Genomic DNA, 230686 nt, shown 5'->3' on the forward strand with positions numbered 1-230686 from the left:
ATCAAGTCAAATGGACCGCAACACCGGTTGATCTGATCTTCGGCTCCAACTCCGAGTTGCGAGCAGTGGCGGAAGTCTATGCCGCGGACGATGGCAAGGAAAAGTTCGCACAGGACTTTGCCAATGCCTGGGCCAAAGTGATGGACTTGGATCGTTTCGACAAACGCTGATTTAAGCTCGCTAGGCCCCCAATCTGACCGTAAAAAAGTCAAGTTGGGGGCCTGCTAAACTTAAAGGACTGGAATATGAATTACAGCAGACATATGCTATCGAGGATAGTTGAATGACGCCTTGGGGTCGATTGGACACAGTGACGAACGGCCGCTTTCAGGTATCGGAATTCAATGACAGCTTTCCGGCGATGAATCTGAAGAGCAGACAGTCGCCGAGCGACCCTTTTCCGCCGATCACCTCTGTCAATCGAATATGTCTGTAGCACTTCAATTAGCTGCCATTCCGCTTGCTTTGAAAAACTTGAGAGTCAAGGGCTCACTGAACGCTTATCAGTCCTATAGCCGGTTATTAAATAAGAGACCGTGCATCTCAGTCTGCCGCCTCTCTTAGCATCGCAGCTAAGCGTTGCACACCCGGCCCGGCAAAGTCTGAGCGAGTTACAATCAGATACAGAAGGATTTCTCGAACCGAGCCTTCTTGTAATGGCAAGGGCTTGAGTAATCCTGCCGCTAACTCCTTGCGAATATGGGTTTCCGGTAACCAAGCAAAACCATAACGGTTTGACACTGCCTCAATCGACGTAGCGATTTGGCTGACCGTCCAACGCTGATCAACTTCAACCGTCACCGCCCGTTGATCGCGCTTGCTGCCGGAATCGCGCACCACGATATGCCGGAAATTCCGCAGATCGCGATAAGTCAAGGCATGCGATTGCTGGTGTAAGGGATGATCAACATGGGCCACGGCTAATAACCTGACCTGTGTCAGCACATCACCCAGAAAGCCCGGCGGTACCTGCGGCGAAATCGCCAAATCAACCTGTCCGCTCAACAGCGCATCAGCGGTACCGCCCAACACCGATTCGATCAGTTCGACGCGTGTACCGGGACTTTCCAGACCAAACCGATCCAGACAAGCCAACAACTTAGCCGATGGAAACAGGATTTCAACGGCGAGAGTGATGGTGGCTTCCCAACCAGCGGACAGCTTATGCGCCGCTTGCTCCAGTTCATTGGCTTCGTTCACCAACGCCAATGCGCGCCGATAAAGCATCTGTCCGGTTGGCGTCAGCATGGATTTTCGCCCATGAATCTCAAAGGCTTTGACGTTCAGCAGGGTTTCAATTTTTTGCACGGCGTAAGTGACCGCAGACTGGCTTTTATTGAGTTTTTCAGCCGCCCGAGCGTAACCGCCCGCATCGACCACTTCGATCAGGGCGCGCCATTGTTCCAGCGTAATGTATGGACTCACGGAAACCTATCGAATAAATGAATCATTATTAGCCAATAATTATACTTTTTTATCGATCAATTAACGATTTAAATAACACCATCGTTACCAATCGAGGAAAAATGCCATGACCACCTTACTTCAAATCCAATCCAGCTTATTTTCAGCAGACGGACAATCTAGCCAACTGACCAATGAATTTGTCTCCGCTTGGCAGCGTAATCAGCCGGCTAGCCAAATCAAAGTACGCGATCTGGCCTTATCGCCCTTGCCGCATATCAACGCGGAACAGGTCACCGCTTTTTTCACGCCATCCGAAAGTCGAACGGCGGCGCAGCAAAAATTGGTCGATCTAACGGATGATTTGATCAATGAACTAAAACACTCAGACATCATCGTCATCGGTATGCCCATGTATAACTTCGGCATTCCATCGACGCTTAAAGCTTACTTTGATCACATTGCCCGTGCCGGCGTAACGTTTCGTTATACGGAAAATGGCCCAGTAGGCTTATTGACCGGCAAAAAGGCCTATATCTTTGCAACGCGTGGCGGCCAGTACGCTGGAACGGCACTGGATACGCAAACCACGTATGTTCGGGATTTCCTCGGTTTTCTGGGTATTACTGATGTTGAATTCATTTACGCCGAGGGCATGAACATGGGTACCGATATCAAAGAAAAAGCCTTGGCAGAAGTCAAAAGGAAGTTGGATGCGTTGGCCGCGTGAAAGCCAATAAACGTCATCTTGAGTACATTTCGACCAACCGATTTTTTCCATAACCGCAGGAGATTGACCATGAAACCTAACGTCTTGTTGCCATTAGCCGCTTTATTTTCCACCACCGTATTAGCGGCGCCGGAAACCTATGTAATTGATGGTGCACACACATTGCCGCGATTTTCCTACAGCCATTTTGGCTATTCCACCCAGCTTAGCCGCTTCGATAAAACGACCGGAAAAATCGTGTTGGATCGTCAGGCCAAAACTGGATCGGTAGACGTAACCGTCGATACCACGTCGGTCAATACCGGCTCTGACTTGTTCAATGCGCACATTCAAGGTGCCGATTTATTGGATACCGCCCACTATCCGACTATGACCTTTCAGTCCAGCACGCTGAAATTCGACGGCGACAATCTGGTTGGCGCGGAAGGCACGCTGACCCTGAAAGGCATCAGCAAACCGGTCACGTTGACGGTAACCTCATTTCAGTGCATGCCGCATCCGATGCTGAAAAAGGACGCCTGCGGCGCGAATGCCACCACAATTATCAAACGCACCGATTTCAATATGGGCAAATATGCCCCAAATGTTGGTGATCAGGTGACTGTGACCATTCCGGTCGAAGCCGTCAAAGAATAAGTCGCTGCGCACATTGGTGCAGATAGATTCGTTGCAACAATAAACCCGGGCAAATGGCTTTTGCTGTCGCCCTGAAAAGATAAGGAGTCCACATGAAAACTCGCTCCCTTCAACAAATCATTCCCTCGATCGCCACCTCAGACGGGGGTGGCGTCAAATTGCGTCGTAGCGTGGGACAAAACCAAAGCTTGCGCGTCGATCCTTTTCTGATGCTCGATGAGTTTTCGTCTGACAACGCCGACGACTATATCGCCGGATTCCCTAGCCATCCGCATCGGGGATTTGAAACAGTGACCTATATGCTGGATGGTCACATGCTGCATGAAGACCATTTGGGTAATCAAGGCGATTTGAAAAGCGGCGGCGCACAGTGGATGACGGCAGGACGCGGGATTATTCACTCGGAAATGCCACAGCAGGAAAGTGGACGCATGCGCGGCTTCCAGCTTTGGCTCAACTTACTGGCCAATGAAAAAATGAAACCTGCACGCTATCAGGATATTCAGCCCGATGAAATTCCGTCTATGGCTCTGCCGAACGGCGGCGAAATCAAAGTAATCGCGGGTTCTGCCGAAATCAACGGTAACACGATTTATGGTCCGATCCAGGGTCTGAATACCCAGCCGTTGTTTCTGGATGTCAGGCTGCCTGCGCATAGCCATTTTTCCCAACCCATTGCCGAGGCTCATAGCGCTTTTGTTTATCCCTACGAAGGCAAGATTGAAATCGGTGCAGTCGATCAGCTTCGCAAGCTGGAATCGCACATGGCTGGCGTGCTATCCAATGGCGAGCGAATCGAAATTCGCAACACTGATCAGCCCGTAGCCTTTTTGCTACTGGCAGGCCGACCATTGCGGGAACCCATCGTGCAATATGGGCCGTTTGTGATGAATACCCGAGAAGAAATCGATCAAGCGTTGAGCGACTATCGCAATGGGCAACTGGTATGAGCAACGCTTCAAATCTAAGCCCTGTCTTGTTCATTCCTCATGGTGGAGGCCCTTTGCCGCTGTTGGCTGATCTTGGGCATCGGCAATTGATCGATTTTATACAAACTCTTTCAAGCAGAATACCCACACCGGAGGCTATTTGTGTCATCAGCGCGCATTGGGAAGCATCGGTCGCAACCATTACGAGTGGCGCATCACCGTCCTTGATCTACGACTATTACGACTTCCCTGATAAGGCTTATGCCATAGAGTATCCAGTGCAGGGCTCACCAGGGCTGGCTCAAAAGCTGTTTGCTGCCTTGCAGCAAAATAACATCCCCGCACGACTGGACGAGCAGCGAGGCTTTGATCATGGCTTATTTGTGCCGTTAAAAATAATGTATCCAGATGCCGAGATTCCCTGTGTTCAATTATCCCTGTTGAGCAGTCTCGATCCTGCCGCTCACATTGATATAGGCAAAGCGCTACGGCGATTACGCAGAGAGAATGTCTTATTCTTCGGCTCAGGGTTTTCCTTTCACAATATGCGAGCCTTCTTTACCGGCAATCAAGGCTTGAATAAGCAGAATGTGGCCTTTGAAACATGGTTGGTTGACACCTGCACCAACCAAACCTTCTCATTCGATGAGCGGACTTCACGATTGATCACCTGGGAGCAAGCACCGTTCGCGCGTTACTGTCATCCCCGGGAAGAACATCTGCTGCCGCTATTGGTTTGTGCGGGTCTTTCCGATGACGCTGCGGAATTGGTGTTCGATGGCGAGGTATTGGGTAAAAAAACGTGCGGTTTTATCTGGCATTAGTTCTGAAAGGTTCGGCATGATCAAGAGATGAATTTGCGTTTATGAACAATTACGTTAAGTCTGCTCTCTACCCTTAATCTGCCATTCAAAAGCTTGGTTTTTCAGAGGCTTGAATGTCGCAAAGTGGCCGGCTCGGGCCGATGAGGACTCAAAGTTCCCTTCCACAAAGCTGACATTCATTGAGGTTAGGGAATGAAAATTTCGCTGACATCGTCAACGGCCGGTTGTGGCCGGCTCCTGCCTATCATTGGCACCTCGATATGATGTGGTTTGAATCACTTAAACAAACTGGGTTGCTCGGTAGTATTAACGGACATTAGTAAAGATTTAAAAATTTTAATCGCTTCTTTTAAAGAAGCCTCAGCAGCTACTGAATCACCGTTCTTAATTTGACGACGCGCATTTTTAAGTGCGTTGGCACCGCGTTCTTTTTTTGCTTCAACCGAACACCTTCCCAAGATGTCGCTGGCAGAGCTCCGCGTGGCATCAATATAATTTTGTGCCTCATCCAACTTATTCTCAGTCACTGCTTTCAATGCCGCTTCAAGGTTAACAATGGCATCATTAGTCGCTTCCGTCGTCAACGCAATTTGAGTTTCTGTAACCGCTGCAACAGGGTTCGCAGCACCAAAAAACAGCATTAAAAAACCGACAAGCAAGTATTTTTTTAATCTAATGTTCATGTTCTTACCTTTTTCTGTGTTGTTGTTTTCATACTTAGAAATAACGAGCATAAAGTCAAGCATAAGGAGCCGGTCTTGCAGGGCAATCATGCTTAAATGTTGGTTGAAAAGGATATCTCAGCTGGTGTAAGGGGTTATATTTTTTACCCATCAAAGATGAATTCACCAAGCGTATCCATTTTCCATTATTTTGCTGCCGTTACAGATCCTCGAATTGATCTCCAGAAAAAACATCGACTTCATAGACAGGCGAACTTAGCCAAAACATGATAAAAACGGCACATCAAGGGGTTCTGCGCCCAAACTGTCAATGTGAGAAGACGACTGCACGACTTTAGATACCTTTAATAATATGGGCCGATTGGCTAGAAATATTTTACAGGGATAGATTGGGATGGTGGCGTTTTGGCCGGTTTTGCTCGCAGCAAAAGTCGCCGCCCCTTTTCTAACCATTCGATAGGAGTTTCACTCCGTCTGGTCGCAGCTCTCCATTGGGTGAAACATGTCTATATAAAGTTTGCCTGGCAATACCCAATTCTTTACAAGGATTCCCGATCACTGTCTCTGGCTGCCCCATAGCCGCCATGGCCAACCGCAGTTTGGCGGCTGTCATTTTAAAGGGTCGCCCTCCCTTTCTACCGCGCGCACGAGCCGAAGCCAATCCGGCTACGGTTCGCTCTGAGATGAGCTCCCGTTCAAATTCGGAAAGTGCTGCAAAAATTCCGAAGACTAATTTCCCAGTCGCGGTCGTGGTATCAATGGCGGCGCCCTGCCCCGTTAAAACTTTAAGGCCGACGCCTCGGCCTGTTAGATTGTGAGCGGTATTAGGGATAAGGTAAATATTAAAGTCCCGTTTATAATAACTGGATTCTGCACAAATGGAGTTATCTCTTATGAAGCCATCCACCTTGGCGCGCAATGGTATTTCAACGAAGATGGTGAATTTGATTGGGCGTCTGATTGATTTGACGGCATGGCCAGAGCGGCGGCGCGCCATGGGTGATGTAACGATTACGTTGCTCGATAGCAAGCCCCGTGTGGCGGAGGATGTGTTCGGTTGGAATCGAAAAGCCGTTGAATTGGGCATGCATGAATGTCAAACAGGCACCGCCTGCATCAATGACCTCAGCGCCCGAGGTAAACCAAGAACCGAAGACAAGCAGCCTAAACTGTTGGTTGAAATACAAGCCATCATGGAGCCTCATAGTGAATCCGAATCGAGCTTGCGCACCACCTTGCTGTACACCAACATGACAGCCAAGACGGTGCGCGAGGCGCTCGTGCAAAAGGGCTGGTCTGAAGCAGACTTGCCCAGCGTACGCACCCTCTCAAATCTCTTGAATCGCCAGGATTACCGATTACGTACAGTGGCTAAGTCCAATGTCCAAAAAAAACGGACGAAACCGATGCCATCTTTGAAAACGTCAGAGGCGTGAACGCACTGGCCGATGCGGATGAGCACACCTTGAGAATCAGTATAGACACCAAGGCGACGGTTCATGTAGGTGAGTTCTCCCGAGGGGGCGTTCTCGTGGAATCGAGGCGGTCAAGGCCTTGGACCATAATAAGCTGAATCTGCGTTCATACAAGACTGGGTTGAATGATAATGAAACCCAGCTAGAAGCCATTGAATTTCCTTTGCGACTACCTCTTGTAGAAAAAATTTATTGACAAAATATACGACCGGTCGTATATTTTGTACCCACTATGAACAGCAAACTATCCAAACGCACAAAATTACTAGACCAAGGAGTTTGTCTGCTGATGAACCAGGGCTATCATGCAACCGGTATTAATGAAATTGTAAATGCCGTACAGGTACCCAAGGGTTCATTTTATAGCTACTTTGGTAGCAAGGAAGAGTTTGCTGCTGAAAGCATCAACCACTATATAGAACCCTTTATACAGCTATTAACGAGGCACCTACAAAACTCACAAGTTGACCCGCTCTCTGCTTTAAAAAATTACTATGCGGAGCTTATTGTTGCAGTGGAAAAAAATGGATACAAATGCGGATGTTTATTGGGTAACCTGATGGGTGAAATTGGCGATACCAGTGAACTGTGCAATCAGGCGCTAAAATCTGCTGTTGAGCGCTACAAAGTGTTGCAATACAAGGCGTTACTGCAAGCACAAAAGGAAGGCACGGTACGTAATGATAGGAGCGCCGAAATCATGGCTAACTTATTGATAAATAACTGGCAAGGGGCGTTGTTACGAATGAAAATCGAACAGTCCGTGCAACCTTTACAAGAGTTTTACGATACGTTATTGAATGATTATTTTGTTGTCTAGTCGATTTTAGATTAGGAACAAGGCAAGTCGACACAACCGCCGGTTGTCGGGGTCTTTTTTTTGCCCAACAACAAGACGACCGGTCAACTATTAACCATGGGAATTTGATATGAGCGAAGAAAAAACCTTAATGGATTTTGTTAAACAAGCAAAATCACAAATACACGAAATAGAGGTATTAAATGTTAAACCGCTATTGGATGAAGGCTATCAGGTACTGGATGTACGAGAACCTGCCGAATTTATGTTGGGTACTATTGAGGGCGCACTAAATATTCCGCGTGGAATACTGGAAGCGGCGGCCGACCGTCAATATGCGGGTCGGCGTGAAGAATTGATGGATCGCGATAAAAAATGGCTACTTCTTTGTGCCAGTTCGGGGCGTTCTGCCATGGCGGCGGCTGTGATGCAACAAATGGGCTTTAAAAATATCAGGAATATTAATGGCGGCATTACAGCCTGGAAAGCGGCTGAATTAGCCGTGAAAATTCCACCACAAACTTAAGCATTAAGCATTAAGCATTAAGCATTTAAAAAAGACTGTTTAACCAACAAACTTTCAAACGATATGACCATGGGCCTATATCGTTTTTTTTAACAACCAACTAAAGACGACTGGTCGTATAACAGCATAGGAGACCATATGCCTAAATATATTATTGAACGAGAAATCCCTAATGCAGGCCAATTAAGCGCGGATCAGTTGCAACAAATTTCACAAAAGTCCTGCTGCATTCTGAACGACATGGGGCCGCAAATTCAGTGGGTGGAGAGTTATGTGACGGACGACAAAATCTATTGCATTTATATCGCCCCCGATAAACAAAGCATTAAAACGCATGCGGAACGCGGTGAGTTTCCGGCCAATTCGATTGCCGAAGTAAAAACCGTAATTAATCCAACAACAGCTGAAAAAAGCAGAGGTTAAGCACCATGAAAATACAATGGGATAAACAAACATGTACGCACTCCGGCAACTGTGTCAAATCACTGCCCGAGGTATTTAAAGTGGTAGACGGACAATTTGTGATCGAACCAGACAATGCGACTGACGCTGAAATCGTCAAGGTAGTCAATCAATGCCCTTCCGGGGCGCTCAAACGCGTCGACTGACTAAAAAACGGGTCTTCTTGTCCACTACGCTAGATATTCATTATCGATGCGCCTGACAAGTTGACCCTTCAATGAATAATCAATTGAAGGAGTCATTATGACTAGCTCGACAAAACGCATTATCGTGGTTGGCGGTGGGATTGGCGGCACGATGACCGCCAATAATTTAGTCGCTAAATTCTATCCGGAAATTCTAAAAGGTGAAATTGAGATCATGATGCTCTCAAATTCCCCTAACCATATTTACAAGCCGGCCAATATGTATGTGGCTTTCAATGCTTTTCATCCGCATGAACTGGTGCGTAAACAACGTTCGTTATTACGCCCGGAAATTATTTTTCATGTCGATGGCGTTGAAAGTTTCGAATTTGAGCAAAATCGCGTCCTTTGCCAAAGCGGCAAGCGTTACGATTATGAGTATCTGGTGATTTCCACCGGCTGCATTCCAGCTCCGGAACGCATTGAAGGCCTAAAAGAGGCAGGCGATCATTTTTATCAAACTAAAGCGGCCCAACAACTCGCGCATAAATTACGCACCATCGAAGAGGGTCGTATTTTTATCACGGTCAATTTCCCCAAGACCCCTAATGTGCCTCATCAATGCGGCATTGCCCCTATCGAAACCACGTTAATGCTTGATGAATATTTGCGTAAACGCGGCGTACGGGACCGGGTAGAGATTATTTACAGCTATCCAACCGTCTCTCAATTATTGCGTAATTGTTTATTTTTACAAAAACCCACCTGCGATGTATTGCCTACCATTTTCGATAGTAAAAATATTAAATATCAACGCGGCTTTACGTTAGATAAGGTTGATCCCGAAGCAAAAATTGCTTATTCGGAAGAAGGCAAATCTCAAGAATTCGATATTTTAATGGCTACGCCGCCTATTCGTGCGGTAGATGCCGTCATTAATTCGGGCAAGTCGCAAGCACAAAATAATGAAGGCTGGTTACCGACCGACTTTGAAACCTTGAAAATGTATGGTACCGATAATGTCTATGTGATGGGCGATACTGTCGATTTGCCGGTTAGTAAAGCCGGTGGCACTTGTCATAACCAGTCACCTGTCGTGGTGGAAAATATCGCTTCGGAAATTCGTCGCGGTTACACCTCTGCTATTTATGACGGCAAAGTACAGGCCATCGCTCAAATGGGATTGGAAGCCGGCATGCCGCTGTGGTACGACTATAAACATGATGTACAGGTCGCCCCACCTACCAAGCTCGGGGGCTTAATGCGTAAAACGTTTAATCGCGGCATTTATTGGGCTGTTGCGCGTGGAATAGTTTGATTACAGAGGAATTAATTATGTCTGAAGAAATGCAGTTAAATACAAATGTAGAAAAACTTATGTCGGCTACGGTTCTTAATGACCCGGCAACCATCGATGGCATTAAGAATCTAATCGATAAAGCCACCCCTTTAGTACAAGCCGGACGCTTCAATAACATCATCGATTTATTGTCGATCATATCTGACAATATCGAATTTCTTGATGAAGCAGCACTGGAAAAAACCACTAAAGTAGGTGAAGAAATTTTAGCCTTGGGTTGGACAGCCGGTAATGCCGTGCGTATGGCAAACGCGCAAACCGAAGCATTAGAAAAGCCACCCGGTTTGTTTCAATTAATCAGCTCGCTAAACGATCCGGATGTTCGTCGTTCATTACATTTTTTTATCGGCACCATGCGTATTATTGGTCGGCAGATGAAAAATGATTAATCAGTCTATTTTAGGCGGCTTGCTTACTTAAATAGGCGACAACTATTATCAAAGTTATGCAGACTAAATTTCCCCTCGCACTCCACGCTGTTGGGTAGATATTTAGCCCGTTAATAATAAATTATTAACTCAACATTCACTCTATTTTAAAAATATTATGAAAATAACTCACACGTTAAAAAAACCGCTTACTGCTTTAATTCTATTGTTTCCATTGCTGGCACAAGCTGAAATTTTAGCGTTAGTTAATTATCAAAGTAAACCCGATCAAACGCTAAAGCGGGAAGGGTTGGCGATTATTGATCTTGATTTCAACTCTGAGAACTTTGGAAAAATTGTAACGGATATTCCATTACCCACAGATTTAGTGGTACATCATGTTTTTTATAACAAAGATGTAACTAAGGCCTATGTCGCGTCCTTAGGCAGTAACCCCTTGCAAGTGATAGATATGACAAAACAACCTTATGAGCTTAAGAGCATTTCTGTTCCTGAGTGTCAGGTAGCGGAAGACTTGGTCTTTTCAGGCGATAAAAAAAGATGGTATGTCACCTGTATGGGTTCTAGCAATGTCATTATGGGTGACGCACAAACAGATAAACAGATTAAAGTCATTGCTGCAGCCAAAACAGCGACAAGCAAAAAATTTATTAGTCATCCGCACGGTATTGGCATAAACGATGAAATTAATCGAATTGTAATTGCTAACACGGTGCACCCGACTGATTTCAGCGATGCAGATGAAACAGTAACAATCATTAAAGCCCGTAGTGGTGAAATACTCTCTACACATAAAATGTCGGAAAAAGCATCCCCTTCAGGTTCAGCCCCTGTTGAGGCGGTATTTTTACCTAAATCAAATCCAATACGGCTTTATATCAATACCATGTTTGGCAATACCCTGTGGACGGGCGTTTGGAATAGCATGAGTCAAAACTTTAGTTTTTCACAAGTTTTTGATTTTAACCCTTTAAAACAAGGCGTTCCTTTAGAAATTTACTTTAATCATAAACTTGACAAAATGTATATTACTACCGCAAGCCCAGGTTATTTAAATATTTTCGACATTAAAAATCCAGCTAAACCGGTACTTGAAAAATCGATTGCAACTGCGGAGGGCTCGCATCATGTTGTCTTTTCTCCTGATGAACGATATGCCTTTGTACAAAATAACCTTTTAAATTTACCTAATATGAGTGATGGTTCTATTACAGTAATAGATTTGCAAAAATCGACTGTGAAAATGACGATTGATACTTTTAAAAATCAAGGCCTAAATCCAAACAGTATTGTCATGATGCCGAAATGGTATCATGACAACGCCCACTAGAAATGGTCGAAAAAGTCAAGTGATGCGACCAACTTGATTCATGGTTTTACAAAACTGCAAGTAAGTATCCCCCGGGCAAAGTCGGGGGGGATATTTAATTATTGGTTAAGTTAGCAGTGCACAAATGCCGCATTGCCAAGCGAGCATCGGCATATTCTTTTCGCCACAACTTCGCAGGCTAATTGTTAAAAGCCAACCTGGATATTCACTCCATTCAGGAGTTTTTGGGTCATAGCGATTTGAAAACCAAGCTGATCTATATTCATCCTGTACCCAGTAGGACGATCAAAGAAGCTAAACGCCCGTTAGATTTTTAAGACAAACAAAATCGCTGGCGGAAATGAGCTAATTTTCTGTCATTGGTCAATCGGCGCCAACACCTCTGGGGCATAAAAGACGGCCGCCTTTTTTACTCGCAGGGCACAAGTAAGATTTCACGCTCCATGCGCAACCGTTCATTTTCTTTTCTTAGTCTCAACAGCTCATCTTGATTGACCAAATTTAACCCGGCTTTCTTTGATGACGGATCATCTTTCACCATTGGCCGTTCTGCTTTCACCCATCGCCTCATTGCTCTTAATGAAACGCCCAAATGATCAGCAACTTCCTGCTGTGTATAACCATTTTCGATGACTAATCGAGCCGCATCTTGCTTAAATTCCAAACTGAATTTAAGCCGTTTTGACTTGATTTTGTTACTCATATTCACCTCTACTGACAGTATAAATTCTGCCTTTAGAAGTGTCAGATTTATTAAACCATTTCAAATCCTTACGATCGGCCTTATAAAGCCAGTGAATCTTTAGAGCCTTTTGTTTATTAGCACCTATTGCTAGAGTGGAACCCCGTGCTCAACAACTTATTTCTCGACTTCCAGGACTTGCCAACCACCACCTAAAGCCTTGTAAACCGCAGTTAGCGCGGTGGCTGTGGCTGTCTCGCTTTGAGCCAACTGACTTTGATCCTGCAGCACGCGGGATTCGCTATCCAGCACGCTGAGAAAATCCTCTATACCTTCCCGGTAACGCAGTTGCGCCAGTTCGCGGGCTTTTTCGCTGGCTTTAGCCGCATTGGCCAACAAGGCGCGCCGGTTGCGTTCCTGATTGTAAGTAACTAGGGCGTTCTCGGTTTCTTCCAGCGCATTCAGCACGGTCTGTTCATAGTTGGCCAGGCTGGATTCGGCGCGGGCATCGGCGGCCTTGATGCGCGCGTAAACCCGGCCCAGATCGAAAGCTGCCCAACTGATTTTCGGGCCCACCGAATAGGATTCCGCACCGGGGGCGACCATTGCGGACATGGAACTGGCTTCCAGTGAAATACTGCCGACGAAGGTTACGCGTGGAAATAAATCGGCAGTAGCGACGCCGATGCGTGCGGTAGCCGCCGCCAGGTTGCTCTCAGCGATACGGATGTCGGGGCGGCGTTTCAACAACTGTTCCGGGTTGCCAATCTGCAGCGTATCGGGCGCTCTGGGTAACGGCTGAGGCTGTGTCAAGTTGTCCGTCAATGCCGCCGGTAATTGGCCGGTAAGTACGCTAAGCCGGTGCACGGCGCGCATGATATCGCTTTTTATACTGGGAATAAATGCGCGAGTGGTTTCCAGTTGTGCCAAGGCTCTGGCGGTATCCAGTTCAGTGCCACGGCCGTTTTCAACTTTAACTTGTGTCAGTTCCAGTGTTTGTGATTGGTTGTCGGCATTCTGCTGAGCGACCGCCAACTGATTTTGCAAACCGCGCAGCTCGAAATAATTCAAGGCCACCTCGGCAATCAGGCTGACGCAAACATCGCGCAGGCTGGCATCCATAGCCTCGACTTCGTCATTACTGGCTTCGACATTGCGGCGTACCCGTCCGAAAAAGTCTATTTCCCATGCTGCATCGAAGCCGGTGTTGTACAGCTTGAGTTCGCGCGGCACGAAATTACGATTGTTCATTGAGCCGGTACTGCGTTTTTGTTCGTTATAGTTGGCATGCGAGGTAACTGTCGGAAGCAAATTCAAGCCTGTTTCCAGATATAGGGCGCGGGCCTCGGCCAGATTGGCCCTTGCGGCTTTTAACTCGAAATTATGCTGTAAGGTTTTATCGACTAGTGCTATTAGTTGCGCATCGTTGAACGACTTCCACCAGCTAATTTCCACCGCTTGGTCGGAAAACACCGCTGGGGGCGCATTGGCAAAGCTGGCCGGTAGTTCCTGGTATGGCGTTTGGTAATCCGGGCCCACGGCGCAGGCGCTCAACAAAGCGCTAGACAGTATTATTAGGCTGAAGCGTGCCAGACTCTGGAGGGGGCCATCAGCATTGAGCCGAAAGCGGTTTTTGCATGTATTCAGTTTCATAAAGGCAAATCCGAGGAAGGTTGATCGGACGATGAAGCGCTGGGTCGTTTGCGGCTGTTAAGGCGTTGAGCCAAAGTTTGTATCGCCACATAAAACACCGGCGTCAATAACAGGCCAAATACTGTCACGCCTATCATGCCGCTGAATACTGCGGTGCCGAGTACTTGGCGGGATTCGGCACCGGCCCCTTGGGCGATCACCAAGGGAAATACCCCCATGATGAAAGCAAAAGAGGTCATCAGAATCGGCCGCAAGCGGATGCGGGATGCTTCCACGGCGGCTTCAAAGGGGCTGATACCGGTTTCCTGGCGGCGCTTGGCGAACTCGACGATCAGAATGGCGTTTTTGCTGGCCAAACCCACCAGGACGATGAATCCGACCTGCGTGAAGATATTGTTGTCCATCCCCGCCAGCCAGATGCCGGTCATCGACGACAAAATACACATCGGCACGATCAAAATGACCGCAAACGGCAATGACCAACTTTCGTATTGGGCGGCCAGGGCTAGAAATACGAAAATCACGCTTAACGGAAATACCAGCATCGCTACGTTGCCGGCCAGCACCTGCTGCAAGCTGAGCTCCGTCCATTCGAAAGAAAAACCGGGCGGTAACTCAGCGTCCAACAGCTTGCTCATGACGCCGATGGCTTGGCCGGAACTGACACCGGGCAGGGTCCCGCCGTTAATTTCCGCCGCCGGATACATGTTGTAACGAGTAATTTTATCCGGTCCGGTTATTTCGTCGATTTTGGCGATAGCGCCCAGTGGTACCATGCCGCCTTGCCTGTTCTTGGTCTTCAGTTCGGTAATATCGGCCGGTTTCATGCGAAATTCAGCATCGGCCTGTGCCACCACCTGGTAAGTACGGCCGAAGGCATTCAGGTCGTTAACATACAAAGAGCCCAAATAAATCTGCAAGGTGTCGAATACATCCTGCAGCGGGATGTCCATGGCTTTGGCACGGGTACGGTCGATATCGACAAACAGTTGCGGCACGCTGGCCCGGAAGGTGGTAAATAAACCGACCAGACCCGGTTGTTGGTTGCCGGCGGCTATCATCTCGCCCGCTACTCGTTGCAGTTCTTCAGTGCCGGCGTTACCTCTATCCTGAATTTGCAATTTGAAACCGCCGACCGAGCTCATGCCGCGAATAGGCGGCGGTGCGAAAACCGCGATCCGGGCATCTTCGATCGACGTCAGGCGTTGGTTAAGTTGCTTGATGACCGCGTCGGCATGTAATTCGGGATGGCCGGCCCGGTGGTCGAAGCTATCCAGGCGCGCGAACATGGTGGCGACATTGGACTGGTTGGCGCCCGTCAGTACCGACCAGCCGGCATAGGCGACAACATTTGCTACCCCATCGGTACCTTTTATAATGCGGGTGGCTTGCTGTACTACCTGTTGAGCGCGCGACAACGAGGCGGCATCCGGCAGTTGCGCATACAGAATCAAGTAGCCTTGATCCTGCTGCGGAATGAAGCCTGTGGGTACTTTTTCAAAGGCCAGCAGATTCAGGCCGTTCAGGCCGGCATACAAGACCAGTACGACTGTTGTCATGCGAATCAAACGGCCGACCAAGCGGCCATAACCTGCACTGAACCAGCTGAAAAAGCGGTTGAAACGCATGAAAAACCAGCCGAACAGCCAATCGAACAGCCGGGTAACAGCATCCTTGTCATGATGGGCTCTATCCAGCATCAAAGCACACAAGGCCGGGCTCAGGGTTAATGAGTTGAACGTCGAAATCACCGTCGAAACTGCGATGGTCAGCGCAAATTGCTTGTAAAACGCGCCGGACACGCCGGTAATAAAGGCGGTCGGCACGAATACCGCGACCAGCACCAGCGAGGTTGCAATGATGGGGCCCACCACCTCGCTCATGGCCTTTCGGGTAGCTTCGCGGGCGTTCATGCCTTCGGCGATATGCCGCTCGACGTTTTCCACCACCACGATGGCGTCGTCGACCACGATACCGATGGCCAATACCAAGCCGAACAGCGACAGGGTGTTTAAGGATAGTCCCAGCGCCGACATCACCGCAAAGGTGCCGATTAACGACACCGGTACCGCTAGTAACGGAATCAGCGTGGCACGCCAGTTTTGTAAAAAAATGATCACCACGATCACCACCAGCAAAATGGCTTCGAACAGGGTTGTGGTCACCGCATCAATGGACTGCCGCACAAACACCACGGTGTCGTAGATCAATTTATACTCAAGGCCTTCCGGAAAACGGGTTTTCAGCTTGTCCATCGCCTCGAGTACGGCTGTTTTGGTATCCAGCGCATTGGAGCCGGGCAACTGGAATATCGCCAAGCCGACCGCTTGGTCCCCATTTAGATATAGCCCTGAGTTGTAATCCTTGGCGCCCAGTTCGATACGCGCCACATCTTTCAACTGGGTAATTTGACCGTCCGGACCTTGCTTGATAACGATGTCGCCGAATTGTTCCGGTTCCTGCAATCGACCCAATGTGCTGACCGTATATTGGAATTCGGCGTTCTCCGGCGAAGGTTGCTGACCGACCACCCCGGCCGCCACTTGCACATTTTGCTCCCGAATCGAGCTCACCACTTCGCTGGCGGTCAGCTCGCGGGCGGCGATTTTTTCCGGGTTTAACCAAATGCGCATGCTGTAGTCGCGGGCACCGAACACCAGGATTTCACCGACGCCGGGCAGGCGGGCCAGGGTGTCCTTGATTTGCAGCAAGGCATAGTTGCTGAGATAAATACTATCGTAGCGTTTGTCCGGCGAGATCAGGCCAACGACCAGGCTCAGGTCCGGGCTACGTTTCTTCACGCTGATACCCTGGCGGCTTACTTCTTCGGGCAGCTTCGGTTCGGCCAACGCCACCCGATTTTGCACCAATACCTGGGCTTTATCCAGATTGGTGCCGGGTTTAAAGGTTATGGTCAGCGACATAGTGCCGCTGTTGGTGGATTGCGAGGACATGTACAGCATGTCTTCGACGCCGTTGACTTCCTGTTCGATTGGTGTGGCCACCGTTTCCGCCACGACCTTGGCATTAGCGCCCGGATAGCTGGCCGTCACCAGTACGGTCGGCGGAGCGATTTCCGGATATTGGGCAATCGGTAATCCGATCAAGGCCAAGCCACCGACCAATAATATGACGATGGACAACACCGACGCGAAGATCGGCCGGTCGATGAAAAAATGCGTGAATTTATCCATGGCTTATTGCGCTCCTTGTCCTTGCGCATCGGCAAGTGAAATGCGTTCGGGAGTCACCGTGATGCCCGGTTTCAGCTTTAGCACACCTTCGATGACCACCCAGTCGTCCGGTTGCAGGCCTTCACGGATCACGCGTAGCGAGCCGATGAGAACCCCCGGCGTCACCTGGCGGTACACAACCTGGTTATCTTGATTCACTACCCAAACAAAGCGATTGGCCTGGTCGGTGCCAATGGCCCGATCCGGCAGCAGGGTGGCTAAATAAGGGGCGCTGCCCTGTACCCGCATGCGGGCGAAAAAGCCTGGGCTCAACAATTCGTCGGGATTGGCGAAAACGCCGCGCAGGCTGATAGTACCGGTCGCGGCATCTTCGCTCGGCGCTTGGTAGTCCAGCTGGCCCTGGTGCAGAAAGTCGGTTTCGTCCGCAATTGCCAGTTGCACCGGCGTGCCTTTCAAATCGGTGGAACCGTTTTTCAGCTGTTGATTTTGCCGGCGGTATTTCAATACCGATTGTTCGTCGGCATCCACATACACATACACGGGATCGGTGGAGACTATGGCTGTCAACGGCGTGGAGTCTGCGCCGGCATTGATCAGATTGCCGACGGTAATCATTTCGCGGCCGATACGTCCGCTGATCGGCGCCCTGATTTCGGTATAGTCCAGATTCAGTTTCGCTGTATACACATTGGCTTCCGCCGACTTAACGGTAGCGGCAGCTTCCTGCAAACCCTTGTTTCGACCGTCGTATTCTTCAGTAGAGATGGCTTTGGCGCGCAGCAGGTTTTCGGCGCGCAGTAGATCGTTCTTGGCCAATTCTTGTTTAGTTTTGGCGCGTTCCAACTCGGCTTGGGCATAGTTGAGTTGGGCTTTAAACGGTTTGGGATCGATCAGAAACAACAAATCGCCTTTATTAACTTTCGAGCCGGCGACGAAGTTGATTTTTTCCAGATAACCGCCGACGCGAGCGCGAATATTCACCGCATTTATCGCCTCGATCCGACCGGTATATTCGTCCCATTCCGTGGTTTGTCGATACAAGGGTTGGGCGATTTTTACTTGAGGTGGCGGAGCCGAGGCCGATTCCGAAGACGAGCCGCATCCCGCTAATGCTGTAGCCATTGCCAGCGCAATCGTCGCATGGCGCAAATCCGGCCAGAATGCTGGTTTTGCGAAATTCGGCCGGTATCCATATTGCTTGCGTGCAGGCGGAACCAAGTGCGGTAAGCGGGTATTTTCGTCCATAGTCGAGGCCTCAAAAAACACAAAATATAAAACGGTAATATCAATTACCGTTTAGTCTAGGGTATCATTTCGTATCGAGTCAATTTATTTTTGCGTGATAGATCATGATCAAATGCGGGCGGCCCTGTAAGGGCGAAGAACTGTTAAGCCGGGATAGAGTCCTTGATTCGGCTTTGCAGTTATTTCTCGAACACGGTTACGGTAATCTGAGCATGGAAACCATAGCCCGCGATGCGCATGTGTCGCTACGGACTATTTATCGACATTTTGATGGTAAGGCAGGTCTGTTCGGTGCCTTGATCAGGCGCTGTACTGACCAGTTTATCGGCAGTCTGTCGGAAGACTGTTCGATGGAAGAGGCCTTGATTGCTTTTGGCCGGCAGTTTTTATTTCGCATTACCCGGCCGAATGTTTTGAGAATACGGGCAATATTGATTGGGGAATCGCAACAATTCCCGGATTTGGCAACTCAGTTTTATGAGCAGGGTCCCAGTCGAACCCTTGAACAGCTCACCGAGTTTTTTGCTCGCCACCAGCAGGCGGGACGAATTCGTAATATCGAGCCCGACTTTCTGGCCGACCAATTTATCAGCGTGTTACGCGGCGAACGTTTGCAAAGATTGCAGTTAGGCCTGGAAGCGCCGCCGGAAGAGAGTGACATCGAGGTTTGGGTTGCCAAAACCACCAGCTTGTTTTTAGAGGGCTGTTTAGCTCGATAAACTTGCGTAACCAAGTTATCGATAGCATACGCATTACCTGAAAGTGAAAAATGAACGTCCGGCCATTCTGGGTGCTATCACTAGAATTCATCAGCGTGTTCCTCAACGCCATCGCCTCGGGCAATCATTATCGCTTGATGTAAGCGCACTAAATCGGCTTCCAGTTTTGAAACTTCCTCCGGGGAATAATCATTGAATAGTTGATTGATATGGCTTAAATGCTCTGGGAATGTTTGTTCGTATACAGCCCGTCCCGCTTCGGTTAAACGTACGATTTGGCTACGACCGTCTTTTTTCGAGGCCAACCTTTCTACTAGCCCTTTGTCTTCCAGACGGCTGACAACACCGGTTAGCGTGCCTTTGGTGATCAAAGTCTCCTCGCCAAGCTTCTTGGATTGCATGCCGTTACTATTGCCCAAAGTGATGATCACATCGTATTGCGGTAAAGTTAAATCAAGCGCATGAACATGTCGGGCGGCATAAGATAAAAACGCTTGGTGTGTGCGGAGTAACTCGCGCAATACCGTTGGAAATGTTAAGACAGAGGTCATGATTCAAGAATAATTGTTCTAATTAGAACGTGATAATAACTGTAAGCCACTTTACTCTCAAGAAAAACTTGGCGAATTCGTAGCATAAGTGCATACCCTGTTTAGCGAGATGGGATGCAACCTAACTCATGAGGTCAGCGGCAGGCAGCTATAGTTAGTAAAGCCCGACCACATCACCCGCCTGATGATTTTTACAGACCGCCTTAACTTTGGCACACCAGCCCGCTATTCCGTCAACTAGCTTTTCACTGCCGTCACCATGCGCAGCAATGATCGCCTTACGTAACCGTAGCAGCGTCGATTCAAGCGTCGCAATGTCTGCTAGGGAATATTCCTTAAATAGTTGGTTAACATAGTCCAGATGCTCGGGTACGGCTTGTTCAAATAAGGTTTGTCCCGCCGTCGTTAGGCGGACAATCTGACTGCGGCCATCGGTTTTCGAGGCAATCCGTTGTACTAGGCCTTTATGCTCCATGCGGTTGATAATGCCGGTCAAGGTACCTTTAGTGATTAAGGTTTTCTCGCCCAGTCTCTTGAAAGTCATGCCGAACGCATGGCCCAAGGTCAAAATAATATCTAATTGGGGCAGCGTCAGCTCTAAGGTGTGCGCATGAATGGCCGCATAATTTAAAAAAGCCTGATGCGTACGCACTAACTCGTTGATAAAGAGTGGAAATTCCATTGTAGGTGACATAGCATTCAAACTCATTTGGTTCTAATGAGAACTAAATATAGGCCTAATCAAACCTAGTCTCAAGCTTTTTACTTCAATTTGCCGGTATTCATCTAAAACCCTTCCGCTCGACCCTCTAAACAGTGTCTGACCGCCCTTATTAAGGTGATTTTCTGGTTTTTCGGCAAGTGTGACCGCCGCAATGAAGCCAATAGCACGCGGTCTACGACGCGTCAAACCAGTGAAGATAGATGTCTATATAGAATAAGCAATTGATAAATGAAAAATTTATTTTATTAAAGCAGATAACGGAACTCGATAAAAAAACAGGTCTAACAATTATTTGTTCTAATTAGTACAAAAAATCGTACTAATTAGAACTAACGGTGTTAAGATACAACCCTACTTAGCGAGTCACTTGACTCATTCGTTAGATTGAACTCTTTTATTTACCACTTGTGAGGCTTACCCCATGAACATATTCAAAAAAATTCTACTTTCTTCTGTTATGACTGTCTCTATGGCGGCCATCTCATCAGTTGCTTCTGCGGTAGAGAACCCTTCCTATGAAGACGTTAAAGCGGCCATCGAAAATACCCAGTCTAAAGTTGATGAAAGCATTGCCGCGTTGAACAATGGCGCCGACAATGAAGTAGTTATAGAAATGATCACCGATGCCCGTCAATTGCAAAAAGATATTGCCAATAATGTGCTTGACCTGAAACGCAACCAAGCCAGCAATGTGTTGAAAAAAGCGCGTACAGCCCTCAAAAGTAACGAACTGGAAGTCGCTAAAGAATCGTTAACTGATGCGGCAAACCGCTATAAAGAAATCCAAAATCTTTATGCAGCGAATCACTAAGCGCTAAAGGTAGTCACGCCTTCGGGCTGATCACTTTAAGTAATACCTGAATCCGTGATTCCACATATTGCCTGACATTTTATCCTGCCGCCTATTCCAAAATTCGCTGTGTTTAAAAGTGGCATCCCGGCAATCGAAAAGTTTTACACCTTCATACGTGAGGGTGTAAATAAACGGTTATTTTCAATCCCGCGAGGTGGTTGATGCGGATGGTAAAACCGTTGCGCATGAATGGCGGTTTTATCTTTGTGGGTTTAATGCTGATTCGGCGACGATTTTATGCCATGACAAAACCACTGAGCAGGTGCCTATCGATGCCGACAACCGCATTTTGATTGATGGTCAATGGTTTTCTTCGCTTCATTGGGATCATTGATGGGGTCTGCCGCTGCACTGGATGTTTGCATTTCAAAAGCGTGAAAAGCATTAGTTTATTTGGATGTTGGGGCATTTTTCGCTATTCGCGAAAAACCGGACGCCCTTCGAGGCTCGCTATTCGCTCGGTCGTACCGACTGGCGGCTATTGCCGCCACCCTCAGGCCGCCTTGCCGCGCTCAATAAGGGGTCGCCTTTTGCTACGCGTCAGGCATGACACCCCTTAGCCACTGGGGCTTATCCCTTAATAGGAGGACCGTTAGGATTCCAGACAGCCAGTGCAGCCGACTCCTAAAAATGACACCCGCTATAGTGGTCGTCTTTCTGGGGTATACCTATACGGTACGCAGCCATTGAGACAACTTTCGCGTATCAATAGGGTGCAATTTTAATTTTTGAGGCATGCCGACATTAATGTCTAGATCTTAATGAGACAAAAAGGGCACATTTTACAGTTGCAATTAAAGTGAGCCCACGAAAATGAAATGCGAGCCTTTACCTATAAATGCAAGCTCAATTGCAGATAATCGGGGTTTGAGGCGCAGTGGAACGAAAAACCGAGTTAGCGTCCATCCTAATGCGCTACATGATTGAATGATCTGCCCTTGCATCACTCAAAGCATTCGTGAGTGCCGGAATCGCTGGCTTTATTTTACTTATATCTACCCTGTTTCTGATCTCACTTATACACTTCTCGGCGATTGCCGATCTTCAGTACTAAGACGCACAACACGCCGTCCTGAATTTCACAAATTAATCGATAGTCGCCCACTCGATAACGCCACAAACCGCCAAGTGGACCTGATAAAGCCTTGCCTGTATTGCGTGGATTGTCGGTAGCAGCCAAACGCTCCCTCAAAAATTTCGTGATACGCCTCGCTTCGACCTTATCGAGCTTTGCTAGTTGCTGATTCGCCGTCTCTGTCAGTTCAATCCGCCAAGCCAAGCGCGTTCTCCACTTCATCCAATGAATAAACGCGTTCTTCACCTTTGCGAACCCGTTCTAACACATCGGTGGCCAAGTAATAATCTTCCATATCATCCAGTCCTTTCTCGATGATCTCTCGTAAATAAAATGCCTTGGTACGACCGGTTTGGCCTGCCAGATAATCAAGCCGTTTTTCAATTTCCGCAGAAAGTCTTATTGAGGTGGCCATGTATAGTCCCCTTTACGTCAAATATTGAATACATGTGATCAATGTATCACAAATTGCTTTTACCTGGAACAAAGAATAAAAAGCCGACAACCCGCTAAAACTAGCCAATTTACATTGGCCTTTATATTTTTGGCTGTGTACTTTACACTAGGCCAATTAAAGTATACCCAACTTGGCCTTAAATCCGCTTACTTTGGCCGCTAACTCGGTTATTAGTTCCACTACACCTTAAACCCCTTTACCGGGAGCGATGTCACTCTTACCAAAGCGTTTGAACAGCACTTCGGCGATACGGCGGTCAGTATTCTGGATCCCACTTTCCGGTTCAACAACAAGATCGGTGCGGAGGCTTCTCGGTTTGTCATGCAAAATCCGACGCAAATTGCCAAACAGATTCAAAGCCAGTCGGTCATTGCAGGCGCTGCAGTCTCGTTAATCAAGACCAATCAGGTTCAGGTGGGATTGGAGCCGCCTTATCGGCAATCAACGCGAAAGCAACAGCCGAAAAGCAGGCCAGTGTATTGATTTTAGCCTGGTTCAACTTCAAGAAACCGGAGCTGAGAAGCCTGAAGCAACAGTTCCCTCATCTGAAACTGCAGTTTATGACGGTACACGGCTCGAAGGGCAAGGAAGCCGATTATGTGGTCGTGTTAGGCTTGGAAAAAGGCAAGCACGGCTTACCGTCGGAGAAAGCGACGCATCCGTTATTGGAATTGCTCTTGCCGAAAGCGGAAGAATTCGCTCACGCCGAGGAACGCCGTTTGTTCTATGTGGCGCTGACTCGCGCGAGACATCATGTGTATTTGATAAGCGATGCCGATAAGGCTTCTGATTTTGCCCGCGAGTTGGTTGATCAGGGCTACGAGATTAACGTTGACGAATTTACCGGAGAGGGTTTTCAGGACAAGATTGCCGACATTCTGTGCAGTGAATGCGAAACCGGTTATATGGTGGCCAGGGACAGCAAACACGGCAGCTTTTTTGGATGCAGCCAGTATCCACTGTGCACGCATACCGAAACAGCCTGCCAATGGTGCGGCAGCGGCATGCGTGAAAAAGGCCGGTACCGGGTTTGCGAAAACAAACGCTGCGATTATGTCGAACCGGTTTGCCCGGCATGTGGCGGAAAATGAGCATCAGAAAAGGACCCTATGGCGAGTTCTGGGGGTGTTCACATTCCCGGAAAGATGCCGATTTTTCTTGTAAGCACACCGAGCAGTTTATCGATCTGAAAACCGCTAAACATATCCAATAGAAGATACAGGGTGTATTTTCAGTTTTTTTACTACACTCATCAGCATTGCTAACCAGAGGATATTAAGGAACTACCAGGATGACAGACGTCAGTAAACTTTCCACCACCCAATTAGCCAAACAACGCGGTATTACCCCCACCGAATTATTCGCCCAATTAAATACACAGGGTTTGCTCAAAAAAGAAAACGATCAATGGATGTTAACCGATACAGGTCTCAGCTTAGGCGGCGTGTATTTAACCGGGAAACACGGCAAATATGCAGCCTGGCCAAGCGATGTCGATTTCAATTTCGGTCAAACGGCGGGTAGCTCCTCTCCAAAAGCTGAAGCATCGACTCAAAAGTTCATTACCGCAACGGCTATTGGCAAACACTTCGAGTTATCGCCCAATAAAATGAATTACATCCTGTCGGAACTGGGCTGGATCAAGAAAGGCCTGAAAGGCTGGCTGATAACCGACCAGGGCTTACAGCTTGGCGCCCAGCAGGGTGAAGATGTAAGGTCCGGAATTCCTTATGTCCGTTGGCCTGAAAAGATACTGAATGTGAAAGCGTTAAACCTAAAAAGAGCAGTTAAAACTTGCTAAACTATCTCAAGTAATTGATATCAATTGAGAATGAGGCGCTTATGCAAGAGATCATGACTCACCCATTGGGTGATGGCCAATCAAAAGCATTGATACCCTTAGCTGAACCCGTAACGGTCGACACATTTGGCGGGCGGATTCATGTCGAATGGAATCCGCAAGCGGCCGTAACGCCGTTGGGGCAGTTGCCGTTTTTTATCGACTACCTGCACGTCAGTGGCTTGTTTGACGAGTGGGTGTCGAACTGTCCGTTGCACTGGACGAGTCCGAATGCCCCGACTAAAACCGATGTTTTAGGTACGGTGCTCTTGTCGGTACTGTCGGGCCATCAGCGCTATGCCCACATCAACGCCTTACGCGGCGACGGCGTCAATCCCGGTTTATTGGGCATGAGCAAAGTGGTCAGCGAAGACTCGGTGCGGCGCAGCTTCAGCAAAGCGCCGGAAGAGGAAGTCATTCCTTGGTTACAAGGAAGCCTTCAGCGAGTCTATACGCCGGTGTTGAGTGAGCCTTGGATTCTGGATGCGGATGCCACGGTGAAGACCATTTACGGCCAGCAGGAAGGCGCGGAAGTCGGTTACAACCCGCATAAACCGGGACGCCCATCGCATACCTACCACACGTATATGATCGCCAACCTGCGCTTGATTCTGGATGTGGAAGTCCGGAGCGGCAAACAAGTCGCGTCCAAGCACAGTGCCCCCGGGTTATGGGCATTACTGGAACGCCTGCCGCGTGAACACTGGCCGGCATTGATCCGAGGCGACCGCGACTGGGGCACCGAAGCCAATATGCGTGAAGCAGAACAGAGAGGCGTACCGTATTTGTTCAAACTGCGCCTGACTAAAGGTACGCGGACCCTCGTCGACCGGCTCATGCGCGGCTACGACTGGATAGATGCAGGCCAAGGTTGGCAAGGGGCCGAATCGACCTTGCGTCTAAGTGGCTGGAGCCGGAACCGGCGCGCCATCGTCTTACGTCGGCGGATCAAAAAAGACGTGGCGGTGGTGAGCCGACCGCAAGACGGCCCCGAACAACTCAGCTTTGCCGAGTTGAGCGATCAGGTGGATGTCTACGAATACAGTGTGTTGATCACGTCACTGGCTCACGAAATCCTCAGCATCGCCCAGCTGTACCGAGATCGCGCCGATGCCGAGAACAACTTCGACGAATTGAAAAATCACTGGGGCTGGGGTGGCTTTACCACCCAAGACTTGAAGCGTTGCCGCACGATGGCCAGAATCACCGCACTGATTTATAACTGGTGGAGCTTGTTCGTTCGATTGGCCAACCCGGATCAACATACCGAGGCGATCACCAGTCGCCCGTTGATGCTGTATGCGATCGGCAAACAGACGCGTCATGCCGGTCAAAACCGCTTGACCATCAGCAGCACGCACGCCGAAGCTGAAAAAGTAGAACAACACTATCGCAGGATTGCCGCGTTCTTCAGAGAGCTTCGGTCAACTGCGGAGCAGTTGACCGCGATCCAGCGCTGGTACCGAATCTTGAGTTTAGCGCTGGTTAAGTACCTCAAGGGGCGTCAATTGCAGCCGCCGGAATGCCTGCCAGCACCTGCTTAGTGGATTCAACCGCTCTTTTTAGGTTAAAAGACAGCATCGACAACATGAAAGGCGTCGACAAGCCCAAAACCGAAAGCGACAAAATGGACAGCTTCCGGCATAAATTTGAAGCGACGCACCGGGCGACAGATGGCCACTTTGTCCGGTCAAAAGCGGAAATGCTGATCGACAACTGGCTGTACATGGCCGAAATCGTCCACGCCTATGAGCGAAAATTGCCTATTGAAGAGGAAATGTACTGCGATTTCTATATTCCCACCGGCAAAGTCTACATCGAGTTTTGGGGCTACGATAACGATTCTAAATACCTGGCGCGTAAAGAGGAAAAGCAGGCCATTTACAAGAAGTATAACTTCAACCTGATCGAGTTGACTGATGATGAAGTGCTTAACCTGGACGATATTCTGCCGAGGTTATTGTTGAAGTTTGGGGTGCAGGCTTATTGAGGTGCACGATGCGAAGGCCGAAGACTTGAGCGATTACCTGAGCCTGACCTCGATCCGGGGCGAGGTGATGGTACAGTTTTGGTTGAGGCCTGGGATGCGACGGTGAAGTTCAGCTTTTCCGGAGGGGCGGGGAAGGTGCCAACTCCAGTGGTGTTGGAGGGGATGTTTTGAAGGCAAGTTAAAGTTAATTGTATCAAGCGAAATTTGGAGAATTTCTTTAACAAACTTTGTTTGTATTTTGACACAGGTTAACTACATTAAGTATGGCTGTGATTGTTTCTTAATCACTAATTACCAATAAAAAAGTCATTAAAATATGAAAAAGATATTAAGAGTTGTAATTGGCTTATTCACAATGATTATTTATTTGAATAGTCCTAATGTGACCGCTAAGCAGAATGAAGATACTTCAATCATAGATTTACTCATAGCGGAACAAGAAAAGCAAGACGAAGGTAGTGAGTACAAAGATGTCCGCGAGGTAGTCAACGGGGATCTGAACAATGATGGTATCCAAGATACGGTTGTTCTTTACTCCATTGACGGTGGCGGCGGTGGCAATATGAGCGAACAATATTTGGCGGTATTTCTACGTTTAAAAGATGCTCTTAAACCAATAGCAAATATTATGGTTGGTAACACCAGCGGGTTATATCGTATAGCTAATTCAATCACTTTAACGGGTACTTCTATTGAGATTGAAACAAGCGAGTATGTGCAGGATGATGCTAGATGCTGTCCGAGTAAAAAGGGTAAAACTTTTTATGTGCTTGCTGATGGCAAGCTGAAAGAAAGCAGCTTTTCTGATAATTCACAGCCTAACATCTCCTCAGAAATTGAGCTTAGCTCTTTATTTAAAAGTATGGAAAATGGTTGTGAATTTAACGATGATATAAAAAACTTATTTTCTGGGCTTTATAACCAAAAGATTACCTTGAATGATTCATTGAAGAATGCAGTTAGTAACGTTGAATCTAAAAAATTATTGACATCAGCCGATAGTGGTGAAAACTACCTTTACAAATTAAAAACTAAGGCAAAATATTATGGTTTACCACTATCTTCTATTGAACACTCTGTTGGATTTGAGAATGGAATCTATAGCTGGTCTTTGATTATTGATATGCCAAAAGATAAAGTCACTAGTCAATTAAAATTAAATAAAGTCAATTTTAATAAAGTCTATAATGAAATGGATGACTCCATGATCGGAGTGATTATAGAATCAGTAGATAGCAATAAAACTAAATTGTTGTGTGATATATCTAATTAGATAGCTATTTAAGTGTGCCGGTAGGACTTGTGATCCTTTCGTCACTTCTCATGTGCAAATTGGATGTTGAAGGAGAACTTTGTAAATTTGTTTGAGATTAATAAAATGGGGAAAAGAGGATAACATTTTCGTGAAATAACATTTTTATCATAAACCTGCCAAAAAAATTCGGTTGCCCAAATATCTTTGAACCCGACAGTGATTTTATCAGGTCTTATTCAAGTAAATGTTGTTCCTTTTATCCATGTTATTTTAATTTGATAAATCACAATTTAATGAAGTTGTACCTTTATCTATTTTGTTTAATATAACTCCAAAATAATTACCCATTCCATTTTCTTCGCCATAGTAATATTCGATATTTGACACTGGCATATCATAATATACAGCGTCCATATTAACAAAAGCACTTTTATATTGTCGAGAATCATCATTTTTGCTATTTTCAATAATATCTATATTTATGAACGCTTGCCCAAATGAATTATCTACCACTATTTTTTATTGCCAATCCTTTTAAAAATAAACAGAATTCTTCTGTGATATTACATCCATCACGTATGTCATTTAGTAATTTATGTATTTCTACAAAATTAACTTTTTTATCGCTAACCACAGGAGATGGATAATTTTTTTCAGGTTCAATTAATTTTTTTGTTCTATCATAGCCTCGTGCAAAAATGGATATTCTGTACCTTCGTATACCCACTTTATTGGTAATTCTCCTGAATATTTATATTGCTCAACTATAAATTCACCTAGAGCCCTACTGTTTGGCCTATCGACTGGATGATAAGTTTTTGAATTATTTGCAACATTTATAAAGCTACATTCACTAAAACCTATTAAACTATATAGCATAGATTCATCCTTGTTTTTAATATCCATCATTTTTACTTTAATTAATTTACCATAAAGAACAACAATTTGAATAGAAGGCTCAAGTATTCTGCTAATTTTTTCTTCTTTGATATAACCTAAACATTTTTTATTATCGTATTCAATACTTCCTACTGAATATATACTAATATCATTAATTAAATCTGATATAATCTTTTGACGAGATTCTCTTTTAGAGCAAGAATTTATATATGGAAATAAATTGCTATTAACATCATATAGTTTATTCTTTAATGAATCATAACCACCAAATTTCTCTGCAAACTTATCTGCAGGATCACAGTATTTTGCCATTTGTTTTTTAGATTCATTATATGAATAATCAACTACATCACCAGCAATTTTACATAAACTGTCTTGCTCCCATTCTTTTGAAGAAAAAGATGTGTTACGGAAAACTAAAATTTCACCATTATAGTTTTTAACTTTGCAATTAACTGAAGCTTCAACTAATGACATTTCACTTTTTAATAAACTATTTAGTGCAGATATATAATCTTTATCATATATGAATATTGAAAAAATTAATAAAAAAACAATTAATAGCTTTAAATAAGCATATAATTCATATTTGGTTAAAATAGTCACTTTTTACCTTTTTTACCTTACAATAAATAACGATATTTTTAACAAGCCATTAATATCTAGCACACCTGACTCTATCGGCTTTATCATATACCTTATCAATTTGCATTATTTTAATGTTATCTGGCAATTTACCATTAGCAATATTGAATATAAATGCTTTTAAGTTGTTGCAAACACGTCCACCTAAAAAATTTGACGTTAAAATAGTCGCATAATCTAAAGGATAATTAGAAATTGGTTGTGGATCTATTTTTTCGCTTGGGTTAAGAACAGCATCATTATCACCTTCCCATGCACGTTCAGCTAATACTTTATTTGATATAATCAATATTATAAATATTATTTTTATATAAAAAAATGTATTTTTCATTAAATTATTTACCGTGTATATTTATCTGAGGATAGGGCGTTTATTTACTTTATATCGTATAAAATATATGAGTTACTACTTTCACAAAACGTTTTACAAACTCGTCAACGAGTGTCACTAAGTCAAATTTCAGTATCACGCGACCTCACACCTCTTAACCTAGAAAAATACAAAGGATCTTAATAAAAATTTGTCTTTCTTTAAGATCGGAGTGTTTTTCATTAACTTAAATATAGTAGACTTCTACTTTTTATCGTTTTGAATCTCGTAAAACCCGCAAATTGTCCGCTTCCGCTCCCTAATTGCTCCGGCTTTCCACAGTCTTCGTTCTGGAGATAGCCATTCCTGGCTACACGGCGCTGGCATTCATGCCTGCGCCGCCCCAAGTCTTGTCGCTCTCTCGGAGGATCATCAATCCCAAAGGTTGCTATCCTTGCGCGTCCTGCAATCCCGGCTCCGGGCCTTCCTGCCCTCGCCGGCGGCGACCTTTTTACCGGTAATTCCCCGCTTTCCGGAACCTGGTAGATTGAGCCTCAGCCACGCTGGAAAACTCGATAATGTTCTTAGGCTTTATCGCGTCATAGCTCGGACAATCTGACGGCAAATGGTAAACTCTGCTGTTCCTGTTTCCCCGAATCTTGCCGGTAGACGCTCCCGCTTTTTTCACTAGAGATGCCGGGTGACTCGTCGGGATCTTGCTGACAATTCCATCGGCGGTGTTCTTGTGGTTTAACGTCCATCTTCGTTCGCCGGTCACGAACGGATTGCTATGCCCCATTCGGGAAGCAATGCGTTTATCTCGCTCCCGCTCCCAATCGCTGATCGGAAATCGTTTGTCCCAAGCCATCAATAACTGTTGCTGCTGCCGGGATAACCTCATGTCGTAGCGGTCGTGCATGTAGAAATAGATACGCGCGATTTGGCCTTTGACTTCATCGCGTGGCTCTGCCACACGACCCTTGAAATCGACTTTGAAATCGCAAGCGCCGTGTCGCTTTGGTGTTGCCGGCAGTACACCGAATCGGAAGTTCGCGCTGTCGGCGTTGACTTCCCCGACCGAGGGCGTCAGGTTGTGTAAATCGGCCTCCATCGCGTTGAAGACTAGGTCGGTTTTATTGCAGTTCGGCCTGCCGCCTTTTTGCCAACATTGCCGGGCTCGACCGATATTGCTGGCAGGAACGACGTGCTCCCATTCTGTCCGGGTCGCCCTGCTGACCTGGGACCGGGTTTTGTAACCACAAGACTTGAGATCAACACGGCCGCCCGATTGGCCAGCCCATTGCCAGTTACAACCGCAATAGAACGTTCCTGCTTGGGTTTGGTCGTAGTAGACGAACTGCCGGGCTTCAATCTTGGCTTGCTCGAAAGTTTGAGGTGCTGCGAAAACCTGGAGAGCGGCAAAGAAAAGTAGTAGGCCGATCGACCTGGCTGCATTGCTCAATGTGTTTACCTTTGGTTCGAAAAAAAAGGGACATCTTACAGAACAATAAGGGGTTCTGAGTCCAAACCCTCGGAATTTTCGGCGGCTTGGGCTTACACCCCCGATCAGGCGTTTAACATCACGCCGAAAGATTCCCTAATCACTACTGGACAACGATTATGCGAGAAAATACTCAGTCAAATGACTTTTCGCTGGGAGGCTGTAGACAAAGTCACCGTGCGTCCAATCGACTTTGATGAGATTTTAGCCGGTATAAAAATTGACTAACCAATTGATTTAAAATGATTTAAAAAATTACGAGGGTTTGTGCTTAGAACCCCTACTCTTAAAATACATGGCCGTTGACGACCCCTATGTATAGTTGTGATCTATATTGCGCTCTCGGAATGTGCTACCTGTATTGGTGGTAGCGCCCTATACATATTTCAGGGCCTGAATGAACTGCATCAGTGCGGTGTATGAGGTATATTTTTGCATCGGACCATTGAAATATTGGCACTTCCTTTCTTTTCATCGTCAAATTGGTCTCGATGGATTAAAGTGTTGAATTTATTGCTTCAGAACACCGGCGAAACTATGTCGAGCTATTTGGCTTCCAAATTTTCAGTAGACCAATGAAATAGAGCCTCGCAGTCTGTAACCATTGGTTCACTATACATATTTAGGTTCTATACATAGGGGTCGTAAGGGGCAGATCGGCCATTCGGCATAGTGTCAATTCTTAAAACCCGTGAAACTTTAAAGCCTTTTGTTGATTAGCGCCCAGCGTATGCCGGACCTTACATCTCGAAGATGCACTTCAGCACTTCGCGGTCCGAAGGTAAGCGGTTCATGATGGCCAATAAGTTATTAGCCCGACTGGGCTAATATACTGCTTTTCCTGATTATTAGACATTTGCAGGTATTTCTTTCAAATTTTCAATTAGCCAACTGCAGCCTAAAGCTACTACAGATATAACTAATACACGACCAACACCTGCACAATATGTACTAAATAGAACCATCTGTGATTCAGGTGGTTCAGTTGTAGCGGCTTTTCGTAAGTAAATTTCGGCGATTAAGCAGGCTAAGACAACCAAAATGTATATAACTGCGATAACACACGTTACGTAACGAGCAAACTCATTGGATTGAGAAAGTACAGTAAGTAATGTGTGTTCTTTGTAGATAGCGTTAACAAACAAAAGCGTTTGTAAAACGTAAAACGCCACAATAGCATTACCAACCTTAAAGTATTCCATCGCTAAATCTTTAGCCGTATTCATAGAAATAAATTCTCCTGGCCCAGGAGCCAATTGCGTTGCTCTGTAGCCCTTGACTTACTTAGCCTATAGCGCGCCCTAAAAATCGTTTACCCCAAATTGTAACGGAAGAATGCGGGGTTAAGAGGTACGATCAGGGTTTTTTTCGGATTTTCACCCCAAGATTGACAGGCTGTTCAATGGGGGTTATGTTATAATTAACCTATTGATAATTATGCTAATTATAGGTATTTTATGACTCAGATAGCGGCCGCATTATTTGATTGGGATGCCGTCGAAGCACGTTCGGATCTGGCGCGTTTTTTTCTGGTTCGTGACCATCTGCCCGACCGTGATTTGATCGCTGCTTTGGAGGCGAAACGGGGCCTAGGGCGTGATGACTATCCGGTCATTCCTATGTGGAATGCGATAGTCGCGGGTGTGGTTTTTCAACATGAATCGATTGAATTGTTGCAGCGAGAACTGTCCCGTAATCCGGCCTTGTTACAGGCGTGTGGTTTTAATGGTTTACCTCTACAAAAAAAGCCGGTGGCGCAACTGGTGAAGAATCAGCTCACCGGGCGGATGGAGGTGGTTTGGCCTCAACCCGAAGTCCCCCATTATGCGGTACCCAATAGCTGGAATTTCTCGCGCTTTCTCAGCAATCTCATTGCTGTCGAAACGGAACAAGGACTGGTTAGCCGAATGTTAATCGATTTGCGTGAACAGTTAATGGCGGTATTGCCTGATTTTGGTCAACACCTGGGCTACGATGGCAAAGCCATTGATAGCCACAGCACCGGACACGTCAATAGCAAAAGTGGACACTGTTCAGACCCTGATGCCGATTGGGGGCATCACGAAACAGTCGGCGTGAATGCCAAAACCGGCACGCCCTGGAAGAAAGTAAAAAACTGGTTTGGCTATGGTCTGCACCTGATTGCCGACACCCACTACGAAATTCCGGTGGGATTTCACCTGACGCCTGCGTCTCATTCTGAGCAGGTCGAACTGCGGGCTATGCTTGATGAGTTGTTCGAGCAAACGCCCGAACTGGCCGAGCGCTGCGCGGATTTTAGTGCGGATCGGGGCCTGGATTGCGCCGAAACCAAGGCTAAGCTATGGGATGAGCATCACATCCGTCCACTGATCGACACTCGCGAATTGTGGCGATCAGAAAAACAGGAACCCCATTATGAGCCTGGTCAACCGATTACGCGTCCTCTCTACCCTGATCGGGCTGACACGATTGTGTATACCGAGAAAGGAACGGTTCATTGTGTTTGCTTAGTCACCGGTACCCAACGCGATTTAGCCTTTCAAGGTTTCGAAGCCGATCGGGATACCCTGAAATATCGCTGCCCTGCGGCAGCTTATGGCCTGGACTGCCAAGGTAAAGCCCAATGCCACGCCGCCGGGCAAGTGAATCCGGGCGACTATGGGCGCATTGTCCGCATCGACATCACGGAGCAAAATCGTCGTATCTTCGTCCCGACGCCTCATGGCAGTCCCTCTTGGCAACGAGGGTATGCTCGCCGCAGCGCCTTGGAACGGATCAACAACCGGATCGACAATAACTTCTGTTTTGAACAGCACTTTATCCGGGGTCAAGCCAAAATGAAAACCCGGATGGGACTGGCACTGGCGGTTATGATGGCTATGGCGCTAGGCCATGTGAAAGCAGGGCGCATTGAGCAAATGCGCTCACTGGTTCAGCCGATTCCGATTCGAAATACGGGTTAAAATTTGACTGAGGCGATTTCCAACAACCGCCGATAATATCGGCAAGCAGGCGTATTGCCTAAAAATAGGCTCTTATGGTTTTTTCGATATCTAGCACTGAAAATCGTCGAAAGCGGCGTGAGTGAGTCGTCCAAAAATTTATTTTGAGGCGAAATATCCGCTCCTTTTTCGCCAGTGGATCTGGAAAGCGTTACAGCGCAAATGGCTCCCAGAGACCAAAGTTGTAATCAACCTTGTAATTGTGATTCAATATTTTGAATATAGCGTTCCATTTTATGGTTTTCGATATTGGATGGTATTAAATCGAGTTGTTGTTTCAAGTTTCCCTTTATTGTCTCCAAAAACTCTTGCCACAAACTGACATCATCAAAAAGAGTTCCGTTAGAATCGAAAAACCGTAGCGAGCCAACATGGCTATAACCCATTGGAACGCGCGTTGGTATCCTGGTGACAATATCGCTATTGTTTACAATCCTGAAAAATATCTGCTTAAGTTCCGCGTTAAAAACTCTGGCAAATTCACGATCACCAACTCGCGGCTGGCCAAAGGTGTAAATACCTCTGACTGGTTTATCTAATTCTAATGAAAAACGCGCAGCAGCCAACGTAGCAAGGGCACCACCTAGACTATGCCCAGAAATCCAAAGTGGTTGGGCATTATTTTGAACATCTGCAATGACTTGCAATATATCGTCCCATACAAGACAAAGTGCGCGTAAAAAGCCGCTATGAACCTTTCCGGTACCTGCGCGAACTGAAGCTAAGAGCAAGTCGGAATTTAGCATCCAATCTTGAATATTTGTTGTACCGCGAAAAGATAAAACTATAGCTGTATCATTATAAGCAATGAACGCTTGTGTATCTCGCCTCTCAATGAATGTTGTGCTAAAGCCATGTTGCTTTAATTTGTCTTCAATGGTTTTTTCCGATTCATAAGCCAAGTTAGAACAAAAGGCTAAAGCATGCGCATTGTTCAAGGAAAACTGAGTACTTCTAGGATCAAATGAAATTGACATAACTACCCCTCTCTTAAGAGTTGCTAAGACTAACTTTCATGCTTAAGTGGATCCCATTGTCCAGACAAAGATAACTCCATAAAAAAGGGATCTTAATTCAATTTACGCCAAACATGTGATAGTCAAACTGACACTGCCTCGGTTATTTCCATATAAGCTCCAGACATCATTGGGGAAACAATACAAATAACCTGGCTTGGTGACTGTAAATGGCTCATTTTGATCTTGGTATTTTGTTAAATCTAAATGTTGATGTTTTACCGGGCTACCGTCATTTTTAACGACTTCTTTTGAATCAACACCGTTGTCATTCGCAATTGCACCCACCATCGCAAACCAGTTAATGGACTCTACCCTTTTCGTGCCCCAAATATCCATAAGTTCGTTTCTGGTTAATTTCTCAGCAAGTGATTCAAATTTACCTAAAAAAGTACCTATGCCACGAAAAACATCACCTACCGTGAATTTATCATCCTCAGTACCCATCCAGCTACAACTGTCATTTGCATCCAACCATTCACCTTGCGCAGAAAAAATAAACTTTTGATCTTTCTGTAAATACAGCCCTGTATAATTCCAATGTTTACTGGCAAATATTTCGACAGTAATTGCTTCGCCTTCTTTAAGCATTTTAGTTTGCCAATAAGGTGAATATGCAATGGGTGAGGCGGCCTGGCGTGATAGCGCACTACTATGGAATAAATTTTCATTGTCTGTCACCATCGCCGGTATATTTCTAGGCCTGGATCTCAACTTGGAAAACATGCCTTTATAGGAATTATGTAACACCCCTAAAGAATTCTCTTTTATTGTGTCTTTAATGCCCTCACGAAATTTAAGCCCGGTAACTCGCTCGCATTCTTCTATCATCCAGAGTAACGCACCATTTGCAAGTGAACACTCTGAATAGCCACCACCGACATCCGAATGCACCCCCGGAAACCAACACTCCAAAATATTGGGGTGGTTTTTAACATTTGACCACCGCGTCACACTGAAACTAGAACGCTTTTCATCAATAGCCATCGCATGACGAGCAAATTTGACATGATTGCCCAGCGCAGTATCGTGAAACCGCCACTTATCTTCATCATCAAAAAAATTAAATACTTCAAGATCATCTGGCACCCCTAATGAACCTACCGTATCCCACACACCGATAAAATGGATAGGGGTGGATCGGTTCTCCGTTACATCGTTTTGATGAAAGAAAGACCAGTCATAATCGGCCCAATCTATTAGCCTTACCCTTTCACTGCGGTAGCCTTGATAGTAAGCCCTATGAACGCGCTCCCATGCCTCACTATCAGATAAATTACGCAAATTTAGCAAACCTCTGCCAACAAAGGCCCCCAAACTGCGGGCTGTAAATGCGCCGCGGCTAAAGCCAAAAAGGTAAATTTCATCACCTTCCTCATAGTTTTTGCCTAACCAATGATAGGCATTGCATATATGCCGACTAATGCCAGCACCGACTGCTCCACCGGTTATAACGTTGATTGATCCACCTTCACCGCCAACGCCTGGATGGTAGTATTTCAATTGTTTACTGTCATTTTCAAAATCATTATCGGCAATGGCATTGAAGATTTTAAATACATTGGTTGGAGATGGCATGCCGTTATCTTCCTGATCTGGATTATTCCAAGTACCATCACAACAGACTACTAAACGCTTCATAAACACCCCTTATTCTTATTATTTGTTATAAGACGTTCTGAATTAATTTTACCCCAAACGGGGTCATGTGGAAGAGCCCTCAAAAATGTTCGTTCTATGCTATGTTGTTGTTTAAAATGTCTATAAGCACTGTGCGTACTGAAATTAGATGAAAATGCCGGATATGTACAAGAAAATCCGATTATCAAATCAAAAAACTACAAATAGGCTTAACCATTCGACTTTAGACATATATTTGTTTTTGAAAAAACAAAAGTATATTTTTCATATCAAAAAAATAATATTTGTACCAACTCCCTTGTCATCATATTTGCTATTTACTTTACCTAACGTAGAGATATTACTATCAAATAGGTGATCACGATGCGCGTAACCAGTAAAGGCCAAGTAACCATCCCCCAGAATGTCAGGGAAAGCATGGGCATCCTACCCGCTGAAACCGATATCGAGTTCCTTCAAGATGAAAACGGACGTTGGTATATCAACAAAGCAAAAACCTCTACAAAGAAAATCAGCCGGTTCCGGACCGCTCATAGTGCGGGCAAGCTGACCATGAGCACCGATGAGATCATGGTCTTAACGCGTCGCGGATCATGGCCGTCTCCTGATCGACAACTGCATCGTCACCGACCTGACCGACCCTGAAAGCGCTTGGTTTGAATGGAGCGCTTCGACCCTGGAACGGCTGGACCAGAACAATACGATGGTCATCAACCCGATTATCTATGCCGAGTGTTCGGTGGGCTTTGAGCGCATTGAAGAAGTGGAAGCCTTATTCGTATCGCTGGGCTTTGCCATGAATCGATTCCGAAAGAAGCCCTGTTCCTGTTCGGGAAAGCCTTTTTGCAATACAAGAGACGCAAGGGCGAGAAAGGCAACGTGCTTCCGGATTTTTTTCGGCGCTCGTGCCGCGGAGTCCGGCTAACCCTTGGTTTCTCGTGACAAGGGGCGATTCAGCAGCTATTTCCCCAGCGTTGAACTGATCTTCCCCGAATCGACTAACGGACTGAATTGACGTGAATATCAAGGAAGCCGAGTTATTGTTTCAGGCGGATGTTTTAGAAACGCCCGTCATCCAAAAACACGCTTCTGGAGATGGCTGGACCGTTACGCTGTCAGGAAAGCATAAGCTGAACTCGATGCTGGAAACCGCGCACGGCCAGGTGCGAGTATTCAAGCGCCTGGACGCGACCTTGGGGATGTTGTTTGAGGTGGGGTTTGGTGAGATAACGATTGTTCGATAACTAAAACAACCATAACTTCATGCCTGGTCGGCTTCGGCCCGTAAATCATTTATCGCATTCTGCAGCCAGCGATTCGGAACGATCCAGTTCTTATAATCTTGCCGCCATCTGCCGTAATAACGTTAAGCAATAGCCTTCACTATGGCATTCACTTCCGGATTGTAAGCTATGACTTTGACCGCCAAATCACCAAACGGTAGCGTTTTGAGGGATACCCACATGCTGTCAAACGGCTTTGAATGTGGCAACCGGACAAATCAAGGCACAGACCACGGCGACAAAAACGCGCGAGGACTTTCAAGGCTTTATGGATCTGGTCATGGCGGACGTGCCCGAAGACAAAGAAGTGCATGTCATACTGGACAATTATTGCACGCATAAGAAAAACGACGCGTGGTTAGAAAAATATCAGGATCGGGTGAAGTTTCAATTTACGCCGACTTCAGCCAGTTGGTTAAATCAGATTGAAATAGGATTTGGAATTTTATCCCGCAAAACACTCAAAGGAGCCTGTTTTAAAAGTGCTGAGGAGCTAAAGAGTGCGATTTATGCCTTTATCGTAAGGCATAATCAGAAGGCTCAACCTTTTAGATGGCACCAGAGAATTACAGAGTAGTCAGATAAAAAATACAATAGCTAATTTACGCAATTAAACACTAGAATGATTGCCTGGGAATGCTGACTTTATTCTTTAGTAGGTTCATAAAATGTGATTAACGTCAAAGAAATAACACATTCACCAATTACACTTAACGCTGTAGATATAGTTTTCTATATTGTTGGTTAAATTAGGGGGTTGAATGACGAGTGAAGTGAAAAGTGATAATAACACGGAAAAAGACTCTGGCATTTTATGGAGAGAAATAATTTTTTTAGGGTTTATAATTTATATCACTTACCCTTACTGGGCGAAAAGCGTTCCGGATATGGAAGTACCTCAAGAATTAAATAACCTTATTAATTTAGAATGTGAAAGAGATCAAGTAGCTATTTCCTGTGTAATGACGAATAAAAGGGACTACGGGGTAATACAAACCGGTGCTTTTTCATCATTATATTACGATAAAGATGGGGTAAGGTTAGGTGCAAATAATTTTCCTAGCCAAAATATTCTCCCTGGCGAATCTATTAAAGATAATTTAATTGTCTATTCAGATTTAAGCGACATTGAGAAAATAAAAATTGGTTATAGATAATAGTTGCCTAAAGGGCCTCTGTGGAAGAACCCCCAAAAGTCTACGTTCTGAGCTAATCCCCATTGACATTTTCAAAAGGCTACTACATTGGCTGTTGGGACTACTTCTTATTCGTGCGTTCAATTTGTAGAATAGCGTCAAGCAATGCTAATGAATTGCCTGCATCGGATGCGTAGACTGTGCGCGTCCTTGGGTCATAAGACACCATGACGAACGGGTCTGAGGTGCGCTCCGTATTCCGGGGCGCTTGACGCCTGGAACGGTAGGCTCTGCATACCTCCCTCTTTTCGGCAAGCTGCTGATTTATTTTCTTCCAGTCAAAGTAAAGCGGACCCCATTGTCCAGACAAGTTATTACTGAGTTTAAGATAGATCCCTGTTCCAACTCTAGCTGAATGGCGCTGTCCGATTGCGACTTGAAGGGCGAATACCCGATGGTTAAAACCGCCCTGCTCGACTGGCATCGATGCAGAATTGCTTGCGGAATGTTTGGAGCGGCTGAAAGAATCCTCGACAAACCGGAGTTTAACCTCTAACCATCAGTGCCTGGCAGGGTTATTGAGAATACCTAAAGCTATTTAAACCACCATCAAATGTAACTTCCGTTATTGGTTCTAATATAGCCATAATTTTCTTATAGTTAACATAGCTCATAAGACCAAATTTCGAAACAAGTTCTCCTTTATCGTTCTTTTCTAAAATCTCCCATCTTTCTTCTGTCATTTTACCGCCACCACTTTTATCACAATAATACAAAACATAATACATATTATTATCTGAATCTTTAATATAACCAACTGATGAAATCCAATATTTAAAGGTGCCATTCTCATCATATTCAATATCATTTGATTGATATTTTAATGATCCCAATTCAGGGAAAACAAGCGTCTGCTTTACGCATTCAAACCATGGAAGATGATATCCTGGTTCTGGATCATCAATACAGTCATATTCAAGAATGGCTGTAACCTTATTATCTTTATCTTTATCTTTATATTCTGTTTTTTTTTCAATTGCATAAGCATTAAATGAAAGAAAAAAACAAAATATTATTACTATATTTTTCATATATTATTAATTACCCTAAATTTTTATTAAAATTAGTTTTATTTAGATCAATAAAACTTTAAAACACCCTATCTAAATCAATAAAAGGTAATATAAAAATAGCTAAAAACTATAGGATTACAATGTACTTCCCTGTAATGAATAAATCAGCCCTCCTACCGCAACTTCCTCTTAACCTCAGCCAAATCCAGTTTCCTCTGCAGCGCCTGTTCGAACGTCTCCCCTGGCTTGGCATCCTTGGCCACCGAATTACCGGTCAAACGCGCAACCACTGCTGCCTTCGTCTCCCCAGGCCTCGCCTCGCGTTCGATATCCGCGTCGGTCAATTGCTGCCTTAGCTTCGGCTGATCCTTGAAATCAAACTGAAATTGAGTGATTGTACGTCCGGATTAACGCTGGCCATATTTAACCCAAAGGTTTGAATGTTCGTTAATCTCGGCCACTCCCCGACCGAACTCCAATGAACTAACAATTCATATAGGGTGCTAATCAACAAAAGGCTCTAAAGTTTCATAGAAATTTGCTGAAAACCTTATCCAACAAGACTTTCAGCTTGTTTTCAACTTTTCAAAAATAGCCCGTTCTGACGGTGTAATTTTTTGGAGATTTAAACTGGCTGACTTTTTCGTACCAAAAATAAAGAATTCATCAAATATAGACCGACTTAGAGATTCATAGAGTAATGAAAACTCAGGCTATATGCCAAATGGTTTCATTCGTTTGTCCACGTGCCCCACATTAGCGGTCGCTTATAAATCCTATGAAACTTTAGAGCCTTTTGTTGATTAGCACCCTATAATCCAACCCAACCAAGCCAAGAGCTATCCGAAAGTCAAATTCCAACCTCTTTTAGCAAATAGCCTTTCTTTGAATCGCTTCATACACTAGAGGATTGCCTATTGCGGTTGTCCATGATTTCCATCAGATCATAGGTTTTGCCGCTATCTCAAAGCCTAGTCAACAACTGGTTCTGGTCTTTGTTCAGCCAGTTGCATAGCAGTAATGACGCCATTTGAATCTGGGTCAAGTCCCGGGAGGCCGGTTCGAATTAAGCCCTCCATGCAGCAACAGCATCGAGCGCTTCTGCTGCTACCCAGTCTGCATAATTGGCGCAAAACAGCGAGTAGCTGTGAAAGTCGTCGGTATTGGCAAAAAATGCGCAAAAAAAAATCGAAAGGGGCCGAAAAACCGCGTCTTTCACCTCGATGCAAAACAAATCACTGCTATATGATTAATCTTGTGTTTTAGTGAAAAAAACAGGAGATCATTTGTGGGTGCCTTTGTATATGAAAAACAGCTTAAACGCCACACGCTAAGAGAGCTGATTCCCGTCGAATCGTATGACGATGAATCAAATTTGTTCACAATGGCCGACGGTTACATCGGCTTTGGTTTCGTGGCGAAACCCATTCCAGGATCTGATGAGTCAACCACTCAGCGATTAAACGTACTGTTTTCGTTTGACTACCCGAAAGAAAGCTTTATTCAAGTCATGCTTCTGGGATCTCAAGACATAAGACCCACGCTAGACAAGATCAAAGCCATGCGAACGATTAAGGATGAGGCGTTGAAAGAGTCGATGAACAATCGACTGAAAATGCTAGAGTCAGGCTCTAGACAAGCGCTTAGCCTTCATGCGCCATCTTTAGTGCGCGAATACAAGGTGATTTTCACGATCAAAATTCCGCTTGAAAAAAAGAATCACCTCCCGACTCAGCATGAGATTGCATCCGCTCGTGATTTGAGATTGTCCTTCGAACAAACACTGAAATCGGCAGGCTTTGTGCCTAACACTATCGACGCCGAGCTTTATCTCCGTCTGATGGGTCAACTATTGCACTGGGGTCATGAAGCTAACTGGAGAAACCCTGCGCCATATTACGATCAAACGTCGCCGGTCAACGAACAGTTAAGCGAATACGATGACATGATGCAAACGGATTCCAATGGAATTTGGTTGGGCGATAAACGATTGAGAATTTTGTCGCCTGGCCGACTTCCGGGACAAATGAGCTTGCAAAACATGCGGCGAATGATTGGTGATCCTTTAACAGGGAATCGTGGCATTCACGGCAATTTTTTCATCAATCTAAATATTTTCATCCCGGATAACGCAGCAGAAAAAGCAACAGCCGATAAGGAGCGCAATGCCGTCAACTACCAGGCTTTCGGACCGATGCTGAAATTCAATCCCAAGTTAATTTTCAAGAAAGAAAGCTCAGACTTGCTGTTCAACTCGATCAATGATGGCGATCGAATAGTAAAAGTTAATCTCTGTGTAGGGCTTTTTACGGATTCTTTGGCAAATAGCGAAACGCGTCTCACTGAAGCTCAAACGTATTTCAGCGAAATCGGCTGGGGAATGAAAGAAGATAAGTTCATCACGCTACCCATGCTGGTCAACTCGATGCCGTTTTGCGCTGATTTAAAAGCCGTGCAATTTCTCCAGCGTTATAAGCGATGCGGGTCAAAGCATGCAGTTGAATTTTTGCCCATCATCTCCGATTGGAGCGGAACCGGAACGCCTCAGTTAACGTTCATTTCAAGAGGCGGACAGGTCATGAATATGGATCTTTTTGATTCGAATACAAATTACAACACCTGCGTCGTTGCCGCTTCCGGTTCCGGAAAATCCTTTTTAACTAACGACATCATTACGTCCTATATCAGCTCGGGGGCTAAGTGCTGGGTAATCGATATTGGTCGATCCTATGAAAAGCTGACCGGGGCTATCGGTGGCGATTTTGTTGAATTCGGTGAGGACAGCGAAATCTGTTTGAACCCGTTTCAAATTATCAAAAATTATAACGAAGAGGCCGACATGCTGGTTGGCATTATCGTATCCATGGCCGCCATGGAAGACAAGTTGTCGGACTTGCAGATTGCACGACTTCGGACAATTCTCAAAGAATTATGGGATGAGCATGAAGGCAGCATGACCGTGGATCTAGTTGCCGACCTGCTGTTGCAAGATGACGACCGGCGGGTTGTTGACATGGGGCATCAATTATTTGCCTTCACCACCTCTGGCGAATACGGCCGATTTTTCAACGGTGACAACAACGTCAATTTCGATAACACCCTGACTTGTCTCGAGTTGGAGGAACTGAAAGGTAGAAGCCACTTGCAACAAGTAGTCTTATTGATCCTGATTTATCAGATTCAGCAAGCCATGTATCTTGGAAATCGTGATCAACGAAAAATCCTAATCATTGACGAGGCATGGGATCTCCTCGCCAAAGGCAACATAGCGAAATTTATCGAAACAGGTTATCGCCGTTTTCGGAAGTACAACGGTGCCGCTATCACTATTACCCAGTCTTTGAATGATTTGTACAACTCGCCGTCAGGTGTCGCGATCGCGGAAAACTCAGCCAACCTTTATCTGTTATTCCAAAAACCTGAAACCATTGAGTCGATCAAACGGCAAAACCGGTTGATGATCGGTGAAGGTGGTTACACGTTCCTAAAATCGGTGCATACAGTCACTGGGCAATATTCAGAAATTTTTTTCGTTACCAGTTATGGGGTCGGTATCGGACGACTCATTGTGGATAAATACACCAAGCTTTTGTACTCAACTCATCCTGATGATATCAAGAAAATCACAGAAAGAACAAGCCGTGGCATGACGACGGCGGAGGCGATCGAAGATATTTTAACGTCGGAAGGAAACTAAATCAGTAGTTCATTTCAAAGCAAAGAGGACACATTATGGCCGAAAACACCCAAACTCCACCCAAAAGAGAATCATCTTTTCAATATAGAAGGCAATTCATTGAAAACTGTCGAAACAGCAAAATCATTGAAAAAGCGACTTTTACCGATGCCGTCATGCGGGTTTACCGGCTTAGATTTCGTGAAATTTCCCGGTCGGCCTATCTGACGCGGTTCTACTGCAGCATTGGTAGAGGCCAAAGTTTTGATGTTGAGCAAAAAGTGACGAGGGAAATGATTGCCATCATCAATGGTGTGAAGGAGAACATCGATAAAAAAATCGTTGTGGCTGATCAGATTATCAACAATAGCAGTATCAGGATCGGACAAGCACAGTACGAGTCAGTCAATGTCACGATCATTGACCCGATTGCAATGTTATTTTTAAACGCGCTCAACTCAGCTCGCGATCTAGAAGAAAAGCTGAGAGTGTTGTGGCTGGCTTGCAAGTTAACCGATATTGAAAAACGTCAAGCACTGACGGAAATCGAAAAAGAATTTAACGATGCGCATCAGCGCTGCCAGGCATTGATGATCGGCGTCAGAAACCGTTTTAACGAACAAAGACGCGCACGTGAAGAGGAAGCCAGAACAGCTGGTGGTCAAGATCAACATTTCGAGGAATTGGCTGTTTCCGAAACCGAAATTATCAGTGCGGTTGAGCAAGATGAGTCGAGTAATCGCGAAGACGCCCAAAAAAAATCAAGCAAAAAAATTTCTGTTGAAGCACAGGCAGAAATTAACGCTGAAATCGAATCAGAAAGCGCGTGAGAGTTCGATTGCTGACTTTATTTATGGCCGTCTCATTGGGCGGTCATAGTTCTATTTCCATCGGGAACGAGCGTGATGGAGGCGGTTTTTTCGGTGTGTCGGATGGACGAGGACAATTATCGGTTCTGCACAATGACTCACCCTTCTATGAAGACAAAGAAAGAGGTTGGTTTTGGTATGAAGAACCGCCTACAGAGGCTATTCCTGAACCCGAACCGATAGCGCCTTCTAAGCAATCCGTTCCAGAGAAAAAGGAAGAACCGACTTTAGCAAAGCCGGATGGGCCAAAACCCTTGTCTGCTGAATGGTTCCGAAAAAACATGGAAACGTATAGAGACAAGGCAATCGACAACCCTACACAACAAAATGTATCAACGTACATGTACCTGCAACGGGTAATGCTCGACAAGGCAGAAAAGTTTTCAGAAGTTTCGCAAAGAGTTGTGATGGCTGATGCGCTGTTGGATGAAAACTCCAGAAGACCCATTGCTACCTTTGGTGCATTTGCCAAAGATGAAATGTCGACCAGGGGAACGGAAAAAGCTGCAAAAAAACTCGCTGAAACCGCGGGGCTTTGGTTTTTCTATGACAGCACATGCGATTTCTGCGTTAAACAGGCCGGTGTATTGAAAGGCTTGATCAATGCCTACGGATTTAAGGTGCTGGCCATTGGTCGTGATGGCTTGCCGCTAACCGGTGGAAGCTTTCCGGATTTCACGATGGACCGTGGTCAAGCGAAAAAACTGGGTGTTGAAACGACCCCATCACTATTTTTAGTTAAACCGGGCGAGAACGGCGGTGCCATTCAGCTTGGACAGGGATTGTTGGCAGGCGATGAAATCATCAAGCGTTCGATTGCGCTGGCACACCAGAATGGCTGGCTAAATAACCAAGAATATGAGGAAACGCGCAAGGTCAAACCTATTCAGGTTGAAACCAAGACGATCCAGAACATCGATGAAGACATCATGAATAACCCCAATGATCTGGTGAAAACCCTACGAGATAACTTAAAAAAACAGCTGTGAGAAGTAATCCTAATGTCGAAACCCGATAAAAAATATGATGAACTTGAACAATATGACGTTAATTCAATTTTGGCCGATCACGTATTGAGCGATCTTCTGAAGGAACGACGGTCAGAACGCCGTTGGCGATGGATCAAAAGACTCGCTTTTTCAGGAATGGGTGTCGGTCTTTTTGCGGTTTATTTGGCTTTTTATGCCAGCAGCCTTGGCTACAAACTAATGCCAAATGCAGAGATTGTAGCGATCGTGAATGTGTCTGGCTCAATCGGCGCAGGTCAGTTGGCATCAGCGGAAGAGTTGGTGCCGGTTTTGGAAAAGGTCTTTCACTCTCCCAAAGTCAAAGCAGTTGCTTTGAATATCGACAGTCCTGGCGGACAACCTTTCGAGTCTGAGCGTATTGCCGAAACACTAGATCGCTTAAAAGTGGAAACAGGGAAAATCGTATATGCCTTCATAGGCAATACGGGTGCCTCCGCGGCGTATATGCTGGCATTGCATGCCGATCGAATCATTGCCGGACGATATAGCATGGTAGGCTCCATTGGCGCCATCATAGCAGGATGGGATTTTCACAAACTAGCCGAAAAATGGGACATCAATCAACGCATTTATGCTTCAGGTGTCCATAAAAACATGCTGAATCCTTTTGCTGCCATGTCGAAAGAATCAGAAGAGAAAGCGCAGCAAATGGTCGATCAAATGGCGGTGGTATTTTCCAAGGAATTTCAAGAAAAACGCAAAGGAAAGATCAGGGAAGGGTTTAACTACACAACTGGAGAAATTTGGGGAGGTGAACAAGCATTGGAAATTGGGTTGATAGATGAAATAGGCACCATCGAATCTGTCGTCAATCGAGAATGGCACCTGCCAACCCACGATTTTGGGCCTACAAATAAATCAAAAGGATTTTTTCCTCAATTCAGTGCGCAGATCATGAAAACAGTTTTGTCTTGGGCAAACTAAAAGACGCTGAAAAAACGGCTTCTTTCGATAAAGTAGATGCGGGTAATTTAGGGCATAGTTACCTCAAGACAATACCTAAAGAAGAATCGATTTTATACAAAACATTGCCTGGACTTAATCTGATGAACAAGTGCTGCCTGATTTTTCTTGTACTTTTACCCCCATTGATTGCAACACCGGCACAGGCAGGCCTGAATGAAGAGCTGAGTGGCATGTTTAACGACATGATCAACGTGACACCGGGAGGTTCTTATGAAACTCAGCGCCGCGGTGTCATAACTGGCGGCAATATCTCAATGAGAAATAAAGTTGTGCATCCCAATTTGATTTCATTTGTCCCACCCAATTTTAAAGGTGGCTGCAACGGGATCGACATGTTCGGCGGATCTTTTTCGTATATCAATAGTGAACAGCTCACTCAGCTGATGCGAAGCATCGCTCAGGCTGCAATTGGATATGCATTTCAATTAGCTATTGAAGGGATGTGCCCGACTTGCGCACAAATCATTTCTAAACTTCAAAAAGATATAGCGCAAATAAACGCACTCATGCGAAATTCGTGTGAGGCTGGTAAGTGGATTACAAGCACTATGGCCGGATCTACCGGGTTACAGGCCTGGCACGACGAGAGGATGAAAAAAGCGTCTTCTATAAACACAGAGCATGGTTATCTCTCTGACTTTTTTGATTCACAGGAAAACCAAACAGAATCACCTGCAAAAACAGTCATCGTGCAAGGAAGTACGGATGAAATTACAGGTAACGTTGTCTATGAGGCATTAGAAACAGCAAACGCTATCAGTTGGTTTGATAATGGTGACACCCAATTGAAGATGGTTTTAATGAGCTTAACAGGAACGTTGATCATTGATAAAAATGCAGATGGCTCTGATATCAAATACGATTTTAGACCTCCTTTGATTAAGGTAAGAGATTTTATAGAGGGTGGAAGCGTTGAAATCTATAAATGTGAATCAGCAGAATGTTTATTACCGGATGGCGATAATTCACAAACAATAACATTCGATGGAATGAGGACGAAAGTTAGAAAAATGTTATGGGGCAACGGAACTTGTGCCGCTTGTAGTGGCGGAATTGTAAGGAAACTAGCCAATCGAAGCGGTGGCGCTGAATTTAGTAATGAAGAAAAGCAGTTTATTCAAGCAACTTCGCCTGGAATCTATGGGTTATTGAGAAAACTTGCTCCAGAAATACAGGCTGCAGCTCTTGTTGCAGAACGCATGGTAGACATTGAAAGCACAGAGCTGACCAATAGAATAGTTGATGAAATGTTCGATGTCGTAAGAAACGCTGTCGCAGCAACGGGTCGACCAATGGATTCATCCATGCTAACTGTTATGCGAGATACTAGATTGCAATTCAATGAAGAGCGCCGGGTTTCTGGTGAAACGATACAAGGTGTAGATTCACTTATTAATCTGCAACAAAATATTGTTAATTCAATGAGAACTCCTAATCACAATAAAAGGTATTAAAAGATGGCTTACGAGATCTTGAGTATCGGTGATGGAGAATTACTGTATAGCGCGTTTCAAGGTGCGGCGATGGTATTCAATAACGATAGCATCGGCAAATTAATGAGCACAGGATTTACGTTAGGTATTTTAATTATTTCATTTAAGTACATAACAGATCAGCAGTTTCCTCTAAGACATGCATTAGTAGGGCTTATTGTTTATTCAACAATGTTTATACCGAAAGATACTGTTTTGATCGAGGATGTTTATACGGGCGAAGTAAGAACAGTAGCAAATGTTCCATTAGGCTTGGCGGCGCCAATGTCTATTGTATCAACCATGGGGGTAAGGATGACCGATATGTTTGAAACAGCTTTTTCGACACCAAACGAAGCGAGTTTAATTGCTCACGGTTATCTTAATTCTCTTGAAACGCTTCTAAAGCTCAGACGAATATCAATAGGGACAGCTGGATCAAGCTCATTAATGGTGGGTGATCTTGGTAAATCTATCAATGGATACATAGAAAATTGTGTCATGTTTGATTTGGACCTTCCCGATGGCGATCATGAAGTAACGAGAGAAACACTGGAAAAATCAACTGATTTATGGGAGGCAATGAAAACAACCTTTATCAATATTGATGTCATGTTAACACTGCCTAATGCATCTGCAGCTGAGCAAAAAAATTGCAAAGATGCCTATGAAGCAATAAGCAAATATTTAAGCAACGATACCTTTTTTGACGCCCTTGATAGACATGTTGCGAGCGTATTGGGGATAACAAACCCAGATATAAAAGCAGTGGATAGGATAGAAGTTGCGTCCAGTGCCCTTGGCAATGTTTTAAACGATTCCCAAATATTCATGAGAAATGCACTGATGGCTTCTTATCTGAGAGAAGGCGAAAAAGCATTTATTGATAGACAAGGGACACTAAATCTTCAAGTTCAATGGGCTGGAGAACAGAACAAATTTAATGAAATAGCAAAACCTTTGATGGCATTCGTTGAAATGTTTTCGGTTGCGATTTCACCAATAGTCGCATTTCTGTCAACGATAGGTCCTATGGGTATGACGATGATAGCGCGATACATACAGATGATGATATGGATCGCACTGTGGGGACCATTAATGGCAATCTGCAACCTATACATCACCATAGTCACGACAAGAATATTGGAAACAGCTGCAAATCATGCGGAAGAGAATGGCTCAGGACTTGATGCCATGGTCATGCACGATCAACTATACGGCACTCTTGAAACATGGCTTTCAGCCGGTGGGATGCTGGCATCGAGTGTCCCGGCATTATCATTGATGTTAGTTTACGGAGGATCAGTTGCAGCAACTAACTTAGCAGGCAAAATGACATCGGGCGCTTCGAGCAGTGTGAGTCCACAAAACATTCAAAAACCCATGGAATCTTCGTCATGGGGCACTATGGGATCAATGGCGGAAATGTCGCCAAACACAGCTTCTAAAAAATCAGCAATGGCTGATACCAATTACTCCGCATCTTCAACCTTTGCAAGGGCATCACAAAGCGCGACGGATTCGCTCAAAAGTGCAAGCAGTAGTGCTAGCGAAACCTTAAGCAAAATCAATCAGCTTTCAAGCCGATCGGGAACAATGAGCAGTCAAGCCAGCGCGGTCACCAGTGCCATGAATAAGACAATAACTGATGGTAGCAATTGGTCTTCGAGCGATGGAAGAACAACAAGTAGCTCGCAAAGTATGTCACAGCAAGAATCAGAGTCGGTTCAAGCAGGGGTTAATGGAGCTCTTAAAGGTGGCTTGGGCTCAGACATGATCGGCGCCTCGGTTCAGGCGTCTTTGATGTCAAAGTCAGGCATGAGTGCGGCAAGAGCCAAAGAACTGGGCGATATGGCTCAGCATGTTGTAAATAGCGGAGTGATGGGGAGTGATGTAACAACATCATCATCCGGGACATCCAATACCAGCACTAACCAAAGCTTCGAGTCTTCCGAGGAAATGGAAGCCCTTGGAAAGCAGTACCAAAGTCAACTGAACGCCGTCCAACAGGCCAGCGAAAAATATACTCAGACCGCGACCATGCAGGATTCCGCCGGCAAATCGCTAGTCGCGCCTTACCAGGATTTGGCGGCCCGTCTTGTTAATTCTGGCGCACTTGCCGATATCAAAAATGCGCAAAAAGAATTGAAAAATAAAATGGGCGAAAAGGATTATGGCGAGCTCTCCAAAAATGCCCAGTACGAGATTAATAATTCCAGCGCAGTCTTAGAACCGGGGAGTCATGAACGCGAAGCATTATCTGGCTTTTTAATGCTGAATCAACACGATCCGGTAAAAGCTGCTGAGATTGTGAATAGCAAGCTCATGCCAACCAACACTCAAACTGGGGTAGAAATTGGGCATGATGCCTTTAGTAAAGACCAACAAAGTGTAGATGGAATCGTTAGCGAGAAAACAGCCGGCGAATTCAGATCTACAGCAAAAGGGGGCGGGGAAGATGTTGATGGTGATGAAGGTTCCGGTAGCGGAAGAAGAGGCTACATGGGAGGAAGATCAAAGGGAATGCCGATTAAAAATGAGCAAATGCCCAAATCGGGTCTCCACCCAAGTCAAGCCAATAAAGCAATGGCTCATTCGGCAAGTTCTGAAAATAAAACCGCAAGATCGCAAGGTTTCGGAGCCAAAAACAGCCAGGCTGGTTTTGGCTCAAAACCCGCAGGCAACAGTTCAAGAGTCGGTGATTTGAAAGCCAAAGTGGCAAATGAATTGAGCGGCTATAAAAACAAAGACAGATTTGAGCCATACCCGGCAAAATTTAAAGAGGGTGGGCATCTAAAACCCGATGAAATAAATGGCACGAATATGGGGCTTAAAGCCGGTAAAAACTTTGGCAATGCAGGGAATGACTTGGCGCGTGATGGCGCTAACGCTGCGAATAACAAGATTGATTCTTTACAAAATGATATTTCAAATGCAGCAAAACAATCGGTTGACTCTTTCAAAGAGACTTTTGGCATGAACGATAAAAAGCCAAGCAAAAGCGATATACCTCACACGCCATCCGATAATGATCTTCCACCCATTAATTAAAAACCTAGTCAGGCAATGATGTTTAAAAAGAAACAGAAGCAGAAAAGAATGAGCCCTGAAGACTTGGGGCGACTGCATAAGCAGCAACTTGATGCTGCCCGATGAACTGCTGCACGCGAATCGATAAATAGCCAATTTATCGAAATGCGGCGAATCAGGACATCGGTTATTTGGCTTCATCCAAAATACGATTCAAGTCCGAATAAAACGCAGCGTATGCGCGGATCGAATCTATCCGATCTATTGCTTCAGGGATCAGATTGTCAAGATCTTGGCCTCGATATTTTGATATAAAAAATTCAAGTTCATCAACATCACGACTTTTCATTGCACGCGAAAAATCAGACAAATACTCGCCTTTCTTTTCATTCGAAATTTTAGTTTCCGCCAATTGAATAAGGTTTGATTGGATCACGGCTTCAGCGACTTTGTCATGATCTAATTCAACGCGGGAACCGGCGCCCAGGCATAGGGTAAGCGCACAAGAGACAATATTTATCCCGATTGTTTCAGCGATCTCGACAGAAGAAAACTGACTGGTACACACCCAATACCAAAGCTTGTTGTGTATATAAGGCGTGCAGTTAGCGCCGTGAGTATTGAGTCCTTTATCGAAAACGGGCGCAATACTTCGAAACCTGTGATTGATGAATAGGACTTCCTGGCTATCCGATTGCCTTGTAAGTCTTTTTTTAGACAGATCTCCCAGCACTCGCCAATGGCCAGATTGATTGTCCAGTAAAGCGTAATAGCCTTTGCCTACTGGCTCACTGACAATGACAATGCCCGGCGCATAGGTCTGTAAAACCGAGTCTTGGTTACCTGTGTGCATACCGGAACAGCCGGTCACAAAGGCCATCAAAAGAACATAAATTGTTTTGGAAAACATGTGAATCACCAGGTTCATTTTAGTTATATTGGCGACGGTAGCACATGTTTTCCTCGTTGCAAGCCCTTGATAATAGATTATTTGGATCGGATTCGTTTAGGGGTTGAGTGTTGACTGACGGTGGCTCTTCAGCATCGGGACGATCGGTTATAACCGTCAGTGTCGAGAAAGCCCGGGATCCTTTAATGAAAAAAAACTACTAGTAGTTTGGTTTAGGGGAAGGGTGCTTCCTTGACGGATTTCATACGGAGTTTTCCCGATCGGTGTCCATACAATGCTTAGCCACTCTGGCAAATTGGCCGAAACACGAGTAAGAAAATTTAGGTAATCAAAATCGGCCAATTCATATCCTTCAACATGATGTCGACGATTATTAAAAAGTCCATCCTTGTCATACTCATTGACAATTTTTAGAAAAGCAATCGACTGCTCGACAGGATGTTTGTATTGCCAGCCCCCATTTTTGACATGTACATCTCCTTCCCATTGCAAAGCATTGGCTGTAGGAATCGGAGCAATGATTTGGCATGCCCAGTTTTCACAAAGCGGTCCGTCGACACGCAGCCATCTGGGGCGCAATGTCGGCCCAAAATCGTAGGTGTCATCATATTCCTCTATTTTGAGTTGATATTCAGGCTGAAGTGCCAGGGTAATGGCTTTTTCGATAATCGAACCAAGCTTGATTTTGGCTTCTTGTTCACTGTTGGCCATAGTTATCGGCATGGAGCCAAGGAGGAAGTTGCCATTAATGGGTTTGTTCGTACCTCCGGACCCGAGAAGGAATGAGGCTGCGGCTATTCCAACCCCAGCGCCATGGGGGATAGCCCCTGGTATTGGGCGACTTGAAGCGGATAAGGCTAAGTCAATGGCTTTGGAGGTTCGAGCGCCTGATGATGCTGTTACTGAATCGGCCGGCAATATGGCGTACATATTGAATGGATTTTTTGCGTAAGGCTTGTAGACTGAGCAGCCTGAAGTTACTGCAACTCCAGTCAATACAAGCAGATACATGAAAAGATTTCTGATGTGGCTTGGTACTCGGAGATTGGCTTTATATTTTAAAAAATCACTCGCTGATAACATATGCTTAACTATCAAGATGAATGAAAAAATAAATCTATGTACCCATATTATTTTTTTCTAAAAATTATAGAATTCATTAGACCAGTGAACTGATTCAGGTCGGATTAGTTGTCCGAATAAAGCTGTTCATTCCTTGATGTCGCATTGAACGCGCGCTTTATCCACGCGGTCTCTCAATTCCTTGCCGGGTTTGAAATGAATAACTACTCTAGCCGGTAAATTAATCCCTTCACCCGTTTTAGGGTTTCGGGCAAGTCGGGCCGTTCGATGATGCAGATCAAAACTACCAAATCCCCTGATTTCGATGCGTTGGTCCTGGACTAATGCATCTACCATCTGGGCCAGCATGCAATTGATGGCCAAATCTACATCTTTTATCGAAAGTTCAGGTAATTTCTCATTGAGCGCATTTACCAGTTCTGACTTAATCACTGTTTAACTCCCTTGGTCATAACCTGCTGATTTTATCAGTTTACAGAACCGTCGTTTACAGTAAATTGGTCTTTCTTGAAGTGATTTGCTGGCAGGCGAAACTGAATCATACCTCGCCGGGTTAACGTTTCGAGGAACAGTTTTCCCTCTGGAAATAGGGTCGTCTAATAAGGAAGGCCGGGACATTGATCAGTTGATCAAACAATCGAAGAAGTTCTAAAGTTCACAAGCAGTTTCAAACGTAAACCGATGGATATAAATGCCTTGACACCGTTAAATACAGCTGTTGATATTACTTAAAAGGGCTATCTGCAAAATGAAGTTGGAATGAAGGCCGACAATCTTGATCATTGAACTTGATCAAGTGGTTGGAATTTGACTGTCGGATAGCTCTTGGCTTGGTTGGGTTGGATTATACCGTCTTGTTACGACCCATTTTTGCCACTTGCGCTTCTCCAAACCGGTCAGTCGGCCAAATCCAGATACTGGGAACTGGAGGTCTACAAAGCAGCAATTGGCGACCTCAACCAAACGGCCATTATGTGAAGTTTCCTTTTATGTACAGCGATGTTGTCGCGAGCGAGATGAGATCTGGCTTGGAAGCCTGTATCTCGCTCACGAGCTTCACATAATTACAGCGTTTTCAAGAACTGAAGCAATGAGTCCGGAGCGCTGTAGCGAAGCGGTTTCATGCCGGGTTCCTGAAGTTTGGCGAGTGCTTGCTCCTTCATGGACAAATTGGCTTCGACATACTGGTAGGTCGTTTTCGGACTTTCGTGACCTAACCACAGAGCGATTACACTGATGTCGACACCGGATTGCAATAAATGCATCGCCGTTGAATGCCTTCTATGTCTTGAACGACATAGAAGGCACTATCTACCCTTCCTGACTATCTCTTGTAAGGCCTCGCCGATCGTGTATTCCCTGCAAACACACCTCATTTTATCGATATAGTTTGAGCTCCTTTCATCAGCCTCGTGTAGGGGAGGAGTTCACCATGAAATATCGTATCAATAACCAAGTCGTTTTATCGCAAATTCCCTTGGGCCCTCTTGCGGCTCATATTGGCTCATTTGCGGATTTCATTAGCGCTCAGGGCTATGCGCTGTATACAATTCATCGGCAGGTTCATCTAGCCGCGGACTTTAGTCAATGGCTTAAACTAAAGGGCATTGAGCTACATTGTATTTCCTCCGATCATCCAAGGCTGTATTTACGGGACCGCGCCCGGCAGGTGCAGCCATGTCGGGGTGATGCTGCGGCACTCAGTCATCTCATTGGCTTTTTGCGTGGTGAGGGTCTGATTCCCACAGAAAAAGTGTCGGAGCCTCGACTCACGCCGGCGGAGCACTGTGCGCAGGCCTACGAGCAATACCTGCGCGAGGCGCGTGCCCTGGCTGAAGCAACGATTGTCAACTACGTGCCGTTCATCAGCCATTTTCTTAAGGATTGCTTCGGCGACGGACCGGTTACACTCTCAGACCTGTCTGCCCGCGATGTCGTGAGCTTTGTTCAGCACCAAGCACAGCGGTTGCACAGGAAACGAGCCAAGCTCATGACCAGTGCCTTGCGCTCCTTCCTGAAGTACGCCCACTATCGCGGTGAGATGTCGTTGGATTTGGCGGCCGCGGTTCCGGTTATACCTAATTGGTCGATGCCATCGATTCCTCGTGCTATTTCGCCAGACCAAGTCAAGCAGTTATTGGAAGGCATTGATCAGCATACGGCGGTAGGACGTCGCGACTATGCCATTTTGCTGTTACTGGCTCGACTGGGATTACGGTCAAGCGAAGTGGCGCTTCTTGAACTCGATGCAATCGACTGGAACACCGGTACCTTCAGCGTGCGGACCAAGAGCGGTCTGCGCCATGAATTTCCCTTACCCTTTGCGGTAGGTAAAGCGATCGCTGCCTATCTGCGAGATGGACGACCGGTGAGTGGTAGCCGGCGTGTTTTTTTGCGCGCCAAGGCGCCCATCCGCGGGTTCCGGGGTGCCGGTGCGATTGGTTCTATCGTTCGTCATGCGCTTAAGCGCGCCGGAATCAAAGCGCCCACTTATGGAACGCATCAGTTTCGTCATGGCTTGGCCACCGAGATGCTGCGGCAGGGCGCCTCGCTAGGCGAGATTGGCGACGTGTTGGGTCATCGCCATCCCCAGACCACGATGATTTATACCAAGGTTGATCTTGAGGCGTTGCGTACGCTGGCTCTACCCTGGCCGGGAGGTGCACTATGAACACGCTTCGGCAAGCCGTTGCCGAGTACCTGACTCTGCGGCGTAATCTGGGTTTCCAATTGCGGGAAGCGGGTAAAGCTTTGCTCGATTTTGTCACCTTTATGGAGCAACAGCACGCGACCTATATCACCCAGGCGTTAGCGCTTGCCTGGGCGCAACAAGCTGTGAAGGCTCAACCCATCTATTGGGCTCAACGATTAAGCTGCGTGCGTGGATTTGCCCGTTATCGTAGTTCGAGCGATCCTCGCACGGAGATTCCACTGCCCGGTTTGTTACCGTTCAAGCCAAAGCGAGCTCGACCCTATCTCTACTCAAATCAAGAGATTACCAACTTACTGCAGGCTGCGCTAAAAATGCCGCATCGTTACAAAAACGGTGCTTTACTGCCCTGGGTCTATTATTGCCTGTTCGGACTGTTAAGTGTTTCAGGTCTGCGTCTCAATGAAGCCCGCAATCTCGAACTTCAAGATATCGACCTTGAAGCCGGGGTGTTGACGATCCGCAACGCTAAGTTCGGTAAAACCCGCTTGGTGCCCGTGCATGCCTCAACCTGCAAGGTGCTGGCAGATTATATCGCCAGACGCGAACGCCATTGGGCAGGACGGCCTGTTTCTACCTACTTGTTTGTCTCCAGTTGGGGCAATCGGTTGGACAATGGCCAGATCCATCGCGCTTTCTACGCATTGTCTCGGCAAATCGGATTGCGCAACGCGACCGACTGTCACGGCCCTCGATTGCATGACTTGAGACACCGATTTGCAACGAATACGCTAGTGAACTGGTATCGCCACGATCAGGATCCCGAGCGCCGTCTGCCTTTGTTGTCGGCCTACCTCGGCCATGTTCACATTGCCGATACGCAGTGGTATTTAGAGAGTGCGCCGGAGCTGATGCGGGAGGCGATGAGCCGCCTTGAGCAGCACTGGGAGGGCCGGTCATGAACACTGCCAACAGTTTAGCGCCCCTGTTGGAGCGTTTCTTTACCCAACGTTTGATGCAGCAGCGCCAGGCGAGTCCTCATACTATCCGCTCTTATCGAGATACCTTCCGTCAATTCCTGATCTTCGCTCAAGAGCGCTTGCATCAACCGCCGTCACGCCTTAATGTCGAGCAGATTGATGCCCCGTTGATTGTGGCCTTTCTGGATGAACTGGAAAAGCAGCGAGACCTAACCGTCCGCAGCCGTAATTTACGGCTCACGGCAATCCATTCCTTCTTTCGTTACGCCGCCTTCGAACTGCCTACTCATGCTGCCCAGATCCAGAGAGTGCTTGCCATCCCCAGCAAGCGCTTCACACGAACCTTGGTCAGTTTTTTCAGCCGTCCGGAAGTTGATGCGTTACTCGCCGCGCCCGATTGCAGCACTTGGTCCGGGCGGCGCGACCATGCGTTCATGCTAACGGCAGTACAGACGGGTTTGCGGTTATCCGAGATGACCGGACTCAAACGTGAGGACCTTGTCTTGGGAGTCGGCGCTCATGTGCGGGTAATCGGTAAGGGCCGAAAGGAACGCTGTATTCCTCTGGCAAGATCAACACTCTCCGTATTAAAAGCCTGGCTGCGAGAACCACAAAGAGGTGATGAGGGTGTGCTGTTTCCCAACGCGAGAGGCAACCGGCTCAGTGTCCATGGCGTTCAGTACCTGCTGAACAAGCATCGCATGGCAGCCTGCAATGGGTGTCCTTCACTTGGACAAAAGCGTGTCACTGTCCACCGATTGAGGCACACCATGGCCATGGACTTACTGCAAGCGGGCGTTGATCGCTCTGTGATTGCTTTGTGGCTCGGCCATGAATCCGTTGAGACAACCCAGATTTATCTGGAGGCAACACTTGCGATGAAAGAGCAGGCACTCGCCAGGACGACACCGCCACAGGGCAAGTTGGAACGTTATCAACCCGGTGATAAATTACTAAATTTTCTCAACAGTCTTTAGCCGAAAACTATGTCGGGTACTCGGATAGGTCTTAAGGCGCCGGGTGTATTAAATTCCGAGCATGCCTACTGAGGCCTTAACGTGACTCGACATAGTCAGGAAGGGTAGATAGTGTCGAATGCAGTGTGGCGAAACATGACGCCCCAATAAGCTGTTGACGGTTTTGGAAGCCTTGATTACCGCTAGGCTAAGGCGCTGAGTGACATTGTTTCGGGTCATCGCTTGACCATCGCGATTAGGCAGCAACGCGGAGTCGTTACCCATCGTTGGATTCAAGCGTAACCATGCCCGGACTTCCTTCACCGTTGATTTCCATAACGGCACCGCTCGTTGCTTTCGGCCTTTGCCGTACAAGTGGACACAAGCTGCTCCGTCCAGCACGACATCAGCTACCTTGATGTGGATGATTTCCGATACGCGCGCGCCGGTGTTGTAAAGTAACCCCAGCAATAAATGGTCACGCCGGCTGATCCACGTCATGCCTGGATCGCCGATGATGGCGAGCATTTCTTCCCGCGAGAGGAATTCAGGTAAAGGTAGCTCGAAGCGTTTCATCGGTACGGCCAAGTCCTGTTCAATGGTTTGCAACGCTGATAGATCGTGGTGTGAGGCGAACTTTAGAAAGGCGCGTAATGCCGCTAATCGGATATTGCGGCTACGTACGCTGTTGTGTCGTTCCATCTCCAAATGATCCAGGAAGGCCAGTATCAACGTTGGCGTAATGTCCGACAGATTCATTGTGGCCGGCCATTTGCCGAGGTTTTGGTGAGCGAACGTCAAGAATAGCGTGAACGCATCACGGTAGCCTGCAACGGTTTGTGGGCTCAATGCGCGTTGCTCGACGAGGTAATCGGTGAAAAAGGCTTGGACGAGTGCGGGAAACGACATGGGCGGTTCGATGCTGGCGATTCTAGTCGGCATAGTCCACCTCCTCGGCCTGTGCAAACTGCTCGAATTTGCCTGCAGCCACGCCCATTAGTTCCGGCACGGCCGTCAAATACCAGTACGTGTGCGATATTTTTGCATGACCCATATAGGTGGATAGTGCCAACATTGATTGATCGATGTCCGTTCCCTGTCTCTGCCAAAGCAGTACACGACGCACCGCGAAGGTATGACGCAGATCGTGAACCCGAGGCGCATCGTGAGCGCCGCGGTTGATCCAACCCAGTTGCTTGCGTAGCGTGGCAAAAACGCGATCGACTTGGCGTGAACTCAGTGGTTTACCCAGCCGCTGGCCGCGCGTCCCGACAAAGAAGGACAAACCGGCGTGTTGCTGAACTTGCTGGTGGCGGAGCGTTCGGTAGCGCAACAAGGCGGCTGTCACGCTGGGATGTAACGGCAATTGGCGCGACTTGTTAAACTTGGTTTGCCGGATGGTCAACAAGCCTTGTGCCAAGTCTACGTCGGTATCTAAGTAAGCGAGCAAAAATAACTTGAACACTTGAACGATGCTGTCTATTGTTGATGCATGGATAGAGTAACGCTGATAGCAAATAAATACAAAGATCTTGCTCCTCGCTTAGATGAAGCCACACTGCGGGTATGGGCTGCGGTAGAGGCGCGTTATCTTGGGCGTGGCGGCGTGAGTGATGTGTCTAAGGCTCTGGGAATTTCACGCACCACCATTTATGCCGGACTGGCAGAGCTGAAAAAGGGGGCGGAGATTACTGCCACAATCACCGAGTCCCATTTTCGGGTGAGAAAACTCGGAGGCGGACGGAAGAAGCTCATTGATAAAGACGCCACGCTGCTGCAGGACTTGGCAGCACTGGTGGACGCGGAAGCTCGTGGTGACCCGATGTCGCCGCTCCGTTGGACGTGTAAAAGTACGCCACGACTGGCCAAAGAATTGAGAATGCAAGGCCATCAAGTGAGTCAACGAACGGTTTGTGCCTTGTTGCACAAACTGGGTTATAGCCTCCAATCACTGCGGAAGACGCGCGAAGGCGGCAATCATCCTGATCGAGACGGCCAATTTCAACACATTGCTCAGCAAGTAGCACAGTATCAGGACACCGGTGACCCGGTTATTTCAGTTGACACCAAAAAGAAAGAGTTAATCGGCGACTTCAAAAACCCGGGTCAGGAATGGCACCCTAAAGAGCAGCCCGGTACGGTACGCGTCTATGACTTTATTGATCCTGAATTGGGCAAAGTGGCACCCTATGGCATCTATGATATGACGGCCAATCAGGGCTGGGTCAGCGTCGGCATTGATCACGACACCGCAGAATTTGCCGTAGAAAGCATTCGACGCTGGTGGCGAGAGATGGGACAGCCTTTGTATAACAAGGCAAAACGTCTGTTGATAACGGCAGATTGTGGCGGAAGCAACGGCTATCGGGTTCGTTTTTGGCGCTTACAATTGCAAAAGCTGGCCGATGAAATCGGCTTGGTTATTCACGTCTGTCATTTTCCGCCAGGCACCAGTAAGTGGAATAAAATTGAACATCGGATGTTTTGTCATATCACTCAGAATTGGCGGGGGCGTCCCTTGCTAAGTCGGGAGGTGGTGGTCAATTTAATTGGCAATACCACCACTGCTGAAGGATTAAGGATTCGTGCAGAATTGGATGAAAATACCTATGTGGTGGGCATCAAGATATCGGATCAAGAACTTAACAAAGTCGCTATTGAGCGCGAAGAATTCCACGGCGAGTGGAATTATAAAATTAAGCCTCGAGTATCGTAGAATAATTCAAAAGTGTTCAAGTTATTATTTCTAGGAGCCTAAAAGACGAACGGCCTCGGACACGCGTAGGCCAGTCGAAGCCAGCAGTCCGAACAGTGTTTCATAGGTGGCCGCCCGTAGGTTACCATCGGGCCCCAAGTGGTGTGCGGCGGCGAGTAAATCCATGATCTCTTGTTCCCGATAGATATGCGGCATTTGCCACCCTGGAAGCGGACCAAAAACCGATGTGTCAGGCATGGGGGTTGCCGGTTCAAATTGCCGCAGATAACGGACAAAGGGGCGCAACAACTTGAAGCGTCTGGCCCATGTCTCGGGGTTATGACGACCTTGTTTATCGAGCCGCGCCCAATCGCTCATGACATCCAACGTCAACGGCCCGGCCCAAGCCAGACTATCGACGTAACGGGCAAAATCCATCAAGGGCAGTTCTCGATGCTTCAACTGAAACCCCAGGCGACGCCGCTCGGTCAAGTAATCCTGAACGTGTGTTTGCAGTGTGATCGGCGTGTTCATACTGCACTCCCCGGCCATGGTAACGCCACGGCAGACAGTTTTCGGCTGTCGAGTTTGGCATAGATCAGCGACGTGTCGAGCGAGCGATGGCGAAGAATATCCGCGACCTCCTTCAGCGAGTCCCCGTGGTCCAATAATCGGCGCGCAAGCGTATGCCGGAGCGCATGGGTTCTACCATGATCAAGCCCAATGCGGCGATACGCATCGCGAATGAGACGGTGAACCGCATCGGCACTGATCGGGGCATCGTGTGGCGCAAGACGTCGTACAAAAACCGCCGGATTGGTCGTCCGTGGTCGCTCGTAACGCAGATAGTCGGCAATCGCCTGGCCGGTAGAGACCGGCAGCGGCAGGATGTCCTCGCGGCGCGACTTGGTACTTCGGAGTGTGACTGTGCCGGCTTGCCAGTCAATGTCGGTCAATGCGAGCTTGGCAATTTCACTAACGCGCATACCCAGGTCCAAGGCGCAGCGAACCATCGCATAGCCGCGCCGACAGGAGGGAAGCTCTGGCGGGAACGCATTGAGCAAGCGATTGACTTCATCGTCGGTCAGCGCCTTTGGTAATGTGGCTAAATTCCAATGGGCCGGCAATATGATAACGCCACTGAGTGTGCGAACATCATCGCCACCAGCGCTGCGATAACGAAAGTAAGCACGTAAAGCAGAAGCCAGCGAGTTGGCTTTTGCCGACGTAGCGCGAGGGGTTAACTGCTCGGCCATAAAATGCCGGACATCGTTAGGTTGCAAGGCAGTGAAAACGATCTCGGCAGTACCAAAGCAAGCCTGCAGAAAGTTCAGCACAATACGCCGATAATTTCGTCGCGTCTCACTGGCCAAACCTCGAACGTCCCTCAGGTAATCGTCAAAGCGATCAACCTCGGCATAGACGGGTTCGACGGGTGTTGGCAAAGGCGGAATGACACCGCGATCACGCAGAATGCGCAAAAAATGACCGCAAGCTGAGCTAATATCGGCACGCGTTTGGAAAATAGGTCGTGGGCAGTCGCAGATTGGCAAATGTTCATCAAGGAATTGGGTCACTAATGCTTCGTCGAGTTCCTCAATGCGAAAGTGATTTAGCCCCATCCATAATCCCAGATGTGCGAGACCGGCCAGATGATGTTCGGAAGTTTCATCCGCGTAACGGCATGCGGTCAGATAATCCAGATAAATCAATACATAGGGTGTGACCGGGCTATTGCGTAACCAGCGCTGAGTGGTAGGCGAAAGATGTATGGTTGTTAAGCTCATGGCAGTCTCCAGAAATGGACTAAGGAATGTCCACTTCAGACAACTGCAGTATTTATGTCCAGCTTTTAAGTCGAAATACTCAGCTCAAGCCGCTGATTACAAGCTATAAACCATTGGGCACCAAATTAATGTACATAAAAGGAAACTTCACATAATGGCCGCTATGGATAGCTATCCATAGCGACCCAAACCGGCCGGACGCGGTTCTCCAAACCGGTCAGTCAGCCAACAAGATTCTGAGAACTGAAGCGCTACAAAGCAGCCATTAGAGACCTCACACTATCGGCCAAATACCCGACCGTCGAGGTCACTTTCAAATTTCGGTAGATTGGCAACCTTTAACCCAGTTGACTGTCCGGTTTTCGGCGAACAATTTGACATTATCACTGAGTCATTACGGCCAAAACCGGCCACCGAAGATGCTGGCGGAATTTTCCATTTCTAAGTTCAGCGAATGGCAGCTTTTTGGCAAGCAACCTTGCGTCCTCTTTGGCTGGACCCGGCCAAAACCGGCCGGTCGGGATAACTATCCAATTTAAAAAGTTAAGACATACCGTGGCCCAATCGGGTGTCCGGTATTCGGGCGAGCAAATTGACGTTATCACTGAGTCACTCCGGCCATTATGTGAAGTTTCCTTTTATGAGCAGCGGCTTTGGCACAACTATGATGTAAGCTGGCTTAAAAGCCTCTACCTCGCACGCAATCTTTGCATAATTTCTATGATTTAAAACAAGCTTTCAAATACATCCAAAGGGAGCAATATCAGCGATTATTCCAGTCGATGTCATCAGACGTATCGAATTCTCACTTTTTATCGGCATCATGAATAAATTCCGCTTGATTGTTTCCCTGTTGGAAGCAATATTTAAGTAGAAAAAGCTATCTGTAGAACTGAGGGTTAGTTTCTGAATGGAACTACAGAAAATCGACTCCTACAGTTTGCAAAAATTATGACCAGCTTTTTATCTGGCTGCCTTGCTCAATCCGCTATATTCCTAACGTCAACTATGAGAAACCAAGACAATGTGCATAAAAGGAAACTTCACATAATGGCCGTAATGCAAAGCTTTGCATTACGGCCATAACACGACATTCAAAAATTTTTGCGTATGGCGGCAGTAAATCCGAAAGCAGTCGCTTAACGTTTAAGAAGAGAAGTCAGCTTTATAGTCACGCACTTTCGCGTGAAGGATTGGGCATCATTCGCGCTCCAGTCCCACTTGCTTGACTGTAACTGATAGTGCGTACTCGTAAAGTGACACCGAAGGCACCTCCGAGCATGCTAGGCGAAGGTCTTCACTGATCTGCTTAGCGATAATGATGCCTCGCACCTGCTGACCGAATTCCGCATGGTTCTTCTTGATCCAGCTTACATAGCGAAGTAGCTGCCCGACAACACGGTCGTACCCCTTTGACACTTTGAGTTCAATGACAACATAGCCTCCAGCACCGTCGACCGCCAATATGTCGATGTAACGCCCACCGACGGGAAACTCCACACCAGTAATTCCTTCGTCGTTGTATAGCTTCAGCGACGACTCAATGATGTGAAGATTGCGTGCCAAGTAGTCACGTAAATCACGTTCGTATGCGAACTCGCTTGAAGTTTCAGGAGCTACGTCTGAAAGCTCTTCGACTTCAGGAGTTAGTTCCGAGACGGGAGTTGGGTCGCGTCCCGGTTCGTATAGCCGAAAGTGTGAGCTATCGATTTTGTAGAACTTGTCGTCTGATCCGTCTGCGCGTGGGCTATATTGAAGGCGTGTTGGAACGTTAGTTGATAGACGAACTAGGTGTGCGGCTACCGTTCCTTGTTTTACGTTTGGATAGTTCGCGGCAAACCACTGAACGGCTTGTTCCCGCGAAAAGCTCTGGCCGGCCACTAGTCCCATGGACGCCACCATATCGTGCATCAGTAAGCGGACTGGTTTTTCGTTCAAAGTAGCCATGGGTTCCTTCTATTACCCGCCAATTGAATAAGCTAACAGGCCGGCACGATATCGCCGGTGATGTTGAGCGACGGATTAGGCTTTTGAATTTGATTAAATGAAGCCATTGATTGCATAACCGCAAGCCTGTAATTCTGTTGCTACTTCAATTTTCCATGCCCCAAGTGGATCTAAGTTTACATGTACCACCCCACTTATATCATTTGGGGTTTTTATATCGCCCTTTACCAATGAGCATACATTTTCTCTGCCTAGTTTCGCCATAAGATAACCATGTTCAAATACCACGTTTTGCCTTGCTCTATTCTTTGGTGGGATATTCGATTCGTGAACCCCGTGCCCATGGTTACAAGGTGCATAGAGTACAAGAGCAAAATCCGCATCATTGGAATATTTCTCTATTTTTTCAATGATGGTCATTCCTGGACTGGCTTGCTCATGTAGAATAATTACTTCTAGTCCAAGTTTTTCAATAAAGCGGCTGACCTGTTGCTTTGCCTCGTTATCCCTCCCATGTACGATAAATACTTTTCGTTTATTTCTTTCTACGACCTTGGGTATGCTCGGGAATATATTTTGAACATTACCGCCCGATGACGGTGTTTTTATTTGCTGACCAAACTCAAGCGCATCAAGCACTGGGGTGAATTCTACATATAGATATGTTCTGCGTTCGGCATATGTCCCGTATTTTTGTTTAATAAATCCCCAGAATGTATCAAGGTTTCGATGTTGCTTTAACCATTGAGGTAGTAGAGGAGAAATGTTTTGGTTGCTTAGCAAATCATGGCGTAATTTTTCAAACTCACGCGAGTCAGCTGCTAACCCAGTCGCTCTCGAAGTCAATAGATTTACCAGGTAACTTAACTTGTCGAAGTCATTTTCTACAAATTCGATGCTCAATTCTACTAATACCTAGTGCGATGCTTAACGCCGCATTCAGCGGCTTGTCTTCTGCAAAGTTTTGTTAACTTTCTGCGGTTGAAGGCTTTTATCCCTTCGTATTTGGTAATAAGCGAACGAGGCCAGATATGTTCATTCGTGAGCGGACGCCGCCCCTGCGGGCTTAAGCGAAGCCACCCACCTTGAAAAAAACAAAACTTCAAAGCCGCCAGCGGGCGCGTATCCCTTTGATCAGTTTGTTAGCACCTCAAAGGGTTATGTTTATTGGACACCAAGAAAATCTTTAGCATGTTGCGAAACTTTTGTTGATATGGCTTGTTCGCTTATGCCGCAAAGTGCTCCAATCAAAATATGAACCTTTATATTAGTAATAAAGTTAGCTGTAGAAAACTTTATTACTGATTAATGCCTTGTAATCTATATGGGCGCAAACTTGATTTTTCAAGAAAGGTTACATTTCAGCGTCAAACCTTTGTTTTGATGCTTAACTAACATCTTTTGAAGATAAAATTAATATTGTATATGTAAAAGCAAATTTTACACCAGGGCTAGGTTTACAGTATCTAGCTTAGTATAGCCATTCACCATAATTGGCAGCTTCTTGTATTGCTGATTTGCTATTTCTAATATCTCTACTTCAACGTTACTTGAAGAGATCGCAGGCTTTCCTTGAAGTAAAAGTAAAAAAAATATTAAAAAAGCTTCTTTAATGGATATATTCATTAGGAACTAGGTAATTAGTTTAATTGTTAGTTTCATAAAAAAACAAAAATGTCAACATCTACATAAGTATATAATAATATAGTGTTTCTTATTTTAACTGGATTACTTTACAATCATGTGTCGTCTTAACTACTTTGTCTACAAGTAATTTTAACCAGTAAAAAAATAACTTTACTAAAAATATAGGTGTGTAAATGAAAATTTTTGACAAGATATTTGGCGCTAAAGAACCCGCTCCCAACTTTCCAATACATCCTGATGACCTTGGCTTGGTTAAAAATTCAGATTTGAAGTGGTGGGATAGTCTCTCCCTGAATAATGTAATTTCATATGAAAAACAAGATAATATATTTAGAGTAGTTGCGTTAAGGAATTTTGTTGAGAACGAGGGATTGTCAGTTGAGCAGGCGAGTAAGAAGGTAAGAAAGTCATTTATTTTTTATTACGGAATTCTACAGGAAAGAGAAAATGAGCCTTTTGGATTTACTGGAGACGATGCCAAGCTCCCATATGTTTTAAAGGATCGTGCAAATAGAGCAATATCAAAGATAAAGAGAATGAGTAAGCAAGAAATAGATTCAGCCACCAGTATAAATGCTCTTATTAGAAAGATACTTAGATCAGAATAAAAGTATAATTTAATTTAAAGTTAAGCATTTAATTATGTTTTGGTTCGGAAAAAAGAAAACTCCATTCTATACATTATCACAGCCATTATAGGAATCATATAAATTTATTAATGAAAATCTGTCTGAATACATGGAAAGAGGTGGGTTATCTTTAGATAATCTTGGTAAAGAAAATATCCTAAAGTTTTATATAGAACCGCAAGCATTTTCATATTTTATTTTGATATGGGACGTAAATGCCAGTAAGTTAGATGAATCAGAAATGCAATTTTTGTGCTCTTCAATAACTAAAGTCATGGGGCAGAAAATAAGTTTATATTGAGAAGATGATGGGGCTAACTATCTAAGAGATAGTCTTTAGGCATATGGAATGGAAACTCAAAATGGGCCTAGTGAACAGCTAAAACGGCGAGTTACTTTTAAGTTTATGGCAGAAATGGAAGTAGACCCAATGGACTATATGGCGGCATTTGGTGCAATTTCTATTAATCTTAAAAGTCCTAGAGTTTACTACCGTATTCCTTAATGAGCAGAACAAACAGTTTAAATTTGTATAAGACTTAATCAAAATATACAAGGCTATAATAATGAAACGCTGTAAAAAATGTGGCGAACTAAAACCAGAAAACGCAGATTATTTTAATAAATTGTCAAGCGGTAACTTTCGTGGTACATGCAAAAAATGTATGGCCGAGAACACTAAGAAGCACTACAATCAAAATCCTCAGAAAGTGATGGATAGAGTATCAAAATATAAAGAACAGAAGGAATTGGCAGGCGGTTACACTTCTGATTTTGAAAAGGCAAAAATACGAAAAGATCAAGAAGACCTTTGTGCTTACTGCGGGATTGACCTAAACGGTGAAGGCGAATTAGATCATAGAATTCCTGTTTCCAGAGGGGGCAATAATTCACCTGGCAATATGGCGTGGACTTGCCTTACTTGCAATCGGGATAAGCATAATAAAACTGTTGAAGAATTCATGTTATGGCGAAAGACCCGCGGTTTCGTATCATGACAACTGTGGCGGCTATAAAGCAGCTTAGTAAGCAAAGTAGCTCTACTAGTATTACTGTACTTGGGATGATTCAACTGCTGAATGATGCTGGTATTAAAAACATACCAATGGGCTATGACTCCTGGGGCAGTTTTTCATACTCCCAAACCCTCTATGTTGTAGAAAATATTGGATATATAGTTAGGCGTAAACATGATAGTAAAAACGCTTCTGTTAATATTTTGAATACAAAAGATTGTTTACGAACTGAATGCGGAAAGCAGTTGCGTGAAAATGAAATAAAGGCGTTTAAAGCGCTTGGATTGGCATTAAAGTAAGATTGCTCTGAGAGCTAAATAAATCATGAGTCAGCATGTATGTAATGAATGTGGCGCTGTTAAACACCGGTTATTGGGTTGTTCAATTTGTAAAAGCACACTTCTAAGAATGGTTTGAATAAAAATGAGCGGAGATCATTATAAAAATAAGTCAGGGCAATAAAATTATTAGTGGTGTTAAGAAGGGAATATATTCTCTTGAATTAATATAATAAAGGCGCACCCTTGGCCTAGCGAACCGGTAAGCCTGGCTCAACCAAGTTGGTAGCAATTTACGCGCGCGTGTGACACTTATCATCCTGCGATGCTTCTAATGTGATCATTGGCGCATTATGGCGAACGTTACCACCTTGAATGTACGACATGGGCATATAGAATTGAGATTATTAGGAAAAGCAAAAAAAGCTAATAAATCCAGCGTCAGCGATTTTGATAGTCTTCTCAGACTTAATAAATACCGCCATAATCATATCAAAGGGAGTTCCGGTGACCCTAAATACCTTTCGGCGACGGCGCTGATGCTGTATGGTTTTTGGCAAGATGCCGATAGATTATTGAAACAGAGAACTGATCGTTCTCCAATATCTCCAATCCTATTAATTGTCGACCACCGATTCCAATACGTTTATACGTTACATACCATATGAAAATTTATTACGATATTGTCAAAAAAGAGAATTTGAAAGATGAGCATCGAAATGTATTTTCTGAAATGCTCCAGAAGCAAGGTAAGGTCAAAGGCAATATGATGTCTAAAGCCGACAGATGCAAGATGATATGTATCGCGAAAGATGACAGCAAAGTAGTTTCAATTGGAGCGATAAAACAGAAAACAGATTCTGACTTTTCTAACGATAACTCTGGTCTTGAAGATCTTGCCGATCAATTTGAATGGGAATTGGGTTACCTGTTTACTGAGAATGACTCCGAAAGGAAAGGTTTTGCATCAACAATTGTAAGATTGCTTATTGACAATTATGGTGATGGTAATCTAATGGCTTCCACAGAGATTTCAAAAAATCCAGTTATGGTTAAGATTCTTGAAAAGAATGGTTTCAGGTTGTTTGGTAGACCGTGGAAAAGTAATATACATGAAAATTATTTAGGATTATTTCTAAAATTTAAATAGAATTTTATTAAATACCTTTAGTTGGCAGCATTTTTAAAAATGAGTCAAGTTTGAAAATTTAGACAAAAACACAACTCTCCCAAAAAATGAGCATTTTAAAAATCCACTTTGTAGAATGCACCGCTTACGGATAGTGACTTGAGTAGTCGCTGGCGGATTAAACCGCGTCAGCGTAACGCACAAAATAATGTACGTTCATGAGTCCGAATTACAGGAATTATTGTGCATCCTTACGAAGTGTTAGCCAATGAAGGGCTAGGATCATAATGTAACAAAAATGCGAGCAAATCACGACTCGTTGGTCTGAGGCGAAGCCTCGTTAGATATTAATAAAATAAGTTTAAGTTTAAGTAATCAAGACATGTCTGCTAAATACTTAATCAGCATAGTTTTAATATATTATTCTTCACGACTAATGCCAATTTTCCGGAAAAATTAATGGCTATATGTAGTAGGTGTGGAAATTCAATAGAGTTCAGATTTGTTGATGGGCGATGTGTCCCAATTCATAATTCAGGCGGGTGTGTTCAAAACGTTGGGGTATCCTCAGTTGTTTATTCAGGATACAGTCGAAGCGATGAAAGTTGTTGCTTTCTAACCAACTGTCCTGAATGTGGTGACGAGGTATTTTTTGTTCGTTTTAATGGAGGGAGTGTATGGCTAGATCCCCCTCTTGGTCCTCCTTGGTATAAACACTTATGTATGGATTCATATAATATTTCTACCGAATGCTCAGGATCAGAATTACCAAGTTTGATATTAAATTACCAACTCAATAAAAAAGAAATTGGAAACGGGCTTGTTCTCGGAATAGTTAAAGAATCAGATGTATCTTTTACAAAAAAATCCACACTTACATGCTTTGAATCTGGAAAAAGTGATCGGTATATTTTTCTTGTTAAGAACAATGCTGGATTTCTTACGGGAAAATTAGTAATTTTTGATAGGATAAGAAGCACATTAACATGGATCGAGAGTCACTTGTACTCTTTTGAAATCCTTTCTGCTCTAAGTGCTCCAGGATCCTTTAGAAACGAAAACAAAAAATCAAGGTGTCCTGAATGCGATATGCAAATTAACTCAAACACATTCAATAAACATATTAAAAAAGAACACGAATATTGGTTTACTAAATTTAATGATTTAATGAACCATCGTGATAATATTAGTACTAAGTCCTGATTTTCTTTTTCTGGAGGCTTATGTTTATCTGGATGTCGCAAGGTGAGAAAATTATGAATTCAATATAATTAGAGAATATCATGTCAACACCCGGTTCTAGAACAATAAGAGAATGTCCTGAATGCAATGGCCCTTGTTCATTTTACAATCCTGACTATGGTTCTATACATATTTCAGGTGATGAGGATTGTTTTAATATAGCTTTTTCTTATGAAACTAAAAGTCTTAAATGCCCACATTGCTCAAAAGTCTTTTCTCTCCCTGATTCTGAAATAACGTGTATACATTTTCTTACTGAGTATAAAGCTAGTTTACTTAAAAGTGGAATGGAAATTAATAGCTTTATGGATTTTTTGGGTATTCCTACTTATGGAAAAACTTACACTAGATACAAACTATTTGAGAATTTGTATGGAAAAAAGAGTTATGAATATGACGCTTATTATGTGGCATTTAAGGCGCTACCGATAGATTATTTTAGTAAGACGCTTGATATGTTTTTTTAAGTAGGGCCGTAGGATGCGCTTCACGCATTTGCTCTAGCAATAAGCGCAATAGGGAAAATTTATAGAATTATTATTCACAACTTGTTTGGTTATCATCATTTATCTATTTTTCCTCAAATTTGAGAGCCATAATCAAATCTGGTGTATCACCAATTTGAATTAGGCGGCCATCTGCTGTGTTTCTTCTTTTTTCTCTGCCTCTGTGATAATGGCAATGCCGTCCTGGAAACGGATGCCCTCAATCACTTCCGGTATTCGTTTAAAACCCTATATCTTGCGCAAACTCTTCTCGGCCGTCAGCGCTAATTGAAACACCAATCCCATCAAGGTACTGCGCGAGACGCAGTTTTTAGTGCGCGTGGTCCGATGGCGAATCGTCGCGAAGCTGGATTCAATCGGATTAGTCGTCCGAATGTGCAGCCAATGTTCAGCGGGAAAGTCGTAAAAAGCCAAGAGTGATTCGCGATCTTTTGCCAGCACTCCCACTGCCTTGGGATACTTGGCTTCAAAGTTACGCTGGAAGCTGTCAAAGGCTGTTTCCGCCTGAACTTGGGTTTCAGCCATCCAGATTTCTTTTAATCCAGCCTTGGCTTTGGCTTGGATCGAATCGGCCAGCGCCGCCAACACATTCGCCGTCTTATGCACCCAACACCGTTGATGCCGTGTTGTCGACCAAGCCTCGTTGATGGCTACCCAGAAACCCAATGCGCCGTCGCCGGTAGCCAGTTTCGGCGCTTCCTGTAAGCCGCGAGCTTGCATATCCTGTAAGACACTCAGCCAGGACGCTTTTGATTCCCGATAACCGTCCGATAAGGCCAGCAAGCGCTTTTCACCTTGTTCGTTGTCGCCGATGATGACCAATAAGCACAGTCGATCATCCTCGCCGCGCAGGGTCGAATAAATACCATCCGCCCACACGTAGACATAGCGTTCCTTCGCTAAATTTCGGTTATTCCAGGTTTGGTAGTCCTCAGCCCATTGGGCTTTTAAGCGACTCACCACCGCCGGTGACAAGCCTTTGGCCTCGTCACCCATCAGTACCGACAGGGTCTCTTGCATGTCGCCGGTGGAAATGCCACGTAAGTGCAGCCAAGGCAAGGCCGCTGCCACGCGTTGAGCTTTGCGCACATAGGGTGGCACGAGGGTTGAGTTGAATTTAACCCCGCCGCCGGAGCTATCCCTCACGACAGTTAAACGGCCCTCCAGATCAGTGACCTTAGTATAGTCACCAAAAACGATTGCAACTCGGCTTCAATCGCCTGTTGGATCAAGGCCTTGGCCCTGGTTCGCAACAAATCAGTCAAAGGATCGTTAATTGCCTCTGTATTTTCCCATTCTTTTGCTTTATCTTTGTTGATGGCGTTTATCATTAATGCTGTTATTTGATCTCGACAATCTTATTTCAGCAGAGAACGCCACTTCTCTTTAAGTCGGGCTGAACACCAGATTTAGTTATAGCTCTTATACTAGCCTAAACTGGCTCAATATTGGCTATTTTTGAGAAGTCAAAATAAGCTAGAAGTCTTATTGGATAGGGCATTCAGCAAAAATCTATGGGAATTTAGTGTCATTTATTTAAACTCACCCAAAATTGTTTCCACTATTTTGGTTTGTATCTGAATATAATTTGCTTAAAACATTTTCCGCTGAATTTTTATGAGCCCAATTCGGAGCTCCTTCCCCTTGAGCCAGTTTCTCTGTGCAATGCTTAATCATAAGCTTTAATGCAGCTTCCATCATGATGCATTCACTATCATTCAATGTAAGTCTATATACGTAGGTGGTCATAATTTTTCCATTCGTCGTTTTTGATATAATGTATATGCTAAGTTGACAGGTACACGGCTAGGCACTGGTTTGAACCGACCATCAACACGCGTCGGGTCGGCGGCCTTTAGCGGCTTGTTAGCCTTTTCTTGCCCATATAAACCAGCCCAAACTTGTTAGAGCCCGACCTGATGTCTCACTTCGTTTAGTAACACTGCTAAAAAACACCATAGAAGCCAGAAAGCGCATGACGACCTACAACGCTAAGTCGGAGATATTAGCTTTCCTTTGACTAAATCTATCGAAGATCTTCGGTAGCACGAACACGGAACGCAAAGTGAGCCTGTGAGTCAGAGGGGTCAAACCTGTTTATTACAAAAAAATTTCCATTTTGTCAAAGACACCTCCCTTGCTGAAAAAAACTTGCCCGCCGGGAACCGATTTTGGCGTAAACAGTTCCAAAATCGTACGGACATCCAATACAGGATCAGGCGACTGGTTTATCTTCTTGAATCCGTAGCACGACGGTTATCCCGAATGCATTCTGATATTTGCAGTGAAAACGCAATCCGCGGCCGTAGTCGGTACAAAAAGAGTACGACAAAGAGCGAACCAGCAAATCCGCTTGTCACACCCAAGTTGACGCCTGCCCAAGTAATAAATTTCGCTTTGATTGGCTAGCACTTTATTAATCTTATAACAGTGAATCTATCACGAAACCTGGGTTGCAACACTAAATTTGTGAACTGCAAGGATTTTTCCCTTCCGTATATCATCCAAACTGAGCCAATAAGTGAAATTGGAGGGTGTCATGTTGACTGTTCTTGCATCCCTGAGTCAGACGTTCGAGTCCCAGCTTAGCTTACGAAACATTACGGACCAGCAACGCCGTGATTTTCATAAGTGGCTTAGGTTTTATCTGGATTTTTTTAACCAAAGCCAATTCATCGGCAGCAATGCGCCAGTTTGCAGTCAGTGATCAAAGATTTTTCTTTGGCTGGTTTTGGCCGTAATGCAAAGCTTTGCATTACGGCCATTATGTGAAGTTTCCTTTTATGAGCAGCGGCTTTGGCACAACTATGATGTAAGCTGGCTTAAAAGCCTCTACCTCGCACGCAATCTTTGCATAATTTCTATGATTTAAAACAAGCTTTCAAATACATCCAAAGGGAGCAATATCAGCGATTATTCCAGTCGATGTCATCAGACGTATCGAATTCTCACTTTTTATCGGCATCATGAATAAATTCCGCTTGATTGTTTCCCTGTTGGAAGCAATATTTAAGTAGAAAAAGCTATCTGTAGAACTGAGGGTTAGTTTCTGAATGGAACTACAGAAAATCGACTCCTGCAGTTTGCAAAAATTATGACCAGCTTTTTATCTGGCTGCCTTGCTCAATCCGCTATATTCCTAACGTCAACTATGAGAAACCAAGACAATGTGCATAAAAGGAAACTTCACATAATGGCCGTTTGGTTGAGGTCGCCAATGGCTGCTTTGTAGTCCTTCAATCCAAGAATCTGGCTTCGGCCGAATGGCCGGTTTGGAGAAGCGCGAGTGTCAGCAAGGGGTCGATAGGGTGAGGTCACCAATGGCCGCTTTGTAGCCTTCTAGTTCGCAGGATCTGGATTTCTCTGAATGACCGCTTTGGAGAAGCGCGAGTGGCAAAAATGGGTCGGGTGTTGACCGTCCGCTCTTCAAATTCATCGCCGGAAAGCTGTCATTGAATTCCGATTCCTGAAAGCGGCCATTCAGAGACAACTAGCCACGCACCTAAACCGACAATGAAGGAAAATTCAACGTTTGAACTCACCGGCCGTCGGAGGCGGTCCGCTAGAATTATGGGTTCGGCGTAGATTTCAACTGCATGTGCTCCCCTTGGAGTTCAATCAATGTTTTGGCCAATGCGCCAAAGAACACCGGATGGATCGTAAAGACAGAAATCACGCATGCGCCAAGGCTGATTTTCCAACTCGGTAACCTTGACTCCGTATTTTTCAATGACACCGCTTTTCTGGACTTGCTGCCACCATGAATTCACATCTTCTACCAGGATGTGCATCATGAAATTCTCGGCGAACGACTCGGCGCAGAAATCTTGGAGCAGAAAGCTAACATGCCCGAAGTGGAAGTAAGCGATACCGGCGCCTTCAGAGGCCATCGTAAAACCAAGATCCTTGTAGAACTGCTTGGAAAGCTCGAAGTCCTTTGACGGAACGAAGGCCTTGATTTCAGTGATTTTGAGATTTGACATTTCGGTTTCGTCCTACGACGCTGAACGCTCAGCATCAGCGGTTGCAATCACCCGGTCGCGACGAGAGACTTTCCAACTTCAAAACGTCCGACTTCGCGACTCGGGTGAATTGCTTCGTTCTGCGATTGCAGGTAGACCGTCCACCAGCCCACTGCGGTGGACGCATATAATTATGATTCCGACACGCTGAATCAATGGCGCTGAAGACCAGCGGCTAGAAAGTTCAGAAAATTTCTTAGAGTGTGGCACGGCAACACCTAAAAGATCAATATCCGAAACTTCTGAAACCGTCATAAGTTGGCCGATTGCCTCACGTAACAAGGGGTATTCCGATGAGCTCTTGGATCGTTGCAGCTTTCCCTTCTTGCTTTCAACTCGTAGTCGCCGACCGTTTCGCAATGTTGCTACAACGTCGCCAAGGCCTGGGCTGGAGTGAATCTTCAATTTACTTTGAGAATCAGCAATCTTGTATACGCCCTGCCATGAATCTCCAGATCTTGTAACGGCAATCAACCCCTCATCGCGGAGAAATTTGTCCATCGGGAAGTGAATTTCATTCAGATTTCGCACCTGCGCACCGTCGATTGCGACATCCACATCACCTGTCGCATATTGATTGCGAGCAATGTAAAGCGCTAACCGAAGGCTTACTTCGGCTTCAGGCATTCGATCATCGGGTAGGGTGTCCATCATCTTTTCGCAGAATGCAGCAGCTCACCCGGCCGCGCGTAACGATATGTTCGAATAATTAAACGGCCTTTCACGCGCGGGTCGGGTGGAGCGCTTTGTTAGAATCTTACTCTGACAAGCCAGCCAGAGACATAGGATTCCAGAGACGAAAAACACAAGCGAGCGCGATAATGGGACAACCGAGATCGTGAGTGTACGCGAGCCAGGTGTCTGCAACCCTGAATCTACGCCAAAGATAAGTAATGATGGTGATATCTCATATATCCCAAGCGCCACGCCTGTACCGTTCGGAACAAGTTTCAATGCAACGAATGATAAGCTTTCTCCCGGAAGAATTTCTTTGGCTGCAAATTGAGATCTAAATTCGACGGGATAGAACGGTGCTAGCGAATAGGGAAGAGGTCCACCTGAAATAACAACTAATTGGGTTCTGGGTGTGGGAAATCCGAATAGTTCAATATCGCCATCCAAGTTAGACAATGGTTCGTTCGACAAAGCTAGATTTGTCAGTGTCGCTTCTATAGCAATCTCCTCGTTGGGGCCAGCGATAAACGCAGTATTGTTGACGCTCCAATCCCAGAACGTCGAGCTGGTCGCATTGAAAGGGAAGCATATCGCGATAAAAAATAAGCACTTTTTCAACATTTTTTCCCTGTTTGTCATTCTAAAAAGTTATTAAGCTGTTAACAGTATATCTACCACGAAACTTGGGTTGCAATAATAAATCTGTATACTGCAAGGATTTTCCCCTTCCGTATATCATCCAAACTGAGCCAATAGATGTAATTGGAGGTTGTCATGTTGACCCTTACCGTACCCTTAAGCCAGGCGTTCGAGTCGCAGCTTAGTTTACGCAACATTCCGGACCAGCAACGCCGTGATTTTCATAAGTGGCTTAGGTTTTAACTGGATTTTTGACCCAAGCCAAATCATTGGCGGCAATGACCCATTTTGCAGTCAGTGATCAAAGATATTTTTTTGGCCGGGTCGAGCCAAAGAGAACCCAAAATTGCTTACCGAAAAGCTGCCATTCGTTGAGGTTAGCGACGAAAAATTACGCCGGCATCGCCAACGGCCGGTTTTGGCCGTTATGACACAGTGATAATTTCAATTTGCTCGCCGGATACCGGACATTCGACTTGATTATAGAATGTATTAATCGTTGAAATTGAATAGTCATCCCGACCGACAAGTGATGGCCGGAGTCGCCCGTTTCACTGTATCAAAATCAGCGTCAGCTATAGGGAAACTCATGTGTCAGCAGTCTTTAACGTTTCTGCCCATCCTTTTGTTCGGATTTCCCATGCTCTTTTCTTTGGCTTTCAAACAATTCTATGGCCTGTTTTACGCAGAGTGAGGCCTGGTTGGGATTGAGGCCCGAGATGTCTACTCGTAAATGCGCACGGTCGTATGTTTTGCGAAAGTAAGTGATGTCCTTCTTGAGTTTTCTCAAGTACCAGCGTTTCTCACTGGATGTCAGGCATTTCTCGATCAGCTTCGAATCGATATCGTAGAAAACGATCCGTTCCAAAATGTTTTCCGGCTTGTCGCTCAGTGCCACGATTACACCAAGAGAGTTCTTAACTGCCCTTAGATAACCTCCCATAAGGCCGCTCGGCGGCAAGGCTATAACGCTGCGCCGACTCTCCGGGCGCTTCAGCAGATGCACGAGTGCCTTTGCTGCCTCGTCGCGGTATGAACGTATCGTTTTGAACCTGCTTTGGAGTTGCTCAATGCTCGTTCCAAAGAAGCCCTCAATTTCTTCATCCAGGTCGAAAAAAGGAACATCAAGAAGCTCGGACAACATCCTGCCGACCGTCGTCTTTCCGACGCACCCTACACCAGTTAAGAATACTCGCACTGAAGTTGTTCCCACATTCTCCGATTCTGAACAAATTATTGTATGATTTTGGATTACAACCGCAATTTTAACGATAGTTTATCTAAACTGAAGAACTAAGCAATGCGCATAAAAGGTTTCAGGATAACGTCAGAACATAAGTTAATCATCAAGTTTCATTGGTGGGTTTTGGCCGATCTTTCAAAAATGGTTGATATGAGCCACAGTCGGCTATGGAGTAAACCACTATCGAATAACAATTTGCCTATCTCGTTGATAATATAACTAGATTTAGTTTACTCATTCGATTATAAAAAAGCTATCCCGGCATCAACCAGAATGTTTATCTTTCGACAGCTGAGATGACAATGTCATTACATTATGCTACTATGTCAATTATGGAGGTAAAGACATGACAGCAGCCACACCAGAAATTACAAAACGCGAAACGCTTAATCTTCGCATCAAGCCAGAAGAACGCGGACTGATCGACCGTGCCGCCCAACTACTGGGGAAAAACCGGACTGATTTCATGCTCGAAGCCGCCCGCCGAGCCGCCGAAGAAGCGTTATTGGATCAGACCATGATGTCTGTTAGCCAGGAAGCTTATCAAGAATTCCTTATACGCCTTGATGCTCCGCCCCAACCGAATGAGCGGTTGCAGAAAACCATGCAAACCCAAGCACCTTGGGAGTGAGGGTTGTCTTTAGAATCGCCGAGCCCGATTTCGGAACACCATCAAACCATCGGTTTCGACTCTGGCGTCCCGTCGCTAAATGAATGGTTACACCGCCGAGCCTTAGCTAACCAAGTTAGCGGTGCCTCACGTACTTTCGTTGTCTGCAACAACAATCGCGTTGTCGCTTATTATGCGCTTGCTTCGGGTGCGATCAATAGCAGTAGTTCTTCTGGCCGCTTCCGCCGCAATATGCCTGACCCCATACCAGTCGTCGTACTTGGCCGTCTAGGCGTGGACTTGTCTTTCCAAGGCCGCGGTCTGGGCCGGGCCCTTTTTCGGGATGCCGCGCAAAGAGTTTCCTATGCTGCCGATGCTATCGGCATTCGCGGAATTATCGTCCATGCTCTTTCAGAACAAGCACGCTCATTCTACCTGGCCCTCGGTTTCGATCCCTCCCCCGAAGAGCCGATGACACTCATGGTAAGCCTCGCTGATATCCGTTCATTTCTGTGAATACTGCATTTGTCGGAAAAACTCGACGGTTTGTCCTGATGAGTAAAAATGAAGATGAATCTATAACTGATGTTACGCGGCCCCATCCCAAAAAGCGTATCATTTCAGGATGGATAAAGAAAGAACAGCGCTCTATACAGACTACCTGATCTGCAACCAAGGCTTGGCAACGGCGACCAGCCTGTCGGCGATGCTTGATGGTGAAGTCAGCCATGACCCAATAACCCGCCACCTGTCCGCAAGGCTCTACACCTCAAAAGACCTGTGGGTTGATGTCAAACCCACCGTGCGTCAGATCGAGCGGGACGACGGCTGCCTGATCTTCGACGACACCGTCCAGGAGAAGGCGTTTACTGACGAGAACGAGATGATGTGCTGGCACTATGACCACTGCAAAGGCCGCTCGGTCAAAGGCATCAATCTGTTGAACGCGTTGTACCACAGCGGGGACGTGTCGATCCCGGTCGCCTTCGAAGTGGTGAAAAAGCCCCATCCGTTTTGCGACATCAAAACCCGCAAGGTCAAGCGGGCGGCGGAGTTCACCAAGAACGAGCTGATGCGGTCAATGGTCACCACCTGCGTGGCGAACAGCATCAAGTTCCGCTATGTCCTGACCGACAGTTGGTTTGCGTCGAAAGAGAACTTCGAGTTCATCCTCAAGAAAGGCAAACACTTCATCAGTGCCTTGAAGGACAACCGCTGGGTGGCGTTGACCGAAACAGACAAGAACGAAGGACGCTTTGTGCGGATCAGTCAGCTGGAATTGATAGATCAACAGGCGGTGCGCGGCTGGATGAAAGGCTTTCCCCAGGAAGTGCTGTTCGTCCGGCGGGTCTTTTACCCGCAGGGCACAAGACAAACAAAGACGGCAGCACCGGTTTGTTGAATCGGGTGTGCAGCGATTTGGCATGCGACGGCGGGCAAGCCTCAACCCTCTACCAAAAACGGTGGAAAGTCGAGGCGTTCCATAAATCATTAAAATCCAACGCAGGGCTGGCAAAGTCGCCCACCCGCACCGTTATCACCCAAAACAACCACCTATTCATGACCATCTATGCCGTGTTCAAGCTGGAATGTTTGAAGATCAAACATAAAACCAACCATTTCGCCCTGCGGGCTAAACTTTTCATAAAAGCTAACCAGATAGCTTATGCAGAGTTGCAGAAATTAAGGACTGCGTAACCTCAGTAAGTAACATAATTGTATTGTGTTACTTAGTATGTATCTGATTTATTTTACTTTGTTAAGCTCCACTGCTACTTTATGTAACATATATTCAAGTTAATAAAAAAAGAGCACATAGAATGAACGCTGTCGACGCCGCCAATAAAGCTGAAATTGCCATGATGAACGCCGTTCTGGCTGACAAGTTTGGCCAACTCTATGCGGATATTTGGAAAGTGTGCGTCAACTTGTCGCTGCGCATCAGTGACCTGCTCACCCTCAAGTACGCAGACCTGAATCTGGGGGAGCGCTCGTTAAAGCTGACCGAAGCAAAAACCGGAAAACTGAAGACGATTCGACTGAATTCTGCCGCTATCCTGGTCATTGTCACAAGGCAACAGGAAAACCCTGCCGATACTTGGTTGTTTCAAGTCCATAGCAACCGAACCAAAGACAAACCCGTGAGTCGGGTTTCAGTCAGTCGCGTCTTTAAAGACGCGGGGGAACTGTTAGGGCTAACCATCAACACCCAAAGTATGCGCAAATCAAGCGGTATGGCTATGTATAAGGATGGGGTGCCGGTTGAAAAAATTGCTAAGGTTCTAAATCATTCGAATACCACGTCAACACTGCGTTATTTGAGGATTACCCAGGAAGAAGTGTTAAAGACTTATGACGATTATGAACTGTAGCTGCGTGTGGGTCATAAAAAGACTGCGGAAGCGTATCCCAGAAGCCCCCTTCGAGGTCTTGATTGATGGCAAACCAATGGGGACAACCAAGCTTTTAACCTTTGCGAGGCATGTGCCCAATACTGACCGATTTCCGCAGGTCCTAGCCCTTTATTCTTCCGGTTATCTGCGGTTGAAGGCGGGAGCCGATCCCCTACCTCCATTACCGTTCGGTCAGAGCCTTGTCCTCGGCCCAGCCATCTCCGGCACTTCAACTTCGTTCTCAAATAAAACGCTCTTTTTTCATCCCCAGATCCAACGCGTAGCTATTAATACGTCTCAAATTAACCAGGATGGCACGAACAGTCTCTTGATCAAGATTACGGCCTCGAACTCGAAGCTTTCGCATGACAGCACAAAAACCAATCGAATTATGAATCTCGCCTGGACACTGACTCTGAATGAGCCGAGCGACCAAGCAACCATGCTCAATGTAGCGGGAACGTTTGAGTTTACGGAAGGTGTTATTCCTGATCCGATGCAGACAGCCGAGGCTGATTCGATGCGGCTATTGCAAATTTCCACCATGTTTATTGACAATTTACGGCACGATGTTGACGCGTTTCGCTTTCGCAACTCGGGTGGCGTCGTAACAGTAGATTATGACTCTGCCTTGTCGAATACACTGCTTCCCGTTACTCCCAGTTCGCTGCATCCAGAAACCTTGAGATTCGACTCGCTTCATACCGATGATGTCGGACAGCCCAACGGGAATACACCGAGCTACAGAATCACGATAAACTCGACTGCAGGCCCCATGTCGGGCCCCATTACAGTTCGTGCATTCTTCAATAGCAGCCAAAACCTAAAAGATGACAACCTAGGGTTATGGGCCTTTCAGCAACCGTCAGAGCGCATAGAAAAGGGGACAATAGGCAGCATCAACTACACCGTTATTGCGAGTACCTGTCCATTGCCCGCTATAGATTTTGATCCGGGGGTTTTGAACGCATCTGTATTTCCCAGGCGCAAATTCTTCAGTTCCAGCAGGATGCTTTTGATAATGCTTTAAATGTTTCAGGTTTTGGAGCAGTCAATAAGGTCTTAAAAGTGTGACCAATGTTGATCCGCACGTCTGTGGTACCGTTACCGGCCTCTGCGTGGTTCATGCTATCGGCCTTGGGTCTTTTGGCAACTCGCAGGCTTCGAAAAGACCGGGTCAGTTAGACTGTCGGGATTTATAGCAGGACGGGATTCACAATCCCGGCCTGAACGTTTCGACGATGTTAGACGGCAACCTCAAACATTTGGGCGGGTTAAATAACCCGCCCCACACAGGCATCTGATGCGGTTCATGCTATATGATGAAAATCAAATACCTAGGAAAGCGTAAGGTTTTAAATTGGGAATTGCTGACGGAATCGGGGTTAGGCCTTTCAATCAAGCATGCATGGCTAACTTGAAAGGCAGTTACCCATTCAAAAGCTGTCACTCAAAATCATAGGCAGCAGTCTGGTTTTGACCGTAGTGACTCAGTGACAATGTCAAATTGTTCGCCGAATAACGGACAGTCAACTGAGTCAAAGAATGCCTTAACTATTGAAATTGGATAGTTACCCCGACCGACGATGGCCCAGACACGCCCGTCACACCGCATCAAAATCGACGTCAGCTATCGAGAAACGCTTTTTCAGCAATCGATCGAGCAGTCAGCCAAAAACATTTTAAAGCAAAATTATCGTTCAAAAGGGCCTGTCAAAACTTCACTCTCTGAAACGAAACTCCTATGAGAGTTTTATCTGTTTGTGTAAGCTCAATATCATCACAAGCGAACAAGGAAGGCTGGAAAAGCCCACGAAAAATTATCGACCAATCATTGTACAGCTACAAAACTATCCGCCTGAAGCAGATTATGCAGCAAAACTTAAAAACGGAACGGACATGAATTTACAACCAGACGAATGCGATCAGTTTTATCGTATTTGGTGGCCATTATTGACTTATGTCAACAAACAGATGAAGTTGTTTAATGACTTTCCAAGCCAGCTTGAAAACGACAATATTAATCAACAAGACGCAGCGGTTATCCGAAATGCCTTGTGGGCATCAGACCGACTGTTGCAAGACTTTATTGACAGCAACCCTGATAATTTATCAGCTGCAGATTTAGAATTGGCAGCAAGTTGGAAAAGTCGTGTTGCCGCTAGATTTTTTATCATGCGCCATTTGCAAAAATATAGTCTTTTCCTTAATGACTCTGATAATCCAATTGTTTACGGTGTCATCGGCCTAGTCTCGCCAATCCCCGAAATACTGCCTTACGCACCGCCAATATTGGTGGATGCAGTGTTGCTACCTTTTGGCGATAAAATCATTTTTGACAGCCTACTTAATTCCTATCCAGTAAGATTTGGCAGCGGCATCCGCAAGAGTCTCAACAATCAGTTGCGTCACGCTCAAGAATCACGAGGGGTCGTTACCTCGTTAGAGGCCACAGACCTAACCCAAGCTATTATCAATGGCAATCAAAAAATACTGGTCGCTTTTTACAAAGGGTTGGCTAAAGAAGGATTGAGTGAAAAAATGCAGCACGAGCACCATGCCAACATAAGAATATTTGTTAAGGATAGATTGTCATCGGCTATACCGCCACGTTCCCTGCTCAGTGTTAAGGTTGCCGACTTGGAAGCCTACTTTAGTGCTTGCGATAATAAAGCCAATCGGGTTAGTTTCAAACGTTTGGTCAAGTTCCTGTGTGACTCCGATAGGATTGGTTGGGAAGAGACCGAAAGGATGGAAAAGTTTTTGAAACGCCAGTAAGTCCATCTTGTGGATAACCGGACATAACACGCAGCCCTCGCTACGAAACTACAAACGTCCGTTTCTGGCCGTTATGTATTATGCAAAGCTTTGTATAACGAATAGGGTTTATCTGTCGCGCCATCCAAATCGGATCAAAGCGATTGTAGGGGGTTGAGTTTTCTTAATCCTTGTTGTTCTCACAGCCTATGATGTCGCTTTGTTTTGGCCGAAAGACGATATTACGTCGTAACCTTTTTTCCTCTTGGATTCTTCTATCTTGGCGCCTGCATCGAGCGCTTGTTCAGGCGAAGGAAACCAATCCTTTTTTACCATTCCAGGATGACCAATTCTTCCCCATTGGCGCACAAGCGACCAGTCTCCGAATATACCGGGTGAAATAGTCATTGTGTAATAGCGGTGCATATTCTCAAGATCATTGTGTCGAACTAGATAAGCTTGAGTCATAAGATTAATTTCAAGAATACTTAAGGAATTATTTTTCTAAATAATAGCCTAAACAACTGAATTTATGGTCATAAAAGATTATATAAAAAAAGGCCGCACCTTGTCAAGAGGGCGGCCCTTTCGTCTACAACTAACAAAAAAGGGGTACCGCCCATCGGGGGTGATGGGCGATATATCTGGAATTACACCAGAGCGGCAACAACACCGTTGATGACGTTTGGACCGTAGTACAGAGCCAACGCACCACCGATGCCGATAACAACAGATACGATAGATTGGTTGACGATGCCGGCAGACAAACCCACCATAAACATGCCCAAGGCAATGATTTTTCCCAAAGTACCTTGAGTCCAGCCAACCAACAGGGTGTAGATGTCGTCGAACTCACTACCACCGGTACCGGCCATTGCTTCAGGAGCAAGCGCGACAGCAGCAGCAACAAAAATGGCCAAGAATAGTTTAGATGTAAACAGTGCTTTCAATTTGTTCATTTGAAGAACTCCAAAAATAGGCTTGATGAGGGTTGTCAGCTATTTGCAATTCACTGACCGAGGTTCTGTTCCGGAACACGGTCATTGTCAACAAAAAATCAGCGGTGTGTAAGCGCGAAAGAGCAGCCTATCAGGTGTTCTTTTGATGGACAGACGAAAGGCAGCCTATTTCGAACCCCTTTCTGCGCGACGGGCAAAAAAAACCGGACTTTCGTCCGGATTATTTTTTTATCACCTCGGCGTTCTGTCCGACAAAGGCGATATGGCTCTCCCTGGGGACCGGAATCGCTCCCCAAGATGCCATCGCCTGCTTTCGATCTCTGTATATAAGTACCCGTCAGCATGCAGATCACCGTCATCATCCTCCCATGGCGCCACCCATATCCGCATGACTTGCGCTTGCGTCCGTATGGGTACTGGCTGTTCGATACTGGGAACGGCTACCTGGCTATTCCTGGTTGCGTTTGAATGAGCCAGAACGCCACGAGATCCGCTGGCACTGCCTTTGTCATTCTCATCTAGGGTTTTTACGTAATCCGAAGACTCTGTTGCTTGATAGACTTGCCGGGCTGACATACAGCGCACGCCTTCAATGCCGCCGGGACAGGAAAAATCGCCTTGCCCTATACTCAAGAAAGAGCAACCGTTTAAAAGCAGAACAGTTGCCGTTAAAAAAGCCAAATTTAAGTAACCCTTATTTACCATTTAATTCATCCTCAAGGTCTTTTTCTAAGAGGGTTTTGAACGATTTCACTCCACCCTTGAAGGTGTTTTTCGAAGGCAGAAACACGAATGGCACGCCCTGAATATCCAGAAGTTTCGTTGCCACTACCGCTTTTTGCAGCGGTTTTAAGTCACAAGATCCTTCTTCCCTGACCAACGCCGGCAGCGTTGAATAATCCTTTGCGATCAGTGCTTTTAATGACTGCTCTTTGTCTTTATTGCAGATCAGTTTTTTACTGATTTCTGACGATTCCTTGCCAAGCACGGGGATCAATACGAGTTTGAATGCGTATTCATTCCCCAGTGGTTCAAGCTGTGCAATCAGCTCGTGACAGTAGTTACATTGAGGGTCTACGAATATCGTAACTTCCTTTTTTCCTTTTCCTATGGTCAGTGTCGAAAGTTCATCCGGATTGAACCCTATCTTGCGCAGATCGACTTTTTCTATTCCCTTCGTGTCCGCTACGGAGCCAATAATTTTACCTTGCCACATGTCGACCAATTTAAAATTACCGGCTACGACGAAATGCCCATTATCGGTAATCAAAAATGTCTTATCTCCTGCTTTAACCATCGACAGTCCCGTGACGGGTAACCGCTTAACTTCGTCCACGCTGCGCATGACGTCTTTGACTTCAGCCGTCATTTCGGTGTCGGTTTTCCTTGTTTCAAGCTGAGAACTATCCTGGCCTGCCGCCTGGATAACACCACTCAACGTCAATAAAGCCGATACCCCTAATAACTTTTTCACCATTTTTGTCTCCCTATTATTTTTTATTGAACTGTTATCTAACAAAGCCGCTCATTCCACCGTAACCGCCGTATCCAACCCCGCGAGACCCACCGCCAAATCCGCCTGAGCTTCGTCCGCCGTAACCTCCCATGCCACCGCCGAGGCCACTCATTGAACCTTGGCCAAAGCCATCTTGGTTTGCGCTATACAGGTTGTTCATGTTGCGTCCGCCGCCTTGTAGATTGGTGCCAGAATCTGATTTGGATTTTGTATTAAGAGACATTCCTCTTATCATGATGAAATCTATCTTTCTCCCCGCATCTACTTCGACGATTGGGAAAATGTTTTTTGCCATATCAAGATAGTAGTCAGCAATTTGTTCCGCAGCGCCCTTGACCCCCCCCATGATTGCCTGCCCCCCTAGCATTTCAGGCGATGGGTACTGAAATTGCTGCTCTTGCCCAGGTATCGCACCTGTTTGCAGAGCTCTTACTTGCTGAGGTGCAAACGCTTGAGCAATTCCAGACACAAATCCTGAAAGTAACGCATTCCCTATGATTTGTCCGTTTTTGCTTACCAATCGGCCTCTTACCCCAGCCTTGCCATCTTCGCCAACCGAATAAGCATCCATTGCCGTTTCGATGACTGCGCCATCTTTCTTTACGCAAGAGATACGCTCCGCTCTCATGTAAGCTCTTTCTGCACTCAGGTCGCCATAACCACTGGCAATCAAGAAACACTCTCTAATATCCATCCTATAACGGTTAGGTAAAATTGCTTCATGCTTGATCCGCAACAAAGCCGGAAAGGGATCACTACGAGATTGATTGGAAGTAGGGGCATCAAGACCTGTCACCAGCGTTCCACTTAAAATACTACCGGCCGGCAAAAACATATCGGGTACCCCGTTTTTGCTTGACGCCTTTTTTATGTTCACGAACTCCGTGATTTTTTTTCCTCCATTTTTTTTGCTGCTATCCTGGTCATAAGCTGATGCCGCACCCTTATCGCTCTTTTTTCCTTCTTCACCTGAACCGGTCACAACTCTGATTTTTGGCCCTGTTTCAGCGGGAGCCACATCGCTTTCAGCTATTGCCGGTATCTTTTGACCGATTAACTCCGGTTCAAAGGCATCTTTCCCTTTTTTTTCTTTCCTTTTTTTATATTTCCCACCACCAGCGTCATCCATGGGTAATTCCGGCAATGGCACTTGGTTTTTTAACGTCTCTTGAGCGGCATCAATCTTTTGGTAAAGCTCCGTCGTTTGCAGTGCCAGCTTTTCTGTTCTCCTGTTCAGTTCTTCCGTTTGCTCCTTAATCATTCTCGAAGCGTCCTGGATTTTGGCGTCCTGAAGCTGGAAACTCATTTTGATATCGGAAAAATCCTCCGTCAGTTTTTTGATTTTTCCGCCCATTGCATCGATGGAAACATCCCGTGGACTTTTCCCGGTGAAAAGTGTGTATTCCACTTTTCTCGGTTTCTGCATGAAGTTTTTGGAATTGTCATCGGATGTACTGACAATCAGAATGGCCGCCACGACAAAAATCGCAGCCCCACCCCCTATCTGCGTGACTTGTTTGCGTTTCGACGGATCAAGTGTTTCATACCATTCGATCAGTTTTTCCTTGGCGGTCTTCTTTTCCAGATCAATCACAATGTTTCTCCGTCAATTACAGCAATGCAGGTCTGATTTCTTCGCCGCTTTTGCCTTCAGGCAATCGCAACAGAAGGTAGATTTCTGTTTTTTCCCCTGGCTCTATCCTCACTCTTGGCCACGCGGCAACAGCCATTGTGTCTTCACTCGCACAAAATGCCTCTTCAAAAATCACCGCGTTATTGCCATTGTTTTGACCAATCAGAATAATGATTCTGGAATCATGCCCAGAGAGTAATTGACCCGCCCAGTAAGTCAGGTTGGGATCATGACAAAAGGCTCGATCTCTTAACTCTCCGGTTACTTCTTCCATCGTAAATCCCTGTGGGATTTGTTGTTTTCCAAGGTTTTGCATGATTGCTTTTACCTCATTGATATAAGGTAAGTCTTGACGGAAAAGCCTGTCCGTTTTCGAGGATCCGACTTCGCCTTGAGCGCCCTTTGCTGCATCGCCTTCAATACGAATTTCAACAGGCGTAATTAATTCCTGCGGTGAAAGTTGCAGTGATGCAGCATCGCCAGTTTCTGCGTCAGAAATAAACAGGCTCACCGGTGTTTCTGAGTCAGTTGCAATATAAATTGCTGAACCATCAATTTTCGTTTCCACGTTGTCTACCGTCAGGACTTTGGGGTCTGCATAGGGAGTGACTATTCGATTCAGCTTGCCTTTTGCAACGATCACACTTTCAGTTCTTCCGGGTTTGGGTTTGATCGTAATACCTGATTGCATTCCAAGATCGAGCTCTTGTTTATTAATTGCGCGATTTTCTTTGGGTGGTTCAGGTGCCTTATCAATAATCTTGGGTCTTTTGTTCAGTTTGGATTTTTCTTCAGCGACTGGCCCCGGTGCATATTGCCCATCATTGGCGACCTGCTGATTCCCTTCAGGCGGATTAGCCGTAATCGTTGCTGTCGCCGATTCAGGCTTGCCATTGATCATCCCGTTCGGGTATAAATCGCCACTTTGATTGTCGTTTTGTGAGTTCTCCAAATCCCCCTGTGGGCTTAACGACGTTCCATCCAATGCTTGAAACGGCAGTTCAGGCGGAAGTTCATTCGCCATCGTTGCTGATGAAATCAAGATTGATACAACCGATAGAATCAATGGTTTTAATTGCATGCAACGCTCCTATTTTTTAATTTGCTTTTGACGTTCTTCTTGCATCTTTTGCTTTGCCTCTTCTTTTTGAATGATTGAAAGCAATTTAGGCATGCCTTTATACGAGGACATATGCGTGATGATCGGCGAATATTGTTTAACGTCTATCTTGAATTCAAAGGTTTGCTCCGTAGGACTTGATTTGCCGCCGACGCCGGTCATTCGGTTTTTACCAGTAACAAACACCTTGTCAGTTTGGGGCTCATAAGTCACCTGCACGATATCAAAGCTCGACGACACTCTCTCTTGTTTAAGCGTTTCAAGTTCCTGAGCAATTTGTTCTGAAACGATTGATCTGATTTCGCCTGTTACCATGCCGCTAAATGACTCCAGGACGAAATCTGCATTTTCCGGTGTCACATTACCGATTAAAGCCGCTGTATACATTCCCCACGATTTTTTATACCCTTCGGATGCTTTGTTTTTGGCTACTTCCGATTTTTCCGATAGACTCGGCGGAATTAGTACTATTGCGGTGTCTTTCTTTAGCCAGCCAACCAATGTCAGTAGATTAAGCGTCAATAAAAAGATGCAAACAAATTTCAGGAATCTGTTTGATTCATGGAGACTTAGCCATGTTGATGCGAAATTTTTATAGAGCATTCTGATTTCCTAAAAGAATCGACGGATAAACGACAAGGGTCTCGATGTGGGTGTCGTTTCATAGGACCCCAGACTCACATACCAGTAGAGGGCGTGTATCAAAAAGCCATTCGCCTGTCTGTCCTTGAGCTTTCTGTATAACTTGATGCCGACCAAGCCTAAAGCGAGCAGTACACCCAGATAATCCACCATGATGCCAACACCAAAAGCGATAGCCATCAGGATGAACTCGTCGAATTCCCAAAAAAGAATTTGTTGTGGATCGTCCAAATAATTAGGAATGTCTCGCATTTCTATCTCTCCGTTATAGGAATCAATTCTGCTCTTCGATTTTTCAATCGCCCTTCTTCCGTGTCATTGCTTTCAGCAGGGGAACTTTCACCCAATCCTTCGGCCGAAATTTTTGACGCGGCAACGCCCTGCTTAATCAGGTAATTGCGTACCGAAATCGCACGCCTGGTTGATAACTTTTTGTTGTATTCACTGGACCCTTTTGAATCTGTGTGTCCTTCAATGCTTACATGCATCATCGTTGACGGGGGAATTCTTTGCAGAAAGTCATCTAGCTTCTGAGTTTCACTGACTGACAGATCCGCTTGATCAAATTCGAACAAAACCGACTGAATTTCAGGTAAAACCGTTTCCAGTACCGGAGGAAAGGGGAACGTTTGCAGCGAATAATTCGAGATTGATCCACTATCAGCGGGAACGATTCCCTTTCCAGGTAGAGATAGCGTGTGCTCAAACCCTCCCTGGATAATGGCCTGATCCCTCAACCAACCCACCTTTTGATAAGAAAGATCACTGACGACGGGCGGCAAATAGATTTTCACGGTGATTTCTTCACAGCGATCGCCAGACAGACCCAATGGACAATCCTGCGTCGTCGCACAAGCTGTCAATGCAATCGTTGTTGCTATTACGATAGGGATTTTATTTAAGTTTCTCATTGATGATTTTCTCGAATCGCTCTACATGATTTGCGTAACTATTGCCTCGAACGGCATTGGTGGGTGCATGATAATCGGCGACAGTTTTTCGAATGTCGTTCTGCGCACGCAGTGCTTTCAGATAGCTTGCCGCGACATTTATGTTGGTTTTTGGGTCGAGCAAATCGAGTTCGTTGGAAACCTTGTTTCCATGCCAATACAGGTTCACTTGCATTATTCCGACATCCACATTCCTGATTCCTTGCTCTATGAGCGCTTTCAGTGCCTGTTCTGCTGCTTCTTTATTTGCGTACCGCCTGGGACCGGCTTTGATACCCTTTTTGCTTTTATTGATGTTTAGCGTCCAGGGCCACGGACGAAAACTTCCATCTCGCCAACGCATTCCGCTCTCTTGGACGGCTATCCCATAGAGTGTTGCCACGTTTATACCCGCATAACTGGCAGCAACACCCCAAACGCTGTTGTCCAAAACAGAATTCGAATTGGCGTTAACTGAAATGGATAACGTCAAAATTAATAGCACTATTTTTTTTATGTTCATACTGCTGATATTAAACGGCCACAAAAATTTTCATCCGGGCGAAAGACGCGCTTTTTCGGCCTGTTTCGATTGTTTTGGCTGATTTATCCAAAAAAATTGGGCATAACACTTTTAATTACCTGTCCCGGATCCTTATCTGTCTTGACTTTACTGTCGACCCCAAGAATCCGGACAGCCGTTTAAGCTATGCCCTAACGGGAAATGAAAGGTAGAAGATGAGCGAAAGCAAACGGAAGATAGTGACAGGCGTCCAAAAAGCCAAGGTAGCCTTGGCAGCGGTGAGAAGGCACGAACACGATCAATGACATTGCCCAGGAGTTCGGCTTGCATCCCGCCCAAGTCAGTCAATGGAAAAAGGAATTGCTGCCTAATGCGGGCAGTCTCTTCGAAGGCCAGCGCGGGCCGAAACCGATCAATGCTCAGAATGATCCGTACCGGTTGTATGCGGAGATTGGGCACCGCAACATGGCGATGGATTGGCTTAAAAAAAGTCTGGGATCAGCCTATAGAAGAGCGTCGGGCCTGGATAGCACCGAGACGAGATAGCGTTATCCAGGCAATGCCAATTGCTCAAGGTCACCCGTTCCGTGGGGTATGTGCAGAAAAGCGATTATTGAAAGGCGTTGATTAAAATGACTTTGTATTTTTGATGTAATTACTTACAGATTGTCAATCAGATACTGCCGTTGTTCGTCAACATTGGTTTCATTGGTTTGCTTGTTTAACCTATCAATTACACTGTAATTATTAGTGCCGGGCAATTTGCCTACTGTTGAGAACTGTGGGCTGTACCTTTCTTCAATTTTCGCATCATTTATTGCCATAATACCGGATACTTTCAACATATTAATCCATTCACCAAAATTCATTTTATCGAAATCCAGGGATCCAATTTGACTTAAACTTAATCCTTCGCAACTCGGTTCTTTGGGTTTACCAAAATTCATATTCAACTGTCTTCTTGCTTGTTGCTGAAATATTCTTGCAAATGGACTTGAAAAACAGCAGTAAGCTTGTCTTCTAGCAACGCACACCCCTAATATCTTATCGGAACAATAACTGCCTATTTCACCGCTAGCAGTACAAAGTTTTTGATCTTTGTACATCTGCAGCTTCATTTCATCCTCCGTACAGGCAAATACCATCTGCACCACCATTTTCGCTATCTGATAGATCGCATAAATTATCCCAACAGCTGTTATGACTGATGATAAGAGTGATCCTGTCATTGAATAGGTTGTTGTTACTGCTGTCCCTGTTCCCGATGTTGTTGTTGATAAAAGTGTTGATGCGGCAGTTTCACCGAATGTTGATGCTATCCATTCTCCTAACCATTGAACAGCCTGTGCTTTTATTGTTGATATACTTAATTTGGTAGTGAGATCCTCCCCTAACATCGATACAACTGAATCATACATTGACGTAAATGTGTCTGTAACTCCGTTATATATCTCAGTCATCCCTGTTACTGGTGTTTGAAACACTGTTCCATTAGTCACTAGACTCCATGCCCCTGTCAGGCCATTATTGGCATTTTCGAGTCCAAATGCGTATATTTGGGCTGACGTATCCGCTAAATACCAACTGTCTGCCGCTAACATAATGTAATCGATCCAACTGCCCTGTATAGGCATATTACAACAATCGACTGATCCAAGAATTGACAGGTCAGCCATTCTGCAGGTGTACCCTTCCCCTTCAAAAAATTGACATGCCTCTTGATTGGGGTCGCATGACATCTGTTTTTGTGTTTCGTTTAAGGTTTGTATTGCGGTTGCAGCTTTTATAAAATCTTCGTTTGATTCCTGCTTAGGGCTTACACATTCCCCGCCCATGCATCGGATATCAGCATCACATATAGTGTTTTCTCCATTATTGCCAATATCGCATTCCGTGTCATGATTAGTTCCACAATCATATGTGACAACAAAATCCCTACATGCACCCGTTACAGGATCTATTGACTCATTGCCATTTTCATCTTTTTCGCATTCTTCTTTGACATATGCACACGACGATAATGATTCACAGGTGTTGTTATCTTCCAAGTCATAATTGTATTGTGGGCAAACCCGATAGCCTTGATAATCCGTATAGCACTCCAAAGATACCAGTCCCGGCCTTCGTGTTTCAGCTGAATAGCATATGGGCGCTGGCGGCGATTTTGGCGCATCAGGCAGTATATCCTGACCACCTATGTAGTTTGAATAATTCTCCGGCGTAATCGTTATAGGACCAACCACTTTGCTATTTGATGCATCAGTACATTGCCACCATTCTGTTGATGCTTGATCGTTTAATGAGGTTGTTTGAATAAAGGGTGGTGCAGTCCCATCTAAGGGCCAGGCATTAAATAATCGCTGACGACAGCCCACCGGTTGATCAATGAAATCTTCTAAGAAATCACCATGTCCAGGCTTAGATCTGACTACGAACCTTGCGTGCCCTTCCCCGCCATCATAAACGACGACGACCTGTTCTATTTTCACAACGGATCCAGGAGCAACGGACTTAAAATGTTCAGTGACATCTCTTCGAGGGCTATGCGTCCAACTTGTCTCTTGTTCGCAGGGCCCGTTCCATCCGTTTCTACCGGTATAGATGAGTTTGTCGTTTATAAATATTCGAGTTTTATCATCCCACCTTACAAAATTAAGACTTACAGACTCAATTGAATCGGGTCTTGGTATCTGAAAACTAGCGGTTATTGTGAAGGTTTGGCATCTTTTTCCGATACGCCATTGGTTGTCAGTATTAACGCCAATACTGATAACCGTGCACCCTATTCCACATGGAGATACGCTTCCATTACCGCTGATGAAACCAATGATCGGGCTATGCGTCACTGATCGGTTGACGGTACACTTTTCTGTCGCCAATTTTTTTTTACATTGCTTAATATCTTTGATATGGATAGAGCAGGCTGTTTTTCCCCAGTCTGTTGTTTTTGTACAGCCATTAAACATGTCATTAATTAATGGCGACTGTTGAGAAAGCACGTTGTCTGATTGATTCCATATCGGATCATGTAAAAGATTTGGCATTGCGGTATTTGCGCCCATTAGTGTTTGGTACGCATACGAATGCTGAGTGGGTTGTGAATTTAGATTGCTAACGGTGTTATTGACATAGGCTCCTTGGGCTGATGCATTTCCAAAAGCTGCCGCCGCCTCATCCATTGACCCCGGCTGAATCTCTTGAAACAGCTCGTTTTGTTCGATGGTTTCGCCCGCAACAGCGCCATTATTGAGTGTTATCTTGCCTGTTGAACGGTTGACATCAGGTACCGTAAAGCCATTTATCAGTGATTCGCCTAATAACCCACCTTCAGCCGCTTTATCTAAAAAAGCATCTGCAAATGCTGGAAATGGGACAAAAAATATAACCAACGTTGCCAGATAAAATGCAGCAATAGCATTGTGAAATAGGCAAACTATTAATAAGCCAGCTATTGCTCTTTTTAATTTATTCATTGCTTATTCCGAATAAATTAGACAGCAATCCGTATACCGCCAAATTAGATATACAAAATCTTCGCCAATACCCGGTATATTTCTCCACTCTCCCCATTTGAATGTAGATTCCCCAATAGAGTGACAACAATTTTCTCCGGGGATAACTTTATCAATCATCTCAGCCTGTCCATTTGCTCCCATTACAGTATTTCCGTTAGCATCCTTTTTTTCGGCCTTTTCTTTTTCTGCTTTTGCTTCTGCGATAGGGAAGACCATGCTTAACTTATACTGTTGCTTCGGTATCATGGGGTATATCGTTCCTCCGCACATAGCGTCATCACCATAGGTCTTGTGCGCTAATCCTCTTCTATGCAAGGCCGCCAAAACTCTTGCCGACAATAAACTTGAATCTCTTGGGGACGATCCGTCCGAGGCAATATTACCCACGAATGGATATAGATTTCCCCAGCAACCCGCACACCACCACAATGATTTCAGTGGTTGATAAGCCGTTGTTACTGCGCAATCTACTGTACATGCCGCCACAGCCAATGGGTTAGCAAATACAATTGCCTCGGGGTTTGTGAAAAATGCCAATTCATCGATATTCCATGTTGGATCAAGTTCTGACATGTACATCAGATCCATATTTCTGAACCCCCCAGCATTGCAAAAAGACTGGGTAAATAAATCCAAAATCATGAATAACGGGTAAGCCCAATAATGGTAGTTGTAGAATGTTTTATCACTACCATCACCCTCAACCTCTTTATGCCCGCCCCAGAGCCTCACCCCGTTATTAAATGAAATGCCCCCCAATGACGGTGAGCAGTAAGGTTTTCTTACCACTTCTATCAGCCTTGCCGGCATCCATGCTCCAGCGGTCATTCCTAGTTTTGGCGTGTCTCCTGCTTCATTACAAACACAAAAACTTTCTTCTGAGGCACCATCAGGAATTTCATTATCCATATCGTATAATGTCATTCCCAGCAATCTAACCGGGAACAGACAACTCCAACAGATCCCCGTTATCATCTTTTTTCCCCATATATCAGCATCCGGACACAGCAATTTTTCAACTGATATCTCATCAGTCTCCGTTGTGTTGATCGTTTCATCGGCTATGGAGGCTTGTGATACAACCAGGATCACTAATCCTAAAAGAGTGTTTAGTCGCATTAGTGAACCTCGCCGCTTACTATTTCCTTTACGACTACATGATCACCTTCTCCCTCAATGACGCTTGGCAATGCTTCCAATTTGAAGCGATCGACAATGCTTTTATTGAGTTTGTACAATCGTCCATTCACGCGTTCGCCAGTCTCGTTGTAGTGATCCCAGCCACGCTGTTTATCGATCTTCGAAAACAGATAAATTACCGGCTTTCCTCTCTTTAGAATTTCATCGCCTGCTTGCTTGGCAATAGCTACTTGTTTTTGACTTGTTGCATCAAATACGATGTAAGCCTGTCTCATAGGTATCATTGCCAAGGGGTTTATCCTGTCGCCTTTTTTGATGACCAATCGGCCATCCGGATGAAAAATATCCTGAGTTGAAACGATGGTCATGTCCACTGATCGTTCCTTGTTCTTTTTCGCGGGGCGTAAATTAAATTCTTCTTGGTTTTTCCAGAAATTTGCGATTGCCAGTGATTTTTGCTTATCCCAATCGATATTTGCTGCTCGACGCTGAATTTCCTCAATCATGTCAGGCTCCACGATGCCGTAAATCGGCCCTCTTTGCCCTTGATCCCCCGGTTCTTGCTTGCTAAGCCAATTGAAACCAGGCAATCCACGAGCGCTAAGTGTTTTTCCTTCACTATCCGTTTCAATCATGGTTGGCACTGCTGTCACATTGAACCGGGTAAACAAAGTTGGGTCTATGACTGTCCCGGGAACTGGTTTCATGGCCTTTACGATAGGCAAAAGCTTTTTTGTCATCATTGTCGTATTTTGGTCTCGCTCAACCCCGCGAAACACTAGCATCGCTTTCGTCTGAGCAGCTTCTTCAGCGGCTGCTTTCAACTCCTGCGTTGGCATTCCAAAAGATACGAATATCCAACGTCCCTGAACCGCTTTCGCTAACGATCTCTGCCCGTTAATTGCCTCTTTACCTGAAGATCCTCCTTGAGCTGCCATTTTGTTACCTTCTTTAAGAATTTTTTCTAAAGCAGGGTTTAAATGTATCGGTTGGGTTTGTAACCAATCGGGTAATTGCCTATTCATACTAGGTTGTTGTTGCTTCATAATTTCCTTGATAAAAAAATCGTCCTCACCCGCCCACGCGGACGAGGACGACAGGTGCAGTATCATTACTGCCAGGAAGCGACTAGAAAATCGGGTATGCGCTGCCAATGACATCTTTTTCATCTACTAATCCAAGAAGGTTGTATCGCGAATCCAGGCTGTATTCATGATCTCCAGCCACGAAGTACTTACCTAATTGGATCGTATTTTTCCCATCATGCAACTCATCATTTGGGAATAGTTTTTTGAGGCTTAGTCCGACCTCTTTCCCAACCAGAGTCCGGTCGCCGACACTGAAATCCCTTCCGTTTTTAGTGACAATCTCCCCCGGTCCGGCCAGCAATCTCTTTGTGAAGGTATAGCCATCTGGATAGGGTGCGCCGTTGTGCCATTTAAAGGCCATCAAGCCGCCTGTTTCGACTTTTTTATCCAGACAAATCAGCAACAACGAATAAGGCAGGCTGGGTGTTTGATTGATGGCCAGTCGGTAGTTGGAATGGATTACCCAGTAGAGCGAGACCACCATAATCCAAGTAATTCCGTGTGATTTCAGGTGATTAAGCAAAATCGGACCAAAAGTTTTAGTTCTTTCAACGAATACTGGCAGCGTTAAAGTTTCTGGGTTATTCAATGTTGACATAGGCTTCCTCGGGGGCACTTAAAACAGATTGCGCATCAAAAATGACCACGCCACGTTGAACTAGCTCTTCAGTTGATTCTTTTACTTTGTTCATTAGCGCCTTGGCATCGTCTTCCGTCTGCGCTTGGTTCTTTTCGACGGCTTTTTTTACCAAGCCCTGTAAATCGACAATTGCAATTTGCGCCGGCACAGGTGAAAAAGAGGCGGCGTAATAGCCGCCAAGACCACCAGAAATGAAACATAAAACGAGAAAAGCCATCATTTTTATGGGTGTCAAGGTACTCATGCATCTAGACCATGCATCCTTGAGAACTCGCGCAAGCCGCCCTTGATGCCTCGACCGATTGCTTTAAATTTCCAATCACCTTGATAACGATATATTTCGCCGAATATCAGCGATGTATAGGTTGCGGTATCTTCCTCTTCACTCAAGTCATATCGCGTTAATTCTTCATTGGTTTCTTCATTTACGACCCGAACGTAAGCGTTAAACACTTGCCCGAAGTTTTGTTTCAGTTTTTCAGCATCATATATCGACACAAATATGATTAGTTTCTGTACATCTTTAGGCACCTTATCTAAAAACACATTAATAGCTTCATCGTCACCATCGCCTTGACCCGTTCTGTTGTCCCCGCTGTGGTTGATTGATCCACAAGGTGATTTTTGATGCTCCTTGTGGTAATACACCAAGTCTCGTTCATTTCGTGCTTTTTCGTTTTCTCCCACCATCAACATCGACAGGTCCACGTCAAATGTTTCTTGGTCGCTTTCTCTAACATCCCAACCAATTCCCACGATGATGTTCTTTAATGAATTGTCTGCTTTTGACAGATTGATATTTCCGCCCTTGACTAAACTTAATGCCATTTTTTTACCTCACGCTATTGTTAAGAATTTTTGTTGATACTTGGGTATCGCTCTTTGGGCGATTCAGTTGGAGCCAACAAAGCTTTCTGCTTGTTGTGATAGATTGATGACCAAAGCGATAACCCTATTACAAGGGCTCCCGTAACCCCTGTTATCACTTCAGGTATTACTTTAACGATGCTTCCCAGCATAAGTATCGCCAGCGCAAGAATCGCATAGTGAGCCCCGTGTTCGAGATAGATGTATTCGTCCAGAATCCCTTTATTAACCAAATAAATCGTCAGTGATCTAACGTATAAAGCACCAATCCCTAATCCAATCATAATGATCTGTACTTCTTTAGAGATTGCAAAGGCACCTATTACCCCATCGAATGAGAACGAGGCATCCAGTAACTCCAGGTACAAGAATCCAATAAGACCTCCTTTTTTAACGGTCTCGCTCATAGATACTTGTTCATCTGAGACAGCAAACAAGCTATCTAGGCTGCTGACAAATCCAAACAGGAATATTCCCCAAATTCCACCGGTAAGTACCGACATCTTCATTTCGCCAGGCACTATTGCCGTAGCACTCAGCAAAGTACCTAAGGTTATAGTCGTGTTTACTGCGTCAATTTTTCCCAGCGATTGCAGCCGTTTTTCAATGGATCCAACCCACAATACGTCACGGGAATCATCAAGCAGGAATGATAATCCGACCATCATTAGAAACGTCCCGCCCAGTGCCGCAATCATGGGGTGAGCCTCATGTAGATATAGGGCATATTGATCAGGTGAATTCAGTGCCAGCAGGACGACATCATTCGCAGACATGCCTGTCGCAAGGGCGACAACCATCACTGGAAATAGCAACCGCATTCCAAAGACTGCAATCACCATTCCCCATGTCAAAAACCGTTGTTGCCAAATTTCTTCCATGTTCTTCAGAACGCCTGCATTAACGACAGCATTGTCAACCGATAGGCTTATTTCTAGTACAGCAAGTACCAGTACTAAAAAAGCGGCTTTGATTCCACTGAATACCAGGACAATCAACAAACTCGCCACCAAGATGGCGTGGGTTCCATAGAAGCTGCGCATAATTAATTCCCTTTGTTCGCCCAGAAAAGCGTGAGGTCTTTGGAACTCTCATTTGCTTCCGACTCTTGGGTTTGAGCTGTAAATGTCGTCGCTAGAACGGTCACTACGATCATGTTTTTCTGTTTCACTTATTTTCTCTCCGCTTGACGTTGAGAAAATCTTACGAGAAACATTTCTATTTCATCGAGGTGAAAGACGCGGTTTTTCGGCCCCTTTCGTTTTTTTTCGCCCAAAAAAAAGGCCGCACCTTGTCAAGAGGGCGGCCCTTTCGTCTACAACTAACAAAAAAGGGGTACCGCCCATCGGGGGTGATGGGCGATATATCTGGAATTACACCAGAGCGGCAACAACACCGTTGATGACGTTTGGACCGTAGTACAGAGCCAACGCACCACCGATGCCGATAACAACAGATACGATAGATTGGTTGACGATGCCGGCAGACAAACCCACCATAAACATGCCCAAGGCAATGATTTTTCCCAAAGTACCTTGAGTCCAGCCAACCAACAGTGTGTAGATGTCGTCGAACTCACTACCACCGGTACCGGCCATTGCTTCAGGAGCAAGCGCGACAGCAGCAGCAACAAAAATGGCCAAGAATAGTTTAGATGTAAACAGTGCTTTCAATTTGTTCATTTAAAGAACTCCAAAAATAGGCTTGATGAGGGTTGTCAGCTATTTGCAATTCACTGACCGAGGTTCTGTTCCGGAACACGGTCATTGTCAACAAAAAATCAGCGGTGTATAAGCGCGAAAGAGCAGCCTATCAGGTGTTCTTTTGATGGACAGACGAAAGGCAGCCTATTTCGACCCGTTTTTATGGGCGATGAGCCAAAAAAAAGGCTGTCCCCAAGTATTTAAGGACAGCCTTTGGTTCTTTTAAAATTCAATCGGGCAATCAACCTCAAAGCATTAGAGCCAACTTTGAATGTAGAACAAATTTCGGCTGTTTGCAAAAAGAGGTTGGAATGAAGGCCGACAAGTTTGATCATTGAACTTGATCAATTGGCCGCTATGGATAGCTATTCATAGCGACCCAAACCCGCCATACACCTTTCTCCAAAGCGACCGCACGCCTAAGGATCTTTTTTTGGGTTTCGCTTCTACGAAGCAGCCTTTCGTGGTCTCCGGCAGTCGGCCAAAAGCCGCCACAGACCAATGATGCGGAATGACAGCAAACGAGCCCATTGCCGCCGATGGTTGTATCATAAATCCAACGGGCTTTTTGCTTCCTTGATTGTCCGGCTGGGCACGGTATGCGTGTAGATCATGGTCGTGCGCAAATCGCTGTGACCCAATAATTCTTGGATGGTGCGAATATCGACGTTGGCTTGTAGCAGATGACTGGCAAAGCTGTGGCGATAATGCCGAGCTCGGCATTATTCGGTACTCCGGATTATGACGGAGACAATGCGGGCTAATCTTTTTTTTAAGCCGCAATCTTGCGCGACTTGGCGCAATGTGGCTTGCACGCCGCCGCGATCCAGCGGCGTGATCGCCTGGCCTGCCCCATTCAAGCCGCCGTGGTGATTGGGAAACAGCAGGACCGGATTGCGATGGACTTTCCAGAAACGGCGAAGCTAATCCAATGTCACCGCCGGCAAAGGGACAAGTCTGTCCTTGTTGCCCTGGGCATCGCGGATATTCACGCGCTGGCGTTCGGCGTCTATATCGCCCACTTGCAGCCGCAAGCCCTCGCCAAGGCGTAGGCCAAGACTGTAGAGCGTAAAAAAGAAGACTCAGTAACTGAGCGTACGAGTGGCCGAGAAAAGCTGCCGCGCCTCTTCCACGGTCACGATGTCCGGCAAACGTTGGGCTCTGGGCGGTTTGATCAGACCGGGAGCGACCCAGGGTTTACGCAGCACATGGGTATAATAGAATTTAAGGCCATACAGATCGAGTTTGGCCGAACTCCAGGAATGAGACGCCAGCAAATCGGTGAAATAATCGGTCAACTGCGCTTCGGACAGGTTCTCAATCTGTTCGTCGAAATACTCGCCGACGCGGCGAATAGCACGGGCGTAAGCCTCTATCGTCTTTGGCTGGAGCCCTTTGAGTTTAAGGTGTTTAAGATGGGTTTGATAGTTTTGCTTGAAAGGGGATTCGGAAGATGTTTTCATTGACGCGTAACCTCATGATTCGTAGTGGAATGTTCCCTCGGAATGAGGGCTTGAGGTTAGATTTTATAAAATACCAGGCGCCACGACTCTTCTCCGCGTTAGCGGCTTCGTCCACCGTTGGTGCTCCGGTTAGCTCGAACGTTAGCATTTGAAAAGAATAAGGAGAATTCTCGTTGGGCTTACTTCAAGACCCTGTAGCATCATTAGATCAAGCTAGATGGTATTTAAACAATAAGCACCTTGAACGATTCCCAGGTGCTTTTGAACTAGCTGCGGGTAATTTGTGCAGACAAACTCTCGAGCAAATATTTTTCATTCTTTGTTTTTTTAGCACTATGCCAAAAAACAAATATATTAATCAAGATAGAAAATTAAAAACTGCTTGGCATCTATATGATCAACTGAAAAAGGCCAAGCCAAATACCAATACAACATTTTTGGAATTTGCAAGAACTAGGTGTGTTCGTATCCGTAAGTTCGCAACAAAACCAAGGACACTGAATAAATGGAGAAATATTCTTAATGAATCATCACATTTCTCTACCAAGCACAGAAAACTAGACGAAGCCCTTCTGGGCGAGTTTATCGATTTTGCTAGCGCCCTATTCGATTCAAAGGATAAATATCTAATAGTAGCCGCATTAAATGAGATTTTTTCAAAGGGTCGCGTTAGAGCAACCTTAGGCAATGATCCAGAAAATACACCAGGTATAATGCTTCAATCAGTCGTAGATATAAAACACATAAATAGGACGCCAGAAGGAAGTATTACACTTACAGGACCATCTCATAAATTTTTCGTTATATCGTCTACGGAGGTTCCGAGAGGTAGGTGGCCCAATATTCCGGTAGTTGTCCAACATTCTGTCGGTATATCTTTTGGTTTGCAGTTTGTAAAAAAAGACCGAAGTCCAGTCAATATAAGTAGCACAGAAGCTATGCTCAGTTGCTTTTCCTCAACTCCTGAAGAGACAACACGTTTAGTTAGGCGCTTGAAGAAACTCGGGTTTAATGCTGTTCAGAAAGAGATAGATGTATAGTAAAGTAATGCTAACAATGGGCTCCACAGGATTCGCTCGCTGCGTTCGCTCTCCTGTGAGCCCGGGCGTTAGGCGTTCTGGATTACACATCCGATAAATGAGGAGTTAATTATGCTATCAACAAAAAGTCGATCTTCTGTGCTGTTCAGTGTGTGTTTTCTGTTATCAGGATGTGCTTCGATGGAGGCAGTTCAAAAATATGCCGACTCTAGCCGAAGCACGATAGAGAGCGTGAGACCTGTTGCAGAGGATTTTCAAGCTTCCTGCATGAGAGCGAATAGCGCAAAGCCACTTGCTTATTACAGTCAATGCAGCACCGAGCAGGATGTATCTAAAGCCATCTTAATGGTTTCCAACGTTCTAGCGGATTATGGAGCAGCTTTGGGATCACTCGCAGCAGATGAACTTGTAAATTACGACAAGGATATTGATGGACTCACTGAAGAAATCAAAAAACTTAAGGTAAAAGGCATTGAAGATGCAAAGGTTAGTGCGATAGGAAGCTTGGCGAAATTCATTGCAAAGGCTGCAACTAGTGCTTATCAACAGAAACAAGTAAAAACATTTTTGAACGAAAGCAATAGCTCATTGGTAAGCGTTACCAATACTCTCGCTGATGTAATAAATACGAACTATTCAGAGGCCATTAAATTAGAGATAACTTCTTGGGAGGACTCTTACCAGCGAGTTGAACGGGTTGCTAGAAACAGCAATCCTCTTGAATGGGAGTCTTATTCCAAGGCTCAATGGAAAACTAGAGTCGAGCTTTCAGAAAAACTCAAAGCAGCAAAAAACCTTTCAGAAAGTATAAATAAAATTGGAGCTACACATACCAAGCTTAAAAATGACGCTAATGATCTAACAGGTAAGGAAGTGGCAGCGATGGTCAAGTCATTTGTCAACGATACCACACCTGTTATCAAAGAGATTAAGAAAGCATTCGCTGAATAAGGGGAGCAACCATGGAAAAAAAACTTAGTGCTAACGAAGTATTTGAGTTGTCAAAAGCGTTTCATAATTTGTCGTCTGTTTTGGGACATTATCGTTACGATCATTGGGAGGACTTAACTCCGAGTCAACGCAGTGATTTAGAAAACAAACAATGGACTTTGTTTAACATATCAAGTGATTTAAACGCTAAATCTGTCCTATTGAAGGTTAAGCTCATCGAACAAGACTTACAAACCTTGCAATCCGCTACAAATGCCATGCAGGAAGTGGCACAAAAAATACAGGATATTAAGCACGGTATAAGAATAGCTACTAAAGCTATCGCATTTGGCGGTGCGATTTATGTAGGAGCATCCACCGGCAATGTTGGACTAATCGTATCAGCAGCATCTGATTTGATAAGTGAAATAAATGCCTAACGAAACGAATAAGGTTAGATTGTGTGAGTAACGCGAACCACAATCTGAACCGATTGTTGGACAAGCCCGGTGATCACAGTGCTGACGGTATGCTTTATATAAGAAAATAGCTTTTCGGAGTTCTGGGGTAGCGAAGGCCTGGTTACCGCTTCAAGACCCAGAACTCACATAGGAGTGGTGACCTATCGCTTCGATGGCATCGGAAGGCCGCTTTTGGGGGTATTTTAGCCCTAATTTTGGCCGAACGAAGCTGTCGGCCTTGGAAAGGCCGATGATCGTATGGTGGGTTATGTTAATCGTTTACATAGCCTGTGGCACCCTCAACCCGGTTGGCCGGCGGGCATTGTCTGGCTGCGTAAGATCGGCAGGATGCGCGTTTTCACAATCCGCATTTCTCCGCCGCAGCAGGCGCAGGTGAGTACCGGCCGTTTTCTCAGCCATGCCAGCGCCCGGTTTGGATTCAAGCCAAGCAGGTATTGCAACAATCCAATCAGCCGTTTGCTGTTGGGATGCAAAAAGCCGAAGTTGCGGGTGCGCCTGAAGCCCTTGGGTAAGACATGCCGGAGAATCAGCCACAGGAATTGGGCGCCGGGCAGCGTTCGAGTCCGCATTTGGCGGGTTTTACTGTCTTGGTAGCGAAACGTCACTTGGCCGTCCCGGCAGGCGACAATGTCTTTTTCCTGGATGACGCCTTTATAAAGATAGCGTCCGAGATAAACCAACGCCTTATCGCCACTGCCGACGGACTTGACGTCGACGACCCATTTTTCGGGATACCGGTGCGGCAGATCAAGTCCCGCTTGAGTGATCGCTTCGAGCAGTTTAGCGCGAAAGACCTTGGCCAATGCCTTGTGGTTGAACAAGTAGCCGGTTTGTTTTTTGTCTTGGCCTTTTTTGCCGCGTTTGGTTCGCCACAGGCGCTTTTCCGTATCAATGGCCGCCGCCGGTATCACGCAATGGACATGCGGGTGGTAGTCGAGACGGCGGGAATGGGTGTGTAGTACCGTGATAGCGCCGGCATTGCCTTTGAGCTGCGGGTCGTTTTGCGTGAAGGTTTTCAGTGTCTCCCAGCTACAGCCGGTCATCAAGCTGTAAAGGGTACGTTGCTGTTGCCAGGCCAGCGCCCTGAGTTCCTTGGGCAAGGTGAAGGTCACCAAAAAATACTCGGCGGGCACCTGCCTTTGCAATTGCCTTTCCAACCATTGTTGAGATTCGTGAGACTGGCAATGCGGGCAGTTTCGATGGCCGCAGGAATGCGGGACGAAGCGTTGGCTATCGCAGTCATCGCATTTCGCCAGCATGACGGGACTTTGCGAGGTGCGACAGTGCTTCATGGCGGCTAGTGCTTGCCGGTGACTGGGCAACAGCGAATCTTGATAATGCCCAAGCAAGTCGGCTTCGAAGGTTTCGATGACGGTGGATAGTAAAATCATCTGACCTTCCCCCAGTCGATGGCAAAGCCATTCATCAAGGCATTGATCAGTTGGTTGGCGTTCTGATTCGTGCCATCGGTCAGGTGGGTATAGCGGGCGGTAGTGAGGATACTGTGGTGGCCGAGGATTTTCTGCACTTCCAGCAGATCGACGCCGGCTTCGATCAGATGGGTGGCGTAGCTGTGACGGAGACAATGCGGGCTAATCTTTTTTTTAAGCCGCAATCTTGCGCGACTTGGCGCAATGTGGCTTGCACGCCGCCGCGATCCAGCGGCGTGATCGCCTGGCCTGCCCCATTCAAGCCGCCGTGGCGGTTGGGAAACAGCAGGACCGGATTGCGATGGACTTTCCAGAAACGGCGAAGCAAATCCAATGTCACCGCCGGCAAAGGGACAAGTCTGTCCTTGTTGCCCTTGGCATCGCGGATATGCACGCGCTGGCGTTCGGCGTCTATATCGCCCACTTGCAGCCGCAAGCCCTCGCCGAGGCGTAGGCCAAGACTGTAGAGCGTAAAAAAGAAGACTCGGTAACTGAGCGTACGAGTGGCCGAGAAAAGCTGCCGCGCCTCTTCCACGGTCACGATGTCCGGCAAACGTTGGGCTCTGGGCGGTTTGATCAGACCGGGAGCGACCCAGGGTTTACGCAGCACATGGATATAATAGAATTTAAGGCCGTAGAGATCGAGTTTGACCGAACTCCAGGAATGAGACGCCAGCAAATCGGTGAAATAATCGGTCAACTGCGCTTCGGACAGGTTCTCAATCTGTTCGTCGAAATACTCGCCGACGCGGCGAATAGCACGGGCGTAAGCCTCTATCGTCTTTGGCTGGAGCCCTTTGAGTTTAAGGTGTTTAAGATGGGTTTGATAGTTTTGCTTGAAAGGGGATTCGGAAGATGTTGTCATTGACGCGTAACCTCATGATTCGTAGTGGAATGTTCCCTCGGAATGAGGGCTTGAGGTTACATTTTATAAAATACCAGGCGCCGCGACTCTTCTCCGCGTTAGCGGCTTCGTCCAACAATACGCTCAAGCCGACCCACTCCCGCTACGCTCCAGCGGTCGGCTTAGCTCTAAGTTAGAAATAATCGGGGTATCGAATGAAAAATGGGGTCATCATTGTTCTCCTGCTCATCGTTATATGGTTATCAGTGGTAGTCATTCGCTTAGAGAATTTCAGATATGCTACTCAAGTAGGTTTTTGCGGTGATAAACCCACTGTTTCATTGTTCGCAGAAGATAGGTATCAATGTCTTAAGAAGGTTCAAACCCGCACGAATTCTTTAGCCCATTTATTTTTTGCACTAGCGGGTGATTTTTGAATTTTATTTCTAACGAATAAGGTTAGATTGTGTGAGTAACGCGAACCACAATCTGAACCGATTGTTGGACAAGCCCGGTGATCACAGTGCTGACGGTATGCTTTATATAAGAAAATAGCTTTTCGGAGTTCTGGGGTAGCGAAGGCCTGGTTACCGCTTCAAGACCCAGAACTCACATAGGAGTGGTGACCTATCGCTTCGATGGCATCGGAAGGCCGCTTTTGGGGGTATTTTAGCCCTAATTTTGGCCGAACGAAGCTGTCGGCCTTGGAAAGGCCGATGATCGTATGGTGGGTTATGTTAATCGTTTACATAGCCTGTGGCACCCTCAACCCGGTTGGCCGGCGGGCATTGTCTGGCTGCGTAAGATCGGCAGGATGCGCGTTTTCACAATCCGCATTTCTCCGCCGCAGCAGGCGCAGGTGAGTACCGGCCGTTTTCTCAGCCATGCCAGCGCCCGGTTTGGATTCAAGCCAAGCAGGTATTGCAACAATCCAATCAGCCGTTTGCTGTTGGGATGCAAAAAGCCGAAGTTGCGGGTGCGCCTGAAGCCCTTGGGTAAGACATGCCGGAGAATCAGCCACAGGAATTGGGCGCCGGGCAGCGTTCGAGTCCGCATTTGGCGGGTTTTACTGTCTTGGTAGCGAAACGTCACTTGGCCGTCCCGGCAGGCGACAATGTCTTTTTCCTGGATGACGCCTTTATAAAGATAGCGTCCGAGATAAACCAACGCCTTATCGCCACTGCCGACGGACTTGACGTCGACGACCCATTTTTCGGGATACCGGTGCGGCAGATCAAGTCCCGCTTGAGTGATCGCTTCGAGCAGTTTAGCGCGAAAGACCTTGGCCAATGCCTTGTGGTTGAACAAGTAGCCGGTTTGTTTTTTGTCTTGGCCTTTTTTGCCGCGTTTGGTTCGCCACAGGCGCTTTTCCGTATCAATGGCCGCCGCCGGTATCACGCAATGGACATGCGGGTGGTAGTCGAGACGGCGGGAATGGGTGTGTAGTACCGTGATAGCGCCGGCATTGCCTTTGAGCTGCGGGTCGTTTTGCGTGAAGGTTTTCAGTGTCTCCCAGCTACAGCCGGTCATCAAGCTGTAAAGGGTACGTTGCTGTTGCCAGGCCAGCGCCCTGAGTTCCTTGGGCAAGGTGAAGGTCACCAAAAAATACTCGGCGGGCACCTGCCTTTGCAATTGCCTTTCCAACCATTGTTGAGATTCGTGAGACTGGCAATGCGGGCAGTTTCGATGGCCGCAGGAATGCGGGACGAAGCGTTGGCTATCGCAGTCATCGCATTTCGCCAGCATGACGGGACTTTGCGAGGTGCGACAGTGCTTCATGGCGGCTAGTGCTTGCCGGTGACTGGGCAACAGCGAATCTTGATAATGCCCAAGCAAGTCGGCTTCGAAGGTTTCGATGACGGTGGATAGTAAAATCATCTGACCTTCCCCCAGTCGATGGCAAAGCCATTCATCAAGGCATTGATCAGTTGGTTGGCGTTCTGATTCGTGCCATCGGTCAGGTGGGTATAGCGGGCGGTAGTGAGGATACTGTGGTGGCCGAGGATTTTCTGCACTTCCAGCAGATCGACGCCGGCTTCGATCAGATGGGTGGCGTAGCTGTGACGGAGACAATGCGGGCTAATCTTTTTTTTAAGCCGCAATCTTGCGCGACTTGGCGCAATGTGGCTTGCACGCCGCCGCGATCCAGCGGCGTGATCGCCTGGCCTGCCCCATTCAAGCCGCCGTGGCGGTTGGGAAACAGCAGGACCGGATTGCGATGGACTTTCCAGAAACGGCGAAGCAAATCCAATGTCACCGCCGGCAAAGGGACAAGTCTGTCCTTGTTGCCCTTGGCATCGCGGATATGCACGCGCTGGCGTTCGGCGTCTATATCGCCCACTTGCAGCCGCAAGCCCTCGCCGAGGCGTAGGCCAAGACTGTAGAGCGTAAAAAAGAAGACTCGGTAACTGAGCGTACGAGTGGCCGAGAAAAGCTGCCGCGCCTCTTCCACGGTCACGATGTCCGGCAAACGTTGGGCTCTGGGCGGTTTGATCAGACCGGGAGCGACCCAGGGTTTACGCAGCACATGGATATAATAGAATTTAAGGCCGTAGAGATCGAGTTTGACCGAACTCCAGGAATGAGACGCCAGCAAATCGGTGAAATAATCGGTCAACTGCGCTTCGGACAGGTTCTCAATCTGTTCGTCGAAATACTCGCCGACGCGGCGAATAGCACGGGCGTAAGCCTCTATCGTCTTTGGCTGGAGCCCTTTGAGTTTAAGGTGTTTAAGATGGGTTTGATAGTTTTGCTTGAAAGGGGATTCGGAAGATGTTGTCATTGACGCGTAACCTCATGATTCGTAGTGGAATGTTCCCTCGGAATGAGGGCTTGAGGTTACATTTTATAAAATACCAGGCGCCGCGACTCTTCTCCGCGTTAGCGGCTTCGTCCAACCCGTCGCTCAACCGGAGCGCGGTTATACTACGGGTTCATTTTTCAGCTTTCCGTGTCGCGCCCGGTTACCTTGATCGTTAGATGGCAGCTAATGCACATGAAACCGCCTCCTCACGTTCATAACGTTCCGCAGTGGGAAGAGCACTGCAGAATGATCCGTGCGCGTGCGCTCGACCTTATGGAGGGGCGGATGAGCGTTATCGAATCAGCTCGGGCCCTCTCCAAGTTGACGCATTGGTCGGGACTGAGTAACGATCCGGACCTGACCGTCTTCATCGCCATCGATTTTGAGACTGACACTCTGCCTGTCGGAGAATTACGCAAATACTGGGCATCACGCGCACTCGAACGCGAGGACGTCGAGATTGCGAAGGCAGAAGATTTGTATCGTTCCATTGCCATTGAATCAGCTCAACGACTGGCTGAACGATTCGAGTGGTCCCTCGAAGCGAGAGCAACCCGAAGGAACCTTGGCCATGCTGTCTAACAACACGCTCAACGCCGACCGCCAACAGGCTAGAGCCTGTTGGCCGACACCGCGCGTGCGCGATGCCGGCGGTTTGCGTGAGCGATGGGCAGCAAGCCAATGACGCCCGAAGATCGACTTGAAGTTCAATTTACCATCACGTCTGACGAGGCAATTGTCCTGTTTGAATTTCTTCAACGCTTCAGCAACACGGATAAATTGGTCATTGAGGATCAAGCTGAAGAACGAGCACTCTGGAACCTCTGCTGCGTTTTTGAAACGAACCTAGCCATGCCGTTTGACAAAGACTATCCGGATTTTTTGCGTGAAGCGCGGGAGCGGTTGCGCGATGAACCCTAGTTTGCCGCCTAACTTGGCGCTCAACCTCGCTCCTTTCAGTCGCTGGACGCTGCGCGATAAAGCCGCGCAGCGCCGGTTAGCTCTACGTTGAATGTCAGCTCATTGGCCGCCTGCCGACATTAAGCGCAAACCTTCGACCGTCAAGTACGGGTCACTATGGATAGCTATCCATAAATAACGACCCCTATGTATAGTGCCCAACTATGAATAGATGGGATTTATTTCGACGTTTACCCCACCAACCACTAGCTGTTGCCAGTGGAGTGCTACACATAGTTTTAATGCTTGGCGGGCTGCGTAAACTCCTTCCCTGTTGGACGATAGCTTTAATGGATGAAATTCACGGCGTCATTAATGCAAGTTAGGCATGAAATCATAAAAAACGGGAGCGAATTTGCACTCAATCAGTTGTCTGCATGAGTGAAGGTTGGCAGAGGTCGTTGAAATTTCGGAAGCGAATAAATCTTCACCTCAGAAATTCGGTAAAACTATGTAAAGCTTCTGAGCTGAGGGGTGTTTGAAACTCCAGTGAAACCAGCCTTTGCCGCAGATGGAAATTTACGGCTATACATAGTTGCACACTATACATAGGGGGCGTAACAAGACGGTATAATCCAACCCAACCAAGCCAAGAGCTATCCGACAGTCAAATTCCAACCACTTGATCAAGTTCAATGATCAAGATTGTCGGCCTTCATTCCAACTTCATTTTGCAGATAGCCGTTTATCTACCATCGCCTTTTCGTTCTCTTTGATAGGCGGCCCTGTCATCTTCAAAAGCGCTATCGATACTCCGCAAGCCATCAGTAAGTGATTGAACCTTTTTTTCTTCGGCAGGCGCGGCTTCAGGATCTTCAATCAAAACAGCGCGAAAACCCTTTTTCATAAAAGCTTCAATCCGTGCTTTGATCACAAGCGGCAATTGCATGGCGAAGAAATCGAATTGCTGTGAAGCGCGTTCGATTAGGGTTTGCGCCTGATTATTTTCAGAATCAGGAGCGGCTCCCTCATTATTTGCCATTGCCGCTCCTGCTATCAAAAGTAGCGATAAGATTAACCCGTGATTAATCAATAAAGCAACGCCACGGCTCATCAATAATTAACATGAATAGACACCGGAACAGATAATTCCTTGGCGTCATCCATGGCAATGATAGTCACTTTGGCAGACTGGGGTTGTCCGGATTTGCTGAAACTGATCCGGTAGGATGTTGAGCCAATCGGTTGGTCGTTTACCCGCCACGAATAACCAATAACTTTGCCGTCAGGATCGGTGCATTTTGATTCAACATAGACAACAAATGAATTTGGTTTTGAGATCAATTCACAGGTGGGCAATTGGTTTTTAGTTAAGTGAATATGTGCATTAGAGGTCATGGTTTTACCCATTTTGCTATGCAGCGTGTAGCTAATGGTGTGGTCACCAGGTTCAGCAATAGTGGTGATCATAAAAGGTCGATTCTGATACTCATCAATGACTGCTCCATCAACAGACCAAGATTGGGCGATAACAGAATCCAGCGGATGACCGCCGGAAACAGTAGGCCTAACCGTGATTGACATAGGGGCCCGATCAGCTAGATTGGACTTTGCAAGCCTGAGTTGAGCTCTATAAGGCACCGGTTCTTCTGCTGAGACCTGCTGATTCAATACGGTTTGATGGCCTCGTTTATCCTTGATGGTAATGGAAACAATGTACTGACCCGCCTGTAAAACTTGGACCATTGCCCTGGAAGGGGAGGCTTCATTACTGCGACCGTTCACACTTTCTGGATATGACCAGTGATAACTAAGCCCCTCAAAGCGGGTATTCATTTTTGGTGCGTCATGAGTGACCTGCAAAGCAAGGTCTGAGGGCGCTTGTGGCGTAAATTGTTTAACGGACACGGTGAAGTTTGGCCAGACATATTGCCATGGCACGTATTTTATAGTGGTTTCTTTAGACGTAGTCTCTTTATAGCCGCTGACCCATGATCGAAAAATCAATGGTTTGGTATCAATCAAATCCTGAGTAGTCGGCGTCCAATCTAGCGTTCGTCCCGATACAGTTTTACCATCAGGTAACTGCCATTCGGTAATCAAGTTATTGACACTTTGGATTGAACCCCATGACGGCCTGGCAGTGCCAGTATAGCGATAAGTCTTGCCCGTTTCGACATTGCGCGGTCCTTGTGCGTTAATAGTCGGGCTGCTCGGGGCTGTAATACCGAGATGGCTACGGATTGTTGTCCAGGAATTAGGGTCTGTTTCACTGGTATTTGAAGGTCTGGATCGTAAGGTGAGTGAGACCTTTCCTTCTGATTGCGGGGTAAATGTAATCGTTTTTCCGGTGAATCTTTCTCTGCCTGTTGACGAGTCAATCGTCCATTGATCAACAGTATCCCGAATGGCTGAACCATTATTTAGATGCTCTGCTGAAAAAGTAACCGGTTGATCTGGGTGGGCGTGGCGAGGGCCTATAATCTTAGCGACAACCTTGGCGTAGGAGAATAATTCAACCGGATCAGAGTAACTTTCTAACAAGGTGTTTTTATTAACCATTTTAACCCGGATCAACTTTTTCCCGGGCGAATCCATAGCCAGGCTATAGGCGAACGTATTGGCAGGATTGTAGTTTATCCACGTAGATCCCTCATCATCGCTTTCATACCAAGTGGCACTCTGGAGAGCGGCACGGTTGTCTAAAGTCATGTTCAGTTTTAAACGGAATGCTTTGGGCCAAGGTGCTTCACGGGTATTTGCAACTACAGTTCCTTGAATAGGAGATCCCTTAACGACTTGCACATAACGCGTTGGTGAAAGCAGTGTGCTTTCAAGCCCCTCAACCGAAGAGACTAACTCGGCAGCAGCGGTTAATTTCATGAAATGATGCCCCGATGGATTGATACGAAAAGTAGCAACTCCATCAACCAAATCCACAGATTCAGTCACCGCCTGTCTATCAGGATCATTGTTGGTCTCGGCTAGAATTTTAACGCGCCAATTACCCATCGTCTCCGGGGTGTATTTAACGCCGTTTTTTAATAACTTACCCACCCTGACCCTAACGGTAATCATTTCCGTGTCAGGCGTTTTTGTCGGCGTGTCGATAGACAGCCGCATGTTACTTTCAGTCCCGCCTACAGCCGTGATCAGGTACTCTTTAAATAGCTGTGGGTAATCTTGCCAGGCAACCCGCAACCTTAAATTCCTTTCTTCCAGCAATTTAAGCTCTGGTGTTGTAACCCAGTAACCGGCGCCATTAGAAACGTTTTCACGCTCGAAATTTTGAGCGCTATCCTGGATGGAAATTTTCATCTTGGCTGCGGTTGTGACGCCCGCTGAAACGATTGCTCGTGTTACCGCTTGGTTGAGGGGAACGTAGTATTTATTGGCAATGATTTTTTGACCCCCTCTAAGGGTTAATTCGGGAGGTGGTAGTTCATTAACGGTAACATCAAAGTGGCTGTTTTGTAAGATCATGCTAGATCCGTTGGGGAAATAGCGTTTTATCGATAAACCCAGGGTCGTTCTACCTATCTTATTTAAAGAGCCTTCTAGTTTATACTGATTAAGGGACAATTTTTTGGTCAAACTGTCTGTGCCGGTAGTCGTGACAAAGCACGCACGTTTACCCCTTGATGCTTCTATTTCAGCAGTTTGTTCGTTGTCAAATAACACACACAACGGTCCTGATAATTGCTTTAATGTTAAATTCAGTTTTTCAATGCCAATGAAAACGTTATTTTTTCCAGTAAATTCGAATTGAGATTGGATAACAGCTGTTACCCTGATGGTTTTAGTGATGGGTTTAGCGTCGTAGCGGACGCCGGATGCCCAACGAGATACCCTCGCTTGTAGTGTGTATTCACCAACAACGTAAGGATAACCCGACAACGTGGGCAAACCTGACGCATCAAAATTGGCTTGCATAGCTTGAATGTTCGTAGTTAATGTCACATAACATTTTTTTGTATCATTCTCGGCTTCGGATTGGACGCTGGTTAATGAGCAATTGGTATTGCGTAATGACTGAAGACTCGCCTGAAGATGGACTTCCCCTTGAGGAATGACTTCATGACTTACATTTAACGCGGGCAAAGTAACGTCTTCAACAGAGAAAGCCTGGGTTTTAAGCTGAGTTCCGGCTGCACCCGTAATGCTGAGTTCAGCCGTGTAGTCACCGACGGTTAGACCGGTTCCAGAGCGAGTCAAGGTGGCATTGTCACCATGAGCAAGCGATGATAAAGGCAAGGTCTCAACCGTTTGAAAACCCTTTTTAATGACTAACGAACCTGTCAAAGGGCCATTGCAGGAATAGGCTTTATAGACGGCTGAATAACGGGGTATCTCGTTGGGCAATAATTTGGGAATATCCAGGGTATTAATAACCGGCGCGGCACAAGACACCACGGTGTTTCTTATCACTTGACCCACCTTAACCATAGCGGTGCCATCGTGCTTAAATACTTCCGCGGTGATGTCATAGTTTCCGGCACCGCTTATAATTCCTGACAGTGCGGGCAAGTCCCCCGTATTATCCCGCACTAATCCAGGCGCTGAAGAGTGTAAGGTCAGATGACACTTAGACGGATCCGTCATTGCCGCAGCCAGATCAGTGGTAAATGGACAATTGATCTGCGTTGGGTGGGTTAATTTAGCCTGTACATGGGTTTCATTAATGATGACCTGTTGCGATGGCGATACCGTCAGATTCGGTAGGTTGATTGCATTAACCGTGAGTAGGGCGGTCCTGCTTGTTGATCCTGAGTCACTTGCTGCGGTCAGGCGAACGATATAAGTTCCAAGGGAAGCTATACCATGACTGAGGAATGGTCTGACTTGGTTAATACCTTTTGGGGTCGACTGGTTAATCCCTGAGACGACCTCGACGCTATTGCCGTCAAGCACATCCAATTTGACGCGACTGTTAGTCGAGCATTCTGGAAAGGAATAAGTGGCATCGGCATAAAAGGGCGCTGCTTGCAAAACCGAACTGACTGGCAGCGATAAGGATGAGATGGTTGGATTATCGCAGAGTACATTGATAGTCCCATTACTCACCAGAGTCGCACCACCCTTATCAGTGACTCTGAACTTAAAGGATAAAGTCCCAGAGAATTTACCGTCGGCAGGGGGCGTGTACAGGAAACTGCCAGAGTCGATAGACAGTGTCCCCGCCGTAGGTTGTTCTGTAATACTGTAAGTAAATGCCTCTGATTTGCCGGCTGTGACATTGGGGTCGATGATTGTTGGGAGGGTAAGATCGCTAGCGACTGTAGATCCAGCCGATAATGTTAGCACCGCAGTGGTGGGCGGTGCATTGGCCCACCCCTCGGCTAGATTGCTTTGGGGACCAATGAGTGAGCCGACGATTACTTTTAACGTATAAAAGTAGGAGGCAACACCTTGGACTGTTGAGTCTTGGTAGCTACTGACGGGTACCGATGTCAGCGTGGCAATCTTGGTAGGGGGCGCTGTTGGACTCGAAGCCCGCCAGATTTCGTAACCCGTTGCATCGGGATGACTGGGCCATTGAAGTCTGATATTGCCGGTTGATGTTCCTTGGCTAGTCGTGACATCAGTCAAAATCGGAACAATCTTGCCAAAACCTACGTCTTGATCAGAGTCCGGACTGAATAATATATTGCCTGGTTGCTCATCATTTTTTGCTACGACTGTATAGAATTGGTGCGTACTGCTCAAACCTGTGTTATGAACAAAACTGGCGGATGTTAAATTAGAAGCCAACAAGCTGCCTTTATCGCCGGACCTGAACGATCGATAAAGATCGTATTTTGTCGCATCCGGGCTCGGCGTCCAGGTAATTAAAATGCGACCATATTCCGTTCCATCGGTTGCATTAAGATTTTGAACTTTGTTCGGTCTGATTAATCCAGTTCGTGTCCAAAATTGAGTGCCATCAGTATGACTTAGGCCGTGCAAACCCGTTGGATTGTCTCCCGTAACCCAAATAGTGCCGTTGGTCCTTAACGCGAGCGAATGGTAAATGCCAATTGAAGTAAAAGAAACTTGATCGAAAACTTGTTTCCAGTAAGGGGTAAAAGTCGATCCATCACCGTTTTGTCCGGTTGAAGTTCCTCTGCCGGCGGACCAGAGAGAGCCGTCATTCAGGGTAGCAAGAACCACATTGTTTACCGACAAAGCGCCTTCTGTTGCGGAAACATCCTTAACATTATCCAGAACTTTACGAAATGCCGTTGTTGTAAAACGACCCGAGCCATCAGGTAGATTGGTATTACCTCTGAACGCCCACAGGCTGTTGTCGTATCGTAACGACAAAATCACATAACTATTAACGCAACTAGAGCCACAGTTCCCATAGACGACAGTTTGTATCTTTTTAATACCGGTTGATCTTTGTGTTGAGCCTTCGAACAAACTACCATCATTTCTGAGGGTAACAATAACCGGCGTGGTGCCCGATAGCACAGAGGTGATTTGCTTAATATTCGTATGCGGGGAGTCGCTATTTTTGCGAAAGCTTGTTTTGGGCATCCCAGCCCAATCAAGCAGCAAAAATTACGCGACCACTGATGCCTCCGGCGGCCCCGATTCGTCCGCGTCGCCTCGTTTCGACCCAACAAGGGGTCGAAACATTGGCTCTCGCATGACTTAACGCCGTTTCGCGATGCCTTGCAGGTTTTCTCCGCAAGCTCCGAAAACCCGCCCGGCGCTACGGCTATCGGGGACTAAAAATCTTCACTTCGCTAAAGCTCCGTTTCCAAGATTTTCAGCGAGAGTGTTGGTGCCCAATTTGTGGCCTGGGTACCGGTATAAGCAACGCCTGAAACAACGGCCCAAAAAGTTGATTTATTGTAGTTGGTATGCAGGGATGAAACGCCAGTCAATATTTGCTGCCAAGTGTTTGAATAACCGCTTCCTGTCGCCCAGAGTGTGCCGTTGGTTTTCAACGCGAACGACACGGAGGCTCCGGCAAGCATATCGGAAACACCGGTCAATACGGGTTTGAAAACTGTCGATTGAGACACTGTTCCGTCGCCCAGTTGACCGTTAGCATTTAAACCGGATGCAAACAATCGTCCGTCCGCTTTTAACGCTAAACTATGATGATTACCTGCAGAGATTTTGGTGTATCCATTAGCAACGGTTGGACCTAATGATTGTGCGGGTAATTTTTGATAGCCATAATCGATATTACTCCACGTTCCAGCTGCGTTTCTAATTCGGTAGCCATAGGTGACCCCATTATCTGCAGAAGTATCCTGGTAGGTTTTAGTAGTAACCGTGGCGATTTGCGTCATGATCCCATTAACCCCCAAAGCCCGATAAATTCTATAGGTGGACGAGGCCGTGTCTTGCCATTGAAGAGCAATGCCGTTAGCTTGGCTACCCTTTGTTGCCGTTAGACCGGTAGGCGCTGCATGAGCGACAAACGAGTAACAAGACGTCAATAAAAGCAGAGCGGCAAACAACCTTGCCTTATTGACACACTTTAAAACACGCACAACTAAGCTTTTTTGCATGGCGATACTCCAACAACCTTAAATCATCTATTAAGCTTCTATTAAGCTACACAATTTGATTTTCAAGTGGGTTGAAAGAGGTGCTTTTTAGTGCGCCTTTTGAGGGCGCAAAGTGATTAAAAGTCTTGGCGTAAAAAAACCGGACACTAAAAAATCAGCTCCGGTCTTTAGGTTGGGGTCATCAGCACTAATACGCTTGCTCAATCTTCGACTTGCTTTTTTCGTCCAACTCATTCCACACCGCCATTACCGCCCTTCCGATTGCGGCCTGTTCAGCCTGTTCTCTACCAAACAGCCAATACGATCCGTAAACACTGATTGCCGATGCCGTAATGGCGATTGTCAGAGCGATTAAAACTTGCGATCGCACTGACAAGCCGTCCGCACGTTCTACCTCATTGACCATCCGATTGACGGTTTTGGTCACGGCCGTATTCAGCTTGGCTTCGAAGACTTTTTTTTCCCGGTCGGCCACCCTGGAAAATTCGGCCTGTTTTTCGAGGGCATGGCTGTCTACCCGAGCAATCGAAGCGACCAGCTTATTTTCCAGTTCAGCAACGAGAGGCATGAATTTAGCTTCAACTTCGCCGATCTGTTGAATCAGGATGCTAATTTCATCAATGGCTTCAATAAGCAGTGCTGCCCTTTTTCCCCGTCCAGGCCTTATCTCGTTCACGCTCATTAGCCGAATAGCTCGGCGAAACAGTCGTCAAGATTTTTGCTAACGTGCTTAGCAAGGCATTTCAGCCCATACATATCGATCCAGTGATCACGTTGTTTTTGATCCGCCTCTTTGTTTTCGCGCAGAAGCGCCCTGTAATCCTTGTTATCTTCCTGCAATTTTTTAATCGTCATTTTTTTTATCGCCAGTTCGTCAAATAGCTCACTTTCAAAAATAAGCGCTTTGTTGTTGATTGGTATGTTATTTTTTTTTGTGTAATTCAATAATACGAGAAATTCTTCTTCAACATTTGATTCTACCCGGTTAAATATGAGTCGTATTTTACTGTCAGGTATGCCGAATTCCTTTAGCGTCATGATCATCGAAATGGTTTCTCTCTGCTCCTTCGTGCCGCTTGTCACCGGTATAACAAAGAAATTAATTTCCTCATGCGTCGCACTGAACCGATTCATTCCATTAAGAAAGTTTTCGATATTCGATGTCCCTACATCAATAATCGGTGCATCCGTATCAATTATTTTCCTAAATATCTCTTTAAATTTATCAGCCTTAATTTGATCAACTTTTATTCCAATACCGGCTGCCGATTCATTAAAACTTTCTACCGCAATTATCGAAGAGTTATTTATGCGTGGCAGGAGCAAATGCGAGGCGATTGTGGTTTTTCCAACAGTACCAGTGTAATTCATAACGACGACTTTCATTTATTGATTACCTTTATAAAATTTAAAAATATTTTTATAATTAAATGTTGCTCAATCATAATTACCATTAAGATCATCATCTAATTCTTTTAGCGTTTTTTCTCTAATTTTCCTTATGTCATCCGGAGTATGATATTTTTTAGAGTCATCTTCTTTAATATCGACTCTATCATTGGTATTCTCTTTATCCATAAGATGGGCTTGGTCGCTTATGATCGATTTATCATTATTTCCATTATCAACATATGGATATACTTGATTAATAATATTATCTGATATAAGGTCTGTATAACTATTTTTTCGAGTAACGCCCTTTTGTTTTCTTTCTTTTCTGATGCGGTATAAGTTTTTGTCGAAGGATTGAAGAGTTATCCTTCGATCATAAGTTTCGTTCAGCTTTTTCAGTATTATTTCTCTCGTCACACCCGAGGCTAGTGATGTCTCAATCTGATCGTACAGAGTCCGCATTAACATCGTTCCGCTCTTGTTCCCCATATCAACTTTTAATCCTTCTAGTACTTTGAGCCCTTCTTCTTTTGTTTTCAAATCGTTCTCCCTTATCTCTAGTCCGACACTTGTCCGGCTAATGTCCTATGCGCGTCCAGCATCTGTCTAGCGCATGGCTTAATACCGTACTAATAGCAACGCATGCTTGACTGCTAAATTTCACTAATTCGTCGTGCGGATGTCTTACTTCAAGCTTACACACAGCCAAACGCGTTTGCTCGACCGAAAGACGCGGTTTTTCGGCCTCTTTCGATTTTGTGGTGCATGCCAGTTGACAATCTCTGGAGGATCATTAGAAAATTGAAGTTCGTTGATGGGTTTTGTGCAGCAGGATGCCTCTATCCCGATAAGTCGTGCTACGGGAGCACGCTAAACAGATCCGAGATCCCCCGGACCGCTAAGGCGGCAGGAAGCCACCGGGACCCTTCTTTACCGGCAAAATAGCCGGAAAATCATCGCGCCCAAGTTGCGTCCACTGATCGCATAAATGTTATGCGTCAGTATAATTATCCTATATTTTAGTAAGTTGTGCTTTGAGGCGTTGTTTTCACGCACATTAATCCAAAATTCAATTACCCTGAAAGAACGGGTGAATTTTTAACCCTTGCACGCAAGATCAGTCCGTAAGACGGCGCCTTTGCGTCCCACCCGGAAATCGGCCAAAATTTTTTCCCCCGCCGCTTTTTCTCAACATAGACACTTTAGTCTTTGTTCATTCCAAGCCAAATTTCCCAAAAGAAACAGCGGCTTACCAACTCCACGCATCCAAATTCCATTTAGGAAAAGTTGGGATTCGCTGGATTTTCACGTTGAAACCGCTCAGAACGAGGCAGCGCCTGTCCATAGAAAATGTATGGCAGCCCGATTGACACCCACCTGCACGGCGTAATTTCAGCAATTTTTCGCCTCGCGCGGCGTCGAAACAAATAGCGCACTGACGCCCTTTTACCTGTAGCCCTGCTGGGAGGCTGTTCCCAAGCACCTTATGCTCACCCCGTCGAGAGAAGTGTGTCCGCAGAAAAAGAGGCGTTGGTGGAATCCCCTTAGGATTTCACCAGGAGCCGGGTTACGCCTGCTCTCGACGTAAAAGAACAATAGGTCACACCCCGGCTCCACACCGGAGCGGCCGATAGCTCGTGCGTGCACGGGTTATCGGCTGCTGCGGTGTGGGGCTGATCGCCAATTTTGACGACAAGGTAGTGAAAACGAAAGAAGCCGAAAAACCGCGTCTTTCGCTATAACCGATCTTGGTCTAAAGCAATATGCTGCCCACTTCTAATTCCAAAATCTATAGGAACTTTTATGAGCAAAGTGGTAAAAACGATTGATAATAAAGGCCTTATTCCCGTAGTTGACGGCGAAATCGCCGGCATCAAGCAACTTGTGGTGGACGGGAGGACGCTCCACGCGACTATGGGAGTCAGTCGTGACTTCACGACCTGGATGAAAAAGCGCATTTCCGACTACGGGTTTCAGAAAGGTGTTGACTACCTACTCACCAAAACGGGGGAGCAGCTTCCAAGTGGCACAAAATATTCCTGCGACTACACCCTCACCCTCGAAATGGCCAAGGAATTGGCAATGATTGAACGTAATGACATGGGCAGGAAAATTCGGCGCTATTTCATCCAATGCGAACGGGACCTACTGATGAATCAGTGTGCGAATATGCAACGTAACGAAAAAATTGCCGAGCGAGACAGGGAAAAGGAAGATCGGGAGTTTTGTCACTTGCATGAATTAACGATTTCACGCGTTCTTTACTGGGCCATAAAAAAACGCGACCACATTTACCAGCCCGGTATGGATCATGATCTACTGTTTTCGATTCTTGAAGATATTCAGGCCTCCATTTATAAAGAACATATTCGCAGCTTTAAAAGAAAATTCCCGTTTGCATATTCGTCCGAATATTTTTTAGAAATGAAATCATTCATTAAAAATTGGACGCCAGTATTTTTCACAAATAGCTCAGCACCCTAAAAACGAACGAAAAGGCGCTTAAAAGTCGATCCTTTTGATGTTGCTAAGTCGTCAATAAAAATAATATATTCAATTTTTCGACACTTATATTATGAATAATGATCCTTACGACTAAAGAAAAAGACTCAAATGATAACGAAATCCTTACCCTATCAAATGACCTGTCAACTGTTATTTTTGATCGGATAAAATACTGGTCAGAAATCAGGCTTGGCATGAGTGATATAACTGATTTCAATTCAGAAACAATAGCCTTAATGAAAACTGAAATCGAGAACGATTTAATAGAAGAGTTATCGAACGCTATCCGCCTCAACTTGAATGATGAATATATTCCATTGCAAAGCCTTATTTACTTTATAAACAACTTTCAACCCAAGTTCTATCTAAATAGGCATTAAATAAAAGTTACCAATATACCTAACATTAATTATAGGGTTTTTTATTATGTCCCAACAAAATAAATCATTATTAGCATCTAAAAAAATTGATATCGACAAATCGGTGATATACAGAAGACTAAAGGGATCAAATACGCCGTTGGATATCTTACTCGACTGGCATGTTCTTCATAAAATCCTTCAAACCGAAACTGATTTTTCACAGTGGATTCGTTCTATCATTCAAGAGTACCGATACGTTCAGGGTGAGGATTACTTTTTAGAAGAAAACCACTATGCCTACATTACGTTAGATATGGCAAAAGAGATCTGCTTACTCAACAAAAGTGAAGCCGGCATGTCGCTCCGTCGCACACTGATAACGTTAACCTCGACTATCAATTAGCGTTTCATGCTAGATCTGATTTTCATCGAATCCTTTGCATAGCCTCGCTTAATGGACAAAACGCTTACACACCACAAAGTACGCCGTCATCCTTTGTATAAAAGCGGCGAAGAAGCCTTAACGCGCCTTCCGGCTTGTCCATTACAAAAGCGACCGGTACTGATCAATCATTGGTTACGTTTTTGCGTATGGTCAACTACCCAAGACGGTAATCAGCTTGACAGCATTGTATCGGTTACCCGTGATCACGTTATCCGCTACGGACAGTATTTAAAATCCGAATTCGACCTCGGAAAACGCTTAAGCACAGCCGGTGCGGCCAGTAGCTTATCTTTTGTGAATGCGGTCATGAGGCTGATGGACAACGACTGGCAAACCGTAGGCGCAGTAACCGACTGCGGCATCCAACCTTGTTCCCATATCCCCACTAACAAACTGCAGCTAGACAAAAACGGTCTCCCCGATAGTGAAAGCCTTGCCGGTTACCTACTCGAACTCCAGTCGGTCCTTGGCGTTACCGTGAGAGAAGCGTTGCTTCTTGATTTGAAAAAATCGCTCATAGAAGGTCGAACAACAGGATTTGTAACGGTAACGCACTATCAAAACGGTGTGAGACGAAAAGTTCCGTGTCGACCCGCAGCGATCAAAGCACTGGGCAGCGGCATAGCGGCCAGACGCTTGCAGAAGCGGTTGCCCAAAAAATGGGCATTTGATGATTTTCTCGCAGCGCACAACAAACTTGCGGCCAGAAAAGGTTACTCCACCAATACTGCCCGTGGTCACTACGCTCGCGATCGGTACCGAGAACTGACCGGCGTCGAGCCACCGATTCTTTCCGAACTTAGCCCAACTGACCATTGGCACGCCATTGCTCAGCATACCAATAAGACATTATCCGAAGCGAAAGGACTCGACAAAAATTCTCGTCATGCAATAGCCAAGGAACTGGGCTTATTAGGTATCGAGACCGTATCGTCTTTTTTAGACAAGTGATTTCAACAAAGGTATTCCATGAAGACAATAAACAAAAGCAAGGACAATTCAGCCCCCGTACCAGTGTTTAGCGTCAAGCTACGTGGCATTGTTGTTTGGTCAGTGAGTGCGCGAGACCTGCACGCCGCCCTGAAGTTGAAAGGCAGGCCGACCTATGAAGAGTGGATTAACGCCAAAATCGTCACTCATCGACTTATTGAAGGCCGAGATTACGTGTTCTCCAGAATCCGTATCGGACAAGGACGCTGGTTAAACGACTACTTCGTAACGCTGTCGATGGCGCAAGGATTGTGCCTGTCCGAAGGCTATTGGTCGGGTGGTGCCGTAAGAAAAGCGCTGATGGAAACCGAGATCACGATCAACCGAAAACACTACATGCACCATAAAAACCAAGCCAAGCAGGCAGAGGTTCATATGCTAATGGAGCATAGATCATTGTACTGGTCGCACATCAAGCTTGAAATGCTTTTGGCTACCGGCTCGACATGCGCATCCGGATCGCTTCATGCCAATGTTCTTATAGCCGCACAATTATTACGAGATGAACTAAGCCACGATCTCAGGACAGAACTTTTTTCCGGGAAAACCAGCTATAAAGATCAACGTCAATTTATCGAGCACTGGAAACCCGCGTTTACTTTGGCGTTAGAGAGTTAACAACGTGAGTCGAAATTATGATATCGGCAGCCGGGACATGTTTACGGCGGGCAGAATGCTATTGAAAGACCGTTCGTTGAATGGGTTCAAAACCCAATCCGATTACATCGACCGCTGGCGACTGTTTACCGTGTACGCCGAAGCAAAGGGCGTAAAGAAAATGGAGCAGGTGACGGCGTCCTTCGTGATCGACTATGGCCGGCACTTGCAAAAGCAATTGGAAGCCGGCGTCTATTCCAGCGCATCGGCGCCGAAAAACTATGTGTCGACCGTCAATTGCGTTATGCGCCTGGCTACCGGCGGACAATGGAAAACGGTTCGCCCGAGCAAAGATTGTGGCATCGAACGCAGAAAATACATTCCCAAGACCTCCAAAGCCTTACCTGAAGCTAAACACCAAGCGGTTCAGCACGCGATCGATGACCGGCTGGCGAGAATCATGGATCTGCAACGGACGCTGGGTTTGCGTTTCAAAGAAAGTTGCCTCTTTGACGCCAATGCCGCTTTGAAGCAACTCGGCAAATTCGGTTTCATCACCATCCAATCAGGAACCAAAGGTGGCCGACCCAGACGATTACCGTGCGATGACGAAATGCGGAAAGTAATCGAAGCGGCGGCGGAGATTCAATCGGGAAGATCGATGATCCCAAAAGAGATGACCTATCTCAAATTCCGCCAGGAATGCTACCAACAAGCCAAAGCCAACGACATGTCCTTTCATCCCGAGCGCCACGCCTTTGCTCAGAAGCGTTACCGAGAATTGGTAAAAGCGCCTTGTCCACTGGAAGCCGGCTGGGAACATAAAGGTCGAATTGGCAAGCTTGCCGAATACCTGTCCATTTCCGAGACGGAAGCCAAGCGTATTGACGAGGAAGCACGCCTCAAAATCTCCATGGAATTAGGTCATTCTCGCGTGGAGATCAGCAATGCGTACCTGGGCTAAAGAACTCGAATCGCACACCCACGATTATGTGCGCCGCGGTGGCAAGCAGAATCGTCAAAAGCAGGTTTCTTTGATCATCAACTTCCTGGAATTCATTGATACCCAAGAGGGACTGACATCGCTTCAGCGCTTAGGCAAACGCCACGTCATCAATTTCTGGAAAGCCCATCGAGACCTACCTGAAAAATCGGCTTACGATTACTGGTTAGGGTTATGCCAGCTGTGGAGTTGGCTTGGCAAATCGGAAAAGCCGCCACGGCCGCATAAAATGGCCGCTCAATCCGATAGTCCGGAAGCCCAAAAAGATCAAGCCCATGCGGCGTTGTCCTTTACCGAATTCTCCGCGGCCATCAAGGCGGCGCGTGCGGCGAAACGCCTGCCGATTCTCAAGCTTGCGAACTTGTCCGGTTGTGATCCAATACTCATTAATGAAATTGAGTCTGGCAAATACGGATCAGCCGCTGTTAGGGACATAGAGAATTTGTTGAGAGTTTTAAAAATAAAATTAACGAGATAAGACAGATAAGAATATTTAACTTCGGGTTGTTGCCCGGAAAATCTGGTGGTGGCGGACTAGCCAAAAGCCCACCGAAACGACTCTGACTCGAGCAGACATGATCCATGTAGAGAACATCGTCCTTTAGTGCGTAGATTATGTCAATTCGCCAAAAAGGGAATATTTGCAAAAACTACTGCCTGTAGTATAGTGAATTTAGAACTGACACTAAATGTCGGTGTCTTTCCCGTGCGTGCGTGGGTTATCGTGTGCTGTAATCGGCATTAGTCACTTGAGCAAGGTCTTTCCCGTGCGTGCGCGGGTTATCGCGACTATGAGCGAATCCAAGCAATCGCGTCTCAGTCTTTCCCGTGCGTGCACGGGTTATCGTCCGCAGGGCGCTAGTAAGAGGTAGCACCCAATGTCTTTCCCGTGCGTGCGCGGGTTATCGCAACTTAGGATCGCAGCCTAAAAAGCTTCGAGTCTTTCCCGTACTTGCACCTGTCATTTTGTGCAATCCGATGAACATTCAGTGTTGAACGCCCATCCATCTAAAAACACACCCCAAAAAAACGGGTATCCGATAAGAATCGTGTGGAAACTGAAAAATCACTTTCGCCCATTGTTCATCGCAGATTTTATGGTAAAAAGCTCAAAAAACGCCGGATGCATAACTCTATCGCCTTTTTCCCAGTGCTGCCAAGTACGCAACTCAGAGTAAATCAATGATGCCGCCTGTGATTGGGTTAAACCAGCGTCCATGCGGGATTTTTTGATTTGTTCTGTGGATGGTGATTGCATGTTATTCGCCATCGGGATTTCTCAATTTTCCTATGATCTGACGGGCATTATAGGTTTGGTTGTATCCGGTATTTTTATCGCATGTATCAATTAACAATTCATTGTCACCTTGAAGCTCTGTTAACGATAGAGCCATTATTTCTACACCGTTTTTATCAGTAATCACCAATACGTCGCCTAAATTTAATGTTGTTCGCTTAATCATGACAAACTCCTTTTACTGCTTCGAACAATTCTAAAGTATCGCTAAACAATACGCCCATTGGGCGTATATTTCAATTACAAATTCCACAAGGTTTTACCCTAACTTCGTCACTCAAACCTCTCTAAGTCATTGATATTTTGATTTCTGGCGATTTTTTGAAAAAAAGTCCTTTAAAATCAATGGCCAATTTTGTCAATCTAATGTAGTGCCATTATTTTTTGCGCTTGGTGTTGATTTTCTGCACCGGTTGCCGCACGCTATCGGCATGTATATTCGAAAAACCAAAACAAAAACCCTGGATGATGGCGAAGCCTACTTTACCTACCGACTGGTTGAATCGGTGCGTGAAGGGCAGCAGGTCAAACAGCGTACCCTGCTGAATCTCGGCAAAGACTTTGCCATTGAGCCTCAGTATTGGCCGTTGTTGACGGCCCGAATTGAACAACTGCTACAAGACGCGCAAGCGCAGCAAGTCGAAGTGTTTACCCTGGCGGATGAGATCGGCGTATTACTGGAAACCGCTGCCCAACGATACAGCCGTTTAATCGTGCATAAACTGGCGCAGCCGCTTGAGCCTCCGACGGCGGATTATCAACGCGTGGACATCAACCGCGTGGATGCAGTTGAAAGCCGCAGTATCGGCACGGAAACCTTGGCCTTGCATGCGGTCGATCAATTGCAAGTGGAGCAGAAGCTGACCGCGCTGGGGTTTAATGGTGTCGATCGTGCAGCCGTCTTGGGCAGCATAATCGGCCGCATGGTGTCACCGGGCAGCGAATCACACACGCATCAGTGGTTACAGTCATGCAGCGCGCTGGGGGAGTTACTGGATCACGACTTTGGCAGCACCAGCCTGACCCGGTTGTACAAGGTAAGCGACCAACTGCTCAAGCACCAGAGCGCATTGGAAGGCTTTTTGGCGGATCAGGAGCAAACACTGTTTGATCTGAACCGGTGTATCGTTCTGTACGATTTGACCAACACCTACTTCGAAGGCCAGTGCGCCGGCAATCCGAAAGCCCAGTTTGGGCGTTCCAAAGAAAAACGCAGTGATTGCCCCTTGGTGACACTGGGCTTGGTGCTGGATGGCGATGGCTTTCCGCTCGGTAGCCAAGTCTTTCCTGGCAATGCCAGCGAACCGGCCACCCTGAAAACCCTGCTGGAAGGCCTGCAAGGCAAAAACCCGTTAGCGACGCCTAAGCCCGTCATTATCCTGGATGCCGGCATTGCCAGTGCCGACAATATCGCCTGGTTAGTCAAGCACGCTTATCGCTATATCGTGGTCAGCCGTGAGCGTCAGGTTAAAGACCCGCGCGAACAGGACAGCGCGCTGTTGATTCGCGACACAGGCCGTAGCCAGGTCCGGGTTTACAGGGACCTCGATGCGGACAGCGGCGAAATCCGCCTCTATTGCTACTCCGAACAGAAGGCCAAAAAGGAGCACGCCATCCGCAACCGCTTCCATGAACGCCTGGAAGCCGCACTGACTCAATTGCAAGCCGGCTTGAGTCAAAAAGGCACGGTGAAAAACTATGTCAAAATCCTGGAACGCATCGGCCGCCTACGCGAAAAAAACAGCCGCGTGGCCCAAGACTATCAGATTGACGTGACCCCGGACGCCGCGCACAAAAACGCCGTTGCCATCGCCTGGCAGCGTCAAGCACCTAGCGCTGAAAAAGACCGCCAATGCGGGGTGTATTGTCTGCGCAGCAACATGCCGAACTGGTCGGAAGAGCAGTTGTGGACCACCTACGTCATGCTCACCGAGATCGAAGCCACCTTTAGAAGCCTGAAAACCGAACTGGGCTTGCGTCCCGTGTATCACCAGAAAGAAGACCGCGTCACCGGGCACCTCTTCATTACCCTACTGGCCTATCACTTGGTGCACACCCTGCGCCATCAATTAAAGCTTAAGGGCATCCATTTGAGCTGGGACAGCATTCGCACCCTTATGTCCACTCAACAACGGGTCACGCTCATTTTGCCCACCGACGCACAGACCCTCATCTATCTGCGCACCACGACACGTGCCGAAGTTCAGCAACAAGAAATCTACGCCGCGTTAGGCATCAAAGCCGATCCGCTAGGCAAACGTAAAACCAGCGTGAGCTGCAAAAAATCCGTAGTGCCAACTGACAGCGGATAAAATTTTTAACTGATTGAAATAGCAGGAAATTGCGTTTTTAGGTGACGAAGTTAGGTTACGATTACCAAAAAAAACTAAAGGGTCATTTTTAGCCCTTCTTTCGGTCTCGCATTACATCGTCATAATCAGTCAAAATATTTTTTGAAGTTTCTTTAAAAAACGCTTGTTGTTTGTATTGCGTATTTTAAAGACTACGAGAACTTGAATTAGCACGAATACTTCAGGAAAAAATTATGACTACAACACCATTTTTGATTGAGGCCAAACTGGATAGTCCACTTATCATTACGGATGACGCCTATTTGACGTTGGACTCTTTGCTTTCAGCATCTTTACAGATGATTGGAGGAGCAAAGCAAGACTTACCTCTTGATCAAACAGCAGGCATTTATCACGCGTCTGCCGCTATTCTGGTTGGCGATTCCCCTATCACCGGTCAAGCGCCTTTCGTTTCACGGATAACCAATCGTGATTGCGAGATTCCAAATCTCCATCCATGGACTAATGGTAAAGTTAAGAAACCCAAAAAAACTCTTCATCTTAAAAGTTTCCCAAATGCAGCAAGGATAGATAAATATCCTCTATACCAATATCCAAAAGTAATCTGGTTTGGCAAGGGTGACTTAGACCAAACACGCCATTTGCTGTCTTGTCTGCCTGGTGTTGGAAAGCGTTGCAATTCCGGTTTTGGTCAGGTCGCCGAATTTAACGCTACACAAATCACGACTGACTTTTCACTCAAGCTCCCTGATAGTTCTCCTGCGCGACCAATACCCGTCTCTTTAATCAATTTATTCGAGATTGATCAAGCAGAGTGTCTCATTGATAAAGCCACATTCAAGCCAAATTACTTCGACTATGCGTCTGCAGACATGTGCGTCATCCCGACAACGCGCAGTATTCTCTGTAAGAAGTTGTCTATGGTTAGGGATATTGCCGCATGAACTCAAAAAATAAAGAAGCGTTACTGTTCTACTACAAAAATTTCGGCAAAAAGGCTTTTCAATTTTGCGGTAATAATAAAAATGCCTATGCTGGAACGGAAAACGATCGTTGCGGTGGATGTGGTTCGACCCATGTTCAGCTGCATCTCCGGTCAACACATTCATTCTGCGATGTTTGTGTCAGTTTAGCGGGTGGCTATATTGGACTTCCCGTTCCACAGTTCATGAATGACGGCTGGGTTGCTGTCGTATCAGAAAATGCAACAACCATCTCCAATGTAAAGTACGCAAGCCTATTTACCGGAGTGCCAGGAATAACCCCTGTCCGTATAACCGCTAATTCAGCCATTGTTCAAACAATTATGTTCCCACCAGAGCCGCCGTTTCTGGTTGTCGAATTTAAGACTGCGAATGCGAGAGCTTGCCAAACTCAATCTATCAGTTATTCAAAAGACCTGATTTACATCGGATCAGACCGCTATAACGCAAAGATAATTCGTCGATTCGTCAAAGAAATTGATCGGATGGGTTTCGACATGAACCGCATTAACGATGTTGCCAACGCGTACTCAATCATCACAAAAAAATTAAGAAACGGAGAAGGTAATGAGAAACAGAGACAGATTATTCAAAAAATAGAAGCAAAACATCCCGGTATCACCGAGTTGGTCAAAGCAATGCCAATGTCAGACACCAAAGATTACTCAATGCTCAAGAGATGCGTCAATGCACACTAAATCGAGTTTAGCTGAAATAAAACTGATCGCGACTTGCACCATAGATGCTTACAAGGCGCATCAATCTGCTTGGCAGTTTTTAGGCAAATCCCCTCATAATCAGCGTCATTTTCATCATGATTTCGTTCCACTTCCTTTTAACCAAGGTGCAGTTATTACCATTCGAGCGAGTCCAGAACACTTGCCAGCGAATGCAAAGCCAGTTCACATCAATTACGAACCAGGTATACCGTTAGAATTTTCATTAGTTTGTTCGCCAACGATCAGTCGAGGAAACGGCAAAGAAGAGCCCTGCTTGACGCGTAAAGAGCTTCTTGCCTGGATTTGCACAAGATCTAAACCTAATGGATTCGAAGTCATTAAAGATTCGCTCGACTTTGATACGGAACCCGTATTGATCGCAAAGCCTGGCAAGCCTAAGTTTTATCTAAATCGAGCTTATTTCAATGGTGCGCTGAAAGTCACCGACAGTGATCTTTTTGCCAAGGCATTAACTGTTGGCATAGGTCGACACAAAGGTCTTGGTTTTGGAATGCTAAAAATAACCAACCACTAATAATTGGATAATCACATGCAAAAATTAAATCTCCTAATGAACGGCTACATCAAGGCAGATGACTTAAGCGCATTGGCTGTCGCACCCATGAAACAAGACAATGAGAAAACCTGGTGGGATCGCGATAAATACGGTAACGAAGGCGATGAGAAAACAGCTCGTTTGCCGCGAATGGCCAAGTATTTTGAGTCTCTTGATGGCACTGCTGTTAATCAGTGCGTATTCGTACCTTACTTTCCCGCGTCCAGTATTCGCGGATCGATTAGACGTGCCTGCCGTGACGCGTTATTTGAATTGATGCAAGGCCAAAAGTGGAGCCTCAGTATGCACAGGCTGTTAACCATCGGCGGTGTTAGCACTTCCGGTGAAATGAAGGAAGTCAACATTAATCTCATTCAGGAGTTTCGAGATAAGAACCCATTGGTTTCATTATTCGGAGCAACGGCTGAACCCTCCCATCCATGGATAGAAGGTCGAATTTCTATTGGTCACGCCATGCCTGATGCGCCATTTAAGCCGACGATTGTGACCGGTGTTCGGACAGATCCAGTTCAACGGAACCCATCCGAAATCGTCATGCTTGATGAAGCATCGGCAGAAGCTTTAGACAAAGTATGCAATGCCGGACGAACGATGTCGCGGATTAAAGCCAAAATCGAAGACTTGAATAAAGAAATCAAGGTAGCCAAAAAAGCAAATGCCCCCGCCGTCGCTATTCAAGAACAGCAGGATCAGATTGCTGAGTTAACCGAAAAAATGAACGAAGCGTCTGCTCTATTTGGCACAACAGTCAGCATACAAATGCCTCTTTCTGGTTATGAGGTCATTCCGCCTTGTTTGCCTCTTAATCAGAGAATCGTGGCTCGCGGTGTCAACTTGGTTGAACTGGGTTTGCTGGTCGCTGGTCTTCGTCGGTTTGCAAAAAATCCATTACTCGGTGCGCATCATGCGCATGGCTGCGGTGTCGTTCGGGGTGAATGGGAAGTCACTATTGGAGATTTTCGAGGAAAAGTCATTCTGGAGCCCTTTGTTGATCTTGTCATTGAGGGCGATAAGCTTTCTGATTTGTTCATCAAGGCGGAAGAGCATTTTAAATCAACCATGGATGGGTGTACTGAAGCGACCCTAAAACCAGCTTAATCAGTGAATGCATATGCCACGACAGAAGCGCTCTAACTATCGAGGCCTTTCCCGCGCGTGCGCGGGTTGCAGTTACGCCATAAAAGAAAAAATATTACATGATTAGCCTTTCCCGCGCGTGCGCGGGTTGCAGTAAGCGTTTTTTAAAATATTTCCCGGATTTTTCCGGGTATTCTCAACTTAGTTTTTTCGGTAATTTATCATGTCAGAACTAAAACAAACAGTGTTAGGTATCACTCGCGATGCCTTTGCAGAAGGAGGGGCGTTATCGAAGATCTTTCGAAACTACATGCCGAATCCCGTGCAAATTGAGTATGCCGAAAAAGTTGCAAGTATCTTTGAGAATGGCTCGAATTCAGAACCCGCTGTCGGTCTGCTCGAAGCGGGTACGGGTATTGGCAAAACACTGGGTTATGCCATACCGCTTTTTGCCTATGCCGCTCTTCATAAAAAACGGGTTGCCATTTCTACATTTACCACCCAACTTCAGTCACAGCTTTTGAAGCCCGCTGGTGACATTGAGATTGCGCAACAAATTATTCGAGACTTTACCGGAACGTCCTTGTCGGTTGCCCCGAGAATGGGGTTGAGGAACTTTGTGAGTCCATTGAGAATTGCCTTTGCCCTTGCTGAAAAAGGCATCAAAGAAGACAAGGTATCGGATTCATTGAAGTTGTTTATTAAATGGGCTGACGAATCAAAAACCGGTCTATTGTCTGAATGGAATCTTCGGCACGGTGAAATACCGTCTGAACTCTCATTATCGGAAATCTGCTGCGAACACCATTTGCCCACTGATGAAAAACTGCGTTATGAAATTCACAAGGATCGAGCCAAATCAGCGGATGTCATTGTCACCAATCATACGCTGACGTTGATGCATGCGCTTTCCAAAGAAATGGCTATTTTAGATAATCAGGATGATAGGCCTTTATCGGTGATCGTGATCGATGAAGCCGATAGAGTGGAGTCGGCTGCAGAACTCATGACGTCGCGAGCAGCTGCTTTACATTCAATCACCTCCCTATTTTTTTATGAAACCGATAAAGCCAGTAAACTAATTGCTAATGGCATACAAGACATCTGTAAACTGGTTGCTGATTTCGACCCACAAAATAAATCATTTCTTGATGTCCGCGACCATCCAAAAATCTTATCCGAGATCGAGTTGCGCTTAAATACCATTTTGCCTTTGTTCGATCAATCCGCCAATCGATGTAATAACAGCGAGATGTATGCTGATATTCTTGCCCACAAAGAATCTTTGTCCAGATTTCTTAACAGAAGCGCTTTCGGTACGTCAACTTCTTCAATTCCGGTTATTTCCTTCTCGGAAGTACGGCGTTATCCATCGCTACGCCTTGTAGATCCCAATCCGGCGACGGCGTTAGGGTTTTTATGGCGAAACGATGCTCAACAGGACAGAAAATCCTATTTGGATTCTGTACTGCTTACTTCGGCGACACTCAGTGACGGTAAAGAATCTTCGTTGAAAAATGTCGCTAATGCAATGGGACTGTTTCTTGCCAGGCGCCATCAACTTATCACTGGCATATTCGAACCGAAAGACTTTGGGCGAATTTCAATTACCCTTCCGGACAAAAACGCTCCAATACCGACCTTGAAACAGGAAGATATCGACGAGTATTCAACGTCTCCGGAATGGATCAATTACATGGCCAAAATGATTATCAAGGCATCCAGTAGCGGAGAACGAGTAGTGGCACTAACACTGTCCTATCGTGACACTCGACTGATTGCAGATGCCATAGACCAGCAACACGGAACTTTGTCATTGATCCAGCACACTGAATCCGATTCTACACAAGATCTGCTCAGTCAGTTTGCCGATACTGAAGGCGCAATCCTGCTGTCACCGTCCTGCTGGGAAGGCGTGAATTTGCCAGGACTCGTCAAGAATTTGGTGATTACCCGCATACCGTTCACCCGTCCCGATCCAGTGCGTATTCAGATCACACGAGAAAATATGTCGAGACGAGGAGTATCTATGTCTAGCATCAAATCTATGCTTTATGCGACTTCGGTCTGTAGCACTCGCAGAAAACTGCGACAAGCCATAGGCCGTGGCATCAGGCAAAAATCTGATGTTTGTAGGGTCTGGTTTGGTGATAAGAGAATCCATGAGCAGAATGGAAAGCTGCGCTTGGATTCCTGTTTGCCTAGCCGATTCCTTCCCGAACTGAAATCCGCTGACACATTCCTCCTGGACGGGTCAGTGTTGCATGCCGAAGTAGAAGAGAAGCCAAAATCTTTGGTGTGGTAATTAGATTGGCAACAAAACCCAGTAAATACCCGTTTTTTCGTTAAAGTTACCATTCCTCGTAGAATTACACTGAAACATCACACGTTTCTCCATGGTCTCGACAAACACAAAATCATTACAAAAACTTAATCTTGGTCGATTAAAGTCATTAGGCATTTCTGCGCCTGAGTTTGCGCCATTTTTTCTTCCTACCAAATATGTTGATTTGAACCATGATCAACTAACCATCAACTTTACTGACTTACATGATGGTGACAAGCTGATTCTGTATGGGACGCTTATTGAATACTTGGTTCATCGTAATTCCGTTCCATCAAGAACGGTTGTCAAGCTGATAGATGAATCCGGCCATGAGATATCCGCTACATTCTTTGGAGATCCCAGAATTTATGCTGCCTATCTTGATGGCAATCTTCAGTGTAAGGTGTGCTTGTCTGGCCAGGTTGGCTATTACATGCAGTTTGCTCAACTTCGAAACCCATCCTTTATCGACCCAGCTTTGATTGGTCGTGTAATTCCTGTTTATCCTGGGAAGGCTAAAGTAATCAGTTCCGAGACAGTATTCCAGAAATTTCAGTATTATCTTCTGCCTTTGACTATTCCAATTGCAGCTAAATGGTTGCTGAAAAAACTAAAATGGTCTTCAGGTGAAGACACTCTGCGTCTATCCATTATGAAAGAGCTTCCTCCTAATCCTACGATAGAATCTCTTTTGAATGTCATTCATTTCCCACCTAGTGTGCGCCATGGACTACTTGCATGCCGCTTATTGAAGCTCATTGCGACCTACGATGTATTGACCGGTGCCTGTGCGGAAACTTATCGAGAACGCACTATTCAATCAGCTCTTTATATTCCTAAAGAGACACTGGATTCGTTGCTAACAGAAACTGATTTAAAACCCACTGAAGAACAACGTAATGTTATTACTGATATTTGTGCTGACATCGCTTCCGATCAACCAATGCTTAGATTACTGAGTGCCGATGTTGGTTTCGGAAAAACGTATGTGGCTGCAGCTGCCGGTGCCGCTGTTGTAAGAAATGGAGGTACCGTTATCTGGCTATGCCCAAACCAACCATTGGCTGTTCAAACGAGAGATAACATTGCATCTTGGTGGCCCGATTTAGCACCTGGACTTGTTGTTCACGATTCCGATGAGACGCAGGATTCCAAATTCTTAATTGGAACAACAGCCTTGCATCACCGTCTGCCTAAGAATTTCCATCCGAATTTATTGGTCATCGACGAATCGCAAAAGTTCGGGACTTTGCAAAAGGATCAGCTAGCCGGACCAGCCACCAACATCCTCAATGCAACCGCCACTTGTATTCCTCGCACGGCAGCCTTGCTTGAATGGGGCGGCATGTCGGTTTCAAGACTGACCAAGGCCCATGTCCAGAAGCAAATCAAGACCAGACTTGTGTCACCTAAATACCGGGAAGCTTTATTTGAATCCATCAAGCGTAATGTGCTTGCCGGACATCAAGCGTTGATTATCTATCCGCTCGCCAAATCCAAAGAAGAAGCAGCGATTGACAGAAAATCTGCTCAGGGCGCATTTGAACTTTGGTTTCGCCACTTTCCTGGACGGGTTCGATACATGCACGGCAAGTTGAAGGACGAAGAAAAGTTGGCTGCGATCGCGGCCATGAGAAATGATGAAGCCGACATCCTGATTAGCACCATTGCCGTTGAGACCGGAATCGACTTGCCACGTCTTCGCCATGTCGCCGTGATTCATCCGGAAAGATTAGGCTTGAATACACTGCATCAAATCCGCGGTCGTGTTGCCAGACGAGGCGGGATTGGCCGGTGCGACTTATTTCTACCCAAAGACGTGGGTGAAGATTCCATGAAACGCCTCGAAATCCTCGTTAAATTCTCAGATGGATTTGATGTGGCCAACGAGAATATGAAACTGCAAGGCTTTGGCGACTTAGGGACCGATGGTACCTCGCAGTCAGGTCGATCCTTGAGTTTCATTCCTGGTCACAAGCTTGACCATAAAGAGGTTGAGTGGGTTGCCGAAAGATGGCTGCCTTGACTGTTGTTCCGGAATACAAATGAGGGGACCTCAGTTGGATGTTTCAGGAAAGATGACATTGCTTAGATCCAAACCATGTTGGTTAAAGTTCTGGTTACTATGGCAATGAGTGAAAAATCACGCGGATTTACTGCCTATAAATTCCCTTCAGTTGAGCCAGTATTGAAACACAAGCCCGATTCCAGTGCTGCTGGCAGAATTTCATAAGTTTGCGAACGGTACTGGCATATTGTGTTAAGTTCACCAATTACGCTGACTTCTGATGAAATGGCAATGGTGGCTGACTCATTGCAGGGTGCGTTCATTGATCCATTAATGGTGGATTACCTGCATGACGAAATAGCTGATATGAAAGATGATCTTAACCCAGGCGTCCGATTGCCTGAGTATGTGGCGTTATCCCGGTCTGTTTATCATGCATAAAATGTAGATTAAACCGTTTAGAAAATCTGGTGCCGAGGCTCATTTTTGACAACTAGATTTAAAAAGTCGTAAGTTAGCCCGACCTGGATAATAACTTGTTACCCGCCAAAGACTGCCATGTCGAAGATCGACCTCAAAAGAGAACTGAAACATCTATACAAGCCGCCGGCAAGGTCGGTAGCCACTGTTGACGTTCCGGCAATGCGTTTCCTAATGATTGACGGACAAGGCGATCCAAACAACTCCACCGAGTACGCTGAAGCAGTCGAAGCATTGTTCTCCGTTTCCTACGTCACGAAATTTTCCGTGAAACGTTCGCTTTCTGCTGTCGATTATTCGGTGATGCCACTAGAGGGGCTTTGGTGGTCAGACGATTGGTCGTCGTTCACATCTGGGGACAGGTCGGCGTGGAAATGGACTATGATGATCATGCAGCCCGATTTTGCGTCCGACGATGCAATCAGCGAAGCAATTGATCAGGTTCGCACTAAAAAGTCACTTAAGGCAATAGACCTACTGCGGCTCGAAAGTTTCACGGAAGGCTTGTGTGTTCAAACGCTCCATATTGGCCCGTTTTCCGATGAAGGCCCCACGATTGAACGCATACATACCTACATCGAATCGAAGGCAAAACTACGTGGCAAACATCACGAAATCTATCTGTCCGACATACGACGTGCTGCACCGGCAAAATGGAAGACGGTGCTTCGTCAGCCCATGACGGTCGGGTAACAATGCGATGCAACGGAGCGAAAATGGCGTTCCGATTTTTCCTTAAAGTCAAGATTAAAAGAATTGATTGAAATGGCCGCAGTCATTCAGGATTCCTCCAGAATATTAGGCCGCATTCCCCACACAGTTATTTACTTGAATCGACACCTAGACGCCTCCACCACCTATCTTCTGCTCGATGCATTACCCTGGTTACCCTCCACCAAACAAAAACATTTAACCGGTTTCTTCTTGCTATATTCCGCAACCTCTTTACCAGGCGCCACGCCTCAACATCCAATAACCCTGTTTTTCTTGAAAAAAAATGCTCCATAATCCCTTACTCAATTATTGTTAAGTGCTCAACTCGTTTTTCTTTGTTTTCTACTCGGTTTTTTTGACATATTCTTCTTCGTTTCTGTGTCCTTTCGGACTCTCAAAAGAAGCATGTCTTTTACTTAACCACTCGGGCGAATTCAAGCGCTTATTGTTAGCCCGGTTAAACGGATCATCCCATTCGACAAAATCTAATGGTTTCGGAATATCCACTCCCGAGGTGCAATATTTAATAAGGTCATCTTTTGTGACATAGGCAACGCCGCTAATATTTAAAGGGATTGGTTTTTTTTGTTCCCGAAGATAGCCCCAAAGATTGGACGCTTCCTGATATGCGCTGTCGTAGTCCAGCTCTTGGCCTGTGTTTTTTTTGAAATATTCAACTATTAAAGGGGCGAAGGTTTCCGCGAAGTCGTCCACGCTACCCATTTTTGCGGTTCTAAAGTCTCGCCTTAAATCAGGGTTTTTGTAGGTTAATCCTTCGTAAAGCTCTTTCATGGTTTTAATGCTCTAGTTTTATTTTAATCTTAAGATTTAACAAGGCAAAAAGCCAGAAAAAGAAGAGGTTCTGTTGCCGGTTAAACCTACCAGAGCACTTCTGTTGCCAGTCAAACCTACCGTTGTGGCTGGTAGATAGCTCAATCGATTTGCCAAGTTTTCTGCAGATGCCGATTAAATCTACTGCTAGCTGCCAGTTATACCTACTTGTAGCGGCTTGCAATCAAAAATCCCCAAACCAGCAATCAGCGCAATTTTCGACCGGAATTAATTGCAACTGACAGTCGCTCAAACCGAGAGTATCTGCAACTGAACCTGCAATCATTCGTGCTGACCTGCAATCATCGGCCGTAAACCGACATTATTTGCAACTGAAATATGTCACTGGTCATCGGCGGCAGCCGGCCAGTTGTTGCCTGACGCCATTGGCTGCTTTGTGGCGATGAATAACACTTAATCGAGACTATTTGCAAAATACAACTCAACTTGCGTAAACATGTTAAGCATTGTTACAATGATCTACATGTTTACAGATGAGGTTGTTATGTGTCCTGTTATACGAGTTTCAGATAAATTATTCACAAGGCTAGAGAAATATGTAAAAGGTTTTGGCGACACCCCTTGTGCTGTGATTGAACGCATATTAGATGAATATGAGAATATTGAAAAAGATCAAAGAACACCACCAGATCAAGAACCAAATTCAACAAAAATTAAATTTTGGCAAGAATTTAGTGAATTCGCTATATCGAACAATGCACCGCTCCAAATAAGGCCACCGACTCGGGATCAGTACTATTGCGACATTCGGATAGGACGGAGCGAATGCCATATATCGTTGACAGTTTTGACTAAAAAAAACCAGATTGGCTGTCAACTATACATCCCTAACAAAAAAACTCTTTTTAAAGAATTCCTTTCAAATAAAGAAACCATTGAGGAAAATCTGGCAATTGAAGGGCTGTTATGGGAAGAAAAAACAAATGCATGTCGCATACAGGCTTTTTTTCCGTTCGATTTCGAAAACCAAAACCGCGAAGATGGTTTTAAATGGTATCTAGAAACAGCTAACAAGTTTAAGGCTGTCTTTTCCAAAGAAAATTAAGGTTGCAAACTTGGAATATAAAATACAGAGCCTTCAGTTCGTAGGAAGGGTATACGAATGAAAATATCTATCAGAGTGAAAAATGAGTAATTCAAGAGAATTTTTAGAACAAGAAATAAAGGCCGGTAGACTATTGCATACCAAAGGCAATACCCTAGGTATGAAAGATAGTAGCTGTAAACAATGCGAAACCATGTATATCAATGCGAGAGCCTTATTGAAAAAGGCAAAAGAACCTGAAGACAAGCCAGTAAGCTATGCAATAGCGAGAGCCTTACTAGAGGGGTATTTAAAACCTAATTATGTAGTAGATATCAATGTTAAAAAATAACTGGTTTGTCTGCCGACGACTGACTCATGACCGTCCGATTTAGGAAAACGTAAAATCATAGCTGACCGGCAGTTGTGGGTCGCAGTCAGGCTTTTCAAATTGGTGAAACTTTGCCTTAGCCAACGTCAGCTTTGGAGTATTATTAAGGGGAGTTGAAACTTAATGTCAAAGTCGGAGTGAATAGATGATCAGTTCGTTAAATTACTTAGCTCGAAGATACAAAACCTTATGATCTGAACCTTCGATTTTTCTCTCTTCAATCACAAACAAATCCACCTTTGCCTTAACTAAATCCGAGAGTTTTTTGAATCCGAATAATCTAGAGTCGAAGTCTGGTTGTAATTTGGTCAAATAGCTCCCAAAAGTACCCAAATTAGCCCATCCCGAATCATCAATAGACTGATCTAATGCAGCCAAAAGAAATGCCTTTGGAAACTCAACATTGGGGTCCTTGATCTCTGGTTGGGGCCTAGGTATAGACTGCTCGCTTCCAGTTTTACCCAGAATAAGTGCCTGTTCAGTATCAAGTGAAGGTCGAAGTAACTCTGTTAAAATAAATTTGTGACAGGCATTCCGAAATGCCTCGGGAGTTTTTTGCTCTCCGAATCCAAAAACGGTGAGCCCTTCTTCCCTTAACCGCATCGCAAGACCTGTAAAGTCGCTGTCACTTGTAACCAAGCAAAATCCATCAAACTTACGTGTGTAGAGCAAGTCCATGGCGTCAATAATCATCGTGCTGTCTGTAGCGTTTTTTCCGGTTGTGTAGGCAAACTGCTGAATTGGTTTAATGGCATACTTTTGTAGAACTTTTTTCCATGATGAACTTGCCTGGGATGTAAAATCGCCATAAATCCTTTTTACAGTGGCTTCGCCAAATCTTGCAATCTCAGCAAGGAGATTTTCAATAACAGCTGCTTGGGCGTTATCGGCATCAATTAAGACTGCCAAATGAAGTGTAGGCTCTTCTTGTTCTATTTTGGCTACCAATCTGGGTGAAATCATTGTTTTTTAGTTCTGAAGTCAAGTAAAGTTTTGTCTCATCACAAAAAGAATAGTCCAAATGTTGCATTTGATTCATGGCGATTTATAAAGTTTGTGAGGATTAGTTGGCCATGTCTGGTTCGATTCGTCTCTTATTCTCAGGTTAATGTCCGCCTCTTCAGCCAGGCAATAGATAGGCTGGGTTGGACGACGAATCAAGGTTAACAGTCCTCAGTTCTTTGGCGTTGATCTGCCCATCATATAGATGGAGTAGGCTGTTTTCTATTGTGGTAACAAAAGATTAAAATGGCGGCTGATACACGACAGTTTGTTATAGCCAGTCTTCCGTGCCCTGATAGCCTAAGATAGCCATGATTTCGACTATGTCGCCATTGATCCGGTAATAAATGCTGTCGGAGCCATACACACTACGCCTATATCCTGCACGGATAGAGTCAACGGCCTGATATAAATAAGGTTGTTCTGCGATTAGTGCAAAACGATCAAGCATCCCTTGATGATATTGATCGGCTCTCTGATTTCCGTGCGTGTTAACGCCGTATAACCAGATTCTCTTCAAATCGGTGCGGGCTTTTTTCGAAAGTTTATAACAGCCCATCTTGCCGTGCTTCATCCTTGAAGTTAGCCAATAAATCTTCCGGCTGCTCGTCGATAAAACCACTTCGTTCCGCTTTAATCAGTTCAGAACGAATATGCTCTATTTCAAGCTGCCGCCGCCGTGCTTGTCTAATTAAGTCGTTAATCGCTTCGCTCTTACTGCTGTACTCTGCACTGGCAACTTGAGCCTTCAACCATTCGTCGTTGGGTTCCGATACGGATATGCTTTGCCTTACCATTGTCTGACCTTTCAAAAACATGTTAAACACCAATATAGCACCAATTTTGCACCGCATAAAACAAAAATGCAGCGTCCAAAAAACGGAGGTTTTCTGGACGCCTTGGTGGTGTGCCTAACATTGACTTAACAGACCCTAATCGGATGCCCTAAACCGTACTGGTCGAGGCTGCCGTTTCAGTTGCAAATAATCCTGGTTTGCGGCGGATGATTGCAGGTTGATGTGATTGGTTTGCAGGTTCAGTTGCAAATAATCTCGGTTTAAACGCCAGTTAGTTGCATTTAATCGCGGTCGAAAAATCCGCTGATTGCAGGTTTTTGGGTTTTCAATTGCAGGTTGTTACACCTACTGCTGTTGCCGGTTAAACCTACTGAATCTTTGTTATCCTCACCGCCTAAAACGGCCACTGAAAAGAAGAAACAATAGAATGGTTTTGACCGGCAATTAATTACCCTCCATTATTTGCCCTATCTGTTTACCTGCTTTGGTCTGCACCGGTCGGTGAATGGATATGTCCTTTGCAGCATCAAAACCGGCTTGTAACGCTTTGACATCACTTTCTCTCTCGATATTAGGCCGCTTTCGTTTGTCTTGCTCAAGATCGTCACCCCATCTTCGCGATTTGTATGCATCAATAGCAATCTTTTCTTGTTCGCTCCCCGAAAAGTCCTGGACTTGTTTGGCGATTCGATCGATCCATGCCGTACAAAACAGATTGGCCATTCTGATTTTATTCGATCGTTTGTATCGACCAAGTGTTGTTTGGTAGGCTTTTCTGTCTTTAATGATCTGTCGTCGAAGCACGTCGAATGTGTACGAGGCCAGTTCTGGTTTAACGCCTACGCCGAAAAATGTCATAAAACTTGCCCGGTTACCGAACCCATCATTTCGAGTAGTCGATACCATTTCGCAAGAGAATGCTCGGGCGATAAGTCCACCCAAATGCATTAAATAAACAGGTGGTCTATGCGAGCCTGTATTCACATCGATTTCTTGCACCTTTGCAGCCGAAACATCGTCACAGTTCAATCCGTGTTTGCGCATAAGGGCTTCAGCTTGCCGTCTGGCTGCTTCCGCTTCAGCCGGGTTATCGGATGATGCCAGAGCTAGGCATTTGGCTATTTTCTCGGCAACTTTTTTGAGAACTTGATCAGTCATTCTGCTTTAATTCCATTATTCAAAAATATTGATCGGCGTCTGCGTTCCATTTCGGATATCCACAAAAGCTCCTTGATGATTTAATCCGCCATGCCGCAGAAGTGACCAGATCAACTGCATTGCCACGTTGGCTATGGCACGATTGATCGGCAAATCCTGACTAGCCAGGGCTTCTTCCATGCTGCAAGATGGCGTATTGTGATCCATCATACCATCCAACTCCGGGTGGAAATCGAATACGGAAGGCAGTTTGACCGGATTCTCACTGGCATGACCAAGCCTTCCCAAAATGACTTGCCCAGTGCTTTCACCGTTCCCACAATCCAGCCAAACGCAACTCGAATAGCGATTATTGTTGCACGTTGCCAAGTCGGCGCGGAATTGTGCCACATCGACGCAGGTAATCAGTAGATCACAGTTCAAACCGTTGCAATCTCTGTCAATAGCGAACATGCGGGGCATGGCCACCCAATCACGCCCGAACAAATAATTGATTCTTCGAATGGTGACTATTGCTTTATTATGCCCAAGATCGGCAGGAAAGAATGCTTGTCGTCCTATATTGGGCCTTTCAACAACATCTCCGTCCCATGCCGTTACATGCAGGCCTGGATGACCAAGCTCTCTGATAGCGTAATCTATCCTTGCGAGACTGGTTAAGACTTCAGAGCCGGTACCGCCGACACCCATCAGACAAATATTAACGCATCGACGCAGCCAGTGATCGGGCGTGCAGAATTTGAAGGGTTTGACGATATGGTTTGTCATGTTGCCTCGCAAAGAAAAATCGATTTGTTAATGATATTTCTAACATGGGCGATCGATCATGCAAGTCACGATTAACCGTCAGACTCCAACTTCTTGTTTGATGGGCTTTCAAAATCCTATTTGAATCTTTTTTTGCTTATTTCGGCTATTTGCATTCTAGGGTTGGAAATCAGAACGGCTCATGCTTTTTAATCACGCCGTTTTGTGCAAAATCCGGTTGGATCGTTTAAAAATGCACTGACTTGTTATGCGCAATAGTTGGTTGGACTGCCAATGCTCGTTACCGACCCAAAGCTGTCATCCAAACAGTTTATTCATGAAAGACATGATATACACTACTAAAACTATTTTTGGTGTTTTATAGCTCCGGATTTTACCCACTCATGAGATGGAGGGGGTTCCATTTTTGGGGCCTTTTGACCAGTCGCGTACCAACCAGGTCTAGTTACGCGCAACTCTTGATGAAATACAACAAAGTCGCTGACATGCGCTAGTGTTTCTCGTAATGGTTTGGTTTGTTGGAGATTCTCCAGCCATGAGTTTTTATCTACCGTCCCTATGATCAGATATTCATTTCCAACTGTCTCGGGCTCTGTTTGGCTAAACAGGTCAGTTAATAAATGCTCAATTTCATGTTTATGAGCTATTAGCAAATCACATGATTTACAGTAACGGCAGGTGTAATTCAGAGCTATTAAATGCATAGGATTAATGTGGATCAACAGCGGAACTTTCCGTTGTCCGGTTTTGCGTTCGCACATGGGACAGCTTGTGATACGCATATCCGGATATGGATTGATTACAAAACTATGCTTGGCCGGTAGTTCGCCAAATTGAGGCTTTTTAGTTTTTATCATGTTTAATTATTAGTTCTAGCTCTATTCTAAACTTCAGTATAAGCATCTGCTATAGCAGATGACTTATAAAAACATCACAATTTTAAAATTCAAAGCTGTCTGTCCGGTTTTGGCCGATTCCCAAACTTCATTCTGCTATATTCATTACCATAAAGCGGTCAGTCGTGGCCTGCACAAATAGCTATTAGTTCGTTTCACCAAAAAGCGTACAATTAATTCACTCAGCATGAGCTTGCTGAATGCCTATTTTATAGGTTTTTTTCGGCTCGACTAGCCCACCATAATATGTAGATATTTTAATGAAACGTACTACTAGGTGCGCTGCTGTCGGCGATCTTCTCGAAAAATTGTCGGTTCGAAAGTCAGACACAAAGTGTTACAACATCTTCCGTATACCCTCAATAAACTTTTGGCTAATCCCTATCGCCACCCATTCCGCCACATAATCACCATGACTCGCCTTTCAAGGCGATGGTGCCTGGAAAAAGGTTTACACTATCTCAATCAGGGCTTGATCTTTGCGGCAAAATAAATAATGTCGGGAAGTAGTTGCAGATAGACCGCCAGCTTGCCTAAAACATCCACTGCGTCGTTCGGCGGTTTGATGACACGCGTCCTCACTTGCTCAATGATTTCACGTAACATTTTTTTGCCTCGAAATCGATTGATGCCAACGTCCAGCAATGGTGATAAAAAAGGCGCGATGATGAGTGTTGCCATTAATCCGCTGGTTGCCCCAACCCAACCTACCCAAGCAGGAACTCCGGTTAGACTCACCCATAGACTGCCCCACCAGGACAGATTGCTGGTATAAAGCGCTGTTGCAGCAGCCTGCCCTGTAGCGACGCTGCTGCCAAAGCCGCTGGCTCCCAGACCCTTCCCGAGTAAGCCGGTCAATAAAAACATCAAGGCTTCTCGCGAACCTTCAACAGGAAGCGTCATTCGTTCAATATGATGGGCGAGTTGTCTCTCAACTGCTTCACGCTGATGGGTTGGCAGTCCGTCAAGTAAACCACTCAATTGGGCCTCGAAATTGGCTTGATAATGAGCAACATAATCCTGAAGCTTTTTGTCCAAGCCGGGTAAATCAAGCAATTCAACTTCAATCGCGGTATACAACTCATTTTGCTTACCCGATAAAGCAACAGAATTGAGTTGATTTTTCTTACGGGTAGCGGCTGACTTGATAAAGCCCCATGCTGAACGAGGCAGGGTAGCTAACTCCTTGGGAATATCGCCTCGGTGGCGCCAATGGCGGCTTAAGACAACACGCGGGGAAGAAAAATAGGTCAAATACACTGGCGTGACCCGATTTTTAGCCTCATCAAGATGCGACTCAACGATGTCGTTTAGATTTTGCCGGTGTTGTTCGATATTATGCGCGTAACCACAAAAAAGGCTCTTGTCCGGAAGCTGTGCTGGAGCGTTTTGATTATCGAGCTGAGACATTCAATTTATCGTTTTCGGCTTGTCAGCGTTTGGAAAATTTGCCCATTTAAAAAAATGGCATTACCGTTTATCCCTGTCCTCAGTATCGGCTTCGTGCTTTTCTCCCTCGTCCTTTATGTATTCCCACAAGCCGTTTTGATGCAGCCAAATGGGATCAGCATTTTGCTGGATGTACTCGTCAGCATCAATTCCTTCGATCATAGGCGGTCTTTTGATTTTTACTTGCTTGCCATTTAGGAATACCCAGAGGTACTTCTTTTGATTTTCTTCTTTTGTCCTTTTTCTTGCACGCTTTTGAGCCGTTGTCAGCTTCTTTTTTACCTTAGCCATTGTTTGATTTAATAGGGGTAGTTTAGAGTCGCAGCCGTTAGAGGAATAATATCAATGAAGCAGCAGTGCAAGTAGTGCCCTTCGGTTAAGTAGCGTTAAGCCGGAAAAAAGCAGTCACAGTATACAAAATTGACAACCAAAAAAGTGGAGAGTACGGGCATTGACCATTTTTGGTACCGCTTTCCTTCAAAAAAGACGGCCGGCCTTCCTTTTTCCATTGCGTCACTGGTATAGGATGGACGACATACTCCAGAGCAACCTTGGCTTTTTGCGGAATGGCTTAAACCAGGGTCTGAATTTCAAGATCCACTGTAGGTGGGTTATATATCCGGCCCTAACGACTCATGCCTTAATCAAGGCCTCTAAAGCCGTCTGTCTCTGGCTTACATCCTGTTGTCGTATCGCCATGGATAAGGCTTTTCGGGTGCCGACAAAGACCGCTAAATTTTTTGCCCTCGTTAAGCCTGTGTAGACAAGATTACGATAAAGCATTTTAAAATGTTGGCTAAGGATAGGAATAATAACCGCTTTAAATTCGCTGCCCTGAGACTTATGAATGGTAATCGCATACGCAAGATCAAGTTCCATAATATCTTCTTTCTTATAGTGTACGGCTCTGTGATCCGGATAAAAAGTCACCACAGCGGTCAATTCCTCATTATTTATTGACACAATTTTGCCAATATCCCCATTGAAGACATTCAGATCATAATTATTCCGACGGTGAATCACCCGATCCCCTTCTCTGAAGAGTCGTTCCCCCACTTTCAATTGACACTTGTTTTCAGCGGGTGGGTTAGCTTTTGCCTGAATCACCTGATTTAGATGGGCAGAGCCCAGACTGCCCCGGGTCATGGGGGTTAAAATCTGAATTTCTGTAGCCTGGCCATGGTATTTAGGGATCCATTCAAGATAGAGCTTAACCACGGTATCAACAGCAGAAAGGCCATAATGCAGTGAAGACCACGGATGAATTTTCTTGACCACCGCTTTCAGCGCATCAACCTGCGCTTCTGTTTGGGTTAATTGCTCAATATCCACATGTTTGAATTTATCAGGGACCACAAAGTCCACTTCATAAGCGGATTGGATGGCCTCTTCGATTCTGAACTCGAACGGTGACTGATCGGCAACCAGGTTTTCCAACTCGGGGTTTTTCCAATCAAAATGGCGTTTCACGCGGTTAATAAACCCGAGTTGCTCTTGAGTGGCCTCATCCGAATCAATGAACAAACAATCGGCTTTTTTGTGCCAGAGCTCAGGGTTTTTAAACGGTGACTCAATAGCCGGTGTTTGTCCTTGATTGATCTGATGCGCATACTGGATGATCAAGGAGGCTTGCGCCTGACGAAAAACCTGCGTCAATCGAAAACAGGGGATCACTTCAGAAGCAATCATATCCTTAAGGACATTGCCTGCGCCGACAGCAGGTAATTGATCCGGATCGCCGATAAACAGCACCTGACAGCCAGGAGGTACCGCTTTTAATAAACAGGCCGTTAAACTGATATCCAACATCGAGCCTTCATCGACAATCAGGACATCGGTTTTTAATTGAGAGGTTTCATTCATCTGGAACTCACCGCCTTTCCATTCCAGCAGTCGATGAATGGTTTTAGCTTCTCGGCCGATCACCTCGCTCATTCGCTGTGCAGCACGTCCCGTAGGCGCAGCCAGTAAAACGGTCTTGTTCATGGCCTCCAATAGACGAACGATGACTAAGGTCGTCGTGGTTTTACCGCAGCCAGGTCCGCCCGTCAGTATTGAAAAACGGTGTTGCACCACGCCGTTAACGGCGCGGGCTTGTTCATCACTTAACGTGATGTGTTTACGCTGGCAATAGGTGGCGACCCACTGGGCAATTCTCTTTGGGTCACTGGCAACAGGCTGCTTCATTCCCCGCAGCAGGGCTGCGACAGCGGTTTCATCATAAAAAAGGGTCTTTGAGTAATAGCCGATAGTTTCCACAGTATCTTTGTTCAGACGTCGGGTACACAGCTGACCGGCTTGTTGCATTAAACCCAGATACTCGTTTAACCGCTCCCCCAGGTTTATGTCAATCAGTTCAATGATGCCGGTATTGATCTGGGGCGCGGTCAGATAACAATGGCCGTGCTCACGACTGGCGGCCAAGACATGCTTGATAGCTGCCAGCATGCGGGGTTGGCTGTTTACCGCCAAGCCAATACTCAGTGCCACTTTATCCGCTGAGAAAAAGCCAATCCCATAAATATCATTCGCCAGCCGATAGGGATCTTCGGTGACCATTGCAATCGCTTTATCGCCATATTCTTGATAAATGCGCACCGCAAACAAGGTGCTGATGCCATGACCCTGCAGAAACATCATCACTTCTCTGATAGCACGGTGCTCAGTCCATGCCTGCTCTATTATTTTTAGTTTCTTTTGGGCGATGCCCGGGACTTCGGTTAAGCGATGGATCTCATTTTCAAAGATAGTCAGGGTCTCTTTCTGGAAATACTTAACAATTTGTTTTGCCGTTTGCGGACCCACCCCCTTAATGAGGCCCGAACCCAGATATTTTTCAATAGAGGCCGTCGTCGCCGGCTTCTTTTCAATGGCTTCGGTGGCTTTGAATTGCCGGCCATATTTATGATCAAGGGTCCAGGCGCCGCGAAATTCCATCGTGGCGCCGGCAAAGACTTTGGTTTGATGAACCGTGACGGTTTCTTGTTGTTGCGGCGATTGAAAGGGTTGAACTCGCAGTACCGACCAGCCCGTTGTCGGGTTGTGATAAGTCACCCGGCTGACAATACCGGTCAAAACTTCGGTAATGGTGTTCATTGACGACCGGTCAACGCTATTGGCTTATAGAGGACTATCCGGTAATAGTGATGCAATCTTGGGCGCATCGGTGTGATCGGGTCTGGAGGAACTGACATCGGGCAAGCCTTGAAGATAAATAACGTCTGGTTGGTGATTCATATAGGCATGAAAAATAGTCTCATTCCAATAAGTATCTGACAAGCCCTGTTTCATCAAATTTACCAGAGAGTTTGCCGTTGTCTTGGTTTTGTTGTCGCTGATGGTGCGGTTAAGATACGCTTCCCAACCAAGCTTATCGGGCTAAGCAATACATAGGGTGTAGTGAAGATGACACTGTACTCAAAGGGCGCTAAGACAGGCGGCAGAATCCTTACAAACCGCAGTTCACCTTGACGCCCCCCCTAAATTCATAGCTGCCCATGCGAGAGTCTTGCATCGTCTGCATGACTTCTTTCATCGCTTTATGTAAACCGAACTGCTTTGCCCGGTCGATGATAATTGTCGTGCAAGTTTATTTATCGAGTCAGGCCGTCAAATCAAGCAATAGCCCGCAATTAGGAATGTTCAGGAATAAGGTTCAGAACTTCCACCAGTATCGATAATAAGTTTTGGGTTGAATTCGCCTATATCAATATGGCTATTTATGCCAAAAGCCCAGAAAAGGCAACTATTCCATTTCACTAACACGTTAAATTAATGGATATACGTACTATTTTTTATTCGACAAGAATTTCGTTAAGTTCTAATTAGTCTAGCCGAATAGCCCCTATTAGACGACAGTTAAATCAGCCTGGGGTACGACAACAATTCCTTCATTTTTAGGCCATAAGGAATTTCAGTCTCTAATGACCGGCTTATCCTTCCTCAAATCTGCCAATGTTTATGGTTTAAACCAGCCCATCCTGACCCACACAAATCACTTGAATTTATTCAAAAGCGGTCATTCATGCTGAGTAAAATAAGGGACAGTCTACTGACAATAACGACCCCAAGTTGACGTTCAAAGCTTTGCGCTCAATGTCGGCAGGTATTTAATTAACTGTCATTCAACGTCGCAAACGGAGCGTAGGGAATTTGCATCCGAATAAATTTGCTTTGTTAGATTGAAACACCAAGTCTAACCTCATTCATTTTGTTACCTGCTTGATCAGTCCGTTTTTGAAGGAGGGGTCAAGCCTGTAAATCGCTTCTAAAATCATACAAAGTATTGTATAATTTATTCTATGACAATCACCAAAACCGTCGAATTTAGAGGCCGGTCGTTAGAAGATCTGCGCACGTTTCCGCTGTCAGCACGACGTGAAGCAGGATTTCAAATCGACAAAGTGCAGCACGGCCAGGAGCCGGACGATTGGAAACCGATGAATACGGTCGGCCAGGGCGTGAAGGAAATCAGGATTCGTGATTCAGCCGGAGCATTCCGTGTGCTGTATGTCGCCAAGTTTGCCGATGCGGTGTATGTGCTGCATTGTTTCCAGAAGAAAACGGAAAAGACCAGCACAACCGACCTGGACTTAGCCACCAAACGATATTTAGAGTTAGTAAAGGAGTTGAAGCCATGACCACTCAACGATTTGCCAGCGTATGGGATGCCATCGAGGACACGCCGCAGGAAGCGGAAAACATGAAATTGCGTTCCACACTGATGATGGCCATCAAAAACCACATCACCCGCGCCGATCTCACCCAAGCCGATGCCGCCAAGTTGTTAGGCGTCACTCAACCCCGAGTTTCTGACCTGATGCGTGGCAAAATCAATTTGTTTGGACTGGATGCCCTGGTGAATATGGCTACTGCTGCGGGCTTGCAGGTTGAGATTAAAGTACTGGAAGTGGAATTAGCCTAAAACCGGAACATTCAGAGATTAAATCCAAAACGATCGACACGGAAAAGAATTGATCAACACACATTAGGCGCCTAGAAACTCTGTCCCCCGTTAGAAATGAAGGAGCTAAATCGACCCTGAGGCGACATTAGGATTAAATGTTACTGATTGTCTGGTTCTTGTGATATTCCAGTCCTTTAGTTTAGCAGGCCCCCCAACTTGACTTTTTTACGGTCAGATTGGGTGCCTAGCAAGCTTAAATCAGCGTTTGTCGAAACGATCCAAGTCCATCACTTTGGTCCAGGCATTGGCAAAATCCTGCACGAATTTTTCCTTGGCATCGTTCGAAGCATAAACTTCCGCCACCGCCCGCAATTCCGAGTTGGAGCCGAAGATCAGGTCGACAGGAGTAGCCGTCCATTTGACTTGGTCAGTTGCCCGATCCCGCCCTTCGTAGATTCCCTCGGTGGCCGACTTGCTCCATTTTGTCGACATATCGAGCAGGTTGACGAAGAAATCGTTGGTCAAGGTACCCGGCCGGCTGGTGAATACGCCGTGCTTGACATGCCCAGTATTGGCATCCAGGGCGCGCATGCCGCCGACCAGCGCGGTCATTTCCGGGACGCTCAAGGTCAGGAAGTTGGCGCGTTCGACCAGCATTTCCGTTGGCGACAGCGCATTATCCTTGGCGAAGTAGTTGCGGAAGCCGTCGGCTTTGGGTTCCAGCACTGCTGCTGAATGTACGTCGGTTTGTTCTTGCGAGGCATCCATCCGGCCTGGTTTGAACGCTACTTGCACCTTGACACCAGCTTTCTTCGCGGCTTCTTCCACGGCAGCCGAACCGCCTAACACGATCACGTCAGCCAGCGAGACTTTCTTGCCGCCTTTTATCGTGCGGTTAAAATCGTTCTGGATGGTTTCCAGGCGAGCCAGTACCTTAGCCAGTTCGGCAGGATCGTTAGCTTCCCAATCCTTCTGCGGTGCCAATCGAATCCGCGCGCCGTTGGCGCCGCCGCGCATGTCAGTACCACGGAAAGTCGCTGCCGCCGCCCAGGCGGTTCTGACCAGTTCCGGTATTGTCAAATCAGAAGCCAAAATGGTAGATTTCAATTTGGCGACATCCTTGGCGTCGATCAGTTTGTGATCGACTTGGGGAATCGGATCCTGCCAGATGAAGTCTTCGGCCGGCACTTCGGCACCCACGTAGCGGGCCTTTGGCCCCATGTCGCGGTGGGTAAGCTTGAACCAGGCCTTGGCGAACGCAAGCTCGAACTCCTTTGGGTTATCCAGAAAGCGTTTGGAGATTTTTTGATACTCCGGGTCCATTTTTAAAGCAATGTCCGTCGTGAACATGATCGGCGCGTGGCGTTTATTGGGATCGTGCGCGTCCGGCACAAAGTTTTCGCCTTTGCCGTCCTTGGGAATCCATTGCGTGGCACCGGCCGGGCTCTTGGTTTGCTGCCAATCGAAGGTGTACAGCCAAGTCAAATAGTCGTGGGTCCAACGGGTCGGATTGGTCGACCAGGCGCCTTCCAGGCCGCTGCTGACTGTGTCGACGCCATGACCGCTGCCGCATTTGTTGGCCCAGCCCAAGCCTTGCTCTTCAATGCCGGCAGCGGCGGGTTCCTTGCCGACGCATTCGTCCGGCTTATGGGCGCCATGCGCCTTGCCGAAGGTATGGCCGCCGGCGATCAGTGCTACCGTTTCTTCGTCATTCATCGCCATGCGGCCGAAGGCATCGCGGATGTGCTTGGCAGCCGCTAACGGATCGGGGTTGCCGCCCGGCCCTTCCGGGTTAACGTAGATCAGTCCCATTTGCGTGGCCCCCAACGGCTTGGCCAGTTCGCCTTTATCATCGTGGCGCTGGTCGGCCAGGAATTTCTTTTCCGAGCCCCAATTGACGATCTCGGCTTCCCAGTCGTCGGCTCGGCCGCCGGCAAAACCGATGGTTTTGAAGCCCATCTCTTCCAACGAGACGTTACCCGCCAACACCATCAAATCGGCCCAGGATAGTTTGGCGCCGTATTTTTGCTTGACGGGCCACAACAGGCGGCGGGCTTTGTCCAGACTGACGTTATCCGGCCAACTATTGAGTGGCTCGAAGCGTTGCTGACCACCAGACGCGCCGCCGCGTCCGTCGAAAATACGGTAAACGCCGGCACTATGCCAGGCCATGCGAATGAAAAATGGCCCGTAGTTACCATAGTCTGCCGGCCACCAGGGCTGGGAAGTATGCAATACATTGGCGATGTCTTTTTTCACCGCTTTCAGGTCCAGGGTTTTGAACTGATCGGCATAGTTAAAAGCTTTGCCCTGCGGATTGGACTCGGTGGAATTCTGGCGTAGCGGTTTCAAGTCCAGTTGCTCCGGCCACCAAAAGCTGTTAGTTGTCGGTTGCATTTCGGCAAATACCGGGCTGGCATTCAACGCTGCGGTTATGGCTACCGCAAGTGCGGAAGCCAGGAAGATTTGTTTCGTTTTCATAGTGCACCTTTGTTCCTGGTTGTGGGTGAATGCTAAAAATCATGCCAATGGCGCTTCAGGTAGCGGAAGCGATCAATATGGCACCGTCGATTTTTATCGAACTTTTTATTGGTAATGGGCGAATCAACGAATTAAAAATCCGCTAATTGATCATTCCGACGAATCTATTTAATCGGATTATGCAGATATTTTGAAATTCATTTCATCGATAGCCCCATTTTTCAAATCAATAGACTGCAATCGCAAGGTGGTACTATTTAAAATTGTCCGGCTTTTTGCCAAACAACACACCCTGAAGGGGATAATTAGCGATGAACTTGCGTGATTTGAGCTACCTGGTGGCGGTAGCGGAATTAAGAAATTTTAGTCAGGCGGCCGACCAATGCTCGATAGGCCAACCAACGTTGAGCACTCAGATCAAAAAACTAGAGGATTATTTGGGCGTAGACCTGTTCGTGCGCGAGAAAAATAGCGTTGAAGTGACGGAAACTTGCCAAGAGATTTTGCCGATTGCGAGAAGAATTCTCGCTGACGTTCAGAGCATTCGGCAAATCGCCACCCATGCCAGCGATCGGCATCGCAACATGCTGTCGCTGGGGGCGTTTCCTTCTCTGGCTAGTTACGTGCTGCCGGAGTATGTATTCCGTATCAAGCAACACTATCCGGATCTCAAGTTACAGCTGGTCGAGGAAAAAACCAATTTGTTAATAGATTTGCTGCTGGGCAAAAAACTCGACGCCGCTTTATTAGCCCTGCCCATAGAGCATGAGCTACTGGAATGCCGAATACTATTTGAAGACCCATTTACCTTGGCCGTATGCGCCGACCATCCCCTTGCCGATTTGGAGGAGGTGGACTTAGGCATGGTGGCAAAGGAGAATCTGCTATTGCTGGATGAGGGCCACTGTTTGCGGGATCAGGCGTTGAAATTGTGCAATCCTTCCCGCTTCGTGGAACACGACTTCCGGGCATCCAGCCTGGAAACTTTGCGTTTCATGGTTAAGAACGGTGTCGGTGTCACGCTAATGCCATCCGTCGCCGTTCAACCCGATGATAAAGACATTCGATATATCAACATCCACCAACGCCCTAGCCGGACTATTGCACTGGTTTGGCAACGGGCTCATCCCCGTAGCGCGATTCTTGAGACATTGGCCAAACTGCTGGCTTATAAACCGCTGCCCTGACCTTCAATTCTGAAATTCGGATAATTGAACACCATAAATACGGTATCGCAACGGAAGCTGAAATTGGCAGTGGATAACTCAGTTTCTCTTGCTTATTACCGGCGTTTGTTGCTTCCAATTTGGAATGCCCGGAATAACGGGGCTAGAACCTAAAAGTCAGCTTCACAATCAAAACCAGCCATTAGTGAACAATGCCTTTCAGCAACCTGAATGTCGCAAATTGGCCGTTATGACACAGTGATAATTTCAATTTGCTCGCCGGATACCGGACATTCGACTGGATTATAGAATGTATTAATCGTTGAAATTAAATAGTCATCCCGACCGACAAGTGATGGCCGTTAACGAGCATTGACAGCCCAACCAACTATTGCACATAACAAGCTATCGCGCTCATCAACGATCCAACTATGTTTTGCACAAAACTGAGCTATTAAAAAACATGAATCATTCTGATTTCCAACCCCAGAATGCAAATAGCCCTTATTTCTTTTGGTTTTGTGCGAAGATTGTTGTGATACACTGATTTTGGCCAGCGACAACCCATGAACCTCAACCACAACCCAACAAGACAACAGCTAAAAGCCATATTTTCTGCTTGCGACGATACCATCGGTCATCATGTCCTTTGGGTTTCCAGAAATGGTGACGTGGCCTTGACGCCAATGCCAAGCGAACGGATTCCTGTCGGATTTGACCAAACAAACCCGGATTTGCTTTTGAGTTATGAAACCTTCAGGCAAGGCACCGGCTATGTTGGCCACCAAGCCGCTGAGGATGAAAAGTTCGTGGACAGAATATTCAAGAGCCTGCAGAGCGAATGGGCGACCGTTACGGAAACATCCTCGAAGTGTTATGTTGATTTGTTCTGAGTATGTTTCTCCTGGCCGGTAGCATCCATCGGGTTTTCGCTTAAATCTTCGCCTGCACAACTGACTGAGATTTTCTCATCGGAAAGCTTGAGATCGATGTCAACCAACTCGGCTCCCATTTCTTCTACGTTTTTGTACAGATCACTGAAATCCACGTTCAATTTCACTTTATTACCTCACAATTCGACTGAAGCTCAATGTGCTTTTCGATTAGATCGTGAAGCGACTTGTTTGAATCGATTCCGTTTAGAACCTGCTCGATGTCTGTCTCAGGATTAATGGCCTTGAGCATTCGCAAACGGGGTAACGGACCCAGTTTACTTTTTCCGGTTCTAACTCCAGAAATGGATGCTCTTTTCAAACCCAGGAATGAGGCCATTTCCTGGTCTACGGTGAACAAGTTTTCATCTTGTCCAAATGCTTTAAACAGCTCTATGAGTTTTGTATCAACGGCTGTTGGCTCGCCCTTCTCAAACTCATCAAGCGCTAGTCTTTCAGCGCCACGCAAACTGAGCCTAAGCAGTTCACTAGACAAATACTCGGGGCTGATTTTCTCCAATAAACCAGGAGTACTAACGATATCTAGTCTGTCCATGGCTTTTAACCGCTGGTTTATGCTTAATCCCATCTCTCCACGTCGTATCTGGCTTATGGTCTCTTTAGTTACGCCTAGAAACCTTGCGATTCCAGCGTCTGCTTTATACCCAAACAGATGCTTGAGTTTATCCAGCAAATCCGCGTTCGAAACATTTGAATCAGTTTTTAACTTTAGCTCGCTCTTCATCTTCTGAAATTCCTGCCATGAAGTTATATCACGTTCAATTTCACTTTATTACCTCACAATTCGACTGAAGCTCAATGTGCTTTTCGATTAGATCGTGAAGCGACTTGTTTGAATCGATTCCGTTTAGAACCTGCTCGATGCCTGTCTCAGGATTAATGGCCTTGAGCATTCGCAAACGGGGTAACGGACCCAGTTTACTTTTTCCGGTTCTAACACTCGATATCGTGGCTCTTTTCAAACCAAGAAAATCAGCCATTTGTCGGTCTGTATGAACCAAGTTCAGCTTCTGTCCATACGACTTGAATAAATCAATCAGTTTGACATCAATTTCTTCTGGTTCGCCTGCCTCGATCTCGTCAAACGCTAATCCCTCCGCGCCATCCAAACTGAGTCTATGAACCTCTCGAGATAAATGATCCGGCGCAATCTTTTCGAGCAAATTACGTATTTGGATGCTAGCCAACCTATCCATGATTTTGAATCTTTGCGCAATGCTCAAGCCTTGCAAGCCTTGGCGAATCTGACTAACCGTGTCCTTGTTGAGACCCAGGAATCCAGCAACTTCGACATCAGTTTTATAGTCAAAGCCTTCTTTGAGCTTATCCAGCAAATCCGCGTTCGAAACATTTGAATCAGTTTTTAGCTTTGGCTCGCTCTTCATCTTCTGATATTCCTGCCATTCTTGACCAATTTCAATTAAAAAACTTTCGAAAATCGGGACTCTCAAAGAAATGCCCATTGACCACGATTCTTGTGGCAAAGGTAGGCTCACCCGAATCGCAATTCCCAACAACTCCTGCGATATAAAAGCCGCCGTTATCTGACTTATCGTCTGTTTTGGAAAAGAACGCCGGCACAGTTCCATGCGAATGCAGATCCATGACCAAATTATACTTATCCGGAAGGACATTCCGATAGGAAATATGACCCGCACTAAACGAAATTACCTCCGGCTCATACAGTGCGTATTCTTTGCGGATTTTGTCCCACACCACCAATCCAGCCCACTCCTTCGGTGCAAAAAGGAAGGTCTTCTCGCAGACAGCTTGCAAAATCTGTTTCGGAATCTTTCCGTTCACCAAACAGATGCCGACCGCGCCTATTTGCCCATAGGGCAATTTGATTCCCGACTTCGCTACCGGCAACCTAACATCAAGCACCTGATTAACCGCTTCCACATACACACCATCACTGGCAATTACGAACCGATGCTTGCCTGTTTCCGGTTTCGGTAACGCTTCGCCGTGCAATGGCTGCATTAGGGTTGGCGTTTCCTCAAAAACGATTTGATCGCGCCGATCGGTGAGGTAGTTAATCATGCTACGCGTCAATTAATTCAGCCAAAAGCTCAGTTGAGGAAGTCACTCGTTCAACGAAGTTAAGATCAAAATCCCCCTCAATCCGATAAAGAATTTTTAAGCAAGACTCTTCGCCAATGCCTTGACGACCCATTTTGATATTGCTGACGGTTGATGAGTCAATACCCAAGGCTTCGGCAAGGCTTTCGTTATTTTTAAACTGAAATAATCTTTCAAACGCTTTAATCAAATGTGAGCAATATTGATTTGAGGACATCGTTCCCCTATTTGTAAGTGTTTTTATTTCAGAATCATTAAGAAATTCTTCTTGAATTATATGAAAATTAGTTAAGCAAGACTCATTATGCAGCACTTTTTCTGCTTGCTTTTGGGCACTAGCAATACTCAGTCCAGTTAGTTTCTTTCCTAATCGATCAGGGCGAATTTCTTCGGTCAAATCTCTCATAAATCCAAATTTATTGAGTATCTTTAAGCGATAATGAAAGCTCAAACTTTTCTTTCCCTTCAATATTTTAGAAACCATTGACTCTGATAGCCCCAGAAAATTAGCTACTTCACGGTTTGTTTTGAGATCGAAGCATTTTTGCAATTGAAAGATAATAATTTCATCGTTCATGACATAAACTTGATCAGCCACTCTTCTGGACTTAGCATTTTGCCTTTTTTGTTAATTGAATTTTCAATATGAAACGGGTTTATTCCTGCAAATCCTTGCTGGTCAGGACATACTCACGCGCATCATGTACAGTGTAGAAGTTGATCGTGACGTGCTTTTGCATCCAGCTTTTTAATAGATCATCAAGCTCCTGTTTTGCTTCTACCGATACATCGTCCATAAAGCTATCCGCGTATTCACCGCCAATATCTAAGCCTCTGTTTTGCATCAGCTCGATAACAGCATCGGCATCACAAAGCTCGCTTAATTTAGGTTTCCGGCCATCCCCAACATATATCCTTTGCCCAACTGCAAGCTCGCCGCTATTGCTGTCGATTAACTCTTCAAGTGAACTGTAATTGAAATCTTCGTTGTTAGTTGACCACGCTTCTAATTCGCTCATTTTGGTTTTCCTCTACCCATCTTTACTTTGGTACAAAATATCGCCGTTTGGCAAAAAAATGGTCATCTTGTATTCCGGGTGGCAATTTAAAACCCGTCCTGTATCGGCAAATTTCACATTAAAATTGGCCGAATGATTTCCGCCGAATATAACTCCTTCTTTTCCGTCAACCAGACACTTGGCGCCTTTTCTAATTTTAGGTAGGCCTCGATAGTCACAAACCCTGTTAATTGCATCTTGCGTGTTACCCATTTGAATCACCAAGTTTTAAGCATGATTTTCGATAAAACCCTCTACGCCATACCGCAAAGGATTCAAATGTTCAGTCGGAAATTTGTCCACCTTTTTCTTGGACAGGGAAAGCCAGAACCGATAATGAGCGTTGTTATCGACCGCCTTGCTCTTATACCCGGCCAGGAAAAGGGTTGACGGATTGTTGACATGGGAGAAGGCGCTATCGAACATGACCGATTCCCACGCTTTAATCTGCTCGATCCCGCATTCGTCGTGTAATGTCGCTGACCCCGTGCAGACATTGCCATTGGCATACACATTCATTAACGGCGCATGATATAGTTTTGTTTTGGCACCGACCCTGCCGTTTGTTTTTAACGCTGCCACCGCCAGTTTCCCATTACGATTGGCGACCATCAGCAACCTTGGCCAAGGCAAATCGATCTTTTTCATCGGCATTCCGGTCATATTGAACAGCATGGGGCGAACCTGGGCTGGAACCGTCCAGGCGAGATGGCTTTCGGAAATCGACACCACATTCGGTGGCAAAAGGCTGATTTTTCTTTTACCCATTTCCAGCATTGACCGCAGCACCGATTCCACATCCTCCTTCGACATCAAGCGACCGGCACCGATGACCGACTCCCCTTGCTCATTCGTCACGAAATCGTGCATCGACGCCAGAAAATCACTGGCTCGATACTGAGCATTAGTATCTGAAAGTGCCTTGGCTTGATGGATCAAAATGGCATGTTTTTGCACAATGCTTGGCTTTTCGCCTTGGTAAAACTCGAAAAAATCGTTAGGTTTCACTCTTAGCCTCCAACGCTGAATTAATAACCTCGGCCAATCGAATCAACCCTCTCGACTTGGCCAACAAAATTAGTCTCTCACCGACTTCCGAACATGCAAGCGGATGCAACCGAATAATCCCTTCCGGATTTTCTCCGGCTTGTCCGATGTTGTCATAAACATCGCTCACAACTGCTTCTTCCCAACCGAAACCAAAGCCGATGACATGACCGTAATCCAAACAGACATCGCCATGACTTTCGTTGCATGGGTACAGGTTAGATTCCGATGCTTTCAACCCTGATTTTTCAATCCACTTCCAAAGTTTGATCGTTTCCCGAATGAATTTGATCCAGGGATTCTCGTAGATAGCCCGATTGGATTTTCGCCAACCGCATAGCATTCGCCTGATTTCAGCGATATCCGGCAACTCACCGAACACCGATTTAGAGTTATTGGTTAAAATCGATTTCAGGTAGGCAATATGCGCTTCCAGAGACTCCTGCTCGTCGCTTATCTCGGTAAACGGATAAACATCATTATCCAAAAAGAATTCAGCCAATTCCCCGTTGCTCAGATGGCCTTGAGTTTCCAATGTCTCCTCCAGCGCTTCCAGTTCATCCCCCATCATCATCCAGTGCTCGGACAAGTCATCGACCGTCAATCCAATGCCGCCATTGAAGATCGTCCATTCCAGGCAACCGGCCACCGCTCTTGCAAGCTCACGATCCATTTCCAACAAGGAAAATTGGGAGAATCTCGGATAAACGCCTAACACCAAGAACACCCCTTCGCTTTTATTTTGCTGCATTTCAAAGCTTATTTGCTCGAAGTCTTCATGCTCCTCACCAACCCCTGCAATACGCATTGACTCTTCGTTGAGGTGGCCCTTGATCTTGGCAACGACCTCATGATACAGCCGGTAGATCGCTTCCCATCCTTCAGTTACGGCTTGATCGATTTCTGCTTCTTCTACCAGTCTCATTGAATGGGCCAACAAAATCATGCAGGAAATCCCGGTGCGATAAGTTTCAAAATCGGCCTTGTCTTTGCGGTGTCGAATATCGTCGATCAAACCGCTCAGGTCGGTTTCGATCCTGACTTGACCGAACAATTGACCTACAACATTGGTAACTGCTTGGGATCGATGCCCGTAAGCGTTCGATGGGGCAATTTCGGCAGGTTCAGCCTGAATTGAAAGCATGGCGACTCGTTCTCATTCATGTTTTTATCAATGGGGGATTGATTCCCCCATTCTTTCAACTGCGCTATACCAAAACCATCAGCCTTTGGTTTTAATTTCTTGATGGGGTTTGATGGCATAGTGCAATTCCTCGCCTATCAGCTCAGGCTCGTTGAGTTCGACTTTAGCTAAATGCGGATAAGATGCCGCATAGAGCTTGATCGCTTCTTCCGGGGACAAGTCAGGGGCAGGATCGGCCAATCGAACAGACCCCATTTTGAAAACCCTGACCGGGCGAATGAAAGTGACGTTGCTATTGCTGTTTTCCATAGTGAATCCTTAAAACAATGATTTATCGGTGACTGCGATTTCCGCCGATTTTTCGTCTGTCTCGTCCTGATGACTTGCTTCTTCAAACCGGGATTTTTCCGCGGGTTTATCCGGCTGGTTGTTTTTTGCCGCCTCGGTCTTCGCTTGTTTTCCGGCTTCCTTGATACGGCTCATCACATCCTTCAAATCGTTATGGCCGTCTTCGCGCACATCCGCAAAGTCAGCCAGAGAACGCGGAAAATCGGTGTCCAGTGCTTGAGGATTGGTGACGACATACATAGGCATGGCCAAGGCTGCTCTCAGCGACTGGATCGCTTCTGAGGCTTTCTCGTCTAATCCCCCTTGCAGCACCGGCTGAACCAGCACGGCAAGTTGATCACCCTTGCGGGTGACCGTGAATTGTATGCGCTCATCGTTTTTGAGCATGTTATGGAAGGTTTCAAAGATCATGTTAAGCAGCCTCGCTTTCTGGGTCTTGGGTATATCCGTTTGGGTTTTTAGTTTGTGTAAGCATAGCCATCGCCTCTTTGAATGATTGTGAAGTTTTTGAAACTGGCCGTTATTCTTCCGGCCATGGTTGCAATATCCAGCCTTCCGTTTGCACGTATTCCAGCCAGCCTTCCAACATGGGTTCCGGCGTATTTGCCTTTTGACAGATCAAGCCTTACCAAGTCGCCAGTCTGGAATCCGAAGACACGCTTAACACGTCCAGCGGCATTGCGTGGGAAGCCAAACTTGTCGGTTCTGACGGTTTGCCGAGTACCTCTTCCGGTTGCCTTGATTAACAATGGCTTGGGGTTCTCAGAAATGACAACATTGGCGCCGGTTTCCCCAACGCATGCAGCGTCCGAATAATGATCTTTTGCGTAGTGTTGTTTCGATCTATTTAGCTTGGTTCGGCCTCCAGTCCAAAATGAAGTCGGCAAGCCAAATTCTTTGATGGCGTTGCCAATGGCGTACCGTGTCGCATTAACGGCGGATGCGTCCTTCAGTGGCGCTTTGGCGTATGCCAGTATGCGATTTAATCTTGCTGGATCTTTTACGAACTGCTCGACTGGCATATTGCCTTTGCCCTGATTGCAGTACCGACATGAGATGGTTAAATTGCTAACTCGATTTGATCCGCCTTTACTGCGCGGGACAATGTGTTCGATCTCCAAAGCCGTGTCTTTTGAATCGCAATAGACGCATTGTCGCCTCCATTTTTCCAGCAGGTATTCGCGCACCTCGTAGCCGGTCAACTCGCCTTTCTGGTACTCAATGCCGCTGATTTCTGGATTAACGATCTTTTGCAGATCAAAACGTACGGTTTCGACATGGCACTCACTGATCGGAGCACGCGAACGCAGCTTTTTCAGCCATGAAGACACATTATCGACACGGCTTTGCAGCGAGGGTGGTAGCCAACCGGTTTTCTTGCGGCGATTAAGGAAACGTGCGGCACGGTAACGCGTTTTGCGGTTTCTCCGCCCCCTGCGCAATGAACGGCGAGATTCCAGCTTGTCTTTAATCGATTGGCCACGGTGCGACAGATTCGCGCCCCAAAGCAATTCGTTGCCGCGATTAAATTGACCAACCAAAGCAATGCCTGTCGTTTTTGAGCCTGGATCGACTTTAAACTCAACGGGCTGATTGTCAGGGTCGACTTCGTATTTCAGAATGATCGTAAAAGGCACACGTCGATACACGGCAGCTTTACCAGCAGCCAGTAAACGCCGTGCTCTGGCCGACCTGCATGGCATCAACGGGATTTTTCGATCATCTAAAACAAAAACTCGGTTCATATTGTTCTATTGGCTTTCGCCACAAATAAAGTTACGGTCACCTCGCCCGGAACATGAATGTCGTTCAGGATCGTGCTTACAAATCAACCGGGTGTCTCGGTCATACACTTCTCCCACAGTTGCCCGGAACTGGTGAAGCATTCCGGGGTGTGTCGCTTTCGCTTCACTTCATGTCGATTACTGCTTCGCAGCAGTGGGCTGGTTGGGCTTTCGATCAACACGCTTACGCGGACTAATCAAAAATGACTGAGCGAGCCCAGCACGGATGCTGGACGAAGATCAGTCAAGCCGGACGCTCAACCACAGCATCCAAGGTCGCGCGTTCGTCGTCGCTGTTTGCGGTGCCCGATTCTGTCCGTTCGCAATCCAAGTCGTCTGCCAAATCATCCTTGAACGGGCTTGGCGTTTCATTGCTCGATGCCATGTCTTGATGACTATCATCACCCATAAACTTCAAAACGCAACTCGGTACAAAGCCTGAAAAGTCGTAACCGCACCCAAAAACTTCATCCAAGATTTCGTTGTTTTTCTTCTTCATCAGCGCAGCGATTTTGTGTTTCTCGCTTTGCTTTTCATAATGCTCGACGAAAGATACGCCATTGCCGTTTACCGCTTCACGCAGTACACCTTCGATTCCTGCTTTGGTGAACGAGCCCAAGAACTCCCTATCCAGAATAAAATGGTCAGCCAGTTTTGCTTGCGTAACATTCAATACGGATGCAGCGCCTTTCGCCCATGTCTTATTCAGAATCGGATGGGGTTTTTCATGCTCACCCAGCAAATGGCTTAACAGACGATGATTGAAAGCCAGCGTGTCTTCCATACCTAAATCCGACAACGCCTTCACGAATACCCCTATTTCGCCGCCAATTCTTGTCGGGTCTTTTAAGGACGCTGGCATTTTTTCAAACGGAAACGAACTTCTCACCAACCGATAAAGCGCGAAGGTGTTCACGCACAAGACCGCCAGTTTATTATCGGAAATCTGTTTTGCACCAAGGTCGCGGTAAAATCCTTCGATTTTCTCAATCACTCTGGCTGGGGGAATTGCCGCACTTGCATTGCGGGTGTCATCCTCTTTTACAGCGGAACCAATGCTAGAATCCGGGCTTTTCCCGGTCGCTGGATGGGCGGGTTTGGTTGATTTCTTGGGTAAAGTTTTACCTTTATCGTCGTTCGCCGGAACGGATGACGTTTTCAAGCTCTCTTGGTAGGCCGTCACTTTTTCTTTGTGGCAATCTAGATTAAAGCAGCAATCCTCCGTAATTCGACCCAAACGATCGGGTGAAGTGGATAGCAAGGCACCCAAATGAGCGCATTGCTTACAGCCTTTTTCAAACTGAGATTTGCCAACGCCTTCCCCACCGGACTGGCAGATAATCTTGAAAGAATCCGGTCTTCTTTGAGTGTCGAGAAAAACGACAGCGTATTGTTCGGATAATGACGCTTTTTTCTCTAACATCGCCGCTTCGGTTTTTTGCTCAAAGCAAGCCCGATTCGCGCACCGTCCCTCGTTGATATGTTCTTCGAACAGACTGGATTGCATACTGGAGTTATGAGGGCATCCATTGCAAGCCGTCTTATCGAACGTGGCCTTCGACAAATCCAGAGAGAATGACGCCAATCGGCTTTTCAGTTCAGCAACGGAATAGCCGTTTTCGAGAATTTTGCTGAGCGTTGCGCTCTGGAAGTCGCTGGGCAGTTGCGAGAGCAATTCCGCATGACCCAGTTTGATTTGGCGTTCTGTCAGCGCAGTGAGCACTTCCGGGGCCGCATGAAGCAGCAATAACCGCGCATCGAACTTAACAGTACTCCAGCCCAAAAGCCGTAACGCTTCCTTTTTATCACCACCGCAATCACTCAACACATCCCTGGCTGCCACCGCTTCTTCGGCTGGACTCATATCAGCCCTTTGCGAATTTTCGACGGTTGCAATCAATCTGGCTTCCCTGTCGCTCAGCTTACGCACTACCGCAGGAATTTCAGTTAAACCGGCTTCCTTTGCAGCTCTCCAGCGGCGTTCACCCGCTACCACCCAATAGCCATTGCCATCAGCAACCGGCCTGACAATGATCGGCTGAATCACTCCTTCAGCCTGTACCGAAACGACTAACTGCTGAAATTCGCAGTTATCAAAGAATTTGCGTGGATTGAATCCCTCTTGAACACTGATGTGATCGATAGGCACTTTTGTGAGTTTTGCTTGATGGGTTTGCATGACTTTCTCCATAGCTTTGCCACTTTTTAGGTTTCCCGAAAATACGGCACGGTTAATAAAAACTACGGAACAACAGTCTCACGACCTTCAAAGAACGCAAGACCTAAAAATCATTTCCTGGGCCATTGATATTCAAGCAACACCTCTCAGGTTTGTAGCTTAGGTATTTAATGGGGAACCTATAAAAATCGTTATAAGCAAAGTGAATTGCAATGAATTCTTCATTACATGATTCAGAGTGATGCAAGAGGGAAAATGAGCCAGGATTATTCCAGATAGAAACAGCGAGACAGAAGACAAGGCAATCTGGCTTTAAGACATTCTTGACGAATTACTTGAGGTGGAATGGATAATTCAAGACGAATATTGATAGCCCAATACCAGGGTTTTTAACCGATTGTCCAAATAGCATTACCTGACAGAATTCTATTGAAAAACATGTAGGGGTTCTAAGCCCAAACCCTCGTAATTTTTTTAATCATTTTAAATCAATTCGTTAGTCAAATTTTATACCGGCTAAAATCTCATCAAAGTCGATTGGACGCACGGTGACTTTGTCTACAGCCTCCCAGCGAAAAGCCATTTGACTGAGTGTTTTCTCGCATAATCGTTGTCCAGTAGTGATTAGGGAATCCTTCGGCGTGATGTTAAACGCCTGATCGGGGGTGTAAGCCCAAGCCGCCGAAAATTCCGAGGGTTTGGGCTTTGGACCCCTACAAAGCGAAGCAGAAAAAAGGTTATCAATCTGTTCTTGTAGCTCGTTAATCAATGCTATTCAAACACGCAAGTACAGCTTAGCGTAATATTTTTTCCGAATTCTGCCACTACCTCTTTAGCAATTCCAAAGATTGTCCTTGACAGAGTGTACTAATATTATAGATATTATGTTTTTATCGTAAATTCTATAAAGTAGGTATATAAATGGACCCAATACGTAATCCATTTGCCCCTGGTGCTGGTAGCCCGCCTCCTGAGCTTGCTGGTCGTGACAGTGTTCGCCAAAAAATGAAACTTTGTCTTGGACGCCTGCGCATTGGCCGTCCTGCAAAAAGCGTCATGCTTGTGGGTCTACGTGGAGTTGGTAAAACGGTACTTTTGGACCGAATGATGAAAGATGCCGAAGCCGACGGTATGATAACCATTCGCATTGAAGCACCAGAAGGACGCTCATTGCCGGCCATGTTGGCACCACAATTACGTTTGGCGTTGCTTAGATTAAATCGCATCGCTAAGGCGGCAGACTACGCAGTTCGTGGCCTAAAGGCATTGGCTGGATTTGCCAGTAAGCTAAAGGTAACATTCAATGACATAGAGGTTGGATTTGATTTCGATCCGGAGCCAGGCCTTGCTGATAATGGTGATCTTGAAGGCGACCTGACAATGCTGTTAGAGCAAGTAGGTTTGGCGGCAAAAGCGGCGGAAACGGTTGTAGCCATTTACATCGATGAATTGCAATATGTAGAAGAAGCGCAGTTGGCAGCTCTCATTTCGGCGTTACACCGCTGTTCGCAGAATCAATTACCACTTACTGTTATTGGCGCTGGACTCCCACAACTGCGAGGCAAAATGGGCGATGCCAAGTCATATTCCGAGCGACTGTTTGATTTTCCTGAGATTGGCCCGTTAAACGCTGCTGATGCAACTGAGGCCATCGTTAAGCCTATCTTGAGCGAGGGAGCAGAAGTTGACGCAAGTGCGGTAGATCTGATTATTGCGGAAACAAAGGGGTATCCCTATTTCCTTCAGGAATGGGGAAAACATGCATGGGATATTGCGACGCAGAGTCCAATTGCCAATAGTGACATTGAGCGTGCATCCAAGGAAGCCATCGCAACTTTGGATGAAAGTTTTTTCCGTGTTCGGTTTGATCGTCTCACACCAAAGGAAAAACAATACCTGCGTGCCATGGCTGAATTGGGCCCAGGTCCACACAGATCAGGCGATATTGCTGCCGAGCTGGCCCGTGAAACCTCATCACTGGGACCGATCCGCAGCAGTTTAATTGTGAAGGGAATGATTTGGAGCCCTACACATGGTGATACAGCGTTTACTGTGCCTTTGTTCGATGAATTTATGAAAAGAATCGTACCGGGCAAAGACTGGACAAAAACCGAATAATAGATGGTTGCTAATCAACAATATGATTCTAATTCTAGTTTATTTAATAGCAATTAATTAAATAGCAAGGGATTTATAAAAAATGAATGCAGCAAATTTAATAGTGATTTGGAAAGAAAGCAGGAGCAATAAATGAGAACCATCCGAAGCGCCTGTAAGCTTCAGCCAAAAGCCCTCGATATTAATGTTGGTGATCAGATAGAGCAGCTCGACCAGATCATTAATGAAACCAATGGTCAGGAGTATTTCAATAAAACCTTCATCACTGACGGGATGAAGTCTCTTTTGACAAAAGGTATGTCCCGCCTGGCCGGGAAATCGAATGACACTGTTTTTCACCTGAAACAAGCAATGGGGGGTGGTAAAACTCATTTAATGGTGGGTTTTGGGCTTCTCGCTAAAGATCAGGCTCTTCGTTCCAACCAGATTGGGGTAATGCCATATCAATCCGATTTTGGAACTGCAAAGATTGCTGCGTTCAATGGCAGAAATAATCCACCTACCTATTTATGGGGAGAAATAGCCCGTCAACTAGGTAAGGAATCTCTATTCCGCGAGTATTGGGAAGCAGGAGCGAAAGCGCCTGATGAAAGAGCTTGGATGCAAATTTTCGATGGTGATACCCCCATCTTAATTTTACTCGATGAGATGCCACCCTATTTCCATTATTACAGTACGCAGGTTTTAGGTAATGGTACAGTTGCGGACGTGATCACCCGAGCTTTTTCCAATATGCTCACCGCTGCGCAGAAGAAAAAGAACGTCTGTATCGTTGTTTCCGACTTGGAAGCGGCTTACGACACCGGTGGTAAATTGATTCAACGCGCACTTGATGATGCAACTCAGGAGTTAGGCAGAGCGGAAGTCAGTATTACGCCAGTAAACCTTGAATCAAATGAAATCTATGAAATCCTGAGAAAGCGCTTATTCCTGTCTCTTCCTGATAATAGTGAAATCTCAGATATTGCCGGGGTGTATGCAAGCCGTCTTGCCGAGGCTGCAAGAGCCAGAACAGTTGAACGTAGTGCAGAAGCCCTTGCCACTGAAATTGAATCGACCTATCCATTTCACCCCAGCTTTAGAAGTATCGTTGCTCTTTTTAAGGACAATGAAAAATTTAAGCAAACCCGTGGCTTAATGGAGCTTGTTTCCCGATTACTGAAATCAGTCTGGGAAAGTAATGAGGATGTTTATCTAATTGGTGCTCAGCATTTTGATCTGTCGATAGCGGATGTCCGGGAAAAACTCGCGGATATTTCTGAAATGCGTGATGTTATAGCTAGAGACCTGTGGGACTCATCCGACAGCGCTCATGCACAGATCATCGATATAGATAACGGCAATAACTACGCCAAGCAAGTAGGAACGTTGCTACTAACAGCGAGCTTATCAACGGCCGTAAATTCTGTAAAAGGCCTCTCAGAAAGCGAGATGCTTGAATGTCTGATTGATCCCATCCGTCAGGCCAGTGATTTTCGTGCCGCTTTTACGGAGCTTCACAAAGCAGCCTGGTATCTTCACCAGACACAGGAGGGAAGAAGCTATTTCGACCGTCAGGAGAACCTGACCAAAAAACTGCAAGGTTATGCAGATAAGGCACCACAGAACAAAGTCGATGAACTGATACGTCATCGTTTAGACGAGATGTATAAGCCAACAACAAAAGAGGCTTATGATCGAGTACTTCCGCTACCTGAAATGGACGAGGCCGAAGCAGTGCTTAAAACTACACGGGCTTTACTCATTATCAGTCCTGACGGTAAAGCACCGCCAGAAGTGGTGAAACGCTTTTTTGGTAGCTTGATTAATAAAAACAACATTCTCGTTCTTTCCGGCGAGAAATCATCGATGGCAAGCGTTGATAAGGCGGCAAGGCATGTCTACGCGGTGACGAAGACGGATAGCGAGATCAATGCATCGCATCCTCAACGAAAAGAACTCGATGAAAAGAAAGCGCAGTACGAACAGGACTTTCAAACGACTGTCCTTTCAGTGTTTGATAAGCTTATGTTTCCTGGTAAAAACGGTGACGAAGATGTGCTCCGCACTAAAGCTCTGGACAGCACCTATCCTTCCAACGAACACTATAACGGCGAACGTCAGATTATCAAAACCCTCACTTCAGATCCTATTAAACTTTACACCCAAATTCCCGAAAACTTTGATGCCCTCAGAGCGCGATCTGAACAGTTGCTGTTTGGGGCACAGGACGAGGCTAGAAAAACAGACCTGCTGGATAAAATGAAACAGAAAACTCAAATGCCTTGGCTTCCCTCCAAAGGATTTGATCAGCTTGCACAGGAAGCTTTTCAAAGAGGTATTTGGGAAGATTTGGGTAATGGCTATATCACTAAAAAACCCAAGGCAAAACAGACCGAGGTTTTAGTTTTTCCAGATAGTACGCCCGATGACAACGGAAAAGTGCGTCTAAAAATTGACGTGGTCAATGCCGGAAACAGCCCCAAAATTCACTATCAGGAAGACGGTGAAGTGACGACTAAGTCCCCCATTCTGACTGACAATGTCCTGCTCACCAAGGCATTGCGAGTGCAGTTTATTGCCATTGATCCTACCGAAAAAAATCAGACGGGTAATGCTACAACCTGGACAAATGAATTAACCATCAGAAATCGCTTTGATGAGGTTGCTCGTAAAGTGGAGCTTTTTGTCGCTCCTAAGGGAACTATCCGCTATACCCTTGATGGCTCAGAGGCAAGAAATGGTATTGATTACACAGGGGCAATAGAAATTGGCGACAATGCAGCTACAGTCTATGTGTTTGCAGAATGCGAGGGTATCGAAGCAAAACGTAACTTTTCCTTTGCGGAATCTGGCTCAAAAGAGATTCTGATTATTAAGGAAAAACCAGCGCAGCTATACAGCCCTACGCCCAAGCGACTTGATAACGCCGCAAAAACCTATGAAGGTCTTAAACTCGCCAAAGAGAAAAACATCACTTTTGAACAGGTGACGCTTATTATCGGCTCTGCCCCTAAGGTAATCCACCTATCCCTAGGTGAGATGAAAATTGATGCTGATTTTATTGAAAAGGCACTGTCACATCTTCAAACCCTGGTTACACCAGAGGCACCGGTGGCGATGCAGTTTAAAAAAGCCAACACCTTTACGGGACATGATTTGGAGCAATTCGCCAAGGCGTTGGGTATAGAACTCATCAATGATGAGGTCATTCAAGAATGATGCAAACCACAGATTTTGGTGCGCCATCCGGATTTGGAGCACATTGCTTTTATGTGGAAATTCCGGCCATTCCTCGATACGCGGTCCGCATTTATGAGGACTATGGCTTTGATGGGGATGAGAGCCGTCGTGAGACGACAGAGTGTCGCGTAATTCTTGCTCGGGAACTCTGGACCAAAATTCGGGATGATGCTCGCCGTGATTTTAATGCCCGCCTGAAGGCGAAAAAGCAGAGCACTGGATCATGGAATACTGGCACGGTTAAGCTTGATCGGTTTTTAGGTCGTGAGCTTTGCGTTTTAGCCTGGGCGGCAGAACATGCAACTCCTCAGGAGTGTTTAATCATCTGTCAAAAGTGGCTTGCCCTGCGTCCGGAAGAACGCTGGTGGTTTTACTCAAAGACTGCTGCCGAAGCCAGGCTGGCAGATCAGTCCGAGCGGGGCTGGCGTAAGGCACTTTATTGTGCTCTCTCCGATGGAATCAGCATAAAACTTGAGCAGAAAATCAAACCTAAAGGTTTAAAAACAAAAGATGTTAATGAAGAGGCTCTGCCATCCCTCTTTGATTTTATTGAAATTGGGGAAATATAATGGCTTTGCAACCCTTTGAATGGAAAGATAAACCTGCACTAATTGAACACCTGTTTCCTGTTCAGAAAATTTCGGCGGAAAGTTTCAAGGAGCAGATGGCGGGTTCTGGTAAAACTTTGACAGCTTTGGGTAGTTACTGGAAGGGACGAAAACCACTTATTCTTAATAAAGCCTGTATTCTTGGTGCGTTGCTTCCTGCAACTGATGATCCACTCAAAGACCTTCAGATTTTCGAGTTATTGATGGGTATGGACAGTCAAACGATGCAAAAGCGCATCGAAGCGACTTTGCCGGCCTCAAAGCAGGCCATCGTTAGTGAATATTTGGTATTGCCCTACAACGAGCAGGTTAGAAAGGCAAAGCGCCCTGAAGAGCTTCCTGATTCGCTTTTTTCTCATGCCTGGTCAAAGGTAAATGCTCACCTTGGTACTTCAGCATCATCGTTCTCTGAACTGTTGGAACAAATCGGCATAGCTCGCTTTGGTCACCGGCCAAGAGTTGCCGATGTTTTTAGCGGTAGTGGGCAAATTCCCTTTGAAGCAGCACGGCTAGGCTGCGATGTTTATGCCTCCGATCTGAATCCGATTGCCTGTATGCTCACTTGGGGTGGTTTTAACATCGTCGGCGCAAGTGCGGAGAAACGCATTGCAATCGACAATGCGCAAAAAGAACTGGCTAAAAAAATACAAACTGAGGTTGATACCTTAGAAATTGAAACCGATGGCAAAGGGTGGCGTGCAAAGGTATATCTCTACTGCCTTGAGGTTCATTGTCCAGAAAGTGGCTGGAAAGTTCCTCTGCTACCTAGCCTTATTATTAGTAAAGGTTATAAGGTAGTGGCACGACTTGTACCTATTCCAGTTGAGAAACGGTATGACATTGAAATAGTTTATGTTGATACGGATGAGCAAGTTGAAAATGCAAAGGTTGGAACGGTACAGGATGGCGATATTGTTCATTCACCCAATGGAATAATAGTGCATCGTGTCAGCATAAATACTATTCGAGGCGATTACAAAGACGGCAAAGAAAATAAAAACCGCCTGAGATTATGGGAAAAATCAGATTTCATTCCCCGCCCAGATGATATTTTTCAAGAGCGACTTTATTGCGTGCAATGGATGAAGCAAAAGTCAGGAGGTAAGAATTTTGACTATGAATTCCGCACCGTTACTGCTGCTGATTTAAAACGTGAACAAATCGTTATTGATTACGTTCAAACGCATTTAGCGGATTGGCAGGAAAAAGGTTTTGTACCTGACATGATGATTGAAAAAGGCGATGAAACTGAACGGCTTTATCGTGAACGTGGTTGGTCGCATTGGCACCATTTGTTTAATGCACGGCAGTTGCTATTCGTTGGACTATCAAATCAATCTCAAATTGCTGTCAATAAATTTGCGATTACTGCGCTCGTAGATAGATGTTCACGTTTATGTAGATGGGATAACAGTGCATACAAAGGCGGCGGCGGAAACTCTGCAAACGTATTTGATAATCAAGCATTAAATACTGTTTGGAATTATGGATGTAGAAGTTTTTTATATGTTGCCGATTATATTCAACCAAATTTCAAATCATTTTCTGTTACATCAAAAACAACTGTTAATTCTCACACCGCTTCAAACCTCGAAACAGAAAACGACATTTACATCACCGACCCGCCTTATGGTGACGCGGTGAAATATGAAGAAATCACCGAGTTTTTTATTGCTTGGCTCCGAAAAAATCCGCCTGCTGAATTTTCTCATTGGACGTGGGATAGTCGTCGTTCGCTTGCGATCAAGGGCGAAGACGAAGGCTTTCGACAAGGCATGGTGGCAGCTTACCGTAAAATGACTGAACTGATGCCCGAAAACGGTATTCAGGTATTGATGTTTACCCATCAAAGTGGCTCTATCTGGGCTGACATGGCAAACATCATTTGGGCAAGTGGATTGCAAGTGACTGCGGCGTGGTATGTAGTCACAGAAGCAGACTCAGCACTTCGGCAAGGTGCCAATGTGACAGGAACCATTATGCTGGTACTACGTAAACGCCATCAACATCTTGAAACCTTCCGCGATGACCTTGGCTGGGAGATTGAGGAAGCTGTAAAAGAGCAGATGGAATCCCTAGTAGGTCTTGATAAATCAGTAAGAGCACAAGGTTCAGAAGGGCTTTATACCGATGCCGATCTGCAGATGGCGGGCTATGCGGCGGCACTAAAAGTGCTCACAGCTTACTCGGTCATTGACGGTAAAAATATGGTGGTTGAAGCTGAAGCCCCCCGCCAAAAAGGAAAAAAGACCTTTGTTGACGAGTTGATAGATTTTGCCGTGCTAACAGCGGTGCAGTTTCTGGTGCCAGTGGGCTTTGAGAAGAGTGAATGGCAGAAGCTTGCTGCTGTGGAACGGTTTTACCTAAAAATGGCAGAGATGGAACATCAAGGCAGTCAGTCTCTTGATAACTATCAGAATTTTGCCAAAGCTTTCAAAATACACCACTTTGATCAACTGATGAGTGATTCCTCAAAGGCAAACTCAGCGCGACTGAAACTTTCCACCGAGTTCAAGTCATCAATGATGACAGGGGATGCGGAGATTGCATCAACTCCGCTACGGGCGTTGTTATATGCCATGTATGAGCTCACCAAAGAGGTTGAAGTTGATGATGTACTGCTGCATTTAATGGACAATTGCCCTAACTATCTACCCACCAAGCCACTACTGGCGAAAATGGCTGACTACCTTGCAGAAAAGCGGGAATGCCTGAAGCCTACTAAAACATTTGATCCTAAGGGCGAGGCAAGTGCCGCCCGGGTGATGGCGGAAGCCATTCGTAACCAGAAGCTTTAATTTATGGCGCTGCACCGATTTTCTTCCCGCACAGAGCGATTAGACACAGAGTTTTTGGCAAAATCGCTTCAGGGTGCGGTGAAGTATTTTCGTATTGCTGGATATTTCCGTAGTTCCATCTTTGAGTTGGTGGGTGAAGAGATTGCTCAAATCCCGGAAGTAAAAATTGTCTGCAATTCTGAACTGGATCTTGCAGATTTTTTAGTGGCAACCGGTCGAAATACCGCACTTAAGGAGCGCTGGAACCAAGTGGATGTTGAGGCTGAGGCCTTGCTCAAAAAAGAGCGGTATCAGATTCTCGATCAATTACTTACTGCTGGCAATGTTGAGATAAAGGTCGTCCCTAAAGAACGATTGTTTCTGCATGGCAAAGCCGGTTCAATACATTATGCGGATGGCAGTCGTAAAGCTTTTGTGGGTTCGGTTAATGATTCTAAAAGCGCATTTGCTCAGAACTATGAGTTAGTTTGGCAGGATGACGATGAATCAAGTGCTGATTGGGTTGAAAAGGAGTTCTGGGCACTTTGGAAAGAGGGTGTTCCGCTACCTAATGCCATCTTAGCCGAGATTCAACGTGTTGCCAGTCGGCGAGAAGTAACCGTAGATGTTCTTAAGCCTGGGGATATTCCAGCTGCAGCGATGGCGGAAGCACCTATTTATCGAGGTGGTGAACAACTACAGCCCTGGCAGCGATCCTTCGTAAGCCTATTTCTGGAGCATCGTGAAATCTACGGCAAAGCCAGGTTATTGCTCGCTGATGAAGTTGGAGTTGGTAAAACCCTTTCCATGGCGACCAGTGCTTTAGTCAGTGCTTTATTAGACGATGGCCCGGTGCTGATTCTGGCACCGTCAACACTGACCATTCAATGGCAAATTGAGATGAAAGATAAACTGGGAATCCCCAGCGCGGTCTGGTCGTCGCAAAAAAAAGTGTGGATTGGTGTCGAAGGCCAGCAACTTTCACCTAGAGGTGATGCTTTATCCATCAAAAAGTGTCCTTATCGAATTGCTATTATTTCCACAGGGCTGATTATGCATCAGCGGGAAAAGGAGGTGTTTGTTAAAGAAGCCGGTCTGCTTCTTAAGAATCGATATGGCACCATTATTCTTGATGAAGCGCATAAAGCCCGCATCAGAGGTGGTTTAGGCGATGGTGCTACTCAGCCAAACAATCTACTAGCCTTTATGCACTTAATGGGTAAACGCACAAAGCATCTTATCCTGGGTACTGGAACGCCGATTCAAACTGCGGTTCGTGAACTTTGGGATCTTTTAGGTATTCTCAATAGTGGCGCCGAGTTTGTTTTGGGTGATTCGCTTTCTCCCTGGCGGGATCACGAACACGCTATTCCAATGGTAACAGGCAACACTAGACCATCCAGTGAAGCGGCAGTTTGGGATTGGCTGAATAATCCGCTTCCTCCGGGCAATGAACATCATATAGTTCAAAATATACGCGACCACCTGAGTATCAAGCCGAAAGATTTTATCTGTTCTCAACGGTTTGACGATCTTGATTATCTAGTGCAGAGCATGTGGCTCTCACAGTGTCTTGATCCTGATTTTTTTCGGTTGAGTAATCCCGTTCTTAGGCACACAGTGCTTCGCAAGAGAAAACAGCTTGAAGATGATGGATTGCTGGAAAAAGTGGGGGTTAACACGCATCCGATCCTGAAAAAAAGTTACCTCTATCAATCCCGGTTTGTGGGGCTTGGTATTCCAACCAATACCCCTTTTGAAGTCGCTTATAAAAAAGCCGAGGAGTTTAGCAAGTTACTACAGGCTCGTACCAAAAAAGGCGGGTTTATGAAATCGTTGATACTCCAACGCATTTGCTCCAGCTTTGCGTCGGGTCGAAAAACAGCTCAAAAGATGTTGCAGCACACAGATTTTAGCGAAGATGAAGATAATAGTGACGAAGTGGAACACCTTCTTTCAGAAATGACGCCTGCTGAGGCGGCCTGTCTCCGTGAAATCGAGACCCAGTTATCCCGTCCTGAAGCAGTTGACTCCAAACTCGAAACGGTAAAATGGTTTCTAACCGAATTCCGTACCGAAGGAAGAACCTGGCTTGAGCATGGCTGCATCATTTTTAGTCAATACTTTGATACTGCCGAATGGATTGCTAAAGAACTAGCGAAATCCTTTGATGGGGAAGTTGTAGCCGTTTATGCAGGGGCCGGAAAGAGCGGTCTATTCCGGGGGAACCAGTTCAACAAAGTGAGTCGTGAAGTGATCAAGACCGCTGTCCAAACACGAGAGATTCGGCTGGTCGTGGCTACCGATGCGGCCTGTGAAGGTCTTAACCTGCAAATGCTAGGAACGCTGATCAACATCGACCTGCCATGGAATCCTTCTCGATTAGAGCAGCGATTGGGACGAATCAAGCGTTTCGGTCAGGCCCGTAAGTTTGTTGATATGCTTAATTTGGTCTACAGCGAAACCCAGGATGAAAAAGTTTATAACGTCCTGTCTGAGCGACTTAAGGATACCTATGACATTTTCGGTAGCCTGCCCGATACAATTGACGATGATTGGATTCAGGATGAGGCGGAACTTGATAAGAGAATGGATGTTTATATCCACGAACGCAAACAAGCTGAAGATGCTTTTTCTGTAAAGTACCGTAGCACGATAGACCCTGAAGTTAATCTCTGGGAACGCTGTGCCACCGTTCTCTCCAGGCGGGATATTATCAATGCGTTAAGTGAGCCTTGGTGAGGGTAGCAAGGTAATAGTCACTGAACAGCAGTGTTGATGTGTCCCGAATGAGATGCTCTTCTCTTACATGATATTGTGTTGTGCGGCATGAGATTAATGATCGTAGGTCCGAATTGCACCAAATATTACTTGCTCTTGAAGCAATATATTAAGACGACGTTTGGGATCTACTAAACACAGCTGTCAGCATAGAATTATAACATTTGATTAATCCAAATTTGCCATACTGCGCGACTGACTCTTGCCGACGCTCATGAGCGGAAAAGTAACGGTTAAATTATAAAAGGAATGACGATGGGCTATCAGGCAAAATTTTCCGGCTGGCAAAATATTACCATTGAAGACATGCTGGTAGCCTATCGCAAGGCCAAGGCAGATTGTTTTTTTGAAAATACCTTCCCGACAGCCATTAAGTTTGCTGAGTATGAGCAAGGCTTATTGGTCAAGCTAAATGCGTTGCTAAACAACCTGCAAACAGATAATGGCTTTACGGCAAATAAGGATTATTTGGGTGAGTTTCGCCTACTGCCTAAAAAACTTTCTTTTAAGCCAAAATCCACTGCAAGTAATGGACATGTTCACTTTTCGAACCCAAAAAGAACATTTGAACATTTGACCCAAAATAATGATTTATTGCCCGAATTTCGTATTGTTGGTGACTTTCCAGTGGAGAGCCATATTATCTCGGCACTCTGGATCAATATGATTGGCCAGAAGTTTGATGCTTTTTTGGACGACAGCTGCTACGGCGCAAGACTAAGACGGATTCGAGATGAAGATACACTTGATGAAAATGCGCCTAAACCATTTCACTTAAGCTCAATCGGATCATTTACGCCGTATTTATATCCCTATCAAAAATGGCGTAACGATGGATTAAAAGCCATTCGCGGTGAGTTAGAGAAAGAACGCGATGTGATTGCGGTGTCGCTGGATTTAAAAAGCTACTACCACTTTATCGATCCAATGGCTCTGGCGTTGCCGGGGTTGCATCAAGAACTTGGGCTAACCTTAACAGAAGAAGAGCAGGGGTTTACGCTTGAGTTGGCTAAGTTTCTTAGTCACTGGTCAGAAAAAGCAAATGCTTTTGCCCAGAAGTCCATCCAGGGCAAATCGAATGTCTACGGTGGGCTTGTTATTGGCCTAACGGTTAGTCGTATTATTTCTAATGTGCTTTTGCACCACTGGGACCGCCTAATCAAGCAAAAAATCGCACCGATCCACTATGGTCGTTATGTGGATGACATTTTTTTGGTGCTTCTTGATACTGGAACAATCACCAACAGTGATGGCTTTATGCAATTTTTACAAGAGCGCTTGGGAAAAGATTGCATCTTTCATGACGCTGACAGCAGCAAAAGTAAAAAAGACACCCCCAGCCCCAAGCTATGGCAAATCCAGCAAGGCAAGGAGTTACAGGGCGATTCGCTGATAAAGTTGCAATCAGATAAACAGAAACTGTTTTTACTTCAAGGTCGAGCCGGGCTTGATCTACTCGATAGTATTGAAAAAGAGATTTACGAGCTGTCCAGTGAACATCGTCTGATGCCTTCGCCGGATCAACTTGAAGATTCAACGGCTGCGCGCGTTCTTTCTGCGGCCGGTTCTGTAGGCGAAAATGCCGATACACTGCGCCGGGCTGATGGTCTTACTATTCGCCGTTTAAGCTGGTCTATGCAATTACGTCATGTTGAAACCTTGGCACGTGATTTACCTGCACACGAATGGTCAAAACAGCGCGAAGAGTTTTATCAATTTGCTTATAACCATATTCTTCGACCAGACAGCCTATTTGCCCATTTTAACTATCTACCTCGCTTGCTAGGTTTTGCTATTAGTTTGAATGAATGGCAACAGGCTGAACAAATCGTATTGCGAGCATTTGATTCTATTGTTCAGCTGCAAGCAGCAATACCTAATGGCAAAAATATAACTGTAAATGGTGCTGATGTAGAAGCTGGTAATGACTTGTGGCGTTATATAAAAGGCACATTAACTTGGTTATTTATCGATGCCGCTACTCGCTATTACGATCCTGATAAATTGATGTCCGATAAGCGGACAAGAAAAGAAAAGCGACTAGCCGAACTGTTCTTGAAAGGCATTTTTCAAGGTCTTGTTGAAGTTGAACAATGGCTTAATTTAACGTTTGGATTCGAAGAGTTTCATGAAAAGGCTCCTTTAGTTGCTATGGCCGATTTAGCCAAAGAGCCTTACAAACGGATACTTAAAAGTCGCTCAGCTGGCAACCTGATAAAAAGGCGGGATGGCAAAAAAGAAAGCAAAATTATGAAGTTGTTTAATTCGGCTCAACTGGTTGATACTGCAGTGCTTAAAGGTTTCTTGAAAGCTACTAATACGTCTCGACTTTTTGCTATTGAATCTGGTTCTCGTAAGGGAGAAAGCTACTTACCTTATTTGTTTCCGACACGCCCACTCACCGCATTGGAAATTTCAGAACTTGCGCCGGAATGTGTTGGGCTACCCCAATGTGATGGCAAAATTTGCAAACAAAAACCATCAGTTATTTGGGCCAAATATACTCAAGCGATTCGGGGAGTATGGATAAAACCCACGTTACTGGCCGCCGACCAAGATGGTGAAGAACACAAAAAAAGCTCAAAGGCAGTAAAGTATTTACGGATCGGGACGGAACGGAAGCAAAAAATTATCGTTGCTTTAACCAATCTAAAAACCGAAGACTCCGATTGGGCAGCCATGGCTTGCAATAAGTCCAACCTTTCTGCAGATCGATATAGCCGAATTACAAAATTAATAGAGCAAATAATAAAGTTAAAACCCAAACCTGATTATGCTCTTTTTCCGGAACTATCTCTTCCTTTGAGGTGGGTAGATACTATTGCCTACTACCTTGCTAAATCAGGTATAAGTTTGATTGCAGGTACGGAATATCGACATTTCGATAAAAATGAGCTGCTGAGTGAAGTATGTCTTGTACTTACTGATAATCGGCTCGGTTTTCCGGCAGCAGTCAGAATTTGGCAGCCTAAACTTCAGCCGGCAGTTGGCGAGGACAAAGAGCTGACCTCTAAGTTTGGCAAGACTTGGGCGGTTTCCAAAATTAAAGGGAAACAGTCTAAGCCCGTTTACATCCACAATAATACACACTTTGGGGTTATGGTTTGCTCTGAGCTACAAAATAGCAAAGCTAGAGTGAAATTTCAGGGTGAAGTCGATGCATTGATGGTACTGAGTTGGAATCAGGATTTAGAAACTTTTTCATCTCTTATCGAATCTGCCGCGCTTGATGTGCATGCTTACACTATTTTGGTTAACAACCGTAAGTATGGCGACAGTCGAGTGAGGTCTCCGTCCAAAGAGTCGTTTATGCGTGATTTGGCAAGGGTTCGGGGGGGAGACAATGATTTCGTTATTGCTGCCACTCTCGATATAGATGAATTGCGAGCTTTTCAAAGTCGAGCCAAACGTTGGCCTCAAGATGACGATAAATTTAAACCTGTTCCAGAAGGTTTCAGACTAGCCAAAGGCCGCCGACGATTACCACCAAGATGAACGAAGCGTTTCGAATTGAACTACAAGCCTGTGATGTATCGCGTAACCGTTTGCGTTACACCGCATTGGGTGCTAATCAACAAAAGGCTCTAAAGTTTCACGAGATTTATCCGTGAATTGTAAGCGTCCATCCGAGCCACCTATTCATGCTCGACTGGACGCTTACTATAGAGGCAGATTTTTTTCTGTTGACGATCCAGAACGGAGTTGGTGATAGTCACTTGAGGTTAAAATTACATCACTGCGACCTTATGGCCCAAAAATGAAGGAATCGTTGTCGTACCCCTACTATTACCCAATTCGCACGAATCTTTACGGTCACCGGGTTTAACCTTAATAACCAAAGTTCTAAATACCAAATGATTTTCTTTTAGGAATTTTTCGATGATTGAGACTCAGGATTTTGAAGTAATGGACTTAACAAAAGTCTGTGGTGTGTTTCCCCAACTAGGTGAACCCAATATTCTGCGGGACAATATGATTATGACCGTTGAAGGGATGCTAAATAACAGTGAGGTTATTATTGTTGAAGGTGCAGATGGAGCAGGAAAAACTACACTATTAGCGCAATTTGCTCGCGCATTTCCAGAGCAAACATTTTGTCTTTTTATGCGTTCAAGTAGTCGTTGGGCGTATGATTCGCAGAATCTTACTCGTGATTTATGCGACCAAATTGGTTGGGCACTTTATAAAGAAGATTATCTTGAGAAAGATAAGGAAGTTGAGGCCAAGCAACTATTGAGGAAACGAGTGCATGAACTCCAGCGCAAAGCTAATCTGGAGAGGAAGACATATTACTTTGTTGTGGACGGCTTACATGAAATTCCAGAAGAGGGATTCGGCGAGAAAGAAGTTATATTAGACCTTATTCCGTTTGGTATTCCTCGCTTTCGTTTTATTTTATCTGGTTCAATCGACTGTTTTCTAAACCGTCTAAAAAACTCTCAAATTCGCCCATTCCAATTACCGGGATTTACATTAGAAGAAACTCGGCAATTCTTCGATGGATACATTAATGAGCCATCAAACCTGCAAACAATATTCAAGGTAAGCAAAGGAATTCCCGGCCATTTGGCGAGTATGCGCCGTTTGCTTGAATCTGGTGCTAAGCAGGAGGAAGATCTTCTCGATGAGTTGCCGGAAAGCTTGCCAGAATTGTTTGAAATGGAATGGCAAGTGGTAGAAAACAAAGATAACGGATTGCTGCGAAATGCTCTTGCAATTCTTGCCTTTGACCAACGTCGTCATTCGATAAATTCACTTGCACTGCTCTGTAACATTGATATAGACACTCTAAAAAATAAGTTGGCCTGTTGTACTTTTGTAGAGCAAAAGGGCGCTGAAGGAGATATAGAGTTTATTGGTGATGTGTTTAGTCGTTATGCCTCAAAACGTTTATCTAATTTACGAAAAGGCACTTTAGATAAAATAATTTCCGATTTGTTCGACAATCCTGAAAGCTCTGAGGCCATTACCCACTTGCCGGATCTTTATCATACAGCTGGACGTTACGAGGAGCTATTAACCTATTTATCCCCGCAACATATTGGAAAACTGATTGATTGCAGTGAGTCGTGGGCACCATTGCGTCAGAAAGCTGAATTAGGGGTAAACACCGCACTTGAGCAGGAGCGGGATGGAGACCTACTGAGATTTTCCCTGCAACGCGCCACAATTACTAGTATGGAAAATTCAGAGACCTGGCGTTCAGAGATTGAAGCATATGTTGCTCTTGAGGATTTTTCAACGGCATATGCATTAGTACAGCGAGTGGCCACAATAGCAGATCGCCTCCATTTAATGGCGGTCATTGCCCGAATGAAAAAGAGCAAGTCATTACCAATTGAGTTGGAACTAAAGGATCAAATTCAGCAGTTGTATGCACAATTAGACCGCAGCAATTTGGGTGACAGAGGTATTGAAATAGCCTCAGACTTGCTTTACACGCAACCAGAACTAGCCATTGATTTAGTTCAGGATTGCATGCGCAAATCAGATTCTGATCATGAAGGAAGGCTTGATCTTGCTCTGGCAAATTTATCTTTTAAAGCTTTGATCGAAAAACAGGATGGAGTTGATGGAATGGAATCAACCCACCAGGCTTTTCAGTCAAAGATTAAGAATCCAAATGTCCAAAAATTTATAGATAAGATTGGAATCTTCTTCGGTGGCTATACTGCGGATGGAGTAATCACCGAAGTGAGTAATTGGGAAAAAGTCTCAGACAGGATGTACGCATTGAGGGCTTGGACAATGGCTAATGCCGAAAGAGATGATGCTGTAATTGTTGTTGAATATGCGATAAACACGATCCTTCAAACCACAACCTACACTGCAAATGCAAGAGTCTATCAGGAACTAGTTTCTCCATTGGTTTGCATCGCTGATCTTGAAAAGGTAAAAACAATAATTGCAAGGTTAGACGGGCTAAGAGAGCCAATTAAAGCGTCAGGGCCGACTTTAGAATATGTCAAACTCCAAGTAACTTTAGCGGAAGCTGAATCACGGTACGATAGTCGTATTGCCTCTGATCGGTTATTAGAAGTTTATTTCTATATCGATGAACTTCTGGAGCCAGGAACAAAGCTTGCAACACTAGCAGTTTTGGCTTATGGACTAAAAATAATTAATGCCGATAATCAGCCCGAGCTACATAGTGGCCTTCACGCTTCAGTAGTTAAGGGCCTAGAGTCAGTCGTTGATGAGATATTAACAAAAACTGCAGATCATTACGAAGCAGTGCAGTCCGGGATTGGAGCTTTGTCAAGGAGTGATTCTAAAGTTGCTTTGGGTGTAATTACCAAGCTAAATACAATCGAACGTCGTGAGGCGGCTTTAGTTAAGCTAATTGAAGCGACTGCGTCTGAACAGCCCTGCAATGAGAGTTTTTCCGCAATCGTAGAAGCCTATAACAGAATTAAAACTATTCCTCTGCGCGCAAAAGCAACGCGTGCCGCTTTACAGGGATTGTCAAAACAAAAGAAAAATTTAACTTCATTTTTAACTCAAATATATCCTTTTAGGCAATGGGTGTATGAGATTCCAGACGCTGAAGAAAAATGCCAAGCCTTGTGTGTCTTTTTAGAGCTCATTTTTGAACATCAAAACAGTCTTCCCATAGGGTTCTTATCTGAATTACAGGAAGAATTGCGTAGAACCTGGAATTCAATAGACTCTGGATGGGCGAGAGTCGACAGTGGTTTCAAGATCGTCTCGAGAATGGCAGATAGCTTCCCAGAAATTAGTCATGAATTTTTGAAGCAGACAGAGGAAGCAAGGAAAACGATAATTTTGGACTCACCAGATACCGCCAATACTTATTTTCTGTGCGTCCAGCTGGCTATTCGCTGCTTTGCAGGGCTATTGAAACGTAAACTCTACAACGAAAAAGATGATTTTGATGATCTCAGAGACCTTATTGAGAAGATTCCGGCTGCGCATGCTCGCGTGATTGCTTGGAGCGAATTGGCGCTGAGAGTTTTTATGGCTCATGACATTAATAATTGCCAAAAGATTGTCAATGAACAAATTCGTCCGCTGCTTGATACTGAACAGATCAGAGATAGAGAAGCTCTTTGGGATGCAACCATTTATGCCGCACCAGTATTACATTGCGCTCATTCCACTTCAGCCATACAAATAATTAGCCAAATACCTAACCCTTATAGAGATGATGCCTATAGTTGGATATGTACATTTCTAATTAGTAAACGCTTGCCCATGGAGATTTACGATTCCGCAAGCAAACCAGAAAAAAAGGTTAGCTATGAAGATTTTTTAGATATTTGCAATTTGTTGGAGCAAATCGAAAACGACAGTGTTATTTGCTGGCATATTAAATGGCTCGTGGACGGGTTACATGCCAATTTTCGCAATTCATTTAATAATACTCAGATAGCCGATATTCAAGGGAAATTGCTTAATTTAGCCGCGACGAAGTTTCAAACTACTGATGGCATTCAGCATGAGGGGTATAAAATTTTGGTCGAAGCTCAAATTGCGAGGTTGGATCGTCAAAAAAATCCTTGGAGTAATTTAGCAATTAGGGCAAATACGCTCCCCAATCTGGCAGATAAGGCTTTTGTATTGATGCAAGTAGCCGCTGCGATGCCAAATAAACAAAAGACATTGGCGCTTGAACTGATGCAGGATGCCAAGCTACTCATCCCCGATATTCCTTTCTTTGAGGACCGTTGTAGTCACTATGAAACATTAGCCAAATTAAGTGTCGACATTGATAGGCGCTTTAGTAAAGATTGTTTACGTCAAGCATGGAGTGAAACCAACCCATTAAATGCTGCTGAACTCCCCAAGATTCGAAAACGCATTATTGATTTCGCTCACCGGCTCGATCCAGAATTTGCTGCGACTTTGGCATCAGAAACCGATGACGATCCTGGTAGGGATTTTGCGAGAAATCAAGTTAATCGAAGGTTGCAAACGCTTAATCTAAGAGAGCAAGCTGCAAATGGAGGAAGAACGGCAATATCAAAGCTGACTCAAGATAAAAAACAAAAAATTGAAATTACAAAGATGTTGTTATCGGGTCTTAATTCTGATCGAGCAGGGACAGTGCACATTGAGGAAACACGGCAAGATATTAAAGATGCGAGTTATATGGATTTGCAGGATGCTTATACTATTTTTTCATGGGCTATTGAGAATTCAGTGCGTCGCTATTCTGATACTGACCAAGCAAACACGATCCTTCGCCCACTTTACGAGGCTGTTCACCTTTCATCAGAACTCGCTTTCAGAATTGCTTCCCGAATTCGTTCAGTTACAGACCAAGGCATTGATATTGCGCGACGCTCTGATGGTTCATCTGAAAGCGGGCTAATTCGTCCAGGAGAACGGAACAAAGCATTGGATATGCTCAAAAAGTGGGTAGTGAATGCGACCGGATTTATCAAGATCACCGATCCATATTTCGGCCTAGAAGAGCTGGAACTTGTTAAATTAATTCGAGGTGAGAAGCCTGATATTCCAGTTTTCATTCTTGCAGCTCGAAAGCATCAACAGGATTTACAAATACAAAAACCCTGGGAAGAAAGCTATCAGTTACATTGGCGCTTTCATGTTTCGGATGCTGATCCAGGAGATGTAAGGATTTTTATGATTGGTAAGGGGATTAGCGGTAGCCATCCAATTCATGATCGTTGGTGGTTGTCAGAGCAAAGCGGGCTTCGCCTTGGAACTTCGGCAAATAGTCTTGGCATGCGATTATCCGAAATGTCGTCTGTTACTGAATCAGAGATACCACATATGCTTGCTGAAGTGGATAAATATATCTCGGGGAGCGTTCGCACCATTGAGAATCAACGTCTCGAACATTCTTCTTTCTATCTGTAAAACTTTTTCTAATTCGGGTGGTAATAAAGTGCATTAACCGTTGTTTTTGTATCCAAAAATAGTGCAGCAATCGAATTTCTGGGATTTCGGCTTAGAACCCCGGTTACGGTTTTTTTCCGATATCCTGATTGAACAAGAGTAAGGGGTTGTTCGCCCAAACCCTCGGAATTTTCGATTTCGTCTGAAAATGTCGTATGAAATATAGAAGAAATGATGAAACAACTCTATCTCGGATTGATCTTAATCACAGCAGAAATTTGTTAACATATTGTTTTTTATTGATTAAAAAATTCCGAGGGTTTGGGCGTAGACCCCCATTTAGTGATCACTCTATATCTGGGTATGATTTATCATCCCAAAGCCACCCCTAACAAAGTGATGTCACATGAGCAACGTCTATCCCTTACTTCCACGGCTTACTGTTAATAGTCAGTTTATCAATGATTTTCCGAAAAATGGCGGTTATCTCGGCAAAAGCCGACTCGGAAAAGCAGGCTGAGTTCTTGCTTGGCTGACTTGAGCCGTTACAGGAAGAAGAACAGCAAGTCAAGCGCAAGGTCTTCTTCGTTGACGCCGCCCACTTTTTAATGGGCGCTTTTTTGGGGATGCTTTGGTGCTTTGAGAGGCTATTCCTCAAGTCATCCAGGGGACGGAGGCGTTACAAAAGTCTTGGGGGCTTTCAGCGTAAAAGGTACCGACTTGATCACTGTAACAAATGATGCCTAAATCAACTCCGACACGATTGTGGACTTGCTCATCAAGATCAAGCAAGCACACCCTGACATCCCCGGTCATAGACAACGCCCGTAATCAAAGGTGCAACAAGGTGACGGAGCAAGCAGAGGCACTGGGCATCGATATCCTTTTCCTACCCCCTTAATCACCCAATTTGAATTTGATTGAACGCTTATGGAAGTTTACCTAAAAGAAGTGCCTTTACAATCGGTCTCACGAGACATTTTGTGCTTTCAAGGAGGCCATTGACGAATGCCTTGAGAAAGTAAACTCTGTTTTCAGCGAACAAATAAAAACACTTTTGAACCAAAAATTCCAACTGTTTGGAAAATCCGCAGGCGTGACCGCGAGAGGTATACATTTCTATCTCGACCTCGTTTTACTTTATTAATCATCGGCTAAAAAATCCAAATAAATTTGTTTTAATTCTTTACGTAAAGATTGCCGATCACTAGCGTTTATAGTGCGAGTACGACCTGCGATATTAACCTCGAGAAAACGTTGGCGAGCATCTAAATCTGCGCCGAATTGTGAATAAAAGCTCTGTTCTATTTCCGAGAGCTTGCTTTGATATTGAATTTCACTTTGTAACGAATTTGTCACCATCTCCAAGTAATTGAAATTTCCTGTCAATGCCCCGGATTTGACGGTCGACATTGCCAATGAATTAAGCTGAGCCTTCGAAGCGTCCTCTTCCTGTTTTACCATTTCCAAATAACCAAGGCGAGTTGCCCGAAAACTTTTTCCAAATGCGCCATCAAGGATATTATCAGCAATAAGCTTGTCTTGCTTGGTGATAAATTGTTTTTCCAAATCGGCTAGTTGGGTTATCACAGCAATCCTATTTTGATCTTCTTCCGACTCAATCGCTTCTAACATAATTTTATCTGAAAGCGGTTTATCGTATTCCGCTACATATTCGAAAAATCCTGCTTGTGTGGCTTTCTTCAAATCATAACGGGATATACCATCGACTAGGGCTTGGACATGAATTTCAATTGCTCGATTCTGTAAGGTATTTTTGTTGCTATCAAAAGTCGGCGCAGCCGATTGGACAATATATTCATCGGAAAAATTCTCCCCTATCCTGGGAAATAACATAAGCTCATTAGGTGTTAGAGGCAGCTTTTCCCGAACTGGTACATCAGAAAATTCATTGATTCGTTCATTTTCCGAATAAAAATGGTCCAATAATTCAGGCTGTCTGGCATTACGAGACGATAAACCTTTACAGACCGACTCGATAAATTTTTCTATTTTGATATAACTGTCCTCAGAAGAAACTGCTCCGCAAGTTTTAGGTGATGCTAAGCCGCCAGTTTTTATGGCAATTTTGGGGTCTATAAAAGGTGTAGGTGTTACGTGTGGTAATTGGTATAAATCCACTGTGAATGAAACAGGTATCTTTGATACAACCAAGGAGGTAATTTTTAAGCTTCCGGAATTAGCTGTTAATAATTGAGGCTCAAGAAGAATTTGGCTTTCTGGAATATACTTAGATAACTGGCGATAAAATTCCATTGCATAGTAGGTCGAATCCTCGGGTATTTTCTTGTACGCCGAGTGGTCAAACTGTGCACGGGCAATCCATCCTCCGATTGTAATTTTACCAAAGATCATAACAGCACCAATTGAGGGAGATAGCGCACTTACATACGATTCCCAGCCACTTACGTAATTATCCTCGAAAATTGTTTGAGCTTTTTCATCCATAGCTACCGGCCAGCGGATGGCTACTAACGCGGAACCCGGAATAGGCGTTGGTATATTGACCGTATTTTTTACCTGAAAAGCATCTGGAATATTTTTTGAGGAAACACCAGCACAACCCGCTATCAATATTAACGAAACTCTCGATACTACCACAATACTCATGTCAATTATTTGCTTTAATATCGTTTTGTTATTATTTTTCATATTATTAACCTTTGGTGCTAGTTGATATTTGGCCACAAACTAAAGTCAGGGATGGAAATATACCTCTCGTAAATCAAATTTTGGTTTAGATATGGCAGATAACAAGCTGATTTATATATAATCAAGCTATGTCAAATCGCTACCACCTGACACCACAATAAATCAATGGGGTGCAATATGAGCTCTCCATATTAGCGACTAGCGCTTTGCGGACCGCCTTAAGGCGGTGAACTTGCTCGGCAGTAGATGGCAAGTGAGTCAAGTCGCTCAAGCGCTGATGATTGACCGCGAAAGTGTGCATAACCATTACAAACGCTATCTCTAAGGTTGTCTGATTGCGTTACTTCGCAACGATGCCGGTGGCAGCGAGTGCGCATTAAAGAGCGAACAATGCCAACAGTTTTCCGACTATCTGCAAACTCATTTATGCCTAACCGCCAAGCAAGTCAATCACTCTGTTCAACAAACCTGGCAGATCACCTATAACTAGCGTGCTCGGTATTACCATGCCCAATTAATGAAGGATTATCTGACAGACTCTAAAATCGAACTGGTATTTCTTCCGTCCTCTGCACCTAATCTTAACTTGATTGAGCGGTTCTGGAAGTTTTCAAAAAACCGTGCTCTATGGGCGGTATTACGAAACCTTTTGCCAATTTAAAACGGCTTGCGACGACTTCTTTGCCGAAATCCCAAGCACTTTAGCCAATGAGCAACCATCCCATGTCGCTTGACCATTGGGCGGCGTCTGTTCAATTTACTTAATCAAGCGATCTGTAGTTCCGGTACGGAATATAAAGGGGACTTTCCAGACCTTTCGCGGTCATGAAGGCCTTTTAATCCCTCCGTTGCAAAGCGTTTTCGCTAAGCTGCCACGGTCCCTGGTCCAATATTAAACTCTTTTGCAACTTCATCATTCCGCTTTCCGCTAAGGCAGCTGATGATAATTTTGGCTCGCTCTACTATCCGGATTTCAGAGGTGCGACTATTACTCAGTCGCTCAAGCTCCCGAAATTCGTTATCTGTACAACTAACTGGTAATGCTTGCGTGGCATGGTCCGTTCCAATATCAAGCGGTTAAGTAGCCTAAATGTGCCTCACAATAGTCTTGCATTTGATGCCGCATATGCTTAACATGATTGACGACCGTGGACATCGAAAAGGCCGTTTCCACGAGCATTCGATCATTCCACTCCCCCCCGTTTACAAATTTTGAAATTAGGCGGATCTCCAGCCTCCGCATGAAAGCCGGTATCCGCCAACAATACCGTCTTATCCTGAAGTACCTCAACCAAAGGATGAAACTAGTGTTTAATTGCGTAAATTAGCTATTGTATTCTTTATCTGACTACCCTTTAACTCTCTTCGGCGCCATTTAAAAGGTTGAGCCTTCTGATTATGCCTCACGATAAAGGCCTCTATCGCACTCTTTAGCTCCTCAGCACTTGTAAAACTGGCTCCTTTGAGTGTTTTGCGGGATAAAATTCCAAACCATATTTCAATCTGATTTAACCAATTGGCTGAAGTCGGCGTAAAGTGAAACTTCACCCGATCCTGATGTTTTTCTAACCACGCGTCGTTTTACTTATGCGTGCAATAATTGTCCAGTATGATATGCACTTCTTTGTCTTCGGGCACGTCCGCCATGACCAGATCCATAAAGCCTTGAAAGTCCTCGCGCGTTATAGTCGCCGTGGTCTGTGCCTTGATTTGTCCGGTTGCCACATTCAAAGCCGCAAATAAATTTAATGTTCCATGCCTTTTATAAGTGCTTTTACAGGCGGTAACAATGGTTTTATCTCGCGTTTCAACAAACCCTGTGGCGCGCTCCAAGATTTGAATGCTGGGCTTTTCATCGACACTGATCACCAAAGCGTTCAACGGCGGATTCAGGTACAAACCAATAATATTCGCCGATTTTTCGGTGAATTCAGGATCCGTGCTAACGCACCAACTTCGTGAGCGATGCAAATAAATCCCTTCTTTTTTTAAAACACGCCAAACAGCATGATGACTGGCGTTCAATGCTTCCGCCAAAGTCGGACAATCCCATCGCGCCAAACCTTCCGGTGGTCTTTCTTCTAGTTTCGCTAACAAGCGATTCCTAAAGGCTTTTCCATAGGTTTCAGGCTTACCTGGGCGCGGCTCATCATCGAGTCCGGTAAGCCCTTTTTCCGTAAACCGCCTTCGCCATTTGCTGACACGAGGAATCGAACAGGCTAATGTCACGGCAACCTCTTGATTTTGCTTTCCTTTTGCGCATTCTAAAATAATTTGAGCACGCTCGACCAGTCGACGCTCGGCACTATGGCTGCGGACTATTTTTTCAAGCTGTTTTTTTTGTTCGGTGGTCAGTGTTATTTCTATCGCTTTTCTAGGCATAATGCCTAGTATAGCTGATAGACTATGTTATTTTTGCAATTGAACTCTAGGTATCGTGCGCATTGGCTGGTGCCCAAACTCAACCAATAATCTGCCCAAGATGATTAAAGACAACACATCTTTTCGCGCCCACGATCCAGCGATGATTGGAAATCCCGGATGCACAGAAGAATTCAGGATTGCGACCTCGGCGAACCGGATGGATCAATTCGATGCCATAGCTACCGATAAACCATAACAGCGAAGGCTTGACCAGAAAACGGTATGTCCATTGACGCTGATTTTTCAAACGCAGGAACAATCGGGGGCGTTCGGGCAACAGTGGAAACCAATGACCATAAACCCGGCTTAGCCTGCGATAGAAGGCACGGCCCGGCCACGCCTTTTAGCGCAAACAGCACACTGATGGTCACTATCTCGCTGGGATAGAGTCCTGCTTGACTGAAGCGAGACTCATCTTTCATTTGGTCAAATACTTACCGCTTTATCTTCTTTCCATGGCTTCTTTAAATCAACTAGCACCAAAAGTGATTAGGAAAAAATACATAACTTAGATCGCCTTACCTAATTATTAGCTTAACTGACTGCCAATAATTCGTCAAAAATACAAAATCTGCTACAGCTCTTAACGAAAATGTCGTTTAACTTTTGTGGTATTGTTGAACATGTAAGCACCTTTGAAATGGTGTTTTTCAACAACCAAAATAAATCGGCCAAGTAGTGGACGACCTTAAATTATCGGTTGTGCCCTGGACCCCAAGCGGTCTCTTTACGCCGGTTGTTTTTATTAGATTCTTGTTGGTTATTTGTAGCTACATTTGAATAGTGGTTACTAGTTTGTTTTGGTCTTTTAGCTGCCTGCTGAGAAGAAATATTAGTAACAATCCCTAGCGCTGCATTACCCAAAGCGGATATCGCATCTGATCCATCATCCTCACCATAATTACCAGATGACATTGAGGCGCTAGTATTTACCTCACGAACTCGCTCCAAAGAATTTTCATTTTGTTGCGCTTGTTTATCGAATATTGCATGTGCGGCTTTACCTTCACCTAAATCGCCTTGATCAATTTTTTGCTGGAGGGCGTTAAGCTTGATTTGTAATTTAGTCTGGCGATCCGATTTTAAGTCATCGACCTCATTTTTTACATTAATTCGTTGATCTTCGTATTTTTTCTCCTGTGCTTGTCTACGTTTCTGAGCTAGAAAATCTTTCTCATAGTCAAATTCATCCATGGCACCACCTGGCTTTGTGCCACTAGGACGTTTGTTCTCCAAAGATTTAATTCTGTTTAATTCGTTTAAAGCGTCATCTTGCGGTGTTATGACTTTTTTCGTGCCGGGTGACACTACCGATACATCCAAAGGTATAATATCTAGGTTGTGTCCTTGGTGGTTTTTCTTAAACTTAAGTGAGACCCCAATACCCATTTCATCTTCTTGAGTACGGTACATGCCTTTGTCTACGCTCATCCCGCCCGGCCTTTCAGAACTCAAATCTTCAAATTGACGGGACTTTTCTTCATCGTGCTCCTCGCAACTTGGATAACACTTATTTTCTCGGCGCCAACTAATTTCACTTTCAGCCTTTAATCCACTGTCTTTCAGTTTATCTGAAACAGCATTTTTAGCATACGAAACTTCTGTGTCCGAAGAGCTTGTTCCTGAAGGCTTTTTACACGATGTGGGGTCTTGTTCGCACAGCTTAGCTTCATCGGCAGAGATGTTCAGTGGCACATTACAGGTTTCATGCTTTCCTTCCAAACCTAGGGCGCTTAATTTGTAGGCTTCACAATGTGTATTGCTACTTACAGGTTGTATTATTCGATTGTTTGGGTGTGGGTTGTTATTTTTGGCGGTATCGAAATTAGAACGATCGGTTGAGTCGTCCCTAATTTTTTCACCGATCTTGAAGGATTGCGCACCCCCGTATTGAATGGAATCTGTTTTTTTATAGTGTCCTCCCAGGAATGATTCAGAACTTTGGCATTTCTTTTTGTCTTCAGTGCAGTTTATACTTTTGCTTATAGTGTCATCATCGTTGCCAATTTTAATGCTTTCTATAAGTTTTCCCGGTTTTCCTTGATTATTACCTTCTAAGCTATATGTACCATACGGAAAATTAGCTGATCCTGTGACCTGTTGATTTCCGTTACCTGCTTGGCCGCTTATTTCCCCTCCCCATTTGTCAACTTTAAATCCCGACGAAGCTTTGATTGTTAAATCCCTTTCCTCGGTTTTTGGGTATCTGGAGGTCTGCGTTTCTGAAGAAACTTCCTGCACAACCGTTACAAGAATAAAACCCAAACAAACATAACAAACTGAAAGTTTCATGGAATTCACCTCCGAATTATCGTAGAATAAAAAGAGTATTTGAGTGCACTCGAAAGCTATCACAACTTCCAAAAATGATTAACGTATAGCGTTTATACGTAGCGCCTCTCAAGTTGGATAGAAGTGATGAGTTGAATTGCAACATATAAAGCTTGTTGAACTAAGTTGCCTTTAATTCACTACGTTTTAACGATTGATACTCTAGATCGTGGATAGTGTCAAATTCTTGAGCAAGATTGTATTCAATGCCTGTATGAATTTATTGGCAAAGTGATGCGGATCGGATGTTAAGCCCGAGTGCGTCCAACTGGTCTTCCTGTCCTTCCCGATAGCTTATGCGCAATTCACCCCCTTACCATGGAAGAGTGCCCTGGCCAAATTGTGCCTGCCTTCACCGCGATTGAGTTGAGTCAGATTCAAACTATGTTTATCTTCGTCGTCAAGCATGGTTAGCATTTGCAGCGCCTTGGATTCTTCTATCTTGGCGCCTGCATCGAGCGCTTGTTCAGGCGTATGAGAACCCTAAAGACATTAAACATCAGACGTAGGTAGTTATAATTCCACCCCAAGCCCCGTAATCCTTAATATATATGGGAAGTACGCCACCCATATGATTTGAAATATTTGTCATGTCAACATACCAACGTTGCATTGCTTCACGAGCAGAAGCATTAGGCATTTCGTTACTAATCGCAAATTGCATTTCGGTTTCCAACTCCCATAAATGAATAAAGTACTTTGGAACACCTTTAGCTCCTATATTGACCTGAGTCGCCCTCTTTAAAAACGAAAAAATAGTTATCTTCGGATTTAACTGCAAAACAGATATATTATCCTTAGCCAGAAAAACACTTTTATACCCTTTATCAGTAAACAAACTAAATGAAAACTTTTTTAAGTCTGACCTCTCAGGATTTGAGTCTCTTAGGTAATCACCAAGCACTCGTTCTAAACGCAATAGTATCTCAGCCGAAATTGTCATTATTTCACTCATAATTTTTGGGTTTTAAGTCATGACTGCTAAGGATTTAGTTATCAAAAAATGCACTTATTTCCATACAGGTTAATTGTATTTGGTTGATAGATAGGTGTTTGCGGCAAGGGGAAAAACCGCCAACAATCCAGTGTGTATTCACAGCGTCCTGTCAATGGAGTAGCCGAACCCTTTACAAAGCTCATAGTTTTAGAAATTTGTCACTAAATACTTAATAGTCAGACGGCCCAAGGGTCTAAGATTATTGTACATAAGGTCTAGTTTATTGGCTTGACTTGGGATAAGACTTCATTATTTTCTTTTTGTTTATTACTTAGGATATTGTTTTACACTCGTTCATATGCCATCTTCGAACAAATGATATTGCTGTTTTAAAGATTCCAGTTAATACTCATTTCCATATCAATTGTTAGAAGTATTACCTATTTTTTCTAAGAAGTGTTTTGAATATCTTTAATGACAGTATCCGAAAAGAAATCTGTATCATTTTAACCATGTTTTTGCATGGATTCCATGCTATGCATATGGTCTGTATTTCGGCATAATCTGCTGAAATGACGCGCTCAAAAAACTGATAAAGAGAAAGAGCTGAAACATCTTGCTAATCAGGTCAATTTTTAATTTAACGATAGCTCCATTATAAAATCGATATCGCACCAGTCGCATCACCCAGATGGGTGATGCATAAAATTGCGTTTTGGGGCAACTTCATGTCTGAAGAATCATTGGATCAGGTTATTAACGCGTTATATGAAGTGGTTCTTGAGCCCGAGAATAAGCGCTGACGATTTAACAACAAGAGATGTTCAGGCACCATTATCTTAAAAAGAGGAGTAACAGTAATAAGACTAAGTGGGCACCGCACGTTAAAAGTTTACATGCTACGATCTAATTATCAACAATGCAGACAGAGGAATAGCCGAGCGCACTCGTGAAATGAGGTGTTTGCCCACTTCTGCAAGCCGTTCGCACCCAGTGACCATAATTTTCTTCACAAAAAATGTTAGAGTAAAGATCATAAGTATCATCATTTGCGTTAATTTTATACAATCCTGATTCTGGGAGACTGTAAACACCTTTGTATGGATAATCAGGTTTTGCCTTTGTGTAATCTCCTTTTGTTTTGCCTACACATCCATCTCTTACGTAAATATCAAACGGACATATGTTCCTTATTTTTTTCTCTCGACTATCTGGGAGATACATTAAACAATGATTAACATTATAATCTGTTTTATGGCCTCCATAACGAGGAGTTAATTCAAGGTGTTTTTCTAAATAAGAACTGTCGGTAATATAGGAACTCTCAGAATCAACGTTGGTGTTGGATTCTGAAGTCGTGTTCGAATCTGATAGACTTGAATATTCTTTTAGGTAATCGGGTGTCGTTTGTTGCGACATTTGTGAAGCTATAAGCACACCTGTACCAACGCTCGCTGCTGCTACTACAGCTGGCATTGCGGATAGTGGTATCATATCTGTTGCAAGGCCACCTAAAATACCAACGGGTGCTCCTATTAATCCCAGTATAGTTTCGAGGAGTTTGCCATCCGAAATGGGTTTTACTATTGCTGTGTTCGTATAACCTAATGCCATGCTTTTTCTATTTTCATCCATTAATACACCGCAGCCACTGATGCTAATGTATACAATTGAACTGATAATTAAAGTTAATGGTTTCAGCGTGTTCATGTTTGTGTACCTATTGACAATTATGAAAGTTAAGAACAAGAAAATAACAAACTTACAAATTTTCCCTGCCATCCTTACACTGTCCGCTGGGCGACGGTTACATGACCCCGGCCACCGTCCACTTCGACCAAGCGGCTATGGTATACCAAGCCCGCGCCAAAACTCTGGAGACGGCTTTCCTCGCCAATCCTAAGCGATTCAAAGGAAAGTGCCCGCTGCCACCCGAGTTGCCCAACGCTGCTTGGATCAATCCGCCTACTAATACAAAAGGAGAAACTTGGCCCATAAATACACATCAGCTAGATACTAAATAAAACAACTGGGTGTCTCAAAGTCATTGACACATTCCAGCCGTGTCATTACCGACACTAATAATCCCTCCTGTTCCTTCTAAATAAAAAATACCCACTGAACTCGCGTCGATTCTCATATTCCAGGCGTTACCTGGTAATAAGGGGGAAATGGCCTCTGATTGTATGTCTAATGTCTGATCGGGGTGAGGAACGGTTTGTGCACTCGGGTTGAAAGTATAAGTACCAAAATATTTATCTCCGCTATTGAACAGCGAGTGCCGCGATTCAAATTCTCCGGAAAAATAATACGTTAGCATGCGAACTCACTAGCAACGCCAGGACATTCACTATCAAAGAAACGAGTGCTTGTTTGTATTTATGTAATAGTCATTGATCGGACCTCATAAGATTCAGTTGTTGCTATTGTTGATATTGAAAAAGACAGCCGACAGTCAAAAATTTTTGATTAGCAAGATATTTCAGCTTAATTCATAAACCCGTCATGCCCGTCAAGAAATGAGCGTCCAGAGCCATAGATGGTAAGCTTCGAGCTATCAATGGGGTCTGGATTTCGGCAATTCCCTGCTGAAATGACGTGATCGACAACCGATAAAGAGTTAGAACTGAAACAACTTGCTAATCAGGTCGATTTTAAATTTTGATTTAACGACAGCTCCATCATAAAATCGACATCGGGCCAACCGCATCACCCATATGGGTGATCAATAAAATTGCGTTTTGGGGCAGCTTCATGTCTGAAGAATCATTGGATCATGTTATTAGCGCGTTATATGAAGCGGTTCTCGAGCCCGATAAATGGCAGGAGGCTGTTGGGTTGTGTGGTCAATTTGCTGGGGGTATTGATGCGCAAATGTTAACCATCGACAAAATTCAAAATCGAGTGCTCTTTGCCGTGATAGCCGGAGAGGCCTTTCCTTTGCAATTTAATCTCGATTATGAACAGCACTATGTCAAGATAGATCCACATGTAACTCTGCTGCGTAACGCGAAAGTCCATGAGTGGAATTTTTGCCAGCGAACGATATTCCCCGGTGTAGTCAATAGGAGTGAGTTTTATCAGGATTTTTTACTGCCCCGAGGCCTTGGCTACGCGCTGCTGGCGGTGGTCGACGAAGATGAAAGTAGCATGACGTCTTTTGTTGCCATGCGGTCAAATGAGATGCGACCCTTCGATTCCGACAATAAAATGGACGCGTTACGATTTAGTTCGCATCTGCAACGAGCAATACGGATGCAGCAAAAAATGACAGGTTTGCTAAACCAGGTCGACTTAGGTGCTATGGCTATTGATGCATTGGCCATGGCGATATTGATAGTGGATGATTCAGGCAGAATTTTGCATCTCAATCAGAAAACGGAAGAGTTGTTTAAAGCCCCTGCCTCCGGTCTAAAAAGCCGTTTTGGATGCATCACGACTACTGAGCAAAACCAAAAGCACAAATTGAACAAATTGATTTTCGATGCTACTCGAACGCCTGCCTTCGGAGGAGCTATGGAATTGGGTTTAGCCGAACCAAGACATCTTTATGTAATACCGATGTCTGCCAGTTCTCCATTTATCCGAGATTGGCAAAGACCCCTTGCTTTAGTTGTAGTGACCGATAATCGAAACAATTTGTCAGCACTGACCTTAACAGGACGACTTTATAATTTAACTCAAGCTGAATTGCGAGTTGCGTCTGCACTCCTGGCTGGTAATTCACCAGAAGAATACGCGTTAGAATTCGGTGTAAAGCTAAATACGGTTCGAACTCAGCTTAAAAGTTTGTTTTCAAAAACGGGAACGCGCAGGCAATCGGAATTAGTGGCTGTTTTAGGTCGAACGCCTCCGTTAAAAAACGGCGATTAAATTCATTGTTATTGATTTGTTTTTCATCTGTTCAGGCCTGAAGATTTAACAAAGAGAGTTGTTCAGGTCTTTCAATCGGAACTGGGGTTCATAGCTATTAGTTTATTTATATCCTCAGGCAAGACCGCTTAGATGACCGTGCGGCCGATAAAGTGCGTAACTACGGTCAGAATAAAATAAATAACTTTAATCTGTGTTTCCTATTCAGCATATTCCGGACCGCACATCTTCACCTTGCTGGGCGCCAAGCTGTAAGCCCTGGTCGGTTATCAGCCAGCCTTTCAGGCCTTTCTTGATCCAGCCCAGTTCCGACAGGATGTAATTCATTTTATTGGGCGATAACTCGAAGTGTTTGCCAATAGCCGTTGCGGTAATGAACTTTTGATTCGATGCTTCAGCTTTTGGAGAGGGGCTACCCGCCGTTTGTCCGAAATTGAAATCGACATCGCTTGGCCAGGCCGCATATTTACCGTGTTTCCCGGTTAAATAGACGCCACCTAAGCTGAGACCTGTATCGGTTAACATCCATTGATCGTTTTCTTTTTTGAGCAAACCCTGTGTATTTAATTGGGCGAATAATTCGGTGGGGGTAATACCGCGTTGTTTGGCTAATTGGGTGGTGGAAAGTTTACTGACGTCTGTCATCCTGGTAGTTCCTTAATATCCTCTGGTTAGCAATGCTGATGAGTGTAGTAAAAAAACTGAAAATACACCCTGTATCTTCTAGTGGATATGTTTAGCGGTTTTCAGATCAATGAACTGCTCAGTGTGCTTACAAGAAAACTCGGAATCTTTCCGGAAATGTGAACACCCCCAAAACTCGCCATAGGGACCTTTTCTGATGCTCATTTTTCCGCCACATGCAGGACAAACCGGCTCGACATAATCGCAGCGTTTGTTTTCGCAAACCCGGAACCGGCCTTTTTCACGCATGCCGCTGCCGCACCATTGGCAGGCTGTTTCGGTATGCGTGCACAGCGGATACTGGCTGCATCCAAAAAAACTGCCGTGCTTGCTGTCCCTGGCCACCATATAACCCGTTTCGCATTCACTGCACAGAATGTCGGCGATCTTGTCCTGAAAACCCTCTCCGGTAAATTCGTCAACGTTAATCTCGTAGCACTGATCAACTAACTCGCGGACAAAATCAGAAGCCTTATTGGCATCGCTGATCAAATACACATGATGTCTCGCACGAGTCAGCGCGACATAGAACAAACGGCGTTCCTCGGCGTGAGCGAATTCTTCCGCCTTCGGCAAGAGCAGTTCCAATAACGGATGCGTCGCATTCTCCGAAGGTAAGCCGTGCTTGCCTTTTTCCAAGCCTAACACGACCACATAATCGGCTTCCTTGCCCTTCGAGCCGTGTACCGTCATAAACTGCAGTCTCAGATGAGGGAACTGTTGCTTCAAGCTTCGCAGCTCCGGTTTCTTGAAGTTGAACCGGGCTAAAATCAATACACTGGCCTGCTTTGTGGCTGTTGCTTTCGCGTTGATTGCCGATAAGGCGGCATCCAATCCCACCTGAACCTGATTGGTCTTGATTAACGAGACTGCAGCGCCTGCAATGACCGAGTGGCTTTGAATCTGTTTAGCAATTTGCGTCGGGTTTTGCATGACAAACCGGGAGGCCACCGCACCGATCTTGTTGTTGAACCGGAAGGTAAGATCCAGAATACTGATCGCAGTATCGCCAAAGTGCTGTTCAAACGCTTTGGTAAGGGTGACATCGCTCCCGGTAAAACGGTAAATCGACTGCCAGTCATCGCCCACGCAAAACAAGCCGCTGTCGGGGTTTTGCGCCAATAAGCCCTTGACCAGTCTCGCCCGGTTCGCCGATATGTCCTGAAATTCGTCTACCAGAATATAGCTGTACGGCGACCGGTAACGCCCGGCTTCCACATAGTCTATGGCTTTGCCGACCATGTCATCAAAATCGATGGTGTCGGTATCGCGCAATTGCTGTTGATAGGCTTCATGAATCGGATCGAACAAAAATGCCGCCGCCTGCATGCGACTATGATCCTCATGCTGCCTAGCCAGAGCCACCAGACGTTTGATGTCCGAACCTGCGGCTTTGAACAAACCCAGCATCTGTGCCATCAATTGACTGAATTGGGACACCTGCCCCAACTGGTTCAACTGATGAAGCAATTCATTATTGGGTACCGGATTAAACGCGACGCCAGCATCTTTGAGCCGCTGTTCCAGCGCTTGCGTCAATAGGCCTTGCTGTTTCTGATAACTGTAGGTTTCGATCAGGCGGGTTTTGTGTTTCAGATGCAAAGCCCGTTTCCAGGCCATCCCTTCCAAATACTTTTGCCGGTCGATAAACGGCGGCGTTTGGTTCTGTTCATTGACGGCAAAATGTTCGATATAAATGCCGTAATCGGGCAGATAGAAATCCGGTTGATACGCACGATAATCCGGCCCTGAGGTGTTCACCTGGTAATTGGCTTCATACTGATAAGCCACGCCTTGCCGGTACAGAAAGTTAGCGATTTCGCATTCCTCATAGCTTTTCACCAGCTCGCCCTGAAGCGTGCGTATATCGTTTTCCAGAATATACTGATTGTATTCGCCCAGGCTGTTAAAGTTAAAAACGCTTTTGAACGGATAACTGTAATACAGGAAATAAGACACTAACCGCGACTTATACTGCTCGTCCTGCAACAGCCGCTGAACCTGATCATCAACAAACTTAGCGCGCAAATGATCGTCTTCCGCCATCTTATTAATCTGCGGTACCACCCCTTCAACCTCAGCGATAATGTGCATGCCCAGACTGTGAAAGGTTTTCACTGTCAGCTTGTCGATGCGCAGCTTTGCCTGAATACGCTCATCCATTTCATCGGCAGCCTTACGCGCGTAGGCCAACATCAGGATTTGTTCTGGCTGTGCATGCCCGGCTTTGATTAAATAACCGGCCCGCCCGATCATGGTACTGGTTTTACCGGTACCTGCTCCGGCTAACACCAGATTATGCCGTTCATCAATCACGCAGGCCCGGCGCTGATTAGCCGTTAACGGATTGCTTTCCACACCATCGAAAAAAGCCCCGAATGACTTCATTTGACGCTCTACATAAACTTCGTTCAGCCGGTCAATCGCAGCCTGGCCATGGTTTAACAGTGGCCGGATAAATTGCAGTTCCTGTGCCGCATCGGCAGGCAAAAAACGTTGCATGTCCTTGCGTTGTATTCCTCTGGCCACTACTTCATGAGCATTCAGCCATTGCCTGGCCACGGCCTGACGGATATAACGATGCCCGGAAAACAGCACCTGAGCTTGTTGAAAAGCCGTTTGTATTTCCGGAACCAAGCGTTGATAAAACTCGACGAGGTAATGTTGAGAGGCTTTATCCAAACCGGCTTTTAACCGGCGAGACTGCTTTTTATTTATACCCCCGATGCGGATAATCTTGCCGTTCTCCAGGTGAACCGCCAACACATCCCAGAAAAGGCCGCGCTCTACCACTATGCCCGTGCCTATGGCAAGGTAAGGTACGTCCTTTCTGACGAGTCCATCCATCAATAAAATGCCGTCATCCACTACCGAAAATGAGTCATAGTCGCAATGTGCAGCGAATAAAGAGGCTAACCAGCTGATCGGGTAACTGGCGGTTGCGGTGGGTGATTTTTTCAAAGACAGTTCCTTTGCGTGTGTGCCTGGTAGGACGACTTGATAGTCATTTTTCGCGTGGTTCGAATTAATTATCGGAACCCGCTGGAGAGTATAGCAAACGGCTGTTTCTATCCGCCAAAACGCATGGTCATTACCCGCCCGATAAACACCCACCTGAATTCTCTTTCACTCTCTTTTTGTTTGCTGGACAAAAACAAACTACAATAAGAACCAATAGAGAACATAATAGCGTTTTACACACCTCAAAACACGACATCCCATGCACAGCTTTTCGGACAATATGCTCATCCCTGCACGAACACTGATGCCAGTGGCCTTGCCGCTGTTTTCCGGCAAAGTCGCTGCGGGCTTTCCTTCGCCCGCCGATGATTATGTCGAGAAAACGCTGGACTTAAACGAGCTGCTGGTACAAAAACCGGCCGCGACGTTCTTTGTGCGCGCGGAAGGCGAATCCATGCTCGGTGCCGGCATTCATCCCAACGATATTCTGGTGGTCGATCGCTCGCTGGAACCGGTGCCGGGAAGGATCGTGATTTGCGCGCTGAATGGGGAGTTGACGGTCAAACGCCTGGAGCGCAAAAACGAGCACTGGCAACTTAAAGCAGAGAATCCCAACTATCCGGATATTGTCATTTTCGATACCTTGGAGCTGGTTATTTGGGGTGTGGTCACCACTGTCATTCACCTGCTGTAATGCCGCCGCAACGGCTTATCGCCCTGGTCGACTGCAACAACTTCTATGTGAGTTGCGAGCGCGTATTCAGGCCCGACCTGATCGGCAAGCCGGTTGCCGTCCTCAGCAACAATGACGGCTGCGTCGTCGCCCGCAGCGCCGAAGTAAAGAAATTAGGGATCAAAATGGGGGTGCCGCTGTTTCAGATTCAGCAATTGGTTAACCAGCACCAGATCCAGCTTTTTTCATCTAATTATTCGTTATATGCCGACATGTCATCACGAGTGATGTCTACGTTAGAAGAATTCGCCCCAAATCTTGAAGTGTATTCCATTGATGAGGGCTTCCTGGATTTAACCAGCGTTTACCCTTGTGGCAAAGACCCGATTGCTTACGGCCAGCGGATTAGAACAACGGTGGTTCGCACCACCGGCATTCCGGTTTGTGTGGGTATGGGGCCGACCAAAACGCTTGCCAAACTCGCGAATTTTGCCGCCAAAAAGTGGCAAAAGACGGACGGCGTGTTGGATCTGTCCGACCCGGTACGCAGGGAAAAACTGATGCGCATCGTGCCGGTCGGCGAAGTGTGGGGCATAGGTTCGCGCACGACGGCCAAGTTAAACCAGCTGGGCATTCATACCGTTTGGGACCTGGCGTCCCAATCCAGTAAGCGCATTCAAGCCCAGTTCAATGTTGTGGTGGCCAGAACCGTGATGGAATTGAACGGCATTGCTTGCCTGGCACTGGAAGAAATCGCCCCGGATAAACAGCAGATTGTCTGCTCCAGAAGTTTTAGCCGCCGCTTAACGGAATACAGCGAGCTGTCGCAGGCCATGGCCGAGTTCTGCAGCCGGGCCGCCGAAAAGCTCCGGAAGCAAGCCTCCGTGACCGGCTGCGTTACGATATTTATCCGGACCAGTCCCTTCAACCCAGATGAACCGCAATATCAACGGGCGGCCAGTATCAAGCTGAATGCTGCTACACAAGATACACGATCCATCATAGCTACCGCTAACCGTATGCTCAAAGAGCTATACAGGCCAGGCTATAACTATCAGAAATGCGGCGTCCAGCTGAGCCACATCCAACCGGAAACCACGCCAGGGCAAATGGATGTATTTGACTCGATAGCTGACGGCCTATCCACTGAAAACCGCCACTTGATGAAAGCCATTGACCAGATCAATCGGCGCTTTCCGAGAGCTGTTTCTATCGCGGCTACAGGTTTTGATAAAAGCTGGAAGCCAAAGGCGGAGAGGATTTCGCAGCGCTATACAACGGATTGGAGGGAGTTGGTGGGGGTAAAGTGTGCGTGAAATAGATGGCTGTTGAGGACAAGTTGCGACCTATTGCTTCATGTATTCAATTACTGCAAACTCATCCTTACCGCCCAATAACACTTCTCTCCGGTGATATAATGGGAAACTTGTTAGGCTTCACACTCCACATTGAACACTATGATTTACGATAATCCAGCCGAACGTCTTCACAACATACTTGAGAAAGGCTGAACTATTAAAAACGACGCTCAATGTCGCCGAGCGTGGTGTGATTTGTTCGCTATTGACCCTAGCAACGCTGATGAATTCTTTTCAAAATTAGGGAAGGTCATGGCACTCCCGCGTGAAACGATAACCATACTCAACACAAACTTTCCTCGGCAAGTCAAAGCAGCTAACCACTGGCGTGCGCAGATTGATGCTGCTTTCAACAATCAAAATCTCGGAGGACAGTTGTCGACACTCATAAGTCATATCGATCACAACACAGTCAATCAGCTATCACTGACCGCAGATCTCATTGAATCTAGAATTTCCTCAAAAATTGTAAGCGACCAAGAACTGAACGCTATCCTTGCAGATTTTGGAGAACTTATTAAAGCTATTGACGAAAGTGACCTTTCTTCTTCTCTCAAAAATTACTTAACTAGAGAACTGACAGATTTGCAGTTCCACATCAAAGACTATGGTGTTTCTGGGGCGTTGCCAATACTTAAGCAAGCCGAATCAATGATGGGCCATGTTTTAGTAGACCCAGAATACAAGTCTTTTTTGACAAACCATGACCTCGGGAAGCGTCTCCTCGAAAATCTAAACGCAGCCGCAGCGTTGTTAACCATAGCACTACAACTTCCACAATTGGGGACGATTTTCTCAGTATTTATCAAGTAAGGCATAACCTTATTCGTTAGGCATCGCACTTGACCTTTTTCGTACCGGTCTTCCTCCTGCAGGAGGTAGCAACCTCACGGACCTCAAGAACCGCAGGGTTCATACCACACACCTTCGCGTCAGATTTCTCAGCGACGATGGGCTCCCAACTAACCTTGATCGTGCAAAAGTAGTTGTATTCGCGGGAACGAGAGATGGGGCCAGTCCAACGTGCGTTTTCAGAGGACCGAACTACGCCAGCCTCATGTTCAGGCCCAATGTTGCGAGAGGAAATGAAGGTTCCAATCATTCGGTTACACCAGTCCGGCTGACCTTGACCACCTGCCATCCAGCCGGATGAGCCTGTCACTTCCTGGTTGTACTTCCAGCCCTGCCTGCCGAAAGCTTCATTCCGACAAGTCTTTGGAGTTGCGGGGGTAACAACGTACTCTTCTCTCTTGGTACCGCATAGTTCTTTGTCGGTTACAAATTCGTAAACAGGCTCGTCGCACTCTTTTTGGATAACTGGCAGATGAAGAAAAAGTACGAGTAAGAGAAGTACGGGGCCGAACCACTTAAGGCGAGTGCGAGCTCTTTCCGAAAACTCTGGAATCTTAATGTTCCCGTAGTCGTGTCCTGCCGCGTAAGGAGCAATTGATACTATAAGTGCAAGCGTCAAGAGCAGAATTCCGAAATCGGATGGAAGATAGTCTGGAAATACCTTCACTGTGACTCCACTTGGAGGGTGAATGTGATACCTAACACTATGCTCAGGGGCAAAAAGGAGCGTAGCGTAGTTTTGTCCCTTGCAGCATGTTGTTATGATTATTTAATGCGCTCAATCATATCTACAATTATATCCGTCTTTCTATATCCATCGATGAAGCTCCAGCCCGTAAATATCTCCCATAGAAAGCGACAAAAGGACTTAACATCGTCATACTCCGGCTTTGTTGACTCCATTCGGTGGATAATATGAGATAAATTGTTTAGAAACTGAAATACGTCTTCGTCGTGTATATCTATGGCGCTCCGAACGAACTTTATTTCATCATTCAGAACTCTAAGTTCATATAGAATTTCACCCAAATAATACTCGTTATTTTGTATGCCATTTGCCACGGCATCCCATCTCTTTTCATTTTCTACATTGCTGTTCTTGAAGTAACGCTTGAATTCATCTTGATCCAAAAGCATTTCTCTGTGTTGATATTCTTGGGAACTGCTGAGTATAAGAAATGTACCAATACAAGATTTCTTAAAATCTTCATATTGTCTTTTCATGCTCCTATAAATACGGCTTCTTTTCTGGCTCTCGGGCAAGTACACAACAATAAAGAAAAATATCGCGCTAATTACGAACCCCACACTCAATGTATTGACCAACAGAATATAGTCTTTGTCCGGAGCGGTTATCACACTAACAGTCAAGCAAACCATAGTTGCAATGACCAAAAACCAAAGTATTTTTCTCTCAGGCATCCTCTATCCTACGTAGTACTCAAAAACATAACAAGTTATTAAGCTGTTAACAGTATATCTATCACAAAACCTGGGTTTCAACACCAAATTTATGAACTGCAATGGTTTTTCACTTCCGTATACCATCCAAACTGCGCGAATAGGGGAAATTGGAGGCCGTCATGTTGACTGTTACCGCATCCCTAAGTCAGACCTTCGAGCCGCAGCTTAGCTTACGCAATATTCCGGATCAGCAACGCTCCGAAACCTGCTTAATCAAAACATCCCCTCCAAAACCCCCGGTGTCGCAACCTTCCCTGCCCCACCGTAAAAACTCAACTCCACCGCCTCATCCCCCGGCCTTAGCCAAAACTGCATCATCACCTCGCCCCGGATCGCGGTCAGCTTCAGATACTCTCGCAAATCCTCGGCTTTTGCATAATGCAGCTTAACCGTATCCCCGCCCCAAAGTACCGGGTGATAGGTTTCGATCTTGCTGACGTTGACCACCTTATCGGCATCCACATACAACTCACCCAAAAGGTAATAGCCATGGTTCGCCTTCAGGATTTCCACTAACCAGCGCAATGACCTGCCCTTCATGTCCACGCCCTGCGAGATAATCCGGAGTGGTTCGCTTTTAATCAGCACCGTGTCGACCGGATACAGGTTGTGGTGCATCTGGCTTTTGCCCACCGACCGGGCTTTACCGTGGTAATCGATCATCAAGCCGCCTTGCCAAGCCCCCAAAAACTGGACAGGTACAGGCAATATGCTCCAGGGTAAGACGTCAGCCGGCCAATATAGTTGACGCCAGACAGATGGCCAAAGCGCTTTTCCAGCGTGACCGAGATAAAGAATAAGGGCCTCCCAACTTTCGATGTCGGGATGTCAATGTCCGACATGAAAGAAAACAGGACCGCCAAGCCCCAGGAAACGGGCGCAACCGGATATTCGAAGACTGCGGCCCGCCCAGGTTGAGTGCCGTGGAAAAGGCCGCATGGGTACCGGCTTTAATAGCGAATTGGTACCAATTCGCTATTAAAGCTGTTAACGATCGGAATCAGTATTAAAATGACTCAGGATAAGCAAGGTAGTCACTGCGAAAAGAAAAATATTTAACCTGGCTAGCTGAAAATCGTATCATTGTGAGCTATAAATAAAGTTCTTTTTCAATTCTACACAGGATCCGCAGCATGAATAAATCCGAATTAATCGACGCCATCGCCCAGCACGGCCAATTAACCAAAGCCGATACAGCACGGGCATTAGATGGCTTGCTCAAAACCATCGAGATGACCTTAAAATCCGGGGATTCAGTCACCTTGGTCGGATTTGGCAGTTTTGAAGTTAAAGCTCGCGCCGAACGGACCGGTCGGAATCCACAAAACGGAAGCCCCATTACCATCCCGGCCGCCAATATCCCTGGTTTCAAACCTGGAAAAAACTTGAAGGACGCGGTTAACTCTTGACCTGAGAGCCGCTGACGATATTGGCACCGTATTATTCGGATTCAATTTGCTTGCAACTTGTCCCTTCAAGTCTTTTGTTTCAGGTTGAATTCGCCCACTTTCATTCGCCAAGTATCACTGCCGACCCCTAATTGACACTCGAAGCTTTGTGCTTAATGCCAGTTGGTATATTCAATGAGCTGCCATTTAACGTAAAGCTAGGGGCGCGCCTTTCATGGAAGATTGACGAAGCCACTGAAGCTGGAAAAATGACAAACCTTCAAAAACCGCTACGAAAAGGCGCGTCCCATTTGAGCGTAATGTTACGCATTATTCGATGCCCCCCTTAGCTTGTAATGCTTTTTGCGTTAGCTTCTGACGTAAGGGCAAGTCTTTTTCGTCACGGACTTCAATATTCGTGGCAAAGAACCATACATCCTTTGGAGTTTCGACATGGCCCACATACCAGCCAACTTGCGGCTTTACTCTTGTTGCCCAGCCTGTCTTGGCCCACAGCGTAAAAGCCGGCGTTTGATCGACAAGCATGATTTGTCGTAGCGTTTCGTAGGCCGATGCACTGAAGGGGAGAGTCCGCAGATGAACTTTCTTGAGGAAATTCACTTGTTCAATTGCGCTGATTTGAAGCGAACCATCAAGCCAGAATGTTGTTTCCTCAAAAGGCTCGCGTAATGCTCCGTAAACTGACTTGCGTAAATAATTTCGATACTTCTCCGCGCCGACCCGGCGTGCAAGCTCCTGAAAACACCAGACACAGGAAACCTTGAACGCACTTTCCAGCGTCTGGTCACGATTCCAATCTGGAAAATCGTAAATATGCCCGTCCCATTTCAACACATCGTCTTTTCCGGATATGACTTTTTCTTCGAGCGAGATCAGCGTATTCAGTATCTTGAACGTGGATGCTGTCGAGAATCTCTGTTTTGCGCGGAGTTCGTTGTGGATGAATGTCTTTCCGTTGTGTAGCGACGAAATCACTATAGTCCCGTCAATACCTTGTTGGGCAAAGAGCTTGGCAAGTTCCTGATCTTCAGCGACTGCTGGTACCGACAATAGAAAGGCTAAAAAAGCGATGAAGAACTTACTCATGTGTTTTTACATAACAAGTTATTAAGCTGTTAACAGTATATCTACCCCAAAACAGGGTTGTAATAATAAGTTTCTGAACTGCAGAGATTTTCCCCTTCCGTATATTATGCAAACTGAGCCAGTAGGTGAGATTGTAGGTTGTCATGCTGACCGTTACCGCATCCTTAAGTCAGGCGTTTGAGTCGCAGCTTAGGAATAAGCACAACATAAGACATTCACCAAACTGTAAAGCTAAATCATACAAACAGAAAAATATGTGGCTTCAACCCCATTAGCCCTGGCTTAGAGCCGCATTCAACTCTTGTTTTGAGTCAGTAAGTAGTAAGCTACTTTTGTTAAAGTTCCTGTATATCAAGCGGGTATTGGAATACTGGCCGGTCGACAGAGATGGTTTAGCCACTCAACAAGCCCAGGAAGGTCTTAATACCAGTGGTCCGAACCGTTTGTCATCGCCAAAAACGCGGGGGCCTTTACTTCGTTTTCTGCTAGGAGAAAAGTATGAGCCAAAAAAATCGCTTGCTGTGGACGGTTGCGCTCTTAAGTGGCGCTTTGGTTGTCGTTCTTGGCGTGCGGCTCTTTGTCGAGGTTTGGCACTATGCCGGCGAATATGACAAGAATCCGTCTCAACGTAACTTGAAGAACCAATTGATGCGTCGAAAGTCAGACTCGATGCAAGATATCCTCGATGCGATCGTTCGGGGCAGATTCAACCGTGTCAATGCCGCAGCCGTGGACATGGAAAGGTACGCCGCCACGATTGATGGCTATCTTTCCACAGACGTCTACGAGCAGCATGGCAAGTCCTTCAATGAAGCCATACACGACCTGAAACGAGCAACGGCACAAAGCGATGCCGAACTGGCCAAGGAGGCAGCGCTTAGGCTCGAGCGATCCTGCTTGGAATGCCACATGCTGATTAACGCGCACAAGGGCCAACAGGTGCAGGGCAACGAATGAGTGAAGGCCAAAAGATAGGAAATTGAAAGGCATTTTCGAACCTATTCTTGGGAACACGCCACGCCAAGCCGGCGTTTTGGTAAGCGCTTTTGTTCGTTTCCTCGGTTTCTGAGGATGTACAGTCTACTTGTGAACCAATAGGGTCAGACTCGATTGAAGAATTCTATGCAATAAAATCAAGAACTCATGCCTTATATAATGAAAAAACTACTGACATTGCCTGTTTTCGAAATTGTAAACAATGACGGATTGGACGTCTGCTGTTGAGAAAATTTTCTAATTTCATTGAATTTCCAACGGTCTGTTTATGACAGAGTCCTGTCTGTGAGCTTCTCGAAATAGTGTCGGTCTGAATCTCAGTTATACGGTATTCAACATGTGACAAGGCTCAATTGAAAGCTGTCTTTTCGTTGGTTTCAACAAGCCTTGAAACCAAGAATTGAAAAAATGAACCCTCCACTAGTCAACGCTTGCATATTTATAAAGTGGCAGATAATGGGTGAATAACTGGAATCATTAACCCCCATCCATAAACGAAAACGCATGTACATAAATTCATTAGATCAACTTGTTTTCTCCCCGTCCGATCTCGTTCTCGCAATGCGATCTCCCTTCGCATCCTGGATGGAACGTCTAGCTATTGAATCTCCTGCTATGATAGCCGGCATTGAAAAGGATCACGATCCCATGATGGCTTTATTGGCCGCCAAGGGTAATACCCACGAAGCGAACTTTCTCAAATCTCTGCAGGATACGCACGGCAACAAAGCTATAGCGATGGTTAAAGGTCAATCCCATCACGACAGAGCAACTGAAACCTTCGGTTACATGCAGGCTGGCTATCCGTTCATCTATCAAGCCTATTTGTCGCGAGATGGATTCGCCGGCAGAGCCGATTTTCTGGTCAAGGTTGAAGGCAAATCCAATTTGGGCGATTACCATTACGAAGCCTGGGATACCAAGCTCTCTCAAACCACACGCCCGTATTTTCTGATTCAGCTTTGTTGCTACAGTTGGATGCTGGCATCGATCCAAGGCGTCATGCCGATTGAGGCTGCCATTGTGCTGGGCGATCTGACTGAAGATCGTTTTCGTATCGCCCGCTATTACAGCTTCTTCGATCGCTTGAAACGCGACTTTCTGAATGCTCAAGACGCATTCACCGCCGATTTCGCCTGCATGCCTGATCCTGCCTATTGCAGTGAACATGGTGCCTGGGCATCTTTCGCTACAGACTGGATCGAGAGAACCGATAGCTTGGCGCAGATCGCTGGTATCCGCAAAAGCCATATTCGTAAACTCCGTGCTGCCGGCGTTGATACTATGACTGATTTTGCCGTTAACGACATCAAACCGGTCAAAGGATTTCCTAATGCGACACTGATAAAACTGAAAGCCCAGGCCGAAATTCAACACGCCTCCCGAGGCCTTGAAAAACCGCTATTTAAGATCCTCCAAAACGATAACGGTAAGGGTTTGTCCGCGTTGCCGCCGGCGTCTGCTTTGGACGTGTTTTTCGACATCGAGGGACATCCGTTGTATGACGGTGGTTTGGAATATCTATGGGGCACCAGTTATCGCTGCCCCGATGCCGCCCAAGGGAAGCGCTATGCTTTCAAGGATTGGTGGGCGCATACGCCTGAACAAGAAAAAGCCGCATTCGAAGGCTTTATTGATTGGGTCTATGCTCGATGGAAACGCGACAACACCCTGCATGTCTACCACTATGCCAATTACGAAGTGGCTGCCATGCGCAAACTCTCTACCCGGTATGAAACCCGAATCAAAGAAGTTGCCGAAATGCTGGCCAACGGCGTCTTCGTTGATCTGTATAAGCTTGTCATAAACGGCCTAATTCTTGGGGAAAAGTCCTACAGCATTAAATGCGTCGAGCATCTGTACCGAGGCAAACGAACCACGCAAGTCGCTAATGGCGGCGAATCCGTCATTTTCTATGAAATGTGGCGAGAACAAGGCGGTGTTACCAACTGGAGTGACAACGCCAATGGCTATCAGTCTTGGCTAGCCGAACCCGCCGCTTTTGATTGGACACAATGGCCTGAATTGAAGGATATTCGTGATTACAACATCGACGACTGCGAAAGCACGCTGGAGTTGGTGGATTGGCTGCGTCAACAGCAATCATTGGCCGGTATCGACTTTAAGCCTAAAACGGAACCTGATGAGTCCAGCCAGGAAAAATCGGCTCGGCAAATCCAGGCAGCGGATAAAAAAAAGGCGCTGCGTGACTGGCAGGAACGTCTTTCGGAACGGTTTGAAGCCGAAGAATCTTTCAAGAACGACCCCATTGCCCAATTAGTCATGGATCTGATTGGATTTCACAACCGCGAGCGCAAGCCAAAAATCTGGGCCTATTTCGAGCGTCTGGAAAAACCCGAAGAGGAATTGTTCGACGATGATACCTGCCTGCACAATGCCGTCATCATCGATCAACAGCCATCCGATGACGGCGTTATTTTCCGTTACCTATTCGACAGCAAGCAACCGGTCAGAAAGGACAAGTTTGCCACCGGAACCATCAGGGGCACCGACATTCGAGTGAAAGGCATTCGTTTCCCTGAATCCGAAACGGATGCGCTGGTTGACTTCATCGCTGATCCGGATCAAATAGCAAAGCTTGGTACCGATTGCATCACGTTGTTCGCCGACGAGCCGTTTATCAACACCGAGACGTTGGAAACCAGGCTGTGCGAAGTGGCGGAAGCCTTGTTCGATGGCCGACTGCCCGGTGCAATTCAATCGATACTGAACCGAGAAAAGCCGGTTTTCAAAACGGATTTTGAGGGCAATAACCATTACTTGCCGATCACTCGCTCAAGATTCCTTGAAGACGACGGGTATCTGCACGCCATCATTTCAGCGGTCGAAGCGATGGATAACAGTACGATGTGCATCCAGGGCCCTCCCGGTGCCGGTAAAACGTTCACCGCCAAGCACATCATCACTGCTTTGGTGAAAGCAGGAAAACGTGTCGGCGTCATGAGTAATAGCCATGCTGCGATCATGAATCTTTTGGATGCCCTCCACGAACCCACCGAGCACGCAAGGATTGCCAAAGTGGGTGGCTTTGGTTCGACACAGGACGCATTCAAGGAGAGATATTCCGAAGAGCATTTTCCGAATTACGTATACAGAGCCTCCATGAATTTCACCAAACGCGAGCCTTATCATTCGTTTGCGGTGATCGGGGCAACCGCCTATGCCTTTGCCTCCAGTACCGCTTTTGAATCCCCTATCGATTATCTTTTCGTTGATGAGGCCAGCCAAGTTGCCTTGGCCAATTTGATTGCCGTGGCAGGATGCGCAAGAAACTTGGTCCTCATGGGCGATCAAATGCAATTGGAGCAACCCATTCAAGGAAGTCATCCTGGGCGCTCGGGATTGTCAGTATTGGATTACATGCTTGGTGGACACGGCGTTATTCCTGAAGACATGGGAATCTTCCTGGAAAGGACGTATCGAATGCACCCGGCCGTGTGCCTCCCGTTATCTGAGGTGGTTTACGAAGGCAAACTCAAGGCAGCTACAAACAATGACCGGCAAAGGGTTTCGGTACCGGACTCCACGCTGATCAAGCAGACCCATGGGGTCATGGTGGTCAACGTTGATCACGATGGCAACCGACAAAGTAGCGAAGAGGAAGTGGATGTTATCCAGCGGCTCATCCATGACCTTAAAACGGGGTGTTTTACCTCTAAAAATGGCGAAGCTCGTCCAATCGCCGATGAAGATATCCTTGTTGTTTCGCCTTACAATATGCAGGTCAATTTGCTCAAAGATCTCCTCGGTGACCAAATTGCTATTGGCACAATAGACAAGTTCCAGGGTCAGGAAGCGCCTGTGGTGATCATTTCCATGGCCGTCAGTGATGTCGAGGAAAGCAGTCGAGGTCTTGATTTTCTTTTCGATATCAACCGGCTGAATGTTGCTGTCTCAAGAGCTCAGGCTTTGGCTATTATCGTTGCCAATCCGGGCTTGGAGTGTTGTCGGGTTTCATCGCTTCAGCAAATGGAAAAGGCCAGCTTTTATTCTCGCCTGGTGTCGTGATGACCGCAATTCCAATTGGCGTCGCTTGCAAGCATAACTGGTACTCTGCGCCTGGCGGGTGTTTGGGCAAGCCATACCCGCACAGTCATTGTCGGCATTTTCAACAGGACATACCTACCGTCGTTGAAAAACTGGTGGGCTGTGACGGCACCAAAAGTACACGCTGGATTCGTAGCGAAGTGCCGGCTGGCTGTCCAACTTTTGCAGGGAGGTAGAAAATGACCACAATCCCATCACCTTGTGAAAATATGTCTGGACATCAATCACAATCGATTAATGAACCGATACTAATTAAAGGAGAACTAAATGCAGCCTAATCATGATTTAGCAAAACGACTCATTGAAACTCTACCATACGGCTTGACTGGACTTTTCAATCCCTGGAGAGACCGCTGTGAACACCAGACCGCTATTAATGACTCAAATTCTAGATTTTTGCGGCTTTCTTATCATTTAGCATGCACCCCTGAATTTATCTTCATAGGCGAAGCAGCTGGTTATCAAGGATGTCGTTATAGCGGTATTGCTTTTACCAGTGAGCGATTGATACTGGAAGGCGCAATTCCTCGCATTCCCTCTGTACCGGGTCGGCTTTCAAGCAGAAAACTCCCTTTTTCTGAACCTTCTGCAACCATTGTTTGGAAGACACTTTATAGGCTGGGGATCGCAGAACAAAGTATCCTTTGGAATGCCGTTCAACTGCATCCCTACACAGAAGGCAAACCTTGGTCTAATCGAACACCAACTCAGGAGGAAATAGCCCTTGGGGTTCCGGCAATACGTATTCTGAAACAAAGCTTTCCTAATGCAAAGATGGTTGCAGTAGGTAAAAAGTCCGCTGTACTATTAGCAGGTATGGGGGTCGAAGTCACGTCAACTGTGCGACATCCTGCTAATGGCGGTGCTACGGAATTTGCGAGAGGTATTGACACGCTTATCGTTTGATGGGAGGTTATCTTGAGTTACTATTTTGCAGCATTCAAGAAATACAGCGTCTTTAAAGGCCGTGCCACCCGAAGTGAATATTGGTATTTCACGCTGTTCAATATTCTCGCTGTCGGATTATTTGGCCTAATTGATCAGCTCATGGGTACTTTTAACTTTGACGCCGGCTATGGGCCACTGAGCGCGATATATACTTTGGCGATGATTCTTCCTGGTCTTGGCGTTTCCATCAGACGCTTGCATGACACAGGCCGATCTGCGTGGTGGTTTTTGATTACCGCCATCCCTGTGTTAGGTCTACTGGTATTTTTTTATTTCGCTTTCCTTGATAGCGACCCGGATTCCAATGATTATGGTCTCTCGCCAAAATGGAATTACACCATTCAAAATATTCCCCACTGATCATTCGTGGTGATCAACTGTAGGAAGGAAATAAAGATTCTTACTGAACAAGTCATTGCTTCATTTTTTCCAAGATGGCGTATTTTTCGCCGGTCGATAAGGATTTCACCTTTTCGGCCAGCGCCACGTACTCAGCGATCCGCTTGCCCGGCTCCATATCATCGACCATATCTGCAATTTCATCGTGCAAATAATCCACCATCAACGTGTCAATAAATGACCAGCTCAGTACGTCGGTAACCATCTTTAGCTAGTCATCTGAAAGCGAAATTGGCGTACTTAAAACAATACGCCAAAGCGGTCGCAAACTTCGGATAACTGACCAGCAGCCTACGCATCCGGTTTTGATTTCAAAACTCGCTCAACGGCTGGCGACTTGTACGCCGTAAACGCCTTACTCTTCTTCTTATCGTCCTTATCATCACTCCTAACTCACCAATCTTAATAAATTTAATTGCAAAATATTATTATAAAATATAATAAATACTTTAATATTTTGTTATTAGATCATGGTTATTAAAGATGGACATCAATAGCGTAAAAATTAGTTTGTGCGATAAGCTTTTTTATTTAACAACATCTTTAGTTTGTTCAGCAGGTTTTACATCTTGTTTGGCGCTCATAGTGGATTACATAACAGATAAACCATCCGAAAATTTTTTACGGGAATGGTTAATTGTGGGTTATGTGCTTTCATTGTGCCTTTATTGCGCCATTATTAAATTACAAAAAAAAGCGCGTTATACCTACATTGTCTACAATTTAATCGACGAAGCATTATTTGTTTTTAGATCAAATGATTTAACCAATGAAAATCTAAATAAAAAGATTAAAGCTGTAATTAATATTGCTGATGACGTTATTTGTTATGTCAAAAATTTCAACAAAAGTTCTGAAGGGTTTGAATTCATTTACGATACTTACAATACCTATCTCGCCAAGATCGCTCAGTTAATTCAAACCTATGAGCGAATTGAAGGGGGTCAGCTTGATGCCAGTGATTACCCTGGGCTTGAGGCAGAGCTTAATGCTTTGCTGGATGTTGTAAAGGCCCAGTTGATCCTGAAAAACACAATAGTAGACGAAAATCATGCTCTGCGCATCATCAAATCATCATCCTACAACGCCAATAAAGAGATAAGCAAAAAAATTAAAAATTTAATAGCTATTTTGTCCGATATAAACAGCGCCTATTTACACAAGACAAACAATACCGATCAAACCAGGAAAAAAGTGATTGAAATTGTAACACGGCAGATTGCCCGAGTACTTCAAACCCATGATCGAATTGAAAGAGGTCAGCTTGATCCAAGTGATTACCCAGGGCTTGAGGCAGAGCTTAATGCTTTGCTGGATGTTGTAAAGGCCGAATTAATCCTGCAGAGCAAGGAGTTGATTAGACATGCTTCTATTCAGATTTAATTCAAAGTCCTTCAGGTAGCGCGTCACACTGTCAGCGCTGGTTCGGGCTATGCGTTCGATGTTCTTGTGCGCCAAGCCCAGTGCCTTAAGGTAGGAACATGCAGCTTTTTCTTGGTCGGCGTTGATAGATGCTCCATGAATTGTTGGTACACTTCGTCAATGGCCTTTTCGGAAAAGTCGATCTTTAGCATGTCTGGCTTTACGCTTAAATTTGCGTATTATACCGCTTCATATTCCGCAAATGCGGCCACGCTGCATATTCTGATTAATTTGAACACTGATTCTGGACGAACTTGAACAGTTAAACATGGCAGTCCATGAGATAAATGGCTACTTGCGTTCTGATTTCCAACCTCAGAATGCTAATAGCCGAAGTATAAAGTTTCGTTCTGCTCAATCCAAAGCAAATACAAATATCGAAATGAATAGTTTTAATAGTAAAAGTAAATTAAATAATATCGCTGGCATTGTTGCAAAAATGTACCAGTCACCGGGGTTCCATGCATAAGCAAACCCTGACACACCTACAATAGGGTTCCAGGACAGCGTACTTGTAAAGCGTTCCCCGATTTTATATTCTGTATGCCCTGTATTAACTTTTTGATAGTCCCCATTATCAAACTTAACAGTCGCAAACCAGGAAGATGAACGTCCTTTCGATTCGAATGCAGACAAGACGATACCGCCTTGCGGTTTTGCATACGTTGGCCCTTTTAAGTATATCTGATACTCACCATACCCAACGATAAAAGCTATCGTAGCTATTAAAACTAACCGAATTACTTTTTTCACTGCATTCTCCTTTTTACTCTCGGAAAATTGGCCCGATACCTTCTCATTTTGAAAATAGCCGAATTAAATGGCAAAAGTACATTGCACAGACACCGACTAACCATTAATTAAAACAGCCACCGCCAGACCCCGATTGAACTCGTCACCGTAAACCCCAATTGCATAGCCACTATCGACCAGGTTCTGGTTTTAATGCCGTAGCTGAGCCAAGCCGCATTCGATAGAAGAAACGCCACAAAACCCCAACCAGAGAATGAGGTGTTAAGCCCGAGGACAAGACTTCCAAGCATTCCGGTAATTGATCCAAACCATTCAACAAATTTGAGCATTAGTTCCCTGATAATTAAATTGGCAGGTGATTGTCTAGCCAAAAATCGTTAAAAATATCTTTCTGGCTCAATGCGTTATCATTTTTATCAATCGCGGCTTTAAAATAATCCTCAACGAAATTTATTGCTTCAACGTGAGCATTCTTGTAGCCGTATTTCTTGTACGAAAAACACTGTTCTGGCTCACCCTCTATTCTCGCAACTACTTTATTGCCGTCTATGTGCCTAAAAACTCTAGCCTGCGGCTTTCTATCAGCATGCAGCTTCGCTGTTGGATTCAACCCCACGTTATACTCCAATGATTCTTTTCCCCCATACAGGCCATACCAATTACCGCCGATACAATCAATATCCATCTCTAAACTCCAAATTATTCAACATTGCTAGTTTCGATAACGAATTCAATGAAATTTGCAGGCACATTGCTAGTTCGCGCTGATATTCCACAGCAATCGCATGGATCGAATGCCAGATACGAACCTTTCGGGCTCTGTTCAGTTATTGTCGCCAAACTCCCTGCTGAGATTTTCAAAAACGCGTTTAAAACATCTTTTGTCGTCCTGACTCTTTTTCCCCTGTAATCACGTTTCAACTTTGGATGCGGCATAGTTTTAATAGGCATTTTCCCTCCAACTCAGATACGCATCGGCATCACAAGGTACCAAAACAGAGAATCACTTTGACCCTCAATAAAACAAACGCTGGTATTTTCGGCAACCGTCATCTTGACGTCTTTGCCATCTATATTATTCACCGCATCGAGCATGTATTTTGCGTTGAAGGCTATTGAAATAGGATCGCCGTGATAATCGACAACCAAGTCTTCCTCTGCTTCATCATGCTCTGGGTTATCGGTACTTATCTTCAACGAAGCACTTTTTATATCAAAGCTCACTCCTTTGTATTTTTCGTTGGAAAGTACCTCAACCCGCTTTATCGAGTCTTTTAACAACCCGCGATCTACGATTATCGGTTTCAAAAATAATTGATTCACTATGCGATCAAAATTCGGAAACTTATCAGCCACCAACTTAGAAGAAAAAACAACGTTTTTATATAAAGCCTCAAGGGTGTTTCTCGAAACTCTAATTTCTACATCTTCTTCCAATCCATCAAGTAAACAACTTAATTCTTGAACCGCCTTTTTGGGCACTATGATTTTTGCGTTGAGCCCTGTTGACCCAATATCTTCCTTGTAAACAGCCAAGCGATTACCATCTGATGCTACTAGCTTGAGCATGGAGTCATTGATAGTCATTTCTATCCCGTTTAGGTAATTCCTCTCACTGTTGATCGCCATGCAAAAAGCCGTTTTATCAAGGCCGCCTTTCAATTTACCTGCATTTACAATGAAGCAAGTGTCTGCTTCCGTGTGATTGAATTCCGGAAAATCATCAGCGGGTAGCGTGTTCAGTATATAAGTGCAACTTCCTGATGACAGATTGATCTTGTCACCCTCCAAATCAAAATGGATGTCGCTACCGGTAGGTAACAGCCTGCAAATATCCAGTACCTTTCGCGCATCTAAAGTTATATTGCCTTCTACGCGGATATCGTTCAGATTCAATTGAATGACGATCTTAACTTCAAGATCTGTAGCCGTGATAACCAATTTGCTATCACGACATTGGAGAAGTACATTCGAAAGGATCGTACAGGCCTGCCTTTTATCAATGATGCGAGCTATTTGTTGCAGTGGACCTACTATCTGCTCTCGGTTTACGGAGAATTTCATCGGTTTTTCCCTTTTTTCTAAATTGGTTTCATTCCATTTTATGGACTAATTCAATAATGCAAGCCCATTTCAGTCCGTTTTCGCCAAGCGATTTAATTCACTGACCACGCAGCCAGAAACCGAAAAACCATCCACCCATTCGTCTTTTAAATGGCATTCGAATACGCTTTCGTGCGGCTTATGAATCAGACGATCCAGCAGCAAATACACGATATTTCCCTGCTTGTCTTTTTTAAAATCAAGTGCCTTAGCTTCAATGGCAGACGAGTTTTCCCGAAACTGAATTACTAGATCGCGGCTTGCTTCGTTTAGGCTGATGTTTTTAACTACGCGATTGTTGGTCATATTTTAATTTTAATATTCGAAATGAGTCAGTTGGAAAGACGCGCTTTTTCGGCCTCTTTCGTAGTTTTTGATTCTTTATTCAAGCCGCAAGCTTTTTCAAAGCGTCAATTCGTTCCTTTAGCTCAGGGATTGAATTTAAAAAACGGTACACGAACGCATCAAGATGCCGGCCCAAGTACACGATGATGACAAACTGTTGGTCGATCTAAGCGGGCCTTGTGTGAATTAGGAAGCGGTGCTGCATCGAATCGAGCGTGAAGTCATTAAAGAACAAAAAGAAAAAGTCGAAAGAGCTTTCGAGAAATGCCGTTGTGATGGCGAAGCCAAATGTTTGAAGCCGTTCGATTTTGAAGGGTTGGAAAAAGTCACCGATGAAGAAAAAATCTCCATGAAGGTGGATGAATGTCTTTGCAAAAATGGAGGCTCAAGACCAATGTCATTCGTCGGTAATTTCGTGGTCGATAAAAACGATCCGAGACTGCCGAAAGTGATTTTTTGAGACTTGCATTCCTGGCAACCTGTTTTAACCTGTTTCCAACACACTAACAGGAAGCTGAAATGACTATGACATCTGAATCAATCAAATCGACGATTCAATCACGCCTGCTCGAAATGGTCGAATCGCGACACGAGTTAATCAAGCATGCGAAATTTTTATCCCATTTAGGTATTTCCTTTAAAGAATCCAGGCTTTGAGGGAGCACAGGACGTGAGACGCCCCCCTAGCGAGACCGCGTTCGCTTTTCTTAGTGGCGAGCGCGAGGGTAATTTATATAGGCATGAGACATGACAATTCGCGCATACAAACAGGAAATCAGACCGAATGCCATGCAAAGGGCTGAACTAAACCAGTATTTTGGTGCTGGCCGATGGGCTTTTAATTTTGGGTTGGACATGATCAGCAAGGCTTATGCTCGCCGGAAAGATGGCGTCAATTATATTGGCGTGTCCAAGCTGATAACAAAACTGAAAAAAACCAGCCGTTACGCATGGCTTAATGAAATCCCATCCGACGTGGTATCGCAAAAGCTAAGAGATTTGGATAGGGCTTTTCAAAATTTCTTTGCGGGTCGCGCGAAATATCCGAGATTTAGAAAGCGCAAAGCGAGTGCTTCAATCCGGTTTAATTTTGATCCGCGTCACTGTGGCAAGGTGAAGGCATGGGCGAATGGCGAGATGGTTCTACCTAAACTTGGAAAAATCAAGTTGACCGAAAAGCTGCCAGCTGGCATGCCAAAGCTGATTACGATCAGCACCGACGGCACAGGAAGATATTACGCCAGTTATGCGGTCGATCAGGTGATTCAGTTTAAGCCAAAGACCAGCTCAATGGTGGGTATTGATATGGGCCTGAATCATCTGGCAACACTGTCTGATGGCCAAAAAATCGAGAACCCCAAGTTTTTAAAATCCTTGCTCAAAACCTTGCGAATCCGGCAAAAAAGCCTATCCAGAAAGCGAAAAGGGTCTGAGCGATGGAAATATCAAGCCAGGCGTGTGGCTAAAGTGCATGCAAGAATACGGGATAGTAGACGTGATTATTTACATAAAGCGACCACGGCAATAGTCGAGAACCAAGACGTTATATTTGTCGAATCCCTTCATGTGAAAGGCATGGCCAGGAATCCGAAGCTATCCCGTACCATCCACGATACCAGCATGGGCGAATTTTTATCCATGCTCAGGTACAAGTGCGAATGGTACGGAAAAGAGTTCATCGAAGTTGACCAATGGTATCCGTCATCAAAGACGTGTTCCTGTTGCGGTCATCGATTAGATGAATTGGATTTATCAACCCGAAGCTGGACGTGTCCGAAGTGCAAGGCGGAACACGACCGGGACGTTAACGCGTCTCGTAACATCCTCGCTGAAGGGTTGCGAATACGGGCGGGGAGCCCGGATTTTAAGCGCGTGGAGAATCGAGCGCTGGCTTCCAATCAATCATTGAACGGAAGTGAAACTCGTATCAATGAAGCGCGAATTGTAGGCGAACCGAAAATCCCGTATGGAACGGGATCGAGGGGGCGCATGACGAATTCCAGGGTGGCATTCTTGATGCTCAATAGCGAAGGTGATGCCGCGGATAAGGTGGTTGAGAAAACAGGCTTGCAGGAGGAGGTATGATGCTAGCGCGCTTTTATGGGCGGTACCTAAGTACAAAAAGTCCATCAATCCCTCGCAGGGGGGAAGGGGTGCTGGGTCCGAGAATGAAGCGGGCTGGTTCGCGAACATAGTGAGTGGCGCCTTCTCCGGAGACATAAAATGCATCGTTGCCGATAGCCACGGCTTTTGCTGCCCCTTCAAGAAAGGTGTGCCAGAAGAAGAGGCCATCTGCGGCATTCAAAGAAAATACCACGCCTTCCTGAAAAAAACTTGCAGTATTGAAGGGGGTAGCCGGTCCAGCGCCAGTGGGAGCCGCCCAGGAGGATTCGGCATAGCCGGTAATCACTAATGCTCCGGTATCCGTGAGTTTGAGGTCCGCAAGTTCATCCCTGTCAGCTGAGCCATAATATCCGTGCCATTGGTATTCGCCGTCTTCGGAATATTTCGTGACGAAGATGTCATGAGAACCGTGAAACGGCTCCAAAGGTTTGCTGCCGTCAGGTCCGAGCCGCGCGGCGTCAGCCGTGCCTGAAATCAAAACGCTTCGGTCAGTATCAGCAACGACTCTCATCCTTCGCCCGGCGCTGCTGTTGATCAGTGTGGCTAAACTTGCATCCTGGAAACTATGCCAAAGATAGCTGCCGTCGCTTTTCAATTTCAACAGGAATAAATCCGCTACCACTTCCGAATCGCTGCTTATGGGATGCAAGGGCATGGTGCCTTTGGCGCCTGGCCAACCCACGTTAGCCAGTCCGGAGACGTAGATGTTCCCATCACTGTCGATAGCCAGGCCACCGGCGTAAGCGCTGCTGTTTCTGTTGCGACCATAAAATGTATGCCATTGATATTGGCCCTTACCATCCAGCTTCGCCACGAAGGGGGCGAAGGAACCAGCCCCGGCCAGGTGGCTGGGTACCTGAAGGCTGCGGTTGAGTGGAGCACCTCCGCCATCCTGATTCCATTCCAGAGTGCTTTCACCGGTAACGTAAACGGCATCCGATGCGTCAACGGCGATGTCGTAAATAGCATCGTGCCCCAGATTGGTCCCTCCGCCGATAAAGCGATGCCATTGGTACTCGCCGGACTGATCCAGTTTAAGAACAAAGCCGTCGAGATTTCCTCCATGGAAGGCGCTTAGCGGATTTTGTCCCAAAGGCCCTCGCCAATTGGCACTGCTAGCCCCTCCGATATAGATATTGTTAGCGCGATCTAGCGCAAGCCTGAGGTGGTTGTAGCCCGAAACGGTATTAGTACTGCCCAGGAAGGTGTGCCAGAGATAATTCCCTTGGGAATCAAGTTTGAGCACCCAAAGGTTTCGCACAGCGGTGTAAGCATTGATGGGCGCCGCGCCGATATCGCCTGGCCACGCGCCGAACGCGATGCCGGCCACAATCAGGTTGCCGTCATTATCGACCACTGAGGTCTGGGTTTCCGGATTTCCCTCTTCCGGCTGGCCACCATAAAACGTATGCCAGACATAGGCTGGGGTTACAGCTGTCCCGGCCTGGCTGCACGTGTAGGACAGGTCGGTTACGTCTGCCTGAACTACGGTTCCGCTAGCCAATGAGGGAGTACAGATCTGCCCTGCAGGTTGGGCTGCGATCGTGATCGTAAACCCGGTACCCACGGATAGTCGGTCCGGGAATGCGAAGGATCCATTCGCCTTGATCGAAAAAGCCACGCCATTGTTCAGCTTCAGGGATAGTTCGCCACCCGCAAGCCCTGAAACAGTACCCCCAACCGTCGACCGGTCGCTAACAAGCGTTTTCGAAGCAGTGACCAGAGCTTCAACCATCACATTGATATGTCCTGCGAGATCGATAGGCGTTCGACCGACATAAGTGATGCCGGCTTTTTGTGCCCGACGGAGATGGCTACCCACAGCCGCCTCGAATTTTCTTTGAGCCCTGTTGAGGGCGTTGGTAAGTTTGCCGGCATTGACCTTGGCGGCGTTGGCAGCTTGGGCATTCAACGCCGAGGCACAATAAGTGGCAACACTGGAAATGAGGTTCGAATAGAGCCGTTTGCTCGATGCGTTGGAGTTGTCCCAAGCCGTCAGTACTTCACTCGTCAGGTCTTCAATTTGCTGGGACTGAACCCCAACGACTCCTGCCCCATCAAGGTCAACCCAACACGCTCCACCTTTTTTCCGTTCACGGGTTACTGCTCGATTCCAGGCCGATGTAAACGACGAGTAAGCCTTAGCCAGGCAAGCCTCACGCTTGGCGACGGCACTACCCTTGGCAAAGTTCAGAACGTAGCTGCTCTCGCAAGCCGACACTTTGGCACAGAGCTTCGCAGACACAGCCAATTGCGCTGATTGGCATGTGGCCGTTGAAGCCTGGGTGGCTGTGCACGCTAAGGCAAACACCACTCCGACGAATATGCTAGTTCTAAAATTTTCCATCAGATTACGACTCGCCGACTAAAGTTTTGAAGAGCTAAGTCCAGAAATCCTGCAATGAATTCCTGCATACGCCAGCACGTTATAGCGAACGACTTGATACGCTCTCTTTGGAATGTATAGGAATTTCAACAACCTTTTTCTAATTATTGAAAAATCAGAACGTAACACAAATGAAATCAATTTTGCAAGAATCCATGCTAAGGCGCTCACTGAGAGAGCATATTCAGCTCTTGGTGGTTTTTGGGGTGAAAAGGGAAACTCTCCCAGTTAGAATGGTTAGCTGGCAATGGCGTCGGGAGCCAATTATTTCATAGTCTGGTCAAACTCAAATTCAGGTAACATTCAGACTTTGAGCAAAAAGGATACAGCATCAATCACACACGGATTAAAAAGGTGCGGCCCAGACTTTTAACAGTGGTAAGTCGTTGCAACCATACGACCATCCTAAGTGCAATCTAAAAAATTCATCGAGGTGAAAGACGCGCTAAAAACGCCCCTTTTGATTTGATTTACGGAGTTCGCCTTAAATTTCTCAATGTTGAACAGACACCCAACAAAAAATTAAAAAACCCCCATTCATAAAAAGCCACCGGCCGTTTTACAAAAAAATGAGATGACTTTTCACCCCGGTGAGATTTGACTGACGCCTCAATCGGCAGGGTTAAAAGAAGGATAAAATAAGGTTAAAAGGATAAGGGCGAAAAAAACACTGTTTAATGAATATTAATCAATTACTTACAAAATTAACCCGCGACCTATACCTACCGAATGGTGCTGTATTAAGGCCAATTTTTACCAACCTGCGACATATTCCTACCTATGCCGCGACCTAAACCTACCGAAAAAAAGACGACACGCGACCTATACCTACCGAAAAAACTGCGAACCGCGACCTATACCTACCGACTCACTTGTGATTTTTTAGTTAAAAACCAGTGAAAAAATCATGCCGCGACCTAAACCTACCGATATCCGCGACCTAAACCTACCGAAAAAGGCTTTAACCCGCGACCTATACCTACCGTTCTGTCATACATTTTCTATTATTAACTCGTTTGTTTGCTGCTCTTACTTCAGAGGAAAATTTAGCTGTTGGTGTCAATGTATAAATAACGTCCTCAATTAGCTGTCTTGGACCAACGATTTTTTCATGATTGATTGTAAGAAGCAGTCCGTTTGCTTTTAACTCGCTCAAGGCATCAGTCATTGCCTCAATTGCATCCCGTTTTCTTCCATAGTTATCAAGTAGCGAACTTTCTCTTTTTACGGTGGTGAAACGAATTATGAAGGTTTTACCTACTTGTGCGTAAGTAAATTTGATGACTAGGTATTTGTGCAACCAGCGAGTTAGTTGCGTCTCGTGAGACATCATAAGTTCATAATTAAACTGTCGATAATCAGTTGAGCGGAGCGCCTTAGTTATTAGTGGGTGGAATTCAACATACCATTTGGCGTCTGGATCTTCGCCGAGATCAACTCTTGAAACCGAAGATAACCGACGGAAATAATTGCTAGCGTCATAAATCTTTGTTTGGTTGTTTTCTGTGCTGATCTCTATTGAACTGCGCGCCATGATGCGAAGGCTCAATACAATTTCTGGATAGGATCTAGCATGCCCCCTGTTCTTCAGTTCTTTTCGCAACTGATAAATTGAAAATGTTACCCCGTAACTGGGGACGGATTCGTCGTAGTAGCCATGATGCTGCATGGTCGCAATTTTACGAAGTGCCGCTTCGATCAGTTCCTCATTGCCACCTGGATAGTATTCAGTCACAACGCCCTCTTCAATGATTCTTGCCGGCTGGATTTCGATTGAAATCTCTCTGCCTTGATACATGCTCGATCTATGCAACAATTTAGGAAAAGTCCCTTCCTTTCGCATTTTGTTGGCTGATTGACGGGATATTGAGTAAAGCGGAAGGCAATCCCATAGCGGAAATGTATTGGACATCCTTTTGCGCTGCTCATCGTCATTGCATAGAAAGGTCTGAAAAAGGTCGATCTGCTTGCAACTGAACGCCTCCTTTGAGGGTGGGTCAAATTTGTTTTCTTTATCAGGTTTTTCAGAAGATTGCATAACGGCGAAACGGATTGCTTTTACAGTCTTCTATGGTAAGGAAGGTTTTACATGTGTGTCGGGGTGAAAGACGCGCTAAAAACACCTCTTTTGATTTTTTTTGGCCTCATTTCTTAATAACCATAGGCAAATATTCAAGTTTCAAACAAAAGGCGTGCTAAAAATGGCGTCTTTCGAATTTCACAGCCAGCCGGTATCGTGCATAATGTTCATACCGTCTTCCCAGAATGTTCTTTTAGAGTGCATTGTGGAAAGACGGAATTTTTGTAGTTCTCTAAGAGAGCTCAAAAGCAAGTGCCCATTCAGCACTCAAAATAAAGAACCTGTTAAGCGCCTTCGGCGTGATTTTTACTTTTACCCACCGGGGAAACACTTCTCCCGGTATGGGCGCTGGTGTTTCCCCTTTTTTTCTTGAATTAGGAGAAACACCATGAATGTAAAAAAATTCCCTATCGGCCAAACTTTCGCCATTGCCGCACCTGCAGCGATGACTGTTGACGGCTTTGAAGATGCTTCGCATCCTTCAATTCCGGCAAGAAAAGATTACGTGTTCAGAAATGAACATCTCAGGGATATCTTGGCGTACATCGCCAACCCTGTTGGCGACGCGTTGTATTTGACCGGTCCTACCGGTTCCGGAAAAACATCATTGATCTCCCAAGTTGCTGCCCGTTTGAACTGGCCAGTTCAACAAGTCACCTGTCATGGTCGTCTTGAGCTGAACGATTTGATCGGTCAATTCATGCTGGTTAACGGCTCTATGTCTTTTATCCATGGGCCTTTGGCTCAGGCCGTCCGAGACGGACATCTGTTGATCTTGAATGAGATCGATTTGATGGATCCCTCTGAACTGTCTGGTTTGAACGATATTATCGAAGGGCAACCTTTGGTCATTCCTCAAAACGGTGGCGAAATCATCAATCCTCACCCGAAATTTCGTTTGATTGCTACCGGCAACTCCGCTGGTCAAGGCGATCAATCCGGACTTTATCAAGGTGTCATGCAGCAAAACCTCGCTTTCCTCGATCGATTCAGATTAATGGAAGTGAGTTACCCAGATGCATCTATCGAGCAATCCATTCTCAAGTCTGTTTTGACCGGAATGGGCGTTCCTTTCGATTCTGTCATGGAAAATTTGACCGAAAAGATGATTCAAGTGGCCAATGAAATTCGTCGACTCTTTGTCGGTGGAACTGACGGTTCTGGCGAACTCAGTGTAACCATGTCTACTCGGACGCTTGTTCGCTGGACAAACTTGATGATTGCTTATAAGCGTGCTCCCAATGCGCTGGCGTATTCGTTGGATCGTGCGCTCACCTTGCGTGCAGAGCCTGCTCAGCGCGAAGCCATTCACAGGATTGCCAAAGATGTATTTGGTGATACCTGGGGAGATGATGCGTAATGACGGCTGCTTTAGCTTACGATCTGTATCGCTTCACTAATCCGGATCGTTCAACCAAAGATTGGGCTGTTCGTGATAACGGTGATGGTACCTATACCTCTCGTTGGGGCAAAACGGGTACCCGGCTTCAGGCCAAGACCTTCGCTAAAAATAGGCTTTCCATGAATGAGCATATCAGATCAAAGGTCTCAAAAGGGTACAAGTCCATTGGCCAGGTATTGATTGATGACGACGGTACAATTTCGTCAGCAGATTCCAAACCACTTGACCAGGACTCGTCTCCAACCGAAGAATCTTGTCTATTTTGGCGCCTAAAGATCAAACAGACAGATCTTTCAGACACTCAAGCCATTGGGACATTTCATGCAAATGTTTTGGCAATGAGCAGTGCAATTACCGACTGCTTTGGTCCTTCTGTCTGGATTAAAGAGTTCCTGCACGCCATGCTTAATGGCCATTTGTCTAATGCAGGAAAGCTATTCAAGCAACAAGGTGTCGCTTCATTATTGCTTTTTATGGCTATGATGAAAGTTGCGCCCAAACAAGTTAGCATTCATTTATCCCATGATGATGGTGTTGACATCAGTAACAAGATAAAGCTCGAATCCAAAGCGTTGTCAATATTCGATACCGATTTGGAAAGTGTCCGACCTGTTGCCGAATCACTCGGTCTTCTTGAGAAGCGCATCGATTTATCGCTTGTCTCATCTTCTCAGGACGATTTTTACTTTTAACTTATAACTTTTGCTTATCCCTAAAGGGGCAGTCTATCGCCCCATTGGGTCGTGTGCTGCCTCATATTTATTCATTTTTTGGAGGTAGTTATGTCACACAAGGCAGAAATGATTTTGGACCAAATCGATGTCGTTAAACTCGACATTAATCTTTGGACCAGCTCAAAAAAATTAAGACCTGAGGATCTTGTGTTAGCCGATGGTTCCAAACTTCCGCCGGAAGATTTGGCTTATCTCGGTACCAAAAAGACCATTGATCCCGACAAGCTGAAAGAATTCAACCGCATCAAAAAGGAAGCGGAAAGAATTTGCCTTCAGTCAGGTACTCGTTTCCTCGGTGGCTTTGCTAATCCGCGGGATGAAATTCCTCGAATTACTCAAGAGCTGGATGAGTTGTCTAAAGAGTTTAGCAAAGCCCGTGACCAGCTTCTGTCCACGTACCATCAGGACACAGAAGAATGGATAGCGCGTCATGCTGAATTTGGTGATGCAATTCGTCGTGCCATTGAGCCAGTTGATTCCGTTGCGGCAAAGTTGCGATTCGATTACGTTGTCTTTCGCGTAACCGTTCCTCAATCCGAGGTGGTTTTGCCGGATTCAACGCCGGCAGCTGTCGAGTCTCTGACGCGTCGCACCCATTCCATGAGCGACCAGCTTTTCCATGAAATCGCTCAGGAAGCCAGTCAACTTATCGATCGATCTTTCGTCGGTAAGGACACGGTGACCGGTCGATCCCTCAATGCTTTTCGGAGAATGCGGGATAAGTTGGACAGTCTCGGTTTTCTTGATCATCGGTGTATGCCGGTTGTCGATAGAATCGATGTTGTATTGGATGCCTTGCCCAAACAAGGCCCGTATAACGGCAGTCCTTTTAACAGCTTGTTTCACCTGGGTTTGCTGCTGTCCGATCCGGACAAGATCAAACGTCATGGCAGTGGTTTGTTGCAAATGGAATCAATCTCGGTTTCAGATGCAATGGCTATGACCGGATCTGATGGAGAAGATGACGATGCAGTAATGCCCGATTCATCCCCTACTGACGTTGCCAATGAAGTGCCTGTCGAAGCACCCGTTGCCGTAACATCCGCTGTTACTTCCGAAGAAGATAATGATCTTCCCGGTTTTGACTTCCTCTCTAACTACCATCCCTCAAAGGATGTATTTGATAGCGCACCTTCTGTCGAAGTTGCTCAAGATGTTCTGAATCCGGCTCCTGAAGCAAGCACCTTTATGGCTTCTGTCAAAGAAACTGTAAAAGTTGCCTCTGAAACCGCTTCAACATCATCAGTTCCTGTTCTCATTGAGGACGAGCCTGAAACGCCATCTGCTGCAAAAGTAGTTGAAGATTTCTGGTTCTAATTTTTCTTCCCTGGCGGACGCAATTCATTCCGCATGGGATGTTTGCCTCCTCCTCCATTTCTCTTTTTTGGAGGCCCTGTGGCTAATAATTATTCTCAAGCAACGGTTTCACCGGTTCTTCCTGTAGCTGCGGGGAGTCGCTATTTTTGCGAAAGCTTGTTTTGGGCATCCCAGCCCAATCAAGCAGCAAAAATTACGCGACCACTGATGCCTCCGGCGGCCCCGATTCGTCCGCGTCGCCTCGTTTCGACCCAACAAGGGGTCGAAACATTGGCTCTCGCATGACTTAACGCCGTTTCGCGATGCCTTGCAGGTTTTCTCCGCAAGCTCCGAAAACCCGCCCGGCGCTACGGCTATCGGGGACTAAAAATCTTCACTTCGCTAAAGCTCCGTTTCCAAGATTTTCAGCGCTTGTTACTGATTTTGAAATAGTCCTGCTCAACGCGTATGGATTTCATTTCGAAACACACGTATCCAACGGTGAGCGCTCCTACTATTTCTACGTTTCTGACGGCGAAAGCGATGAACTCGGTCATTTTGACCTTGATTTGATCGAAGAGTATGCCAAGCAAGACGATGAACTCGCCCTTGATTTACGGCAATACATTCTCGAAAACGGCGATGGTGACATTGACCAACACATTTCATTTAATTACAGCTGGCCTTTATTGTTCCAGCGCATCCTTAACAAACCGGGATGCACGATTGATGAAATTGTTGTCGAAGGCGCTTTTTATTGTGACAAGTTACGAGAAGGTGAGTTTGGTGGCTGGATTACCAGAATTACCCGGTTTACTGTCCAGCACGGTGGTACTCAGGCCATGTTGATTCAAATGCAACAAGAGTCTGCTTTCTTGGAGGCTCTTGATACTGTTTATCAATTGGCTTCGGCTAATTGTGCCGACAATGAACACGATCCTGAAGATCCGCTGTTGGATGAATGCTTGTCTGAAGACTGTCGCAAACAACGCGCTGCGCTCGACCTCATCCACGATTATTACGTCAATCATGAATTGAATCGTTAATTAACCCTCTAGGGGCAATCGTGCTCCTTTTGGGATTATGACTTACCTCTTGTTTTACTGGAGCAGTTTATGAAAAGAATTCTTACTCCTGATCAGGCAATTGCTTATTTTTCTATTGTTTTGGATGAGCTAAGTATTGACCCATTCAATGAAAGTTCTGTTTTCTGTTCGGAATATATCAATTTGGATTTTGCTGGTATTGCAATGCCGGCTATTCAAATAGATCCACCGCTGACTTATGAGCAACGTGCTTTAATCGGCCAATTGTGTGACAAAAATCGATCTTCACAAAAATATCGGTTTGCGAAACTCTTGCGTCATTTCCGGCACAAGATATCGAACTATCTTAATTCCAAGAACCTTCAAGATGCCCACTATGCATGGAGAAGAGATCCTTTGAATGTCGGTCTCGATTTTTCTTTAAGTCCACGAGGCATTGCAGAAATGCGATTCCTAAAACGGGTCCGGAGGGCATCCAATAACTCTATTCCCGGCATAGTTGGAAAGAGCTACACAGAATATCTAAATGGTGTTTTTGCCAGAATTTAACTTTTAATCTTTATTAACCCTTGAGGTGAACCATTTGCCTCTCGGGCCCATGGTTTGCCTCTTTTATGGAGAATGACTATGAAAAAAGAATTGTTCGAATCAGAACTGCCCAATGGCAATGTCATCAAATATGCTCGATTGCCTTCAGACACCTGTTACCACCAGGAAACGCCCGATCAAGTAATCCGCCTTTTGGAGAACCTTCAAAAATGCGGCACTGAAGTCAGGATTTTTTATGGCGATACTCAAACAGGTCAGTCTTGGCATGATGAATTTGATATGGTTGGTCGAATTGGACGTTCAACGGGAAGCATCAAAATTCCATTGATAGTGCCCAAGGGAGACTCTGGCGGTCCTGCTTTACTGGATCACTGCATTATCCGTATCGATACTCGTATGGAAACGCTCTATCAGCACAAGAAGTTTCGTGTTGGTGACATGACGTTAGCTCAAGGTAATGACAACCAACTACCCTGGGAAGTGTTTATCGACAGAGCTCTGCATGCTCGATTTGTACTGAATGCTGAAGCGACTAAATTCATGAGCTTCTTGCAAGGCAACTTGTTTGCGATGTGAGGTCTCTTATGTATTCGCAAGAAATTATTTTCTTCATTATTCAAAACCTCCTTCAATCAAACCGTTGGAGTAATTTTGAACCGCCATCAACCGCTTTGTCATTCAAGTTATATGACACAGCTGTTGGTAAAAAAGAGGCGCAAGTCTATTTTTCTACTGGCGATGAATATAATTGGGTTTTATCAGGCCTTTATGAAAGTCAAGGTCATAACATTCTTTCC

Annotated in this window: 212 protein-coding genes and 11 pseudogenes (2 of these 223 only partly in view); 108 read left to right on the top strand and 115 right to left on the bottom strand. The window is 45.6% G+C overall.

All coding sequences use genetic code 11. The features are described 5' to 3' along the window. Window positions 1-170, top strand: partial view of a catalase/peroxidase HPI gene (katG, locus tag GO003_RS23850; protein ID WP_159656222.1) — the 3' end only. It extends 2053 nt beyond the left edge of the window; the window shows 170 of its 2223 coding nt (coding positions 2054-2223); its start codon lies beyond the left edge, outside the window; its stop codon occupies window positions 168-170. A 373-nt stretch (window positions 171-543) separates the two neighbouring features. Here the strand turns inward: katG (GO003_RS23850) and GO003_RS23855 are convergent, their stop codons facing one another. Next, on the bottom strand, window positions 544-1425 hold the full coding sequence (locus GO003_RS23855) for a LysR family transcriptional regulator (RefSeq protein WP_159656220.1): 882 nt from the start codon (window positions 1423-1425) through the stop codon (window positions 544-546). A gap of 106 nt (window positions 1426-1531) precedes the next feature. Here GO003_RS23855 and GO003_RS23860 point away from each other — a divergent pair, with 106 nt between their 5' ends. The 4 genes from GO003_RS23860 (at window position 1532) to GO003_RS23875 (ending at window position 4523) form a co-directional block, all read left to right on the top strand. After that, a complete protein-coding gene (locus GO003_RS23860) occupies window positions 1532-2134 on the top strand; it encodes an FMN-dependent NADH-azoreductase (RefSeq protein ID WP_159656218.1) in 603 nt (200 codons plus the stop codon). Window positions 2135-2203: 69 nt separating this feature from the next. Next, a complete protein-coding gene (locus tag GO003_RS23865) occupies window positions 2204-2770 on the top strand; it encodes a YceI family protein (RefSeq protein WP_159656216.1) in 567 nt (188 codons plus the stop codon). A gap of 92 nt (window positions 2771-2862) precedes the next feature. Next, window positions 2863-3720 carry a pirin family protein gene (locus tag GO003_RS23870; RefSeq protein ID WP_159656214.1) on the top strand — a complete coding sequence of 286 codons (858 nt, stop codon included), beginning with the start codon at window positions 2863-2865 and terminating at the stop codon, window positions 3718-3720. Next, window positions 3717-4523, top strand: coding sequence for a DODA-type extradiol aromatic ring-opening family dioxygenase (locus tag GO003_RS23875; RefSeq protein WP_159656212.1), 807 nt, complete (start codon window positions 3717-3719; stop codon window positions 4521-4523). Before GO003_RS23870 ends, GO003_RS23875 begins: the two co-directional genes overlap by 4 nt. Window positions 4524-4798: 275 nt before the next feature. On the opposite strand, the gene GO003_RS23880 is transcribed toward GO003_RS23875, so the two are convergent. Together GO003_RS23880 and GO003_RS26795 are read right to left on the bottom strand one after the other, a co-directional pair. Then, on the bottom strand, window positions 4799-5296 hold the full coding sequence (locus tag GO003_RS23880; RefSeq protein WP_159656210.1) for a hypothetical protein: 498 nt from the start codon (window positions 5294-5296) through the stop codon (window positions 4799-4801). Window positions 5297-5651: 355 nt separating this feature from the next. Further along, on the bottom strand, window positions 5652-6293 hold the full coding sequence (locus tag GO003_RS26795) for a recombinase family protein (protein ID WP_456238221.1): 642 nt from the start codon (window positions 6291-6293) through the stop codon (window positions 5652-5654). A 106-nt stretch (window positions 6294-6399) separates the two neighbouring features. Between GO003_RS26795 and GO003_RS26735 the strand changes: the two are divergent. The 8 genes and pseudogenes from GO003_RS26735 to GO003_RS23925 all read left to right on the top strand — a co-directional run bounded on the left by GO003_RS26735 (window position 6400) and on the right by GO003_RS23925 (window position 11672). Beyond that, window positions 6400-6779, top strand: a pseudogene (locus GO003_RS26735) (ISAzo13-like element transposase-related protein). 134 nt (window positions 6780-6913) lie between these two features. Then, on the top strand, window positions 6914-7501 hold the full coding sequence (locus tag GO003_RS23895; RefSeq protein WP_159656204.1) for a TetR/AcrR family transcriptional regulator: 588 nt from the start codon (window positions 6914-6916) through the stop codon (window positions 7499-7501). A 109-nt stretch (window positions 7502-7610) separates the two neighbouring features. Next, on the top strand, window positions 7611-8006 hold the full coding sequence (locus GO003_RS23900) for a rhodanese-like domain-containing protein (protein ID WP_159656202.1): 396 nt from the start codon (window positions 7611-7613) through the stop codon (window positions 8004-8006). Window positions 8007-8144: 138 nt separating this feature from the next. Further along, window positions 8145-8429 carry a DUF4242 domain-containing protein gene (locus GO003_RS23905; RefSeq protein ID WP_159656200.1) on the top strand — a complete coding sequence of 95 codons (285 nt, stop codon included), beginning with the start codon at window positions 8145-8147 and terminating at the stop codon, window positions 8427-8429. Window positions 8430-8434: 5 nt separating this feature from the next. Next, window positions 8435-8614 (top strand): (4Fe-4S)-binding protein, encoded by a 180-nt coding sequence (locus GO003_RS23910; RefSeq protein ID WP_159656198.1) that lies wholly within the window; start codon window positions 8435-8437, stop codon window positions 8612-8614. Window positions 8615-8711: 97 nt separating this feature from the next. After that, window positions 8712-9911 carry an NAD(P)/FAD-dependent oxidoreductase gene (locus GO003_RS23915; protein WP_159656196.1) on the top strand — a complete coding sequence of 400 codons (1200 nt, stop codon included), beginning with the start codon at window positions 8712-8714 and terminating at the stop codon, window positions 9909-9911. A 17-nt stretch (window positions 9912-9928) separates the two neighbouring features. After that, window positions 9929-10342, top strand: a complete 414-nt coding sequence (locus GO003_RS23920) for a DUF1641 domain-containing protein (protein ID WP_159656194.1) — start codon at window positions 9929-9931, stop codon at window positions 10340-10342. 157 nt (window positions 10343-10499) lie between these two features. Beyond that, window positions 10500-11672 carry a YncE family protein gene (locus GO003_RS23925; RefSeq protein WP_231089259.1) on the top strand — a complete coding sequence of 391 codons (1173 nt, stop codon included), beginning with the start codon at window positions 10500-10502 and terminating at the stop codon, window positions 11670-11672. 409 nt (window positions 11673-12081) lie between these two features. Here the strand turns inward: GO003_RS23925 and GO003_RS23930 are convergent, their stop codons facing one another. The 4 genes from GO003_RS23930 to GO003_RS23945 all read right to left on the bottom strand — a co-directional run bounded on the left by GO003_RS23930 (window position 12082) and on the right by GO003_RS23945 (window position 18446). After that, window positions 12082-12375 (bottom strand): transposase, encoded by a 294-nt coding sequence (locus GO003_RS23930; RefSeq protein ID WP_159658610.1) that lies wholly within the window; start codon window positions 12373-12375, stop codon window positions 12082-12084. Window positions 12376-12531: 156 nt separating this feature from the next. Then, complete coding sequence (locus GO003_RS23935) at window positions 12532-14007, bottom strand: efflux transporter outer membrane subunit (RefSeq protein WP_159658611.1); 1476 nt, start codon at window positions 14005-14007, stop codon at window positions 12532-12534. After that, window positions 14004-17201, bottom strand: coding sequence for an efflux RND transporter permease subunit (locus GO003_RS23940; protein ID WP_159658612.1), 3198 nt, complete (start codon window positions 17199-17201; stop codon window positions 14004-14006). Before GO003_RS23940 ends, GO003_RS23935 begins: the two co-directional genes overlap by 4 nt. A gap of 3 nt (window positions 17202-17204) precedes the next feature. Continuing rightward, window positions 17205-18446: an efflux RND transporter periplasmic adaptor subunit gene (locus tag GO003_RS23945; protein ID WP_159658613.1), complete on the bottom strand. Its 1242-nt coding sequence runs from the start codon at window positions 18444-18446 to the stop codon at window positions 17205-17207. Window positions 18447-18550: 104 nt separating this feature from the next. On the opposite strand from GO003_RS23945, the gene GO003_RS23950 reads away from it, so the two are divergent. Then, window positions 18551-19165, top strand: a complete 615-nt coding sequence (locus GO003_RS23950) for a TetR/AcrR family transcriptional regulator (protein ID WP_159658614.1) — start codon at window positions 18551-18553, stop codon at window positions 19163-19165. A gap of 80 nt (window positions 19166-19245) precedes the next feature. On the opposite strand, the gene GO003_RS23955 is transcribed toward GO003_RS23950, so the two are convergent. Further along, window positions 19246-19716, bottom strand: coding sequence for a MarR family winged helix-turn-helix transcriptional regulator (locus GO003_RS23955; RefSeq protein ID WP_159658615.1), 471 nt, complete (start codon window positions 19714-19716; stop codon window positions 19246-19248). Window positions 19717-19870: 154 nt separating this feature from the next. Further along, window positions 19871-20410 carry a MarR family winged helix-turn-helix transcriptional regulator gene (locus tag GO003_RS23960; RefSeq protein ID WP_159658616.1) on the bottom strand — a complete coding sequence of 180 codons (540 nt, stop codon included), beginning with the start codon at window positions 20408-20410 and terminating at the stop codon, window positions 19871-19873. Between the two features lie 451 nt (window positions 20411-20861). On the opposite strand from GO003_RS23960, the gene GO003_RS23965 reads away from it, so the two are divergent. Together GO003_RS23965 and GO003_RS23970 are read left to right on the top strand one after the other, a co-directional pair. Then, window positions 20862-21251, top strand: coding sequence for a hypothetical protein (locus GO003_RS23965; protein ID WP_159658617.1), 390 nt, complete (start codon window positions 20862-20864; stop codon window positions 21249-21251). A 196-nt stretch (window positions 21252-21447) separates the two neighbouring features. Beyond that, window positions 21448-21627: a hypothetical protein gene (locus GO003_RS23970; RefSeq protein ID WP_206444772.1), complete on the top strand. Its 180-nt coding sequence runs from the start codon at window positions 21448-21450 to the stop codon at window positions 21625-21627. A 678-nt stretch (window positions 21628-22305) separates the two neighbouring features. Here GO003_RS23970 and GO003_RS23975 read toward each other — a convergent pair. Beyond that, window positions 22306-22572 carry a type II toxin-antitoxin system RelE family toxin gene (locus tag GO003_RS23975; protein WP_159658618.1) on the bottom strand — a complete coding sequence of 89 codons (267 nt, stop codon included), beginning with the start codon at window positions 22570-22572 and terminating at the stop codon, window positions 22306-22308. Further along, window positions 22556-22783 (bottom strand): type II toxin-antitoxin system RelB family antitoxin, encoded by a 228-nt coding sequence (relB, locus tag GO003_RS23980; protein ID WP_159658619.1) that lies wholly within the window; start codon window positions 22781-22783, stop codon window positions 22556-22558. The genes GO003_RS23975 and relB overlap by 17 nt, the downstream gene beginning before the upstream one ends. 363 nt (window positions 22784-23146) lie before the next feature. On the opposite strand from relB, the gene GO003_RS23985 reads away from it, so the two are divergent. From GO003_RS23985 to GO003_RS24010, 7 genes are all read left to right on the top strand, one after another. Further along, window positions 23147-23308 carry a hypothetical protein gene (locus tag GO003_RS23985; protein WP_231089260.1) on the top strand — a complete coding sequence of 54 codons (162 nt, stop codon included), beginning with the start codon at window positions 23147-23149 and terminating at the stop codon, window positions 23306-23308. Then, window positions 23305-23916 (top strand): 3'-5' exonuclease, encoded by a 612-nt coding sequence (locus tag GO003_RS23990; RefSeq protein ID WP_231089261.1) that lies wholly within the window; start codon window positions 23305-23307, stop codon window positions 23914-23916. The genes GO003_RS23985 and GO003_RS23990 overlap by 4 nt, the downstream gene beginning before the upstream one ends. Further along, window positions 23913-24038: a hypothetical protein gene (locus tag GO003_RS26310; protein ID WP_269144596.1), complete on the top strand. Its 126-nt coding sequence runs from the start codon at window positions 23913-23915 to the stop codon at window positions 24036-24038. Before GO003_RS23990 ends, GO003_RS26310 begins: the two co-directional genes overlap by 4 nt. Window positions 24039-24116: 78 nt before the next feature. Continuing rightward, complete coding sequence (locus GO003_RS23995) at window positions 24117-24626, top strand: hypothetical protein (protein WP_159658620.1); 510 nt, start codon at window positions 24117-24119, stop codon at window positions 24624-24626. 41 nt (window positions 24627-24667) lie between these two features. Then, entirely contained in the window at window positions 24668-26209 is a 1542-nt protein-coding gene (locus GO003_RS24000) for a transposase (protein WP_159658621.1), read from the top strand. A 44-nt stretch (window positions 26210-26253) separates the two neighbouring features. Then, a complete protein-coding gene (locus tag GO003_RS24005; protein ID WP_231089262.1) occupies window positions 26254-26655 on the top strand; it encodes a hypothetical protein in 402 nt (133 codons plus the stop codon). Window positions 26656-26971: 316 nt separating this feature from the next. Next, window positions 26972-27928: a hypothetical protein gene (locus GO003_RS24010; protein ID WP_159658622.1), complete on the top strand. Its 957-nt coding sequence runs from the start codon at window positions 26972-26974 to the stop codon at window positions 27926-27928. A 252-nt stretch (window positions 27929-28180) separates the two neighbouring features. Here the strand turns inward: GO003_RS24010 and GO003_RS24015 are convergent, their stop codons facing one another. The 5 genes from GO003_RS24015 to GO003_RS24035 all read right to left on the bottom strand — a co-directional run bounded on the left by GO003_RS24015 (window position 28181) and on the right by GO003_RS24035 (window position 32492). Then, a complete protein-coding gene (locus GO003_RS24015) occupies window positions 28181-28423 on the bottom strand; it encodes a hypothetical protein (protein ID WP_159658623.1) in 243 nt (80 codons plus the stop codon). Window positions 28424-28573: 150 nt separating this feature from the next. Beyond that, window positions 28574-29416: a hypothetical protein gene (locus GO003_RS24020; RefSeq protein WP_159658624.1), complete on the bottom strand. Its 843-nt coding sequence runs from the start codon at window positions 29414-29416 to the stop codon at window positions 28574-28576. Window positions 29417-29465: 49 nt separating this feature from the next. After that, the gene (locus GO003_RS24025; RefSeq protein WP_159658625.1) at window positions 29466-29786 is read right to left on the bottom strand and encodes a hypothetical protein; all 321 of its coding nucleotides are present in this window, start codon (window positions 29784-29786) and stop codon (window positions 29466-29468) included. A gap of 490 nt (window positions 29787-30276) precedes the next feature. After that, on the bottom strand, window positions 30277-31227 hold the full coding sequence (locus GO003_RS24030) for an endonuclease (RefSeq protein ID WP_159658626.1): 951 nt from the start codon (window positions 31225-31227) through the stop codon (window positions 30277-30279). 887 nt (window positions 31228-32114) lie between these two features. After that, on the bottom strand, window positions 32115-32492 hold the full coding sequence (locus GO003_RS24035) for a hypothetical protein (protein WP_159658627.1): 378 nt from the start codon (window positions 32490-32492) through the stop codon (window positions 32115-32117). A 231-nt stretch (window positions 32493-32723) separates the two neighbouring features. Here GO003_RS24035 and GO003_RS24040 point away from each other — a divergent pair, with 231 nt between their 5' ends. Next, window positions 32724-34211 (top strand): transposase, encoded by a 1488-nt coding sequence (locus tag GO003_RS24040; RefSeq protein WP_159658628.1) that lies wholly within the window; start codon window positions 32724-32726, stop codon window positions 34209-34211. A 227-nt stretch (window positions 34212-34438) separates the two neighbouring features. On the opposite strand, the gene GO003_RS24045 is transcribed toward GO003_RS24040, so the two are convergent. Next, a complete protein-coding gene (locus tag GO003_RS24045; RefSeq protein WP_159658629.1) occupies window positions 34439-35227 on the bottom strand; it encodes a lipase family protein in 789 nt (262 codons plus the stop codon). 102 nt (window positions 35228-35329) lie between these two features. Then, window positions 35330-36907 carry a DUF2235 domain-containing protein gene (locus tag GO003_RS24050; protein WP_159658630.1) on the bottom strand — a complete coding sequence of 526 codons (1578 nt, stop codon included), beginning with the start codon at window positions 36905-36907 and terminating at the stop codon, window positions 35330-35332. A gap of 363 nt (window positions 36908-37270) precedes the next feature. On the opposite strand from GO003_RS24050, the gene GO003_RS24055 reads away from it, so the two are divergent. The 4 genes and pseudogenes from GO003_RS24055 (at window position 37271) to GO003_RS24070 (ending at window position 39347) form a co-directional block, all read left to right on the top strand. Continuing rightward, the gene (locus GO003_RS24055; protein ID WP_159658631.1) at window positions 37271-37552 is read left to right on the top strand and encodes an AbrB/MazE/SpoVT family DNA-binding domain-containing protein; all 282 of its coding nucleotides are present in this window, start codon (window positions 37271-37273) and stop codon (window positions 37550-37552) included. Between the two features lie 371 nt (window positions 37553-37923). Then, complete coding sequence (locus GO003_RS24060) at window positions 37924-38151, top strand: hypothetical protein (RefSeq protein WP_159658632.1); 228 nt, start codon at window positions 37924-37926, stop codon at window positions 38149-38151. 232 nt (window positions 38152-38383) lie between these two features. After that, window positions 38384-38804: pseudogene (locus GO003_RS24065) on the top strand (transposase); the annotation flags it as partial. Between the two features lie 147 nt (window positions 38805-38951). Then, window positions 38952-39347, top strand: coding sequence for a hypothetical protein (locus GO003_RS24070; RefSeq protein ID WP_159658633.1), 396 nt, complete (start codon window positions 38952-38954; stop codon window positions 39345-39347). A 554-nt stretch (window positions 39348-39901) separates the two neighbouring features. On the opposite strand, the gene GO003_RS24075 is transcribed toward GO003_RS24070, so the two are convergent. After that, the gene (locus GO003_RS24075) at window positions 39902-40417 is read right to left on the bottom strand and encodes a hypothetical protein (protein ID WP_159658634.1); all 516 of its coding nucleotides are present in this window, start codon (window positions 40415-40417) and stop codon (window positions 39902-39904) included. A 1270-nt stretch (window positions 40418-41687) separates the two neighbouring features. On the opposite strand from GO003_RS24075, the gene traC reads away from it, so the two are divergent. From traC to GO003_RS24105, 6 genes are all read left to right on the top strand, one after another. Then, on the top strand, window positions 41688-44096 hold the full coding sequence (gene traC, locus GO003_RS24080; RefSeq protein WP_159658635.1) for a type IV secretion system protein TraC: 2409 nt from the start codon (window positions 41688-41690) through the stop codon (window positions 44094-44096). 35 nt (window positions 44097-44131) lie between these two features. After that, window positions 44132-44905 carry a hypothetical protein gene (locus GO003_RS24085; protein WP_159658636.1) on the top strand — a complete coding sequence of 258 codons (774 nt, stop codon included), beginning with the start codon at window positions 44132-44134 and terminating at the stop codon, window positions 44903-44905. 8 nt (window positions 44906-44913) lie between these two features. Beyond that, a complete protein-coding gene (gene traF / locus GO003_RS24090) occupies window positions 44914-45933 on the top strand; it encodes a conjugal transfer protein TraF (RefSeq protein ID WP_159658637.1) in 1020 nt (339 codons plus the stop codon). A gap of 156 nt (window positions 45934-46089) precedes the next feature. After that, window positions 46090-46896 (top strand): S49 family peptidase, encoded by an 807-nt coding sequence (locus GO003_RS24095; protein WP_231089263.1) that lies wholly within the window; start codon window positions 46090-46092, stop codon window positions 46894-46896. Beyond that, window positions 46884-48392, top strand: coding sequence for a conjugal transfer protein TraH (locus GO003_RS24100; RefSeq protein WP_159658639.1), 1509 nt, complete (start codon window positions 46884-46886; stop codon window positions 48390-48392). Before GO003_RS24095 ends, GO003_RS24100 begins: the two co-directional genes overlap by 13 nt. Before the next feature lie 3 nt (window positions 48393-48395). Beyond that, the gene (locus GO003_RS24105) at window positions 48396-51461 is read left to right on the top strand and encodes a conjugal transfer protein TraG N-terminal domain-containing protein (protein ID WP_159658640.1); all 3066 of its coding nucleotides are present in this window, start codon (window positions 48396-48398) and stop codon (window positions 51459-51461) included. Between the two features lie 166 nt (window positions 51462-51627). Here GO003_RS24105 and GO003_RS24110 read toward each other — a convergent pair whose 3' ends face one another. From GO003_RS24110 to GO003_RS24125, 4 genes and pseudogenes are all read right to left on the bottom strand, one after another. After that, the gene (locus tag GO003_RS24110; protein ID WP_159658641.1) at window positions 51628-52350 is read right to left on the bottom strand and encodes a hypothetical protein; all 723 of its coding nucleotides are present in this window, start codon (window positions 52348-52350) and stop codon (window positions 51628-51630) included. 156 nt (window positions 52351-52506) lie between these two features. Further along, window positions 52507-53433 (bottom strand): hypothetical protein, encoded by a 927-nt coding sequence (locus tag GO003_RS24115; RefSeq protein ID WP_159658642.1) that lies wholly within the window; start codon window positions 53431-53433, stop codon window positions 52507-52509. 126 nt (window positions 53434-53559) lie between these two features. Beyond that, the gene (locus GO003_RS24120) at window positions 53560-53865 is read right to left on the bottom strand and encodes an integration host factor subunit beta (protein WP_159658643.1); all 306 of its coding nucleotides are present in this window, start codon (window positions 53863-53865) and stop codon (window positions 53560-53562) included. Between the two features lie 632 nt (window positions 53866-54497). After that, window positions 54498-54704, bottom strand: a pseudogene (locus GO003_RS24125) (hypothetical protein); the annotation flags it as partial. A 161-nt stretch (window positions 54705-54865) separates the two neighbouring features. Between GO003_RS24125 and GO003_RS24130 the strand changes: the two are divergent. Genes GO003_RS24130 through GO003_RS24140 form a run of 3 tightly spaced genes read left to right on the top strand, consistent with a single transcriptional unit; the run spans window position 54866 to window position 58040 of the window. Further along, the gene (locus tag GO003_RS24130; protein WP_159656717.1) at window positions 54866-56104 is read left to right on the top strand and encodes a site-specific integrase; all 1239 of its coding nucleotides are present in this window, start codon (window positions 54866-54868) and stop codon (window positions 56102-56104) included. Then, window positions 56101-57045: a tyrosine-type recombinase/integrase gene (locus tag GO003_RS24135; protein WP_159656715.1), complete on the top strand. Its 945-nt coding sequence runs from the start codon at window positions 56101-56103 to the stop codon at window positions 57043-57045. Before GO003_RS24130 ends, GO003_RS24135 begins: the two co-directional genes overlap by 4 nt. Further along, window positions 57042-58040, top strand: coding sequence for a site-specific integrase (locus tag GO003_RS24140; protein WP_159656713.1), 999 nt, complete (start codon window positions 57042-57044; stop codon window positions 58038-58040). The genes GO003_RS24135 and GO003_RS24140 overlap by 4 nt, the downstream gene beginning before the upstream one ends. Before the next feature lie 48 nt (window positions 58041-58088). Here the strand turns inward: GO003_RS24140 and GO003_RS24145 are convergent, their stop codons facing one another. Together GO003_RS24145 and GO003_RS24150 are read right to left on the bottom strand one after the other, a co-directional pair. Beyond that, window positions 58089-58961 carry a tyrosine-type recombinase/integrase gene (locus tag GO003_RS24145; protein ID WP_159656971.1) on the bottom strand — a complete coding sequence of 291 codons (873 nt, stop codon included), beginning with the start codon at window positions 58959-58961 and terminating at the stop codon, window positions 58089-58091. Next, window positions 58951-59484 (bottom strand): tyrosine-type recombinase/integrase, encoded by a 534-nt coding sequence (locus GO003_RS24150; RefSeq protein WP_206444686.1) that lies wholly within the window; start codon window positions 59482-59484, stop codon window positions 58951-58953. The genes GO003_RS24145 and GO003_RS24150 overlap by 11 nt, the downstream gene beginning before the upstream one ends. Window positions 59485-59511: 27 nt before the next feature. Here GO003_RS24150 and GO003_RS24155 point away from each other — a divergent pair, with 27 nt between their 5' ends. Continuing rightward, window positions 59512-60735: an ISAzo13 family transposase gene (locus GO003_RS24155; protein WP_159656969.1), complete on the top strand. Its 1224-nt coding sequence runs from the start codon at window positions 59512-59514 to the stop codon at window positions 60733-60735. Window positions 60736-60765: 30 nt separating this feature from the next. Here the strand turns inward: GO003_RS24155 and GO003_RS24160 are convergent, their stop codons facing one another. The 5 genes from GO003_RS24160 to GO003_RS24180 form a co-directional block, all read right to left on the bottom strand. After that, the gene (locus GO003_RS24160) at window positions 60766-61248 is read right to left on the bottom strand and encodes a hypothetical protein (protein ID WP_159656967.1); all 483 of its coding nucleotides are present in this window, start codon (window positions 61246-61248) and stop codon (window positions 60766-60768) included. After that, a complete protein-coding gene (locus GO003_RS24165; RefSeq protein ID WP_159656965.1) occupies window positions 61245-62501 on the bottom strand; it encodes a site-specific integrase in 1257 nt (418 codons plus the stop codon). Before GO003_RS24165 ends, GO003_RS24160 begins: the two co-directional genes overlap by 4 nt. Before the next feature lie 1200 nt (window positions 62502-63701). After that, window positions 63702-64448, bottom strand: a complete 747-nt coding sequence (locus GO003_RS24170; protein WP_159656172.1) for an endonuclease NucS domain-containing protein — start codon at window positions 64446-64448, stop codon at window positions 63702-63704. A gap of 93 nt (window positions 64449-64541) precedes the next feature. Next, window positions 64542-65351 carry a TIR domain-containing protein gene (locus GO003_RS24175; RefSeq protein WP_159656170.1) on the bottom strand — a complete coding sequence of 270 codons (810 nt, stop codon included), beginning with the start codon at window positions 65349-65351 and terminating at the stop codon, window positions 64542-64544. Window positions 65352-65888: 537 nt separating this feature from the next. After that, the gene (locus tag GO003_RS24180) at window positions 65889-66074 is read right to left on the bottom strand and encodes a hypothetical protein (protein WP_159656168.1); all 186 of its coding nucleotides are present in this window, start codon (window positions 66072-66074) and stop codon (window positions 65889-65891) included. Window positions 66075-66268: 194 nt separating this feature from the next. Between GO003_RS24180 and GO003_RS24185 the strand changes: the two genes are divergently transcribed. The 7 genes from GO003_RS24185 (at window position 66269) to GO003_RS24215 (ending at window position 70856) form a co-directional block, all read left to right on the top strand. After that, entirely contained in the window at window positions 66269-66703 is a 435-nt protein-coding gene (locus GO003_RS24185; RefSeq protein WP_159656166.1) for a hypothetical protein, read from the top strand. Between the two features lie 370 nt (window positions 66704-67073). Continuing rightward, on the top strand, window positions 67074-67229 hold the full coding sequence (locus GO003_RS24190) for a hypothetical protein (RefSeq protein WP_159656164.1): 156 nt from the start codon (window positions 67074-67076) through the stop codon (window positions 67227-67229). 61 nt (window positions 67230-67290) lie between these two features. Continuing rightward, window positions 67291-67722, top strand: coding sequence for an HNH endonuclease (locus GO003_RS24195; RefSeq protein WP_159656162.1), 432 nt, complete (start codon window positions 67291-67293; stop codon window positions 67720-67722). Next, entirely contained in the window at window positions 67719-68039 is a 321-nt protein-coding gene (locus tag GO003_RS24200; RefSeq protein ID WP_159656160.1) for a hypothetical protein, read from the top strand. The genes GO003_RS24195 and GO003_RS24200 overlap by 4 nt, the downstream gene beginning before the upstream one ends. 643 nt (window positions 68040-68682) lie before the next feature. Beyond that, window positions 68683-69168: a GNAT family N-acetyltransferase gene (locus GO003_RS24205; RefSeq protein WP_159656158.1), complete on the top strand. Its 486-nt coding sequence runs from the start codon at window positions 68683-68685 to the stop codon at window positions 69166-69168. 438 nt (window positions 69169-69606) lie between these two features. Further along, window positions 69607-70350 carry a hypothetical protein gene (locus GO003_RS24210; protein WP_159656178.1) on the top strand — a complete coding sequence of 248 codons (744 nt, stop codon included), beginning with the start codon at window positions 69607-69609 and terminating at the stop codon, window positions 70348-70350. 80 nt (window positions 70351-70430) lie between these two features. Next, on the top strand, window positions 70431-70856 hold the full coding sequence (locus tag GO003_RS24215; RefSeq protein WP_159656176.1) for a hypothetical protein: 426 nt from the start codon (window positions 70431-70433) through the stop codon (window positions 70854-70856). A gap of 159 nt (window positions 70857-71015) precedes the next feature. Here the strand turns inward: GO003_RS24215 and GO003_RS24220 are convergent. The 6 genes and pseudogenes from GO003_RS24220 to GO003_RS24245 all read right to left on the bottom strand — a co-directional run bounded on the left by GO003_RS24220 (window position 71016) and on the right by GO003_RS24245 (window position 77429). Continuing rightward, window positions 71016-72226, bottom strand: a pseudogene (locus tag GO003_RS24220) (IS256 family transposase). A gap of 211 nt (window positions 72227-72437) precedes the next feature. Next, a complete protein-coding gene (locus GO003_RS24225) occupies window positions 72438-72644 on the bottom strand; it encodes a hypothetical protein (RefSeq protein ID WP_159656174.1) in 207 nt (68 codons plus the stop codon). Window positions 72645-74509: 1865 nt separating this feature from the next. Next, the gene (locus GO003_RS24230) at window positions 74510-74878 is read right to left on the bottom strand and encodes a VOC family protein (RefSeq protein WP_017841286.1); all 369 of its coding nucleotides are present in this window, start codon (window positions 74876-74878) and stop codon (window positions 74510-74512) included. A 78-nt stretch (window positions 74879-74956) separates the two neighbouring features. Beyond that, the gene (locus tag GO003_RS24235) at window positions 74957-75544 is read right to left on the bottom strand and encodes a hypothetical protein (protein WP_159656963.1); all 588 of its coding nucleotides are present in this window, start codon (window positions 75542-75544) and stop codon (window positions 74957-74959) included. Between the two features lie 48 nt (window positions 75545-75592). Next, entirely contained in the window at window positions 75593-76213 is a 621-nt protein-coding gene (locus GO003_RS24240) for a hypothetical protein (protein ID WP_159656961.1), read from the bottom strand. Window positions 76214-76835: 622 nt separating this feature from the next. Beyond that, window positions 76836-77429 carry a shikimate kinase gene (locus GO003_RS24245; RefSeq protein WP_159656959.1) on the bottom strand — a complete coding sequence of 198 codons (594 nt, stop codon included), beginning with the start codon at window positions 77427-77429 and terminating at the stop codon, window positions 76836-76838. A 391-nt stretch (window positions 77430-77820) separates the two neighbouring features. Between GO003_RS24245 and GO003_RS24250 the strand changes: the two genes are divergently transcribed. The 7 genes and pseudogenes from GO003_RS24250 to GO003_RS24275 all read left to right on the top strand — a co-directional run bounded on the left by GO003_RS24250 (window position 77821) and on the right by GO003_RS24275 (window position 83255). Further along, window positions 77821-78105 carry a type II toxin-antitoxin system TacA family antitoxin gene (locus tag GO003_RS24250; protein ID WP_159656957.1) on the top strand — a complete coding sequence of 95 codons (285 nt, stop codon included), beginning with the start codon at window positions 77821-77823 and terminating at the stop codon, window positions 78103-78105. Between the two features lie 3 nt (window positions 78106-78108). Next, complete coding sequence (locus GO003_RS24255; RefSeq protein ID WP_159656955.1) at window positions 78109-78600, top strand: GNAT family N-acetyltransferase; 492 nt, start codon at window positions 78109-78111, stop codon at window positions 78598-78600. Between the two features lie 109 nt (window positions 78601-78709). Further along, window positions 78710-79782 (top strand): annotated as a pseudogene (locus GO003_RS24260) (IS701 family transposase). A gap of 122 nt (window positions 79783-79904) precedes the next feature. Beyond that, entirely contained in the window at window positions 79905-80456 is a 552-nt protein-coding gene (locus GO003_RS24265) for a tyrosine-type recombinase/integrase (protein WP_159656953.1), read from the top strand. Next, complete coding sequence (locus GO003_RS24270; protein WP_159656951.1) at window positions 80437-81507, top strand: hypothetical protein; 1071 nt, start codon at window positions 80437-80439, stop codon at window positions 81505-81507. Before GO003_RS24265 ends, GO003_RS24270 begins: the two co-directional genes overlap by 20 nt. Window positions 81508-81554: 47 nt before the next feature. Beyond that, window positions 81555-81662 (top strand): PEP-CTERM sorting domain-containing protein, encoded by a 108-nt coding sequence (locus tag GO003_RS26740; protein WP_407942128.1) that lies wholly within the window; start codon window positions 81555-81557, stop codon window positions 81660-81662. A 576-nt stretch (window positions 81663-82238) separates the two neighbouring features. Beyond that, window positions 82239-83255: a hypothetical protein gene (locus tag GO003_RS24275; protein ID WP_159656949.1), complete on the top strand. Its 1017-nt coding sequence runs from the start codon at window positions 82239-82241 to the stop codon at window positions 83253-83255. Window positions 83256-83441: 186 nt separating this feature from the next. Here GO003_RS24275 and GO003_RS24280 read toward each other — a convergent pair whose 3' ends face one another. The 10 genes from GO003_RS24280 to GO003_RS24325 all read right to left on the bottom strand — a co-directional run bounded on the left by GO003_RS24280 (window position 83442) and on the right by GO003_RS24325 (window position 90556). Further along, window positions 83442-83702: a WGR domain-containing protein gene (locus GO003_RS24280; RefSeq protein ID WP_159656947.1), complete on the bottom strand. Its 261-nt coding sequence runs from the start codon at window positions 83700-83702 to the stop codon at window positions 83442-83444. A 182-nt stretch (window positions 83703-83884) separates the two neighbouring features. After that, a complete protein-coding gene (gene traA / locus GO003_RS24285) occupies window positions 83885-84193 on the bottom strand; it encodes a TraA family conjugative transfer protein (RefSeq protein WP_159659247.1) in 309 nt (102 codons plus the stop codon). A 231-nt stretch (window positions 84194-84424) separates the two neighbouring features. Continuing rightward, the gene (gene traV / locus GO003_RS24290; RefSeq protein ID WP_159658469.1) at window positions 84425-84898 is read right to left on the bottom strand and encodes a type IV conjugative transfer system lipoprotein TraV; all 474 of its coding nucleotides are present in this window, start codon (window positions 84896-84898) and stop codon (window positions 84425-84427) included. Continuing rightward, window positions 84888-85670 (bottom strand): DsbC family protein, encoded by a 783-nt coding sequence (locus GO003_RS24295; RefSeq protein WP_159658470.1) that lies wholly within the window; start codon window positions 85668-85670, stop codon window positions 84888-84890. The genes traV and GO003_RS24295 overlap by 11 nt, the downstream gene beginning before the upstream one ends. Before the next feature lie 31 nt (window positions 85671-85701). Beyond that, complete coding sequence (locus tag GO003_RS26480; protein ID WP_231089265.1) at window positions 85702-87186, bottom strand: TraB/VirB10 family protein; 1485 nt, start codon at window positions 87184-87186, stop codon at window positions 85702-85704. A 133-nt stretch (window positions 87187-87319) separates the two neighbouring features. Then, entirely contained in the window at window positions 87320-88423 is a 1104-nt protein-coding gene (locus tag GO003_RS24305; protein WP_159658472.1) for a TraK domain-containing protein, read from the bottom strand. Window positions 88424-88432: 9 nt separating this feature from the next. Further along, a complete protein-coding gene (locus GO003_RS24310) occupies window positions 88433-89065 on the bottom strand; it encodes a TraE/TraK family type IV conjugative transfer system protein (protein ID WP_159658473.1) in 633 nt (210 codons plus the stop codon). A 9-nt stretch (window positions 89066-89074) separates the two neighbouring features. After that, window positions 89075-89356, bottom strand: a complete 282-nt coding sequence (gene traL, locus GO003_RS24315; protein ID WP_159658474.1) for a type IV conjugative transfer system protein TraL — start codon at window positions 89354-89356, stop codon at window positions 89075-89077. Between the two features lie 2 nt (window positions 89357-89358). Then, window positions 89359-90015: an OmpA family protein gene (locus GO003_RS24320; protein ID WP_159658475.1), complete on the bottom strand. Its 657-nt coding sequence runs from the start codon at window positions 90013-90015 to the stop codon at window positions 89359-89361. Further along, window positions 89999-90556 carry a transglycosylase SLT domain-containing protein gene (locus GO003_RS24325; protein WP_159658476.1) on the bottom strand — a complete coding sequence of 186 codons (558 nt, stop codon included), beginning with the start codon at window positions 90554-90556 and terminating at the stop codon, window positions 89999-90001. Before GO003_RS24325 ends, GO003_RS24320 begins: the two co-directional genes overlap by 17 nt. A 324-nt stretch (window positions 90557-90880) precedes the next feature. Here GO003_RS24325 and GO003_RS24330 point away from each other — a divergent pair, with 324 nt between their 5' ends. Continuing rightward, complete coding sequence (locus GO003_RS24330; protein WP_159658477.1) at window positions 90881-91102, top strand: hypothetical protein; 222 nt, start codon at window positions 90881-90883, stop codon at window positions 91100-91102. Between the two features lie 113 nt (window positions 91103-91215). Here GO003_RS24330 and traN read toward each other — a convergent pair whose 3' ends face one another. The 11 genes and pseudogenes from traN to GO003_RS24385 form a co-directional block, all read right to left on the bottom strand. Continuing rightward, window positions 91216-94029 (bottom strand): conjugal transfer protein TraN, encoded by a 2814-nt coding sequence (gene traN, locus GO003_RS24335; RefSeq protein ID WP_159658478.1) that lies wholly within the window; start codon window positions 94027-94029, stop codon window positions 91216-91218. Window positions 94030-94032: 3 nt separating this feature from the next. Further along, a complete protein-coding gene (locus GO003_RS24340; protein WP_159658479.1) occupies window positions 94033-95190 on the bottom strand; it encodes a TraU family protein in 1158 nt (385 codons plus the stop codon). Next, a complete protein-coding gene (locus GO003_RS24345) occupies window positions 95190-96257 on the bottom strand; it encodes a TrbC family F-type conjugative pilus assembly protein (protein WP_206444755.1) in 1068 nt (355 codons plus the stop codon). The genes GO003_RS24340 and GO003_RS24345 overlap by 1 nt, the downstream gene beginning before the upstream one ends. An 82-nt stretch (window positions 96258-96339) precedes the next feature. After that, a complete protein-coding gene (locus tag GO003_RS24350; RefSeq protein ID WP_159658481.1) occupies window positions 96340-96897 on the bottom strand; it encodes a S26 family signal peptidase in 558 nt (185 codons plus the stop codon). Then, window positions 96881-97174: a hypothetical protein gene (locus GO003_RS24355; protein ID WP_159658482.1), complete on the bottom strand. Its 294-nt coding sequence runs from the start codon at window positions 97172-97174 to the stop codon at window positions 96881-96883. Before GO003_RS24355 ends, GO003_RS24350 begins: the two co-directional genes overlap by 17 nt. 5 nt (window positions 97175-97179) lie before the next feature. Further along, complete coding sequence (locus tag GO003_RS24360; protein WP_159658483.1) at window positions 97180-97767, bottom strand: TerD family protein; 588 nt, start codon at window positions 97765-97767, stop codon at window positions 97180-97182. Between the two features lie 20 nt (window positions 97768-97787). Further along, window positions 97788-98849, bottom strand: coding sequence for a DUF475 domain-containing protein (locus GO003_RS24365; RefSeq protein ID WP_159658484.1), 1062 nt, complete (start codon window positions 98847-98849; stop codon window positions 97788-97790). Between the two features lie 330 nt (window positions 98850-99179). Next, window positions 99180-99488: a TraA family conjugative transfer protein gene (gene traA / locus GO003_RS24370; RefSeq protein ID WP_159659247.1), complete on the bottom strand. Its 309-nt coding sequence runs from the start codon at window positions 99486-99488 to the stop codon at window positions 99180-99182. A gap of 569 nt (window positions 99489-100057) precedes the next feature. Next, a pseudogene (locus GO003_RS24375) lies at window positions 100058-100204 on the bottom strand (tyrosine-type recombinase/integrase); the annotation flags it as partial. A 228-nt stretch (window positions 100205-100432) separates the two neighbouring features. Further along, window positions 100433-100531 carry a hypothetical protein gene (locus tag GO003_RS24380; RefSeq protein WP_231089302.1) on the bottom strand — a complete coding sequence of 33 codons (99 nt, stop codon included), beginning with the start codon at window positions 100529-100531 and terminating at the stop codon, window positions 100433-100435. Window positions 100532-100591: 60 nt separating this feature from the next. After that, entirely contained in the window at window positions 100592-100972 is a 381-nt protein-coding gene (locus GO003_RS24385) for a site-specific integrase (RefSeq protein ID WP_231089266.1), read from the bottom strand. 173 nt (window positions 100973-101145) lie between these two features. Between GO003_RS24385 and GO003_RS24390 the strand changes: the two genes are divergently transcribed. The 3 genes from GO003_RS24390 (at window position 101146) to GO003_RS24400 (ending at window position 103382) form a co-directional block, all read left to right on the top strand. Next, a complete protein-coding gene (locus GO003_RS24390) occupies window positions 101146-102012 on the top strand; it encodes a hypothetical protein (RefSeq protein WP_159659004.1) in 867 nt (288 codons plus the stop codon). Window positions 102013-102123: 111 nt separating this feature from the next. Further along, a complete protein-coding gene (locus tag GO003_RS24395) occupies window positions 102124-102963 on the top strand; it encodes a hypothetical protein (RefSeq protein WP_159659005.1) in 840 nt (279 codons plus the stop codon). A gap of 11 nt (window positions 102964-102974) precedes the next feature. After that, complete coding sequence (locus tag GO003_RS24400; protein WP_159659006.1) at window positions 102975-103382, top strand: hypothetical protein; 408 nt, start codon at window positions 102975-102977, stop codon at window positions 103380-103382. 320 nt (window positions 103383-103702) lie between these two features. Here GO003_RS24400 and GO003_RS24405 read toward each other — a convergent pair whose 3' ends face one another. From GO003_RS24405 to GO003_RS24430, 4 genes and pseudogenes are all read right to left on the bottom strand, one after another. After that, window positions 103703-104815: an IS91 family transposase gene (locus GO003_RS24405; protein WP_159656944.1), complete on the bottom strand. Its 1113-nt coding sequence runs from the start codon at window positions 104813-104815 to the stop codon at window positions 103703-103705. Then, window positions 104812-105719, bottom strand: a pseudogene (locus GO003_RS24415) (tyrosine-type recombinase/integrase). The gene GO003_RS24405 and the pseudogene GO003_RS24415 overlap by 4 nt, the downstream one beginning before the upstream one ends. 744 nt (window positions 105720-106463) lie before the next feature. After that, complete coding sequence (locus tag GO003_RS24420) at window positions 106464-107576, bottom strand: IS91 family transposase (protein ID WP_159656944.1); 1113 nt, start codon at window positions 107574-107576, stop codon at window positions 106464-106466. Next, window positions 107573-108480, bottom strand: a pseudogene (locus GO003_RS24430) (tyrosine-type recombinase/integrase). Before GO003_RS24430 ends, GO003_RS24420 begins: the two are co-directional and overlap by 4 nt. A 306-nt stretch (window positions 108481-108786) precedes the next feature. On the opposite strand from GO003_RS24430, the gene GO003_RS24435 reads away from it, so the two are divergent. Both GO003_RS24435 and GO003_RS24440 read left to right on the top strand, forming a co-directional pair. Beyond that, a complete protein-coding gene (locus GO003_RS24435; RefSeq protein ID WP_159655956.1) occupies window positions 108787-109083 on the top strand; it encodes a hypothetical protein in 297 nt (98 codons plus the stop codon). A gap of 99 nt (window positions 109084-109182) precedes the next feature. Beyond that, window positions 109183-109422, top strand: a complete 240-nt coding sequence (locus tag GO003_RS24440) for a hypothetical protein (protein ID WP_159655954.1) — start codon at window positions 109183-109185, stop codon at window positions 109420-109422. Between the two features lie 724 nt (window positions 109423-110146). Here the strand turns inward: GO003_RS24440 and GO003_RS24445 are convergent. The 6 genes from GO003_RS24445 to GO003_RS24470 all read right to left on the bottom strand — a co-directional run bounded on the left by GO003_RS24445 (window position 110147) and on the right by GO003_RS24470 (window position 118841). After that, window positions 110147-110443, bottom strand: a complete 297-nt coding sequence (locus tag GO003_RS24445) for a hypothetical protein (RefSeq protein WP_159655952.1) — start codon at window positions 110441-110443, stop codon at window positions 110147-110149. Between the two features lie 71 nt (window positions 110444-110514). Continuing rightward, window positions 110515-115920, bottom strand: coding sequence for an Ig-like domain-containing protein (locus GO003_RS24450; RefSeq protein WP_159655950.1), 5406 nt, complete (start codon window positions 115918-115920; stop codon window positions 110515-110517). A 212-nt stretch (window positions 115921-116132) separates the two neighbouring features. After that, window positions 116133-116909 (bottom strand): RCC1 domain-containing protein, encoded by a 777-nt coding sequence (locus tag GO003_RS24455; RefSeq protein ID WP_159658922.1) that lies wholly within the window; start codon window positions 116907-116909, stop codon window positions 116133-116135. A 187-nt stretch (window positions 116910-117096) separates the two neighbouring features. Then, window positions 117097-117585, bottom strand: coding sequence for a hypothetical protein (locus GO003_RS24460; protein ID WP_159658921.1), 489 nt, complete (start codon window positions 117583-117585; stop codon window positions 117097-117099). A gap of 5 nt (window positions 117586-117590) precedes the next feature. Further along, window positions 117591-118295 carry a StbB family protein gene (gene stbB, locus GO003_RS24465; protein ID WP_159658920.1) on the bottom strand — a complete coding sequence of 235 codons (705 nt, stop codon included), beginning with the start codon at window positions 118293-118295 and terminating at the stop codon, window positions 117591-117593. A gap of 51 nt (window positions 118296-118346) precedes the next feature. Further along, window positions 118347-118841, bottom strand: coding sequence for a hypothetical protein (locus GO003_RS24470; RefSeq protein WP_159658919.1), 495 nt, complete (start codon window positions 118839-118841; stop codon window positions 118347-118349). A 1263-nt stretch (window positions 118842-120104) separates the two neighbouring features. Here GO003_RS24470 and GO003_RS24475 point away from each other — a divergent pair. The 6 genes from GO003_RS24475 (at window position 120105) to GO003_RS24500 (ending at window position 124681) form a co-directional block, all read left to right on the top strand. After that, complete coding sequence (locus tag GO003_RS24475) at window positions 120105-120785, top strand: antA/AntB antirepressor family protein (RefSeq protein WP_159655261.1); 681 nt, start codon at window positions 120105-120107, stop codon at window positions 120783-120785. 447 nt (window positions 120786-121232) lie between these two features. Continuing rightward, window positions 121233-121571: an antA/AntB antirepressor family protein gene (locus GO003_RS24480; protein WP_159655263.1), complete on the top strand. Its 339-nt coding sequence runs from the start codon at window positions 121233-121235 to the stop codon at window positions 121569-121571. A 51-nt stretch (window positions 121572-121622) separates the two neighbouring features. Further along, window positions 121623-122564, top strand: a complete 942-nt coding sequence (locus tag GO003_RS24485) for a hypothetical protein (protein WP_159655265.1) — start codon at window positions 121623-121625, stop codon at window positions 122562-122564. A gap of 18 nt (window positions 122565-122582) precedes the next feature. Then, window positions 122583-123221, top strand: coding sequence for an antA/AntB antirepressor family protein (locus tag GO003_RS24490; protein WP_159655266.1), 639 nt, complete (start codon window positions 122583-122585; stop codon window positions 123219-123221). A gap of 4 nt (window positions 123222-123225) precedes the next feature. Continuing rightward, on the top strand, window positions 123226-124164 hold the full coding sequence (locus tag GO003_RS24495) for an integrase domain-containing protein (protein ID WP_159655268.1): 939 nt from the start codon (window positions 123226-123228) through the stop codon (window positions 124162-124164). Beyond that, window positions 124148-124681 (top strand): hypothetical protein, encoded by a 534-nt coding sequence (locus GO003_RS24500; RefSeq protein WP_159655270.1) that lies wholly within the window; start codon window positions 124148-124150, stop codon window positions 124679-124681. Before GO003_RS24495 ends, GO003_RS24500 begins: the two co-directional genes overlap by 17 nt. A 588-nt stretch (window positions 124682-125269) precedes the next feature. Here the strand turns inward: GO003_RS24500 and GO003_RS24505 are convergent. Then, on the bottom strand, window positions 125270-125473 hold the full coding sequence (locus tag GO003_RS24505) for a helix-turn-helix domain-containing protein (RefSeq protein WP_206444644.1): 204 nt from the start codon (window positions 125471-125473) through the stop codon (window positions 125270-125272). After that, complete coding sequence (locus GO003_RS24510) at window positions 125463-125666, bottom strand: hypothetical protein (protein ID WP_159655272.1); 204 nt, start codon at window positions 125664-125666, stop codon at window positions 125463-125465. Before GO003_RS24510 ends, GO003_RS24505 begins: the two co-directional genes overlap by 11 nt. Window positions 125667-125871: 205 nt before the next feature. Here GO003_RS24510 and GO003_RS24515 point away from each other — a divergent pair, with 205 nt between their 5' ends. From GO003_RS24515 to GO003_RS24555, 9 genes are all read left to right on the top strand, one after another. Further along, entirely contained in the window at window positions 125872-127812 is a 1941-nt protein-coding gene (locus GO003_RS24515) for an IS1634 family transposase (RefSeq protein ID WP_231089269.1), read from the top strand. A 233-nt stretch (window positions 127813-128045) separates the two neighbouring features. Beyond that, entirely contained in the window at window positions 128046-128756 is a 711-nt protein-coding gene (locus tag GO003_RS24520; RefSeq protein WP_159656669.1) for a hypothetical protein, read from the top strand. Beyond that, window positions 128753-129493, top strand: coding sequence for a hypothetical protein (locus tag GO003_RS24525; protein ID WP_159656671.1), 741 nt, complete (start codon window positions 128753-128755; stop codon window positions 129491-129493). The genes GO003_RS24520 and GO003_RS24525 overlap by 4 nt, the downstream gene beginning before the upstream one ends. Continuing rightward, on the top strand, window positions 129483-130049 hold the full coding sequence (gene cas6e, locus GO003_RS24530) for a type I-E CRISPR-associated protein Cas6/Cse3/CasE (RefSeq protein ID WP_159656673.1): 567 nt from the start codon (window positions 129483-129485) through the stop codon (window positions 130047-130049). Before GO003_RS24525 ends, cas6e begins: the two co-directional genes overlap by 11 nt. Window positions 130050-130064: 15 nt before the next feature. After that, window positions 130065-131189, top strand: a complete 1125-nt coding sequence (locus GO003_RS24535; protein WP_159656675.1) for a hypothetical protein — start codon at window positions 130065-130067, stop codon at window positions 131187-131189. Window positions 131190-131391: 202 nt separating this feature from the next. Further along, the gene (locus tag GO003_RS24540) at window positions 131392-133473 is read left to right on the top strand and encodes an ATP-dependent DNA helicase (RefSeq protein ID WP_159656677.1); all 2082 of its coding nucleotides are present in this window, start codon (window positions 131392-131394) and stop codon (window positions 133471-133473) included. Window positions 133474-133564: 91 nt separating this feature from the next. Beyond that, a complete protein-coding gene (locus GO003_RS24545) occupies window positions 133565-135520 on the top strand; it encodes a helicase-related protein (protein ID WP_159656679.1) in 1956 nt (651 codons plus the stop codon). 231 nt (window positions 135521-135751) lie between these two features. Next, entirely contained in the window at window positions 135752-135943 is a 192-nt protein-coding gene (locus GO003_RS24550) for a hypothetical protein (protein WP_159656681.1), read from the top strand. A gap of 117 nt (window positions 135944-136060) precedes the next feature. Beyond that, window positions 136061-136675, top strand: a complete 615-nt coding sequence (locus tag GO003_RS24555; RefSeq protein ID WP_159656683.1) for a GyrI-like domain-containing protein — start codon at window positions 136061-136063, stop codon at window positions 136673-136675. 363 nt (window positions 136676-137038) lie between these two features. Here GO003_RS24555 and GO003_RS24560 read toward each other — a convergent pair whose 3' ends face one another. After that, window positions 137039-137488, bottom strand: coding sequence for a hypothetical protein (locus tag GO003_RS24560; RefSeq protein ID WP_159656685.1), 450 nt, complete (start codon window positions 137486-137488; stop codon window positions 137039-137041). Between the two features lie 523 nt (window positions 137489-138011). Here GO003_RS24560 and GO003_RS24565 point away from each other — a divergent pair. Beyond that, window positions 138012-138593, top strand: coding sequence for a DUF4268 domain-containing protein (locus GO003_RS24565; RefSeq protein WP_206444678.1), 582 nt, complete (start codon window positions 138012-138014; stop codon window positions 138591-138593). An 82-nt stretch (window positions 138594-138675) separates the two neighbouring features. Then, window positions 138676-138924 carry a hypothetical protein gene (locus GO003_RS24570; protein WP_159656689.1) on the top strand — a complete coding sequence of 83 codons (249 nt, stop codon included), beginning with the start codon at window positions 138676-138678 and terminating at the stop codon, window positions 138922-138924. 201 nt (window positions 138925-139125) lie between these two features. On the opposite strand, the gene GO003_RS24575 is transcribed toward GO003_RS24570, so the two are convergent. The 10 genes from GO003_RS24575 to GO003_RS24620 form a co-directional block, all read right to left on the bottom strand. Then, window positions 139126-139926: an NYN domain-containing protein gene (locus tag GO003_RS24575; RefSeq protein ID WP_159656691.1), complete on the bottom strand. Its 801-nt coding sequence runs from the start codon at window positions 139924-139926 to the stop codon at window positions 139126-139128. Between the two features lie 310 nt (window positions 139927-140236). Then, window positions 140237-140524 carry a type II toxin-antitoxin system RelE/ParE family toxin gene (locus GO003_RS24580; protein ID WP_159656693.1) on the bottom strand — a complete coding sequence of 96 codons (288 nt, stop codon included), beginning with the start codon at window positions 140522-140524 and terminating at the stop codon, window positions 140237-140239. Beyond that, entirely contained in the window at window positions 140511-140783 is a 273-nt protein-coding gene (locus GO003_RS24585; RefSeq protein ID WP_231089270.1) for a ribbon-helix-helix domain-containing protein, read from the bottom strand. Before GO003_RS24585 ends, GO003_RS24580 begins: the two co-directional genes overlap by 14 nt. Window positions 140784-141206: 423 nt before the next feature. Then, window positions 141207-141920, bottom strand: coding sequence for a DUF7168 domain-containing protein (locus GO003_RS24590; RefSeq protein WP_159656695.1), 714 nt, complete (start codon window positions 141918-141920; stop codon window positions 141207-141209). 15 nt (window positions 141921-141935) lie between these two features. Beyond that, window positions 141936-142688: a PRTRC system ThiF family protein gene (locus GO003_RS24595; protein ID WP_159656697.1), complete on the bottom strand. Its 753-nt coding sequence runs from the start codon at window positions 142686-142688 to the stop codon at window positions 141936-141938. A gap of 344 nt (window positions 142689-143032) precedes the next feature. Continuing rightward, window positions 143033-143545 carry a hypothetical protein gene (locus tag GO003_RS24600; RefSeq protein ID WP_159656699.1) on the bottom strand — a complete coding sequence of 171 codons (513 nt, stop codon included), beginning with the start codon at window positions 143543-143545 and terminating at the stop codon, window positions 143033-143035. Between the two features lie 504 nt (window positions 143546-144049). Next, the gene (locus GO003_RS24605) at window positions 144050-144994 is read right to left on the bottom strand and encodes a hypothetical protein (protein WP_159656701.1); all 945 of its coding nucleotides are present in this window, start codon (window positions 144992-144994) and stop codon (window positions 144050-144052) included. Between the two features lie 60 nt (window positions 144995-145054). Continuing rightward, entirely contained in the window at window positions 145055-145324 is a 270-nt protein-coding gene (locus GO003_RS24610) for a hypothetical protein (RefSeq protein ID WP_159656703.1), read from the bottom strand. 342 nt (window positions 145325-145666) lie between these two features. Continuing rightward, window positions 145667-148129 (bottom strand): SF1B family DNA helicase RecD2, encoded by a 2463-nt coding sequence (gene recD2, locus GO003_RS24615; RefSeq protein ID WP_159656705.1) that lies wholly within the window; start codon window positions 148127-148129, stop codon window positions 145667-145669. Between the two features lie 24 nt (window positions 148130-148153). Beyond that, a complete protein-coding gene (locus tag GO003_RS24620; RefSeq protein WP_159656707.1) occupies window positions 148154-148324 on the bottom strand; it encodes a hypothetical protein in 171 nt (56 codons plus the stop codon). Window positions 148325-149334: 1010 nt separating this feature from the next. On the opposite strand from GO003_RS24620, the gene GO003_RS24625 reads away from it, so the two are divergent. Both GO003_RS24625 and GO003_RS24630 read left to right on the top strand, forming a co-directional pair. Beyond that, the gene (locus GO003_RS24625; protein ID WP_159656709.1) at window positions 149335-149673 is read left to right on the top strand and encodes a type II toxin-antitoxin system RelE/ParE family toxin; all 339 of its coding nucleotides are present in this window, start codon (window positions 149335-149337) and stop codon (window positions 149671-149673) included. Then, the gene (locus GO003_RS24630) at window positions 149670-149957 is read left to right on the top strand and encodes a helix-turn-helix domain-containing protein (RefSeq protein WP_231089271.1); all 288 of its coding nucleotides are present in this window, start codon (window positions 149670-149672) and stop codon (window positions 149955-149957) included. The genes GO003_RS24625 and GO003_RS24630 overlap by 4 nt, the downstream gene beginning before the upstream one ends. 240 nt (window positions 149958-150197) lie before the next feature. Here the strand turns inward: GO003_RS24630 and katG (GO003_RS24635) are convergent, their stop codons facing one another. Then, window positions 150198-152420, bottom strand: coding sequence for a catalase/peroxidase HPI (gene katG, locus GO003_RS24635; RefSeq protein WP_159657343.1), 2223 nt, complete (start codon window positions 152418-152420; stop codon window positions 150198-150200). A gap of 311 nt (window positions 152421-152731) precedes the next feature. Between katG (GO003_RS24635) and GO003_RS24640 the strand changes: the two genes are divergently transcribed. Next, window positions 152732-153607: a LysR substrate-binding domain-containing protein gene (locus GO003_RS24640; protein ID WP_159657345.1), complete on the top strand. Its 876-nt coding sequence runs from the start codon at window positions 152732-152734 to the stop codon at window positions 153605-153607. 545 nt (window positions 153608-154152) lie between these two features. Continuing rightward, a complete protein-coding gene (locus GO003_RS24645; protein WP_159657347.1) occupies window positions 154153-154479 on the top strand; it encodes a hypothetical protein in 327 nt (108 codons plus the stop codon). Here the strand turns inward: GO003_RS24645 and GO003_RS24650 are convergent. The 13 genes from GO003_RS24650 to GO003_RS24710 form a co-directional block, all read right to left on the bottom strand. Continuing rightward, complete coding sequence (locus tag GO003_RS24650) at window positions 154461-154646, bottom strand: hypothetical protein (protein ID WP_159657349.1); 186 nt, start codon at window positions 154644-154646, stop codon at window positions 154461-154463. The two genes, GO003_RS24645 and GO003_RS24650, sit on opposite strands and share 19 nt — an antisense overlap. Further along, entirely contained in the window at window positions 154643-155263 is a 621-nt protein-coding gene (locus GO003_RS24655) for a hypothetical protein (protein ID WP_231089272.1), read from the bottom strand. Before GO003_RS24655 ends, GO003_RS24650 begins: the two co-directional genes overlap by 4 nt. Window positions 155264-155303: 40 nt before the next feature. After that, window positions 155304-155924: a hypothetical protein gene (locus GO003_RS24660; RefSeq protein ID WP_231089273.1), complete on the bottom strand. Its 621-nt coding sequence runs from the start codon at window positions 155922-155924 to the stop codon at window positions 155304-155306. Window positions 155925-155955: 31 nt separating this feature from the next. Next, window positions 155956-156582, bottom strand: coding sequence for a PRTRC system protein A (locus GO003_RS24665; protein WP_159657714.1), 627 nt, complete (start codon window positions 156580-156582; stop codon window positions 155956-155958). A gap of 1 nt (window position 156583) precedes the next feature. Beyond that, window positions 156584-157198, bottom strand: a complete 615-nt coding sequence (locus tag GO003_RS24670; RefSeq protein WP_159657712.1) for a helix-turn-helix domain-containing protein — start codon at window positions 157196-157198, stop codon at window positions 156584-156586. Between the two features lie 79 nt (window positions 157199-157277). Continuing rightward, window positions 157278-157640: a hypothetical protein gene (locus GO003_RS24675; protein WP_159657710.1), complete on the bottom strand. Its 363-nt coding sequence runs from the start codon at window positions 157638-157640 to the stop codon at window positions 157278-157280. Window positions 157641-157652: 12 nt separating this feature from the next. Further along, window positions 157653-157892, bottom strand: a complete 240-nt coding sequence (locus GO003_RS24680) for a hypothetical protein (protein WP_159657708.1) — start codon at window positions 157890-157892, stop codon at window positions 157653-157655. 15 nt (window positions 157893-157907) lie between these two features. Then, a complete protein-coding gene (locus tag GO003_RS24685) occupies window positions 157908-158687 on the bottom strand; it encodes a PRTRC system protein B (protein ID WP_159657706.1) in 780 nt (259 codons plus the stop codon). Further along, window positions 158677-159870 carry a hypothetical protein gene (locus tag GO003_RS24690; protein ID WP_159657704.1) on the bottom strand — a complete coding sequence of 398 codons (1194 nt, stop codon included), beginning with the start codon at window positions 159868-159870 and terminating at the stop codon, window positions 158677-158679. Before GO003_RS24690 ends, GO003_RS24685 begins: the two co-directional genes overlap by 11 nt. Before the next feature lie 78 nt (window positions 159871-159948). Further along, window positions 159949-160179, bottom strand: a complete 231-nt coding sequence (locus GO003_RS24695; RefSeq protein ID WP_159657702.1) for a PRTRC system protein C — start codon at window positions 160177-160179, stop codon at window positions 159949-159951. 9 nt (window positions 160180-160188) lie between these two features. Then, on the bottom strand, window positions 160189-160629 hold the full coding sequence (locus GO003_RS24700; RefSeq protein ID WP_159657700.1) for a PRTRC system protein E: 441 nt from the start codon (window positions 160627-160629) through the stop codon (window positions 160189-160191). Window positions 160630-160676: 47 nt separating this feature from the next. Further along, window positions 160677-161963: an RNA-guided endonuclease IscB gene (gene iscB / locus GO003_RS24705; protein ID WP_159657698.1), complete on the bottom strand. Its 1287-nt coding sequence runs from the start codon at window positions 161961-161963 to the stop codon at window positions 160677-160679. 283 nt (window positions 161964-162246) lie between these two features. Then, window positions 162247-164181 carry a PRTRC system ParB family protein gene (locus tag GO003_RS24710; protein ID WP_159657696.1) on the bottom strand — a complete coding sequence of 645 codons (1935 nt, stop codon included), beginning with the start codon at window positions 164179-164181 and terminating at the stop codon, window positions 162247-162249. A gap of 921 nt (window positions 164182-165102) precedes the next feature. Between GO003_RS24710 and GO003_RS24715 the strand changes: the two genes are divergently transcribed. From GO003_RS24715 to GO003_RS24745, 7 genes are all read left to right on the top strand, one after another. Further along, window positions 165103-166299, top strand: a complete 1197-nt coding sequence (locus GO003_RS24715) for an ATP-binding protein (RefSeq protein ID WP_159657694.1) — start codon at window positions 165103-165105, stop codon at window positions 166297-166299. A 132-nt stretch (window positions 166300-166431) separates the two neighbouring features. After that, entirely contained in the window at window positions 166432-169500 is a 3069-nt protein-coding gene (locus GO003_RS24720) for an anti-phage-associated DUF499 domain-containing protein (protein WP_159657692.1), read from the top strand. Beyond that, the gene (locus tag GO003_RS24725) at window positions 169497-170090 is read left to right on the top strand and encodes an anti-phage-associated DUF3780 domain-containing protein (protein ID WP_159657690.1); all 594 of its coding nucleotides are present in this window, start codon (window positions 169497-169499) and stop codon (window positions 170088-170090) included. The genes GO003_RS24720 and GO003_RS24725 overlap by 4 nt, the downstream gene beginning before the upstream one ends. Then, window positions 170090-172927 carry an anti-phage-associated DUF1156 domain-containing protein gene (locus tag GO003_RS24730; protein WP_159657688.1) on the top strand — a complete coding sequence of 946 codons (2838 nt, stop codon included), beginning with the start codon at window positions 170090-170092 and terminating at the stop codon, window positions 172925-172927. Before GO003_RS24725 ends, GO003_RS24730 begins: the two co-directional genes overlap by 1 nt. 3 nt (window positions 172928-172930) lie before the next feature. Further along, on the top strand, window positions 172931-175648 hold the full coding sequence (locus GO003_RS24735) for a phospholipase D-like domain-containing anti-phage protein (protein WP_159657686.1): 2718 nt from the start codon (window positions 172931-172933) through the stop codon (window positions 175646-175648). A 294-nt stretch (window positions 175649-175942) separates the two neighbouring features. Next, the gene (locus tag GO003_RS24740; protein ID WP_159657684.1) at window positions 175943-179182 is read left to right on the top strand and encodes an RNA-directed DNA polymerase; all 3240 of its coding nucleotides are present in this window, start codon (window positions 175943-175945) and stop codon (window positions 179180-179182) included. A 384-nt stretch (window positions 179183-179566) separates the two neighbouring features. Next, the gene (locus GO003_RS24745; protein ID WP_159657682.1) at window positions 179567-184534 is read left to right on the top strand and encodes a P-loop NTPase family protein; all 4968 of its coding nucleotides are present in this window, start codon (window positions 179567-179569) and stop codon (window positions 184532-184534) included. Between the two features lie 1122 nt (window positions 184535-185656). Here the strand turns inward: GO003_RS24745 and GO003_RS24750 are convergent. Next, window positions 185657-187186 (bottom strand): hypothetical protein, encoded by a 1530-nt coding sequence (locus tag GO003_RS24750; RefSeq protein WP_159657680.1) that lies wholly within the window; start codon window positions 187184-187186, stop codon window positions 185657-185659. A gap of 505 nt (window positions 187187-187691) precedes the next feature. On the opposite strand from GO003_RS24750, the pseudogene GO003_RS26745 reads away from it, so the two are divergent. Next, window positions 187692-187847, top strand: a pseudogene (locus GO003_RS26745) (transposase); the annotation flags it as partial. Window positions 187848-188497: 650 nt separating this feature from the next. On the opposite strand, the pseudogene GO003_RS24760 reads toward GO003_RS26745, so the two are convergent. From GO003_RS24760 to GO003_RS24790, 7 genes and pseudogenes are all read right to left on the bottom strand, one after another. Beyond that, window positions 188498-189568 (bottom strand): annotated as a pseudogene (locus GO003_RS24760) (IS630 family transposase). Window positions 189569-189789: 221 nt separating this feature from the next. After that, complete coding sequence (locus GO003_RS24765) at window positions 189790-190032, bottom strand: hypothetical protein (RefSeq protein WP_159657676.1); 243 nt, start codon at window positions 190030-190032, stop codon at window positions 189790-189792. Between the two features lie 271 nt (window positions 190033-190303). Beyond that, window positions 190304-191902 (bottom strand): hypothetical protein, encoded by a 1599-nt coding sequence (locus GO003_RS24770; RefSeq protein WP_159657674.1) that lies wholly within the window; start codon window positions 191900-191902, stop codon window positions 190304-190306. 289 nt (window positions 191903-192191) lie between these two features. Then, a pseudogene (locus GO003_RS24775) lies at window positions 192192-192316 on the bottom strand (Tn3 family transposase); the annotation flags it as partial. A 124-nt stretch (window positions 192317-192440) separates the two neighbouring features. Beyond that, window positions 192441-192884 carry a hypothetical protein gene (locus tag GO003_RS24780; protein WP_159657672.1) on the bottom strand — a complete coding sequence of 148 codons (444 nt, stop codon included), beginning with the start codon at window positions 192882-192884 and terminating at the stop codon, window positions 192441-192443. A 900-nt stretch (window positions 192885-193784) separates the two neighbouring features. Continuing rightward, on the bottom strand, window positions 193785-194588 hold the full coding sequence (locus tag GO003_RS24785; RefSeq protein ID WP_159657670.1) for a hypothetical protein: 804 nt from the start codon (window positions 194586-194588) through the stop codon (window positions 193785-193787). Between the two features lie 334 nt (window positions 194589-194922). Beyond that, window positions 194923-195198 carry a hypothetical protein gene (locus tag GO003_RS24790; RefSeq protein WP_159657668.1) on the bottom strand — a complete coding sequence of 92 codons (276 nt, stop codon included), beginning with the start codon at window positions 195196-195198 and terminating at the stop codon, window positions 194923-194925. 434 nt (window positions 195199-195632) lie between these two features. On the opposite strand from GO003_RS24790, the gene GO003_RS24795 reads away from it, so the two are divergent. Then, a complete protein-coding gene (locus GO003_RS24795) occupies window positions 195633-196751 on the top strand; it encodes a helix-turn-helix transcriptional regulator (RefSeq protein WP_159657666.1) in 1119 nt (372 codons plus the stop codon). A 204-nt stretch (window positions 196752-196955) separates the two neighbouring features. Here GO003_RS24795 and GO003_RS24800 read toward each other — a convergent pair whose 3' ends face one another. Then, window positions 196956-197396, bottom strand: a complete 441-nt coding sequence (locus GO003_RS24800) for a hypothetical protein (RefSeq protein WP_159657664.1) — start codon at window positions 197394-197396, stop codon at window positions 196956-196958. Between the two features lie 78 nt (window positions 197397-197474). Continuing rightward, on the bottom strand, window positions 197475-200396 hold the full coding sequence (locus GO003_RS24805; RefSeq protein WP_231089274.1) for a UvrD-helicase domain-containing protein: 2922 nt from the start codon (window positions 200394-200396) through the stop codon (window positions 197475-197477). Window positions 200397-200655: 259 nt separating this feature from the next. On the opposite strand from GO003_RS24805, the gene GO003_RS24810 reads away from it, so the two are divergent. From GO003_RS24810 to GO003_RS24820, 3 genes are all read left to right on the top strand, one after another. Continuing rightward, a complete protein-coding gene (locus tag GO003_RS24810; RefSeq protein WP_231089275.1) occupies window positions 200656-201090 on the top strand; it encodes a LexA family protein in 435 nt (144 codons plus the stop codon). After that, window positions 201090-202385, top strand: coding sequence for a Y-family DNA polymerase (locus GO003_RS24815; RefSeq protein WP_159657661.1), 1296 nt, complete (start codon window positions 201090-201092; stop codon window positions 202383-202385). Before GO003_RS24810 ends, GO003_RS24815 begins: the two co-directional genes overlap by 1 nt. Window positions 202386-202622: 237 nt before the next feature. Then, window positions 202623-203240, top strand: a complete 618-nt coding sequence (locus GO003_RS24820) for a hypothetical protein (RefSeq protein WP_159657659.1) — start codon at window positions 202623-202625, stop codon at window positions 203238-203240. Window positions 203241-203256: 16 nt separating this feature from the next. On the opposite strand, the gene GO003_RS24825 is transcribed toward GO003_RS24820, so the two are convergent. The 3 genes from GO003_RS24825 to GO003_RS24835 all read right to left on the bottom strand — a co-directional run bounded on the left by GO003_RS24825 (window position 203257) and on the right by GO003_RS24835 (window position 205451). Further along, the gene (locus GO003_RS24825; protein ID WP_159657657.1) at window positions 203257-203946 is read right to left on the bottom strand and encodes a hypothetical protein; all 690 of its coding nucleotides are present in this window, start codon (window positions 203944-203946) and stop codon (window positions 203257-203259) included. Between the two features lie 98 nt (window positions 203947-204044). Further along, the gene (locus GO003_RS24830; protein WP_159657655.1) at window positions 204045-204701 is read right to left on the bottom strand and encodes a hypothetical protein; all 657 of its coding nucleotides are present in this window, start codon (window positions 204699-204701) and stop codon (window positions 204045-204047) included. A gap of 255 nt (window positions 204702-204956) precedes the next feature. After that, complete coding sequence (locus GO003_RS24835; protein ID WP_231089276.1) at window positions 204957-205451, bottom strand: hypothetical protein; 495 nt, start codon at window positions 205449-205451, stop codon at window positions 204957-204959. A gap of 425 nt (window positions 205452-205876) precedes the next feature. On the opposite strand from GO003_RS24835, the gene GO003_RS24840 reads away from it, so the two are divergent. Further along, entirely contained in the window at window positions 205877-206152 is a 276-nt protein-coding gene (locus GO003_RS24840) for an HU family DNA-binding protein (RefSeq protein WP_159657653.1), read from the top strand. A 309-nt stretch (window positions 206153-206461) separates the two neighbouring features. On the opposite strand, the gene blaOXA is transcribed toward GO003_RS24840, so the two are convergent. Beyond that, complete coding sequence (gene blaOXA / locus GO003_RS24845; RefSeq protein ID WP_159657651.1) at window positions 206462-207238, bottom strand: OXA-198 family carbapenem-hydrolyzing class D beta-lactamase; 777 nt, start codon at window positions 207236-207238, stop codon at window positions 206462-206464. Window positions 207239-207600: 362 nt separating this feature from the next. Between blaOXA and GO003_RS26750 the strand changes: the two genes are divergently transcribed. From GO003_RS26750 to GO003_RS24870, 6 genes are all read left to right on the top strand, one after another. Beyond that, complete coding sequence (locus GO003_RS26750; RefSeq protein ID WP_407942130.1) at window positions 207601-207849, top strand: cation-transporting P-type ATPase; 249 nt, start codon at window positions 207601-207603, stop codon at window positions 207847-207849. Beyond that, window positions 207737-208195 (top strand): hypothetical protein, encoded by a 459-nt coding sequence (locus GO003_RS24850; RefSeq protein WP_159657647.1) that lies wholly within the window; start codon window positions 207737-207739, stop codon window positions 208193-208195. The genes GO003_RS26750 and GO003_RS24850 overlap by 113 nt, the downstream gene beginning before the upstream one ends. Window positions 208196-208795: 600 nt before the next feature. Then, a complete protein-coding gene (locus GO003_RS24855) occupies window positions 208796-212263 on the top strand; it encodes a TM0106 family RecB-like putative nuclease (RefSeq protein ID WP_159657645.1) in 3468 nt (1155 codons plus the stop codon). Beyond that, complete coding sequence (locus tag GO003_RS24860; protein ID WP_159657643.1) at window positions 212263-212478, top strand: hypothetical protein; 216 nt, start codon at window positions 212263-212265, stop codon at window positions 212476-212478. Before GO003_RS24855 ends, GO003_RS24860 begins: the two co-directional genes overlap by 1 nt. A 91-nt stretch (window positions 212479-212569) precedes the next feature. Beyond that, window positions 212570-213208, top strand: coding sequence for a uracil-DNA glycosylase (locus GO003_RS24865; RefSeq protein ID WP_159657641.1), 639 nt, complete (start codon window positions 212570-212572; stop codon window positions 213206-213208). 12 nt (window positions 213209-213220) lie between these two features. Continuing rightward, a complete protein-coding gene (locus GO003_RS24870; RefSeq protein ID WP_159657639.1) occupies window positions 213221-213610 on the top strand; it encodes a DUF805 domain-containing protein in 390 nt (129 codons plus the stop codon). 52 nt (window positions 213611-213662) lie between these two features. On the opposite strand, the gene GO003_RS24875 is transcribed toward GO003_RS24870, so the two are convergent. Further along, window positions 213663-213854: a Rossmann-fold NAD(P)-binding domain-containing protein gene (locus GO003_RS24875; RefSeq protein ID WP_159657637.1), complete on the bottom strand. Its 192-nt coding sequence runs from the start codon at window positions 213852-213854 to the stop codon at window positions 213663-213665. 278 nt (window positions 213855-214132) lie between these two features. Here GO003_RS24875 and GO003_RS24880 point away from each other — a divergent pair, with 278 nt between their 5' ends. Continuing rightward, a complete protein-coding gene (locus GO003_RS24880) occupies window positions 214133-215032 on the top strand; it encodes a hypothetical protein (RefSeq protein WP_159657635.1) in 900 nt (299 codons plus the stop codon). A gap of 393 nt (window positions 215033-215425) precedes the next feature. On the opposite strand, the gene GO003_RS24885 is transcribed toward GO003_RS24880, so the two are convergent. The 4 genes from GO003_RS24885 to GO003_RS24900 all read right to left on the bottom strand — a co-directional run bounded on the left by GO003_RS24885 (window position 215426) and on the right by GO003_RS24900 (window position 218233). Continuing rightward, on the bottom strand, window positions 215426-215824 hold the full coding sequence (locus tag GO003_RS24885) for a hypothetical protein (protein WP_159657633.1): 399 nt from the start codon (window positions 215822-215824) through the stop codon (window positions 215426-215428). Window positions 215825-216167: 343 nt separating this feature from the next. Further along, on the bottom strand, window positions 216168-216509 hold the full coding sequence (locus GO003_RS24890) for a hypothetical protein (protein WP_159657631.1): 342 nt from the start codon (window positions 216507-216509) through the stop codon (window positions 216168-216170). A gap of 278 nt (window positions 216510-216787) precedes the next feature. Beyond that, window positions 216788-217888, bottom strand: coding sequence for a DNA polymerase III subunit beta (gene dnaN, locus GO003_RS24895; protein ID WP_159657629.1), 1101 nt, complete (start codon window positions 217886-217888; stop codon window positions 216788-216790). A gap of 69 nt (window positions 217889-217957) precedes the next feature. After that, complete coding sequence (locus GO003_RS24900; RefSeq protein WP_159657627.1) at window positions 217958-218233, bottom strand: hypothetical protein; 276 nt, start codon at window positions 218231-218233, stop codon at window positions 217958-217960. A 235-nt stretch (window positions 218234-218468) separates the two neighbouring features. On the opposite strand from GO003_RS24900, the gene GO003_RS24905 reads away from it, so the two are divergent. Together GO003_RS24905 and GO003_RS24910 are read left to right on the top strand one after the other, a co-directional pair. Then, window positions 218469-218732, top strand: a complete 264-nt coding sequence (locus GO003_RS24905) for a hypothetical protein (RefSeq protein ID WP_159657625.1) — start codon at window positions 218469-218471, stop codon at window positions 218730-218732. 287 nt (window positions 218733-219019) lie between these two features. Then, complete coding sequence (locus tag GO003_RS24910) at window positions 219020-220357, top strand: RNA-guided endonuclease InsQ/TnpB family protein (RefSeq protein WP_159657623.1); 1338 nt, start codon at window positions 219020-219022, stop codon at window positions 220355-220357. Window positions 220358-220370: 13 nt separating this feature from the next. Here GO003_RS24910 and GO003_RS24915 read toward each other — a convergent pair whose 3' ends face one another. Together GO003_RS24915 and GO003_RS24920 are read right to left on the bottom strand one after the other, a co-directional pair. Next, complete coding sequence (locus GO003_RS24915; RefSeq protein ID WP_159657621.1) at window positions 220371-222641, bottom strand: SBBP repeat-containing protein; 2271 nt, start codon at window positions 222639-222641, stop codon at window positions 220371-220373. A 1120-nt stretch (window positions 222642-223761) separates the two neighbouring features. Then, window positions 223762-224820 (bottom strand): replication protein, encoded by a 1059-nt coding sequence (locus GO003_RS24920; RefSeq protein WP_159657619.1) that lies wholly within the window; start codon window positions 224818-224820, stop codon window positions 223762-223764. Window positions 224821-225250: 430 nt separating this feature from the next. On the opposite strand from GO003_RS24920, the gene GO003_RS24925 reads away from it, so the two are divergent. The 7 genes from GO003_RS24925 to GO003_RS24955 all read left to right on the top strand — a co-directional run. Continuing rightward, on the top strand, window positions 225251-226222 hold the full coding sequence (locus tag GO003_RS24925; RefSeq protein ID WP_159657617.1) for an AAA family ATPase: 972 nt from the start codon (window positions 225251-225253) through the stop codon (window positions 226220-226222). Beyond that, window positions 226222-226956, top strand: coding sequence for a hypothetical protein (locus GO003_RS24930; RefSeq protein WP_159657615.1), 735 nt, complete (start codon window positions 226222-226224; stop codon window positions 226954-226956). The genes GO003_RS24925 and GO003_RS24930 overlap by 1 nt, the downstream gene beginning before the upstream one ends. Window positions 226957-227046: 90 nt before the next feature. Further along, window positions 227047-228315 carry a DUF3150 domain-containing protein gene (locus tag GO003_RS24935; RefSeq protein ID WP_159657613.1) on the top strand — a complete coding sequence of 423 codons (1269 nt, stop codon included), beginning with the start codon at window positions 227047-227049 and terminating at the stop codon, window positions 228313-228315. 302 nt (window positions 228316-228617) lie between these two features. Next, a complete protein-coding gene (locus GO003_RS24940; protein ID WP_231089277.1) occupies window positions 228618-229340 on the top strand; it encodes a hypothetical protein in 723 nt (240 codons plus the stop codon). A 69-nt stretch (window positions 229341-229409) separates the two neighbouring features. After that, window positions 229410-229889: a hypothetical protein gene (locus GO003_RS24945; protein ID WP_159653799.1), complete on the top strand. Its 480-nt coding sequence runs from the start codon at window positions 229410-229412 to the stop codon at window positions 229887-229889. Between the two features lie 78 nt (window positions 229890-229967). Beyond that, a complete protein-coding gene (locus tag GO003_RS24950; protein WP_159653801.1) occupies window positions 229968-230465 on the top strand; it encodes a hypothetical protein in 498 nt (165 codons plus the stop codon). A gap of 8 nt (window positions 230466-230473) precedes the next feature. Then, window positions 230474-230686: the 5' portion of a hypothetical protein gene (locus GO003_RS24955; RefSeq protein WP_159653803.1), read on the top strand. It continues 120 nt past the right edge of the window; the window shows 213 of its 333 coding nt (coding positions 1-213); it begins with the start codon at window positions 230474-230476; its stop codon lies beyond the right edge, outside the window.

This window comes from Methylicorpusculum oleiharenae (genome assembly GCF_009828925.2).
Taxonomy (GTDB): domain Bacteria; phylum Pseudomonadota; class Gammaproteobacteria; order Methylococcales; family Methylomonadaceae; genus Methylicorpusculum; species Methylicorpusculum oleiharenae.

What these genes read in the sequence shown, in the direction of transcription:
- GO003_RS23860 (WP_159656218.1), top strand. Translation starts at nt 1,532, where the DNA reads ATGACCACCTTACTTCAAATCCAATCCAGCTTATTTTCAGCAGACGGA.
- GO003_RS23865 (WP_159656216.1), top strand. Translation starts at nt 2,204, where the DNA reads ATGAAACCTAACGTCTTGTTGCCATTAGCCGCTTTATTTTCCACCACC.
- GO003_RS23870 (WP_159656214.1), top strand. Translation starts at nt 2,863, where the DNA reads ATGAAAACTCGCTCCCTTCAACAAATCATTCCCTCGATCGCCACCTCA.
- GO003_RS23875 (WP_159656212.1), top strand. Translation starts at nt 3,717, where the DNA reads ATGAGCAACGCTTCAAATCTAAGCCCTGTCTTGTTCATTCCTCATGGT.
- GO003_RS23880 (WP_159656210.1), bottom strand. Translation starts at nt 5,296, where the DNA reads ATGATTGCCCTGCAAGACCGGCTCCTTATGCTTGACTTTATGCTCGTT.
- GO003_RS26795 (WP_456238221.1), bottom strand. Translation starts at nt 6,293, where the DNA reads ATGCCCAATTCAACGGCTTTTCGATTCCAACCGAACACATCCTCCGCC.
- GO003_RS23895 (WP_159656204.1), top strand. Translation starts at nt 6,914, where the DNA reads ATGAACAGCAAACTATCCAAACGCACAAAATTACTAGACCAAGGAGTT.
- GO003_RS23900 (WP_159656202.1), top strand. Translation starts at nt 7,611, where the DNA reads ATGAGCGAAGAAAAAACCTTAATGGATTTTGTTAAACAAGCAAAATCA.
- GO003_RS23905 (WP_159656200.1), top strand. Translation starts at nt 8,145, where the DNA reads ATGCCTAAATATATTATTGAACGAGAAATCCCTAATGCAGGCCAATTA.
- GO003_RS23910 (WP_159656198.1), top strand. Translation starts at nt 8,435, where the DNA reads ATGAAAATACAATGGGATAAACAAACATGTACGCACTCCGGCAACTGT.
- GO003_RS23915 (WP_159656196.1), top strand. Translation starts at nt 8,712, where the DNA reads ATGACTAGCTCGACAAAACGCATTATCGTGGTTGGCGGTGGGATTGGC.
- GO003_RS23920 (WP_159656194.1), top strand. Translation starts at nt 9,929, where the DNA reads ATGTCTGAAGAAATGCAGTTAAATACAAATGTAGAAAAACTTATGTCG.
- GO003_RS23925 (WP_231089259.1), top strand. Translation starts at nt 10,500, where the DNA reads ATGAAAATAACTCACACGTTAAAAAAACCGCTTACTGCTTTAATTCTA.
- GO003_RS23930 (WP_159658610.1), bottom strand. Translation starts at nt 12,375, where the DNA reads ATGAGTAACAAAATCAAGTCAAAACGGCTTAAATTCAGTTTGGAATTT.
- GO003_RS23935 (WP_159658611.1), bottom strand. Translation starts at nt 14,007, where the DNA reads ATGAAACTGAATACATGCAAAAACCGCTTTCGGCTCAATGCTGATGGC.
- GO003_RS23940 (WP_159658612.1), bottom strand. Translation starts at nt 17,201, where the DNA reads ATGGATAAATTCACGCATTTTTTCATCGACCGGCCGATCTTCGCGTCG.
- GO003_RS23945 (WP_159658613.1), bottom strand. Translation starts at nt 18,446, where the DNA reads ATGGACGAAAATACCCGCTTACCGCACTTGGTTCCGCCTGCACGCAAG.
- GO003_RS23950 (WP_159658614.1), top strand. Translation starts at nt 18,551, where the DNA reads ATGATCAAATGCGGGCGGCCCTGTAAGGGCGAAGAACTGTTAAGCCGG.
- GO003_RS23955 (WP_159658615.1), bottom strand. Translation starts at nt 19,716, where the DNA reads ATGACCTCTGTCTTAACATTTCCAACGGTATTGCGCGAGTTACTCCGC.
- GO003_RS23960 (WP_159658616.1), bottom strand. Translation starts at nt 20,410, where the DNA reads ATGTCACCTACAATGGAATTTCCACTCTTTATCAACGAGTTAGTGCGT.
- GO003_RS23965 (WP_159658617.1), top strand. Translation starts at nt 20,862, where the DNA reads ATGAACATATTCAAAAAAATTCTACTTTCTTCTGTTATGACTGTCTCT.
- relB (WP_159658619.1), bottom strand. Translation starts at nt 22,783, where the DNA reads ATGGCCACCTCAATAAGACTTTCTGCGGAAATTGAAAAACGGCTTGAT.
- GO003_RS23985 (WP_231089260.1), top strand. Translation starts at nt 23,147, where the DNA reads ATGCAAAATCCGACGCAAATTGCCAAACAGATTCAAAGCCAGTCGGTC.
- GO003_RS26310 (WP_269144596.1), top strand. Translation starts at nt 23,913, where the DNA reads ATGAGCATCAGAAAAGGACCCTATGGCGAGTTCTGGGGGTGTTCACAT.
- GO003_RS23995 (WP_159658620.1), top strand. Translation starts at nt 24,117, where the DNA reads ATGACAGACGTCAGTAAACTTTCCACCACCCAATTAGCCAAACAACGC.
- GO003_RS24000 (WP_159658621.1), top strand. Translation starts at nt 24,668, where the DNA reads ATGCAAGAGATCATGACTCACCCATTGGGTGATGGCCAATCAAAAGCA.
- GO003_RS24005 (WP_231089262.1), top strand. Translation starts at nt 26,254, where the DNA reads ATGAAAGGCGTCGACAAGCCCAAAACCGAAAGCGACAAAATGGACAGC.
- GO003_RS24010 (WP_159658622.1), top strand. Translation starts at nt 26,972, where the DNA reads ATGAAAAAGATATTAAGAGTTGTAATTGGCTTATTCACAATGATTATT.
- GO003_RS24025 (WP_159658625.1), bottom strand. Translation starts at nt 29,786, where the DNA reads ATGAAAAATACATTTTTTTATATAAAAATAATATTTATAATATTGATT.
- GO003_RS24035 (WP_159658627.1), bottom strand. Translation starts at nt 32,492, where the DNA reads ATGAATACGGCTAAAGATTTAGCGATGGAATACTTTAAGGTTGGTAAT.
- GO003_RS24040 (WP_159658628.1), top strand. Translation starts at nt 32,724, where the DNA reads ATGACTCAGATAGCGGCCGCATTATTTGATTGGGATGCCGTCGAAGCA.
- GO003_RS24045 (WP_159658629.1), bottom strand. Translation starts at nt 35,227, where the DNA reads ATGTCAATTTCATTTGATCCTAGAAGTACTCAGTTTTCCTTGAACAAT.
- GO003_RS24050 (WP_159658630.1), bottom strand. Translation starts at nt 36,907, where the DNA reads ATGAAGCGTTTAGTAGTCTGTTGTGATGGTACTTGGAATAATCCAGAT.
- GO003_RS24055 (WP_159658631.1), top strand. Translation starts at nt 37,271, where the DNA reads ATGCGCGTAACCAGTAAAGGCCAAGTAACCATCCCCCAGAATGTCAGG.
- GO003_RS24070 (WP_159658633.1), top strand. Translation starts at nt 38,952, where the DNA reads ATGACGAGTGAAGTGAAAAGTGATAATAACACGGAAAAAGACTCTGGC.
- GO003_RS24075 (WP_159658634.1), bottom strand. Translation starts at nt 40,417, where the DNA reads ATGAAAAATATAGTAATAATATTTTGTTTTTTTCTTTCATTTAATGCT.
- GO003_RS24085 (WP_159658636.1), top strand. Translation starts at nt 44,132, where the DNA reads ATGGCCGAAAACACCCAAACTCCACCCAAAAGAGAATCATCTTTTCAA.
- GO003_RS24095 (WP_231089263.1), top strand. Translation starts at nt 46,090, where the DNA reads ATGGGTGTCGGTCTTTTTGCGGTTTATTTGGCTTTTTATGCCAGCAGC.
- GO003_RS24105 (WP_159658640.1), top strand. Translation starts at nt 48,396, where the DNA reads ATGGCTTACGAGATCTTGAGTATCGGTGATGGAGAATTACTGTATAGC.
- GO003_RS24110 (WP_159658641.1), bottom strand. Translation starts at nt 52,350, where the DNA reads ATGTTTTCCAAAACAATTTATGTTCTTTTGATGGCCTTTGTGACCGGC.
- GO003_RS24115 (WP_159658642.1), bottom strand. Translation starts at nt 53,433, where the DNA reads ATGTTATCAGCGAGTGATTTTTTAAAATATAAAGCCAATCTCCGAGTA.
- GO003_RS24130 (WP_159656717.1), top strand. Translation starts at nt 54,866, where the DNA reads ATGAAATATCGTATCAATAACCAAGTCGTTTTATCGCAAATTCCCTTG.
- GO003_RS24135 (WP_159656715.1), top strand. Translation starts at nt 56,101, where the DNA reads ATGAACACGCTTCGGCAAGCCGTTGCCGAGTACCTGACTCTGCGGCGT.
- GO003_RS24140 (WP_159656713.1), top strand. Translation starts at nt 57,042, where the DNA reads ATGAACACTGCCAACAGTTTAGCGCCCCTGTTGGAGCGTTTCTTTACC.
- GO003_RS24145 (WP_159656971.1), bottom strand. Translation starts at nt 58,961, where the DNA reads ATGCCGACTAGAATCGCCAGCATCGAACCGCCCATGTCGTTTCCCGCA.
- GO003_RS24155 (WP_159656969.1), top strand. Translation starts at nt 59,512, where the DNA reads ATGGATAGAGTAACGCTGATAGCAAATAAATACAAAGATCTTGCTCCT.
- GO003_RS24160 (WP_159656967.1), bottom strand. Translation starts at nt 61,248, where the DNA reads ATGAACACGCCGATCACACTGCAAACACACGTTCAGGATTACTTGACC.
- GO003_RS24165 (WP_159656965.1), bottom strand. Translation starts at nt 62,501, where the DNA reads ATGAGCTTAACAACCATACATCTTTCGCCTACCACTCAGCGCTGGTTA.
- GO003_RS24170 (WP_159656172.1), bottom strand. Translation starts at nt 64,448, where the DNA reads ATGGCTACTTTGAACGAAAAACCAGTCCGCTTACTGATGCACGATATG.
- GO003_RS24180 (WP_159656168.1), bottom strand. Translation starts at nt 66,074, where the DNA reads ATGAATATATCCATTAAAGAAGCTTTTTTAATATTTTTTTTACTTTTA.
- GO003_RS24185 (WP_159656166.1), top strand. Translation starts at nt 66,269, where the DNA reads ATGAAAATTTTTGACAAGATATTTGGCGCTAAAGAACCCGCTCCCAAC.
- GO003_RS24190 (WP_159656164.1), top strand. Translation starts at nt 67,074, where the DNA reads ATGGAAACTCAAAATGGGCCTAGTGAACAGCTAAAACGGCGAGTTACT.
- GO003_RS24195 (WP_159656162.1), top strand. Translation starts at nt 67,291, where the DNA reads ATGAAACGCTGTAAAAAATGTGGCGAACTAAAACCAGAAAACGCAGAT.
- GO003_RS24200 (WP_159656160.1), top strand. Translation starts at nt 67,719, where the DNA reads ATGACAACTGTGGCGGCTATAAAGCAGCTTAGTAAGCAAAGTAGCTCT.
- GO003_RS24205 (WP_159656158.1), top strand. Translation starts at nt 68,683, where the DNA reads ATGAAAATTTATTACGATATTGTCAAAAAAGAGAATTTGAAAGATGAG.
- GO003_RS24210 (WP_159656178.1), top strand. Translation starts at nt 69,607, where the DNA reads ATGGCTATATGTAGTAGGTGTGGAAATTCAATAGAGTTCAGATTTGTT.
- GO003_RS24215 (WP_159656176.1), top strand. Translation starts at nt 70,431, where the DNA reads ATGTCAACACCCGGTTCTAGAACAATAAGAGAATGTCCTGAATGCAAT.
- GO003_RS24225 (WP_159656174.1), bottom strand. Translation starts at nt 72,644, where the DNA reads ATGACCACCTACGTATATAGACTTACATTGAATGATAGTGAATGCATC.
- GO003_RS24230 (WP_017841286.1), bottom strand. Translation starts at nt 74,878, where the DNA reads ATGTCAAATCTCAAAATCACTGAAATCAAGGCCTTCGTTCCGTCAAAG.
- GO003_RS24235 (WP_159656963.1), bottom strand. Translation starts at nt 75,544, where the DNA reads ATGCCTGAAGCCGAAGTAAGCCTTCGGTTAGCGCTTTACATTGCTCGC.
- GO003_RS24240 (WP_159656961.1), bottom strand. Translation starts at nt 76,213, where the DNA reads ATGTTGAAAAAGTGCTTATTTTTTATCGCGATATGCTTCCCTTTCAAT.
- GO003_RS24250 (WP_159656957.1), top strand. Translation starts at nt 77,821, where the DNA reads ATGACAGCAGCCACACCAGAAATTACAAAACGCGAAACGCTTAATCTT.
- GO003_RS24265 (WP_159656953.1), top strand. Translation starts at nt 79,905, where the DNA reads ATGAACGCTGTCGACGCCGCCAATAAAGCTGAAATTGCCATGATGAAC.
- GO003_RS24270 (WP_159656951.1), top strand. Translation starts at nt 80,437, where the DNA reads ATGACGATTATGAACTGTAGCTGCGTGTGGGTCATAAAAAGACTGCGG.
- GO003_RS26740 (WP_407942128.1), top strand. Translation starts at nt 81,555, where the DNA reads ATGTTGATCCGCACGTCTGTGGTACCGTTACCGGCCTCTGCGTGGTTC.
- GO003_RS24280 (WP_159656947.1), bottom strand. Translation starts at nt 83,702, where the DNA reads ATGACTCAAGCTTATCTAGTTCGACACAATGATCTTGAGAATATGCAC.
- traA (WP_159659247.1), bottom strand. Translation starts at nt 84,193, where the DNA reads ATGAACAAATTGAAAGCACTGTTTACATCTAAACTATTCTTGGCCATT.
- traV (WP_159658469.1), bottom strand. Translation starts at nt 84,898, where the DNA reads ATGGTAAATAAGGGTTACTTAAATTTGGCTTTTTTAACGGCAACTGTT.
- GO003_RS24295 (WP_159658470.1), bottom strand. Translation starts at nt 85,670, where the DNA reads ATGGTGAAAAAGTTATTAGGGGTATCGGCTTTATTGACGTTGAGTGGT.
- GO003_RS24305 (WP_159658472.1), bottom strand. Translation starts at nt 88,423, where the DNA reads ATGCAATTAAAACCATTGATTCTATCGGTTGTATCAATCTTGATTTCA.
- GO003_RS24310 (WP_159658473.1), bottom strand. Translation starts at nt 89,065, where the DNA reads ATGCTCTATAAAAATTTCGCATCAACATGGCTAAGTCTCCATGAATCA.
- traL (WP_159658474.1), bottom strand. Translation starts at nt 89,356, where the DNA reads ATGCGAGACATTCCTAATTATTTGGACGATCCACAACAAATTCTTTTT.
- GO003_RS24320 (WP_159658475.1), bottom strand. Translation starts at nt 90,015, where the DNA reads ATGAGAAACTTAAATAAAATCCCTATCGTAATAGCAACAACGATTGCA.
- GO003_RS24325 (WP_159658476.1), bottom strand. Translation starts at nt 90,556, where the DNA reads ATGAACATAAAAAAAATAGTGCTATTAATTTTGACGTTATCCATTTCA.
- traN (WP_159658478.1), bottom strand. Translation starts at nt 94,029, where the DNA reads ATGAATAAATTAAAAAGAGCAATAGCTGGCTTATTAATAGTTTGCCTA.
- GO003_RS24340 (WP_159658479.1), bottom strand. Translation starts at nt 95,190, where the DNA reads ATGCGACTAAACACTCTTTTAGGATTAGTGATCCTGGTTGTATCACAA.
- GO003_RS24345 (WP_206444755.1), bottom strand. Translation starts at nt 96,257, where the DNA reads ATGAAGCAACAACAACCTAGTATGAATAGGCAATTACCCGATTGGTTA.
- GO003_RS24350 (WP_159658481.1), bottom strand. Translation starts at nt 96,897, where the DNA reads ATGTCAACATTGAATAACCCAGAAACTTTAACGCTGCCAGTATTCGTT.
- GO003_RS24360 (WP_159658483.1), bottom strand. Translation starts at nt 97,767, where the DNA reads ATGGCATTAAGTTTAGTCAAGGGCGGAAATATCAATCTGTCAAAAGCA.
- GO003_RS24365 (WP_159658484.1), bottom strand. Translation starts at nt 98,849, where the DNA reads ATGCGCAGCTTCTATGGAACCCACGCCATCTTGGTGGCGAGTTTGTTG.
- traA (WP_159659247.1), bottom strand. Translation starts at nt 99,488, where the DNA reads ATGAACAAATTGAAAGCACTGTTTACATCTAAACTATTCTTGGCCATT.
- GO003_RS24385 (WP_231089266.1), bottom strand. Translation starts at nt 100,972, where the DNA reads ATGAAAACATCTTCCGAATCCCCTTTCAAGCAAAACTATCAAACCCAT.
- GO003_RS24395 (WP_159659005.1), top strand. Translation starts at nt 102,124, where the DNA reads ATGCTATCAACAAAAAGTCGATCTTCTGTGCTGTTCAGTGTGTGTTTT.
- GO003_RS24400 (WP_159659006.1), top strand. Translation starts at nt 102,975, where the DNA reads ATGGAAAAAAAACTTAGTGCTAACGAAGTATTTGAGTTGTCAAAAGCG.
- GO003_RS24405 (WP_159656944.1), bottom strand. Translation starts at nt 104,815, where the DNA reads ATGATTTTACTATCCACCGTCATCGAAACCTTCGAAGCCGACTTGCTT.
- GO003_RS24420 (WP_159656944.1), bottom strand. Translation starts at nt 107,576, where the DNA reads ATGATTTTACTATCCACCGTCATCGAAACCTTCGAAGCCGACTTGCTT.
- GO003_RS24435 (WP_159655956.1), top strand. Translation starts at nt 108,787, where the DNA reads ATGAGCGTTATCGAATCAGCTCGGGCCCTCTCCAAGTTGACGCATTGG.
- GO003_RS24440 (WP_159655954.1), top strand. Translation starts at nt 109,183, where the DNA reads ATGACGCCCGAAGATCGACTTGAAGTTCAATTTACCATCACGTCTGAC.
- GO003_RS24445 (WP_159655952.1), bottom strand. Translation starts at nt 110,443, where the DNA reads ATGGCAAATAATGAGGGAGCCGCTCCTGATTCTGAAAATAATCAGGCG.
- GO003_RS24450 (WP_159655950.1), bottom strand. Translation starts at nt 115,920, where the DNA reads ATGCCCAAAACAAGCTTTCGCAAAAATAGCGACTCCCCGCATACGAAT.
- GO003_RS24455 (WP_159658922.1), bottom strand. Translation starts at nt 116,909, where the DNA reads ATGCAAAAAAGCTTAGTTGTGCGTGTTTTAAAGTGTGTCAATAAGGCA.
- stbB (WP_159658920.1), bottom strand. Translation starts at nt 118,295, where the DNA reads ATGAAAGTCGTCGTTATGAATTACACTGGTACTGTTGGAAAAACCACA.
- GO003_RS24475 (WP_159655261.1), top strand. Translation starts at nt 120,105, where the DNA reads ATGAGCAAAGTGGTAAAAACGATTGATAATAAAGGCCTTATTCCCGTA.
- GO003_RS24480 (WP_159655263.1), top strand. Translation starts at nt 121,233, where the DNA reads ATGTCCCAACAAAATAAATCATTATTAGCATCTAAAAAAATTGATATC.
- GO003_RS24485 (WP_159655265.1), top strand. Translation starts at nt 121,623, where the DNA reads ATGGACAAAACGCTTACACACCACAAAGTACGCCGTCATCCTTTGTAT.
- GO003_RS24490 (WP_159655266.1), top strand. Translation starts at nt 122,583, where the DNA reads ATGAAGACAATAAACAAAAGCAAGGACAATTCAGCCCCCGTACCAGTG.
- GO003_RS24500 (WP_159655270.1), top strand. Translation starts at nt 124,148, where the DNA reads ATGCGTACCTGGGCTAAAGAACTCGAATCGCACACCCACGATTATGTG.
- GO003_RS24505 (WP_206444644.1), bottom strand. Translation starts at nt 125,473, where the DNA reads ATGGCGAATAACATGCAATCACCATCCACAGAACAAATCAAAAAATCC.
- GO003_RS24510 (WP_159655272.1), bottom strand. Translation starts at nt 125,666, where the DNA reads ATGATTAAGCGAACAACATTAAATTTAGGCGACGTATTGGTGATTACT.
- GO003_RS24520 (WP_159656669.1), top strand. Translation starts at nt 128,046, where the DNA reads ATGACTACAACACCATTTTTGATTGAGGCCAAACTGGATAGTCCACTT.
- GO003_RS24525 (WP_159656671.1), top strand. Translation starts at nt 128,753, where the DNA reads ATGAACTCAAAAAATAAAGAAGCGTTACTGTTCTACTACAAAAATTTC.
- cas6e (WP_159656673.1), top strand. Translation starts at nt 129,483, where the DNA reads ATGCACACTAAATCGAGTTTAGCTGAAATAAAACTGATCGCGACTTGC.
- GO003_RS24535 (WP_159656675.1), top strand. Translation starts at nt 130,065, where the DNA reads ATGCAAAAATTAAATCTCCTAATGAACGGCTACATCAAGGCAGATGAC.
- GO003_RS24540 (WP_159656677.1), top strand. Translation starts at nt 131,392, where the DNA reads ATGTCAGAACTAAAACAAACAGTGTTAGGTATCACTCGCGATGCCTTT.
- GO003_RS24545 (WP_159656679.1), top strand. Translation starts at nt 133,565, where the DNA reads ATGGTCTCGACAAACACAAAATCATTACAAAAACTTAATCTTGGTCGA.
- GO003_RS24555 (WP_159656683.1), top strand. Translation starts at nt 136,061, where the DNA reads ATGTCGAAGATCGACCTCAAAAGAGAACTGAAACATCTATACAAGCCG.
- GO003_RS24560 (WP_159656685.1), bottom strand. Translation starts at nt 137,488, where the DNA reads ATGAAAGAGCTTTACGAAGGATTAACCTACAAAAACCCTGATTTAAGG.
- GO003_RS24565 (WP_206444678.1), top strand. Translation starts at nt 138,012, where the DNA reads ATGTTTACAGATGAGGTTGTTATGTGTCCTGTTATACGAGTTTCAGAT.
- GO003_RS24570 (WP_159656689.1), top strand. Translation starts at nt 138,676, where the DNA reads ATGAGTAATTCAAGAGAATTTTTAGAACAAGAAATAAAGGCCGGTAGA.
- GO003_RS24575 (WP_159656691.1), bottom strand. Translation starts at nt 139,926, where the DNA reads ATGATTTCACCCAGATTGGTAGCCAAAATAGAACAAGAAGAGCCTACA.
- GO003_RS24580 (WP_159656693.1), bottom strand. Translation starts at nt 140,524, where the DNA reads ATGGGCTGTTATAAACTTTCGAAAAAAGCCCGCACCGATTTGAAGAGA.
- GO003_RS24585 (WP_231089270.1), bottom strand. Translation starts at nt 140,783, where the DNA reads ATGTTTTTGAAAGGTCAGACAATGGTAAGGCAAAGCATATCCGTATCG.
- GO003_RS24590 (WP_159656695.1), bottom strand. Translation starts at nt 141,920, where the DNA reads ATGACTGATCAAGTTCTCAAAAAAGTTGCCGAGAAAATAGCCAAATGC.
- GO003_RS24595 (WP_159656697.1), bottom strand. Translation starts at nt 142,688, where the DNA reads ATGACAAACCATATCGTCAAACCCTTCAAATTCTGCACGCCCGATCAC.
- GO003_RS24600 (WP_159656699.1), bottom strand. Translation starts at nt 143,545, where the DNA reads ATGATAAAAACTAAAAAGCCTCAATTTGGCGAACTACCGGCCAAGCAT.
- GO003_RS24605 (WP_159656701.1), bottom strand. Translation starts at nt 144,994, where the DNA reads ATGTCTCAGCTCGATAATCAAAACGCTCCAGCACAGCTTCCGGACAAG.
- GO003_RS24610 (WP_159656703.1), bottom strand. Translation starts at nt 145,324, where the DNA reads ATGGCTAAGGTAAAAAAGAAGCTGACAACGGCTCAAAAGCGTGCAAGA.
- recD2 (WP_159656705.1), bottom strand. Translation starts at nt 148,129, where the DNA reads ATGAACACCATTACCGAAGTTTTGACCGGTATTGTCAGCCGGGTGACT.
- GO003_RS24620 (WP_159656707.1), bottom strand. Translation starts at nt 148,324, where the DNA reads ATGAAACAGGGCTTGTCAGATACTTATTGGAATGAGACTATTTTTCAT.
- GO003_RS24625 (WP_159656709.1), top strand. Translation starts at nt 149,335, where the DNA reads ATGACAATCACCAAAACCGTCGAATTTAGAGGCCGGTCGTTAGAAGAT.
- GO003_RS24630 (WP_231089271.1), top strand. Translation starts at nt 149,670, where the DNA reads ATGACCACTCAACGATTTGCCAGCGTATGGGATGCCATCGAGGACACG.
- katG (WP_159657343.1), bottom strand. Translation starts at nt 152,420, where the DNA reads ATGAAAACGAAACAAATCTTCCTGGCTTCCGCACTTGCGGTAGCCATA.
- GO003_RS24640 (WP_159657345.1), top strand. Translation starts at nt 152,732, where the DNA reads ATGAACTTGCGTGATTTGAGCTACCTGGTGGCGGTAGCGGAATTAAGA.
- GO003_RS24645 (WP_159657347.1), top strand. Translation starts at nt 154,153, where the DNA reads ATGAACCTCAACCACAACCCAACAAGACAACAGCTAAAAGCCATATTT.
- GO003_RS24655 (WP_231089272.1), bottom strand. Translation starts at nt 155,263, where the DNA reads ATGAAGAGCGAGCTAAAGTTAAAAACTGATTCAAATGTTTCGAACGCG.
- GO003_RS24660 (WP_231089273.1), bottom strand. Translation starts at nt 155,924, where the DNA reads ATGAAGAGCGAGCCAAAGCTAAAAACTGATTCAAATGTTTCGAACGCG.
- GO003_RS24665 (WP_159657714.1), bottom strand. Translation starts at nt 156,582, where the DNA reads ATGATTAACTACCTCACCGATCGGCGCGATCAAATCGTTTTTGAGGAA.
- GO003_RS24670 (WP_159657712.1), bottom strand. Translation starts at nt 157,198, where the DNA reads ATGAACGATGAAATTATTATCTTTCAATTGCAAAAATGCTTCGATCTC.
- GO003_RS24675 (WP_159657710.1), bottom strand. Translation starts at nt 157,640, where the DNA reads ATGAGCGAATTAGAAGCGTGGTCAACTAACAACGAAGATTTCAATTAC.
- GO003_RS24680 (WP_159657708.1), bottom strand. Translation starts at nt 157,892, where the DNA reads ATGGGTAACACGCAAGATGCAATTAACAGGGTTTGTGACTATCGAGGC.
- GO003_RS24690 (WP_159657704.1), bottom strand. Translation starts at nt 159,870, where the DNA reads ATGCTTTCAATTCAGGCTGAACCTGCCGAAATTGCCCCATCGAACGCT.
- GO003_RS24695 (WP_159657702.1), bottom strand. Translation starts at nt 160,179, where the DNA reads ATGGAAAACAGCAATAGCAACGTCACTTTCATTCGCCCGGTCAGGGTT.
- GO003_RS24700 (WP_159657700.1), bottom strand. Translation starts at nt 160,629, where the DNA reads ATGATCTTTGAAACCTTCCATAACATGCTCAAAAACGATGAGCGCATA.
- iscB (WP_159657698.1), bottom strand. Translation starts at nt 161,963, where the DNA reads ATGAACCGAGTTTTTGTTTTAGATGATCGAAAAATCCCGTTGATGCCA.
- GO003_RS24710 (WP_159657696.1), bottom strand. Translation starts at nt 164,181, where the DNA reads ATGCAAACCCATCAAGCAAAACTCACAAAAGTGCCTATCGATCACATC.
- GO003_RS24715 (WP_159657694.1), top strand. Translation starts at nt 165,103, where the DNA reads ATGGACCCAATACGTAATCCATTTGCCCCTGGTGCTGGTAGCCCGCCT.
- GO003_RS24720 (WP_159657692.1), top strand. Translation starts at nt 166,432, where the DNA reads ATGAGAACCATCCGAAGCGCCTGTAAGCTTCAGCCAAAAGCCCTCGAT.
- GO003_RS24725 (WP_159657690.1), top strand. Translation starts at nt 169,497, where the DNA reads ATGATGCAAACCACAGATTTTGGTGCGCCATCCGGATTTGGAGCACAT.
- GO003_RS24730 (WP_159657688.1), top strand. Translation starts at nt 170,090, where the DNA reads ATGGCTTTGCAACCCTTTGAATGGAAAGATAAACCTGCACTAATTGAA.
- GO003_RS24735 (WP_159657686.1), top strand. Translation starts at nt 172,931, where the DNA reads ATGGCGCTGCACCGATTTTCTTCCCGCACAGAGCGATTAGACACAGAG.
- GO003_RS24740 (WP_159657684.1), top strand. Translation starts at nt 175,943, where the DNA reads ATGGGCTATCAGGCAAAATTTTCCGGCTGGCAAAATATTACCATTGAA.
- GO003_RS24745 (WP_159657682.1), top strand. Translation starts at nt 179,567, where the DNA reads ATGATTGAGACTCAGGATTTTGAAGTAATGGACTTAACAAAAGTCTGT.
- GO003_RS24750 (WP_159657680.1), bottom strand. Translation starts at nt 187,186, where the DNA reads ATGAAAAATAATAACAAAACGATATTAAAGCAAATAATTGACATGAGT.
- GO003_RS24765 (WP_159657676.1), bottom strand. Translation starts at nt 190,032, where the DNA reads ATGAAAGATGAGTCTCGCTTCAGTCAAGCAGGACTCTATCCCAGCGAG.
- GO003_RS24770 (WP_159657674.1), bottom strand. Translation starts at nt 191,902, where the DNA reads ATGAAACTTTCAGTTTGTTATGTTTGTTTGGGTTTTATTCTTGTAACG.
- GO003_RS24780 (WP_159657672.1), bottom strand. Translation starts at nt 192,884, where the DNA reads ATGACAATTTCGGCTGAGATACTATTGCGTTTAGAACGAGTGCTTGGT.
- GO003_RS24785 (WP_159657670.1), bottom strand. Translation starts at nt 194,588, where the DNA reads ATGAACACGCTGAAACCATTAACTTTAATTATCAGTTCAATTGTATAC.
- GO003_RS24790 (WP_159657668.1), bottom strand. Translation starts at nt 195,198, where the DNA reads ATGCTAACGTATTATTTTTCCGGAGAATTTGAATCGCGGCACTCGCTG.
- GO003_RS24795 (WP_159657666.1), top strand. Translation starts at nt 195,633, where the DNA reads ATGTCTGAAGAATCATTGGATCATGTTATTAGCGCGTTATATGAAGCG.
- GO003_RS24800 (WP_159657664.1), bottom strand. Translation starts at nt 197,396, where the DNA reads ATGACAGACGTCAGTAAACTTTCCACCACCCAATTAGCCAAACAACGC.
- GO003_RS24810 (WP_231089275.1), top strand. Translation starts at nt 200,656, where the DNA reads ATGCACAGCTTTTCGGACAATATGCTCATCCCTGCACGAACACTGATG.
- GO003_RS24815 (WP_159657661.1), top strand. Translation starts at nt 201,090, where the DNA reads ATGCCGCCGCAACGGCTTATCGCCCTGGTCGACTGCAACAACTTCTAT.
- GO003_RS24830 (WP_159657655.1), bottom strand. Translation starts at nt 204,701, where the DNA reads ATGCCTGAGAGAAAAATACTTTGGTTTTTGGTCATTGCAACTATGGTT.
- GO003_RS24840 (WP_159657653.1), top strand. Translation starts at nt 205,877, where the DNA reads ATGAATAAATCCGAATTAATCGACGCCATCGCCCAGCACGGCCAATTA.
- blaOXA (WP_159657651.1), bottom strand. Translation starts at nt 207,238, where the DNA reads ATGAGTAAGTTCTTCATCGCTTTTTTAGCCTTTCTATTGTCGGTACCA.
- GO003_RS24850 (WP_159657647.1), top strand. Translation starts at nt 207,737, where the DNA reads ATGAGCCAAAAAAATCGCTTGCTGTGGACGGTTGCGCTCTTAAGTGGC.
- GO003_RS24855 (WP_159657645.1), top strand. Translation starts at nt 208,796, where the DNA reads ATGCGATCTCCCTTCGCATCCTGGATGGAACGTCTAGCTATTGAATCT.
- GO003_RS24860 (WP_159657643.1), top strand. Translation starts at nt 212,263, where the DNA reads ATGACCGCAATTCCAATTGGCGTCGCTTGCAAGCATAACTGGTACTCT.
- GO003_RS24865 (WP_159657641.1), top strand. Translation starts at nt 212,570, where the DNA reads ATGCAGCCTAATCATGATTTAGCAAAACGACTCATTGAAACTCTACCA.
- GO003_RS24875 (WP_159657637.1), bottom strand. Translation starts at nt 213,854, where the DNA reads ATGGTTACCGACGTACTGAGCTGGTCATTTATTGACACGTTGATGGTG.
- GO003_RS24880 (WP_159657635.1), top strand. Translation starts at nt 214,133, where the DNA reads ATGGACATCAATAGCGTAAAAATTAGTTTGTGCGATAAGCTTTTTTAT.
- GO003_RS24890 (WP_159657631.1), bottom strand. Translation starts at nt 216,509, where the DNA reads ATGGATATTGATTGTATCGGCGGTAATTGGTATGGCCTGTATGGGGGA.
- dnaN (WP_159657629.1), bottom strand. Translation starts at nt 217,888, where the DNA reads ATGAAATTCTCCGTAAACCGAGAGCAGATAGTAGGTCCACTGCAACAA.
- GO003_RS24900 (WP_159657627.1), bottom strand. Translation starts at nt 218,233, where the DNA reads ATGACCAACAATCGCGTAGTTAAAAACATCAGCCTAAACGAAGCAAGC.
- GO003_RS24910 (WP_159657623.1), top strand. Translation starts at nt 219,020, where the DNA reads ATGACAATTCGCGCATACAAACAGGAAATCAGACCGAATGCCATGCAA.
- GO003_RS24920 (WP_159657619.1), bottom strand. Translation starts at nt 224,820, where the DNA reads ATGCAATCTTCTGAAAAACCTGATAAAGAAAACAAATTTGACCCACCC.
- GO003_RS24925 (WP_159657617.1), top strand. Translation starts at nt 225,251, where the DNA reads ATGAATGTAAAAAAATTCCCTATCGGCCAAACTTTCGCCATTGCCGCA.
- GO003_RS24930 (WP_159657615.1), top strand. Translation starts at nt 226,222, where the DNA reads ATGACGGCTGCTTTAGCTTACGATCTGTATCGCTTCACTAATCCGGAT.
- GO003_RS24935 (WP_159657613.1), top strand. Translation starts at nt 227,047, where the DNA reads ATGTCACACAAGGCAGAAATGATTTTGGACCAAATCGATGTCGTTAAA.
- GO003_RS24940 (WP_231089277.1), top strand. Translation starts at nt 228,618, where the DNA reads ATGCCTTGCAGGTTTTCTCCGCAAGCTCCGAAAACCCGCCCGGCGCTA.
- GO003_RS24945 (WP_159653799.1), top strand. Translation starts at nt 229,410, where the DNA reads ATGAAAAGAATTCTTACTCCTGATCAGGCAATTGCTTATTTTTCTATT.
- GO003_RS24950 (WP_159653801.1), top strand. Translation starts at nt 229,968, where the DNA reads ATGAAAAAAGAATTGTTCGAATCAGAACTGCCCAATGGCAATGTCATC.